The organism is Labilibaculum euxinicum, from assembly GCF_963678175.1.
GTDB lineage: Bacteria > Bacteroidota > Bacteroidia > Bacteroidales > Marinifilaceae > Labilibaculum > Labilibaculum euxinus.
On the sequence record NZ_OY782756.1, the window covers coordinates 2,825,900 to 3,056,585 of the forward strand.

The 230,686-nt window shown below is 36.9% G+C and carries 180 protein-coding genes and 1 riboswitch (2 of these 181 cut by a window edge); of the genes, 114 read left to right on the top strand and 66 right to left on the bottom strand.

All coding sequences use genetic code 11. The features are described 5' to 3' along the window. On the top strand, positions 1-716 hold the 3' portion of the coding sequence (locus ACY0M5_RS11220; RefSeq protein ID WP_461629172.1) for a GH92 family glycosyl hydrolase. 1,465 nt of this gene lie to the left of the window's left edge; only the last 716 of its 2,181 coding nucleotides appear in the window; its start codon lies beyond the left edge, outside the window; the stop codon is at positions 714-716. Positions 717-764: 48 nt separating this feature from the next. Continuing rightward, a complete protein-coding gene (locus ACY0M5_RS11225; protein WP_461629173.1) occupies positions 765-1,601 on the top strand; it encodes an endonuclease/exonuclease/phosphatase family protein in 837 nt (278 codons plus the stop codon). 76 nt (positions 1,602-1,677) lie between these two features. Here ACY0M5_RS11225 and ACY0M5_RS11230 read toward each other — a convergent pair whose 3' ends face one another. Both ACY0M5_RS11230 and ACY0M5_RS11235 read right to left on the bottom strand, forming a co-directional pair. Further along, a complete protein-coding gene (locus ACY0M5_RS11230) occupies positions 1,678-2,469 on the bottom strand; it encodes a mechanosensitive ion channel family protein (RefSeq protein ID WP_461629174.1) in 792 nt (263 codons plus the stop codon). A gap of 49 nt (positions 2,470-2,518) precedes the next feature. Beyond that, positions 2,519-4,285, bottom strand: a complete 1,767-nt coding sequence (locus ACY0M5_RS11235; RefSeq protein WP_461629175.1) for an APC family permease — start codon at positions 4,283-4,285, stop codon at positions 2,519-2,521. Positions 4,286-4,626: 341 nt separating this feature from the next. Between ACY0M5_RS11235 and ACY0M5_RS11240 the strand changes: the two genes are divergently transcribed. Further along, positions 4,627-4,800: a hypothetical protein gene (locus ACY0M5_RS11240; RefSeq protein ID WP_461629176.1), complete on the top strand. Its 174-nt coding sequence runs from the start codon at positions 4,627-4,629 to the stop codon at positions 4,798-4,800. Between the two features lie 149 nt (positions 4,801-4,949). On the opposite strand, the gene ACY0M5_RS11245 is transcribed toward ACY0M5_RS11240, so the two are convergent. From ACY0M5_RS11245 to ACY0M5_RS11295, 11 genes are all read right to left on the bottom strand, one after another. Next, a complete protein-coding gene (locus tag ACY0M5_RS11245; RefSeq protein WP_461629177.1) occupies positions 4,950-5,822 on the bottom strand; it encodes a glycine betaine ABC transporter substrate-binding protein in 873 nt (290 codons plus the stop codon). Positions 5,823-5,846: 24 nt separating this feature from the next. Then, positions 5,847-6,707, bottom strand: coding sequence for an ABC transporter permease (locus ACY0M5_RS11250; RefSeq protein ID WP_461629178.1), 861 nt, complete (start codon positions 6,705-6,707; stop codon positions 5,847-5,849). A gap of 1 nt (position 6,708) precedes the next feature. Beyond that, positions 6,709-7,953, bottom strand: a complete 1,245-nt coding sequence (locus tag ACY0M5_RS11255) for a quaternary amine ABC transporter ATP-binding protein (protein ID WP_124991445.1) — start codon at positions 7,951-7,953, stop codon at positions 6,709-6,711. A gap of 18 nt (positions 7,954-7,971) precedes the next feature. After that, positions 7,972-9,132 (bottom strand): hypothetical protein, encoded by a 1,161-nt coding sequence (locus tag ACY0M5_RS11260; RefSeq protein WP_461629179.1) that lies wholly within the window; start codon positions 9,130-9,132, stop codon positions 7,972-7,974. A gap of 566 nt (positions 9,133-9,698) precedes the next feature. Next, entirely contained in the window at positions 9,699-10,145 is a 447-nt protein-coding gene (tnpA, locus tag ACY0M5_RS11265) for an IS200/IS605 family transposase (RefSeq protein ID WP_461629180.1), read from the bottom strand. A gap of 295 nt (positions 10,146-10,440) precedes the next feature. Beyond that, entirely contained in the window at positions 10,441-10,992 is a 552-nt protein-coding gene (locus ACY0M5_RS11270) for a hypothetical protein (protein ID WP_461629181.1), read from the bottom strand. Beyond that, positions 10,989-11,360 carry a hypothetical protein gene (locus tag ACY0M5_RS11275; protein ID WP_461629182.1) on the bottom strand — a complete coding sequence of 124 codons (372 nt, stop codon included), beginning with the start codon at positions 11,358-11,360 and terminating at the stop codon, positions 10,989-10,991. The genes ACY0M5_RS11270 and ACY0M5_RS11275 overlap by 4 nt, the downstream gene beginning before the upstream one ends. A 66-nt stretch (positions 11,361-11,426) precedes the next feature. After that, positions 11,427-12,812, bottom strand: coding sequence for a S41 family peptidase (locus ACY0M5_RS11280; protein WP_461629183.1), 1,386 nt, complete (start codon positions 12,810-12,812; stop codon positions 11,427-11,429). Positions 12,813-12,841: 29 nt separating this feature from the next. Beyond that, positions 12,842-13,354 (bottom strand): GRAM domain-containing protein, encoded by a 513-nt coding sequence (locus tag ACY0M5_RS11285; protein WP_461629184.1) that lies wholly within the window; start codon positions 13,352-13,354, stop codon positions 12,842-12,844. A 124-nt stretch (positions 13,355-13,478) separates the two neighbouring features. After that, positions 13,479-14,390, bottom strand: a complete 912-nt coding sequence (locus ACY0M5_RS11290) for an exonuclease domain-containing protein (RefSeq protein ID WP_124991452.1) — start codon at positions 14,388-14,390, stop codon at positions 13,479-13,481. A 34-nt stretch (positions 14,391-14,424) separates the two neighbouring features. Beyond that, positions 14,425-16,206, bottom strand: a complete 1,782-nt coding sequence (locus tag ACY0M5_RS11295; RefSeq protein ID WP_124991453.1) for a DUF6119 family protein — start codon at positions 16,204-16,206, stop codon at positions 14,425-14,427. A gap of 663 nt (positions 16,207-16,869) precedes the next feature. Between ACY0M5_RS11295 and ACY0M5_RS11300 the strand changes: the two genes are divergently transcribed. Both ACY0M5_RS11300 and ACY0M5_RS11305 read left to right on the top strand, forming a co-directional pair. Next, positions 16,870-17,082 carry a hypothetical protein gene (locus ACY0M5_RS11300; protein ID WP_461629185.1) on the top strand — a complete coding sequence of 71 codons (213 nt, stop codon included), beginning with the start codon at positions 16,870-16,872 and terminating at the stop codon, positions 17,080-17,082. Between the two features lie 185 nt (positions 17,083-17,267). After that, the gene (locus ACY0M5_RS11305) at positions 17,268-18,005 is read left to right on the top strand and encodes a DUF6261 family protein (RefSeq protein WP_289528754.1); all 738 of its coding nucleotides are present in this window, start codon (positions 17,268-17,270) and stop codon (positions 18,003-18,005) included. A gap of 1,173 nt (positions 18,006-19,178) precedes the next feature. Here the strand turns inward: ACY0M5_RS11305 and ACY0M5_RS11310 are convergent. The 3 genes from ACY0M5_RS11310 to ACY0M5_RS11320 all read right to left on the bottom strand — a co-directional run bounded on the left by ACY0M5_RS11310 (position 19,179) and on the right by ACY0M5_RS11320 (position 22,747). Beyond that, entirely contained in the window at positions 19,179-19,871 is a 693-nt protein-coding gene (locus ACY0M5_RS11310) for an ATP-binding cassette domain-containing protein (RefSeq protein WP_461629186.1), read from the bottom strand. Between the two features lie 6 nt (positions 19,872-19,877). Further along, the gene (locus tag ACY0M5_RS11315) at positions 19,878-21,341 is read right to left on the bottom strand and encodes a DUF5687 family protein (protein ID WP_461629187.1); all 1,464 of its coding nucleotides are present in this window, start codon (positions 21,339-21,341) and stop codon (positions 19,878-19,880) included. A 626-nt stretch (positions 21,342-21,967) separates the two neighbouring features. Beyond that, a complete protein-coding gene (locus ACY0M5_RS11320; RefSeq protein ID WP_461629188.1) occupies positions 21,968-22,747 on the bottom strand; it encodes a GNAT family N-acetyltransferase in 780 nt (259 codons plus the stop codon). A 303-nt stretch (positions 22,748-23,050) separates the two neighbouring features. On the opposite strand from ACY0M5_RS11320, the gene ACY0M5_RS11325 reads away from it, so the two are divergent. Then, complete coding sequence (locus ACY0M5_RS11325; RefSeq protein WP_461629189.1) at positions 23,051-23,833, top strand: hypothetical protein; 783 nt, start codon at positions 23,051-23,053, stop codon at positions 23,831-23,833. Positions 23,834-23,925: 92 nt separating this feature from the next. Here ACY0M5_RS11325 and ACY0M5_RS11330 read toward each other — a convergent pair whose 3' ends face one another. The 7 genes from ACY0M5_RS11330 to ACY0M5_RS11360 all read right to left on the bottom strand — a co-directional run bounded on the left by ACY0M5_RS11330 (position 23,926) and on the right by ACY0M5_RS11360 (position 33,234). Continuing rightward, entirely contained in the window at positions 23,926-24,498 is a 573-nt protein-coding gene (locus ACY0M5_RS11330) for a hypothetical protein (RefSeq protein WP_156196268.1), read from the bottom strand. 266 nt (positions 24,499-24,764) lie between these two features. Further along, positions 24,765-25,205 carry a hypothetical protein gene (locus tag ACY0M5_RS11335; protein WP_461629190.1) on the bottom strand — a complete coding sequence of 147 codons (441 nt, stop codon included), beginning with the start codon at positions 25,203-25,205 and terminating at the stop codon, positions 24,765-24,767. 16 nt (positions 25,206-25,221) lie between these two features. Beyond that, on the bottom strand, positions 25,222-25,863 hold the full coding sequence (locus tag ACY0M5_RS11340; protein ID WP_461629191.1) for a hypothetical protein: 642 nt from the start codon (positions 25,861-25,863) through the stop codon (positions 25,222-25,224). Further along, complete coding sequence (locus ACY0M5_RS11345; RefSeq protein ID WP_461629192.1) at positions 25,847-26,332, bottom strand: RNA polymerase sigma factor; 486 nt, start codon at positions 26,330-26,332, stop codon at positions 25,847-25,849. Before ACY0M5_RS11345 ends, ACY0M5_RS11340 begins: the two co-directional genes overlap by 17 nt. 196 nt (positions 26,333-26,528) lie before the next feature. Next, complete coding sequence (gene lacZ, locus ACY0M5_RS11350; protein WP_461629193.1) at positions 26,529-29,651, bottom strand: beta-galactosidase, LacZ type; 3,123 nt, start codon at positions 29,649-29,651, stop codon at positions 26,529-26,531. Positions 29,652-29,848: 197 nt separating this feature from the next. Beyond that, positions 29,849-31,159 (bottom strand): MFS transporter, encoded by a 1,311-nt coding sequence (locus ACY0M5_RS11355; RefSeq protein WP_461629194.1) that lies wholly within the window; start codon positions 31,157-31,159, stop codon positions 29,849-29,851. Between the two features lie 158 nt (positions 31,160-31,317). Then, positions 31,318-33,234, bottom strand: coding sequence for a RecQ family ATP-dependent DNA helicase (locus tag ACY0M5_RS11360; protein ID WP_461629195.1), 1,917 nt, complete (start codon positions 33,232-33,234; stop codon positions 31,318-31,320). 121 nt (positions 33,235-33,355) lie between these two features. On the opposite strand from ACY0M5_RS11360, the gene ACY0M5_RS11365 reads away from it, so the two are divergent. The 5 genes from ACY0M5_RS11365 to ACY0M5_RS11385 all read left to right on the top strand — a co-directional run bounded on the left by ACY0M5_RS11365 (position 33,356) and on the right by ACY0M5_RS11385 (position 39,853). Continuing rightward, entirely contained in the window at positions 33,356-33,754 is a 399-nt protein-coding gene (locus ACY0M5_RS11365; protein WP_101309145.1) for a DoxX family protein, read from the top strand. A gap of 117 nt (positions 33,755-33,871) precedes the next feature. Further along, on the top strand, positions 33,872-34,321 hold the full coding sequence (locus ACY0M5_RS11370) for a MarR family winged helix-turn-helix transcriptional regulator (protein WP_461629196.1): 450 nt from the start codon (positions 33,872-33,874) through the stop codon (positions 34,319-34,321). A 75-nt stretch (positions 34,322-34,396) separates the two neighbouring features. Then, on the top strand, positions 34,397-35,749 hold the full coding sequence (locus tag ACY0M5_RS11375) for an MATE family efflux transporter (RefSeq protein WP_461629197.1): 1,353 nt from the start codon (positions 34,397-34,399) through the stop codon (positions 35,747-35,749). A 3-nt stretch (positions 35,750-35,752) separates the two neighbouring features. After that, a complete protein-coding gene (gene gshAB, locus ACY0M5_RS11380) occupies positions 35,753-38,065 on the top strand; it encodes a bifunctional glutamate--cysteine ligase GshA/glutathione synthetase GshB (RefSeq protein ID WP_461629198.1) in 2,313 nt (770 codons plus the stop codon). Positions 38,066-38,248: 183 nt separating this feature from the next. Further along, positions 38,249-39,853 carry a fumarate hydratase gene (locus tag ACY0M5_RS11385; RefSeq protein WP_156196276.1) on the top strand — a complete coding sequence of 535 codons (1,605 nt, stop codon included), beginning with the start codon at positions 38,249-38,251 and terminating at the stop codon, positions 39,851-39,853. Between the two features lie 59 nt (positions 39,854-39,912). On the opposite strand, the gene arfB is transcribed toward ACY0M5_RS11385, so the two are convergent. Further along, a complete protein-coding gene (gene arfB, locus ACY0M5_RS11390) occupies positions 39,913-40,329 on the bottom strand; it encodes an alternative ribosome rescue aminoacyl-tRNA hydrolase ArfB (protein ID WP_124991468.1) in 417 nt (138 codons plus the stop codon). A 155-nt stretch (positions 40,330-40,484) separates the two neighbouring features. Continuing rightward, positions 40,485-41,687 (bottom strand): tryptophan synthase subunit beta, encoded by a 1,203-nt coding sequence (trpB, locus tag ACY0M5_RS11395; protein ID WP_156196278.1) that lies wholly within the window; start codon positions 41,685-41,687, stop codon positions 40,485-40,487. Positions 41,688-42,073: 386 nt separating this feature from the next. On the opposite strand from trpB, the gene ACY0M5_RS11400 reads away from it, so the two are divergent. The 10 genes from ACY0M5_RS11400 to ACY0M5_RS11445 all read left to right on the top strand — a co-directional run bounded on the left by ACY0M5_RS11400 (position 42,074) and on the right by ACY0M5_RS11445 (position 47,703). Then, positions 42,074-42,838, top strand: a complete 765-nt coding sequence (locus ACY0M5_RS11400; protein WP_160463397.1) for an SDR family NAD(P)-dependent oxidoreductase — start codon at positions 42,074-42,076, stop codon at positions 42,836-42,838. 130 nt (positions 42,839-42,968) lie between these two features. Further along, positions 42,969-43,373: a DUF134 domain-containing protein gene (locus ACY0M5_RS11405; RefSeq protein WP_225441317.1), complete on the top strand. Its 405-nt coding sequence runs from the start codon at positions 42,969-42,971 to the stop codon at positions 43,371-43,373. 4 nt (positions 43,374-43,377) lie between these two features. Beyond that, positions 43,378-43,695, top strand: coding sequence for a NifB/NifX family molybdenum-iron cluster-binding protein (locus ACY0M5_RS11410; protein ID WP_461629199.1), 318 nt, complete (start codon positions 43,378-43,380; stop codon positions 43,693-43,695). Between the two features lie 11 nt (positions 43,696-43,706). Beyond that, positions 43,707-43,892 carry a DUF5320 domain-containing protein gene (locus tag ACY0M5_RS11415; protein WP_124991472.1) on the top strand — a complete coding sequence of 62 codons (186 nt, stop codon included), beginning with the start codon at positions 43,707-43,709 and terminating at the stop codon, positions 43,890-43,892. A gap of 14 nt (positions 43,893-43,906) precedes the next feature. Continuing rightward, the gene (locus tag ACY0M5_RS11420; RefSeq protein ID WP_156196280.1) at positions 43,907-44,110 is read left to right on the top strand and encodes a DUF5320 domain-containing protein; all 204 of its coding nucleotides are present in this window, start codon (positions 43,907-43,909) and stop codon (positions 44,108-44,110) included. A 232-nt stretch (positions 44,111-44,342) separates the two neighbouring features. Further along, entirely contained in the window at positions 44,343-44,681 is a 339-nt protein-coding gene (locus ACY0M5_RS11425; RefSeq protein ID WP_101309134.1) for a NifB/NifX family molybdenum-iron cluster-binding protein, read from the top strand. 2 nt (positions 44,682-44,683) lie between these two features. Continuing rightward, positions 44,684-45,550 carry a damage-control phosphatase ARMT1 family protein gene (locus ACY0M5_RS11430; protein ID WP_124991475.1) on the top strand — a complete coding sequence of 289 codons (867 nt, stop codon included), beginning with the start codon at positions 44,684-44,686 and terminating at the stop codon, positions 45,548-45,550. Continuing rightward, the gene (locus tag ACY0M5_RS11435) at positions 45,535-46,401 is read left to right on the top strand and encodes a P-loop NTPase (RefSeq protein ID WP_124991476.1); all 867 of its coding nucleotides are present in this window, start codon (positions 45,535-45,537) and stop codon (positions 46,399-46,401) included. Before ACY0M5_RS11430 ends, ACY0M5_RS11435 begins: the two co-directional genes overlap by 16 nt. Before the next feature lies 1 nt (position 46,402). Beyond that, a complete protein-coding gene (locus ACY0M5_RS11440) occupies positions 46,403-47,290 on the top strand; it encodes an ATP-binding protein (protein WP_461629200.1) in 888 nt (295 codons plus the stop codon). After that, a complete protein-coding gene (locus ACY0M5_RS11445; protein WP_461629201.1) occupies positions 47,287-47,703 on the top strand; it encodes an acyl-CoA thioesterase in 417 nt (138 codons plus the stop codon). Before ACY0M5_RS11440 ends, ACY0M5_RS11445 begins: the two co-directional genes overlap by 4 nt. A gap of 94 nt (positions 47,704-47,797) precedes the next feature. Here ACY0M5_RS11445 and ACY0M5_RS11450 read toward each other — a convergent pair whose 3' ends face one another. Next, entirely contained in the window at positions 47,798-49,426 is a 1,629-nt protein-coding gene (locus ACY0M5_RS11450) for a SulP family inorganic anion transporter (RefSeq protein WP_461629202.1), read from the bottom strand. Positions 49,427-49,850: 424 nt separating this feature from the next. On the opposite strand from ACY0M5_RS11450, the gene ACY0M5_RS11455 reads away from it, so the two are divergent. From ACY0M5_RS11455 to ACY0M5_RS11555, 21 genes are all read left to right on the top strand, one after another. After that, on the top strand, positions 49,851-51,086 hold the full coding sequence (locus ACY0M5_RS11455) for a threonine/serine exporter family protein (protein ID WP_461629203.1): 1,236 nt from the start codon (positions 49,851-49,853) through the stop codon (positions 51,084-51,086). Positions 51,087-51,231: 145 nt separating this feature from the next. Continuing rightward, entirely contained in the window at positions 51,232-52,092 is an 861-nt protein-coding gene (locus ACY0M5_RS11460) for a YkgJ family cysteine cluster protein (RefSeq protein ID WP_461629204.1), read from the top strand. A 473-nt stretch (positions 52,093-52,565) separates the two neighbouring features. Further along, on the top strand, positions 52,566-53,258 hold the full coding sequence (locus tag ACY0M5_RS11465) for a hypothetical protein (RefSeq protein WP_461629205.1): 693 nt from the start codon (positions 52,566-52,568) through the stop codon (positions 53,256-53,258). Positions 53,259-53,301: 43 nt separating this feature from the next. Then, a complete protein-coding gene (locus ACY0M5_RS11470) occupies positions 53,302-55,551 on the top strand; it encodes a TonB-dependent receptor (RefSeq protein WP_461629206.1) in 2,250 nt (749 codons plus the stop codon). A gap of 11 nt (positions 55,552-55,562) precedes the next feature. Next, positions 55,563-56,714, top strand: a complete 1,152-nt coding sequence (locus tag ACY0M5_RS11475) for an ABC transporter substrate-binding protein (RefSeq protein WP_461629207.1) — start codon at positions 55,563-55,565, stop codon at positions 56,712-56,714. Between the two features lie 37 nt (positions 56,715-56,751). Further along, positions 56,752-57,744 carry an ABC transporter substrate-binding protein gene (locus tag ACY0M5_RS11480; RefSeq protein ID WP_461629208.1) on the top strand — a complete coding sequence of 331 codons (993 nt, stop codon included), beginning with the start codon at positions 56,752-56,754 and terminating at the stop codon, positions 57,742-57,744. A gap of 4 nt (positions 57,745-57,748) precedes the next feature. Next, the gene (locus ACY0M5_RS11485; RefSeq protein WP_461629209.1) at positions 57,749-58,768 is read left to right on the top strand and encodes a FecCD family ABC transporter permease; all 1,020 of its coding nucleotides are present in this window, start codon (positions 57,749-57,751) and stop codon (positions 58,766-58,768) included. Further along, on the top strand, positions 58,765-59,541 hold the full coding sequence (locus tag ACY0M5_RS11490; RefSeq protein ID WP_461629210.1) for an ABC transporter ATP-binding protein: 777 nt from the start codon (positions 58,765-58,767) through the stop codon (positions 59,539-59,541). Before ACY0M5_RS11485 ends, ACY0M5_RS11490 begins: the two co-directional genes overlap by 4 nt. 11 nt (positions 59,542-59,552) lie before the next feature. Beyond that, positions 59,553-60,764 (top strand): ABC transporter substrate-binding protein, encoded by a 1,212-nt coding sequence (locus tag ACY0M5_RS11495; RefSeq protein WP_461629211.1) that lies wholly within the window; start codon positions 59,553-59,555, stop codon positions 60,762-60,764. Next, the gene (locus ACY0M5_RS11500) at positions 60,761-61,447 is read left to right on the top strand and encodes a GTP-binding protein (RefSeq protein ID WP_461629212.1); all 687 of its coding nucleotides are present in this window, start codon (positions 60,761-60,763) and stop codon (positions 61,445-61,447) included. Before ACY0M5_RS11495 ends, ACY0M5_RS11500 begins: the two co-directional genes overlap by 4 nt. Before the next feature lie 2 nt (positions 61,448-61,449). After that, positions 61,450-62,457, top strand: coding sequence for an ATP-binding cassette domain-containing protein (locus tag ACY0M5_RS11505; RefSeq protein ID WP_461629213.1), 1,008 nt, complete (start codon positions 61,450-61,452; stop codon positions 62,455-62,457). Positions 62,458-62,463: 6 nt separating this feature from the next. After that, entirely contained in the window at positions 62,464-62,799 is a 336-nt protein-coding gene (locus tag ACY0M5_RS11510; protein WP_289528799.1) for a winged helix-turn-helix domain-containing protein, read from the top strand. Between the two features lie 305 nt (positions 62,800-63,104). Further along, positions 63,105-64,820 (top strand): hybrid sensor histidine kinase/response regulator, encoded by a 1,716-nt coding sequence (locus ACY0M5_RS11515; RefSeq protein WP_461629214.1) that lies wholly within the window; start codon positions 63,105-63,107, stop codon positions 64,818-64,820. A gap of 617 nt (positions 64,821-65,437) precedes the next feature. Then, complete coding sequence (gene hypD, locus ACY0M5_RS11520; RefSeq protein ID WP_461629215.1) at positions 65,438-67,891, top strand: trans-4-hydroxy-L-proline dehydratase; 2,454 nt, start codon at positions 65,438-65,440, stop codon at positions 67,889-67,891. A 10-nt stretch (positions 67,892-67,901) separates the two neighbouring features. Continuing rightward, entirely contained in the window at positions 67,902-68,810 is a 909-nt protein-coding gene (locus tag ACY0M5_RS11525) for a glycyl-radical enzyme activating protein (protein WP_461629216.1), read from the top strand. Positions 68,811-69,018: 208 nt separating this feature from the next. After that, positions 69,019-70,956, top strand: coding sequence for a glycoside hydrolase family 97 protein (locus ACY0M5_RS11530; RefSeq protein ID WP_461629217.1), 1,938 nt, complete (start codon positions 69,019-69,021; stop codon positions 70,954-70,956). Between the two features lie 63 nt (positions 70,957-71,019). Further along, positions 71,020-72,390, top strand: coding sequence for a DUF6055 domain-containing protein (locus ACY0M5_RS11535; RefSeq protein WP_461629218.1), 1,371 nt, complete (start codon positions 71,020-71,022; stop codon positions 72,388-72,390). 336 nt (positions 72,391-72,726) lie between these two features. Next, positions 72,727-73,143, top strand: a complete 417-nt coding sequence (locus ACY0M5_RS11540) for a Fur family transcriptional regulator (protein ID WP_124991485.1) — start codon at positions 72,727-72,729, stop codon at positions 73,141-73,143. A 26-nt stretch (positions 73,144-73,169) separates the two neighbouring features. Then, on the top strand, positions 73,170-75,377 hold the full coding sequence (katG, locus tag ACY0M5_RS11545) for a catalase/peroxidase HPI (protein WP_461629219.1): 2,208 nt from the start codon (positions 73,170-73,172) through the stop codon (positions 75,375-75,377). Between the two features lie 187 nt (positions 75,378-75,564). Then, positions 75,565-76,548 (top strand): cation diffusion facilitator family transporter, encoded by a 984-nt coding sequence (locus ACY0M5_RS11550; RefSeq protein ID WP_124991487.1) that lies wholly within the window; start codon positions 75,565-75,567, stop codon positions 76,546-76,548. A gap of 24 nt (positions 76,549-76,572) precedes the next feature. Next, positions 76,573-77,001 (top strand): pyrimidine dimer DNA glycosylase/endonuclease V, encoded by a 429-nt coding sequence (locus ACY0M5_RS11555; protein ID WP_124991488.1) that lies wholly within the window; start codon positions 76,573-76,575, stop codon positions 76,999-77,001. A 99-nt stretch (positions 77,002-77,100) separates the two neighbouring features. Here the strand turns inward: ACY0M5_RS11555 and pepF are convergent, their stop codons facing one another. The 8 genes from pepF to ACY0M5_RS11595 all read right to left on the bottom strand — a co-directional run bounded on the left by pepF (position 77,101) and on the right by ACY0M5_RS11595 (position 88,797). Then, positions 77,101-78,999, bottom strand: coding sequence for an oligoendopeptidase F (gene pepF, locus ACY0M5_RS11560; RefSeq protein ID WP_461629220.1), 1,899 nt, complete (start codon positions 78,997-78,999; stop codon positions 77,101-77,103). 519 nt (positions 79,000-79,518) lie between these two features. Next, entirely contained in the window at positions 79,519-79,980 is a 462-nt protein-coding gene (gene tnpA / locus ACY0M5_RS11565; protein WP_461629221.1) for an IS200/IS605 family transposase, read from the bottom strand. Between the two features lie 532 nt (positions 79,981-80,512). Further along, the gene (locus ACY0M5_RS11570) at positions 80,513-80,875 is read right to left on the bottom strand and encodes a hypothetical protein (protein ID WP_461629222.1); all 363 of its coding nucleotides are present in this window, start codon (positions 80,873-80,875) and stop codon (positions 80,513-80,515) included. 358 nt (positions 80,876-81,233) lie between these two features. Then, the gene (locus ACY0M5_RS11575) at positions 81,234-81,803 is read right to left on the bottom strand and encodes a hypothetical protein (RefSeq protein ID WP_461629223.1); all 570 of its coding nucleotides are present in this window, start codon (positions 81,801-81,803) and stop codon (positions 81,234-81,236) included. 238 nt (positions 81,804-82,041) lie between these two features. Next, the gene (locus tag ACY0M5_RS11580; RefSeq protein ID WP_461629224.1) at positions 82,042-83,616 is read right to left on the bottom strand and encodes a DndE family protein; all 1,575 of its coding nucleotides are present in this window, start codon (positions 83,614-83,616) and stop codon (positions 82,042-82,044) included. Further along, positions 83,600-85,693: a DNA sulfur modification protein DndD gene (gene dndD / locus ACY0M5_RS11585; protein ID WP_461629225.1), complete on the bottom strand. Its 2,094-nt coding sequence runs from the start codon at positions 85,691-85,693 to the stop codon at positions 83,600-83,602. Before dndD ends, ACY0M5_RS11580 begins: the two co-directional genes overlap by 17 nt. Next, on the bottom strand, positions 85,680-85,877 hold the full coding sequence (locus ACY0M5_RS11590; RefSeq protein WP_461629226.1) for a DNA modification system-associated small protein: 198 nt from the start codon (positions 85,875-85,877) through the stop codon (positions 85,680-85,682). The genes dndD and ACY0M5_RS11590 overlap by 14 nt, the downstream gene beginning before the upstream one ends. Further along, positions 85,870-88,797 carry a helicase associated domain-containing protein gene (locus ACY0M5_RS11595; RefSeq protein WP_461629227.1) on the bottom strand — a complete coding sequence of 976 codons (2,928 nt, stop codon included), beginning with the start codon at positions 88,795-88,797 and terminating at the stop codon, positions 85,870-85,872. The genes ACY0M5_RS11590 and ACY0M5_RS11595 overlap by 8 nt, the downstream gene beginning before the upstream one ends. 1,183 nt (positions 88,798-89,980) lie before the next feature. On the opposite strand from ACY0M5_RS11595, the gene ACY0M5_RS11600 reads away from it, so the two are divergent. Together ACY0M5_RS11600 and ACY0M5_RS11605 are read left to right on the top strand one after the other, a co-directional pair. Continuing rightward, positions 89,981-90,613: a hypothetical protein gene (locus ACY0M5_RS11600; protein ID WP_461629228.1), complete on the top strand. Its 633-nt coding sequence runs from the start codon at positions 89,981-89,983 to the stop codon at positions 90,611-90,613. Positions 90,614-91,235: 622 nt separating this feature from the next. Beyond that, a complete protein-coding gene (locus ACY0M5_RS11605; protein ID WP_461629229.1) occupies positions 91,236-91,601 on the top strand; it encodes a group I truncated hemoglobin in 366 nt (121 codons plus the stop codon). 540 nt (positions 91,602-92,141) lie between these two features. On the opposite strand, the gene ACY0M5_RS11610 is transcribed toward ACY0M5_RS11605, so the two are convergent. Then, a complete protein-coding gene (locus ACY0M5_RS11610) occupies positions 92,142-92,486 on the bottom strand; it encodes a hypothetical protein (protein ID WP_461629230.1) in 345 nt (114 codons plus the stop codon). A 261-nt stretch (positions 92,487-92,747) separates the two neighbouring features. Here ACY0M5_RS11610 and purT point away from each other — a divergent pair, with 261 nt between their 5' ends. Next, the gene (gene purT / locus ACY0M5_RS11615) at positions 92,748-93,917 is read left to right on the top strand and encodes a formate-dependent phosphoribosylglycinamide formyltransferase (protein WP_461629231.1); all 1,170 of its coding nucleotides are present in this window, start codon (positions 92,748-92,750) and stop codon (positions 93,915-93,917) included. Positions 93,918-94,414: 497 nt separating this feature from the next. On the opposite strand, the gene pflA is transcribed toward purT, so the two are convergent. Next, positions 94,415-95,140 carry a pyruvate formate-lyase-activating protein gene (gene pflA / locus ACY0M5_RS11620; protein ID WP_461629232.1) on the bottom strand — a complete coding sequence of 242 codons (726 nt, stop codon included), beginning with the start codon at positions 95,138-95,140 and terminating at the stop codon, positions 94,415-94,417. Positions 95,141-95,229: 89 nt separating this feature from the next. Further along, positions 95,230-97,455 carry a formate C-acetyltransferase gene (gene pflB, locus ACY0M5_RS11625; RefSeq protein ID WP_461629233.1) on the bottom strand — a complete coding sequence of 742 codons (2,226 nt, stop codon included), beginning with the start codon at positions 97,453-97,455 and terminating at the stop codon, positions 95,230-95,232. 805 nt (positions 97,456-98,260) lie between these two features. On the opposite strand from pflB, the gene ACY0M5_RS11630 reads away from it, so the two are divergent. From ACY0M5_RS11630 to ACY0M5_RS11655, 6 genes are all read left to right on the top strand, one after another. Beyond that, positions 98,261-100,207, top strand: a complete 1,947-nt coding sequence (locus tag ACY0M5_RS11630) for a histidine kinase (RefSeq protein ID WP_461629234.1) — start codon at positions 98,261-98,263, stop codon at positions 100,205-100,207. A 243-nt stretch (positions 100,208-100,450) separates the two neighbouring features. Next, the gene (locus ACY0M5_RS11635) at positions 100,451-103,144 is read left to right on the top strand and encodes a zinc-dependent metalloprotease (RefSeq protein WP_461629235.1); all 2,694 of its coding nucleotides are present in this window, start codon (positions 100,451-100,453) and stop codon (positions 103,142-103,144) included. Positions 103,145-103,242: 98 nt separating this feature from the next. After that, complete coding sequence (locus ACY0M5_RS11640; protein WP_461629236.1) at positions 103,243-106,569, top strand: SusC/RagA family TonB-linked outer membrane protein; 3,327 nt, start codon at positions 103,243-103,245, stop codon at positions 106,567-106,569. An 11-nt stretch (positions 106,570-106,580) separates the two neighbouring features. Beyond that, positions 106,581-107,921, top strand: coding sequence for a RagB/SusD family nutrient uptake outer membrane protein (locus ACY0M5_RS11645; RefSeq protein ID WP_461629237.1), 1,341 nt, complete (start codon positions 106,581-106,583; stop codon positions 107,919-107,921). A gap of 94 nt (positions 107,922-108,015) precedes the next feature. Next, the gene (locus tag ACY0M5_RS11650; RefSeq protein WP_461629238.1) at positions 108,016-108,786 is read left to right on the top strand and encodes a LytR/AlgR family response regulator transcription factor; all 771 of its coding nucleotides are present in this window, start codon (positions 108,016-108,018) and stop codon (positions 108,784-108,786) included. A 142-nt stretch (positions 108,787-108,928) separates the two neighbouring features. Next, complete coding sequence (locus ACY0M5_RS11655) at positions 108,929-109,777, top strand: carboxylesterase family protein (protein WP_461629239.1); 849 nt, start codon at positions 108,929-108,931, stop codon at positions 109,775-109,777. Between the two features lie 81 nt (positions 109,778-109,858). Here the strand turns inward: ACY0M5_RS11655 and ACY0M5_RS11660 are convergent, their stop codons facing one another. Next, positions 109,859-110,494, bottom strand: coding sequence for a flavodoxin family protein (locus ACY0M5_RS11660; RefSeq protein ID WP_461629240.1), 636 nt, complete (start codon positions 110,492-110,494; stop codon positions 109,859-109,861). A 159-nt stretch (positions 110,495-110,653) separates the two neighbouring features. Then, positions 110,654-111,484 (bottom strand): nitroreductase family protein, encoded by an 831-nt coding sequence (locus ACY0M5_RS11665; RefSeq protein ID WP_461629241.1) that lies wholly within the window; start codon positions 111,482-111,484, stop codon positions 110,654-110,656. A gap of 109 nt (positions 111,485-111,593) precedes the next feature. Next, positions 111,594-111,686: riboswitch (TPP riboswitch) on the top strand. A 57-nt stretch (positions 111,687-111,743) separates the two neighbouring features. Here ACY0M5_RS11665 and ACY0M5_RS11670 point away from each other — a divergent pair. From ACY0M5_RS11670 to ACY0M5_RS11705, 8 genes are all read left to right on the top strand, one after another. After that, on the top strand, positions 111,744-112,514 hold the full coding sequence (locus ACY0M5_RS11670) for a sulfide-dependent adenosine diphosphate thiazole synthase (protein WP_461629242.1): 771 nt from the start codon (positions 111,744-111,746) through the stop codon (positions 112,512-112,514). 1 nt (position 112,515) lies between these two features. Continuing rightward, the gene (gene thiE / locus ACY0M5_RS11675) at positions 112,516-113,127 is read left to right on the top strand and encodes a thiamine phosphate synthase (RefSeq protein WP_461629243.1); all 612 of its coding nucleotides are present in this window, start codon (positions 112,516-112,518) and stop codon (positions 113,125-113,127) included. After that, the gene (gene thiC, locus ACY0M5_RS11680; RefSeq protein WP_461629244.1) at positions 113,127-114,401 is read left to right on the top strand and encodes a phosphomethylpyrimidine synthase ThiC; all 1,275 of its coding nucleotides are present in this window, start codon (positions 113,127-113,129) and stop codon (positions 114,399-114,401) included. Before thiE ends, thiC begins: the two co-directional genes overlap by 1 nt. A gap of 251 nt (positions 114,402-114,652) precedes the next feature. Continuing rightward, positions 114,653-114,946 carry a hypothetical protein gene (locus tag ACY0M5_RS11685; RefSeq protein ID WP_461629245.1) on the top strand — a complete coding sequence of 98 codons (294 nt, stop codon included), beginning with the start codon at positions 114,653-114,655 and terminating at the stop codon, positions 114,944-114,946. A 631-nt stretch (positions 114,947-115,577) separates the two neighbouring features. After that, entirely contained in the window at positions 115,578-117,173 is a 1,596-nt protein-coding gene (locus ACY0M5_RS11690; protein WP_461629246.1) for a MutS-related protein, read from the top strand. Positions 117,174-117,294: 121 nt separating this feature from the next. After that, a complete protein-coding gene (locus tag ACY0M5_RS11695) occupies positions 117,295-118,314 on the top strand; it encodes a hypothetical protein (RefSeq protein ID WP_461629247.1) in 1,020 nt (339 codons plus the stop codon). Then, a complete protein-coding gene (locus ACY0M5_RS11700; protein WP_461629248.1) occupies positions 118,311-120,614 on the top strand; it encodes a hypothetical protein in 2,304 nt (767 codons plus the stop codon). The genes ACY0M5_RS11695 and ACY0M5_RS11700 overlap by 4 nt, the downstream gene beginning before the upstream one ends. A 206-nt stretch (positions 120,615-120,820) precedes the next feature. Further along, on the top strand, positions 120,821-121,246 hold the full coding sequence (locus ACY0M5_RS11705) for a DUF3859 domain-containing protein (protein WP_461629249.1): 426 nt from the start codon (positions 120,821-120,823) through the stop codon (positions 121,244-121,246). A 220-nt stretch (positions 121,247-121,466) separates the two neighbouring features. Here the strand turns inward: ACY0M5_RS11705 and purU are convergent, their stop codons facing one another. Beyond that, a complete protein-coding gene (purU, locus tag ACY0M5_RS11710; RefSeq protein WP_156195876.1) occupies positions 121,467-122,327 on the bottom strand; it encodes a formyltetrahydrofolate deformylase in 861 nt (286 codons plus the stop codon). A 343-nt stretch (positions 122,328-122,670) separates the two neighbouring features. Then, a complete protein-coding gene (locus ACY0M5_RS11715; protein ID WP_461629250.1) occupies positions 122,671-123,891 on the bottom strand; it encodes a 6-phosphofructokinase in 1,221 nt (406 codons plus the stop codon). A 359-nt stretch (positions 123,892-124,250) separates the two neighbouring features. On the opposite strand from ACY0M5_RS11715, the gene ACY0M5_RS11720 reads away from it, so the two are divergent. After that, on the top strand, positions 124,251-126,173 hold the full coding sequence (locus tag ACY0M5_RS11720; RefSeq protein WP_461629251.1) for an alpha/beta hydrolase family protein: 1,923 nt from the start codon (positions 124,251-124,253) through the stop codon (positions 126,171-126,173). Between the two features lie 65 nt (positions 126,174-126,238). Here ACY0M5_RS11720 and ACY0M5_RS11725 read toward each other — a convergent pair whose 3' ends face one another. The 4 genes from ACY0M5_RS11725 to ACY0M5_RS11740 form a co-directional block, all read right to left on the bottom strand. Further along, positions 126,239-127,300 (bottom strand): hypothetical protein, encoded by a 1,062-nt coding sequence (locus ACY0M5_RS11725; RefSeq protein ID WP_461629252.1) that lies wholly within the window; start codon positions 127,298-127,300, stop codon positions 126,239-126,241. 70 nt (positions 127,301-127,370) lie between these two features. Next, positions 127,371-128,750: an alpha-amylase gene (locus ACY0M5_RS11730; protein ID WP_124991518.1), complete on the bottom strand. Its 1,380-nt coding sequence runs from the start codon at positions 128,748-128,750 to the stop codon at positions 127,371-127,373. Positions 128,751-129,114: 364 nt separating this feature from the next. After that, positions 129,115-129,495, bottom strand: a complete 381-nt coding sequence (locus ACY0M5_RS11735; protein ID WP_156195871.1) for a desulfoferrodoxin family protein — start codon at positions 129,493-129,495, stop codon at positions 129,115-129,117. 60 nt (positions 129,496-129,555) lie between these two features. Then, positions 129,556-130,188 carry a peroxiredoxin gene (locus ACY0M5_RS11740; protein ID WP_124991520.1) on the bottom strand — a complete coding sequence of 211 codons (633 nt, stop codon included), beginning with the start codon at positions 130,186-130,188 and terminating at the stop codon, positions 129,556-129,558. A 349-nt stretch (positions 130,189-130,537) separates the two neighbouring features. Between ACY0M5_RS11740 and ACY0M5_RS11745 the strand changes: the two genes are divergently transcribed. Further along, the gene (locus ACY0M5_RS11745; RefSeq protein ID WP_124991521.1) at positions 130,538-131,344 is read left to right on the top strand and encodes an alpha/beta hydrolase; all 807 of its coding nucleotides are present in this window, start codon (positions 130,538-130,540) and stop codon (positions 131,342-131,344) included. Positions 131,345-131,407: 63 nt separating this feature from the next. Continuing rightward, a complete protein-coding gene (locus ACY0M5_RS11750) occupies positions 131,408-132,490 on the top strand; it encodes a toxin-antitoxin system YwqK family antitoxin (protein WP_461629253.1) in 1,083 nt (360 codons plus the stop codon). A gap of 193 nt (positions 132,491-132,683) precedes the next feature. Here the strand turns inward: ACY0M5_RS11750 and ACY0M5_RS11755 are convergent, their stop codons facing one another. Both ACY0M5_RS11755 and ACY0M5_RS11760 read right to left on the bottom strand, forming a co-directional pair. Then, positions 132,684-134,909: an alpha-L-rhamnosidase-related protein gene (locus tag ACY0M5_RS11755; RefSeq protein ID WP_461629254.1), complete on the bottom strand. Its 2,226-nt coding sequence runs from the start codon at positions 134,907-134,909 to the stop codon at positions 132,684-132,686. 315 nt (positions 134,910-135,224) lie between these two features. Continuing rightward, positions 135,225-135,929, bottom strand: coding sequence for a hypothetical protein (locus tag ACY0M5_RS11760; RefSeq protein WP_461629255.1), 705 nt, complete (start codon positions 135,927-135,929; stop codon positions 135,225-135,227). A 487-nt stretch (positions 135,930-136,416) separates the two neighbouring features. Between ACY0M5_RS11760 and ACY0M5_RS11765 the strand changes: the two genes are divergently transcribed. The 20 genes from ACY0M5_RS11765 (at position 136,417) to ACY0M5_RS11860 (ending at position 164,742) form a co-directional block, all read left to right on the top strand. After that, complete coding sequence (locus ACY0M5_RS11765) at positions 136,417-137,631, top strand: outer membrane protein assembly factor BamB family protein (protein ID WP_461629256.1); 1,215 nt, start codon at positions 136,417-136,419, stop codon at positions 137,629-137,631. Positions 137,632-137,656: 25 nt separating this feature from the next. Next, entirely contained in the window at positions 137,657-138,907 is a 1,251-nt protein-coding gene (locus ACY0M5_RS11770) for an outer membrane protein assembly factor BamB family protein (protein WP_461629257.1), read from the top strand. Positions 138,908-138,934: 27 nt separating this feature from the next. Beyond that, positions 138,935-140,158 (top strand): outer membrane protein assembly factor BamB family protein, encoded by a 1,224-nt coding sequence (locus tag ACY0M5_RS11775; RefSeq protein ID WP_124991527.1) that lies wholly within the window; start codon positions 138,935-138,937, stop codon positions 140,156-140,158. A gap of 75 nt (positions 140,159-140,233) precedes the next feature. After that, positions 140,234-141,658, top strand: a complete 1,425-nt coding sequence (locus ACY0M5_RS11780) for an outer membrane protein assembly factor BamB family protein (RefSeq protein ID WP_461629258.1) — start codon at positions 140,234-140,236, stop codon at positions 141,656-141,658. Between the two features lie 11 nt (positions 141,659-141,669). Then, a complete protein-coding gene (locus ACY0M5_RS11785; protein WP_461629259.1) occupies positions 141,670-142,632 on the top strand; it encodes an NHL repeat-containing protein in 963 nt (320 codons plus the stop codon). A 3-nt stretch (positions 142,633-142,635) separates the two neighbouring features. Then, positions 142,636-142,842, top strand: a complete 207-nt coding sequence (locus tag ACY0M5_RS11790) for a hypothetical protein (protein WP_124991530.1) — start codon at positions 142,636-142,638, stop codon at positions 142,840-142,842. Positions 142,843-142,854: 12 nt separating this feature from the next. After that, entirely contained in the window at positions 142,855-143,424 is a 570-nt protein-coding gene (locus tag ACY0M5_RS11795) for a ferredoxin (RefSeq protein ID WP_124991531.1), read from the top strand. Positions 143,425-143,433: 9 nt separating this feature from the next. After that, on the top strand, positions 143,434-144,699 hold the full coding sequence (locus ACY0M5_RS11800) for a 4Fe-4S binding protein (RefSeq protein WP_461629260.1): 1,266 nt from the start codon (positions 143,434-143,436) through the stop codon (positions 144,697-144,699). A 161-nt stretch (positions 144,700-144,860) separates the two neighbouring features. Further along, positions 144,861-146,744, top strand: a complete 1,884-nt coding sequence (locus tag ACY0M5_RS11805; RefSeq protein WP_461629261.1) for an outer membrane protein assembly factor BamB family protein — start codon at positions 144,861-144,863, stop codon at positions 146,742-146,744. A 2-nt stretch (positions 146,745-146,746) separates the two neighbouring features. Beyond that, positions 146,747-149,089, top strand: coding sequence for an NAD(P)H-dependent oxidoreductase subunit E (locus ACY0M5_RS11810; RefSeq protein ID WP_461629262.1), 2,343 nt, complete (start codon positions 146,747-146,749; stop codon positions 149,087-149,089). Positions 149,090-149,299: 210 nt separating this feature from the next. Beyond that, positions 149,300-150,847 (top strand): 2Fe-2S iron-sulfur cluster-binding protein, encoded by a 1,548-nt coding sequence (locus ACY0M5_RS11815; RefSeq protein WP_461629263.1) that lies wholly within the window; start codon positions 149,300-149,302, stop codon positions 150,845-150,847. A 200-nt stretch (positions 150,848-151,047) separates the two neighbouring features. Next, positions 151,048-152,214 (top strand): outer membrane protein assembly factor BamB family protein, encoded by a 1,167-nt coding sequence (locus ACY0M5_RS11820; RefSeq protein WP_124991536.1) that lies wholly within the window; start codon positions 151,048-151,050, stop codon positions 152,212-152,214. 232 nt (positions 152,215-152,446) lie between these two features. After that, positions 152,447-153,145, top strand: coding sequence for an ABC transporter ATP-binding protein (locus tag ACY0M5_RS11825; RefSeq protein ID WP_124991537.1), 699 nt, complete (start codon positions 152,447-152,449; stop codon positions 153,143-153,145). Between the two features lie 60 nt (positions 153,146-153,205). After that, complete coding sequence (locus ACY0M5_RS11830) at positions 153,206-156,499, top strand: ABC transporter permease (protein WP_461629264.1); 3,294 nt, start codon at positions 153,206-153,208, stop codon at positions 156,497-156,499. A 29-nt stretch (positions 156,500-156,528) separates the two neighbouring features. Further along, positions 156,529-157,749, top strand: coding sequence for a PQQ-binding-like beta-propeller repeat protein (locus ACY0M5_RS11835; RefSeq protein ID WP_124991539.1), 1,221 nt, complete (start codon positions 156,529-156,531; stop codon positions 157,747-157,749). Between the two features lie 78 nt (positions 157,750-157,827). After that, complete coding sequence (locus ACY0M5_RS11840) at positions 157,828-158,721, top strand: ATP-binding protein (RefSeq protein WP_461629265.1); 894 nt, start codon at positions 157,828-157,830, stop codon at positions 158,719-158,721. A 33-nt stretch (positions 158,722-158,754) separates the two neighbouring features. Continuing rightward, positions 158,755-159,948, top strand: coding sequence for a radical SAM protein (locus ACY0M5_RS11845; protein WP_461629266.1), 1,194 nt, complete (start codon positions 158,755-158,757; stop codon positions 159,946-159,948). A 130-nt stretch (positions 159,949-160,078) separates the two neighbouring features. After that, on the top strand, positions 160,079-161,689 hold the full coding sequence (locus ACY0M5_RS11850; protein WP_461629267.1) for a polyprenyl synthetase family protein: 1,611 nt from the start codon (positions 160,079-160,081) through the stop codon (positions 161,687-161,689). A 140-nt stretch (positions 161,690-161,829) separates the two neighbouring features. Next, positions 161,830-162,825 (top strand): prenyltransferase/squalene oxidase repeat-containing protein, encoded by a 996-nt coding sequence (locus ACY0M5_RS11855; RefSeq protein ID WP_461629268.1) that lies wholly within the window; start codon positions 161,830-161,832, stop codon positions 162,823-162,825. 111 nt (positions 162,826-162,936) lie between these two features. Then, positions 162,937-164,742: a prenyltransferase/squalene oxidase repeat-containing protein gene (locus ACY0M5_RS11860; protein ID WP_461629269.1), complete on the top strand. Its 1,806-nt coding sequence runs from the start codon at positions 162,937-162,939 to the stop codon at positions 164,740-164,742. Positions 164,743-165,001: 259 nt separating this feature from the next. On the opposite strand, the gene ACY0M5_RS11865 is transcribed toward ACY0M5_RS11860, so the two are convergent. After that, on the bottom strand, positions 165,002-166,303 hold the full coding sequence (locus ACY0M5_RS11865) for an exonuclease domain-containing protein (protein WP_461629270.1): 1,302 nt from the start codon (positions 166,301-166,303) through the stop codon (positions 165,002-165,004). 464 nt (positions 166,304-166,767) lie between these two features. On the opposite strand from ACY0M5_RS11865, the gene ACY0M5_RS11870 reads away from it, so the two are divergent. Continuing rightward, positions 166,768-168,069: a M18 family aminopeptidase gene (locus ACY0M5_RS11870; protein WP_461629271.1), complete on the top strand. Its 1,302-nt coding sequence runs from the start codon at positions 166,768-166,770 to the stop codon at positions 168,067-168,069. A 90-nt stretch (positions 168,070-168,159) separates the two neighbouring features. Here ACY0M5_RS11870 and ACY0M5_RS11875 read toward each other — a convergent pair whose 3' ends face one another. After that, positions 168,160-169,098: a TRM11 family SAM-dependent methyltransferase gene (locus ACY0M5_RS11875; RefSeq protein ID WP_461629272.1), complete on the bottom strand. Its 939-nt coding sequence runs from the start codon at positions 169,096-169,098 to the stop codon at positions 168,160-168,162. Positions 169,099-169,439: 341 nt separating this feature from the next. On the opposite strand from ACY0M5_RS11875, the gene ACY0M5_RS11880 reads away from it, so the two are divergent. Continuing rightward, positions 169,440-170,831, top strand: coding sequence for an OmpA family protein (locus ACY0M5_RS11880; RefSeq protein WP_461629273.1), 1,392 nt, complete (start codon positions 169,440-169,442; stop codon positions 170,829-170,831). A gap of 10 nt (positions 170,832-170,841) precedes the next feature. After that, complete coding sequence (locus tag ACY0M5_RS11885; RefSeq protein ID WP_461629274.1) at positions 170,842-172,854, top strand: hypothetical protein; 2,013 nt, start codon at positions 170,842-170,844, stop codon at positions 172,852-172,854. A gap of 31 nt (positions 172,855-172,885) precedes the next feature. Here ACY0M5_RS11885 and ACY0M5_RS11890 read toward each other — a convergent pair whose 3' ends face one another. From ACY0M5_RS11890 to ACY0M5_RS11900, 3 genes are all read right to left on the bottom strand, one after another. Next, the gene (locus tag ACY0M5_RS11890) at positions 172,886-173,287 is read right to left on the bottom strand and encodes a GFA family protein (protein ID WP_461629275.1); all 402 of its coding nucleotides are present in this window, start codon (positions 173,285-173,287) and stop codon (positions 172,886-172,888) included. Positions 173,288-173,795: 508 nt separating this feature from the next. Continuing rightward, a complete protein-coding gene (locus tag ACY0M5_RS11895) occupies positions 173,796-174,185 on the bottom strand; it encodes a hypothetical protein (protein ID WP_461629276.1) in 390 nt (129 codons plus the stop codon). A gap of 30 nt (positions 174,186-174,215) precedes the next feature. Continuing rightward, complete coding sequence (locus tag ACY0M5_RS11900; protein WP_461629277.1) at positions 174,216-176,078, bottom strand: AIPR family protein; 1,863 nt, start codon at positions 176,076-176,078, stop codon at positions 174,216-174,218. A gap of 895 nt (positions 176,079-176,973) precedes the next feature. Here ACY0M5_RS11900 and ACY0M5_RS11905 point away from each other — a divergent pair. Further along, complete coding sequence (locus ACY0M5_RS11905; protein WP_124991553.1) at positions 176,974-177,627, top strand: PQLLE family protein; 654 nt, start codon at positions 176,974-176,976, stop codon at positions 177,625-177,627. Between the two features lie 1,053 nt (positions 177,628-178,680). Here the strand turns inward: ACY0M5_RS11905 and ACY0M5_RS11910 are convergent. The 6 genes from ACY0M5_RS11910 to ACY0M5_RS11935 form a co-directional block, all read right to left on the bottom strand. After that, positions 178,681-180,477: an ABC transporter ATP-binding protein gene (locus tag ACY0M5_RS11910; RefSeq protein ID WP_461629278.1), complete on the bottom strand. Its 1,797-nt coding sequence runs from the start codon at positions 180,475-180,477 to the stop codon at positions 178,681-178,683. A 149-nt stretch (positions 180,478-180,626) separates the two neighbouring features. After that, positions 180,627-181,058: a hypothetical protein gene (locus ACY0M5_RS11915; protein ID WP_124991555.1), complete on the bottom strand. Its 432-nt coding sequence runs from the start codon at positions 181,056-181,058 to the stop codon at positions 180,627-180,629. A gap of 67 nt (positions 181,059-181,125) precedes the next feature. Further along, the gene (locus tag ACY0M5_RS11920; RefSeq protein ID WP_461629279.1) at positions 181,126-182,280 is read right to left on the bottom strand and encodes a PAS domain-containing sensor histidine kinase; all 1,155 of its coding nucleotides are present in this window, start codon (positions 182,278-182,280) and stop codon (positions 181,126-181,128) included. A gap of 134 nt (positions 182,281-182,414) precedes the next feature. Continuing rightward, positions 182,415-183,143, bottom strand: coding sequence for a hypothetical protein (locus tag ACY0M5_RS11925; protein ID WP_461629280.1), 729 nt, complete (start codon positions 183,141-183,143; stop codon positions 182,415-182,417). A 453-nt stretch (positions 183,144-183,596) separates the two neighbouring features. Then, positions 183,597-184,535, bottom strand: a complete 939-nt coding sequence (locus ACY0M5_RS11930; protein WP_461629281.1) for a mechanosensitive ion channel family protein — start codon at positions 184,533-184,535, stop codon at positions 183,597-183,599. Between the two features lie 204 nt (positions 184,536-184,739). After that, the gene (locus ACY0M5_RS11935; RefSeq protein WP_461629282.1) at positions 184,740-186,788 is read right to left on the bottom strand and encodes a hypothetical protein; all 2,049 of its coding nucleotides are present in this window, start codon (positions 186,786-186,788) and stop codon (positions 184,740-184,742) included. A 253-nt stretch (positions 186,789-187,041) separates the two neighbouring features. On the opposite strand from ACY0M5_RS11935, the gene ACY0M5_RS11940 reads away from it, so the two are divergent. From ACY0M5_RS11940 to ACY0M5_RS12020, 17 genes are all read left to right on the top strand, one after another. Then, positions 187,042-187,749 carry a YebC/PmpR family DNA-binding transcriptional regulator gene (locus ACY0M5_RS11940; RefSeq protein WP_101311547.1) on the top strand — a complete coding sequence of 236 codons (708 nt, stop codon included), beginning with the start codon at positions 187,042-187,044 and terminating at the stop codon, positions 187,747-187,749. Positions 187,750-188,099: 350 nt separating this feature from the next. Next, positions 188,100-188,876 (top strand): enoyl-CoA hydratase/isomerase family protein, encoded by a 777-nt coding sequence (locus ACY0M5_RS11945; protein WP_461629283.1) that lies wholly within the window; start codon positions 188,100-188,102, stop codon positions 188,874-188,876. A 136-nt stretch (positions 188,877-189,012) separates the two neighbouring features. Further along, positions 189,013-190,341, top strand: a complete 1,329-nt coding sequence (locus ACY0M5_RS11950) for a 3-hydroxyacyl-CoA dehydrogenase family protein (RefSeq protein ID WP_461629284.1) — start codon at positions 189,013-189,015, stop codon at positions 190,339-190,341. Positions 190,342-190,514: 173 nt separating this feature from the next. After that, a complete protein-coding gene (locus ACY0M5_RS11955) occupies positions 190,515-191,759 on the top strand; it encodes a thiolase C-terminal domain-containing protein (RefSeq protein ID WP_461629285.1) in 1,245 nt (414 codons plus the stop codon). 103 nt (positions 191,760-191,862) lie between these two features. Further along, a complete protein-coding gene (locus ACY0M5_RS11960) occupies positions 191,863-193,002 on the top strand; it encodes an acyl-CoA dehydrogenase (protein WP_461629286.1) in 1,140 nt (379 codons plus the stop codon). A 168-nt stretch (positions 193,003-193,170) separates the two neighbouring features. Next, a complete protein-coding gene (locus ACY0M5_RS11965; protein ID WP_461629287.1) occupies positions 193,171-193,920 on the top strand; it encodes an electron transfer flavoprotein subunit beta/FixA family protein in 750 nt (249 codons plus the stop codon). Positions 193,921-194,051: 131 nt separating this feature from the next. Then, a complete protein-coding gene (locus ACY0M5_RS11970; protein ID WP_461629288.1) occupies positions 194,052-195,017 on the top strand; it encodes an electron transfer flavoprotein subunit alpha/FixB family protein in 966 nt (321 codons plus the stop codon). A 57-nt stretch (positions 195,018-195,074) separates the two neighbouring features. Then, positions 195,075-196,334 (top strand): 4Fe-4S dicluster domain-containing protein, encoded by a 1,260-nt coding sequence (locus tag ACY0M5_RS11975; protein ID WP_461629289.1) that lies wholly within the window; start codon positions 195,075-195,077, stop codon positions 196,332-196,334. A gap of 72 nt (positions 196,335-196,406) precedes the next feature. Beyond that, positions 196,407-197,204 carry a (Fe-S)-binding protein gene (locus tag ACY0M5_RS11980; RefSeq protein WP_461629290.1) on the top strand — a complete coding sequence of 266 codons (798 nt, stop codon included), beginning with the start codon at positions 196,407-196,409 and terminating at the stop codon, positions 197,202-197,204. Positions 197,205-197,219: 15 nt separating this feature from the next. Then, complete coding sequence (locus ACY0M5_RS11985) at positions 197,220-200,570, top strand: methylmalonyl-CoA mutase family protein (protein ID WP_461629291.1); 3,351 nt, start codon at positions 197,220-197,222, stop codon at positions 200,568-200,570. Between the two features lie 164 nt (positions 200,571-200,734). Then, entirely contained in the window at positions 200,735-202,342 is a 1,608-nt protein-coding gene (locus ACY0M5_RS11990; protein ID WP_461629292.1) for a carboxyl transferase domain-containing protein, read from the top strand. A gap of 50 nt (positions 202,343-202,392) precedes the next feature. Beyond that, positions 202,393-203,193: an enoyl-CoA hydratase-related protein gene (locus ACY0M5_RS11995; RefSeq protein ID WP_461629293.1), complete on the top strand. Its 801-nt coding sequence runs from the start codon at positions 202,393-202,395 to the stop codon at positions 203,191-203,193. Positions 203,194-203,248: 55 nt separating this feature from the next. After that, on the top strand, positions 203,249-205,228 hold the full coding sequence (locus ACY0M5_RS12000; RefSeq protein WP_461629294.1) for an acetyl/propionyl/methylcrotonyl-CoA carboxylase subunit alpha: 1,980 nt from the start codon (positions 203,249-203,251) through the stop codon (positions 205,226-205,228). A 70-nt stretch (positions 205,229-205,298) separates the two neighbouring features. Beyond that, on the top strand, positions 205,299-207,104 hold the full coding sequence (locus ACY0M5_RS12005) for an acyclic terpene utilization AtuA family protein (RefSeq protein ID WP_461629295.1): 1,806 nt from the start codon (positions 205,299-205,301) through the stop codon (positions 207,102-207,104). A 141-nt stretch (positions 207,105-207,245) separates the two neighbouring features. Continuing rightward, entirely contained in the window at positions 207,246-208,391 is a 1,146-nt protein-coding gene (locus ACY0M5_RS12010) for an acyl-CoA dehydrogenase family protein (protein WP_461629296.1), read from the top strand. Between the two features lie 104 nt (positions 208,392-208,495). Beyond that, positions 208,496-209,572, top strand: coding sequence for a butyrate kinase (gene buk / locus ACY0M5_RS12015; protein ID WP_124991572.1), 1,077 nt, complete (start codon positions 208,496-208,498; stop codon positions 209,570-209,572). Between the two features lie 347 nt (positions 209,573-209,919). Next, a complete protein-coding gene (locus tag ACY0M5_RS12020; protein WP_461629297.1) occupies positions 209,920-211,029 on the top strand; it encodes a hypothetical protein in 1,110 nt (369 codons plus the stop codon). 506 nt (positions 211,030-211,535) lie between these two features. Here ACY0M5_RS12020 and ACY0M5_RS12025 read toward each other — a convergent pair. The 5 genes from ACY0M5_RS12025 to ACY0M5_RS12045 all read right to left on the bottom strand — a co-directional run bounded on the left by ACY0M5_RS12025 (position 211,536) and on the right by ACY0M5_RS12045 (position 214,939). Next, positions 211,536-212,150 carry a cytochrome b/b6 domain-containing protein gene (locus ACY0M5_RS12025; protein ID WP_124991574.1) on the bottom strand — a complete coding sequence of 205 codons (615 nt, stop codon included), beginning with the start codon at positions 212,148-212,150 and terminating at the stop codon, positions 211,536-211,538. Between the two features lies 1 nt (position 212,151). Further along, the gene (locus ACY0M5_RS12030) at positions 212,152-213,114 is read right to left on the bottom strand and encodes a cytochrome c3 family protein (RefSeq protein WP_156196925.1); all 963 of its coding nucleotides are present in this window, start codon (positions 213,112-213,114) and stop codon (positions 212,152-212,154) included. A gap of 92 nt (positions 213,115-213,206) precedes the next feature. Continuing rightward, positions 213,207-213,611, bottom strand: coding sequence for a c-type cytochrome (locus ACY0M5_RS12035; protein ID WP_461629298.1), 405 nt, complete (start codon positions 213,609-213,611; stop codon positions 213,207-213,209). Positions 213,612-213,641: 30 nt separating this feature from the next. Further along, positions 213,642-214,556 (bottom strand): DUF5777 family beta-barrel protein, encoded by a 915-nt coding sequence (locus tag ACY0M5_RS12040; protein WP_124991576.1) that lies wholly within the window; start codon positions 214,554-214,556, stop codon positions 213,642-213,644. A gap of 11 nt (positions 214,557-214,567) precedes the next feature. After that, positions 214,568-214,939: a hypothetical protein gene (locus tag ACY0M5_RS12045; RefSeq protein ID WP_124991577.1), complete on the bottom strand. Its 372-nt coding sequence runs from the start codon at positions 214,937-214,939 to the stop codon at positions 214,568-214,570. Positions 214,940-215,276: 337 nt separating this feature from the next. Here ACY0M5_RS12045 and ACY0M5_RS12050 point away from each other — a divergent pair, with 337 nt between their 5' ends. Further along, positions 215,277-215,981 (top strand): Crp/Fnr family transcriptional regulator, encoded by a 705-nt coding sequence (locus tag ACY0M5_RS12050; RefSeq protein ID WP_124991578.1) that lies wholly within the window; start codon positions 215,277-215,279, stop codon positions 215,979-215,981. 37 nt (positions 215,982-216,018) lie between these two features. On the opposite strand, the gene ACY0M5_RS12055 is transcribed toward ACY0M5_RS12050, so the two are convergent. Both ACY0M5_RS12055 and ACY0M5_RS12060 read right to left on the bottom strand, forming a co-directional pair. Continuing rightward, positions 216,019-216,987: a CobW family GTP-binding protein gene (locus tag ACY0M5_RS12055; RefSeq protein ID WP_461629299.1), complete on the bottom strand. Its 969-nt coding sequence runs from the start codon at positions 216,985-216,987 to the stop codon at positions 216,019-216,021. Positions 216,988-216,999: 12 nt separating this feature from the next. Beyond that, a complete protein-coding gene (locus ACY0M5_RS12060) occupies positions 217,000-217,515 on the bottom strand; it encodes a nitroreductase family protein (protein WP_461629300.1) in 516 nt (171 codons plus the stop codon). 163 nt (positions 217,516-217,678) lie between these two features. On the opposite strand from ACY0M5_RS12060, the gene ACY0M5_RS12065 reads away from it, so the two are divergent. Genes ACY0M5_RS12065 through ACY0M5_RS12075 form a run of 3 tightly spaced genes read left to right on the top strand, consistent with a single transcriptional unit; the run spans position 217,679 to position 220,170 of the window. Then, positions 217,679-218,821: an MFS transporter gene (locus ACY0M5_RS12065; RefSeq protein WP_124991581.1), complete on the top strand. Its 1,143-nt coding sequence runs from the start codon at positions 217,679-217,681 to the stop codon at positions 218,819-218,821. Between the two features lie 2 nt (positions 218,822-218,823). After that, complete coding sequence (locus tag ACY0M5_RS12070; RefSeq protein ID WP_461629301.1) at positions 218,824-219,675, top strand: hypothetical protein; 852 nt, start codon at positions 218,824-218,826, stop codon at positions 219,673-219,675. Between the two features lie 6 nt (positions 219,676-219,681). After that, complete coding sequence (locus tag ACY0M5_RS12075) at positions 219,682-220,170, top strand: YchJ family protein (RefSeq protein WP_461629302.1); 489 nt, start codon at positions 219,682-219,684, stop codon at positions 220,168-220,170. A gap of 59 nt (positions 220,171-220,229) precedes the next feature. On the opposite strand, the gene ACY0M5_RS12080 is transcribed toward ACY0M5_RS12075, so the two are convergent. After that, on the bottom strand, positions 220,230-220,889 hold the full coding sequence (locus ACY0M5_RS12080) for an aspartate kinase (protein WP_101309591.1): 660 nt from the start codon (positions 220,887-220,889) through the stop codon (positions 220,230-220,232). A 170-nt stretch (positions 220,890-221,059) separates the two neighbouring features. On the opposite strand from ACY0M5_RS12080, the gene dapA reads away from it, so the two are divergent. The 7 genes from dapA to ACY0M5_RS12115 form a co-directional block, all read left to right on the top strand. Then, positions 221,060-221,947: a 4-hydroxy-tetrahydrodipicolinate synthase gene (gene dapA, locus ACY0M5_RS12085; RefSeq protein WP_124991584.1), complete on the top strand. Its 888-nt coding sequence runs from the start codon at positions 221,060-221,062 to the stop codon at positions 221,945-221,947. 344 nt (positions 221,948-222,291) lie between these two features. Further along, the gene (locus ACY0M5_RS12090) at positions 222,292-223,074 is read left to right on the top strand and encodes a hypothetical protein (RefSeq protein ID WP_461629303.1); all 783 of its coding nucleotides are present in this window, start codon (positions 222,292-222,294) and stop codon (positions 223,072-223,074) included. 369 nt (positions 223,075-223,443) lie between these two features. Further along, on the top strand, positions 223,444-225,537 hold the full coding sequence (locus ACY0M5_RS12095; protein ID WP_461629304.1) for a hypothetical protein: 2,094 nt from the start codon (positions 223,444-223,446) through the stop codon (positions 225,535-225,537). 140 nt (positions 225,538-225,677) lie between these two features. After that, on the top strand, positions 225,678-226,706 hold the full coding sequence (locus ACY0M5_RS12100; protein WP_461629305.1) for a DUF6340 family protein: 1,029 nt from the start codon (positions 225,678-225,680) through the stop codon (positions 226,704-226,706). An 88-nt stretch (positions 226,707-226,794) separates the two neighbouring features. Next, positions 226,795-228,033, top strand: coding sequence for a M48 family metallopeptidase (locus tag ACY0M5_RS12105; RefSeq protein WP_461629306.1), 1,239 nt, complete (start codon positions 226,795-226,797; stop codon positions 228,031-228,033). A gap of 4 nt (positions 228,034-228,037) precedes the next feature. Beyond that, positions 228,038-229,276, top strand: coding sequence for a competence/damage-inducible protein A (locus ACY0M5_RS12110; protein ID WP_461629307.1), 1,239 nt, complete (start codon positions 228,038-228,040; stop codon positions 229,274-229,276). A gap of 254 nt (positions 229,277-229,530) precedes the next feature. After that, positions 229,531-230,686, top strand: the 5' portion of a protein-coding gene (locus tag ACY0M5_RS12115; protein WP_461629308.1) for a TolC family protein. It continues 179 nt past the right edge of the window; 1,156 of the gene's 1,335 nt are visible here — the first part of the coding sequence; it begins with the start codon at positions 229,531-229,533; the stop codon falls past the right edge of the window.

A 230,686-nucleotide genomic window follows, 5' to 3' on the forward strand; every position in this document is an offset into this window, starting at 1 on the left:
AATATTTTTTGAAGAGAGGAGAGAACTGGAAAAACTTATACGATCCAAAATCTACATTTTTCCGTCCGAAAGATGAGCATGGCAATTTCATCCCCGATTTTGCAGCGAAAGATTATACCAATTACTATTGTGAGAGCAATGCATGGCAGTACTTCTGGTATGTGCCGCAAGATATTCCTGAATTTATCGCCACAGTGGGGAAGGATAAATTCACTGCCAAGTTGGATTCTATGTTCACCTACTATCCGGCAACGACCGACGATTTGCCTATTTTTAGTACGGGAATGATCGGTCAGTATGCACATGGCAATGAACCAAGTCATCATGTGGCCTATCTTTTCAATCATATCGGTCAGCCGGAAAAAACACAGGAAATGGTTCGCCGAATAATTACTACTCAATACACAAACAAGCCTGATGGTTATTGTGGAAATGAGGATTGCGGGCAAATGTCAGCTTGGTTGGTGATGTCGTCACTGGGGATTTACCCAACCAATCCGGCCAACGGAGTTTATGATTTAACTTCGCCTTCGGTAAGTAAGGGAGTGATTCATCTGCCAAACGGAAAAACATTTACTATTTATGCGGAAAATCAGGGAGAACAAAATCATTACATTCAGGCTGTTTATCTGAACGGCGAAGAATATAAGAAGTTGACAATTACTCATCAACAGCTGATGCAGGGTGGAGAATTGAAGTTTGTTTTGGGCGCTTAATAGTAAAGCCTGTAAATTGGAATTGCAACACAATTAATAAAAACGATAATGAAAAATTATTTCTTCTTATTGCTTGTTCTATTTACATTTGGATGCACAGAACAAGAACAGTCTCAAACATTCATGACTTACAATTTGCGCTATAACAATCCCGGTGATGGAGTGAATTGTTGGGACGCAAGAAAAGCCAATGTGGTGGGTTTGATTACTAAATATCAACCTGATGTTTTTGGAACACAGGAAGGTTTGAACGATCAGATTACTTATTTGGACAGTGCATTAACGGATTATTCTTACGTGGGTGTCGGGCGCGATGACGGAAAACAAAAAGGCGAGTATTGTGCTGTTTTTTACAAGCCGGCCAAATATAAAGTAGTTAAGCAGGCAACTTTTTGGCTCTCGGAAACTCCGGAAGAAGTGTCGGTAGGTTGGGATGCTGCTTTGGAACGTATTTGTACCTACTTGCTTTTGGAAAACAAACAAAGCGGGGAGCGGTTTTATGTTTTCAATACTCATTTTGATCATATAGGTGAGTTGGCCCGACTGAACAGTTCTAAATTGATTTACAGTAAAATTACCGAGCACAATCCAGAGAAATATCCTTGTGTTTTAATGGGCGATTTGAATCTGACTCCCGAAACTCCGCCAATTCAATATTTGAGTGAGGTATTGGATGAAACAAAAAGTTTGGCCGGCGAAAATTGCTCCGGTCCGAAAGGGACTTTTAACGCATTTAAGCATACCGAGCCGGTTACCGATCGCATCGATTACATATTTGTCAGCAAAGGCGATGGGGTTGTGAATCAGTTTAAAATTATTGATGATCAGATAGAGGAGAGGTATCCTTCCGATCATTTGCCTGTTTTTGTTGAAGTAGTGTTGTAAATTACTGTAGATAAAGAACCCCTCAGACTTTCAGCGCTGAGGGGTTTTGTATTTTTATTTCTGCAATATTGACAAGCTAATAAAGCCCGTTTTTAGTAAGATCTTCAATTGTTTTTATGAGAATCTGCGACTTAATCTGCAGATGATAAGCTTTGGATTTTGATTTAAAAGTATTTATCCAATACAAGATTTTCAGGTTCACAGTATTTGCTGCAAGTTCATCAATAACGATCATGGGTTTTTTATCACCGCTCAGAACCTCAGGAATTTCTGCTAAAATACTATTGATAATGTTTGAAACCTTTTTAAAGTCGACCTTGTAATCCAGTTTTATAGTTATTTCGTAGCGTAAATAACCATCAATTGTATAATTGAATAACGGAGATTTTATAATTTGAGAATTCGGGATGAATACATCCTTTCCATCCAGTGTTTTAAGAATGCTTTCCCGAAGATTAAGCTCACTCACGTAACCAATTGTTCCTCCTGTCTCAATTAGATCGCCGACTTTAAACGGACTTTTAAATGCCATTAATATTCCGGAAAGAAAGTTTTCACCAATATCTTTAAAAGCAAAACCAATTATAAATGTAGTGATTCCGGCACCAGCCATAATGTTTTTAGCGATTCCTCCCAGTCCTATGATATGAAGAAAAAAAACAAATCCGGTTATGCCGATCGTAAAAGCAACAACTTTACCTAAAAAATCAGCGAGTAAAGGATTTTTTGTTTTAGGCTTAATTCTTTTAGTTACTATTTTCTTTATTAGCCACGAAAACATTATAAACAAGAATAATATGATTCCTCCCAATCCTATTTTGGGAAGTAGTTCTATTGTTTTGTTTGATATTTCCTGTAATTCGATCATGTTTGCTGTGATTTAAATTAAAAAGTAAAATAAGATCTTTAAAAAGAATTTAAATGATCAGTCTCACGCCACCTAAATCTTCCACTTTATAAAGAAAATGATCTCCCGGTGATGCAATGAACATGAAGTTGATTGGAACATTCCATTTGTTCGATAGTTCTTTAATTAGTTCCGGACCAAATTTTCCTTCAATAATTGAAGCCTCTACATCAATTTCCGGATATTCTTCATCAATAATTTCAACTACCTTTTTAAAGCTTGCTATAAATTCAGACTCATCTTCATTTGCAGGATCAATTACGTGAACAATTTTCAGGTTTTTAGTGTGTTCGTTGTTTTTAATATATAACATTACCTTATTTAATACGGCTATATTATCGCGTTTTGCAAAGTAGACGAATTGCTGGGCATTAATTGAATTAATAACATTGTTCAGGTGAGAACTTATTTGTAAAAACCAGTTTTTAATGTAATTGAAAATGTAAATGGAGACACCTAATAAGGCTCTTAATATAGCAACCCGATTCAACATTACAGAAATAAAAATAATAGCTGGAATAAAATAGCTTAAAAATACGCTCACATTCGAAGGTGCATTTTCATTCTGAGGTTCCATCATAATGTTACCGGTAAGGGCAACTATTACAGCTATAATGGCCACAAAAACACTCAGCCATTTTGCTGTTTCCGGACGCGGAAGTTTGGCTCTGCGAACTTTTAGCAGGATATTACCAAATCCGAAAAGAAACATAACAGATAGAAATGAGATGGTATAAACTCCGGCTAAAACCCCAACATTACCATTGGTAATCAGCAGAACAGAAACAGAAAGGATAAAGAACATGATAATGATTCGGTATGAACTGCCTTTTTTGTTTTTCCGCAAGAAAAATTGGGGAAGAATTCGATCTAAAGTCATTCGTTCAAGCAATCCTGAAACACCAATGTAAGAAGTTAAGACAGCTCCGCTCAACACCAAAACAGCATCAAGAGAAACGAGTGTTGACAGCCATTCTCCGGCCGATAAACTACCCATGTGGGACAATAGAGTTGTTGAGTATTCTGATCTTATTTCGGGAATAGGAACTAAACTTAGTGCAAGGAATGCCATTAATGGGTTGATGATACTTACTACAATCCACATATTTAAAAGTGTTTTCCGGAAAACTCCCGGTTGCTGTTCTTCAACAAAATTCGCAGAACTTTCGAATCCGGATATGCCCAGCATAGAGGCAGAGAAACCCAAAAATATCGCCATGGTAATACTCCCTCCTATAGGCAGGTTCCAGTTTTCCAAGAATTGCGAAAATCCATTTTGAAACAAATAGATGAATATAAATAAAGCCAATATGGACAATGAAAAAAGATGGAAAATAAAGATGCCGGCAGCTACTTTCGCTGATTCTGTAATTCCGGAAATGGTGAGGACTGCAAAAACCAATAGGAGACCAACTGTAGCCATCATAATGGGTAACTGGGTAAAAACGTGATGAAAGTAATGCATTGCTTCGTTTGCAGATATCACCGCAGTGGCCATGTACGAAAGTATGGTTAGAGTTGCAGCCAATGAAGCTGTTGATTTGCTTGTGGTATTCAGCAATGCATTGTATGCGCCTCCGTTTAAAGGAAGAGCACCAACTACCTCTCCGTAAATTTTTCGGAAAAGAAATAAAACCACAGCCACTATAAGCAGGGTGATCCATGCATACTGGCCTGCAAAGCCAATAGATAAAGCAGATACATATAGTACGGAAGAGCTAATGTCATTTCCACAAATAGCGGTTGAAGCTAAAACACCAAGTTTTTTCTTTGTCATTTTTAATGTTGTTTATCTAATCGAGTTCTTATAATTAACAGGATAGTTGTCTGTTTTTGTTATTGTAATATTTAGTAGTTTGCTTTTTATGAACACTAATGTAATTCATTTATTTAATTTTTTCATTGTATTTAGGAAGGACTTCATCATCAGCTGGCCTATTTATGCTGGGCTTTTGTGGATTAGACATTTAAAGAAATTATTTTAAAAGCGTCCTTGATATATTTTTTTCATTTTTTGGATAAAGCAAAAAATATGAAGTCAGGTTTGGGTGGATAGCACAATACAAAAAGTAGGACAATATTGGTGTTTAATGTTCATTTCAATACAAATTGTTGCTCATGAAAAAGGACAGATCCAATTGTTGCGGTACCATGCAATCAATTGAATTTGATCAGGATATTAAGAATATGGAAAAAGATTTGATTGAACTTCGTAAAAATTCAGGCATGATTTTATCTGATGAGCTTATTTTGCGCGAGGAGTTGAATGAGCTTAAAACTGAATTTAAGTAATTGAAGTTGATTATTTTCTGGATCTGTTCGTAAGATGAACCAAAAATGGAGTTCGACAAGATGGGAGGAACTTTGTAACAAAAAAAAAGACGCAGCACCAGCTACGTCTCTTTCCCTTTATATGTGAATCTAAAGTTTCAACTTTCAGATTATTTTATCCATGAATCAACCAATACTTTATTGGTTTTATACCATTCCGCAGCTCCGGCTTCTTCACCTTTGTCTTTAATGGCTGTCATTAATTCGTACAACTGCTCTTCTTTAAGGTTAAAGTTTTTGAAAAAAGCAGCCGCCTTGGGTTGGTCTTTCTCAAATCCTCTTCGCGAAATAATTGTGCAGGCATCCTTTGGGTAAACTCCTTTAGGATCTTCTAAATATTTCAAGTCGTTTTGGGTCCAGGCGAAATGTGGTTTCCAGCCGGTTATTGCAATCCACTCTTTATCCCTGATTGCCTTCTCAAGACTGGCCACCATTGCAGGTCCGCTTGATGTAATTTGTTCGAAATCGAGTTTATATGCGTCTATAGCTTTAAGCGTGTTGGCATGAATACCGGCACCAGCACCAATACCAATAATTTCACTATTAAATTTATCTTTATTGGCGTTCAACTCTTCTATAGAATTAATCGTAACATACGTAGGAACTACCAAACCAGTTGTACCCTCGCTAAACGATTCGCCTAATATTACCAACTTATCACCATAGTTGTCCCAGTAATCTTTGTGTGTATTCGGAAGCCATGCATCAAGAAATACATCACCTTTTGAGTTTTCTTTTGACAATTCACCATAGATCATGCCTGGAGCCAAATTGGTTAATTCCACATTATAACCATTTGCTTCGAGTGCTGTTTTGGCTAAATAAGTGAACGCAACTCCTTCGGCCCAATTGGGATAAAAGATGCTGATTTCTTTTTTATCTTCACTTTTTCCTTTTTTCTTGTCATTGTTGTTGCACGAACTAACTGAAACAGTTAATAGTACAGCAACAAGCAAGATTCCTAAGTTTCTTAATTTCAACATAATTCTATTTATAGATTATTATAATTATTTTTTTGCAATAGCTTGTGTGATTCTGTCTAAAATTATGGCCAATATCACAATGCCCAATCCCGATTCAAAACCTTTTGCTATGTCGTTCTGCTGAATTCCCTGGTAAACAATACTTCCCAGTCCTTTAGCACCTACCATTGAAGCGATAACCACCATTGATAAGGCCAGTAATATTACTTGGTTAATTCCGGCCAAAATAGTTGGTTTTGCCAAAGGCAACTGGATTTTAAATAAAATTTGTTTTTCGGTTGCACCAAAAGCACGTCCTGCCTCAATTACATCCGATGGAACATTTTGAATGCCCAGACAAGTTAAACGTACGGCTGGTGGAAGCGAGAAAATCACTGTAGCTACAACTCCGGGAGTATTTCCTACACTAAAAAAGAAAATAGCCGGAATCAGATAAACAAAGGCTGGCATGGTTTGCATCAAATCGAGTATGGGCCGAATAATCACATCAGCAGTTTTGCTTCGGGCAGCCAAAATTCCAAGAGGAATACTAAAAATCAGGGCAATCAGGGTTGATACAATAACCAAAGTAGTTGTTTGTATGGATTCTTCCCAGTACCCCATTGCGAATACTAAAAATAATCCCAAAATGACAAATAGTGTCAGTCCGCCTCCTTTTTTTAATCCTTCAATTTTAAAGGCATTTTTCCCGGCATTGGCATAGTAAGCCCCCAAGGCTACAAATGCAATAATGATATAAAAAGGAATGCCCAGCAATACATCGTTCATACTATGAACCGTCCACGAGATAATGTCATCAATAGCTCCCCACAATCCCGAAAAGTTTTCTTCCAGCTTGTTAATTCCGGATTCTATAATGGTACCAAGATCAATTAATTTTTCCATATTACATTTCGTTTGCACGTTCTTTTAGTTCACTTATTTCCTTTTTTCCAAATCGCGTAGCTTCAATAATTAACGAAGTTTGAGAGATCAGACCCAATAACTTTCCAGTTTCTTCTTCGATAACAGCCAGAGGGTATTTAGTCCCTGTAATTAGGGGTAACATATCTTCTACGGAATAGGATTTATATACACTTGGAACATTTGTCTTCAGTGCTTTCTTAATAGACGTTTCTTTTTCTGTTTCCAATTCCAGAAGGTCTTGCAACCACACATAACCAAGAAATACTTTATTTTCATCCTCCACAGGAAGAACATCAACTCCAATAGTACGCATTTTACGGATGGATCCTTTGGGACCATCTTTAGGCATTTGAACCAGCGTATTCTTTTTAAACATGAGAGTTTCAGCCGTAATAATAGTTTTTCGATCCACTTTATTCACAAAAGCTTCAACATATTCAGTTGCCGGGTTTGTTAGAATCTCTTCTGCTGTTCCAATTTGGTCCACAACACCATCTTTCATAATGGCAATACGGTCACCTATTTTCATGGCTTCGTCCAAATCGTGAGTAATAAATACGATCGTTTTTTGCAGCTTGCTTTGTATGGTCAGTAACTCATCCTGCATATCCGATTTAATGAGCGGATCGAGTGCAGAAAATGCTTCGTCCATAAGCAAAACTTCCGGATCGTTTGCCAGGGCACGTGCCAAACCTACCCGCTGTTGCATACCTCCCGACATTGCTGATGGAAATTGGTGTTCATAGCCTTTTAAGCCCACGGTTTCGAGTGCTTGTTGGGCTTTTTCTTCCCGCGCCAGCTTTTCTTCCCCTCTAATCTCTAATCCAAAAGCAGCATTTTCAAGAATTGTTCTGTGTGGCAGGAGACCAAACTTCTGAAATACCATACTCATTTCTGTACGTCGGGTTTCCAATAGTTCTTTATTTGTTTCACGGGTAATATCATGCTCATCAAAAAAAACTTTACCGGCGGTAGGTTCATTAAGTCGGTTCAAACAGCGGATTAAAGTAGATTTTCCACTGCCCGATAAACCCATAATAACAAAAATTTCTCCCTCCTTAATTTCAAAGTTAACCTTGTTGACCCCAACAGTACATTTTGTTTTCTTCAGAATTTCTTCTTTTGAAATCCCTTTATCAAGTAATGCGAGTGCCTCCTGTTTTCGTTTTCCGAAAATCAGGGTTAAGTCCTCAACTTTTATTTTTATTTTTCTTTGATCCGTCATAACATCTCATTTTTCTAATTAAAAGTAGTAACCAACATTGATATTGAAACGCATTTCCCAATCAGCATCCGGAGTCCCGGCAGCCAAAGCATTGGTCCATTCAGATCCTAACCAAGGTTGATTTTTACCAGCAGCTAAATCGAAATAGGTATAAATATTACCTGCGGTAAACATTGCACCCGTTACATTCATCATTGAACTTTCGAAACTGCTTTCAGCCTTATCCATGTATCCAAAATCGTTGTAGATAACCACATTCGATACAGGTCCCCATTCCAGAGGAATAGAGTAACTTAATCCAAGCGTATAGATACTTGCTTCGGCAGCAACCAAATAAGGAGCGCCATAGGCAGTCATAGCAACAACATCATCACGTTCACCATCTGGATTCTCAGGACTGTATTTGTAATTGGCTATTTGAGCTTTTACACCAAATTTACCTGCCTTCAATTCGTAATACGCAGCAAGTGCATAATGGTTTCCAATTTCCTCAGTATCTATATTATAGAGGCCTCCGTATTGTGCAGATACACCCAAACGATGCTTAGCATTTGTATTGTTGATTTTATAAGACAAATCTCCATTCAGTTGATTTACCTCTTTATTTCTGAGAATCAGATTGCCGTCACTATTACTAATTGAAGCAACATCATAAGAATAACGGCTGTTGGAAACATCTGAATTATTTCCAAATTGAAGCTCTTCTGCATTTTTGAAGAATGCCAGACTGTAGTCCCATTTTTCACCCTGATGAGTATACTTCAAGCCCATATCGTGATCGTCTTCTAAACCAACATAGTAGTTTAAGCTAAAGAACCAGGAGTTTGAATTGTATGTTGTGATACCAAAAGGAACTTGGGTTAAACCGAATTGCAGTTCGTCGTTTTCATTAAAATCGTAGGCAATCCACCCTTGTTTCAACATGGCTCCGCCAAAACTTTCGGAATAGAACCGATATTCTGCGTTTAGTTTTAAGCCCTTGTATTCTGCTTTGGCATTTAATCGGAATACATCGAAACCCAAATCGCCGCCACGTTTTTGTTGGGCGTCTTTCCAGGTAGAATTATTGTAATTGAAGCGTAGTGCACCACCAATGTCAACAGTCGCTTTTTCCTGTGCATTTGCACAAATAGTAGAAGCAAGGAAACAAATTCCCAGCCAGGTTTTTAAATAAAACATAAATGTAAATTAAATGATTATAACATGCAGAATATTGGGTGCATGCAATTGATATCCGTTTTAAACGGATAGTTAAATTAGCTTAATTAGGATAACGGTGGGAGGAATCTATTGGATAGTAATCTGAAAATTAGAAATTGAAAATTATAGATTCTGGTATTCCTTTTATCGTGAAGTATGCTTGGTTTTAATCCCATAGTATGCAAATATAGGCATTAATTATTTGCTAGTATAATAATTCGAGGGGTTTATAAATCAATTTCATTTTTAGATGGATCAACGACTGGCTTTTTACGGTTAAATTAAACCAGTATTATTGTTGGATTGAAAAAGGATAGAGCAGGTTCATATTTTCTTTGTATTCCTTCGTGTTTTGCACTCATCCCCACACTTCGTACTTTCGTGCTTTGCACTCATCCCCGCATTTCATACGGGGTTATTGAGCTTGAACCACTTCGTGGTTCGGATTGTGCGTAATCCCGAAGGGATTGAACCTGAATAAGCGCAGGTGCAACCTACGGCTATGAGAGTAAAGAAGAGAAAGAAGCCCGAAGGGTGTCCAACATCTAAAACAAATACTTTTCCTCAAATTCAACACCATGCTCTTCCAGTAGCTGTATATACTCTTCACGATAGCTGAGTTTGGAGTGATGCTCTTTTTGATTCTTCACGTATGCAATCAGATTGTCTTTTGCAGATACATCATAGGTGAAAGCACCATAGCCTTCTTGCCATCCCGAAAAATCGGGTAGGATATGGTTTGATTTGATGAAATCGCAGGTGCCAAGTTTTATGTCCTTCACTAAATTAGAAAGTGCAATTGCCGGGTGAAGATGCGTTACAATATGGATATGATCTTCGACACCACCGATGCGATACAGGTGGCAATTCTTATTTACCAGTATTCCTCCGATGAAATGAAAAAGTCTTTCTCGATCGATTTCTCTTAGTGTTTTATCTCTGTACTTGGTCGAGAATACAATTTGATAAAGGATTTGTGTATAGGTGCTCATATTTTATTGTTTTATTTTTGCTTCATACTATCCCCGCTATCTTCGTGCTTTGCACTCATCTCAGCATTTCATACTTTCGTGCTTTGCACTCATCTACGCATTTCGTACTTTAGCGCTTTGCACTCATCCCCGCATTTCATACGGGGTTATTGAGCTTGAACCACTTCGTGGTTCTGATTGAGTGCCGTGGTATAATCCCGAAGGGATTGAACCTGAATAACCGTAGGTGCAACCTACGGTTATGAATGTGTGAGAAGGAAAGGAAGCCCGAAGGGCTTCAACTTCGATAGTACGCCTATCGTGTAACCAGCACCCCAAGTAAAATTCCCACACCCACGCCAGCAATTCCGGTCAATACTTTCTGTCGGGTGGCATTCCATTTTTCTTTGCGGATCAGCTCATTGGCTCGATCGAGGTTTTGCATCGAAGTATCGAGAGATTGTTGTGTGTACTGCAATGTTTTTTGTGTGCTTTCCAACGATTTTTGGGTGTATTCGATAAAATTGAGAGTGGTTTGTTCCGTTTTTCGGCTATTGGCCAGTAGTTTGCTGTACGATAATTCGTCCTCTTCCAAGCGGGTTTCGTAAGCCTTAAGCAGATTTTTGCATTCTATATTATCGTCTTCCAAAGTGGCTTTGTGAATGCTCCTGTAAAACTGGTATCTGGTTTTATTAATCAGATACATGGTATCGCACATTACAACCAGTGTATCGCCAACTACAAGCTGCAAAGGCGATTGGTTCGAGGTGCAGTACTGAAGTGGAGCCTTTTTTAGGCCCACGTGCTCCTGAGCGCCGGCAGTACAGCTAAATGCTAAAATAATCAGCAATAGTAGAGTGTTCTTCATAATTCGAATGTGTTGGCGTATTTCTGCAGTTCTTTTTTCATTTTTTCTTTTTCCAGAATCTGCTCTTTTAAAACTTTCAGTTCTTCCTTATTTCTTGTACTTCGTTGCTGTTCTTCCAACTCGAGAATATCGCGTTCGTTTTTCAGAATTTTCAGCTCGTTTTCGGTAAACTCCAATTTGTTAAGCACAAGTGTTAAGGATTGCTGTGTTTTGCCGATGCTGTCTTTTAAAACAGACAGTTCTTTGTTTACCTGATTGATGGCATTCTGCGTTTCTTTTAGTTTACTGTTGCCCGATACCACAAAGTAGAGCACCACTACCACTAAAATTGTGAGCACAAGGGTAAGGGCATTTTTAAATTTTTCCATAAAGAGTGGGGGATTGGTTGATGCTGTTTCCTGAAATATGTATTGTTTGATGTGCGAAGTCAATTGTTAGTTATTGATGGTGTTTTTTAAGAGAAAAATAATTTCTGACAGTTTAGCATTTTGCGCTGCCAGAATAAAATCCGGCAATACACCTTCAGTAAGTTTTCTGTTTCCGTATTGAACAAATTCTTTGGCCGAAACAACGAATTTTAGACCTGAACAGGGGAGTGTGAATGTTAAAAAATCGCCGTAATATTTTATTGTTCCTCCGGTAGGTTCACCAATAATTTGTCCGAGGTGATACCTTTTAACAGTTCCGGCAAAAGTGGCTGCAGCACTATTGCTTCTGCCATTTACTAAAACAAAAACCTTACCTGTAAATGGAGAATTGGTTTTGCGGGGTATCTGTATCAACAAACTGTCGGTTATGCGATAAAGCGAATCGACAGGAATATCGGCAATCAGTTTGTAAAAGTCTGGTTTGCTCTTCTTGTATTTGCTTTTTAGTTCGAGGCTGGGGCGAACCGAAATGGATGAATACTGAGAGTAAGGTTTGCTTGTTAAATAATTTAGTAAACTATCAACACTGGAGCTTCTGCCACCCGGATTATTACTTACATCAATAATCAGTTTCCCGCACTTGTTTTCATGTATGCTATCGAAAGCATGACTGAGAAAAGAAGCTAACTTTTCAGTATCGTAAAAGGAGGCAATTTTTAAACAGGCAAATTCATTGTTCTCAGAAAACTGCAGACCGAAAGACTTTTCCTCCTTAGGCGGATAAAGCTTATTCTTTAGCTGAAAATACTTATCGTTAGTTACCGCTTTGCAAAGTACTGCAGAATTGAAGCCTGCTATTTTAAGTTCATATTGCTTGGTTTCGCCGTATAACATCCAGTAACACATTGCAAAAAGCCGCTCAACCGATTTATCGCCGCTGGTTCCGTTTTTATTGCCTGCTAAAACCCTTACATCATGCAGTAGTTGTTTCGAATCAATCGAGTTGATGGACAGAAGTTCAGCACCTGCAATTCCATTTACGGCTTGTTCGGCAAAATATTCGTTTATGTACAGCTTGTTGTTCCTTACCCGAATGCTAAACGGCATGCTAAGGCCTCCATTCTTCATGTAATTAATTCTTGTCGAATAAGGGAAATAAAGAGCAGTATGATCATCGTCCACCTCCGATAATAATTTCGATAGAGCTACAAAGCTTTCCACTTTACTGATACTATCGGGCAGATGCCCGAATAATAAATTGTATTTTTCTTGCCACTCTTTGGCGAAATCCTTATTCAAAAACTTAGGATGAACATTTGCCAGTTTCTGATGTAAAAACACAAGATCTTGCTCCATTTCCTGTTTTGCGAAATATTGGGGTACATACTGCTGGGCTGTAACAAACTGTTGCAGGCAAATGCACATTAATACAAGACTAAGAGTTCGTTTCATGATTTTCTGAATTCGTGACTGACTTATTTTCACTTTTTCAATTGTTTAAGCCATTCATCCCGATCGTTCAACACCAAATCGTATTTCGTATTGTCTTTTGTTACTACCCGCAAGCCATTGTCCACAATTCGGCTTGTTTTTCTTTTACTGATTTCTGTAATCTCACTTAAGTAGATAGATGTTTCACCCTTTTGGAAATTGTATTTGTGAGGGTTGAAAATCAATCGTTTATTGGTTAAAAATAACTTGCCGCCAACAGCTACCAAGGCTCCACGAAACAAATTGGCACCATCTTCATAAATAATATTTTCATCTTCCTCCATTTCTGGATTTTTAACCTTGGAAAGCATTTTTGGCGCGAGTTTTTCCATTACAAAAGGAAAGCCTATTCCAAACAGAATTGTGAAAAGCAGGGTCTGATATAAAATACTCTTGATGGTATAAAGGTCAAATAAGTAATTCAGAAGCATCAGTACAATTCCATAGGGGATGCCAGATAACAAGACAAATAGGATTCTTTGTTTAAAATTTAATTTTTTCATTTAGTTTTGTTGATTGTTAATGGATGGTGTTTGGTTCTGTTTCCAACACTTGGACTTGACTGTTGAGCGATATCTATTATTTAAACTTGCTAATAGGTTTAGTTGAAGAGTCTAATTAGGATTTTTATATATTTCTTGTAAATTCATTTTCTGATAAAATCTCAATATCTGATCCTTGTTCAATATATTTAATTGCTTTCTCTTGTTTATTGCTCATACCATCTTCGCCTACAACTCTATAATCTTGTTGTCCAACAATTAAATAGTCTGTTGATTTGGTAATACTGTTTCCATTTATTCCACCAATATCGGCAATCAATTGTTGTGCATCTTTTCGGATCATTGAAGATAATGTTCCTGTAAAAACAATGGTACGGCCATAAAAAATGCTTTCTTTATTATGTTTTTGTGGGTCACCAATTATTTTTTTTAAATCTATTGTTTTTGACGATTTCTTTGTATCTGATGGCTTATAGCCACCTGAAAACAATTTGCCAATATTTGTTCTTAATTTATCAGGAAAGTCTTCCTTTGATTGGACTCCAGCCTTTTTTAATGCTTTAATAGTAAGCTCCGCTGTTGCCCGACTATCTGACTCCGCTCTGTGATGTTTGAATTTAATATTGTTATGATTGCATAAGGTTTTTAAATCATAGCCGGGGAGTCCAAGCCAAACTTTTTTAGAAAAGATATAACTACAAGAATACTCTAATTCAGGAAATGGAATATTATATGTTTCAAGTGTTTTTCTTAAAACGCTAAAATCAAAACTTGCATTATGGGCAATCAAAAACTGGTTTTCTATTAATGGTTTTATTTCGTGCCATACTTCATCAAATTCTGGCTTTTTTGCAACGTCTTCTGGATTTATACCGTGAATTGAAATATTGAAATAATCAAATTCATTATTAATTGGCTTGATTAGCCATGATTTACTTTCTACAATTTCAAAATTTTTCACGAAGGTTAATCCTATTTCACAAGGACTATTTCTTTGTGATGTGGCTGTTTCAAAGTCAATAGTTATAAAATCCATATATGTTTATATTTTTTACTGAAATATGACTATGTTATTTGGAAATTTCGGTAATTCTAAAATCAATTGCTAAGCTTCTCATGTTTTTAACAAGCTCATGAAGAGAAAATTTAGCAATGTTAGAATCATATTTTTTAATGTTTTTAAAATCTCTTTTAGTTGTGGCAGTATCTAATACAGCTAAAACAAAAATTAGTTTTCTTTTTTTGAAAAGATGGATAAATTCTTTTTCTGTTATTTTATTTAATTGATTTTTAGCATTCAACATATATGTTGACTTTCCCTTAGTATTTTTAAGGCTATTATACATTTTAGTTAAAAAAGAATAGCCGTCTTTTGAATCTTCTTTGATTCTTCTTGCCGCAATATGTATTTGATGACTTAAGTCCCTCATAGAATTATCAAAACCTGCTTTTACATGAATTAAATAGATATTTGAACTATCCCAATGTAATATATCACACGCTTCTATATTTTCAGGAGTGATTTTGTCAAATACTAAAAAATTTTGTTTTCCAATGTGTTTTGCATTGAAATCATTCTCTTTTTCTAAGGAGTAATTCCATTTTTCCAGTGCTTTATTAAATCTATTATCATTAATAAATGACTGACATTGTTCATTTAGTTTTTTCGTAAAACTGTCTTTAATCTCATACCATTCTTTATCTGCTAAAAAGTAACTTTTGTTTTGATGATAAATTTCTGTATAAAAATGATTGCTTAACAAGTCGGATGTAAGTAAATCTCCATCATTTGTTTTACATTCTATATGTGCTCTTGAAATAAGAGTGTTCAATCTGTCTTTTGATAAATTTGAATCATGAGATTTAATATCATCGAGTATTGTTTGGATGTTTTGTAAAGGTTTTTCAAACTCCTTTCCTAGTTCTTTATTATTGAGTTTGTACTTTAAAAAGCAAGTATCTGCATGAAGGTATTTATCAAAGTCTTTATGACATAACTCAATACTTATTTCACTTTGTTTGTTTTGGTACTTTTCTAAGATGGACTTACTTATCTTTTTTTCGAGTTTTGAAATTAATACTTTTTCAGTTTTGTTCAGTTTTTTAACAGCATTGATTTCCACAATCGGATCCACTGTATCTATAAGGTTTTCACACCTTTCAATGATTGATATCAATTGATTGAAGGAAATCGATTTCTTAATACTGAAAGAATTTTTTGCAACACAAAGGCATTCAGAGTCAATCTCTTGCTGACTAAAACCAAAAATTTTAATTAAAAGTTTTCGATTTAAAGAAGAATGTAGTTCTTGGTAAAAGTTTCCGAAACTTTCATTTTCATTTAAATTATATTCATTTCTGAAAAATTTAACTTCTCCAAGTATACCTCCTGTTAAATTTTTTTCTTTAGTGGAACGCAAGGTTTTATCTTCTGCTTTAACTATTCTTGATAGAATTTCTATTCCAAAATCACTTTCCGCAACACTTTGAAGAGCTGTATGCCCAAAGCCACCTGTTGTTGCATATACAATATCGCTTTTTATATTGCGGAGAAGGAGAATGTAGTTTTCATTATTAGTGCCTTTATGTTTTAAGATATCTTGATTTGAATCAGCAATTTTACTTATAAAATCTTTCCATCTAATTTTTGAGGGTGTTCTTTTAAAAAATAAATGAATTTCAAAAATGTCAGATAGGTTTGGTTGAACTATTTGCGATTTGTATTTTTTCTCACGGAATAGTTTAGTCAAATAAGTGATATCAACCGTCTGTTTTTTAGGTAGATTTTTTTTATCTATTTCAACTATTTCATTTTTGAGGCGATAAATGCCTACTTGTAAGTTTTCTGACATATTTATTTGATTTAATTAAAGGATTATAAAATCAATACGTTTTTATTCTCTATCGTTAATCAACTTTCAAAATGAAATAATGGATTATATAATTCCAACGCTTTTCCTTATGCGATCCCCAAGGTAAGCATAAAAATAAAAGCACAAGTGTTTTTGTTTATTAGAATCAGTCCTAATAATTGTTTGCTAGTTAAATGGTGGGTTGAGCTTGTGGTAAGTGTTTGTCGCTATTCCTAATAAAGGGGCAATTGTTTTATTTTGAAAGAATGGTGCTGTTAGTCAGTAATTTTGGTCTGTTTGTTTTATTGGTTCGATTTGCCCTCTTATTTGTTGGTTCGGTATCTGTTTAACTGTAAAAACAAAACAAATGCATTTTTTTTTCATCATCCGCGAAAGCGCATGTTTACTTGGTTTTTTGCAAAAATATGACATAATAATTGGGGTGTGCAATAAAAAAACATGTATTAAAATTAATATTGTTCAATTATTATTTTCTAACTTAGAAACCGTTTTGTTAAGGAGAATGACTCGGCCGAGGCATTTAGTTTCATAAAAAGGAAGTGTAGAAGAAGTTGGGGGAGGATGAAACCAGCAAGCATCATCAGTGAAGGGTATATTATTGTGCTTAAATTTAGGAATGCCCATGTTTAAAGGGTTTTCGCGATGGTAATAGTGTCCTCGCTTTGGAGCGAAGGTGTTTTGAGCATAATAATAGTGTCATTTGCAGACTGCGAAGGCGTTTTTTTTATTGTAAAAGTATTATCGCTTTGGAGCGGAGGTATTATTGGCATAAAAAAGGTGGTTTTTACTGGTGCGAATGCCTTTTTTCCAATCCAAAAGCTGTTTCGCAGCAATGCGAAGGGGGTTTCGAAATGAAAATGGAGTCATCTGCTTGGTGCGAAGATACTTCCGACATACTGATACCTGCTTCGCTTTGGAGCGAGAGCATTATCGTCCTAAAAATGGGGCAATGGAACAAATGCGAAGTGAGTATTGTGTATTGATTTACTGTCTTCGCCAATTAAATTGAAGGTTTTTATCGAATTTTAAAGTATAAGAAAATGAAAATTGAGGGTTTTAGTATAAGTAGATTCAGAAATGCTGAATTTGTATCGTTGGGAAGTGATGTAGTTGCAATTACCAAATCGTACGATTGGGTAGGGCTTGGTATTCCTGGTTTTTATACCCGGGTTGAAACCAGTTTGAATAATTTGGTGGTTCAGTTGAATAAACTGAATACGACAACAGAAACTGCCGGAGCGGGTCTTGCCGACAAGCAGTTTAACAATGCATGGAGGGCTTTAAAGTACATTTGTTTGTGTTACGAGCTGCATCCGAATGAGGATAAGCGCAAAGCCGCTGCTGTTTTAATCAATTTGAGTAAAACGCATGGCTACAATTTGCATCAGGAGAGTTTGCAGGAACAAAATGCAAAAGCAAAAATGTTTTTAGCCGATTGCGAAAATGTAGAGGAAGCAAAATTGGCAATACAGCAATTGGGAATTAAAGATATTGTTGATAATGTGCAAATTGCCCTGGATGCGCTTGTTTTGATTCTTGATGAACGAAACAGTAAAAATGCGGATCAGAAACGTGAGAACGACACCAAATTATTTCGTAAGGAACTTACTGAAAGTTTAGATGGGATGTTTAAATATATGGAATCTATGTCGGGTTTGGTTTCGGGTGGCGAACTGGATACTATGATTAAAAAAATTAATGAGAGCATTCTGAAATTGGAAATGTCGCAAAATATGAGAGGCCGCCGTAAATCGGAAGAACTTGCCGAAACAGAATAGATTTTTTAACATTGCAATGTTCCCCCTTACAGATGGTTAGCTGTAAGGGGGATTTTTTTTAAATCACCTCAACTCCGGCTTTTTTTCCTCAAGGAGAAGGGAGTATTCCACATTCAAATTTCCTGCATTGGGAAGCTGCGTTCTCCTCTCCAGAAGGAGTGAGGTTCTTTGTATTGCGTTCGCACTTCGTTTGGAATTATTGGGATTGGAATCTCTTCGGCTGTTGGCTCCGCGAAAGCTTTCGGGATCCCCTCAAGATGGGAAGATTTTGTTTTTGTGGGTTTCTTTTTTTTTAAAATCACCTCAACCCCGGCCCTTCTCCTCAAGGAGAAGGGAGTATTCCATATTCAAATTTCATACATAAGGAAGCTGTGTTCTCCTCTCCAGAAGGAGAGGGATAGGGTGAGGTTCTTTGCATTGCATTCGCACTTCGTTTGGAATTATTGGGATTGGAATCTCTTCGGATGTTGGCTCCGCGAAAGCTTTCGGGATCTCTTCATGATGGGAAAACTTTGTTTGTGTGGGGTTCTTTTTTGAAATCACCTCAACCCCGGTCCTTCTCCTCAAGGAGAAGGGAGTATTGCACATTCAAATTTCCTGCATTGGGAAGCTGCGTTCTCCTCAGGAGAAGGAGTGAGGTTCTTTGTATTGCGTTCGCACTTCGTTTGGAGTTATTGGGATTGGAATCCCTTCGGCTGTCGGCTCCGCGAAAGCTTTCGGGATCTCTTCATGATGAGAAGACTTTGTTTGTGTGGGTTTCTTTTTTTGAAATCACCTCAACCCCGGCCCTTCTCCTCAAGGAGAAGGGAGTATTCCACATTCAAATTTCCTGCATTGGGAAGCTGCGTTCTCCTCTCCAGAAGGAGTGAGGTTCTTTGCATTGCGTTCGCACTTCGTTTGGAATTATTGGGATATTGGAATCCTTTCGCCTGTTGGCTCCGCGAAAGCTTTCGGGATCCCGTCAAGATGGGAAGACTTTGTTTGTGTGGGTTTCTTCTTTTTTTTTAATCACCTCAACTCCGGCTTTTTTTCCTCAAGGAGAAGGGAGTATTCCACATTCAAATTTCCTGCATTGGGAAGCTGTATTCTCCTCTCCAGATGGAGAGGGATAGGGTGAGGTTATAAATGCAAGGATAGGGTTCAACCAATGAGATGGCTCATCAGATAAATTACTTAGATTAGGGTAAAGTAATTTTCCAATTCCTCTAACATTTCCTCGGTATTGTTTTTATTTTTCACAATAATTCCATCTTCCAGCAATAAAATTCGGTTGCAGACTTCGGTTACATGATTTAAATCGTGACTTGAAATAACAGCTGTAATTCCATTTTCCTTCAGTTTTTTTAATTTTGATTTCAGCCATGACTGAGAACTGGGATCGAGGTTGGCAAAAGGCTCATCGAGTATCAGAATCTCGGGTTTTATTAATAAAGAAGCCAATATTCCGATTTTGTTTTTATTTCCTGCCGATAATTCCCTCAGGTATTTCTTTGCAGTGATGTCATCGGTGTAAAAGTTCGCATTTTCGTGCAAAAACTCTTTCACGTCAGAACTGTTTTTGCCGTGCAAACCTCCAATAAATTCCAAATATTCAATGGGGGTTAAGAAAGGGATTAAAAAGCCTTCGTTTAGAAAAGAACCCGTATAAGTTTTCCAATGATCAGATTTTGAAACCAATTGACCTTTTGAACTTACACTTCCCGCTGAAGCTTCAATTAAATCTAAGAGTAAACTTAGCATGGTTGTTTTTCCTGCGCCATTATTGCCTACCAAACCAATGCATTCGCCTTTGTTTATTGTAAGATCAGCAATGGATAAAACAACGTTTGATCCGTAAGCTTTTTTTAAGTTGCTAAATTGTATCATATCTTTTTATTTTTGCCTAAAACCAACGGCCATTTTGTATTTTCTTTTTACTAATTGTTTAAGTATAAGCTGAATTATAAATTTGTTGCATGCAATGGCAACTAATCCTACAATTCCCAAAGCGAAAATCCCATACTGAGGATAGCCCATACAGGAAAATATAAATTGAAAAAATACGGGTAACGCAAACAAAGGTATGAATATAAGAAACTGACTAACTCCCATGCCTTCGTAGTTCATGAATGTACCTTTTCCAAGATCAACCCGTGATGTGCTGAATGTACTTGCATATGCCAGTAAGAAAAAGGTAATTCCGATGTTGTAAAATAGAATTGCAGTATTGATAAGGGCTATTTTAAAAGAGATTAATGCGTAAGGCAGTGTAATAAAATAGCAGAGAACACAGATGATTGTAAAAAACAAGAATTTCGACTTGATGTAGTTTCTCATTGAAATCTTATTGGCAAGTAAACTATCAAAATAACAACTACTCCAGGAGAACATTAGTTGGGCATGATTAAGAGCTGCAGCACCTGTTATTAAAACTCCGGCAATAATTAATATGTAATAATCATTTAACGACTCTTCTTTATAAAACAGAAATCCGTAGGCTAAAAATAGGGTTCCAATTAGAAGTAAGGATCTGGGCCTTTTGTTTCGAAGCGTCATTTTTAACTCAATGCCAATTAAATCGCCAATCTCGCCATAGCGATTTAGAAAAGAAAAATTACTGCTGTTTCGTGTCGTACTTTTATGTATATCCTCCAAATATGAATTTCGTTTTAGAAGAGTATAGGCAAGGGAATAAGAAGATACAGCTAATACGGCAGGTATTAATAGGAATACCGGATTTGATGTCAGTAATAGAAACAGTTTGGAAAATGGAGTAGAGAAAGATATCAGATCAGAGAAATCGCAATACAATAATGCTCCAATAAAACCAAGAATCAGAAAGACGATGGCTGGTTTTTTTGTGAAAAACTTCTTCAGAAAGAAGTTTAGAAAATTATTGGTTAGGATCAATGCGATTACAGAAGGCAACCAAAGGATACAGTATTGCAGGCTTTGTGTTTCGCATATAACTTTTACAAAAAAAGGTAAAATCAGAAGGATTCCTAATAAATTATTGAAACTGAAAACACTTTTAAGTAAAGGATAATGCAGGAGTGTGCTTTTTTTAATGGGCAAACTAAGGTAAGCCTGTATAGAAAGAATTGGAAGCTTCTGAAGTAAAAACCGTAAAATGAGATCGAAAGAGAAGAAGTAGAACAGAATTCGATTAAAAGAATCGACTACATTGCTGTCTTTGTAGGCTTTCTGAAGTATTTCATCAGCAAAATAGCTTAATGCCAAAACATTTAGCATCAGGTATAATCCTACAATTCCAAGTAGAATATTTAGTGCGATGCTCTTTTGCCAAAATGTGGATCGTTGAGCTTCTTTCCATTGATGAAGGAGTAATTTAAACATATTATCTGTTAAATAATTTTAAAGGCAGTAAATATAATAATTTCATTTTGTTAATATAGTTTTGACGATTTTATTTTTAAGGATGTTTTTTGAAATCACCTCAACCCCGGCCCTTCTCCTCAAGGAGAAGGGAGTATTCCACATTCAAATTTCCTGCATTGGGAAGCTGTATTCTCCTCTCCAGAAGGAGAGGGATAGGGTGAGGTTATTTGTATTGCGTTCGCACTTCGTTTGGAATTATTGGGATTGGAATCTCTTCGGCTGTTGGCTCCGCGAAAGCTTTCGGGATCCCCTCAAGGGAAGATTTTGTTTGTGTGGGGTTCTTTTTTGAAATCACCTCAACCCCGGTACTTCTCCTCAAGGAGAAGGGAGTATTCCACATTCAAATTTCCTGCATTGGGAAGCTGCGTTCTCCTCTCCAGAAGGAGTGAGGTTCTTTGTATTGCGTTTGCACTTCGTTTGGAATTATTGGGATATTGGAATCCTTTCGGCTGTTGGCTCCGCGAAAGCTTTCGGAATCTCCTCAAGATGGGAAGATTCTGTTTGTGAACGATTCTTCCATTTTAAGGGGAGATGTGAGCAGGACAGAGCGGTGTTTTATTTCCTGTTTTTAAGAGTTAGTGATCTTACAATTCCATTATCATCTCAAACTGTTTTCCACTAGCTAAAATTGAGTTTGATTTCAGGAATTCCGTAATCGACCTGCACGTTATTTCTGTATTTAGGCATTTTATAGAGTCGTGCTGATTCAATTTCACCATTTCTTTAAGAAGCAGACTGCCAATGCCTTTTCGTCTGTTTTTTGGCTCAACTGCTATTTGGGTAATGTCGCCCGATTTTGCTTCGAAAATACCATAAGCCAATAGTTGCTCATCTTTAAAAATTCCCAGTAGTTTAAAATTATCAGGCTTTCTTGATATTGCTTCGAAGCTATTTTGCCAGGATGGCGTAAAGTCGCAAAAAGCGCTCAATGTTTCTGCTTGTGATAAATCGATGGTTTCAATCTTAAAATTTGCAGGTGCGCTTTTAGAGTTTAATTTTAGTTCTTTATTTTTCTGAACGAAATAGTTGAACTCACGGCTCACACAAAAGCCCAGCTTTTTATATACTGATATTGCTTTTGTATTGTGCTGCAATACCTCCAGCAAGTACTTCGAAATACCGGCCTCTTTTAAAAATGGAATGGAGTAATTGAATATTTTGCCTGCCAATCCTTGTCCCCGATATTCATTGATTGTTCCGGTTCCGGTATCGTAGGCCATTTTAGTTCCGTTAAAAGAACCGATTCCATTACAGGTAAAAGCGACTAACTTATTTTCATCAAATGCACCAAAGGATAGTTTAGGAACGAATCCTCTGCGGTGCAGCATGGTTTCTAATTCAACACTGTCTAAATTGTATTTCATAATCGTTAAATGCCAGGCTAAAAGCTTCGAAAAGCTCAGGGAAACGAATTTCTGCTAAAGATTTTATTGTAATCATGATCAGCTTACTTGTTTTGAATGAAGTTTGAATCCGAATTTATCAAAAGCTCATTGATAAACAAAACATACAGTATAATTAATTGGTAGAATATTCTTTGCTGTTTCGAATTTTGATTTGTTGTGAATATCCATTTGATAGATTGGCTGTTATTATCTGCAGTTTTTATATTGTACAAAGAGATAAAAAGCTGTAACTTAAGTGTTATTCACCTAAAACTGGTTGTTATGAAAAAAATATTACTATTTGTTGCTATGGTATTGTTTTGTGGAACAGGCATGGCACAGCAGGAAAGGTTTCTGGTTTTTGAATTTATGAAAGTTCCCAACGATCAGGAAATGAATTATTGGGAGACAGAAACTTTTTGGGAAAAAATACATGCTGAACGCCTTAAAAGCGGAGAAATTAAAGGTTGGGATTTATGGTCATTAAAACCTGGAGGAACAGAACAGGGCTATCAGTATGTAACAGTGACTATTTACGACGATCCGGTAAAAGCTTTATCGGATGGAGATGTGTGGAGTGCAGCTAAAAAGGCTTATCCAAACATGTCGGATGAGGAGTTGAGGAAAGCATTACATGATGGAGAGAAATCGAGGGAACTTAGTAAAAGAATGTTTTTAAAAGTAATTAAGACTACGGATGATAATTTTAAGATGGATATAGGAACTGTTATGAGAATGAACTTTATGGAGGCAACCAATGGTAAAACAGATGAGTATGAGAAGGCTGAAATAAATCTTTTTCTTCCAATGCATCAGGAAAGAGTAGAAGCCGGAACCATGAGTCATTGGGCTCTGGCAAGAGTACTGATGCCTTCGGGCAGTAAAGTTCCGACTACTCATATGACTTTTGATATGTTTAAAGATTATCTTCACTATTTTGATACTTATGGTCGTAATGAAGTATTTAATGTTGATGCCGAAACACAAATGAAAATAGACGAAGCAGTAAAAACAAGAGATCTGAACTGGACTTATTTGGGAACCTTGAAGAAAACTGTGAAATAGACGATTGTGCCATTAATAAAAGAGGATAAGATTGCTTTCTTATCCTCTTTTGTGTGATCAAAATTACTTGTGAACTAAAATTGTTTTCATCTTTAATTTGTATTCATTATTACATACCAGTCCCATTCGTTTGGATCTCCAACACCAACGCTGGGTGTGTAACGAAAAATACCAATCTTTTTACCGCTCTTAAGATATCTTGAGACAATTGATAAATGATTAACAGCATTCCAAATGGAATCAAGCGGATATTCAAATCCTTCTTCCGGGAAAATGATTTGAAATTCATCATCGGCAGGTTTTTCAACCGGAACATCCAAGGTGGCAAACTGTGAAGGATAATAGAACCATTTTGGGAATTTTAAATGTCCGGTTCCGGCCCAAACTATCGATCCATCAAAAATTAACTCATTACCTGGTTCATAAAATAAACTAATATTCCCAAAATCTCCAGGAGAGTCGTAATCTACACCAATAGGAATTGTATCAGCATTTGAATATTCAGTATGCAGAAAGAGCTCCGTGCCTTGCTCAAATTCGTAATTTGTGTAGTCTACTTGCAGCAATAAAATACTCTGCTTGTGCTCGTGAAAATAAACATCATCCGAATCGTCTAAACAACCCGTCATTAATCCTAGTAATACAAAAAATATCCATCTCTTCATCATCACAAATTTTAAAATTATCAGTCTAATTGCCACAAAAATAATGCCTTAGTGTATTCATGTGTACTGCAATTTAGGCTCTTGTTTTTTTTAATGATGAAGAGATTTGGACTTGGTTGCTTTCAGTATATTAATATTTTACGCTCAGCTCAAGCACACTTCTTGTTTTAAGACCAAACAATGGTCTTAGAAAACCAATTCTCTTAATAAACAATTCGTACAGAGAAAAAGATCCTACTGATGTAAAGGTGATAAGGTTGCTTTAACTAGCAATTGCTTTCTGAATTGAGTTGATTTCCATTTTGTTCTGCCTTTTTATCAAAATGTATTCCAACAGATATTCCTATTGCCAAACCAAGTATCAGGCCCATGCCATTGTTATCAAATGAGGCAGAAAACGCCACTCCCAGAGCCACTCCAATGGCCATATAAAGGTTTTTGTAGTGGTTTTTTGTAACCAGATTAAGCTCTTTTTCAATGAGCCTCAGAGTTTTATAATACACTTTTCGCAGAAGTCTGACCAGTTTTTTATCTGTTTCTAAAAATGAATTAATTCTGGCAATATCCGTATTAATTGTGTTTTGTATATTTTCCGGTATTTCTCTTTTGTTCAACTCATCAATCAAAACCTGTAACTTATGATATGCTTTTGTAAGCTTTGCATTTTGCTCAGTATTGGTTCTTTCTTCTATTTTATGTATCGTCATGTTTGTGTAATTAAAATTAGGCTCTCAATTCTTCAATATCTGCAATTAGTTCATCCAGCTTTCTAAATACCTGACCATAAATCAGGCTCACATCAAAATTGTAAATTCGATCGCCGAAGTAGGCTAACAAACCTGTAATAATTACAATTGGAATTGTCCATAGTACCGGTATGTTGTTTATGAGATAAATTTGATTGGTTCTTTCTAATATCCCTTTAAATGTCTCCTGAATATCCTGCGAAAACCAAAAACCCAATACCATAAAAAGGAAAAATAAGGGGTAATAATATCTGGCGAGTTTTCTGTTAACTGCAAGTTGTTCTTTCATCCAGTTATCGAATGATTTAAGATATTGGTAGCTGTTTACATTTTTATCAATTTTAAACAAGCCTTTCATTAATCTTCTGTTGACCAGTAAAATAGCATTTAAAATGAAAAAATATCCTATGCCCATAACAGGGATTCCCACAACACCGGAAGCAATTAAAATTACGAATGAACCTATAAATAATGCATTCAGGTTTATTCTGAACATTCTTTTGAATTTATCGATGATGTGTTTGGATTTTTGATTGTACAAGTCATTTAGTTTTGGGGCTACCAATGCATCGCTTTCTAAAAAACCTTCTTTCCAAATTGTTTCAATTGACTTTTCCATCTAATATTTTTTTAAGCCGTTCTTTAATTCTTTTAACCCGCACACCAATGTTGTTCGGATTTGTGCCAATAATTTCTGCTATTTCCTGATAGGTTTTTTCCTCCAGATAAAGCAAAATGACCGCTCTGTCTATCTCTGATAATTGCTTGATCGCAATATAGAGATGATTAAGCGACTCATCGTCAAAGGTCCGGTTGTCTTCAGTGGCCACGTCTGGTAATTGATCTGAAGTAACATGATGTTTACTGTTTTTCTTCAGTAAGGTCAGGCAAACATTCAAGGTCAGTCGATAGATCCATGTCGACCATTCCGATTGTCCTCTAAAATTCTCATTACTTCTCCATATCTGTAAACAAACCTCTTGGTAGTAATCTTCGAAATCTTCCTGTGTGTTCGTGTATGCCCGACATATCTTAATGATAATGGCAGCATAAGGAAGAATCGATGATGTGTAAAAATCGTTACTCACTATTGTTTTTCTTAGTTAGTGGTAGAAATATAAGATTATTACACCCAAAAGAAGATTTTTTTTTAATGTGACATTTGGATTTGCTTTACTACAGGTCAGGTAGTTTTTTTGTAGTTGTTTTATCCCTGTAAACAACAATGCTTAAACCGATTAAAATCAGTTTAAGCATTGTGTGTTATTGGTAATCCGGTGTTGATTATTTTATTACCGGTACAATGGTAAAGCTGTAATGATATACTTTATCTGCATAATATAGATATGGATTGTGTGGTTTTGCACCCCAGCTGTTATCACCGCCAAGTCCCATCATTTTGTGGTCGATGTGAACTTCTACGAATTTGTGCTCTTTTACATCAGCAGTTGTGCGTCCAAGTTTCTCCGTTCCCGGATCAAAATCAGACGTAGTGTAGTGCAGTGCATTGAATTCAATAGGTTCACTGCCGGCTATTATTTTTACTCCCAAACCTGATTGATTGGTTAGGCTTAACCAGCGAACGTCTGTTTTATGTCCGTTTTCCTGAGGTCGGTTGTATGGAAAATATTGATCAGCTACATTCGATTGATACAATCCAATGAACGATGCGGTATTTCTGTCAATATAATTTTCCTGAGGGCCACGGCCATAATAAGCAAGATTATTAAATTCCTTTGGCAGTTTAAACTGTAATCCAATACGCGGGATTTCCGGTAACTTTTGCTGTTTAGCTTCGAAGCTATAGTTTACATTAATTTTACCATCTCCGTAAATTGTATAAGTAAGTTCTATTGCACCTTTAATACTTGGCAGTTGTAATTTTGCATGAACAGAAACTTCCGATTTAGAGATTTGTTTCGATGTAAATTCCTGAAGATTTGCATCATTCATAGCCTGTTTCCAAATTTCACATCGTTCCGGCATTTTGTTTCCGAAATCATTATCGGTAGGAGCACGCCAAAAGTCAGGTACTAACTGGTCTTCTATTAATTCGTATCCATTCAATTTGTAGGAAGTGACCGCACCCGATTTTTTTGAGAATGAAGCTGTAAAGTCCTTGCCGGTAAGGTTTAATTGATCTGCATTCTCTTGAATTGAAATCAGATCAGCAGAAATCAAATGATCTTCCGGGGCTTTAAATTCACTGATTGCAAATTGTTCTGAAGCAACAACATGACCGAATGGTATTAGTTCCGCTTCCTTAGCCTGCAAAGCAAACAAGTTGATGAAATATTCTGTTCCTTCGCTTTGATTAAAATCACCCAAATCGAGTTTAAATTCTTTTTCAGATTGAGGAGCAACTCCCGACGGAATAAATTTTCCAGATTTTTGAACAATACCATTAGTCAGTAATTCCCAGCAAATTTGGTAGTCATTCAAATTTTTGAAGAAATAATCGTTTGAAACTTTAATAAGTCCTTCAGAAAGATTAACTGCTTTAAAATTAATGTTTTGATATACTTTTTTCACTTCGTACAAAGCGGGATGCGGGGTTAAATCAGGATCAACAACACCATTTAAGCAAAAATTACCGTCATTATACACCCATTTTGGCTCAAAATGACCGCCATATGCCCAAAACCGTTCTCCGTTTTCAGTGTACTTTGCAATTCCCTGATCCATCCAATCCCAAATAAAACCACCTTGCATTTGTCGGTTCTTACGAACCAAATCCCAATACTCCTTAAAGTTACCGTTGCTGTTTCCCATGGCATGGGAATATTCGCACCAAATAAAAGGTCGTTCCGGATCTGTACCAATCCATCTTTTCTCTACGCTTTCAATAGGACGGTACATGTCACCAATAATATCGGTATGTCTTTCTTTTACGTCGGTCATTTTTTCAGCACGTTCGTAATGTACGGGCCGGTTGCCATCAATTTCATTAATCTTTTTATAACAAGCTAGAAAATTAGGTCCTGTTCCGGCTTCGTTTCCCATGCTCCAAACAATTACCGAAGGGTGGTTTTTATCTCTTTCCACCATATTTGAAGTTCGTTCTACATGAGCCGATTTCCATTCCGGATTATTTGCTAAAGTATTCTTTGGCTCGTAACCCATTCCGTGCGATTCAATATTGGCTTCATCATACAAATAAATTCCATATTCATCGCATAGCTCATACCAAAGAGGATCATTCGGATAATGACAGGTACGAACCGCATTGATATTAAATTTTTTCATGGTACGGATATCGTCCAACATATTCTTTCTGTTGACAACATGCCCAAAGTAAGGATTGTGTTCGTGTCTGTTAACTCCTTTTAACAGGATTGGAGTTCCATTTACCAATAATTGTCCTCCTTTAATTTCGCTGGTTCTAAAACCAATTTTAATCGACGTGGCTTCTACTACTGCATTTTCTTTGTTCCTTAAAGTTAGCAGCAGGGTATATAAATTTGGCTCTTCGGCCGACCATTTTTTCACATTGGGAATTTCACCTGTAAATGAAATTTTCTTAGTCTGATTTTTCATACTGAATTCAGATTGGTCAGTCAGAATTTCATTTCCTTCACGATCCAGAATTGTATATTTAAAATGATATACACCAGTATTTTTTCTTGAATGGTTTTCTATTTCAGCATCTAAACTAAATACACCATTCTGATAGTTTTCATCCAATAGTGCTTTGGCATAAAAATCATTAATATGTGTTTTGGGGCGATAATATAAATTTACATCCCGTTGAATGCCGGTTAATCTCCAAAAATCCTGATCTTCCAGATAACTGCCGTCAGTAAATTTAAAGACCTGAACAGCAAGTTTATTTTTGCCATCTTTTAAATAAGGAGTGATGTTGAATTCAGCAGGCAGTTTAGAGCCTTGGCTGTAACCAACTTTTTTACCATTTATCCAAATATAAAAGCCTGATTTTACCGATCCAAATTGAATATATGTTTCTCTGTTTTTCCAATTCGAAGATGGTGTGAAATAACAGATGTATGAACCCGTAGCATTGATTGAATCTGTAATGAACGGTGGATTCTGTTCAAACGGATAAGCTGCATTGGTATAGTTGGCAAATCCATAATTGTACATTTCCCAGTTTCCAGGAACCGAAATTTCATCCCAATCGCTGTCGTTAAAATCTTCCTGATAAAATTCTAAATTTCTTTTGCCTGCACTTTTGCTGTATTGAAATTTCCATTTTCCATTTAAACACTGAATAGTTTCCTCTTTTGAAGGATCAGCGGCTAAAGCTTTCCCTATGGAAGAGTATGGGGAAAAAGTAGCATGTGCCTTTTCTCTGTTCTTCTGAAATACATGTGGGTTTTCCCAATCGTTCTGACTAAATGAGCTTTGGCATAAGAGTACAAGCCAAATGATGGCAATGAAATGTTTCATTTCTTTTGGTTTTTTTAGATGATCAACTAAATAGGAATATGATAGCTTTCAATACTTACCTGTGGTGGCTGGTAAGTATGCAAAAGTAAGCCGTCCCGAATTTATTAAAAACGTCAGGATAAACAAAATAATAAAGACGCTAAAAACACCAGAGACTGATTATTAAATACCATTTGTATTTAGTTTTGTATCTGCTTTTACTGCAATTGAGGATTTCTCGCTTTAATTGAGAAAATCAGTAAAATAATGGCATAGGCGACTCCAGCGTATCCTGCTATGCTATAGCTTCCGGTTAATGTGAATATTCTACTGAAGAAAAGGGGTGCCATTGCACTTGAAAATACAACTAAGGACATTGATAATCCGCTAATCGCACCCAAATGTTTTCGCCCGTAAAAGCGAGGCCAGGTAATTGCTACTAAAACTGAATACAGGCCACCCATAATACCATTTCCCAGTATTAATACATAGTAGCCAATTTCAGATCCTAAAATTGCAATCCCTAAACTTGATAACAAACATCCAAGTAGAAAAATAATCAGAAGCTTTTGCATTTTTATGTAATCACTTAGAAGATTACCTAAAATTGCAGAAATAATAGAAATGATGGAAGCAGGAACAAATACACTTAAAGCTTTTTGTTCCGAATATCCACATGATTCGAAGATAGATATGACATTAAAGGTAAAACCGGTAATGAAAAATGCATTAAAACTTAAGCCAAAAGTAAACAGCCAAAATACCCATGTGCTTCGTGCTTCTTTTAGAGTATATTGTTTTTTAGTTTGAAAGGTAGGATTGCTTTTGTGTTTTGGCTCAATAATTTTTCCATCAGGAATTAAACCACATTCTTCAGGATTATCCCGGTAAAAGATAAATGCGAAAATAACAAACAGAAAAGTAAGTACTGCCAAAATCTGGTAGGTAATACTCCAGTTAAAGCGGGTAATAAGCAGTGCTATAAAAAGTGGAGATACGGCAAATCCAAAAGATTGAATCGCACTGGAAAGACTATTTGCCAATCCTCTTCGCTGGTCGAACCATTTCATGATCAGGTTTCGTGAGGCCAAGGTTAGTACTCCTTGTCCCGAGAAGCGTAAGAAGAAAAATAATAGAGAGATCAGAATAAATGAAGCTGTTGAGAACTCGATGCTGACAAAGTTTGATAACGATCCTGATAAAAGATCAGAATAGGAAAATAGTATTAATGTTACGGCTAATCCTAAGGCAGCGATCATTGCTGTGAAGCGGGCACCAAATTTATCGTAAATTTTACCTGCATATGTTAAGAAAAGAGAACTTGCCACAGTACCTATCAAATAGGCTGAACTCAATGCATCGCGACTTAATTTCAACGAATCGATTAAGTAATTGGTAAATACCGAAACGCCCATTGTTTGTCCGGGAATACTACTGATTATACCAATGGTACCTGCAATCATACAAATCCATCCGTAAAAAAACGGAATTTTTGCCGGAGCAAACGGGAAGTTCGGATTTCTTTTCAAACCAATAAATTTAAATAGATATAGTATGTATTCTTTCTGATAGTAGAGAATACTTTTATGAGGCTGTAAAAATAAGCATTTTGAATTTATATCTTATGTGATCTAATTTAAAATAATATTAAATGTTTCAGTGATATATGTAAATACCTTTTAATCTTTTATTTGTTGTTTGATGTTACCCATTCCAGAACATCACCAAATCGATAATTTTCCAAATAAGCAAAGTGTTTTTCCTGTTTCAATTTTAAACGGGTGAAAATGGGCGTGTTTATGCCGCATAAAAATTTTGCGAGCAATTCATCAGTTAACAGATCACCAAACTTATTGTTGGCAGTTTCACACAATTCCATATAATTATACTCAGGCAGACTTTTTAGCTGGTGTGATTTTGCAATTTTCACAGAACCGGAATTGCATACCGAGCAGTGCCCGCATTTTTCCCATTCGGGATATTCTCCAAAATAGTTAGCCATATTTTTACTGATGCAGGTTTCCGATTCGAACAGACTTAGCATTTCCCGAATTCTGTTGACTTCAACTGCTTCTTTCTTTTTAAAACTGTCGTAAAGTTCTTGCGCCACAGTATCGATATCAAAATCCGGATTTGTTACGGCAAAAACATCTACCATTAGTTTTGCTTCCAAATTGATTAATTTCTTCGAATCAAAATATTCCAAAGCAGAAACAATTCTATTTCTATCTGTCGAATAATTTTGGCAGATGGTGTCGAAATTTACTGTGATCCATTTTCTGGCTTTTTCAGAATGATCGAAAATGGCCTGAATAAATTTCTTTCGCTCTCCTTGGAACTTTTCCACGATACTTTTTTCGTCGTTGTTTAAGCTAAAACGATAGTCCGCAAAATAACTGTACTGAGGTTTTATAATTCCTCGTATCTCCATGTAAACCAGTAGGGTTTTAATTGGCAGAATACGGATATTACTATGTGCAGGAAGTGTATTTAACTTGACTTCCCAGCTTGTTTTAGCCTTTTTTATGCGACTGAGAATTTCTTTTATGCCTGATAGGGCAGGAGTGTCTCCAAATATGAAATTCTCAAGCACATTCACATTGTCATGATTTGCCAAAACAATACAATCTGATTTTTTACCATCGCGGCCTGCCCGTCCAATTTCCTGAGAATAATTTTCTGTCGATTTTGGAAGATCGTAATGAATTACATAACGAATGTTCGATTTATCGATTCCCATTCCAAAAGCAATTGTTGCAACCACACAATTTACTTGATCTGCCATAAATTGATTTTGGATTTCTTCACGGTCTTCACTTTTCAATCCTGCATGATATGCTTTGACCGTTATTCCTTTCGAGGATAATATACCTGCAACCACCTCTGCTGTTTTTTGCTGTGTTACATACACAATTCCACATTCATTTTTTCGGGGAAGCAGTAATGAAAGTAATTTATTGTTTTTTTCAGATTGAATAACCGGAACAACGTTTACATCTAAGTTTGATCGGTAAAATCCTGTAACTGTTACGTTCTCTTTGGCAATGGCAAACTTTTTAGTCATGTCTTCAATAACCTTGGGAGTCGCAGTTGCGGTAAGCAAAAGCACTTGTTTGGCACGAAAAGCATCACGATAATCTGGTAGTTTTAAATAATCCGGTCTGAAATTGTGACCCCATTCTGAGATACAATGAGCTTCATCAATTACCAGTAAGGAGATTGAAATGTCTTTCAGAAATCTGCGAAAGCGTTCATTTTTAAAACGCTCGACTGATATCATTAAAATTTTGTGTTGTTTGGCACGGATGCCATTCATGATATCCTGTTCTTCCTCTTTCAAAAGAGATGAATCGATTCGGACTGCAGATATATTTTTCGATTGCAGAAAATCAATTTGATCTTTTATTAAAGCCAACAAAGGGGAAACCACCACTGTAAGTTCCGGAAGTTGGAGAGCGGGAAGTTGGTAACAAAGAGATTTCCCCGATCCGGTTGGGAAAATAGCTATTGCTGATTTTCCTTCCAGTATGGTAGAAATAACCTCTTTTTGTCCTGGTTTAAAATCAGAAAATCCAAAATTGTCTTGTAAAAGATTGTGTAACATATTCTGCAATTGTATATTGAAAAAAAAGTACATGAATACACACAAATTGTGCATTTATATCATGGATAAAAGCTCATAGATTTGTAATGAATATCGAAATTAATCAAATAAAAATACATTTATGGAAAATTTAGGAAAACTAATTTTACGACTATCAGTTGGTGGTTTGATGTTGTTTCATGGAGTGCAGAAATTATTGGATGGTATTGGCGGAGTGAAATTCTTGATTGTTAAAACAGGTTTGCCCGAAATGCTTTCATACGGAGTTTATCTGGGAGAGTTAATTGCACCACTTCTTTTATTATTAGGCACATACACAAGAGTTTCAGGATTGTTAATTGCCCTGACAATGCTCGTGTCTATTCCTGCAGCTCACCCCGAAGGTATTTTTCATTTGAATGAGTACGGAGGTTTGGGAATTGAATTAAATGCATTGTATTTATTTGGAGGACTTGCCATAATGTTGTTGGGATCAGGAAAATATCGACTGATTAAGCAAAGTGGATTTTGGAAAGAATAAGCGAATTCGTTGAATTAAGTAATAATAGCCTTGTATGTCCGGATATACAAGGTTATATTTTTTGATCTTAACAGACAATTTCGTTAATTTGCATCGCAAGCGACATAAATAAGAAATATGGACAATTTAGCTAACAAAGAGTTCAATCCTCTCAAACTTGAGAATCAATTATGCTTTACTATATATGCGGCCTCGCGGCTCATGACAAGACAATATCAGCCTTATCTTGATCAGCTTGGGATTACCTATCCTCAGTATTTGGTGTTTTTGGTTTTATGGGAGAAAGACGGGATTGGTGTTAACGAAATTGGATGCAAATTGTATTTGAATACCAATACATTAACGCCGCTTTTGAAACGAATGGAACAGCTTTCTTTTATTAAAAGAACAAAGTGTTGCCAAGATGAAAGAAAGGTTCGCATTTATCTTTCAGAAAAAGGAAAAAACCTAAAAGAAGAAGCTAAAAATATTCCCTTGGAAATGGCAAAATCACTTAACTGCAGTGTTGGGAAAGCAATGTGTTTGAAAAATGAATTGGAAATATTAATCAATCAAATGCTTAAATAGAGCATGTGTTATCTTGCTAAAATCACATCCGTTTTTGATTCATATCCGTTTGCACTCACACATGAAGTTTAGTAGATGTTAAAATTCATCACCAGTTTACTTAGAAGAGAACAAAAATATTCCGAAGTTGGGAAAAAGCTGTTAAAGCTTGCTTTTCCGATTATCGGCTCGTTTCTTTTGCACATGACCTATAATCTTACCGATATGATTTGGGTGGGATATTTGGGAAGTGGAGCTGTGGCAGCAGTTGGTTCTGCAGGTTTCTTTCTACAGCTGGGTTGGGCAATGGCTTCGATTGTAACAGTAGGTGCAAATATAAAAATCGCACATTCGGTGGGTGCCGAAAATATGAATGCGGCAGGAAGATATTCAACCGCTGGATTATGGGGAATTGGTGGTATTGCCATTCTATTTACTTCTGTATTTTTAGCCATTCCGGAACAATTCATTGGTTTTTTTCAAATGAAAGATGTTCATGTTAATGAAATGGCCGTTTCATATTTGGTGATAAGTTCCTTTGGGATTATTATCAGTTTTGTGAACCTTTTGTTCATCAGCATTTTTAATGCTCATGGTAAAACAAAAATCTCCTTTAAGGCTAGTGTTATTGGAACCTTGGTGAATATTGTACTTGATCCATTATTGATTTTTGTATTTAATCTGGGAGTTGAAGGAGCAGCAATAGCGACAATAATTGGTAGAACATGCAGCCTGATGTATTTCAATTTTGTCTATCAAAAATTTGACACTATTTATTTCAAAGGCTTGTTGCCTTATGCAACTAAATTAAAAAGTTTATTTGAGGTTGGAATGCCTGCTGCGGTGCAGCGAATTTCTTTTTCGGTGATATACATTTTTCTTGCCAGAATCATTGCAGATTGGGGACCAAATGCGATAGCTGTTCAGAAAATTGGTGTTCAAATTGAGTCGATTACATTTATGATTGTTGGAGGAATTATGCAAGCTGTAACTATTATGGTTGGGCATAGTTACGGGGCAAAAAATATTACCGAGGTTCCTAATATTCATAAAGCGGGTTTGCGATTATCCCTGGCCGTAGGAGCTGTAACTACAATGATTTTCTTGATTTTCCCTAAAACATTATTTTCCATTTTTGTGCCTGAGGCAGAAAGTATAGCAATGGGTAAGGACTATTTAATGATATTGGCAGCATCGCAGTTATTTATGTGTTTGGAAATGATTAGTGCCGGTGTTTTTAATGGCCTTGGAAAAACTAAAATATCAGCTGCTGTAAGTGTAATATTTACTTCATTACGACTGCCTGGGGCTTATTTTCTTGGTTTTTATACGGTCTTAAGTTTAAATGGAGTTTGGTGGAGCATCACCGGAAGCAGCATATTAAAAGGCATTGTTCTTTACTTTTTATTACGAACATATTTTAAAAATAATACATTTGGTAAATTCTGATATATGGATCATCTTATTAATAATATCAACGAAGCGCTTCGGTTAGAAGGGATTCGTGAGAGCTTGAAGAACGGTAAATTTGGCATTGAAAAGGAAAATGTGAGAGTCGATTACACGGGTAAGATGGCAACGACACCACATCCGGGAATTTTGGGTGATAAATTTCAGAATCCTTTTATTACAACTGATTTTTCGGAAAGTCAGGTGGAGATGATAACACCTCCTTTGCATAGTATTGCTGAAGTTCATGGTTTTTTAGAGACTTTGCAGGATGTAATTTCTGAAAATTTAACCGATGAATTACTTTGGCCGCAAAGCTTACCTCCTTTATTGCCTCAGGAAGAAGAGATACCAATTGCTAAATTCGGAGAGAAAGGAATTCATAAAGAGAAATACAGAGAGGAATTGGCCAACCGATATGGGAAGGAAAGACAGATGCTTTCCGGGATTCACTTTAATTTTTCTTTATCAGACAGGTTAGAGCGAAAGTTGAAAAAAGCGAATCATTGCAACAGCGATTTGGAAAGCTTTCGTGAGTCTGTTTACTTAAAAATGGTTCGGAATTTTATGCGGTACCGATGGATGCTGATCTGGTTATTTGGCGAAAGCCCGATTTCTGATCCTTCTTTTAAAATGAAATCGTTAAAAACAGGAAAAAAGAGTTTCATGAGCTGTGGAAATGCGATTTCGATTCGAAACAGTTCCATGGGATATCGAAATATAGAAGAGTTTTATGTCGATTTTAACAGCCTGGAGGATTATAAAAAGTCTGTGTCTAACTTGATTCAAACTGGTAAAATATTGGCAGGAGAGGAGCTTTATCTTCCTATTCGGTTAAAATTCGATGAAAAGAGCAAAAAAATATCACATCTGGAAGTTCGTATTCTGGATTTAGATCCCTTTGAAAAATCGGGAGTATCTAAAAATAGATTGTATTTCACACATTTATTTCTGTTGTATTGCTTATTCACCGCCGAAAATGATAAGTACAATGAAGCAGTTCAAAAGGTGGCTGCCAATAATCAGGATTTGGTTGCATGTCATGGTTTGAATTCCGAGCTAATGCTTATGAATTTTGATGGACAGGAAACTTGTGCAAAAAAGATGTTGAACGAATTATTTTCTGACATTACTGATTTTGCAAGAACAGCCGATTTAATTAATGATCCTGATTATCAGGGATCTCTTGCCGAGATTTCAAATTTTATTGAAAATCCTGATCAGCGAACTTCATTTAAAGTAAAACAACGAATTGTAGAGGAGGGCTTTATTAATTTCCATTTGAACAAAGCTAAGCAGTACAAGGAAGAAAGTGAGATGAGTAGTTTTCGCTTTCATGGATTCGAAGATCTGGAATTGTCTTCTCAATTACTTATGAAGGCGGCTTTACGAAGAGGGGTGGAGTTTACTATATTGGACCGATGTGAAAATTTCATCAGTTTAAGTCAGGGAGATAAAACGGAATATGTAATGCAGGCTACCCGAACATCATTAGATAACTATTCAAGTGTTTTAATGATGGAGAATAAGCTGGTAACGAAGAAAATTCTTGAAAAAGGTGGAATTAGGGTTCCTGCCGGATTGGATTATCAGGATGCCAGACAAGCACGTTCTGATTTTGATTTGTTTGAAGGAAAAGGAATTGTAGTAAAACCTAAATCGACAAATTTTGGCTTAGGAATTACCATTTTAAAAGAAAATAAAGACGAGGAGGTTTACAAAAGAGCTGTTGATATTGCTTTTGAACACGATGGAAGTATCCTTATTGAAGAGTTTATTTCGGGTAGGGAATTCCGATTCTTTGTAATAAACGATAAGGTGTGTGGTATTTTGCACAGAGTTCCGGCCAACATAAAAGGAGATGGTGAAAAAAACATTCGCGAGTTGGTCGAAATCAAAAATCAGGATCCTTTGCGTGGGAAAGGATATCGGACACCGCTTGAAAAAATTCGGTTGGAAGAGGCTGAAGAAATGTTCTTGAAAGAGCAAGGGTTATGTTTCGAAAGTGTTCCTAAAAAAGATCAGGTAGTTTACCTGCGGGAGAATTCAAACATAAGTACCGGTGGCGATAGTATTGATTATACGGACGATATTCATCAGTCATACAAAGATATAGCAATAGAGTCGTCAAAAGCTCTTGGTGTTCAGATTACAGGTTTGGATATGATGATTGAGGATGTGAATCAGCCGGCAGCAAAAGACAATTATGCCATAATTGAAATGAATTTTAATCCGGCAATCCACATTCACTGTTATCCTTACATAGGTAAAAACAGACAGCTGAATGAGAAAATTTTGGATTCATTGGGATTTTGATGCCATCTGAAAGAATTGAAATTATTGAGTTTATGTTGCAGGACAATGTTATAGAATAGCTAATTTCCAGAGCCTCAAACTGCAATTTATCTTATATTTGTCTATGACTTTAATTAAGGCGAAAATATTCATTTTTGATTATTGTCGTTTGACTTGTAAATACAAAATTTAAAATATTATATCATGTCCGATTTTCATTATCAGAAACCATTTCCGATAACAAAGGATACTACCAAGTATCGTTTGCTAACAACAGATTACGTTTCAACTGTTGAAGTTGATGGAAGAAAAATTTTAAAAGTAGATCCGAAAGGACTTGAAATGCTTTCGAAAGAGGCATTCTCAGATGTATCTTTTTACCTGCGTCCTGCTCATTTAAATAAATTGAAGACAATTCTTCAGGATAATGAAGCGTCAGATAATGATCGTTTTGTAGCTCACACGATGTTGTTGAATCAGGTGGTTGCTGCTGAAGGAGAATTGCCTACTTGTCAGGATACAGGTACTGCAATTGTTGTAGCAAAAAAAGGGGAAGATGTTTATACCGGAGCAGATGATGCTGAGCACCTTTCTAAAGGAGTTTACGATACTTATCAGGAAAGAAATCTGAGATACTCTCAGGTTGTTCCTTTCTCGATGTTTGAAGAAAAAAATTCTGGAAATAACCTTCCTGCTCAAATTGATATTTACGCAAACAAAGGGAATACTTACGAATTTTTATTTGTAACCAAAGGCGGCGGATCAGGAAACAAAACTTTTCTTTATCAGGAAACCAAAGCTCTTTTAAACGAAAAGAACTTAACCACTTTTATAACAAATAAACTTCGTGATTTAGGAACTTCAGCTTGTCCTCCGTATCACCTGGCATTGGTAATTGGCGGCACTTCGGCCGAAGCAACTTTGGCTACGGTGAAGAAGGCTTCTGCCGGATATTACGATCATTTGCCAACCGAAGGTAACGAAGGTGGTCAGGCATTCCGCGATTTGGAATGGGAGAAAAAAATAGAAGAGATTTGCCAAAAGAGTGAAATTGGAGCTCAGTTTGGTGGTAAATATTTTGTTCACGATGTAAAAGTAATTCGTTTGCCTCGTCACGCAGCTTCTTGTCCGGTTGGTTTGGGTGTAAGTTGCAGTGCCGACCGTAATGTGAAAGCTAAAATTACCGAAGATGGAATCTATTTGGAAGAATTGGAAAGAAATCCATTTCAGTATTTGCCAAAAGAAGCTCCGCATTTGAAGGAGGCTGTTGAAATCAATTTAGATCAGCCAATGGCAGATATATTGAAAGAATTGACCAAATATCCAATTAAAACAAGATTGAGTTTAACAGGAACTTTGATTGTTGCCCGTGACATTGCTCATGCGCAAATCAAACAAATGTTGGAGGAAGGAAAAGAGATGCCTGAGTATTTCAAGAATCATCCTGTATATTACGCCGGACCCGCAAAAACTCCAAAAGGAATGCCTTCAGGAAGTTTCGGCCCAACAACTGCAGGACGTATGGATTCTTATGTTGATCTTTTTCAGAAGGTTGGTGGTTCGATGGTAATGGTGGCCAAAGGGAACCGTTACAAATCTGTAACTGATGCCTGTAAAGCAAACGGAGGATTCTATTTAGGATCAATTGGTGGCCCTGCAGCAGTATTGGCGAAGAACAGTATTAAATCTATCGAGGTGATCGATTTTCCAGAATTAGGAATGGAAGCAGTTCGTAAAATCCGTGTGGAAAATTTCCCAGCATTTATTATTGTTGATGATAAAGGAAACGACTTCTTTGCAAACATGTAAATTGAAGTTCTCAAACAAAAATATAGGGTGATCCATTGGATCACCCTTTTTTAATATCTCTATAATTCAGGCTTTTTTCTGCTTTCTTTTTTTTGTGCAAGAGCCTGTTTCTCTTCTAATCTTTTCTCTTTCGAAGCTCTTGTTGGTCTGGTTTTTTTTCTAGGTTTTACAGGAGTTAAAGCAATTTCAATCCATTGATAAAACTTTTGGATTGCTATTTCTTTATTTTGAACCTGAGAACGTTCTGTTTGAGCAGTTACCGATAGTATACCCAGATTATTGATATGATGATATAATTTTAGAAAGATGATTTCCTTTTCTTTTTTCGTCAGTATTTCTGACTCGAAAACAGAAAACCGAAGTTCAACTTTAGAATTAACTTTGTTCACATTTTGCCCGCCCGGACCACTACTCCTCGAAGTAATGAATTCCATTTCTTTCGTTAAATCTTTCGTGAATTTAAATTTAGTTTCCATAGTATGGCAAATATAAGTCAAAAAAAATAAATCTGAACAAACTAAATTCTAATGTTCTCAGTTAATTAATTTACTAAAAGCAATTATGAGGGATAAAAAAATGCCACTTCGAAAAGTGACATTTGATTTTATGGTACAAATTTATTTGTGGTAATTTATTCGGGCAATCCGTAAGTATCAACAATAAAGTCGATATCCTTATCACCTCTGCCACTTAGGTTTACCAAAATAGATTGTTTCGGATTTGCTTTTGCCAGTTTCAATGCATACGCCACAGCATGTGCACTTTCCAGTGCAGGAATTATTCCTTCCTCTCTACTCAATTCATAAAAAGCATCAATACATTCTTTGTCTGTAATAGAATGATATTCAGCTTTGTTCAGATCTTTAAGCATAGAATGTTCAGGTCCGACACCAGGATAATCCAATCCGCTGGCAACAGAATATACAGGATCAGGCTCGCCATTTTCATCCTGAAGAAGATAACATTTGAATCCGTGTATTACTCCTGGCTTGCCAAAAGTTAGAGTTGCTGCATGTTCTCCTTTATCAAAAGAACGTCCGGCAGGCTCTACGCCATGCAATTTACACTCATCATCTTCTAAAAAGGCCGAGAAAATTCCCATTGCATTACTTCCTCCACCAACACAAGCAACAATATTATCCGGCAGTTCTCCGGTCATTTCTTGAAATTGATCTCTTGCTTCAATTCCAACTACGCGTTGAAATTCGCGAACCATCATAGGAAATGGATGCGGTCCTACGACTGATCCAATACAATAAATTGTATTAACCGGATCTTGAAGGTAAGCCATAAAAGCAGAATCAACTGCTTCTTTTAATGTCTTTAGTCCATGAGTTACAGGTACAACTGTTGCTCCAAGAATTTTCATTCTCACTACATTTGGATGTTCTTTGGCAATATCGACTTCCCCCATGTGAATTTCACATTCCAATCCAAAATAGGCAGCAGCAGTGGCTAATGCAACTCCATGTTGGCCGGCACCGGTTTCAGCAATCAGCTTTTTTTTGCCCATGTATTTGGCTAAAAGAGCTTCGCCCATGCAATGGTTTAATTTATGCGCTCCTGTATGATTTAGATCTTCGCGTTTCAGATAAATTCGTCCACCATATTTATTGGATAGGCGGTTGCAGAAATAAACAGGAGTGGGACGACCCTGGAAGTGCTTACGTATGCTTCTTAGTTCTGAGATAAATTCGTGAGATTTACTAATTGAATAGTAAGCCTCGTTAATTTTCTTCATCTCTTCTTCTAAAACTTCAGGAATATAGCTTCCTCCGTATTGGCCGAAATTTCCTTTTTCGTCAGGATAGGCTTTGAAATAATTCGTTGACATATTGGTAAATATTTTGGTTAATGATAGTTCTATTTATTTTTAATTGCGTGTGGTTTTCAGTTTAAAATAAAATAACCGGATCCATAAAGATGTATCTCCAGAGTCCGGTTAATATTTGTGTCGTTCAATTTCTTTTCATCTCCAGCCGGGAATACTATTGGAAAAGACTATAGATTACTCGCACCCCGATAAGAAATTGCCAAAATTAAAAGACAAAAACAAAGATAGAAAAATTAGTCCATTTGATTCGTACGGGATATGTTCAAAATGATCCTATTGTATCTAAATAGTGTTTGGATAGATAATTTACATTGCTATTGGGGTGGGATATTTGTAAATTGAGTAGAATCAATTCAAAATAAGTTAAACCAAAAATGGAGGTTGTGATGAATGAAATCAAAGTGTCCCCTAAAGATAGGGTAGCTTTTGTAAGTGGAGCTAATAGAGGAATTGGGAGAGCAATAACCATTGAGCTACTCGAAAAGGGGGCAAAAAAAGTGTATGCGGGAGTACGGAATTTAAAATCTATGGATGATCTTAAACCAGAGTATGGGAATCGTTTGGTTCCGATACTTTTAGACTTAAGGGATGATCGATCAATTATTAGGGCTGCAAAATTAGCGAAGGATGTTGAAATCTTAATTAATAATGCTGGTGTTTATGAATCCGGAGGATTCTGTTCGGATGAAACATTAGACAGTATGGCTGTAAATTTTGAAGTAAATGTTTGGGGTTTGGTAAAGTTGACTGTTTCTTTAATAGACTATTTAAAACAGAGGGAAATAGCTGCCATTGTAAATACTTCTTCGCTGTTGGGCTTGGCCAGTATGCCAATTGCAGGAGTATATTCTGCCTCGAAGGCTGCCGTTCATAGTATTACACAAGGCTTGCGCGGAGAATTGTTTTTGACTAATATTCTTGTTATGGGAGTATATCCTGGACCTGTCAATACTGATATGACAAGAGATCTGGAAATGGAAAAAGATTCTCCTGTAAATGTTGCCAGAGAAATAGTAGAAGGATTAATTAAGGGTAAAGAATATGTATTTCCGGATGTCATGTCGAAACAGGTTGGAGAATTGTATTTGACTGAACCAATAACTGTTGAAAGACAATTTGCCCATTTTATTTCTCAGGAAGAAGAAGTATAAGGTTTGTAAGAGATAAAGATTTAACAGAGGCTGCAGAGCCTCTTTTTTTGCTATATAGCTTTGTTAGTAAAGGCTGGTAATATTTGCGTAATGAGAATATTCTCATTATATTTGTTAAAAATAAATCCCTATGCCAAGAAAAATCAGATTGCGAAAAGTTGTAGAACCACCAAGATTTAAGGGTTACAGACCCTTTGGTGTAAATTCTAAGAGTCGGAAATCAATTGATTTGCTTTATGAAGAATATGAAGCATTGAAGTTAGCAGATTACGATTTGTTAAAACATGATGAAGCTGCTGGTTTAATGGGCATATCGAGGCCGACTTTTGCGAGAATCTACGAAAGTGCCCGAAGAAAAATTGCTGCAGCATTGGTAGAAGCAAAGGAAATAAGAACTGTTTTTGGGAATGCAGTTATGGATAAGAATTGGTATTTGTGTTCAAAATGCAATGCAAGATTTAATATTCCGGAAACTATGGACAAAGAAACTTGTCCGGCTTGTAATTCCAAACACATCGAATTAATTAATAAATAAGAATATGAAGACAATTATTACATCAACGGGAAATCAATTGAATTCAATTTTTGATTTGCGGTTTGGAAGAGCAGGCTGGTTTTGTTTGTATGATGATCAATCAGGAGAAATTAGTTTCATTGAGAATGAAAATATCAACTCGCAAAGTGGAGCAGGAACCAAAACTGTTGAAAAGGTGGTCGAACTGGGTGCTCAAAAAGTAATTTCAGGTGATTTTGGGCCTAAAGCAAAAGAATTGCTTGAAAAGTTCAATATTCAAATGGTGTTGCTGCAAGATGATAATAGCACAGTGCAGCACATTATAGACAATTTGAAATCTTAAAATAAAATGTTATGCCACATTTGGATGGAAAAGGACCCGAAGGAGAAGGTTCAAAATCGGGAAGGGGACTAGGACAATGTTCTGAATCTGACCAAAACATTCTATTGGAGAAGTTAGGGAAAGGTTTAGGTTTGAAACGAAAAAGTGGTTGCGGTAAAGGGCAGGGAAAAAGATTGAAAAGTAGTAAATCAATTTAAAAAAGGAGGTTGAAATGCCAGGTTTAGATCGAAGTGGTCCGGAGGGAAAAGGTGCCCGAACCGGAAGAGGAATGGGGCGTTGTAACAGCAACAAGAAAATGTACAGTGAGACTGAATTTAAGGATGAAACCATTGAAAGAGGCAAAGGACAAGGATTTGGTTTTGGACGAGGACGTGCCGGAAGACTAAGACTTCGCCGAAGGAAAATAAATGATTAGATATTTATTCCTTGGTTTCATAAAAAAATGCATCCTGATTAGTAAGAGGCATAAGGGTCTTGTTGATTTTATTCTTCTTGAATAATATCAATAGCTCTTGTGCTGTATCTGATACAAAGAATAAAATAGTGTTCCCTCTTGTTTGGGATTGATTAATTGAAATATTATATGAAACATCCTAACTGGTTTATAAGATATTGATATTTAAAAATGTTAAATTAAATAATTACGAATGAAAAAGAAAATTGCAATTCCAGTTAAAGATGGAATTTTGGATGGACATTTTGGCCATTGTTCGCATTTTGCATTGCTTGATGTAATGGATAAAGCTATTGTTACAGAAGAATTAGTGGCTGCACCACCACACGAACCAGGTTTGTTGCCTCCATTCTTAGCTGACTTAGGGGTTACTGATGTAATTGCCGGAGGAATGGGAAACAGAGCCATACAAATTTTTAATCAACACAATGTAAATGTATTTGTTGGAGCACCTCAATTAGATGCTAAAGAATTGGTAAAAGGATTTTTGGATGAAAGTTTAAGCTTTACAGCTAACTATTGCGACCACTAAATATGGATAACAGGTGTTTGACTTGCCATTCCAAAACGGTGGATTTACTAATTGACAAATTTAATCTTCAGGGGGAAGTTGCAGGTGATTTTTCCTCTGAAGTAAATCATTTACTAACAAATTGTAAGCACCTCTCAAATCCTTATCTGGCGTTGCTAATTCATCGTTTGGCGAAAAAGAAAATACAAAATGATGATTTGTACCGTGAGGAGAAGAAACATGCCAATTCAATTTTGTATTCGCAATATAAAAAATGGGTTGCATTTGTGAATGAAAATGATGAATCACTGCATATTGCCGCAAAATTAGCTGTTGTTGGCAATATTGTTGATTATGGAGCACATAGTGTACCAGCCGATATTCCAGCTAAAATAGAAGAATTACTGGCTCTTGATTTTGCTTTGGACGATAGAGATGAGATGTTTGCTGAGGTAAAAAAAGCAGAATCGGTTTTGTATTTAGGCGATAATGCAGGCGAAATAGTTTTCGATAAGCTTTTTATTCAACATTTGAATCATCCCAACTTAACTTATGTTGTTCGGGGAAATCCGATAATTAATGATGTGACTTTCGAGGATGCTGAGCAAGTAGGAATGCAGGATGTTTGCAGGGTGATATCGAATGGTCATGATGCACCTTCAACCTTAGTGGATAATTGTTCAGAAGAATTTCAGGAACTGTATACAAAAGCAACTGTTGTAATTTCTAAAGGACAGGGAAATTTTGAAGGTTTGCTAAATGAAAAAAGAAAATCACTTTATTTTATGCTGATGGCAAAATGTGATATAATGGCTGAGATGTTGGGTGTGAATAAGGGAGATTTGATCATTACAAAAAAGCAGGAGGGGAGTTTATGGCGTTTAAAATAGCCGTTGCAAGTGGCAAAGGAGGAACAGGCAAAACAACTTTTGCTGTTAATTTATTTTCTTCCATCAATGAGCATTGGACAAGAAGTGTACAGTTGGTTGACTGCGATGTGGAAGAGCCGAATGACCTTTTGTTTTTTCGGAATTTCTCGGTTAAGAGCGAGAAATTATCAGAGCAGGTGATTCCCAAAATAGACACTTCGAAATGTACATTTTGTAAAAAATGTGAGGAATATTGTGAATTCAACGCAATTGTAATGATTCCCTCAATGCAGTATGCTGTTGTGAATAAGGATTTGTGTCATTCTTGTGGTGCTTGTTTTGTGGCCTGTCAGTTTGATGCTATTCACGAAACCAAAAATGCCATTGGAACTGTGACCAATTACAATATTGGTAATGATTTGAGTCTGATGGAAGGCAATTTGCGGGTTGGTTCTCCATTGCAGACTATGTTGATTAAGGATTTAAAGAAGAACTTAGTTGGTGAACATGATATTCTGATTTACGATGCACCACCTGGCACAAGTTGTCCGGTTGTTGAGACCATTTCGGATGCCGATTTTGTGATTTTAGTGACAGAGCCAACTCCATTCGGAGTATATGATTTAAAGCTTACTGTTGATTTATTGCGTGAGGTGAATAAACCTTTTGGTGTTTTTGTAAACAAAGCCGGATTAGGAGATTCTGAAGTGTATGAGTTTCTGAAGGCCGAAAATATTGACTTGCTGGGTGAAATTCCTTTTAGTAAAGAGTATGCAGGTTTGTATGCAAAAGGGAAAATAGTGAGCTGTGTTCCCCTTCAATTCGCGAAGGAGTATCGCAAGGTGGTTGAGTATTTGAAGAAATTGAATTAATATGAAGGACATAACTATTCTTAGTGGTAAAGGAGGAACAGGAAAAACCAGTATTACAGCAGCTTTGGCTTCGGTGATTAAAAATACTGTTTTTGTAGATGCTGACGTTGACGCAGCTGATCTTCACATTATTTTTCAACCGGAAAATAAAGAGACACATGTGTTCGAGGGAGCTTGGGTTGCTTCTATTGATACTAATTTATGCACCAATTGTGGTCTTTGCAGACAGCATTGCAAATTTGAAGCTATCCATTTTAAACCGGGTAGAGGCTTACGTATCGATGCTTTTGCATGTGAAGGTTGTCGTCTTTGTGAACGTATTTGTCCTGCAGGAGCAATTAGTTCAGAGCGAAGCCGCAACAATCATTGGTTTGTGTCCGATACGCGTTTTGGATCATTGGTTCATGCTAAAATGGGACCGGGTGAGGAAAATTCCGGCAAATTGGTGACTCAAATCCGCAAAAGAGCTAAAGAAATTGCCATAGAAAAGAATGCTGACTTTATTTTAAACGATGGACCTCCTGGAATTGGCTGTGCGGCAATTGCGTCTATTACCGGAACCGATGCAGTAATTTTGGTTACAGAGCCCAGCAAATCAGGATTTCATGATTTGGTGCGTTTGGTAGAGTTGGTGCAGTCGTTCCAAATACCAATGTATGCTCTAATCAATAAATATGATATCAATTTAGAAATTTCCATGCAAATGGAAAGCTTTTTTACCACACAGGGAATTACGCTGATGGGCAAACTGCCTTTTTCTGAAGAGGTAGTTTACTCGATGGTAGAGAAAAAAACAATTTTGGAGTACAATAAAGATTCGAAAATTGGCAACGCACTATTAGAACTTTGGAAGAAAGTTGATGTTTCCGAACTAAAAATTGAACAATGATTATTGGTGAATATAAAATACGGCCAAGATACAACGAGGTGGATCAAATGGGTTACGTCTATCATGCCAACTACGTTAATTATTGTCATCAGGCCAGAACGGAACTGTTGCGCCAATTTGGCATAAACGACAAGGTGTTAGAGGATAATAATGTCATGCTTCCTGTAATTGAAATGAATTTAAGATATTTAAAACCGACAGGCTATGATGAAGAATTAACGGTTCGAACCAAAATAAAGGAATTGCCCAAGGTTCGTTTCAAATTTGAGTTCGAATTTGAAAACGGAAAAGGAGAAAAGACATGTACTGCAACATCTACGGTGGTTTTTGTGGATAGTAAAACCCGAAAACCACATCAAGTTCCTGACATGGTTGTGAGTGCCCTGCAAAACGAATTTCAATTAGTAATTTAGTTTTTATGTTTTTTTAGGGGATTAAACATGAAAAAACCGGACTTTAGGAGGAATACCTATTGTCCGGTTTCATTTTTAAACAGTTTCTTACCAACTATAGTAATTTTTTAGCGGCTTCAACAGCATCATCAAAATTGTCGAAGATATTTTTTTCGTTTATTAAGTGATGAATTTCGCTTTTTAGTAAATCGCCCATTACTTCCGAATTTACTCCGGATAAAATCACCTTTGTTTTTCTATTTTCCAAGTTTTTAATGATTTCGGTGAAGTTTCTTACTCCGGTGGTATCCATAAAAGGAACATGTCGCATTCGAATGATAAGAACTGATGTAGAACTTTTCAGGTTGCGAAGGGTTTCCTGATATCTTTTGGCAGCGGCAAAAAAGAACGGTCCGCTAATTTCATATATCTCAATTTTCTTAGGGATTTGATTGTAATTCTGTATCTCATCCGAATCCGATTCATGTTGAATTACGCCATTGATTTTTGACATTCGATACATGAAGATTAAAGATGCCAGTACAATTCCCATTTCGATAGCGATGGTTAAATCAACCAATACGGTTAAGAAGAAGGTGGTGAGTAAAACGATAATGTCAAATCTTGAACCCTTAAGAATAGATTTGAAAGATCTCCATTCACTCATATTGTAGGAAACCACAATCAAAATACCTGCCAGACACGACATTGGAATTAATTTTGCCCATCGTCCAAATACCAGCATGATTAACAATAGAGTAAGTGCATGAATCATTCCCGCAACAGGTGTGCGTCCACCGTTTTTAACATTAGTTGCAGTTCTCGCAATAGCTCCTGTTGCCGGAATTCCTCCAAAAATAGGAGAGAAGATGTTGGCAATTCCCTGTGCAATTAATTCTGTATTGGATCGATGATTTCCACCGATCATACCGTCGGAAACTACTGCGGATAGTAAAGATTCGATCGCGCCCAAAATCGCAATAGTTATTGCCGGTTGAAAGTAATTCGGAAGATTGGTCCAGTCAACAGTTGGAACCGAGAAACTAAATGAGTTGGGAATTTCTCCATATACCGATTCGATGGTGTTAACAGGCATGTCGAAAATCTGCACAAGCGCGGTCATTGTAATAATTGCGATAAAGGATCCTGGTATTTTAGGGATCAATTTATCAGCGAATAAGGTCAATAGAATTGTACCTCCGCTAATCGCGATTGCATATATATTGAGACTGGAAATATTAGAGAAATAACAAGCCCATTTTCCAATAAATTCAGATGGAACTTCTGCTATCTGAAGACCAAAGGCTGCTTTAATTTGAGTAGAGAAAATAACCAGAGCAATACCCGAGGTAAATCCAACAATTAAAGGATGGGGAATGAATTTTAAAACCGCTCCCATGCGCAGTACCCCAAATAGAATTAGAATTATACCAGCCAAAAATGTTGAGATCATTAAACCATCAATTCCGTATTGGCTAACAATACCGTAAACAATTACGATAAATGCACCTGTAGGTCCTCCAATTTGAACCCGGCTGCCACCCAATAAAGAAATGATAAAACCAGCCACAATTGCTGTAATTAAACCTTTTTCGGGCGAAACACCCGATGCAACAGCAAATGCAATGGCCAAAGGAAGAGCAACAATACCTACAATAATTCCTGCAAATAAATCTTTTTGAAAACCCTGGATATTGTAACCTTTTAGTACAGAGAATAATTTAGGTCTAAAAATAGAGTTCATTTGTTAATAATTTAAATGATAATAGTTGTCCCGATCAAGTTCAGGAAGAAGCCGTCATGTTTAGGTTTATCCGTAAAGGAAGCCCTAATATTTATGACAGATCTTTTTTTTTCGTTATTGATTGTTTTGAGTTGCAAAAGTAATGCATAAAGGCTCTCGTTATTCTCCCAAAAGAGAATATTTTAAGGAAAATGAAACAAAACAAGAAGTATTCTTTCTTTACCGAATATAAATGCAGGGAATAACAAGATTCCGGGACGTCTCGATGCGTAAATAAATTGTATTTTTGTCCGGATTTTAAAATAGCAATCATCGGATAGCAGTGAATAGTGAATTGTGGTTGGTGAACAAAGAAAAATAAAACATTTGGACGAAGAGCACCGCCGCAAATTCAAATAATCATTTAGAACAGAAATAAAAGAACATGCAGGTTCCCGGAAAATATAAATTCATAGTTCAGTTGGGTAAGGCTTTACATACTTATGGCGTACCCTCCTATAAATCGCAGATTTATCTGACAGAGATTTCGGAAAAGAAAGGGATTAAGGGTGGTTTTATGGATACACCAACCTGGATCAACTATGTGTTTTACGAAGAGGAAGAGCAAACCTACAATTACGTAGAGTGCGTGCCGCCAGGGGAATTGAATTTGGGTGCTTTGTCGCGAATTGTTGAAATCACTAACGATGTTCTTTCAAATAAAAGCAGTTTTGAAGAAGCCAAAATTGCCATGGAGCAATTAAAAACAGCACCTTTTGCTTATGGCAAACTAACCGAATTGGCAGCCTTTATTCTTTCGGCTGGGGCATTTAGCATGATATTGGATACCAGCTGGGCTTCTGCAATAACCGCATCTATTATTGGAGCAGTAATTTATGGCATTACTCTTTTGGCTCAAAAATCGGGATACATTCGAAGTGCCTTGGAGTCACTAATAGCCTTTGTGGCCACTCTAATAACCGGTTTATTGTCCATGAAATTTGAACAGATCAATATTTCCATGACTATTCTGGCATCTATTATTGTGTTTATTCCCGGATTATCGATTACTACAGCATTGGAAGAAATCACTTCCCGAAGTTTGGTGTCGGGGACGGCCAAATTGTTCGATGCCTTGGTATCGCTTTTTAAGCAGTTTTTTGGTGTTGTTTTGGGTCTGGCAATTCTTCCTTTGTTTGTTGACCTGCAACCTAATAATGTAATAAATGATGTGCCCGAATGGCTCGACTACTTTGCTATCGTAATTTTGGCCTTGAGTCTTTCGGTGGTGTTTAAAGTGCGGACAAGAGATTTGCTGTATTGTGTAATTGCTGGATTTATTAGCTTTTATACCACTACACTTTTCGACTTCACAGGAATTTTAGTCAGTATTTTTATAGGAACTATTGTGGCCGTAAGCATCAGCAAACTATTTAGTAAAATAACACGATCGCCTCAGTTGGTGTTTTTAGTGCCTGGAATTGTGATGCTTGTTCCGGGAAGTAAAGCATTTATTGGTTTAAGCAGTGTATTTCTAGATGCACCGGGAGCGCAAAACAACATGGGAGCGCAGGTACTTTATATTTTTATGGGGATTATTGGTGGTTTAATTTTCTCTGGTAGTTTTATGGATCGCAACATCAAAAAAGCTTCCTCGAAAAGCATGATGCCGGAGCGATAAAAATTCAATTGATGATAGCAGTCTAACATATATCATTGTAGGAGATTTGATATATCTGTACTTTTAAATAATGTTTTAACAGTTTGGTAACCGATTAATTATTGAGCTGTTATTAAGTGAAATATCAAAAATGAAATAATAAATAATGCAAACAACTATACTGAGTATTCAAAATATATTGTCTCTCACCTGTGCGCGAATCGGAGCTTGTTGCCATGGTAACCAAGTGTTGCTTAATCCATGGGAGCTGGTGTGTTTGGCAAGGGAGAAAAAAATGACTCCAAGGGAATTTCGTGACCTTTACTGTGAGTTCGGCGGGATTCGTTTGCAATTTAATGGAAAGGTAGGTTGGGGAGGGAAACAAGCTTGCTCTCAATATATCGATAATTTTGGATGCAGTGTCCACTTGGGGCGTCCATTGGCTTGTCGCTTATTTCCACTGGGTCGTCAAATGCAAAGTAACGAAGTTCGCTATATGTATCAGGGAGATAAACTTCCTTGTTTGGAAAAATGTCCCGAAGTTATAGATTTACCTCAAATGAGTGTTGGAGAATATCTTAATGGTCAGGAAACGGATCAATTCGAAAAGGCTCAGGATCAATATTTAGAAATGATGCAAAATATAGCTGATATTGCGTTTGAACTATTGCTTGATACTGGTTTGTCCGAATCCGGAGATAAGGAAACATTGCCATTGTGGAGAAAGATGGGCAATGAGCCTCCGGAAGAATTAGCAGAAAGGATAGGGCAGGAGTGGATTGATTGTTTGATGATTCCTGAAATTTCTGATGACGATCCTATTGCATTTACTCAAAAACACAATAATTTGCTTCAATTAAAAGCGCAGAAAGAATTTGGAGCCTTGCAAACAAATCAAGAATTACATGAAGCTTCTGTTTTAATTATGGGAGTAGCTTTGCATTTTGCTCGTGGTATAGGGGCTGATCCTAAAAGTTTGGTTGAACATTGGATCGGAATTGCAAAGAATCACGGCGCTCAGGAATAGCGTTTGTGATAAAAGACTTCGTTCGAGCTTACCCTATTATAGTAACAGACCTGACAGGATTTTTAAAACCCGGCAGGTCTTTTTTATGAAATAGTTTCTGATTTTTCCCATACGGAGCATCACATCAAAGTATGTTGCCGGAGCAACAAAAAATCTTCTTCTTTCTTTGATTACTGATAATAAGAAATTAAGAAACAGGCTTTACTCCTGTCCATTTAAATGCAATTCCCAAATGTTACATTTTTGTAGATTATAATTCTTCATTTTTACTAAAATGTAAAATCTCACCATTTATATAATTCTTATAAAAAGCCTTAATTCGTTGTATTCCTTTTCATTAGGGTGAATTCATGGTGTGGCTTTTTTTAATGGCACGTTATCTGCAAATAACATAACGAGGTTGTACTTTATAAAGCTTACGGCATTAACTCAATTAGAGATATCGAATTGTTCAAATATTAAAAGCGAAAGAAATGAGAAAATTAATTTTGGCCTTTGCAGCCCTTGTTGTATTGTTAGTATCTTGTGATAAAGAGGATAAGCCTTTGGTGATCACGCAGGGCGATTATCCTGTTAAAGAGTATTATTTGGAACGCGACCCTAAGGTAAATGTTTGGGGTGCAGGAATGGATTTTGTACATGCAGAATGTCAGCTTGACGAAACAGATTTGGATTATAAGTATATGGAATTGGAAGATGAATTTCCTTATGATGTTAAATTTTATGTTGTAAAATCGTATTACTATGACACCTATGGCGATTTAAAAATCGAAGGCTGTCCGGCCATGTTGCTTTCATCGGAAACAAAGATATGTAAGCTTGGTGAAGGTGTGGATTACTTTAATTCGCTTACAAGCATAACCGAAGAAATGACTGCTCAATTAGTTACCGATCCGGTAATTGATTTCGAACAATTCAAAAATGAAACTACAGGTTTTTACGAACGTGCGCCTTTGTTTGTGGCTCTTGATCAATGTGCTATTGGTCAAAAATTTAGATCTAATATTCTGGTGATTCCAGAGGGGAAAACAGAGCAGGAAGTACAACCTGTATATCTTGTGAAAACAAGCGAAGGTGCGTATGTGAAATTTATGGTAAAAGAGTTTAAACCTGCAAAGCCAAAGGAAAAGCAAACCTTGGTTAGATGGCAGGTTGTTAGCGAGTAAAATACGATTGAGGCAAAATTAAAATTCGGGTAAATTAATAAAAATGAACCGATACATCCTTATAGTATACAGTATTCTGTTTTGTTTTCCCTTATTCGGACAGCAAAAGCTTTCGGGCGTACTTACAGATGAATCGGGGAATCCGATTCCGTTTGCCACTGTTTGCGATAGTTTGGGTAATGGCGTTGTATGCAATGAGTTCGGGAACTTTAACCTAGAGCTTCCCGATAGTCTGAGTCGATGCATTATTGTAAGTGCTATGGGGTACAATACCGACACCTTAAGAATTGATGTGGCTGACACGGCTTACCAATTAAGTTCTAAAAACTATAGGCTTACCGAAATAGCAGTGGTAAGCCGTCAATACATCAATAACAAGAGCCCCGTTTCAGCTTTTACTTCCGGCAAAAAAGAAATCCAGAGTTTACGTCCCCGTAATGTAAGTGAAGTGTTGCAAACCAAGGCAGGCTTTACCATCAAATCGGGCTATCAAGCACCTTTAAGCTTACGGGGTATGTCGGGCAAGAGGTTATTGGTATTACGTAATGGTGTACGACGTTTCAGCAGTTATCCGGCAGGCTATATGTCCCATACAATTAACGTATACGATCTGGAACGTATCGAAGTGGAAAAAGGAGCAGCATCGGTTATTTACGGAGCTGGTGCTATGGCAGGTATTATTAATCTTATTGATAAGTCGCCTTTTAAACAAGACGGATTGAATGCAAAAATCACGACTGGCTATGGTTCTGTAAACCACGAGAAAAATAGTTTGGTTTGCGGCGGATGGAGTAACGGAAAGTTTGCTGTAAAATCAGGATTTCGTTACCGCGATGCCAGTAATTTTAAATACCCCGATGGTACTGTTGCTGAAAATAGTTTTTATACCGATAAAGATTTGTTCGTAACCGCTGGATACAAATTATCCGATAAGCAAAATTTGATTTTCACAAGTGATTTTCACGATGGAGGTCCATGGGGGAAGCCGGTCGGTTTTAACGGAACCAATTACATGAGAGTGCAAACCACAAATGAAAATACAAATAATTATGTTTTGAAATACTGTAGTCCAAACATGGGAATACTAAGCAATTTTGAAACAAGTGTTTTTTATTCAAACGAGAGAAGGGAGCTGACTAAAAGATATTATACAGCTGCCGGATATCGATTGTCGTATTTGGAAACGACCCGTTTTTCCGATTATTATTATGGAGCAAATGTAAATACAGTAGTGGAAGTGTCCGACAGTTATCAGACAAAAGCCGGTGCTGAAGCTTATAGCTTTCATATATCAACCCCAATTGATGTAGTAGATTATATCGAAGAAATGAATTTCAACAACAGAGTGAGTCAGAATGCACACAATCAGAATTTTGGTGTGTATTTAGAAAATAATGTCCGGCTAACTTCCCAAGTGAAAACGGTAGTTGGCATACGGTATAACAAGGCAATAATTAATCAGGGAAATGTGCATAGCAGCGAACAAAACAAAGGGCTGGAACAACAAAAAGAAGCATTGAGTGGAAATACAGCTTTAATTGCACAAATAAAGAAAAACTCGACTCTCAAACTTAATCTGGCACGTTCGTTTCGAATGCCCGAAACTACCGAATTGTTTGCCGATAGTTATACATCGAACGGAATCATTTATGGAAATCCCGATCTGAAACCGGAATACTGCAGCAGTATCGACTTAAGCTATCGTGTTGTGAATAAGTATTTCGAATGGGAAGCAAGCCCCTTTTTATGGTTGATGAACAACATGATTACCAAAGAGGAAATAAGTGGATTGCCGGGCACCAATTTTACCTATGTAAATATTGGTAAAACACGCCTTTGGGGAGGCGAAATAAATGGAAAATTACTGTTTGATAAGGTGCTGGAGGAAAATGACCATCTTTCAATACAGTGCGGCATATCCTACCTAAACGGAACTGATGTTAGCGAGTCGGCTGATTATTGGAGCAATGGTACTCCCTTAAATTACGTGCCACTTTTCAATTTAAAAGGAGATATTAGTTACAGTGGCACATTTACGAAAAATGTAAAATACAACTGTAAACTTCGCAGTATTTATTACTCAGAACAATCGCGTTTGGGCGATAACCCATATGTAACGCCGGCTTACTTACTGCTTGGTTGCAATTTGGGCGTAAACCTGCCAAATCTGCTCTCAAAACCATCATTAAATGTGGCTGTAAATAACCTGATGAACACCAAATACCAATGCTACCAGTCGTATTTACCCAGCGAGGGGCGGGATGTGCGTGTTTTCTTAACCTTCACCTTTTAATATTTGTTGTTATGATTGATATAAAAACCAAAATAAAACAGATTTTGCAGCAAACACCCGGTTGTGAGGAGTTTTTATATCCATTTCTGGATAAAATACAGGATGATACAAGCTTGATATCCTTGGCAACAATGCTTGATATTCCGGCAAGTATATTGCAATATGGTTTGGAAAGATCCATAAAAAGGGAAGAACAAAATTCCTGCAATTACCAACAGATGCGTGAACGTCTTATTAAACTAGGACATGTAAACATAGCAGGTTTTGTTAATTTTTTATGGCAAAACGAGTTTGTATATGAAATGAAAAGCAAGTCTGAAAAATCAGGCATTAAGCTCAACCTGAACATTTTCCCTAAACATTCTAAAGAGCAGTTTCATAATTATATATCGCTTTGCACTTCGCCCGACGATTTGCCGGAAATACTTATAGGGAAGGGCTTTAGTTCGTTTATGAGTCAACGATTTGTCGATAAATTTGTGAAAACAGGCTCCTATTCTCATCCCCCTGTTTTCGATAAAACGGGAAGAGTTTTTGCTAAAGCCGGATTGCAGGATTCGCAACACGATTATCATCCGTTTGGTGTAGAAGAAATGGTGATGATCCATGACAAAACAATTCCTTTTTCTGAAGAATTACCTAAAACATGGATTTCAGTTCTGGAGCCAAAATACGCCAATGCAATTATGCAAATGGGGAAAGCAAAACGTGATCATTTTGGCTTTAATATGATGCTTTATCTGTACACAAAAGTGGGTCGGGAGGGGATTGAGCAGTATGCATCGAATGTAAAGAACAAACAGCATTTTTCATACATCATTAAAAATATGGCCCGAAATAATGGTGATTCAGCTCCAATAAATATTGTACACCAGTTTGCCGGTCGGTTTATTCGCAGCGACGCGCTCGAAAAAACGGAAGTAATTACCGCCAAAGATGGAAACCCATGCGTTTGTATTTTCTTTTTAATGAAGAATAGTTTATGTGATCATGGAATTGAAATGGCAAGGCACCTTTATTCACCACAGATAAAAAGCATCATGGAAAAATGGGGAACAGCGCATATTACATCAGAATTACCAACATCCGGCAATCCTAAAATACAGTGGGTCGGATGGAATAAAATTAAAGAATTGCCATTACCCTATTTAAAGAAGAATTAAGCGAAACAGCATACAATCACTATAAAAAAGCCGAATTATGAGACCAATAGTAACAATACTTTTTATCTGCTTTACACTTAACCTGTCTGCCAAAACAGTAACCGACATGGCAGGCCGAACAGTCGAAATTACAGAAGAAATAGAGAAGATATTGCCATACGATTCAAAAACTTCTATACTCCTATATCCGCTTCTTAACGATAAAATGGTGGCGACAGCAATGCTTCCGGGCAAAAAGAATTATCAATTTATTTCGTCGCAATACGCTACCATACCCGAAGTTGATGTAAAGAATATTGAAGAAGTTTTTTCTGTGGCTCCACAGCTTATTTTTGCAGGTTTTTACGATAAAAATGAAAATAAGGAAAGTGTTCTGAAATTAGGTGCCCGGCTGTCGATCCCGGTTGTTTTTATTGATTTGTCTATTGATAATCTGGATCAGACCTATATCTTCTTAGGGAAACTATTTCACAAAGAGGTGGAAAGCAAAAAATATGTTTCATTTTTAAATGACTTGTACTATCAAATTGACTCATTGAAGAAAGTAACCCCAGCCATAAAAGCAACTGCTTATTACACCTTGGGAACAACAGGATTATTGACCGACCCATCGGGTTCAAAACACACCGAAGTATTCGATTTTTTAAATATTCCCAATGCTGCCAAAGTTGATATTCCGTCAGGCGGACATGCTCAGGTTAATATGGAACAGGTGCTGATGTGGAACCCCGATTATATTTTCACAGCAAGTTTTAAAGGCAATTCAAGTGCTTTCTTAAGCATTACAAAGGATAGTAAATGGAAAAGTATACACGCCGTGCAGAAAGGAAATGTATATCAGGTTCCCGGTAAGCCATTTGCATGGTTTGACCACCCGCCGTCAATAAATCGTATTCCCGGAGCAATATGGTTGTGCCAGTTATTTTACGGACAATCGGAAACAGATACCCGTACTTCAATCATTCAGTTTTACAAATTATTTTATAATTATGAGTTAACACCTGCTGAATCTCTCTCTCTTTTTAACTAAGCACATGCAGATAAAATCTCACATACCATTTTTTCTATTACTTGTACTAGTGAGCCTTACAATCGGGATCTGTTCGCTTATGTTAGGACGTTTCAGTATTACGGCGAACGATTTTGGATTGTTGTTTCGATCTCTTTTCAATTCCAATATTAAAATACCTCCGCAAATTACAACGGTACTATTCGATATTCGTCTGCCACGTATTTTGGTTGCCTTTCTGGTTGGTGGCACTCTGTCTATAACAGGGGCAACCTATCAGGGCATGTTTCGCAATCCAATGGTATCGCCTTCTATTTTGGGCGTGTCGGCAGGTGCCGGTTTTGGAGCTTCGCTGGCAATTTTATTGGAACTTAGTTCATTCTTGTTACAAGGATTTTCTTTCATCTTCGGAATTATGGCCGTTGCAGCGGTGTATGCAATCAGTCATTCCACAGGGAAAAAGTTCGATAAATGCCTAACACTAATCCTCTCGGGTATGATTGTAAGTGCTGTTTTTGTAGCACTCATTTCCATTCTGAAATATGTTGCCGACCCCAATAATGCACTGCCTTCCATTGTATATTGGCTTATGGGTAGTTTATCGGAAATTGAAATGAAAGACCTTGGGTTTATTGTCGCTGTTTCATTGCCGGGACTATTGTTGCTAAGCTTATCGGGCTGGAAACTGGATATGCTTTCCTTTGGCGATGACGAAGCCAGAACCATGGGAGTACAAGTGAACCGCATACGCATAATGGTTATTGCCATTGCAACGCTTATGACAGCTGTGGCCATCAGCATCAGTGGAATTATCGGGTGGGTGGGATTAATAATCCCGCATATTGCACGAATGCTGATCGGTCCAAAAAATTCGGTGCTGCTTCCTGTATCCTTTTTTATCGGCGGTATTTTCCTGTTAATAGTTGATGGATTTAGTCGTACGGTTTCTTCTATGGAAATTCCGCTTGGCATAACAACCAGTCTGATTGGAGCACCATTTTTTATTTATATACTCATGAAAACGTCTAAAAAGAATCAGGTATGATAGCACTCAAAAATATATGCTGCGGATATGGTAAAAAAGAAGTATTGAAAGATATATCATTTTCGATACCGAAAGCAAAATTCACTTGCTTGCTGGGGAAAAACGGTGTAGGTAAAACAACACTTTTCAAAACAATTCTAGGTTTATTACCTGCTATGCGAGGAGAAATATTGTACGATGGGATGAATAGTACCGCGTTTTCTGCAAAAGAATTTGCCCAATTCATAAGTTATGTGCCGCAAGCTCATGGAACACCATTCCCATTTACTGTACTCGATGTGGTGCTTATGGGGCAGTATGCCCATTCAAAAAGTATATTTGAAAACCCCCGGAGCAGTAATGTTGAAATTGCAGTGAATTGTATTCAAACGCTTGGCATAGAAAAGTTAATGCATAAAAACTTTTCGAAGATAAGCGGGGGCGAAAAACAGATGGTACTCATAGCCCGAGCCATGGCACAACAACCAAAATTCATTGCCATGGATGAGCCAACATCGAATCTTGATATGGGTAATCAGGTTCGTGTCATGCAGCTAACCCGACTACTTACCCAGAATGGATACGGGGTAATTATGAATACCCATTCTCCCCAACAAGCTATGCAATATGCCGACAAAGTTGTATTGCTTAATAATGGCACGGTATCGCATAAAGGAAACCCGGAAGATGTTTTGCATGCTCATACGGTTACCGATTTATACAATACACCGATGGAAATTGTTGAAACATTTACAAGTTTTGGCGACAAAAGACGAGTATTAATTACTGTTTAATTATTGTGGGTATGATAACAGGAAACGAAAATTTATTGCAGCTGGCAGAAATGAGTAACGAACTTATACTTGTTTTTGAGAAACATGGATTGGGCAGCTATTTTAAGTCTGAAAATTTGAATAAAATTGGTAAATACACTCGTTTGAACAGTTTATTGACAGCAAAGAAAATTGAAAAAAGTCAATTTATAGCGAGTCTGAATCACGTACTTTTCAATGCAGCAACACAACAACCATCCAGTTTAATTCAGGCTCAACAAAATCTGCATTTTGCAGCAATGCTTCCGTGCGGATTGCGAAATCCATTTAAGGAGTATTTAGAATCATTTTTTACAGAAAATCCCGATCCGTTTAATTCACTCAATTACCTGATAGAAGGAAACGTAAATCACGAATTATCCTACTATCCTTTACTCGATGGCATTACTGATAGTAATGAACTACCTGATATTATTATGGCTTCGGATGTGAATAATTTTTTTCACAGGCCATTCATGGAACGTTTTATTCAGAAGGGTGTATTCCGGACCTACACACCTTATGCACCGAACTCATACCTCGAAAAAGTTGGCTATGCCGATCCTGAAGGCAATTTCACCATGTTTACTTCGAATATGTTGATTATGGTGGTTGACAAGCTAAAACTGGGTGACCGCAAAATACCTGAAAAATGGAGTGATCTGCTGGCTCCTGAATTCGAAAATGATATTATCATGCGGGGTGAAGAAAACTTCTTCTGTAACGCTGTCATGTTGCCTTTTTTTAAAGATAATGGATTCAGTGCCATCGAAACTCTGGCTAAAAACATTAAGAGTGGCTTGCATCCTGTCGAAATGGTTAAACTTGCCGGGACAGATAAAAAGGAAGGAGCTGCGGTTTACATTATGCCTTATTTCTTTGCAAAACGTATTTTGAATAAAACTGCAGAGATTATCTGGCCACAGGATGGAGCCATTGTTAGTCCGGTTTTTATACTGGTGAAAAAAGATAAAATTGAAGAGCATAAATTTTTACTTGATTTTCTCATGAGTGAAGATACCGGGAATATGCTTTCCGGCAGGTATTTCCCGAGCATTAATCCGGAAGTTTCACACCATAATTTTCCACAAACAACCAAGTGGCTTGGGTGGGATTTTTTAAATAAACAGGATATTGGACAATTAAAGAACGATATGCGGGACGTGTTTATGAAAGTTTGGAACACTAAAACGATATCATCATGATAAAACTAATAACCATAGCGGGTCCGCCATCGTCTGGGAAAACATCGGTAATTATAAAAATGATAGAAAGTATTCCCGAATTAAAAGCAAGTTGCGGTGTAATAAAGTTCGATTGTCTTAGCTCGCTCGATGAGGAACAATACACAAAAAACGGCATCACGGCAAAAACCGGATTGGCGGGTAATTTATGTCCCGACCATTATTTTATATCCAATATTGAAGAATGTTTTCAATGGGCAACTCTCAACAAATTCACAATTCTAATTACAGAAAGTGCAGGGCTTTGCAACCGTTGTGCCCCACATTTAAAGGACGTAACTGCAGTATGTGTCCTCGATAATTTAAGTGGTATTAATACACCGGTAAAAACCGGTCCCATGCTTAAATTGGCCGATATTGTAGTGGTAACCAAAAGTGATTTGGTATCGCAGGCCGAACGGGAGGTCTTTCGATTTAGAATACAACAAGTTAACCCTAGATGTACGGTACTGTTTATAAACGGTATTACCGGACAGGGAGCCGATAAAATAGCCTCCAGAGCACTAAAATCGAGAACAATTGACAGTACAAATAATCTGAAACTTCGTTTTTCAATGCCGGCGGCACTATGTTCGTATTGTCTTGGAGAAACCCGGGTTGGCGAAGATTTTCAAGTAGGATTAAACCGTAAAATTAAGTTGTGAACATGGAAACGGATAAACTATTAAACGAACCGCTCTGCGGGTTAATTGAAGAAAAACCTATATTTTCCGATTTTTTTACTTCATTCAATATTGATACTCGAAACGAGCAAAAATCGCTTTTGGAACTAATGGACACTTTGCCCTTTGATTATTGGGAAGAGAATGGCATATCCCGTCACGAAATGATGGAAATGTTTGTCGATTATGTGAAAGGCATGAGTTCTGCCGATGAAATTGTTAAAATTGAATCGCTCGAAATACTGACAGGAGTTGATAAAAATGGCAAGAGTGAACTCTGTAATTTATTTTTGCAACCAGGTGAAATAACCTGTATTGTGGGGCCAACAGGGTCGGGTAAAAGTCGCTTGTTAGCTGATATTGAATGGTTGGCCAATGCAGATACACCAACCAAACGAAAAGTTTTAATCAATGGAAAACTTTCGGATGAAGATACTGTAAATCAGTTTGGAGGTAAACTGATAGCACAAATAACCCAGAATATGAATTTTGTGCTGGACATGGATGTACATAGTTTTTTGATGCTTCATGCTCAAAGTAGGTTCTTGGAAAATGCCAGGCAAAAAGTTGATGAGGTAATTGAACTTGCAAATGAACTTTCGGGAGAATGTTTTGATCCGCAAACACCGGTAACATTCCTAAGCGGAGGACAATCAAGAGCTTTAATGATTGCAGATGTCGCCTGTATTGGTCAAGCTCCCATTGTGCTTATAGATGAAATAGAAAATGCCGGTGTAGATAAGAAAAAAGCATTGCAGCTACTGGTAAATAAAGATAAAATAGTGCTTATGGCAACACATGATCCTTTACTTATTTTGCTTGCCGACCGACGTGTAATCATAAAAAATGGAGGAATGAACAAGATTGTAACCACTAATGAAAAAGAAAAAGCCTTTTATCTAAAATTGGAACAACTGGATAATACGATGCAGGCAGCACGTAATTTTTTAAGGCTTGGTAATGAATTAACCACTACTAATGAACTAATATAATTGGTAATGGAATTACTAATAAAGGGTGCATTATCAATTGAAACCGAAGATGGATTTGTTATAAATCCCAAGGTAATACTTCTGTTAAGTGAAATTGAGAAAACCGGATCATTAAACGCGGCAGTCAACAATATTGGCATGTCGTATTCTTATGCGTGGAATATGCTCAATAAAACAAATTGCAAACTCAATACTCCTATGCTTATTAGTCGCAAAGGAGGTAATGGAGGAGGTGTAGCTAATTTAACCGAAGCCGGGCAAAAGCTTCTCAATTATTGTAGAAAGCTGGAATCTGATTTTCAGAAATTTGTAGGTACCCATAAAGTAAAGTTAACTTCATAGTTATGTTGAAAAAAGAATTGGTCACTTTTATTTAGTGATATAATAAATATTTTAATCTTCCTATAGTAAAGTATAATTGCGATGAATTAAAGTTTGAGTATTTCTATAATATTCTTTGAATATTTCACATAAAACTATTACACTGCAGAATAGTTTATCTGTTTGTTAACTTTTTTTTGCTGTCCTTAAAAAACCAATTTCAGAATCTCCATTCATATTTTTGAGGTTCTTTTTTGTTGGTAATTGATTAATGTCCTTAAAATCGGCTATATTTAAATCATACTATCATAAAAGCCCAAAATATTTTGGCTCAGGAAACACAAATAGATGTGCTTTTAAAGAAAATGCTGCATATACTAATTGAAGTGTCAGCAGCCAAAAAATGTTATTTGATTTTGAAAGATGATGGATGGAAAATTGAAGCATTTCTGGACACTCAGGGAGGTGAGAGTATTTTAAAAGGGATTGAATTAAATCCAAATATACTTTCAATTGATTTAATAAATTATGTAATAAGAACTAAAACAGGTATAACCTCTGATAAGCTAAAATCAGAGATTAGAGATCCTTATATTCTTCAGAAAAAGCCTAAGTCTACATTGGTTTTACCTATTTTAAATCAATCGGAAATCGTGGCAGTTATTTATCTTGAACACTCCGAACTTGAAAATATTTTTACAGAAGAAAGACAGGAAACGATAACACTGTTATCGTCGCAAATGGTTATTTCACTGGTCAATGCAAGATTATACCGCACTCTGGAAGAAAAGGTCAAGCAACGCACAGAAGAACAGGAAGCTGCTAATGAAGAATTGCATGCAAGTAACGATGAATTATACAATACCAATATTCAACTGGATAAGGAAAGTAATGCAAAAGAAAAGGCCGTAGCTAGCTTAAAAGAATCAGAAAAAGAATTGCGCCAAAGTAATGTAGCAAAAGATAAGTTTTTTTCAATAATAGCGCATGATTTAAAGGGACCGGTAGGAAGTATTTCCAATATATTAAAGGCGGTTAAAAATGATGAAATTGATCTTGATGAAGAAATTATTTCAGCAATAAGCGAATCAGCACAAAATACTTATAATTTACTTGACGATTTATTGGTTTGGGCCAGAAGCCAAAAAAAGGCCTTGGTGTCGAATCCTAAATCGATGAATGTGAATGAATTAATTGATTCTGCTGTTGCTGTTTATCGATTCGCAGCAGAGGGAAAGAACATTACTCTGGAAACAGTTAGATTAGAGGAGGATGTATTCATTTATGCCGATTGGCAAATGACAAATACTATTTTGAGAAATTTGATTAACAATGCCATTAAATTTACGAAAAACGGAGGAAAGGTTCTAGTAACCACTAAACGCGTTAATCAGAAAATACTAATTACCATTAGCGACTCAGGAATTGGAATGGATAAAGAAACCCTTGAAATGCTATTTAAAATTGATATAAAATCAATTTCGAGGACTGGAACGAATAATGAAACAGGTACTGGACTCGGATTTGTTGTTTGTAAAGAACTCATTGAGCTGAATCAGGGTGAAATTGGTGTAGAAAGCACAGTGAACACGGGAAGTAAATTTTGGATAAAGCTCCCTTATATTAAAAAACAAAAAGTAAAACAAATATTTAATTGGGTTGATTTTTTATCCAGACAAAAAACTTTATATATCGAAGATAACCCCATTCATATTAAAAGCTGTAATTTATTATTAAGCCAGTACGGTTTGGTTTGGGATATTGTAACATCTGGAAAAGAAGGCCTTCAAAAGGCTTTAGCAGGCAATTATAATTTGATATTTATGGATATTAACCTGCCGGATATAAGTGGTGTTGAAATTACCAAAGTAATAAGAAAACAGAATTCCAATGGAGTTAAAATAGTTGTATTATCTTCTTTCAATCAATATGAAATAAAGAATATAGAAAGAGAGGAACTATTTGATGGCTATTTGCAAAAACCATTGGATACAAAGGAATTGGAAAATTTATTACGATTGCTAATCATTCCTGAAGAATAAAATTAAGACGTTCTCCTCTAAATATGCAGCAGTCTCAGAATAAATTAAATAAATCTTTGCAATAGAAGCCATGGCTGGTTCTGCGTAGTTATTGTTTTGTTAGTGCTATTTCTTCGAAACAGATTAAATTTTTAAATATTTATGATGCAACAGAATAATGATTTTCAACAATAATCAGATACAAATCCATAAATGTAAGAAAAAGATAAGAACTATACATAATTATTTGTGATTAATTATTGTGATGTAAGAGTAATTGCCGTGGCATATAATGTGTTATGACTTTTTTCTATTTGTGTTTTGGTTGATAAAGGATCTTATTTAAAAAAAATATACGGAGGAAATGAATCAGTTGACTAAAAAATTTCTACTTTTGATTTTAGAAAATAGACCAAATGATTATTCTTCAAACGTTAACACATTCATATCGTCGTCTATTCAATTGCCTGATGTACTACAATCGGACAATTTAATTGATATTACTTGTTTCAATGTATGAAACAGGTAAATTCCTCACACACTACATTTACACTTTTTATTTATTTACGGATTGGTTCGTAGATAAAGATGTATTAGATACCCAACTTTAGTTTTTGAACCCAAAAATTAATAACAAAATGAATTCAAATAATCTACATAAAACTCCTGAGCGTGCGCCTCGTTCAGAAAGCAATTTTAGTAATGTCCATTCTTCGGATTCCCATAAAAGAATGACCGAACGTATTCAGAATTTACGCAAAATTAGTGTCGGTACAGAGCCTTCGCTCGATATCGAAAGAGCTTTGATCGAAACCGCTTTTTACGAAGAAAACAATGGTAAGTATTCCATTCCAATGATGCGGGCATTAACTTTCATGGAAATTTGTAAAAAGAAAACAATTTATTTGGGGGAAGGTGAGTTGATCGTGGGAGAACGTGGCCCATCACCAAAATGTGTACCTACTTTTCCCGAGTTGACTTGCCATAGTGTTGACGATTTAAATGTATTAAATACCCGCGATTTGCAACGCTATACCATATCGCAGGAAGATATTGATACTTATGCACGTGAGGTAATTCCATATTGGGAAGGCCGCACCATGCGCGAACGCATTTTCAATTACGTTCCTCAAGAATGGAGTGCGGCTTACGAGGCTGGTTTGTTTACCGAATTTATGGAGCAACGGGCTCCCGGTCACACGACTTTAGATGGCAAGATTTACAAAAAAGGATTGCTTGATTTTAAAAAGGACATTCAGGCTCACATCGACCGTTTGGATTTTATGAATGATGATGAGGCCACTGATAAGCTGGAAGAACTGAAAGCCATGGCAGTTTCCTGCGATGCTGCGATTGTATTTGCAGAACGTCATGCCGATTTAGCCGAAGAACAGGCTAAAACAGAAAAAGATCCTCAAAGACTTACTGAACTGAAAAAGATTGCTGAAGTGTGTCGTTGGATACCGGCTCATGCTCCCCGGAATTTTCACGAAGCTATCCAAATGTATTGGTTCATGCATCTTGGAACCATTACCGAGTTGAATGGTTGGGATGCTATGAATCCAGGTCATTTTGATCAGCATTTGGAACCTTTCTACAATAAAGGAATAGAAAGCGGAGACTTATCCCGTGAGGAGGCAAAGGAATTATTGAGTTGTTTCTGGATTAAAGTAAATAATCATCCTGCACCGCCCAAAGTGGGAATTACGGCACGCGAAAGCGGAACCTATAACGATTTTACGAACATCAATATTGGAGGAGTCCGCAGAGACGGTTCCGATGGTGTTAGTGAGGTTTCTTATTTGTTGCTGGAGATCATTGAAGATTTGCATATTCTGCAGCCGGGAAGTTCCATTCATGTTAGTACACGTACTCCCGATCGTTTTTTAAAAGAGGGTTGTAAGGTGATTCGTCAGGGACACGGTTATCCTTCTGTTTTCAATCCCGATGTGTATGTCATGGAATTGCTTCGTCAAGGTAAGTCATTGGAAGATGCGCGTGAAGGTGGTTGCAGCGGTTGTATCGAAGTAGGAGCTTTTGGGAAAGAAGCTTATGTTTTAACTGGGTATCTGAATGTTCCGAAAGTTTTAGAGGTAACCTTAAACAACGGAATTAATCCCGTAACCGGTAAAATAGCAGGGATTCAAACCGGTGATCCGCGTAATTTTAAAAGCTTTGAAGAATTGTACGAAGCATTTTTGAAACAGCTGAATTTTGTGGTTGATCAGAAAGTCAGGGTAAGTAATTATATCGACCGTATGTTTGCTAAATATGCACCGGCACCACTTTTATCGGTATTAACAGACGATTGCATTGCCAGAGGCCGCGATTATTACAATGCCGGACCACGATACAACACAAACTATATTCAATGTACTGGTTTGGGAACTATTACCGATAGTTTGGCAACACTGAAAAAACATGTGTTTGAGTCGAAAGATTTTACTATGGATTCAATACTGGAGGCTGTTGGTAAAAACTTCGAAGGGGAGGAGATTCTTCGTCAGACAATACTCAATAAAACACCTTTTTTTGGAAATGACGATGAATACGCCGATAGCATTGCAGTGCGTGTTTACAACGATTTACTGGAAGCTATTGATGGTAAGCCAAATACTAAAGGAGAAACTTATCATCTGAATATGCTGTCGACTACCTGTCATGTATATTTTGGTAAAGTAATGGGAGCAACTCCTAACGGGCGGTTAGCCGGAAAGTCTATTTCGGATGGAACTTCACCTTCGCATGGCAGCGATATTAACGGTCCTTCAGCAGTGATTCGTTCCCTGACAAAAATTGATCAGACCAAATCGGGTGGAACTTTATTGAATCAGCGTTTTCTTCCAAGTTTACTGAAAAGGGATGAAGACATTAATAAGCTGAGCAAGCTAATTCGAAGCTACTTTTCATTGGGTGGTCATCACATTCAATTTAATATTGTTGATTCAGCAACTTTGCTGGCCGCTCAGGCATGTCCGGAAGATTACAAAGACTTGTTGGTACGTATGGCCGGTTACAGCGATTATTTCAACGATATGAATGCCGATTTACAGCAGGAAGTGATCGATCGTACTGAAAATGAATCGTTTTAAATCTTTTTAAATGGGAAAAGGACTGATTTTCGATATTAAAAGATACGCTATTAACGATGGACCCGGCATTCGGGTAACTATTTTCTTTAAAGGCTGCCCTTTGTCCTGCGTTTGGTGTCATAATCCGGAAAGTATTTTGGATTACGCGCAGAAGATGTATACAGCTTCGAAATGTATCGGAGCTGTAAAATGTACAGAGGTTTGTCCGAATAATGCGCTGACTTTAACCAGAAATGGGATTGAAACAGATGTTGAATTGTGTAATCTTTGCGGGAAATGTGCTGAGGTTTGTCCAACAAAGGCCATCGAAATGTCGGGGCGTGAATACAGTACGGCTGATTTGATGAAAATTATTGAAAGGGAGACCGTTTTCTTTGATCATTCCCAAGGTGGAGTGACTTTTTCAGGCGGAGAACCCTTGATGCATTTTCAAAAACTGATTGAACTTCTCGATCAATGTGGTAAAAAGGACATTCATCGGGTAGTAGACACTACATTATTTGCGAATACGGATGTTGTTCTTGATGTGGCCAAACGAACTGAATTATTTTTGGTTGATTTGAAAGCCTGGGATTCTGATGTACACCGAAAGTATACCGGAGTTCCCAATGAGCAAATTCTTAAAAATATAAAGCGGTTGGCAGAAATAGGTAAGGATTTTATCATTCGCATCCCCTTTATCGATGGGGTGAACGCTGACGAACAAACTCTGAGAAATGAAGCGGCGTTTCTATCGTCAATCCCATGGGAACGAAAAGAAGTGAACCTGTTGCTTTATCATGATATAGCAAAGGGAAAACATCAAAAACTGGGTTCGGCTTACAAAGCAGAGGAACTGGCAACTCCCTCAGATGAAATGGTACAATTAGCTCAATCCATTTTCGCCGAAAAAGGCATAAGTGCCACTGTTGGTGGCTAATCGTAATTTACTAAAACATTCAATTAAACAGAAGATGCACATATGTGCATCTTTTTTTTACATATGTATTGGTGTTATTATGTGTTAAATATGCAACTTTGGGTATACTAATCCAAACAGATGAAACGACCCTATAAAAATTATTACACACAGGTGCATGAGTGTAATTTGAGAGTTCCATCTGACAAAAACTTAAAATGATTAACAAATGAAAAAACTAATTATTGTATTGTTTTTATTTCTTGGAAGCTACACCTTTCTTAGTGCACAACACAAACTGAAGTCCCCCAATGGAAAAATAATTGTAAGTGTTGATGTTTCCAATGGCATTCATTATTCTGTTTCGTTGAACGATCAGATATTTGTTGAACGATCAGATATCGGTTTATCTTTTAATGATATAGATTTATGCAAAAATGCAAAACTGAAGAAAACATCATACACAAATCAGGATAAGCTGGAAACTCCTGTGGTTGCTTTAAAAGAAAGTAGTGTCAGAAATAATTACAATCAGTTAAATCTGGAATTTAAAAATAAATTAACCATCGAATTCCGCGCTTTTGATGATGGTGTGGCTTACCGCTATGTTACAAACAGCAAGGGCGATGTTGAAGTAAATGAGACAGCAAAAATTGAATTTGCAGATAACTATAAAATGTGGGCTTCTCCATTGGATGGATATGCAGGCAGTTATGAACCGGATTATCAAAAAGTGAAAATAAATGATTTTTCGACTTCCAAAAATACTTTCTTACCGTTGCTGATTGAACATTCAAAAGGATATAAAATGTTGATGACTGAGGCGGATGTTTCAGATTATCCACACATGTTTCTAAAGAAAACAGGCGTAAATACGCTAAGCGCAACTTTCCCTTCTTATCCGTTAGAAACGAAATTGATTGGCGATCGCGGAAGTGAGATTGTAAAGGGAGCCGATTACATTGCAAAAACAACAGGCAAGAGAAGCTTTCCCTGGCGTTTAATGGTCATCTCAGAAAAAGATGCACAGCTAATGGAATCAAATTTGGTTTATTTGCTTGCACCGGAGAATAAAATAGAGGATACCTCATGGATAAAACCAGGTAGAGTTGCCTGGGACTGGTGGAATGCTTCCAATTTGTACGGCGTTGATTTTAAGGCTGGCTTAAACACAGATACTTACAAGTATTTTATCGATTTTGCAGGTCGCAACGGTTTGGAATACGTTATTTTAGATGAAGGTTGGTCGGTGTCAACTACAGATATCACGAAACCAAATCCAAAATTGGATCTGTTTGAGTTAATTCGTTACGGGAAAGAAAAGAATGTAAAGTTGATATTGTGGGCCAGCTGGAGAGCCATTGAGGATCAATTTTTCGTACTCAGGAAATACAAAGAGTGGGGGATTGCAGGAATTAAGGTTGATTTCATGAACAGAGCCGATCAATGGATGGTGAATTACTATGAAAAAGTGGCCAAAGAAGCTGCGCAAAATGAGTTGTTGGTTGATTTTCACGGAGCCTTTAAACCCAATGGATTGCACCGGGCGTACCCAAATGTAGTTTCTTACGAAGGGGTTCAGGGAAATGAACATTGTAAATGGTCAGCCAACGTAACTCCCGAACACATGCTAACACTTCCGTTTACCAGAATGGTATGCGGCCCGATGGACTTTACTCCGGGAGCGATGCGTAATTTTAACTCCAAAGAATTTAAATTCAACTTTTACCGTCCGGGCAGTCAGGGTACACGTTGTCATCAACTGGCACTTTTTATTGCCTACGAAAGCGGAATTCAGATGCTTGCCGACAGTCCTTCCAATTACGAAAGAGAACAGGAATCAACAGATTTTTTAGCCAGTGTACCCAATACATGGGATGAACTAAAAGTTTTGGAAGCAAAAGTCGGAGAATATTTTGTGATAGCCCGTCGAAAAGGAGATCAATGGTTTATTGGAGCAATGAATGATAATGAGACCGAAAGAGAATTTACCATTGATTTATCATTTCTTTCTTCAGGATCAAAAAAAGCAATTATCATGCAGGATGGTCTGAATGCAAATCGATTTGCGGAAGATTATCAAAGAATCGAAAAATCAGTAAGCAATCAGTCGAAACTGACTGTAAAAATGGTCAAAGGAGGCGGTTTTGCGGCTCGAATTAAGTAATATTTCGCTTGGATGCGTGGAATTTTTTAAGTGAAAGTATTGATAACGATTTAATTGATAAGAATGATACATCCAAATTTCGTAAAAATTTCAGGAATAGTTTTGTTGACTGTATTCGCAGCATCTTGTGCCAACAAGAGCAATATGGGATCGAAACAGACTGCTGCCGAAAAGGAATTATATCTGCCTGCAAAAATTTATTTTGTGCCCGATAGTAATGACTACAACAGCGATACCAGTAAGTATTGTTACAAACGAATGATACAATCAGAGAATATAGCCCTTTTCTGGGATAAGGAATTTGGAGATGATCCGATGACCAATGCTGATGAAACAAAACGTTTTGATGCGAATGAAGCTCTTAAGGAATGTGAACGGTTTTACAATTATTATGTAAATGATCTCAAGATCGTGCAGAAAGGCAAATCATTGTCTGATAAATACAAGTTACTCATGTTTGTATTCGGAGGCAAAGAGGGAACTGCATTTGGTGGTGGAGAAGAGGATAAAGTGGGTGTTTTATGGACTCCTGCAACAAGAATTAACCGTGCACCGTATGGAGCATTAGCTCACGAAATGGGTCATAGTTTTCAATACATTTCCTGTGCCGACAGCGGAACGGGGCCTACAGGACCGATTATTGAGATGTCTGCGCAGTACATGTTATGGCAGGTGTATCCGGAATGGATGACTTTTGAGAATTATCATTTGGTAGATTTTATGAAGGGAACACATTATGCATTTCTCCATCCGGCAAACATGTATCATTCACCATATGTGTTGGAATATTGGTCGGATAAGCATGGAAAAGAGTTTTTTGGAGATTTGTGCCGTGCAACCAAAAACGGTGAAGATCCTGTTGCAACCTATAAAAGGATGAATTCATTGACTCAGGATCAGTTTAATGATGAGATGTTTGATGCTTCACGAAAATTCATCACTTGGGATATGAAGCGAATCGAGAAAGTGGCAAAACAATATGCCAATCAACATTATACCGTTTTGAATGATATAGGAAATGGATGGTATCAAATTGCAGCATCGAATTGTCCTCAGAATTACGGATACAATGGAATCAAGTTGAACGTTCCTAAAATGGGAACAAAAGTGGTTCTGAATTTTAATGGAATTGCAGGTGCCAAAGGTTATAGTACAGTTAAAACTGATAAAGCCGGGTGGCGGTACGGATTTCTGGCTTCGCTGAAAGATGGCAGTCGTGTTTACGGAGATGTATTTAAATCTGCAGCTGATACAGTATCTTTTACAGTGCCCGAAAATACCGAATACTTGTGGTTGGTTGTAAGTGGTGCACCTACTGAACATTGGCCGGTTGTTTTTAAATGGGGAGCATCGGATGATGATAGTAAGGAGGAGCAATGGCCCTACCAGATTAAATTATCGGGAACCGAAATTGACAGTTCTCAGATAAAATAAATGATACTGTTTGCATAAAGCGCAATTGACAATTAGCAGAAAAATATTTTTCATAAGTTTAGTAGTAGGGAGGAGAACATTATTATATGTTTTGCCTCCCTTTTTTTTGTTTAGATGACAGATGATCAGTCCTTAAATTAACTTTCAATAAATTCAACAAAGCCTATGCGAAACGTTTATTGATTACTGCGTACCGGCCATTTCCTTCTTAGTGTTCATTCTGATGAGCAATCCATCGATTATTACCTGAAAATAAAATTCGTGAAAAGAAAAAAAAGTTGTAAGTTAGTAATTCCTAAAAGAGAATAATTCTCATTTAGATATTAAAAATGTAAAATGAGTTCAGAAGATATTAAAAATAAGTTGACAGAAAAAGGTTTAAAAGTAACCCCACAAAGAATGGCAATTCTGGAAGCAATATATAATCTAAAAAATCATCCGACTGCGGAGAATATAATTGACTATATAAAAAAAATGCACCCCAACATTGCCACAGGCACAGTATATAAAGTTTTAGGTGCTTTGGTTGACAATCGATTGGTGAAGAAAGTGAAAACAGAAAATGACATCATGCGTTACGATGGAGTCATGAAAAGCCATCATCATTTATATTGCATGGAATCGGATGTGATAAAAGACTATGTTGATGAAGAACTGGATGAGCTGCTTCAGAATTATTTTGAAAAAAAGAATCTTCCGGGTTTTAAAATAGAAGATATAGTCCTTCAGGTAAAAGGAACATTTAATAAGTAGTAAAATTTCACTTAAAATAAATTAGTATGGAAAATGATTCAGGAAATATAAGTAAATGTCCGGTAACCGGTGCAAGCGGAAAACACAGTTTTGGTGTTGGCGGCACAAAAAACCGTGATTGGTGGCCAAATCAGCTAAAGCTCAGTATTCTTAGGCAGCACGCTGCAAAATCAAACCCAATGGGCGAAGAGTTTAACTACGCCAAAGAATTTAAAAGCCTTGATTTAAAAGCAATAAAAAATGACCTGTATGAGTTAATGACTGACTCGCAGGATTGGTGGCCGGCAGATTTTGGACATTACGGACCATTCTTTGTACGCATGGCGTGGCACAGTGCAGGCACCTACCGTACAGGTGATGGACGTGGAGGAGCAGGAAGCGGACAGCAGCGTTTTGCACCCCTAAACAGCTGGCCCGATAATGTGAATCTGGATAAAGCACGCAGATTACTTTGGCCGGTCAAACAGAAATACGGCAAAAAAATCTCATGGGCCGATCTTATGATACTCGCAGGGAATGCAGCTTTGGAATCGATGGGGTTCAAAACCTTCGGATTTGCAGGCGGACGTGAAGATGTATGGGAACCTGAAGAAGATGTGTACTGGGGGTCGGAAACCGAATGGCTGGATAATGATGAACGTAAACTGGACACAGAGGAAACAGATAATCCGCTTGCGGCCATTCAAATGGGATTAATCTATGTAAATCCGGAAGGACCGGATGGAAACGCCGATCCGCTTGCTGCGGCCAAAGACATTCGTGATACTTTTGCCCGTATGGCAATGAATGATGAAGAAACCGTTGCCCTGATTGCAGGCGGGCATACATTTGGAAAATGCCATGGAGCAGGAGATGCTGCTCTTGTAGGGGCTGAACCCGAAGCTGCTGCCATTGAAGAACAGGGTCTGGGTTGGAAAAGTAATTTTGGCGCAGGAAAAGCCGGCGACACAATCTCAAGTGGTTTGGAAGTGATCTGGACACAAACGCCTGTGAAGTGGAGTTATTACTTTTTCGAAAATCTGTTTAACTTCGAATGGGAACTAACAACAAGTCCGGCAGGAGCAAAACAGTGGGTCGCTAAAAATGCAGGTGATCTAATGCCTGATGCTCACGATGCGTCTAAAAAACATGCTCCCACCATGCTTACTACCGACCTTTCTTTGCGTTTCGATCCTGTCTACGAAAAAATTTCAAGACGTTTCTATGAGCATCCTCTTGAGTTTGCCGATGCATTTGCCAGGGCTTGGTTCAAGCTCACACATCGGGATATGGGGCCGCGTTTGCGCTATTTAGGGAATGAAGTGCCGGCAGAAGAACTTATTTGGCAGGATCCGATTCCGGCCGCCAATCATCCTTTGATTGACGGGAAAGACATTGCCGGATTAAAAACGAAAGTTTTACAATCGGGACTTACTGTTTCGCAATTGGTTTCAACGGCGTGGGCTTCGGCTTCAACATTTCGCGGTTCCGACAAGCGCGGAGGTGCCAATGGCGGCCGTATCCGCTTTGCTCCGCAAAAGGATTGGACTGCCAACAATCCGGCTCAACTGACAAAGGTTTTAGGAAAACTGGAAGAGATTCAAAAGGAATTCAATAAGGCTCAAAAGAGTGAAAAAAAGGTATCTCTTGCCGACCTGATTGTGTTGGCTGGATGTGCTGGAGTTGAGAAAGCGGCAAAAGACGCCGGCAGTAGTGTAAGTGTTCCTTTTACTCCTGGACGTATGGATGCTTCTTTGGAACAAACCGATTTGGAATCTTTCAAAGTACTGGAGCCTGCAGCTGATGGTTTCCGTAACTATTTAAAAACAAAATACAAAGTTTCCACAGAAGAACTGTTGATTGACAAAGCACAATTGTTAACATTAACAGCTCCTGAAATGACTGTGCTGATTGGCGGTATGCGTGTATTGAATACAAATTTTGACAATTCCGGACATGGTGTTTTCACAAAACGTCCGGAAGTGCTCACCAACGATTTTTTTGTAAATCTTTTGGATATGAGTACAGCATGGATGCCGGCATCAGAGGACAAAGAAAAATTTGATGGCCGCGACCGAAAAACCGGCAAAATAAAATGGACAGCAACCCGTGCAGATCTTGTTTTTGGTTCGAACTCTGAGCTTAGGGCACTTGCTGAGGTTTATGGAAGTTCGGATGCTCAGGAAAAATTCGTTGCAGATTTTGTGGCGGCATGGAACAAAGTAATGAATCTTGACCGTTTTGATTTGGTTTGATTTTTTTACCGTCTTATAAAATTTACTAATTCAACAAAAACCTTCGTCTGATTGGGCGAAGGTTTTATTTTTTTGCGGCAATCAGAAATACTTTTTACCGGGCAGTTATTTGTAAATAACTGTGTATATACCTTCTAAAAGCTACTTTATTTATGGGACAAATGCGATATATTCCATAAATTTAAATATGCGCGAAAATGATAAAAGAATAAAATTGGTTGTTCAACGGAGAATTGTACTTTTTTCTGTTCTGATTTTTGCTGCAAAAACGGGAGCCTATTTCTTAACCAATTCTGTTGGAATTTTAACGGATGCCCTGGAAAGTACCGTAAATGTAATGACTGGTTTTATCAGTCTTTACAGCATAAGTTTTGCCTTAAAACCACGTGATATTGATCATCCTTTTGGACATGGTAAAATTGAATCAATATCGGCTTCAATTGAAGGAATATTGATTGTATTGGCAGGTCTGGTTATTATTTTTGAGGCAGTGAAACGTTTGTTCAATCCGCGTGAACTAGAGCAATTGGATGTTGGGATACTGATTGTTGCCCTGGCCGGATTACTAAATTACATATTGGGTTACTTCAGCATTAAAACCGGGGAAAAACACAATTCAATTGCTTTGGTTGCCGGGGGAAAACATTTACAATCGGATACTTATTCTACCATAGGATTGGTTGTTGGTTTGGGTTTTTTGTGGCTGACAAAAGAAGCTTGGCTCGATAGTGTTATTGCCATGCTGTTTGGCTCGATCATTATCTATACCGGTTACAAAATTCTAAAAGAGACCACATCGAATTTAATGGATGAAGCCGATTTTAATTTGTTGAAAGATATCAGTAAAATTCTGTGGGAAAACAGGAATGAAAACTGGATTGATGTAAGCAATCTGAAATTACTGAAATACGGAGACAGATATCATATTGATTGCGATTTGACACTGCCTTGGTATATGAATATTGCTGATGCCCATAAGGAAGGGGATTCTGTAACACAAAAGATCTCAGAACATTATCCTTATCCAATTGATTTCACCATTCATACGGATGCCTGCAACAGCGAATTGTGCAGGAATTGTTCCATCTCTAATTGTGAATTTCGCTCTCATTCTTTTGAAAATGAAACTGTTTGGACTATAGAAAACACAATAAAACAAGCAGTTTCTTAATTGCCAACAAATAACATCCCTATTATGAGAATCTGGTCGGTACACCCTAAATATCTCGATACAAAAGGATTGCTTGCGCTCTGGAGAGAAACACTGCTGGCTAAAAATGTTTTGGAAGGCAAAACAAAAGGCTATAAAAATCATCCGCAGTTACTGCGGTTTAAAAATTCCGGCAAGCCGCTTCATTGTATCAATCAATATCTGGAAGCTGTTTACGAAGAATCGTGCAGGCGTGGCTATCAGTTTAATAAAGACAAGTTCGATTTGTATAATGAACCTGCAGCTTTGCCTGTAACAAACGGACAAATAGAGTTTGAAAGGAATCATCTGCTAAAGAAACTGGAACAGCGCGATGCAGAGAGATATTTAAAATTAGCAGAAGAAACCAGTATCGAGACACATCCGCTTTTCAGAGCAATTGAAGGCGGTGTTGAGGAATGGGAAATTGTATAAAATATTGGAAGAAAACAGCTTGGCTTAGAGAAGTATTCGCCTCAAAAAAAAAGGCAGTTCCAAGCGGAACTGCCTTTGTAAATTTATTTCGAAACAAATTTAATTCTTAATCTTTTCAATCTCAACAGCCAATTGATCAACCAGTTTGTCCAATTGATTGATTACGGCCAGCATCGCTTCCGGTTTCGATAAATCAACACCGGCTTTTTTCAATTGTTCCATTGGAAAATCGTTACCACCCGATTGTAAAAGAGTGATGTATCTTTTCAAGGCTTCCTGTTTCTCAGTTTTGCTTCCCTCGGTTACATCTTTGTACAATTTAGCCGACGATGCAAAGCAGGTTGCATACTGGTACACATAGTAAGGAGAGTTGTAAAAGTGAGGAATTCTTGTCCATGGATAGTTTGAATACTGTGTTTTCTCAGTAACATCGCCGTAATACTGATCAGCAATTTCGCCCCAGGTATTTGTTAGTATTTCTGCGTTAACAGGTTGTCCCTGTTCTACCATAGTATGAACCTGATATTCGTAATCAGCAAACATGGTTTGTGCAAAAAAGGTACCGATAATTCCTTCAATAGACTGAGTCAGTAAAGCAATGCGTTCCTTAGGATCTTTTGTTGTTTCCATCATATGATCCAGTAACAGGCGTTCGTTAAAAGTAGAGGCAACCTCAGCCACAAATATTGTATAATTCGAAGTGGTGAACGGCTGTGTTTCGTTCGATAAAGTCGTGTGCATGGTATGTCCCAACTCATGAGCCAAGGTGAAAACATACTCAAGCGTTTCATCGTAATTTAACAGCATGTAAGGATGCACGCCGTAAACTCCGGCCGAAAATGCTCCGGAACGTTTGCCGGGATTCTCATAAACATCCAGCCAACCGCTGGCAGTTGCTGTTTTTAATTTTTTCTGATATTCTTTCCCCAAAGGCAAAACTGATTCAGTAACGATTTTAACAGCTTCATCGTATGGGTATTTCTTGTCGAAATCAACCAAACTGATTGAACCGTCGAAACCATAGTATTTTTCCAGACCCAATACTTTTTTACGAAGTTTGTAATATTTCTGAACAGGTGCCGTATTTTCTTTTACCGTTTTAATCAGGTTCAAATACACATCTTTCGGAATGTTGTTGCCTTCCAGTGAAGCATCCAGACACGATTCGTAATTTCTGGCCCGTGCATTTGCCCATTCCGATTGAATAATTCCGTTGTAAACAGCGGCGTAGGTGTTTTTATTCTTGTAGTATACATCGTAAATTGCTTCGTAAGCCTTTCTACGGTCAGCTTGATTTTTGTTGTTGGTAGTAATTTGAGAGTACATTCCCGGTGTTACAGTCACTTTCGAACCATCCGACAGTTCCACTTCCTGAAATTCGATATCAGCGGTCGATAAAGCTTCAAATACCGATCCTGCAGTTTCTGATACCTGAGAGTAATAGGATACCAGTTTTCCCAATTCTTCACTCAAAACATGTTTTTGTAAACGATACATATCCATCAATTCGAATTTGTAAACGTCCAATTCTTTGTTTTCAGCAAGCCATTGTTTCATGGTAGCTTCCGGAATTGCAATCATTTCAGGCGAAATCCAGGCTGTTACAGGTCCGAAACCGGCAAACAAAAGTCCAACTTTCTGCAGTTTTGCCTGTAAATCCATATTACGTGTATCAACAGTGCTTTGGAACGAAACAAACTGATAAACTTTGTAAGCTTTTTTCATCAGGTTCTCTTGCGCAGTCATTAACTTTAGCAAGTTGTCAGAACTTTCGCCAAGCGTTCCTTTACAGGATAGAATTTCCTCCATGTCAACCGAAATTGCCTTAAAATCAGCTTCCCAGGCATCCCAGTTTTCATAAATATCAGAGAAATTCCATTTGTACTTTTCCGGAATTTCTTCTCTGCTTTTGTAATTCACCTGTGCCGTTGTCTGCAAACACATTGTAGTAGTAAAGGCTGCAACAAGCAATCCTTTTCCTACTTGTTTAAAATTCATTTTCATTGTCCTTTATTAATGTTAGTTGAATAGATATTTGATGTTAAAACAATAAATATAAAATGATGGACGCAGATAAGCATAATTTTTTCGATGTAAGACTGTAATATCGGGATGTAAGTGGAATATTGAAGAGCAAAACCTTATTGTTTGGAGGGAGGAATTTAATGTTGATTGCAACAGAGCTTGGATAGAGATATCATTGAGGCGGTGCAGTATGTCAGAGATAAAGCAAGGGCGCAGCCCTGATGTCTTCGCAGCAGATAGTTTCCGCATCATTTTTTTTAGGAGCCTTAGCTCCAACATCTACGTAGGATTTTCATGTGCACAGAGATAAACAGGGGCGTAGCCCTGATGTCTTTGCCGCAGACAGTTTCCGCACCATTTTTTTTAGGAGCCTTAGCTCCAACATCTTCATAGGATTTTTATGTGCACAGAGATAAACAGGGGCGTAGCCCTAATATCTTCGTAGCCGATAGTCTCACCAATCCAATAGGGGCGTTAGCCCTGTAATCTTCTCTAATCGTACCATTCAAATAAATATTTAGGCTCGTAATTCACGTCGAATTTTTCCAACAACAATAAATATTCTTCTTTAAATGATTGTTTTTTATGGTGTTCCGGTTGGTTCAATACATATTTTACCACATTATCGATATGTGATTTAGAATAGGTAAAAGCCCCAAAACCATCTTGCCAGGAAAATTTTCCGGGGATGTATTTTTTTTCGTTCAACCATTTGGAAGAACCCGATTTTACCTGCTCCATTAATTTTGATGGGGAAATAGTTGGATGCATTCCAATAAAAATGTGTGTATGATCGGGATTGCAATAGATGGCATAGGTTTTACATTTTTGGTTGGTAACAATGCCACAGATTACTTTTTCTAATTCATCCCTGAACCGTTCTTTGATTAGGTTTTCACGCCCTTTAACCGAAAAAACGAATTGGGTATATAATTGGGTGTATGTATTAGCCATATTTGTTTTTTAAGATGTCAGGGCTACGCCCTTTTTTTCTTGTCATTATTCATTTTCTACGAAGATGCATGGGCTACGCCCCTGAAACTGTATTTTGCCATATTTGTTTTTTAAGATGTCAGGGCTACGCCCTTTTTTTTCTTTTAATTTATTCTTTTTCTACGAAGATACATGGGCTACGCCCCTTTTTTTTAGGAGTCTTAGCTCCAACATCTACGCAGGATTTTTATGCCAGAGATAACAACAGGGGCGCAGCCCTGATGTCTTTGCAGCAGATAGTTTCCGCACCATTTTTTTATAGGAGCCTTAGCTCCAACATCTACGTAAGATTTCTATGCCAGAGATAAAAACAGGGGCGTAGCCCTAATATCTTCGTAGCAGATAGTTTCCGCACCAATCCAATAGGGGCGTTAGCCCTGTAATCTTTTCTAATTGTACCATTCAAATAAATATTTAGGCTTGCAATTCACGTCAAATTTTTCCACCTGTATGTTTTCAATTCTGGCCTGCATATGTTTAATATTGTGTTTTTTTAGTAGGCAAGAGCTTTAACCAGTTTGTTGTATTTAGAAGTCTTTCTTATAATTAATATTCCTAGAATAAATGAGGAGATAACAATTGCAGCAAAAATAAGGATGCATACAATTGCAAGAATTGTATCAAATAAGTCTCCGGCTCTGTCAGCTCCCGGTTTAAAAAAGTCACCGAGAATAAAGCCGATCATAGCCAAACCCGTTAAAGGATTAAACTGAATTAAGGTCCAAATGCCTACAAAATAGTTCCACTTTATGTGTTTTGCGTTAAGAGCGATGTAGGCCGGCACTAATGTGATCAGACCATAAAGCAGGAACAGGAAGTTGTGGGTCAGAAATACGAGTAAAAAAATCTCAAGCATTCCTAAACCAATAAAAAATCAATTGATTCTTTTTAAACTCTTTAGTGTATTTTCTGTTGCAACCATCATTAATCTGTGTGTGTTTTGTATTTTAAGAATATTATTCGCTTACCATATGTAATGAACGTTATTGGCAGCGATCAAATTTTTATTTATTCCCCTCAAGCTATTCTTGCCGGACAAGAGTTTTCCTTTGTTGCCGCACGATTTTACTCTGTGCTTACAACATCACCACAATCACTGTATCCAGAATTCCTTATTCACTCTAAATCCATTCTAGTACGCTGACCTAAACAGTAAATACTAACCTTTATACAAACCACACGATACAATCGTGCGGGAGCGGGGTTGTGCTTTATTATTCTTCAATCATTTTATTAACCTTAGGCTGAACAATCCAAATTCCAATCGGAAAGAACCATATCATAAAAAATTCTCCTGCAAAATCAGAAAATGAGACTTCTCGTTGTAATTCAACAGTCTTAAAAGTCTTAGCAACAAAATATAAACAATAAAAAATGCAAAACATTGAGAAGAGATGTAATGGAACAATTATTCCAACTATACTCCCAATCATTCCAGAGTTAGGTGATTGACTGTTCTCAAAAGCTCCATTAAACATTGAACCCATCGATATTGAAATGAAAAGCATATAAACTAAAGGTATAATCAAGAATACTTTAAACTTCTTGACTTTCATTTTTACATCATTGGGAACTTTAATTTGTAATCCGACTCCAATTGACCAAAACCAACCTAAAAATCCGCCCATAACTAGAATCATTAGTACTGGGAATACATTCATCATTATCGTTGGGTCATTTCCAATTATTGTGATTGGTATCATGATAATTTGAATTAAAAACGGCAATCCGAATGTTACCATAAAAATCTGCCAGTGTTTTGCTTTTAAAAATTTCTCGATCATTTGTTATTTATTTCGTTCGGTTTCTTTGCATGCGGCACAACGTTTAGTATAAGAATAGTAACTCCTGCTGCTACACGATTTTGTTCTGTGCTTACTACATCACCACAATCACTTCATTCAGAATTCCTTATGCTCTCTAAATCCATTCTAGTACGCTGGCCTAAACAGTAAATATTAAGCTTTATACAAACCACACGATACAATCGTGCGGGAGCGGGGGCTTGACTGTGTGGGCTGATTATTCATTTTCTATTGTTTTCCAAAATTGTCTAATCTTGATTGTTTTTGGTTCGACAAGATTGATTAGACCTAAACCTGAATCAAGGCGGTTAATTTCATTAATTAATTTATGTTCGCTCCTTGGTGTTCCGACGAATGTTTTTATCATTTTTGGGTCTTTGTTTTGAACGTTTAAGCAGATTGGTAATTTTACCTGAGAAGCAAAATCAAAGTCTTTAGTTTTATAATCTTCAACACCTTGTGAGAGCATTACGACAATCACACCTTTTGAACGTAAAAGTCGTAATAAGTCTTCTAGTGCTTTCCTAGCATTTTTATTCTTTAAATAGATATGAGCTTCGTCAATAACAATCACATATCTCAACGGTATAATATTATCTTTCGGTTCGGCATCATTTGCAGAACTAAAAAAGAAATTAAAATACCTTAATAGTAGAAATACACACAATTGCCTTAAAGTATCAGATAATGTTGGTGGCAAATTTAGATAAATACTCTTCTCAATAATATTTTCGGAAATATTATCCGAGAAAAGTCCACTTGATAGGTCTTTAATTGCAGCAAGTAAAGTGTCAGGTTTTGTTTTAGTAACCTCATAATACTCTTCAAGTGCATTAGAAAGCTCTGTCATGTTTGGATAAGTATTATCTTTTTCCTCAATCAAATCAGTTATTACAGTTTGTAAGATATGCTTCTGTGAAGTTCCCATTTGCGGAACAAAAGTGCCGATAGTATCTACAAATGCTTTTATACTAAATGTTTTTTGACGCTCTCCCTCGCTAATATTTATAGAAATTAAAGGGTTGAAATTAAACCCATCATTCAAAATATCAATAAACTCGCAATTTGTTTTATCCAAAAATGGCTTCAACTGAGAAGCATTCCCTTCACCTTTGTAATCAAAGAAAATATATTTGAGCTGATTTTCGGTATTGCTTGAAATTTGATATAAAACATCTTTAATCAATTGCGTTTTACCAGAACCTGCCATACCAGCTATAGCAATATTTCTATTGTCAAATTCTGTTAAATCATTAATTTTTATCTCAATTTGTTCATTCTCTTCTGTTGAACCGAGTATAAATGATAATGGTTCTGAATATTCTTTTACTACTGTTTGTTTTTGAACACTGTTTACAATAGCAACGGAACTTGATTGTAAGTCAAGACCATTCTTCACAAGCTTCATTAAAAGCGAAATATGCCCACCACCTGTAAGGTCAGTATTAGAAAGCTTTTTATCAATTTCCGTTAACCCATGGTCAAGGTGAAGTTTAAATAATTTAGAAAAGTCCTCCTCATAAAGAGATTGGTTGTAGTGCTTGTCTAATATTGCTTTAAATATGGGATAGTTTGAACGACCATCAACGATTGTTCCAAATAAACCTCGATCATCCCTAAAATCTCTACCATCAGAGCTGGGAGCAACATCAACACTTACAACAAAATGTTTATTTGTCTGAAGACTATATGAAAATGCCAATCTAGGAACAACACCTTCGGAATTGAATTTGTAAATCGACTTAATCCTGTCGATTACTTCATCATTATATTTACTAATTCTTATTCTCATAGCTTTGGAAATAACCTGGTTTAAAGTTAGATTTCTTATTCTCGTTTACTATCAAATATGATTTAGCAACCTTATCTGAGATTGATTTGTAACGGCGAGGTGTTATCTCATTGTTTGTAGCTAACAAAACAACCTGACTAGATAAATCAGGATAGTAATTATTTAATATATTTTCAATGTGTTCATGGTCTAATCTTCCCAATGGTGTATCAATAAAAATTGGAAAATTCTGAATTGACTCGCTTAGAATTGCTTTAATTAAGCAAGATATATAAATCTGCTTTTCACCAGTAGAAAAGCTTTCTTTGGGAATTTCATTGCCATCTGAATCTAAAAGTGATACCTTAAGACCTTTACCATCAGGGAGTATGTCAATTCTTGAATCTTCAATAAAACTTGAATCTTTATGCTGCATTTTATGCATCAATTTTTGAAGTTCCGCCAAAAGATTATTGGCTAAAGCTTCTTTTTTAGACCGTTTTTGGTTGTCAATAAATGTTTGTAATGAATCAATATACTTCTTCGCTTTTGCAACCTTGTTTTTAATCAGTTGATTCCCACTGCTTTTTTGAAGTAAAATATTGTATTGTTGATTCAATCGCACATTATCTTTAAAAAGCTTGTCTTTTTGGTTTTCAAGTGCACCATTTTCTGCAATAATCTTTTCTAACCTTCTATCTGCTTCATCTTTTAAGGTTACATGTTCTAAAATAATTTCATCTTCTAAATCGGAATCAATCATTTTAATTTGTCTGTCTTTCGCAGTAATAGCTACCTGAACAGTATTAAACTCAGATATAGTAGACTCAAACAATTCCTTTGATTGTTGTTGTAATATCTGCGATGTTTTAAATATTAGTTCTTTATCTGCATTATTTAAATCAAGTTCAAAGTCAGTTCTATTATTAGATTCTTTTACTTCAAATAGTTCGTTTAATAAACCCTGTGCTTTATCGGAGTAAAAGATTTTATTTTTAAATGACATTGAACCATCTTCGGGTTCTGGAGGCTGGTTAAACAGTTTCTCAGTAAAACTATCAAGTTTTTTCTTTATAACTTCTTTATTCTCAATGTCTGACATTGATTGTGCTTGCAAATCAAGCTGTTCAAGTACTTCTTCTATTTTTCCTCCAAGCATTGCTAAAGGAGCCAATTCACTTAACTCATTGAATCTTTTTTCAAGCTCTTCTTTTTTACCCAGTAATATTGTAAGTTCATTAAATAAATCCTCACGGTTTAATGAGGTTGTTTCTTTGCGACTGTTTTTATTAAGAAAGATTTGGTATTCCTTAATTTTGTCTTTCAACTCTTTAATATTCGTTTCATTAAGAGCCGATTTTAAATCAATATCCTCAATTTTTCCTTTATTTAACTCTATTGCCTTTTCAGTATTTATTATTTGTTCCTTAATATTAGTATTTGCCCCTTCTTTCTTTAAATTATTGCTATAAACTGATATATCTTCTTTCAGATTTTCATATAAATCAAGACCAAGCAGTTTCCCTAAAGCATCATTTAAAACATTTCCTTCATCTTTTGTTGAAAGTTCAGCCCATGAAGCTATTTTTTCAGCATCAAAGAACACAAATTTTGCTGCTTCTAGCGGAATCAGATAATCATTGATAAAGCTTACTTTGTCTTCAGGTTCGTTAAATAATTCTTCACCTTGAGAATTTAGAATTAATACCTTTTCTTCAATTTTATCGGTATTGAATACTCTTCTAATGAAAATCTTATTATCAGAAACCTTTAAGTTAGCAGGGTAATCAATTTCTTCAAATTGAATTTCGACTGAAAATTCAGAGTTGTTTTCATCTTTTGAAGTCCAATTCAATGATTGCTTAATAAACTTTTGATAGTTTGTCTCTTTTTGAACTTCACGTTTAAAACTTTCATCTATCTGTGTAATTTTCTCACCATAGAGACACCAAACAATAGAAATAAGAAAGTTTGTTTTACCGAAACCATTTTTACCCCCAATTAACACAATGTTTTTTTTTCCTTGTGTTTGCAAATCAATCTCAATAGTACCATGGTACTGGCGGAAATTATCTAAAATTATCTTACTTATTCTCATTTCCTAACGCTTTTTCTATTTCTAAATCAATAGTTTGATGGATATAATGATTTCTTTTCTGTAGTTTTTTTAAACGCTCAGACTGTACTAACTTATCCATTGATTTAAAATCAACTCCGTTTTTTTCGCAGATTGAATTGAGTTCCTCAATATGCTTTTTCTTTATTTGGTCTACATTATCCATAGAAATCAAAATTTATCTCATTTAACAATTGTATTTTATAATCTTCTAAGGTACCATTAATGAACTTATTCCTATTCCGATAGCAGAATTGGTAAAGTGGTTTCTCTAATTCACTACCTTTTGCTCTTGGCCAAATTCTTGGGTTTATCGCTCTGAATTTTTTTAGCTTTTCAAAATTATCTAACCATTTATTACTAAATACACCCAATTGATAAGGGAATTCTAACTTATCAAGTTTTTCCAATTGTTCATCAGAAAGTGTTTTATTTTTGTATGCTTTAAATAAGCTCATACAATATCTATATAATCTAATCTGTTTTTTATCAGAATCAATACATTTTGGCCAACTATTATTCTTTGTCTTAAATGATACTAATTCTTCGTAGTTGTCATCCCAACTATTTATTGAAGCAGTATCAAAAGCAAAGTTTATTTTTTCGAGTGCCTCAATTTGAGTAGTATGTAATTTTCCTGATTCTAAGCCTCTTTTGCAATTATAACAAAAAGTATAAAGAGCCCTTTCTACTGATGCTATAGGGTATGAATTATAATGTTCTAAGTAGGCTAAAAGCTTATTATAAGAATCCCACCAACGATTTGTAACAGTATGTACTCTTTCGCTTACAAGTTTAACAACTTTGTTTTTAGTATTATTAATTCTTTTTTCTGGTTTCTTTCTTAAAACAGGATATTTCAATACAAGCTCTGATATTTTTTCAGCTTTTGATTTAGCAAGTTTATCTTTACTAATTTTATTTAACTGAACATTCATAAAGCGATATCGCTTTTGTTCTTCTTCACTACCTGACGAATTAGGTAATCGAGAATTTTCGGAAACAAATGCTGATAACAATTCAAAACTTTCTTCCCATGACCGTACTGTTAATTTTCTTTCTTTAACCTCAGTATATTTCAGATTATGATATTGCTTTGATTTTAAACCAATAAATAAACCGCAATAAAATTTAAACCTACTATTGACCTCCATTTGCAGATTGGAATATATATTTTTTGCAGTCGTGCTTCTATATTTATTGACATATTGCGTAATTTCATTAACATGTTTAGGTACTAACTGGGTCAATAAGAACTCTTCTGTTATATCTCTAATTGTACCACCTCGGATATTCCTTTCTTCTTCCCACTCCTTTAACCCATATATGCTTGTTCTACCAAAAGGCACAAATCCATTTATCCTTTTCATTGAAGCCCTTATACTATTTTCATCAGTATCATAATCTGGATATAACTTTTTAACCTTTTGGTAAATTACGTCAACTTTTGAAGGTTCTCCCAATGCTTCCAATGCTTCATACGAATATTCAAATACCTGTTTTATTGTATTTCGTTTAAACTTTATGTTATCATCTAAGTCAATTGTAATTGTAAATTCATTGAAAATAATATGCTCTGCAATTTGTGTAATCACAAAATAATCTGTTTCAACTCCATCACATTGAAAAGTAGTCAAATATGTTTCAAAGTGAAACGAATAATCCTCTTCAATTCTTTCAGAAAGTCTTCTCTTTACGTCAATCATAAGAGAATCAAAATCATAAGATTCTTTAATTTCCTTTTTTATTAAATATATTGAGTTCCATTTTGAATCTACTCCTTTATATTTCACAATATTGAAAGCTAGGCTTTCAATATTCCCGACAACTTCATGAGTCTTATTAAAGATTATTGCTAATATTTTTGTTGCAAATACATCATTATACCTAACGCTTTCTTTTTGTTGAATTTCTTCAATTAAGGTTTCATCAACTATAACAATATCACTATCAGTATTGAGACCATATAGATTTAATGCATCAAATTCAAGACCATATAAAAAAGTGAACCTTAAATCAATTTCATCCAATAGCTTTTTTCTAATCTGTCTTGTTCTTTCTTTCGTTAAACTAATATCTGAAGCAATATCCTCTAACTTCTCTGGCAATGAATCAGTCCAAAAATTAAATCCTCTATTGAATATTTCTTGCTCATTGTCATTAAAAATATAGCTATTTGAAATTAATGTGTCTATAGTTTTAAAAACAGGTAAACCATTTTCAGAATCGTAGTTATTCCAAATTTTGACAATATCTTCTTGTTTAAGGCAGAATTTTCTGCGCAAATAGGTATTAAAAAGTTCTATTGTTAATTCATCATCATTTTTAAAAAGCTGAACAGTTTCAATTTGTTCATTTATTTCACAAAAAAACAGCGTTAATTCTTCAATGGACTTTTTACCAATATTTTTAATCTTTCCTAAATCATAATTTGGCTCAATTAGGATTTCTTTGAGTCCACGAATTGAGAGATTTGAGCCTGAGAAATTATTTATTGCATTTAAGCTACGCACAGATAGACTGCTAGCCTGTGATTCAATTAAATTATTAAGTATTTTTCTTTGTCTAGCTGATAATTTATCAATTTGTTCTTCAATAGGATTATTATTACTATTCAGCTGAAATTCAATTTTAGAAGAATTCATATATTTGTGACATAAACCTATCAATTCTTCATTTGAGCCATCCCCGCAATTTCTAATCTTTTTAAATGTTTTATTGAACTTGTAGTAATTTACAATATCTTCCAGCGTATCTAAATTGGCTCTGCCACAGCTATTCTTGGAACGCATATTAAGCTCTTTGCCTAGAAATAATTGTTCAACAGTTATGGATAGTATGTCGATGGATAGAGTAGTTGGTTCAACATGCAAATCCTTGTGTTTCCTACAAAAACTAATTAATTCTTCATTGCTATTATTACCACAATTTCTCAATTTTTTAAAAGTATGATTTTCAGAGTAGAATTTTAATATGGAATCAATGTTTGTCAGTCCGTTAGATTCACAAATATTTTGTGAGCGAATTGAAATATTTTCAGTCGTAAATAATTCATTTAAACTAATACCTCCTATTATAATATCCATTTTCATTTATATAAAATCCTAGGTGTGCAATCTGCGTGGGCTTCCCTAACTGTTCCGAAGGACAGAAGTGGGTGGGCAAAAACTATTTTTTCCTTGCACCAACCTTCAAACAATGAGACAATATTTTCAATCCATTTTTTATAATTATATAATCTGGTTTAGACATTCATTTTGATCTTTTAGCCTTGCATAGAACTTCTAAATAAAGCCATCAGCTTAATTTCGTTTGTATTTGTTCTTACTCCTCCAAACAACAACACCAGTTTGTAATTACTTATCGTTACCAGAATCCCAATGTACTTATCTTTTTTTATTTATAATAGGAAATTATAAAAAAAACAGGATTACACTATTTTGGTTTGCTGAGAGTAGGGGTTGGCTAAATAAAATACCGTATTTTTTTGCTTCAAAAAAAATAGGTTCATTCTCTGCCTCTGCATAAGAATATATTGTACCATCAGAAACCAGCTTTTGCGTTTTAATCTGGCTCTCAGAAAACTTTCAAATGGCATTTTACAATTTCCAAAATGCATATTGGGATTTTCAAAATGCGTGTTGCGATTTTTCCGAGACCAAAACAGACAGTATTTTGCTCATTTGAAACACCAAAAAGACCCAAATCAACTTGAAAAATGCCTCGGAAAAATTCCAACAGGTCTCAGGAAAATTCCAACACGTCTCAGAAAAATCGCTGGATGGTACAATTTGTTTAAAAAAATACTTTCATGCTGTGTTTTTTATAAAAGCAATATTTATTGTGAATAGGTAATAGATACAAAGGTTACAGAGTATATGTGGCGCGTAAGCTAATTAACAAAACAAATTAAATATTGCAAAGCGTCATTTTTTGGACTTTTCACTTACAACTCATATAAAAGTCTGTTTATTAAACAGTAGTGGTGTGTGGTGAAAGCGGTGATTTCTTGTGTATCGCCCTGTTTAGGCTTTTTAATAACTTAACCATATATTATCCTGCTTTTTGATTTATAAAAAAAGCACTAAAAATGTGCCAATCGAACCGTTTCCGAAACAATTAATTTTCCTCCTGAAAGCCCAGTATTTTTGCGATGTTAAGTAATTTGAATAAAAATAATATCATAAAAATATATATATTTATAAAAAATGTTTTCTAGCTTTAGTACAGGATCCTTAAGAATATGTTTAATCAAAAAATATTAATAAGATGGCACAGATAGTCATAAAAAAAGATTTTATAGAATATAATGAGGCTGGTTTTGCCCGAAAAAGAGACAATTTTTTGGACAAGGCGCCTCAATTGGTTACCGATGGACTTTTGCCCAAAGAATCAACTGATTCGATTATACAAAAGCTGCAGGCGGATAAAACCCGCTGCGACCAGAAAAATGCAGATCAGAAAATAGCCCGTGATTCCCGCACTATTTATGCTGCAGGTCATAGTTCTGTTGAAAAATCATTGCGGGAATACAAAAAAATCATTGACCTTACGCCGGGCATTACTCCTGAATTAAAACTGGAATTGGGTTTGGTGAACGAAAGCAAAGTAGAGTCAACTACCTACAAAAAACCAGATCTGAAAGGAAAAGAAGTGGGGGGTATTCCTCACATCAGTTTTACCAAATTTCCCATGGATGGCATTATGCTGTACAGCAAAATAAACGATGGAAATTACGATTTTCAGACCAGTGTAAAAGGATCGGATTTTGAAGATACCCGTCCGCGGGTGAATGCAAAACTCACCGAGGTTAGAGAATATTATGCCTACTATATGTACGCGGGTAAAAAGGTGGGCAAGCAATCGGAGATCATTCGGGTGGTTCTTAATCCAATAGAGTAAGCATGACAAATAGTTTCCGGAACAATATTGTCCTAATTGATTTTAACAATTGGGCTTTCCGCCCAAACCCGACATCATTTATTCATTAAAGCCTATTTTTATTTGTATTCATGATTTCCGCTTCGCTCCAATTCTTGTCTTGAAACAAGAAACGAAGCAAAGAAATTCAAGGCTGCTTTTTAAAAAACTTCCTTATTTAATTCAAACCTAAGTGCGTACGGGCGATCTTCTCCCGATTATGAATTTTGTTGTATTTGTGAAACAAATACTTACAAATTCTATTTCGGGATCAGCTTCCCGGTCTTACTAAAGGTTTGAACTAAAACGAAAGCTCTTTAAAAAAGATGCCAATCAAATACCTAACTTAAATTGTACCCCTTAAGATTATCACGAGCTGTAAGTTTTTATAAAAGAAGTAATTAATACTTATTCTCAAAAAACGTTTAGGACGCAATTGTTTCCGGAACTATTTTAAAAGCCAAATTGATTTAGTATGCTTTTCCTTGTGTCTGCAGGCTGCAATTAGTGAGCGGATCTGGTATTATAAATAAGATTCTTGTATTGACTTTGGCAGGCGGAAAGCTTAACTTCTTGTTTATTTACTATAAAAGGAGGAACGAAGATGAGCGGAACACTTTACGAACGATTGGGCGGAACAGAGGGAATTACCAAAATTGCCAATGATGTTGTTGATTTGCATTTGCTTAATCCGGCAATTGCTGTCAGGTTTAAAAATGCGAAGGCAGATGAGAAAGCGATGAAAAACGGGGCTGCAACTTTTCTGATGGCTGGCACGGGTGGTCCGGATTTGTACAAAGGTGCCGATATGATGACTACACACAAGGGGATGAATATCAGCGAAAAGGAGTTTGTTGAGGTTATGGCTGACGTGATGAAAGCTATGGATATGAGTAATGTTGGTCAGCGGGAAAAGGAAGAAGTACTTTTTGTTCTTTTTAGCATGAGAGAGGAAATTGTTGCGGTATAGATTGTTTCGGAAGTAAAGAAAGAGGGGGATCAAGAAGGAATTGTTTTGTACTAAAATGAAATTCAGTTTTACCCTTGTATGTAAAGCAGCACTTTATACCAATTTAATTTCAAAACAGACTTTAATCCGCTTCACCGCGAAAGAGTTTGTTTGTAAATGGAAGCACCCCTCTGTTCTTCGAACATCTTTCCTTAAAAATGGAGAAACACCTTAAATAAATGAGTACTTCCTTTTTAAGAGTACCGTAACGCAGTGAAGATTGTGAACGCAATCTGAAATAATATTGTGAACAAAGTGCCGGTCCCGACACGTCGGGAAAAGGGTGCGGATTCTTGAAATTCATTTTTTATACATCTTGTTGCTCTTTATTTTTCAGACCAACAAGATGTGTATAAAGAGTAGTATCTAAAGGGAGGCTGAATTTCAACGGCTTCCCTTTGGAAATTTAAGGGTGAAAGTCGTTGAATAGCTTGCAATTATACTTTTTAAACGTCCTTTTTTTATGGAGAAAAACAAACACGAAAAGGACTTGTTGATGTCTTAATCTCTAATGCGGTCAATCAATTTCCGTATATCGGCCATCGTTTTTGCAGTAGTCCCGTCATTTGTTATTTTCTTTCCAATGGTATTTCCGGGCGATTTCATTCTTTGTGCTTTTACAGGCTTATATATGCGGGCACGTGCTTGTTGTTCCTCTCTTTTTTGGACAATTAATTCCAATTTTTTCAATTGTTTGATTCTTTTTTCTTCTTTTTCCTTTGCAATCCGTTCGGCTCTAAAATTGTAATAGTCTTGTATAACTTCTTCGCTGTCTTGCTGCAGGTAATTTTCTTTAGTCTTAAGGAAGTTGAAAAACTCTGTAAGGGTATTGTGTTCTTTACTCATAGTGCTTTATTTATATTGGGATGACTTAAGAAGATAAATTGTCACGCTAAATTTAAACATTAATTTGAGATACTGTTTCGTTTGATCAATCAAATTTCGTCATTTTTCTGCAATTTGAGTGATGTTGGTCTGCATTAAAATGCCTCTAAAGGTTGAAAAAGCGATTTGTTCTGCCCGGTTTTCGAAAAATAGAATGTAATTTTGCACTTCTTACTACATTAGTAACCATTAAAAATCCATTTATAAACCGAAAGTAATTTTATGGTAAAGAAGATTTTACTGTTGGGCTCAGGAGAGCTGGGAAAAGAATTTGTGATTGCGGCGCAGCGTTTGGGACAAAATACAGTGGCCGTTGATAGTTACGCGGGAGCTCCTGCCATGCAGGTTGCCGATGCTTTTGAAGTGATTAATATGCTCGATGGTGATGCGCTCGATTCAGTTGTAGCCAGACACCAACCGGATTTAATTGTGCCGGAAATTGAAGCCATTCGTACCGAACGCTTTTATGAGTACGAGAAACAAGGCATTCAGGTAGTTCCGAGTGCAAAAGCGGCCAATTTTACTATGGACAGAAGAGCGATCCGCGATTTGGCTGCAAAGGATCTGGGAATAAGAACTGCAAAATATTTGTATGCCGGCTCGTTGGAAGAGATGTATGCTGTGGTGAAAGAGGTTGGAATGCCTTGCGTGGTGAAACCCCTGATGTCATCATCAGGAAAGGGACAGTCGGTAATTAAATGCGAAGCTGATATTGAAAAGGCCTGGAACATTGCCGGCTCTAAAGGACGTGGCGATTCAGGAGATGTGATTGTAGAAGCATTTGTGAAATTTACTTCGGAGATTACTTTGCTTACGGTTACTCAGAAAAACGGTCCAACCTTATTTTGCCCGCCGATTGGTCATGTTCAGGAACGTGGCGATTATCAGCAAAGCTGGCAGCCGGCTGCAATTTCTGATGCCGATGTAAAAGCAGCACAGGAAATGGCTGAAATGGTTACCAACGAACTGGGAGGAGCTGGTCTTTGGGGAGTAGAATTCTTTATTTGCGAAGATGGAGTTGTATTTTCAGAATTATCGCCCCGTCCGCACGATACCGGCATGGTTACTCTTGCAGGCACTCAAAATTTTAGTGAATTCGAACTGCATTGCCGTGCTGTTTTAGGATTACCAATACCTGAAATTACATTGGAAAGAGTAGGAGCGAGTGCTGTTATTCTGGCACAGAGTGAAGGATCTCATCCATGTTTCGAAGGATTGGAGAAAGCGGCAATTTATCCCAAATCTGATTTGCGTTTGTTTGGCAAGCCAACCAGCCGCGAATACCGCCGCATGGGAGTGACTTTAGCTTACAATTCTATCGGCACAGATGTTTTTACCTGCGTAGATCAGGCCAAAGAAATGGCGGCTTTAATTCGGGTGAAGAATAAGTAGAGGAAGGGTCTTGAAAGGTCAAAAATCTTTAAAATAAAAAGGGATGTTCATTGGTTTGAACATTCTCTTTTTATCAATATGGTATTTAATTACTAACCAGCTGTCATCCTGAACAAAGTGAAGGATCTTTTCAGTAAACAGATCCCTCGATTCCTCGGGATGACATAGCACTTGCAAATAAAGAGTCTTGAAGAGTCAAATGGTCGAAAGTCCAAAAGTCTTGAAAGGTCGAGAGTTAAAAAAAAATAGAAGAGGATGTTCATTAATTTGAATATCCTCTTTTTATCAATATGGTATTCGATTTCGAATCGTTTGTCATCCTGAACAAAGTGAAGGATCTTTTCAGTAATCAGATCCCTCGGTTCCTAGGGATGACATAGAGCCTGCAGCTTATTGATAAAGGCTGTGAAATTCTGTACTTACCAAGAAAAAATCCATTTAATTTTCTACAAATACTGCGGTGCTCTGCACCCAGCAATTTGATTTTGTGCTAACTGCTAATTAATAATTACTTCTTTAAAATACTGAAGAAAGATATCCTTTGCCACCTGCAGTTGTTCCAGGGTGTTTTCAGGTACATCGTTTAGTTTGTATTCCATGTTTAAGTGTTCATATTTGTGAACTCCCAGTTTGTGATAGGGCTGAATCTCCAGCTTTTCAATGTTTTCGTATTCCTGAAAATATTTTCCCATTTCGTGCAGATATTCAGTCTGATCGGAGTATCCGGGAACCAGTACGTAGCGCATCCACACTTTCACTTCTTTTTCGCGGAGGTATGCTGCAAATTTAAGGGTGGTATCGTTGCGTTTACCAGTTATCTTTTGATGCCAGCCAGGGTTGATGTGTTTGATGTCGAGCAGAACCAAATCCGTATACTTCATTAATTCCTTAACGTCATCGGTAAGAACATTTCCATTGCTGTCGATACAAGTGTTAAAACCTTCCTCTTTCAGCTGCCTGAAAAGTATTTTGAGTTTTTTTGCCTGCCAAAGCGGTTCTCCGCCCGAAATGGTTACTCCGCCAATTTTCCCAAAAAAAGGACGCTGGTTGCGTGCTTTTCTCATGATTTTTTCAAGTGGAGTCGGTGTTCCTCCTTCGAAAGTAATGGTATCGGGATTGGCACAATACAAACATTTAAAGGCGCATCCCTGCAGAAATACGACCAGTCGGATTCCCGGGCCATCATATGTACCTAATGATTCAAAAGAATGAACGTTTAACATGATTTGCTTGTTTCGTGAATGAGGATCAAAAAAGAGGCCGGAAACTTTCAGTTGAAAGCTCCGGGACTCATTATGTCATTATTAATATCTTACATTCTCTCGAAAAAGCTGCGGGAGATCACCTCCAGCTGCTGTTCGCGGGTTAAACGTACAAAGTTTACGGCATAACCCGAAACACGGATAGTCAGCTGAGGATATTCTTCAGGATGCTCCATTGCATCCTCCAGCATTGCGCGGTCCAGAACATTTACGTTTAAGTGATGAGCACCTTTTGTAAAGTAAGCATCCATCATGGTCACCAGATTATCCTGACGGGTTGCTGCTGTTGCTCCCAACGATTTAGGAACAATAGAGAAGGTGTTCGAAATACCGTCCAAAGAATCTTCGTAGTTGATTTTAGCTACAGAATTCAATGAGGCAATTGCGCCGTGAGAATCACGTCCGTGCATAGGATTTGCACCCGGAGCAAAAGGCACACCTGCCGCTCTTCCATCAGGAGTAGCACCGGTTTTTAATCCATACACTACGTTCGAGGTAATGGTAAGAATCGACATGGTTGGCTCGGCATTCTTATAGGTATGCAGTTCTTTCAACAGGCTATTGAATAGATTTGGAATTTCAACAGCAAAACAATCTACTGCATCATCGTCATTTCCATAGTATGGAAAATCGCCTTCAATTTTGAAATCGCAGGTCAAACCTTCTTCGTTACGAACAGCAGTTACTTTTGCATTCTTAATTGCTGATAAGGAATCCGCAACAATCGAAAGACCGGCAATCCCATAAGCAAGATTGATAGCCGGATTGGTATCAACCAAAGCCATCTGAGCTTTTTCGTAGTAATATTTATCGTGCATGTAATGAATGATGTTCATTGAATCGTTGTAAACACGAGCCATTTCCTTCATCGCAATCATATAGTTGCTCATTACTTCGTCGAAATTCAATTTGTCACTGCTCATGGCAGGAATGCCATTGATCAACTGAGTTCCTGTTTTCTCACAGCGACCTCCGTTCAATGCCAAAAGAAGCGTTTTAGCCAGATTACAGCGTGCACCAAAAAACTGAATCTGTTTTCCGATTTCCTGATAGGAGACACAGCAGGCAATTCCGTAATCATCCGATTTACGGGTATCACACATCAACTGGTCATTCTCATACTGAATAGAAGAGGTATCGATAGAAACCTGAGCACAGAATTTCTTGAATCCTTCAGGTAATGTTTCAGACCAAAGAACCGTCATGTTTGGTTCCGGAGAAGCTCCGAGAGTATATAGTGTATTTAAGAAACGGAAGGATGTCCTGGTTACTTTGGTTCTGCCGTCAATGGTGTTACCACCGATCGATTCAGTAACCCAGGTTGGATCTCCTGCAAAAATCTCATCGTACGCATTCATACGAAGGTGACGAACCATGCGCAGTTTCATTACGAATTGGTCAAGCATTTCCTGAGCAAATTCTTCGGTAATAAAACCTGACTCCAAATCTCGGTTGATATAGGCATCCAGAAAAGTTGAAACATTACCCAATGACATTGCAGCACCATCCTGTTCTTTTACCGCAGCAAGATAGCCCATGTAAACCCACTGAATAGCCTCCTGAGCTGTCTCAGCCGGACGATTCAATTCCAAGCCGTATTTTTCACCCAGTTTTTTAATTTCGCCAAGAGCTTTTATTTGTTCGGCAACTTCTTCGCGAAGACGAATCAATTGATCTGTCATCGTTCCGGTTAAACCATTCAAATCTTCCTTTTTTGCTTCAATCAAACGATCAATACCATATAAGGCTACACGACGGTAATCACCGATAATACGGCCACGGGCATAGTTGTCAGGCAATCCGGTAAGGAAACCTAAGGAACGAAATTTACGGATTTCGCTGGTATAAGCATCAAAAACCCCATCGTTGTGTGTTTTTGCATAATTGCGGAAGATGTCCTTTACACGATCTGATACTTCAAGACCTTGTTCCGAGCATGCTTTTTCAACAACAGCAATGCCGCCGTAAGGTTTCATGGCTCTGCGAAGCAATTCATCGGCCTGCAGGCCAACAATCAGCTCTAATGATTTATCGATATATCCAGCTCCGTGAGAAGCAATAGCCGACACTGTTTCTGTATCAATTGAGCGAACTCCATTGTTGGCACGCTCTTCTTTAACAGCCTCTTTGCAGATATTCCAAAGTTTTTTTGTGCGTTCGGTTGCTCCTGTTAAAAAGGAAGCATCTCCTGTGTAAGAAGTTAAATTGTTACTAACGAAATCTCTAACGTTAATCGTTTTTTGCCATTCACCGGCTTTAAATTGAATTCTTTTCATTCGAATAATGATTTATTTCAATGGTTGAATGGAACAATCATCAGTCCTGTATTGATTTTTAAAATCAGAATTAATGCAGGACTCCTGGTGTTTGTCCGCTTAAAATTTTGGTATTACGTTTTCTCTTACTTTGTTTTTTTTGATCAGCAAAAGAAGAAGAGTTAAAACTCTTTTTTGCTGTAAGGGTGCAAAGAAACTCTTTTCTGTTTTCTCACGCAATACCTGTTAATAGTGATTTTTTACCGCAAACGATATTGTAAAAACAAAAGTTCCGGTTATAGATGACTTAGCTGACGGATGAAAATATGTTGAGAAATATGTTATTTAGATGGATTATACAGAAAGAAATAAAATTTCATAGGAATTAAGATGGGTTTTAAGATTTGTAATCAATATTGTCCTAAATTGATTTTAACAATTGGGCTTTCCGCCCAAACCCGACATCATTTCTTGTCTTGAAACAAGAAACGAAGCAAAGAAATTCAAGGCTGCTTTTTAAAAAACTTCCTTATTTAGTTCAAACCTAAGTGCGTACGGGCGATCTTCGAACAAGTTCTCAGCTTCCCGGTCTTACTAAAGGTTTGAACTAAAACGAAAGCTCTTTAAAAAAGATGCCAATCAAATACCTAACTTAAATTGTACCCCTTAAGATTATCACGAGCTGTAAGTTTTTATAAAAGAAGTAATTAATACTTATTCTCAAAAAACGTTTAGGACGCAATTGATTTGTAATCTATTTTTTTTTGTTGTGATTTGGATACTACTCTTTTGATCTGCTACATTTGTGCTTTACTTATACTACAGAATGAAGTTTCGTAACAAATCAATTATACTGGTCGGGATAATTATTATTCTGAGTTTTGGAGGTGTCGCTTATTTAATAGGCGAGAAGATGGCAGTTACTGCCGGGAAAATGAGTCTGGATCTGGCTGTCTCTAAAGCGCAAAATAGTTTTTTAATCGTTAAAAACGAGTTGGACGGCAGTGTTCTTCGCACTGGTTTAATGGCCAACGCATTGGTGGAGTCTATTGATTTTCCCGGACAGGACGAAAAGGTAATTGTAAAAACGCTGCAGTCTGAATTAAAAATCAGAAATGAATTAAATGCTTGCTGGTATTCATCAATTGATGAAAATGATGCTTCCGGTCCGGGAAAATTGAATGTGTATTTTAGGAAGAAGGGGAATGAAATTGTTAAGAGTCCACTTTTAGAAAAGCAACTCGATTTAATCGAAAAGCTGATGATTCAGGGAAGAGAGATGATTTCGGCACCTTATTGGAGTTCTGATAATCGTTTGCTTGCAACGGTGTTGGAGCCTGTGATTAAAAATGATAAGATTGTTGGGGTTTTAGGAACAGATTTGGATTTGTATCAGTTTCAGCAGCATTTTTATGACAACGAATCATTAGGAAGAGCTTATGTAACTATTATTTCGGAACAAGGATTCTGTATTTCTCATCCTGATGAGAATTTGATTGGGAAGCGAATTGATACTTTGGCAGAAGGGGCCCGGATTCATGAAGTTTTGGCTTCGGGGAAAAAATATCAGGAAGAAGTTCAGTCTGATTATTTACAAGTGCCTGTTATGAGAGTATATCAGCCCGTTAAAATTGGTAATTTGGATAAAAAATGGCTGGTAACTGTTAGTGTTCCTCTTTTTAATGTGAAAGAATCTGTTCAGGAAATCCGAAATTCAACCTTTCTGATTGGTTTGGTTTTGGCTCTTTTACTAATGATATTTCTTTACTTTTCCCAGCGCAGATGGTTTCTTGAATTTAGCAAAAGACAAAGGGCCGAAAGGAAGCATCGTAATGAGGTAAGCAAACTGTCTTCGATCATGGAGAGTACCGATCAGATCATGATTTTTTCGGTGGATAAAAATTACAGGTACACAAGTTTTAACAGTGTTCATAAATTGAATCTTGAGAAAAATGAAGGCGGTAACATTCGGCTGGGAAGTAATTCATTAGATACTTATTATGGTGATTTCCGCATTCAAATGAAAAAGCATTTGGACCGGGCATTGGCAGGAGATCATTTTTTAGTGGAATTTCAAAGGCACGGCATCGATTATCAGCAGATATTTAACGCCATATCCGACGCAGAAGGCAAAGTTGTTGGTGTTTCCAGTTTTTGCTTTGATATTAGTGAAACCCTTGAATTGCGGCGAAAGGCTCTCGAAGAGGAAGAAGAAAAAGTAAAAGCACAGCTAAAGAATATTAAAAATCAGATCAATCCTCACTTCTTATTTAACTCTCTAAATTCTCTTTATGCCTTAGTAGAGGGAGAGCCGAAACTGGCCAGAAAGTTTATTCTGAGCTTATCGAAGGTTTACCGTTATTTGTTGGATAGCAACAACAGTAATCTGATCAGTTTAAAACAGGAACTCGATTTTATTAAGCAGTATCTTTTCCTGCAGAAAATTCGTTTTGGCGACAATCTTCTTTTAGAATATGATATTAAAGACGAAGCATTAAACCGAAAGCTGCCGTCTGTCAGCATACAATCATTGGTTGAAAATGCCATCAAACACAATATAATAACAAGCGAAAAACCACTCACCATTCGTATATCTGTTTCAGACGAATATTATTTAATTGTCGAAAATCCGTATCAACCCCGCACCGATATGAGTCACAGTCCAGGTACCGGATTAAAAACGCTCGAGGCTTTGTATGCTTTTTTGGGCGATAAACAACCTGTTTATGGTATTGAAAATGGGTTTTTCAGGGTAAAACTGCCTTTGTTTTAATCCCAAAAGATTTCTTTTCTATTCTGTGCGAAGGTTTCATACCGGTTTTTTTGTCATTCACTCCTTAATCTTTCCGGTTCACTCCCTTCTTTTTTCTTGCAGATCAAAATTAATTCATTTTTGTTTCGAATTATTGCCCGATGAAATTCATTTGGCAGTATTGAAACGAACAAAACTAAATTTTGTAGTGACGTGAGTATTCGTGTAGGGGCGATGCTCACAACTACAAACAAAATATACTAAATGAACTTAAGCACAATCACACCAAATCACAAAATTACGCGACTGTTTTTGATGGCATGTATTCTGGGGGGAATGAGTTTGCCGTCACAAGCATCGGAACGAACTTCTGTTTCTGCAGAAGATGGAATTTTTACTTTCTGGAAAAAGAAAAAGACAGAAACCGAGTCGGACACTACGAAAGGAAAAGATAAAGATTCAAAACTGAAAAAATACGATGAAATAATTACTTCGGATGCGATTACGAAAAAAGGAGTAATTGATATTCACAGAGTAAAAAAGGATTACTATTTCGAAATTTCGGATTCGTTGCTGAACCGCGATTTTCTTTTGGTCAATAAAATCTCTAAAGTGCCTTCCGAGATTAATGAGTTGGGTTTTAACAAAGGAATCAATTATCAAAATTTATTGATTCGTTTTGAAGTGGATACTTTAACTGAAAAAATTTGGGTGAAAACTTATCATCCATACTACGAAGGGAAAGCAGGGGATGCAATTACTCAATCGGTAGAGGATAATTACATGCCTTCCATAAGAGAATGCTTCGATTTGGCTTGTTTTGGAAAAGACTCAACCACCTATGTATTTAAAGTAAATAAGGTATTCGACGGATCGGAAAAAAGTTTAAATGATTTGTTTGGAGTACTTGGAATGCCTGGATCTGCAGTAAAAGATCTGTCGAAAATAAGTGCAGCGAAAAGTTTCCCGGAAAATTTAGTAATGAAGTCATTGCTGACCACCAAAGCAGAAGGGATTACCGTAACGGTTGAAGTTACATCGAATATGGTTTTGTTGGCTAAGAAAGCGATGAAACCAAGATTTGCAGACCGGAGAATCGGATACTTTACAACCAAACATTTTTATTATAGTGATGATCAGCAAGCTGTTGAAAACAGAGAGTTTGTGAATCGCTGGAGATTGGAGCCAAAATCAGAAGATGTAGAAAAATATTTAGCGGGAGAATTGGTGGAACCGAAAAAGCCAATTGTTTACTATATCGATCCATCAACACCGCCGCAGTGGCGGCAGGCTATAAAAGACGGAATTACCGATTGGCAGTCTGCTTTTGAAAAAGCTGGATTTAAAAATGCCATTATTGCAAAAGATGCACCAACAGACGATCCTGATTTTGACGGTGATGATGTTCGTTACTCCATGATTACATATGCAGCATCCAGTCAGGCAAATGCAATGGGACCTTCGGTTGTAGATCCCCGGTCGGGTGAAATTATTGAGGCTGACGTTATTTGGTGGCACAATGTGATGACTGCCCTGCATTCATGGATTCGAATTCAGACCGGAGTTATTGATCCAAAAGCAAGAGACAATAAATTTAGCGATGAACACATGGCTCATGCCATCCGCTTTGTTTCATCCCACGAAATAGGACACACTTTAGGATTGATGCACAATATGGGGGCTTCAGCGGCTTTCCCGGTAGATTCTTTGCGTTCCAGATCATTTACAAATAAAATGGGCGGAACGGCTCCATCCATTATGGATTACGCCCGATTCAACTATGTAGCGCAGCCAAACGACAAAGTGGTAAACATTACGCCTCAGATTGGTGTGTACGATAAATATGCAATTGCCTGGGCCTATCGATGGATTCAGGAAGATACTCCTTGGGACGAAGTGAAGGTTTTGAGTCAAATGATAAGAAAGCATGAGAACGATCCATTGTATCATTACGGCCCTCAGCAAGACGGAAAGAATACCATCGATCCATCAGCGCAAAGCGAAGATTTGGGTGACAATTCGATGAAAGCAAGTCGTTACGGACTGGCGAATTTGAAACGAATTGTTCCTGAAGTAGAAAAATGGACTTGTGAAGAAGGTGAAAGCTACGAGAAAGCAGGTAAAATGATGATGGGAGTAATCGGGCAATGGTTTACTTATGCTAATCATGTTGTGGCAAATGTGGGGGGTATCTATTTAGATCAACCGGTATTTGGGGAAACGAAATCAGCCTACGTTCATGTTGAAAAAGCAAAACAGAAAGACGCGATTAAATATTTGATTGAGGAAGTGATTAATATTCCTCAATGGATTGCCAATGCTGAGATTTATAAAAAATCATATCCGATTAGGGAATCAGTAGTTGGTGATATTGAATACGCTCCAACAACCTTGTTTAGAGATTTGCATGCACGTATTTTTTACTCCTTGCTGGAAAAGGAACGACTGTTGCGCATGCAGCAAAACGAAGCTGAAAATGGGGATAAAGCTTATACTTTAACAGAAATGATGAGCGATCTGCATCAAGGAATATTTAGCAAAACAATTAAAAATCAGAAGTTGGATGTTTTTACCCGTCAGTCACAAAAAAACTTTGTTGATGTTTTAATTATTTCTCAAAACAAGACTTTAGAGAAGACAAGTAAAAAGTCTCTCCAAAATCAGGATGCAGCATGTTGTCCGTTGCATCAGCACATGCCCTTGTTGTGCGACTATGGGGTAAAAAGCCGTGAGCTTTTTCATGATCATGAAAGCGATGATCGGTCGAGCCGATACGCCAACCGAAACTTATTTTACGCCACAATGAACCGGGTGTCGGATGATGTGTCGGTGAAACGCGGTGAGCTGCTGCGGATTAAAGAATTATTATTGAAGAAGGTGAAGATCGCCGATGAAGCAACACGCTTTCATTATCAGGATCTGATTCTTCGAATTGAAGAAGCATTACATACACATTAAAAATAAACCCAGCAGATGGGGAGATTAAAAAAAATCTCTCTGTCTGTTTTTTTGAATGAATTAACCACTATTTTAATAACCATTAAAAATACAAATTTATGAAAAGACTGCTAAGCCTGCTTTTGATCTTGCTTCCCGCTTTTGGCTGGGCACAGGAAATGAAGCAGATTAAAGGAACGGTTCTCTCGGAAAGTGATGGAGATGTTCTAATTGGTGCTTCGGTTTACATTGATAAGTCAACCATTGGTGCCGAAACCAATATAAAAGGGATTATTGAGAACATTACATTGGGAACAATTACCGATTTTGATGGAAACTTCACATTGGAAGTTCCTAAAGAATTGAATACAATTGCCTGCAGCTTTTTGGGTTTCGAAACTCAAATGGTTGATATTACAGGAAAATCATTTATCACAATTAAACTTAGCGATTCAACAAGTGAATTGGGTGAGGTTGTTGTTACCGGCTATCAGAAAATCGAAAAACGCAAGCTGACTTCGGCAGTTGTTAAAGTGAATGCTGACAATATCAGACAAGCTGGTGTTCCAAACGTGGATCAGATGTTGAGTGGTCAAATCGCTGGTGTGACCAGTATTGTTCAAGGTGGGGCACCTGGGGCTCCGGCAAAAATCCGTATTCGTGGAACAGCATCATTAAACGGAACACAAGATCCGTTGTGGGTTTTGGATGGAATTCCTTTGGAAGGGAACGAAGTTCCTGATTACAACGACAAAGACAATATCGATCAGCTGTACAATTCTTCTGTTGGTGGTTTAAATCCTCAGGATATTGCTGATATTACAATACTAAAAGATGCTGCGGCTACTGCAATTTATGGTGCCCGTGCGGCAAATGGGGTGATTGTGATTACAACTAAAAAGGGTAAAGCCGGACAAATGAAAGTGAATTTGACGAGTAATACTTCTTTTATTTCACGACCTGATTTTAGCAAGTTGAATTTGATGAATTCGAATGAAAAGGTGGATCTGGAGATGGCTTTGGCCGGTCGTACCGATCTTACCTATAACAGTCAGTATGGCAGTATATCACAAATTTTGAATGCAAATAATGATTGGGACAATTACCAAACAGGTGGTGTTTCAGCAATTGCACCGGAATCATTAGCGGCTATAAATGCATTAAGAAGTGTAGATGCTAATCTGGAAGATGAATTGTATCAGAATGCGGTGAATCAAGATCATAGTTTGAGTGTTTCCGGTGGAAGTGATTTGGCAACCTACTATTTTTCCTTAGGTGCTCATACCGAAAAAGGAACAACTATCGGTACATCGCTTAATCGTTACAATGTAACCTTAAAAACCGATTTTAACTTACGTGATAATTTAAGATTGGGAGTTAGTTTATTTGCCAACGAACGCAAAAGTAAATCTTACCTTACCGGATCAAGTAAATTAACAAATCCTGCAAACTACGTACGTTTAGCGAATCCTTATTTAAAATTGCGCGATGAAGATAATAATTACGTGTATAATGTTGATGAGGATGGCTTGTATAACATTGCCTACATTCCTTTCAATATTTTAGAGGAAAGAGCAGGAACACAGAATAAATTAAAAGGACAAAGTGTTAACGCTATTTTAGATTTAGAATGGGATCTGAATTCTCATCTTAAATTTCGTACTCAATACGGCATTCAAATAGACAAAACAAATACTAAAAAGGAAGCGGAAGAGGAGACTTTCTTTGCCAGAAAAGAACGTCACAAAAGCCGCTATTTTTCAGGAGGAAAACCATTCTATTTTATTCCAGAAGGAGGAGTTCTTCAAAATTGGGAAGCGGATAATAGTTCTTATAATTGGAAAAATATTATAGAGTACAATCAACTTTTTAATGATCAACATGAGGTTGGATTGATGGTTGGTAATGAATTACGTCAAAATGAATTTACTCAGATTTATTCTGCAGCTTACGGATGGAATGCCGAAAGAATGACCTCTAAACCAGTTATTTTTAGAGATGAAACTGATGCAAAATCATTTCCATTGTTCAGTAAAGTGTATAGAAAGAACCGCTATGCTTCCTTTTTTGCAACGGCTTCTTACACTTACGACAGGCGTTACACTTTTTTTGGGAGCATTCGTTTCGATGGTTCAGATTTGTTTGGTGTTGATCCGAAATACAGATATTTGCCTTTATACGCTTTAAGTGGAGCTTGGAATGCCAGCGAGGAGAGTTTTTTAAGTGATATTGATTGGTTGAGTCGTTTGAAGTTTCGTGCATCTTACGGATTGCAGGGAAATATTGATAAAGAAAGTTCCCCATACATTATTGGTACACCTACTACAGTTTCCAATCTTCCGGGAACCAACGAAGATGGTATTGATGTTAGTGGTTTGCCAAATGATAAATTGCGTTGGGAAAAAACTTCTACTTACAATATTGGTACTGATCTCTCTTTATTTCATCATGCTATTCGTATGAGTTTTGACTATTACGAAAGAAAAGGAACAGATTTGATAGGAACTCAGAATCTTCCACATGAGACTGGTTTTAGTGCCATGTCTGTAAACTGGGCTGAAATGACAAATAAGGGTTGGGAATTGAGCATTGCCACCCGTAATGTTAAGACTGAAACTTTCGAATGGAATACCAGTTTTAATATTGCTCACAACGAGAACAAAGTACTAAAAGAAAAAATTCCGGCAAATCAGTTTTTACCATCCCGCGAAGGATATTCGGCTAATTCAGTTTGGGTAATTAATACAAAGGGCTTTGATGAGAACGGATATCCTTTGTTCGATAAGAATGGAACGGCTGTAACAGGAAAAGAGTTTTTTGATCTATACGATCAATATGCTGATTTTTGGCCGGGCAATTATGCAGGTTCAAATTTAACAACTGAGCAAGTGCGTGGGCTTTTCACATATGCTGGTGATTCAGATCCTAAATATTCCGGTGGTATTATCAATACTTTTAAGTATAAAAATATTGATTTGGCTGTCTCAGCGAATTTTAACCTGGGGATGAATATTTTGGCTCAGCCGGATTACAGCATGACCGAGTATGACCGAGGAAGAAACACATCACGTAAATTATTGGATGTAATTAATGGAACCAATAAAAACCTGCCAAATTTATTAGGCTCTACGTCGGCTGACGGTGCCTATTGGATGGAAAAACAGTGGTACGATAACATTGATAATGCAGGAACATACCGTCATTTGGATACTTGGTTGAAAAAGGTAAATTACATGAGAATCAGTAGTATTCGTTTGGGTTACACCTTGCCAAATGCAATGTTAAAGCGCATCAAATTATCAAACGTACGATTCAGTTTAGAAGCCCGAAATCCATTTGTTATTTCCAATGGATATGATGGCTATTTTGATCCGGAATCATATGGTAATATTTACGCTCAGCCACAGCAAAAATCATATACTTTAGGTGTTAATTTAACTTTCTAATGACTTACACAATGAAAAAATTAAATATATACATTGCCCTGTTGTTGGCGGTTGTGAGCTTTTCTGCCTGCGATAATTATTTGGATGTAAAGCCAAAAGACCGGTTGATTCCAACAACAACAGATGATTTTCGGGCTTTACTGACAAGTGCATACAATGGAATTCCTGCCGATAAAGGAAGAATTGCTTTTAGAACCGATGAAGTAAAGTTGAATGAAACAAAATATGATCTTACAGAAGTTCAGGATATCTATTTATGGAATGATGTCAACCAATCATCAAACACATTGGGTTTTTCATGGCAGCAATATTACAAAATGATCATGTATGCCAATCACATTATAGATGCTGGTGCTGATGCAACCGAAGGAAGTTCTGAAGAAATTGATCAAATTGTTGGAGAAGCTTACTTATTGAGAGCTTTAATGCATTTTAATCTGGTAAATCTTTATGGTTTGCCTTACAATTCAGCCACTGCTAATACCGATAAAGGCGTGCCTCTTTCATTAAAAATTGATACGGAAGCTGAATATTTTGCCAGTAGTGTGGGTGAGGTTTATACACAAATAGTATCAGATATTACAGATGGAATAGCGAAGTTGAACATTGAAACTTACGAAACAGGATTGAATTATCGTTTCAGTAAGTTGGCCGCTTTGGCCTTTCAATCAAGAGTTTATTTGTATATGGGTGATTTTGAAAATGCAAGAAAATTTGCTCTGGAAGTTCTAAAAGTGAAAGCTGATTTACAGGATATTAGTGTTGATACTTCGGTATTACCTTATGCGTATACTTCTGTTGAAAGCATTTTGGCATTAGAAGATGTAATTTCATCAATGGTTGAAAATGCGTCGTTTATTTCTGACAATATGAAAGCAGCTTTCAATCACGATAACGATAATCGTTTTGGAATGTATTTTAAAGATTCAGATGATGTAGCGGGCGAATTTATAATCACTAAAGAGCATCAAAGTACTACCAAATGTACATTCAGAACATCTGAAATGTATTTGACAATTGCTGAGTGTGCTGCAAAACTAGACGATTTGGATCAAGCTCGAAACTATTTAAATCAGTTGAAAGCAAAACGTTTACTTACTGATTTTTACAATACAGAAGTAACTCGTATTGCTGGATTAAACAAAGCAGAATTAATTGCAGAAATTGCAAATGAGAGATATAGAGAGTTTGCTTTTGAAGGACATCGTTGGTTCGATTTACGAAGAACAACTCAAGAGCAAATTAATCATGCCTATAAAACAGAGTCAGCGACTCTAAATCAGGGCGATCCCCGTTATACGCTCCGTTATCCGGATGAAGCCATAAACAACAATCCAAATTTGAGTAATTAGGTTAATTAGCATATCAATAAAATGAAATTAGGGGTTTTCCATTACGGATTGCCCCTTTTCTTTTGTAATTTGGTCGGATAAAAATTAGATAAAAATGATCAAAGTAGCTATTGTTGAAGATGAACGTTTGGCGTCACGGGAACTGGAAAAAATGTTACTGGATATACGGCCAGATAAAATTGAAATTAAAGCTCATTTAGAGAATGTTGAACAGGCTGTGCAATATCTGTCCGGGCATAAGCTTGATTTGATTTTTATGGACATACACCTTGGTGATGGCAACAGTTTTGAGATCTTCGATCGGTTGGAAATTACCACACCTGTTATTTTCACCACAGCCTACGATCAATATGCAGTACAGGCCTTTAAACAATGCAGTGTAGATTATTTACTAAAGCCGATGGATTCTGAAGATGTGGAAGCAGCCATCACAAAGTTCGAGACAATGTTTCAGGAGAAAGAATCTCTTGATTTTAGTGCTCTTCAGAAATCTTTAAACAGCTTAATGACTGGTGATCAATACCAGGAGCGGTTCATGGTGAGTCGGGGCGACAGACTCAGTTCATTGGAAGTTGAAAAAGTGGCCTACTTTATGGCAGACGGTAAGGCGCTTTATCTATTTGGATTGGATGGGAACCGTTATCTTTTTGATGGCACTCTGACATCTTTGGAAAGCAAATTGAATCCGAAGCGTTTTTTCCGGGTTAACCGCAAATTTATCGTTAGTTATCAAGCCATTGAAGATATGCACTATTATTCAAAAAACAGAATAAAATTAAATCTCAAACCCAATCACCCGGAATGTATTGATGCTATTGTTAGTCAGGATCGGTGTACTGAGTTCAAGAAATGGTTAAATCAGTAAACCTGAAATACAAGGTCTGCTAAAAAGTGTGAATTATTTAACACAGAGTCATTATTATAGTATTCTTTTCGTCTAAATGTGATTTCATCCCGTATTATTGCATAATTAAAATTTATTGATAATTATAAAATAATTTCGTGTCATGAAGAACTGTGTTCTTGTATCCTTTTGTATTCTTATTTCGTTTTGTTCTGCTTCTTGTTCCAGTGATGATAGTTTATCCAAGGCAGATTACTACAACCTTTCCAATTTGCCTTTAGATACCGGCGGAACTCATTCAAGCCACATATTGGCAGAAGCTAATGCTCCCTATGGTTACTACGCTTATCAACCCGCAGGATACGATGATGATAAGGATTCGATGTATCCTTTACTGATTTTCCTGCATGGATCCGGTGAAAAAGGCAACAGCGCCAAACATCCCGAATATTTGGAACGGATTCTTGTTAACGGGCTTCCAAAAATGATTGAAAATGGAAGTTGGTCACCAAAATATCCTATGTTGGTTATTTCTCCTCAATGTCATGACGATGGCTGGCAAGCCGACAAAATAAAGCGCTTTGTTGAATTCATTATAGAGAAATACAAAGTGAATGAACGCAGAATATACATGACCGGAATAAATATGGGCGGTTTTGGATGCTTTAGTTATGTGGGGACTTGTGGCGATGAATCTCATGTAACTGCTCTTGTGCCCATTTGTGGTGGTGGAAATACAGCACAGGCAGTAAAATTTAAAAACATTCCTGTTTGGGCATTTCACGGAGAGAGTGATGCAACGGTTGCACCTTCCAAATCAAAAAACATGATTGAGGCAATAAACAGCATCAATCCGACAGAAAAAGCTAAAATTACATTGTACCCTGATGTTGCACATGACTCATGGACGTACACATATGAGGGAATCGGAATGGGGAAAGAAAATGCAGACTATGATGCATTTAGCTCTGATATTTATATCTGGATGCTGGAGCATGAGAAAAAAGAATAAGTGTTTGAAATATCGCTAAAAAAATAAAGCCATTACTCTTGTTCAGGAATAATGGCTTTTTTTCTATTGACAGTACTTATTCTATCGAATAAAACTGGTGTATATTTTCTTCTCCTGTACCGGAGCTTCTACCTTATTTTTTCCCTGATCAATTAATTGCAGCAGATAAGCCATGTTCCTACCCAAAACTCTCATAATCTGCATGCCTTCTTCATCCTGTAAAACTTCACCTGGAGTCGTTCCGTGAATTACATTCCAATAATTTGATGTCGGAACCATCATTTCTGAATAGTTGAGATAATTGTTCAGTTCGTTAAAGGTTGGCAATCCTCCCGAACGACGAACCGCAACAACCGAAGCACCAACTTTGTGGCGAAACAAATTGCCGTTTGCACCACTCACATAGAATGCCCGGTCTAAAAACGATTTCATATTTGCTCCCAAAGAGGCATAATGAACTGGTGAGCCAAGCAGAATGCCATCGGCTTCTTTCATCTTTTGAATCCATATGTTTACATCATCTCCTGTTAGTACACACTTTTCATCCTTGTTTTTAGCACACTGACCGCAGGCGATACAACCTTTTACTCCTTTATTTCCAACATGCACGATCTCTGTTTCAATACCTTGCAGTTCCAACTGCTCTGTTACTAATTTAAGGGCATGGTAAGTGTTTCCTTCTTTTTTCGGACTTCCGTTAAATGCGACTACCTTCATTTTGCAAGTTTTATTGTTTTTGTGATTTCAGATTCGTGGAAAATTGATTGGTTTACACCAATTGAAAGTGTAAAATTAAGCAGGAACTGAATACAATTGTTTTAATGAAATGTTAATAGAATAAATCTATTGTAAGTATCTCTGAGGAATACAGGCTTCTTATTTTTCAAGCTTTATCCGATTCACTTTTAAGCCTTCCGATTGAATTCCCCGGGCATATTTTACGGCAGATTTACCAAACAGCATTACATATCCAATCGTATGATCTTTTGGTATGCCAATCAGAGTGCGTAATTCAGGATCAATATCATCTATTGCCCATTTTATCATTCCGTTCCAAAGTGTTCCTATTCCGTGTGAGTTGGCTATTAATTCAAAATAACTCAATGTAATTAAACAATCTGCCATTGGTGAAGCATCAGCAGATCGGGCAGAAGCAATAATTAGGTGTGGAGCATCTCTAAAAATAACATCTATACCTTTAGTTTCCCATAATTTCTGATAGGACAGCAGGAATTGAAAGCGTTTCTCCAGTGTGCCTGATTCTCTGGCATTTTTCAGTGAATCGTACACTTTTAACCGGAATAAGTCCAAATCCTCTTTGTTGTCAATTAACGACAGTAAAACAGCATTGTCGTTATGTCCTGTTGGTGCATGCGCAGCCGTTTCAATCAGTTCCTGAATTAATTCCTTATCGATGGTTTCTTTTTTGTATTTTCGGATCGAGCGTCTTGTTTTTATCAATCTGCTGATTGCTTCAGGCTTTGGCATTTCATCTTTTGCAGAAACACTGTCTCCCGGATTTTTTCCTAATATCGAAAGTGCTGCCGTAGGACAAATGGCTAAACAATGTTGGCATTTTAAACAATTCGTCTCCTTTTCTTTTCGGATGACAGGCTTTGGATTCAATTCTATAATACCAACCGGACAATCCTGTGCACAAAGACCGCACTCAATACATTTATCTTCCTCTATTTTAAAATCTAACATTGTTTGCAAGCTTATTATTGGCAGGCAAAGATAATTTATCCCGGGAATTAATCCATAAAATATTCCCATGCGAAGAGCCTGTTCCGGGTTTTTATTTTACATTTGCATTTATATAAACTAGGGGTGCCTAACTTTAAGGCTGAGATCATACCCTTTACCTGATCAGGATAATGCCTGCGTAGGAAAGTAAAGAAAAGTCTGCTTTTTTGGAGTAGGACCGCCCCTGTTTATTACTATTATTCACTTAATAAACAATAAAATGGAGCAAATTGTATCTGCAGGAATCGTCGATTCCTATTTTAAAAAACTCAAAGAAAATTTATCGGTTGATGTGGCCATTGTCGGAGGTGGACCTTCTGGACTAATCGCATCCTATTATCTCGCAAAGAAAGACTTTAAAGTTGCTTTGTATGAAAGTAAACTGGCTCCAGGCGGAGGCATGTGGGGCGGTGCCATGATGTTTAACGAGATAATAGTTCAGAAAGATGCACTGCATATTCTTGACGAATTAAATATTTCCTATACAAACTATCAGGGAGATTATTACACGCTTGATTCTGTGCATGCAACCTCCGCTTTAATTTACCATGCTACGCAGGCAGGAGTAAAAATATTCAATTGTTCTTCTATTGAAGATGTTGTTTTTCAAAATGACAGGGTATGTGGTGTTGTTCTAAACTGGGCTTCGGTTCGCCGGGAAAAAATGCATGTCGATCCTTTGGTGATCATGGCAAAAGCAGTGGTTGATGGCACGGGGCACGATTGTGACATTGTTCGCACCTTGGAACGTAAAAACGACGTGAAGCTAAACACAAAAACAGGTAAAGTGATGGGGGAATACTCTTTGTCGATAGATGAAGCTGAGCGAACTACTGTAGAAAACACCAAAGAAGTATACCCTGGATTGTATGTATCAGGTATGGCATCGAATGGTGTTAGCGGTGGTTTTCGAATGGGACCTATCTTTGGAGGAATGCTTCTTTCCGGTGAAAAATTAGCTGGTTTAATTGCTGAAAATTTAAGTAAATAAGATGAAGGACTTTGGTTTATACATCATCATTACAAAGCCTCACTCTTCATATCGTTCCATTGCCGAATCGTGTGTTGAGCGGGGAGTCAGGATGCTGCAGCTGCGCGAAAAATCTTTATCCGATAAGGAATTAATTAAGGTTGGAAAAGAAATCAGAGACATTACCAGAGGAAGTGAAACCAGTTTTGTGATGAATGACCGTGCGGATATCGCAGCAATTTGCGAAGCTGATTGTTTACATCTCGGACAAGATGATATGAGTTTGGAAGAAGCCCGAAAAATTGTTGGAGATATGAAAATTGGTTTGTCAACTCATTCTATTCAGCAAGTGAAGGAAGCGCTTGTTCAGAAGCCTGATTACATAGGTTTTGGCCCGGTATATCCAACCAATGCAAAAGCCAAACCTGATCAACCTGTAGGCATTGAACAACTAAAGCAAGTATTGAATATGGCGACCATTCCTGTGGTGGCAATCGGAGGAATTTTTCCCGAAAACATACAGACCATTCTAAGTGCAGGAGCAAAAAATATTGCCATGGTGCGGCATTTTATGCAAACCGATCAGTTTGATGAAAGAGTTCTGGAGTTTACTAATTTAATAAACAAGAAATAATGATTACACAAATAGAAAAAGCCAAAGAAGGCATTATTACAGCAGAAATGAATATCGTTGCAAAAAACGAAAGAGTTGATGTTGAATGGCTGCGAAATGAGATTGCACAGGGGCGGATTGTAATCCCCAAAAACAAAAATCATGATTTTCCGGTTGTTGCAATTGGTAATGGTTTGCGAACTAAGGTGAATGCAAACATGGGTACATCCGAAAAGCATTGCCATTTTGAAGAAGAACTGAAAAAAATGAATGTTGCCATTCAGTATGGAGCCGATGCGATTATGGATTTGTCAACGGGCGGCGATCTGCACATTATTCTTCAACGAATACTTCAGGAATCTTCCGTAATGGTTGGAACGGTTCCTATTTATGGGGTAGCAACACGTTTGCTGGCCGAAGGAAAAGAGATTAAGGAGCTCGACCCGGAAGATCTGTTTCGTGAAATTGAAATTCAGGCAAAAATGGGGGTTGATTTTATGACCTTACATTGTGGTATAACTAAGGTTTCTCTTTCCTTTCTTGAAAATGATAAAAGAGTATGCGGGATTGTAAGCCGGGGAGGAGCTTTGCTCAAGCGCTGGATGAAAGAAAACGGGAAGGAGAATCCATTGTATGAACAATACGACCGGGTTTTGGATATTTGCAAACAATACGATGTAACCATTAGTTTAGGAGATGGTTTGCGTCCGGGAGCAGGTGCTGATGCTACCGATCGGGCACAAGTTGCAGAATTGCTGGTTTTAGGGGAATTGGTGGATCGCGCCAGAGACAAAGGCGTTCAGGTAATGGTAGAAGGCCCCGGCCACATGCCTTTGGATCAGATTGAAGCCAATATGAAATTGATGAAAAGACTTTGCAGCGAAGCGCCGTTTTACGTGCTGGGGCCTTTGGTTACCGATTCGGCTCCCGGATACGATCACATTGTGGGAGCAATTGGGGGTACGATTGCAGCCATTCACGGTGCCGATTTTCTGTGTTACGTAACGCCTGCCGAACATTTGTGCTTGCCCGATGTTAAAGACGTAAAGGAAGGTGTAATTGCAAGCCGGATTGCTGCACATGCTGCCGATTTAGTGAATAATGTGGCAGGTGCCCGTCAGCGGGATTTAACGATTTCGAAAGCACGTTACGATCTGGATTGGGAGACAATGTTTACGAATAGTATCGATCCGGAATTGGCCAGAAAGAGGAAAATGGAGTCGGAAAGCAGTGAAGAGGATCATTGTACCATGTGCGGGAATCTGTGCGCAGTTAAAAATGATAAAAGCATGTAAGTATGGACCTCAATTTTACTAAGGAGGTCATTTTAAGGATAATAAAATCAGGGAAGCCTTAATTGGTAAAAACGAAGTTTATCATTTTGAAAAGAGGAGGAAGAATTTTGAATATCAATATAGAACCGGCTGTACTTTGTTTAAAGCCGGCTCCTGTTTTTTGGGAGAAAATGAATCAATTCTGAATTCGTATCGTCTGACTTCTGATTATTTAGATGAGCATTATTCCCTTTGCAGGATCAGTTTTAAATATGGCCGTTTTATTTTATAAAAATGGGCATCTGCTTGCGTGGATGTCCATTTTAGCAAAATACAAAGCCCTCTCACTTTCGTGGATGTTCATTATTGCGATGCACAAGCCCTTCGGAGTTTTGAAAATGCGTGTTTTAGCTACACACAATGCTCTCGGAGTTTCAAAAATGCCGATTTTACCTACACACAATGCCCATATTTTTTTGGGAATGCCCGTTATTGGGGAACACAAGCCTTTCGGAGTTTCAAAAATGCCGGTTTTAGTGACACACAATGCTCCTATTTTTTCGTAGATGCCCATTTTTGAGCCACACAAGCCCTTCGGAGTTTCAAAAATGCCGGTTTTAGTCACACAAAAGACCTGTGTTTTTTTGTGGATGTCCATTTTAGTTACACACACATGCCTCGGAGTTTCGAAAATGCCACCCTCGTGTACTCTGTAAGTCCTGTATCATATAAAAACTTTCAATAACGATCTGTTAAATAATGATTCGAATGCCGATATCAACAAGGAGAGATGGATATATTCATGGAACTGTGTTAAAAGCCTTAATCAATAATTAATACGGTATCGTCTTTTTTGTTGTTTAATTCAGTTTCTCAGCCTTGCAATTTCCCTTCGATTTTGCAACAACAAGTGCTTCGAACACACTTTAGACCTTTAATTTGGCATCAACAGCCTTGTCGAAGACCTTTTTCACCTATGAAATTGGCTTTGCAGTTGTGTTTGCCTAAAATTCACCCTTAGTTTTCTGATTACAGATGAGGAAGCTTAAATGTAAGATCTTAAATTAATGTTTTATTATGATTGGAATTGTTTATGATAATTATAAAGATTTGTTAGCTTTGGGACTGTTAAATTAATGATCAGAAAAAACAACAATGCTCAGATTTAAAACAGCGAAGATATAATTTGCACACAATATGATCTCTAACTTCAGGAAAAAACAAGCAGAACAATTAAAAGCCTCCTTTGGGAAGCTGAAAGATGAATCTTACAATTTTGAATTAATAGAGAGGTATTTTCGGAATAAAGACCATTCAACAACTCTTCAGGAACTTTCTGATAAAACTTGTAACGATCTTGATTTTGATGAGTTGTTTATGTTTCTGGATCGAACAAATTCAAAAGTTGGACAACAATACCTGTACAACAAATTGAGAGAGATTCCTTCTGATTCTAAAAATGTTGAATTGGACGAAGAGCTGATCAATCAATTTGCAACTGATTCTAATTTTCGACTTCAGATTCAAACCGAACTAACGAAACTAAATCATCGGGAGGCTTATTACATTTCTACTTTGTTTCAGGAAGGGTATTTAGAGCCGCCAAGATGGTTTTTTGTGATTCAATTGCTATCCTTTACCAGCATTTTATCTGTTCTTCTTTTGCCTTTTAATTTGAAAATGTTTTTTGTTTTAGGAGGTGTTTTTATTATTAACATCTGCTTTCATTTATGGAACAAAAGAAACTTATCGAGCTATTCTGACTCCATTCCTCAGCTCCTGATCCTTAAACGAGTTGCAAATAAACTGTTTCAAACTAAAAATTTAAAAAGGATTAATCCCCTTTTGAATGAATCGATTCAAACAACCAATCAGATTAGAAACAGAATGCTCATCTTTAAATTGGAGTCGAAAATTGGAGGTGATTTTCAAGTAATCTTTTGGTCCATTTTAGAGTTGTTGAAAATTTTATTTCTATTAGAGCCATTACTTTTGTTTGGCGTATTGAAACGTTTGGATTCCAGAAGAAAGGAAATTGAGAAGGTTTTCTCATTTGTGGGACGAATCGATGCGCTATTGTCTATTGCTTCCTTGCGAAAAGGCGGCGACTGCTGTATTCCCAAAATCGATGAGGAGAACAGTCGGATGGAAGCTCGTGAGATTTATCATCCATTAATTGTGAATTGTGTTCGAAATGATATTGAGGTAAACGATAAATCCATATTGCTTACCGGATCGAATATGTCGGGTAAAACTTCTCTTATTCGAGCCATTGGCATCAATGTTCTTACTGGATTAACGATGAATACCTGCTTTGCTAAATCAATGATGATTCCTCGAATTTGTATTTATTCTGCAATCCGTATTAGTGACGATTTAATGAATGACAAGAGCTACTATTTTGAAGAGGTTCTTACCATTAAAAACATGATTGACAAGTCGTGTAATGCAAAAGTCAGTTTGTTTTTGCTCGATGAGATTTTTAAAGGAACCAATACCGTCGAACGGATTTCTGCGGGGAAAGCAGTATTGTCTGCGCTTGCAAAAAATAACAATAGGGTATTCGTATCTACTCACGATATCGAATTAACCGATTTGTTGGAGAAGGAGTATGAATTGTATCACTTCAGTGAACTTGTGAGCGATAAATCGGTGGACTTTGACTACAAATTGAAGGAAGGAAAACTGAAAAACAGAAATGCAATCAGGATACTTGAAATAAATGATTTTCCGGAGCTGGTAATTAAGGAGGCGATGGCATTAGCAGAAGAACTGGATCGAAATAGGCTTTGAAGTTAAATAGTTTAGCTATTGTTTGAGCAATAAAGGGATAAAGTTTGGTATTATGATGATTCATAATTAAGTAAAATTACTATTTTTGTTCAATTTCTATAAAAATATAAATCTGTAAATTTTGAAAGTGAAAACTCATTTGTTGTCAGGCATGTTATTGCTTCTTATAACAACCTCCTGTTCTCAAAAAGATACCGCAAAGAAGGAAATCTCTTTTTATCATTGGAAATCGAAAGCTGAATTTAATAGTCAATATCAGGAATCTTTAAAGAGTGCAAATGCAAATAAAATCTATCTGCATTATTTTGATATAATATCGGAGCACGAACCCAATTGGTATGATGATGGTATTGTTCCAACTTATGTATTGAAAAGTGTTGCAAAGGAGTACAGGGAGTTTGAAATTGTTCCGGTTGTATATATTACCAATAGAGTTTTTCAGGTATCAGATCTGGAAATACAGAAATTATCCAATAGGATAAGAGATTTGGTTAACCAGATCAGTTTGAAACATTTTAACAAGCAAATTTCCCAAATTCAAATTGATTGTGATTGGACAGAAAGTACCAAATACGCTTATTTTGAATTGTTGGAAAACTTAGGTAAAGAATTTGATTTGGATGTGACCATTCGTTTGCATCAAATTAAATTTAAAGAAAGAACTGGGATTCCTCCCGTGAAGAAAGGTACATTAATGTTGTATAATGTTGGAGACTTAAAAAACATGAATCAGAATTCCATTCTGCAAAACAGCATTGTAAAACAGTACATCGATTCTGAAACCAAATATCCTTTGCCTTTGAATATTGCTTTGCCTCTTTTCTCTCAAACAGTAGTTAAGAATAAGGATAATGAAATTAAAATTATTAAAAATGCCGAGAGAACAATATTTAAAAACGATCCGCATTTTAAACAAGTTGATGTGAAAAATTTCCAAGTGGTAAAGGATACGCTCTGCAAGGGGTTTTATTTGAGTGAAGGTTATGAAATCAAATTGGAAGAATTATCTGTTGCTGAAATTGTGAATTCGTACCAAACAATAAAAGAAAGCAAACTAATTACGAACGGGATTATATTTTATCATATGGATGAAAAATCTCTTTCGAATATCAATCTTAGCGAATTAGTCGGAAAATTATGAAGAATATTTTAACTGGGTTATTAGTATTTATATCATCTGCAGTATTTGCATGTGGTGGAGGTGATTGGGAAGGAATGTGGTTTTATAACTTGTTTGCACAAACAAATATTTCAGCCAAAGAGTTCTATCCTTTTTTAAGGGATGATTACAATGCTTTTTATGGAGAAAATTCTTATTCAGAATCCAAGGAACCTGAATATCCTGAAGGGAATGTAAAATTGTGGAAAGAGATTCTTACGGGTTGGAGTACCGAAGAAATTGAAATGGCAATTTACAAGCCTGAAGATTTTAATTGGATCAATAAGGATTCTGAAACAGAAAAGAGAGCGAAACTCTATGTAGATTTTGCCCAAGAGTGCAGTGAAGCATTTAGTTATAGAACAAGAAGGAACTCGTGGGATTACGATGAGATTTTAGAGGAGAAGGATGTGAACACGGAAGCTTTACTTGAAAAGGCAAATTTATTGTTGAGTAGTGAGACTGACCCGCAATTACAAGCGCGTTACTACTATCAGATCATTCGCATTATGCATTATTCGAAAGCATGGGGTGAAGGCATAGGCTTTTATGAAGCAAAAGTTGAAAATAAAATACAAAAAAATGAGATTTACTATTATATTTTAGATCAAGTTGCCGGTTGTTATTATTCCACCGAAAATTATGAGAAGGCAGCTTACCTGTTCACAAAAATAGTGAGTAATAGTATCGATAGAAAAAAATCTGCATTCGTAAGTTTCAATTTTTGCACCTCTTTTGAGGCTGAAGGGCGGTCTTTTGTAAATGGAATTGAAGATGAAAAAGATTTACTCCTGATAACAAGTTTGCGCAATTTCTCCAATGAGACTGATAATATTAATAAGTTTATTGGGTTCGATGCTAATGATCGAAGAGTTGAGCTTTTATTTATGCGTGCATTAAATAATGTTGAACGCGATGTATGGCCTAAAAATATTGGTGTAGGAGAGAGCAGATTACCTAATTTGGAAGAAGGAGAGGATTACAACGAATTATTAAATATTGCCGAACTACAGCTTTCTAATCAGAAGGTGAAAAATACTGATTTCTGGAGAATGGCCGGTTCGTATTTGTCTTTTATCAGGAATGACATAAGTGAAGCAAAAAGAAAACTGGAGGCAGTAAAATCATTTGCAGATCAGAAAAAGATTCTGTCAATAGTTTATGAAGTTTTTTCCTGGGAGAATATTTCCATTGAAAATGAGAACTTTATTTCTCAGGTGCTTTCAAAATATCCTGACAAGGGAACTTGGCCAGTTGATTTTAATTCAGATCTAAAGAGTTTTATTAAAGCTAAAATCGCCAATCTTTACTATGCAAACAATCAAATAGCAAAAGCATTTCTTGTTCATAACCAATTGGAATCGGGTGGAGGTATTAGTTCTTTAGAGCTGTTAGATGCTTTGGAAGCTTTTTATAATAAGCCTGATAAAAGCGCTTACGAAAAAGAACTTTTGGAGAATAGGAGGAGTAACTACAAGTTTATTGATTATCTGAATTATCAGAAAGGTATTTATTATTTGTATCAGAAAAATGCAGAATCGGCATTGGAGTATTTTGGTAAGAGTACCAATTTGAGTGGCACAATATCTTTATCAAATAAAATATTTAGTAATAATATTATAGAATGTTTTTCCTGCGATGAAAAGGAAGTGATGGATGATGAAGTTTATAAAGCAGATTTGTTCTCTTTTATTAAACCAGACTTTTCTATTTCTGACTTGGCGGTTTATTTGATTGAATTAGAAAAGCTAACCGCTAACGAAAAACAGTGGAAAGCCAAATTGGCGAACTATTTATTAGCTAATTATTACTATAACATCTCAAATACAGGATATTACAGAGGGGCTTTAATTGGTGATTCCAACTGTTGTGATTATAATTACATTCATTATTCGAGTGATCATTATCAGTCCAGTGAAAACGGCGCTGATATTATTGCAAACAGAAAAGGGTTCAACCTTTCGGATATTACATCCTACAACAAAACTTATTTTGGGCTAAGTGAAATGTCCCTCGAGTTTTATCAGCGTGTAATTGAATTATCAACTGATAAGGAATTAAATGCCCGATGTCTTTATTTAATGGCAAAATGTGAATTGAATACTTATTACAATGAGGGAAGCAATGATACTTTTAAAGTTAATTTTAGTAAGTATAATGAATTGGAATTACCGAACTACAAAAGTTTTAAAACTCTGAAGGAGGATTATTCAGATACAAAATTTCATGAAATGATTATCAATCATTGCAGCTATTTTAGATTGTATAGTTCAACTCACTAGTAGGGACGTGTATTCGCGCTAACTATAAACAAGCAACTTTAAATTTTAAGTTGCTTGTTTTGTATCCTATTGTTTTAAAATAGACGAATAACAACTCTGAATACTTTTTCTTGAAGCCCACTCTGATTAGGAGTTGTGACAAAAAAAACTGTAGTTTTGCTGTTTTCATTCAAAGTGAGGCCATCAATCAGTTTAAAACAACAATAATGAATATAAAAATAGTTGATTACGGAATTTGTAAAGCGGTAGGAGAGACGAAGAAAGACATTGTTCCGGGTAGTACAACAGGATACTTTTTGCATTCTGACGATATGGAGTTTGTGGAAAAAACCGATGTTATTCATCCTACGGTAGGTTTGAGTTTTGGAATAAGTTATCAATTCGAAATTGATTCAGAGGAAGCGGAACTTGTTGATTTTGTGAGCAGGATAAGACATCCTAAGTTGGTGAATCCAATTAGTAAGGAACAATTTATGGAAACAACAGAGGAAAAAGACAGCTATACTGATGAGTTAGGCTATGACTTCTACACGTTTGAATTGGACTGGGAAATGCAGCTGGGGGAATGGATTTTTGAGATTATATATGGCGATAAGATAATGTGCAGCCAGACATTTATGCTGAAAGAATAATTTTTTTTGATGCTCTCACTTCGAGTGAGGGTATCAATCTGATCACAATAGCTTCCAAATCTCTTCCTTTTCGAATTAAATCTTTACCGGTATCCTTGTGCATAATTCGCATAATATCTTGCTCGATGATTGGTTCTTGCAGAAATTGTTTAGGGATTCCCAATAAATAGACCTTATTGGTATCCTCACTAGGAGTGAGAACACCAAGTTGTATTGTTAATTAAAAAACAATTGTACGGGTGCCATCTACAATAATGCGGTGTTCCGATTTGTAGGCAAGAGCCCGGGCCAGTACAATACGTTCCAGATCACGACCTTTACGGATCAAATCTTTAATGGTATCTTTGTGTGTAATACGCATAATATCCTGTTCAATAATTGGACCTTCGTCCAAATTTTCGGTTACAAAGTGACTGGTTGCTCCAATCATTTTTACACCGCGTTCATAAGCTTGTTTGTATGGGTTTCCTCCAACAAATCCAGGTAAAAAGGAATGGTGTATGTTGATTATCTTATTTTTGAACTCATGAATAAAGTTTGGTGATAAAACCTGCATGTATCGGGCTAACACCACCAAATCGATATTGTATTCTCTTAGTAAGGCAATCTCTTTGGCTTCCTGCTCCGGTTTGGTTTCTTTTGTTATCGGAAAAACATGGTATGGAATTCCGGCAGCATCGGCAATAGGTTTCAAATCCGGGTGATTCGATACGATCAAAGGAATTTCGATGTCGTACTCACTCATGTTATAGCGCCAAAGTATTTCCTGCAGACAATGGTCGTATTTCGAAACGAAAATGGCTACGCGTTGCTTCTGATTCGAAAATTCGATTCTCCAATGTGCATCAAACTCTTTGGCTAATGGTTCGAATGCTTCGTGAAGTTTGGAAGCAGGAATTGTCGAGTTGGACATGTTCCAGGCAATTCGCAAAGAGAAAAACTGCTGGTTTTGGTTTACATGTTCATCTAAATCGATAATGTTACCACCTATTTCGTAGATAAATTGAGTGATTTTGGCTACAATTCCGTTTTTATCGGGACAAGTGAAGAGTAAAAATGCGTTTACATTATTTTCAGACATAGTTATTTCATTGATACCGGAATAATAAATTCCGTGAATTAAAGTTCAAGTTGCTAATTTGCTTCAATATTGAACGATTTGTCCGTTAGGTAAGTAGTGTGTGATGCAAAAGTAGAAAATTTGGAGAATTATTAATTAAGATTTCTGAATTAATAATTGTATAAAACAAAATAAACCATTTTAGATCTGTATTATTTCATAATATGATACAATGAACCCGGGGCTTCAGTTGCTTTAGAGCATTCCCCGGGTTATATATTGTTAGAGTCTTTAGGATTTTTATATTATTTTTCCTTAGATTTTTATCCTATACACTTGGATCTTTCTACTTGGAACTTCTTTTCTACTCCCAATTCAAAATTCTGGTGAAAACATAGTTTTCCGCATCTGGAAGATATGCTTTTGCCGCTTCAACATCTTCGGCAGTAAGATAATGCAGGTTGTAGTTCAATACAGATTGTACACGCTGACTGTTTACATCAACCAAACGAGGTTTCACCTTTCCGTTTTCGTCTTCTACATCTTTAAGGAATAGAGGAGAAGCATCGCCTATAGGATCGACAGTCACCATACATTTCGAATGACCTTGCTTGAACAAGGTGTAAACACCATTTCCTAACAAGGTACACAAGCTAAGATCAAAACCGATTGGCCGGCAGCAACGGATCTCAAACCCCAGTTCAACCGGACGGGTTCCTATGTTCAGATTGTAGGTTTTCATTTTGCGCTGAATCACCATATTGAAAACATGCGCTTTGCTTACGTTGAACAATTCCGGATGTCCGTGAGCATCGTAGGTGAAATTAACGCCTGTGCTTTTGATTTCTTCATCGCTCATAAAATGGAAAACTCCTTCACTGATAATAGCAGCTCCGTAGTTTAAGCCCATTATTCTTCTCTTTATGATAGAGGAGATGACCAACTGAGCAATTTTTTCAGCTGAAATGCTGGTTTTGTTGAACATTTCAGGAATAATAATCATCGGAAAATGACAGGCAGTACCAATTCCGAAAGCCAGATGACCGGCTTCTCGTCCCATAGCGGCCAACACGAACCAGTTTTGAGACGTTCTGGCATCTTCGCACACTGTGGTTGCAATCTTAACTCCTTCGTCTTTAGCGGAGTGATATCCAAATGTTGGAGATCCTTCCGGCAAAGGAAGATCGTTGTCGATGGTTTTTGGTACGTGAATGTTAGAGATGTTTACCTTATTTTCTTCCAGATATTTTGAAATTCGGTTTGCAGTAGATGCTGTATCGTCGCCACCAATGGTAACCAATAGTTTTACATTGTTTTCAACGAAAAAATCGGTTGAGAAATCTGATTTTTTTGGTTTGAAGCGACTCATTTTTAGATGAGAACCACCTCTTGTAAAGATTCCATCAAGAGTTTCGAAGTCGAGATCGACCATTTTACGATCCTTAGAGAAAAGACCTTTGTAGCCTTCGTGCAAACCAATTACCCGGTAACCGTTTTTTAAAAATACTTTTCCTACACTACTAATCACGGTGTTGATGCCCGGAGCCGGACCTCCACCACACAGAATTACAACAGATTCTTTCATTGGATAAATGGATGTTTTATTTTAAAGATCCGGCAAAGATAGAGGAATTTGGAGAACTATACTTACTTTTTTTGTGTTGAGTAAGGTGCTAATGTGATTTGAATTGCTGCGTTAAGGATTGCAGTGGAAACCCCGGAACCTTCCTGCAGCGGTGAGAAAGGAAGGTGAGGAGTTGCAGCGAAAAGCCTGCCCAGCGCGATGCTTTGTGCGCAGGATAGGGGAACGCCCAAAAATTTATTGTAGAATGGTAAGTTGCTGTGAAATAATATTTTGTAAGCCGGTCACTTTGTCTTATTTTTACATAGACACCACTCTTTTAAGTACTTAAATAGATTTTCTAACCTTATTAAATCACAATTATGAAACGTAATTATTTGATTTTATTTGCCCTTTTACTCGTGTTGGCAGCTTGTCAGCCCGAAAAAAAAGTTGTTGAGATTCCTTCTTATAGTATCGAACAGTTTTATAAAAACACCAATGTGAGTGGCGGATCGTTCTCAAGCGATGGCAGTAAATTGTTGGTGAGTAGTAACGAAACAGGTATCTACAATCTGTTTGAGATTCCTGTTGATGGTTCTCCTGCCAAACAATTAACCAATTCGGAAAAGGAATCATTTTTTGGGTTGGCTTACTTTCCAAACAGCGATAAGGTGCTTTTGTCGTATGATCAGGGGGGAAACGAGAACAATCATATTTATATGAGAGATGTGGATGGTACGATAACCGATTTAACCCCTTTTGAAGGTGCAAGAGCTGGATTCTGGGGCTGGGACCGTAATGAAAAATCGTTTTACTACCAAAGTAACAAGCGCAATCCAAAGTTTATGGATTTGTATCAGCTTAGTCTGGAATCCATTGAAAAAGGTGATTTTACTGCGAAGTTATTGTATGAAAATAACGACGGATTGGATGTTGCTGCCAAAAGTAAGGACAATCGATATCTTGCCTTAACCCAAAGTATTACTACAAACAACAACGAAATGTATTTGTACGATAGAAAATCGGGCAAGAAAATGCACATTTCGGAGCATCCCGGTGATGCAACTTACAATCCACAGTTTTTTAGTTTGGATGGTAAGTATTTGTACTATTTAAGTAATGAAGATTCTGATTTTGTTTATCTGAATAAATACGACATTGAATCGGGAGAAAAGGAAATGGTTTTTAAGGCCGATTGGGATGTTTGGTATGCCTACGATTCGTACAATGAAAAATATCGGATTATTGGGATTAATGAAGATGGAAAAACCAATGTTAAGATGATTGATTTGGCAACGAATGAGGAAGTTAAGTTACCTGAGATTAAAGGTGGTGATATAAAATCGGTTGGTTTGACAAAAGACGAAAGTCGTGTTCGCCTGGTTGTTGGTACGTCGGTTTCTCCGAATAACATTTATGTTTTTGAACTGGGAGATACTGAAGCGAAAAAATTGACTGAAACTTTAAATCCGGAGATCGATCCTGCAAATTTAGTGGAAGCGAAAGTGATTCGTTACGAATCGTTTGACGGTGTTCAGATTCCAGCCATTTACTACCAACCTAAAATTGCAGCAACAGATCGCAAAGTACCTGCTGTGGTTTGGGTGCATGGTGGTCCGGGAGGACAATCAAGAGTGAGTTACTTTTCTTTAATTCAGTTTATGGTGAATCATGGTTATGCTGTTTTGGCAGTGAATAATCGTGGCAGCAGCGGTTATGGTAAGAAGTTTTACGCAATGGATGATAAGAAACATGGTGAGGAGGATTTAAAGGATTGTATCTGGGGAAAGAAATTTTTGGCTTCGACAGGTGTTGTTGATGAATCAAAAATTGGAATTATTGGTGGCTCGTATGGTGGTTACATGACCATGGCTGCTTTGACTTTTACTCCTGAAGAATTTGAGGTTGGAGTTAATATTTTTGGAGTGACCAATTGGTTGCGTACCTTAAAATCAATACCTCCGTACTGGGAATCATTCCGTAATGCTTTGTATGCCGAAATTGGCGACCCTACAACTATTGATTCGGTTGCTTTATACAATAAATCTCCCTTGTTTTTTGCTGATAAAGTAACGAAACCGTTAATGGTGCTGCAGGGAGCAAATGATGTTCGTGTTCTGAAAGCAGAATCGGATGAGATTGTTGAGGCTGTTAAAAAGAATGGCGTGCCGGTAGAATACATCGTGTTTGATGATGAAGGACATGGTTTCCGTAAAAAGGAAAATGAAATTAAAGGGTATGGACAGGTTGTTGTTTTCCTGGATAAATATTTAAAGAAAGAAGAAGTTCCGGTGGCTGAATAAGCGGAACCGTGAATAGAAATAAATGAGGGTGTTCAAAAAAAATTGGGCACCCTTTTAAATTTGTATTAAGATACCTTTTTGATCATTTTAAATGTTGGGTTAAATGAAAACACTTTTATTTTTTGCGGATGAATTTTTAGTGTGGAAAAATCTACTTTTATTTCCAAAGGAGGATGTTTAAAGTATCCAAAGTTAAGTTGTGTTTGCAGTCTGTCACCTTTTTTAAGGATAGATTTATGTCCTTCGGATTTTGTAACAGCACTTACCACCTGATGCCTTACTTTTTTTCCGATCTCAGGATCAATGCTGATTATTTGTATTGAATCGGGTGAGAAATTTAAATATTCACTGCTGTGATTAATTAATTTTAGGTTCAAGAAAAGGCTGTCGTTATCATGGTAAAATTTGGTTGTTAGTACAATTCCATTCATCACAATTTCTGTTTCAGAAAATTGAAGACTTGATTGTAAATTCTCTTTTACAACAGCATGGTTTGTTAATGAATTTTTGTGTGGTTTTTTAAGATAATTGAGTTGGATTGCTTCGATGTGCGAATTTTCTTTTGTTAGTTCGTATAGTGTAATTGAATGTTCATTGGCAAAACGATTGAGATAATTCGAAAATAATTTTTTGTTTGCATTGAATCGAATAACCTGATCTGTTATTGAATGACCATTTGTAGCTCTAATGAAATTGAAATCAATAAAATAACAACTATCTAAATCGCCTCTTTTTTCTGTTCGTGAGAATAAATATTTATTATTTATGGGTGTAAATTTATAGACGAATGATTGCGAGCTATCGGGAAGTAGTACAGTTTTGGGTCTAACCGAAATAGGATTGCTTCGGTGATTTTCCAGTGTTTGAATTTGAAGTAAGTAGGGGAAAATTACAATTGACGATTTTCTATTATTTCGGATTTGTCCGTAGAATAATAAAGTATCTCCGCTTGCATTAGCACATAGCCCGGAATTAACAAAAATTCCGTTTGAGTTTATTATACTTGGGGTTTCAAATTTAAGAGGATATTGTTTTTCCAGTTTGTCAGGTAATGCTAATTTATCTTGATTGGAACATGATGCTGTAAGATGGATAAAAAAAAGAATTGATAATAGTCGAATTAGCATAGCTGTGCAGTTTTTAGAGATCAAGTGGAAGCCATGACTTCTGTTAAAAAGCCATGGCTTAAATAGTAGTTTATTTTGAAGACCAAACGGTATATCCGTGAGGCGGAGCCTGAATTTTAACCCACTTGCCACTCTGAGTTACAGGTTCCCAACTTGAATTTCCTGTGTAATCTTTAATTGTTGTGCTTGACCAGTTGGTTTCAACCCATCTTTCCTGCCAACTATCTGAATTGTTGATATAAACAACTAGTCCCGGACCATTCCATCCATTTCTACGTGCTACATATTCATCATTATCATCATATAATATTGATGTGGTGCCACTAGCCAGATTATTGTGAATCCATATTAAATTATTCATTTTATCCTTGTCCAGCCATTCTTCATAATCACGATAGAAAACACATGGGTATCCTTCGTGAGTTAAAATATATGAATATGCTAGCATTTTATTCCAAATTTCATCAGTATCGTGATTGGTTACGAATGTAACTGCTCTGGTTGCATTCTGCTTCCACATCATGTTATTGTTTAATTTGGTCAGGTCATTTCCATCAAAAGCATCGTTCATTGCATAGTAACAGGCAAAATCGAATACGGAAGAATTAGCTTCATTGGCCCACCAATTAAGATAATCTACATTGCTGTCCCATAATTCCCCAACCGAGAATCCTCCTACAGAAGCATTCCATTCTCTTACAACCCATGGTTCAAATCCTTTCACATAATCAAAACGCCAACCATCAAAGCCCATTACATTTTTGTAGTATTTGGCCACAGAGTTGGAGTTGTTCCACAACCAATCCTGCACATAAGTCTTGCTGTGGCATAAGTCAGGATATCCGCCAAAAGCACCTAAATCATTTGTTTCAATATCATTAGGATGAAAATCATTGTAATTTCGATAGAACAAACCCGATAAAGGATTAAAGTCTGTCCAGGTATCTGTTCCTGTGTATGGATTTTGTTCTGATGCTCCTCCGCTATTGTGATTGATAACAATATCAGCATACACAAGCAATCCTTCGTTATGAGCAGAACTGATCAGATTTTGTAACTCTGCTGTTGATCCAAAACGAGTTTCGATTGATCCCATTTGATTGTATTGTCCAAAATCATAATAGTCGAAAGGATCGTAGCCCATAGAATAAGTTCCATTTTGTGCTTTGGAAGCAGGTGGTAACCAAATGGCATTAAAGCCGGCATTGCTCCAATCGGAAACCTTAGTATCAAGTGTGTTCCACCAATTACCGCCTGCAGGAACATCCCAATAAAAGGCTTGCATTAGTACACTGGCATTATTAGTGGTTTTGGTGGTTAAACTTGTCGTTTTAGTGATTTGAACCTCTGGCTGAAGTTCAGTCATTTCATCTTTGGAACAAGAGGAAAACATTAATCCCAAACTAAGTATGAGAGTTAAACTTAGGTAAAACAGGTCTCTCCTTTTCATAAGTAATAAAAATTTAGTAGTTAGTAATTAATTAAATGTTTGATTTTAAATAGTTGTTTATAGTCATGATATGTCTCTTCTATGTTTATAAAAGAAGAATGTTATAATTTATGATTAAATAAAAGTTTGCAGGTTCTATTTAATGATGTAATTGATGAAAAAACGCAACAAACGTTTGCGTAGGAGGGCTGAATATTAGATAGTAAGCGAATTTTAACGCAGTTTGATGCAACTAAAATTAAATTTGTTTAAAAATAAGAGCAAGAGACCCCGGAATTAAATGGTTTAATTAGGGTAGAGGTGGTATAAAATAAAACAGGGAAATCACAATTGATTTCCCTGTTTTATTATTTTGAATTAGTAGTTATTCTGCAACTTCCACCAATTTTTCATCTGAGTGCCATAAGCCATGTTTTGTACAGAAAGCTGCAGCGGTTAGTTTCATTTTACGGGATGGTACTATGTAAAAATCAACTTCAGCCTGATTGGCTTCACCACCTAAAATTCCTGTTGTAAAAGTAGCTTGTGTTAACATTTTTTCACCATCCCAAAGTTGAACCCAAGCAACATAGTGATCGAAATCATCCGGATGAGAATAGGCATCACCAATTTTCACTTTCACTTTAAATTTCTCACCTTTTTTAGCGGAGTCATCGCAGTGAATAAATGCAGAATGTCTGTCGATATAATCTTTCTTAGCTTCACCATCAATGGTGTTAATGTCTTGGTACCTGTTAATTTTCATGTTTTGCTTTTTTGATTTTATTCCCTGTAAAATTAGGGATGAGAGGATTGTTTTTTTTTATTAGTTTTTGCTTAGGTATTCTGCAACACCATCGGCAGTAGCTTGCATAGCTTCTTTTCCTTTGTTCCAGTTTGCAGGACAAACTTCGCCATTTTCTTCGAAATGCTGCAATGCATCAACCATACGAATTGCTTCATCAACACTTCTTCCCAATGGCAAATCGTTAATTACCGAGTGACGAACAGTGCCTTTTTTATCGATAAGGAATAATCCGCGGTAAGCAACAGGTGCCCCTGTAGATACTGCATTTCCTTCTTCATTGTAATCGTATTCTGAAGCTAATACGCCATAGTTTTCAGAAATAGTTTTCGATAAATCGGCCACTAAAGGATAAGTAACACCTTTAATACCACCTTTATTTTTATCAGTATTCAACCATGCAAAGTGAGAGTATTCTGAATCTACAGAACAACCAACAACAGCTACGTTTCTAGCTTCGAATTCTGCAAGTTTTTCCTGAAAGGCAATCAATTCGGTTGGACAAACAAAGGTGAAATCTAAAGGATAGAAGAAGAATACTACTTCCTGCTTACCAACAAATTGATCCAATGAAAAATTTTCAACAATCTGATTTCCGTTAACAACAGCACCGGCAGAGAATGATGGTGCTTTTTTACCAATTAAAGTTTGCATTTTATTTTGTGTTTTAATGATTATTAATCTTGCTTTTTGTAATGATTACAAATGTAGAATTGATTTGACTAAGGCACAAATTATATTAATCAATAATCTTTATACCTGCATCGAGAGAATTAATATCATTACTAATAGATTCTTTAACCATTCAGTCTTTCAGACAAATCTAATGCAAGGTAAAGGATAAAGGCTCATAAAGTTTTTATTTGAATGATAATTTTTAGTTTTGTAGAAGTTATCAGGTTTAGTTTGGATAAAAGTATCTTACTGTCTTGTCAGTATTGAAGAGGATATTTTTAAATTTAAACTGTTTCGGGAAAAGCTCCGATTAATAAATAAGAAAGAAATGCGGGTATTTGATAATATAATAGAACTTACTGATTTTAAGGATTGTGCAGGAGAAATAAATATATCGATATTTGAGACTGAAGAAAGATCCTGTGTACCGTATTTTGTTTATTTGCCTCCAAATTGGAGTGTGGAGGAAACTTATCCATTGGTTTTGTTTTTGCATGGGCAAGGTGGCGACGAAGGTACATTCAAGAAATACGTTAGGGCAGAACAATTGAATGACTGGATTAGCAATGGGGATCTTGAGCCGGTTGTAATTGCAGGAATTCGTGGAGATAATGATCGCGACAACGTTCAGTGGTTTTCAGAGCAAAATGAATGTCTATTAGTAAAAGAGCAGGGTGGTGAATTCATTCAGTTTTGTCAGAATTCTTTTAATGCAGGAGGTCATGGGAAACAGATTTCAATTGAAGGGCATTCACGCGGAGCTGCCGGAGCGATTCATTACTATTTGAAATATCCGGGTTTGTTTTCGTCAATTGTTGGAATGGGTTATGTAAGTGATTATACCTTGGAGAACAACTTCTTGCTTGGGCAAAACAATTTAGAGATTTTAAAAGGTGAATCAACACCGCTTAGACTTGAAATTGGTACTGAAGATAGTTTTGTCCGGACTAAGAATCGCAGAGCTAGTTTTGAAATGCATCAGTTCTTAAAAGAAAATGAGATAGATCACTCTTTTGATATATTGCATGGTGTTGAACATGGTTTTGATACCTATTGGAATTATTACAGCGACGAAGGAATGTTGAATGGTTTGTCGCATTTAAAGTTTCACGAACGAAGCAGAAATTGTAGGTAAATACTTCGCATAATATCAAAAAGTTATCTATTTTGTACATAATTATTTCAAAATTGAATTCTTATGAAATTAACCCGTTGCTTTTTTGTTTTTATCCTATTGCTTCCGCTTAAAAGTATAGCTCAGGATACTGTATATTTTAATCAGGATTGGCTGGTAGCTGAGAAAGAGAACGCTCAGTTTTTTTCAACAATAAATAAAATTAAAGAGAATCAATTTTTGGTAAAAGACTTTACAATTGATAACGTGCTTTTGTCGGAATATTATTATAAAGGTTTGCAGTCTGCTATTGATTGGACCAGACTCTACGAAGTGGGTTTTAATGAATATGCAATTGAAAATGGACCAAGCTGCGATTATTATCCTTCCGGAAGTAAAAAAAAGGAGTTCGAATTTGTGGATGGTCAGCAAAAAGGGGTGGTGACTTTTTGGCGGAAAAATGGAAAAAAAGAAAAGGAGTTTTTTGCTGTCAATAATATCGCGAATGGCATTTACTCAGAGTTTTACGAGAATGGAGAGCCTAGTTTAAGTGTGAAATTTTTGAATGATACTTTAAACGGACCGGCTATTTATTATTATCCGAATGGAGGGATATCCCATATGGGAAAGTTTAAAAAGGGAATTAAGTTTGGAGTTTGGACATACCTTTCGGAAGATGGCAAGCCTGTTGCCGAGGAGTTATATCAAAACACTTATTTTATTGATGGAGCTAAGGTAAATATTAGTTTCCCGGAAGGAGTGTGGTATTTATCGGAGAAGTACAAGGTTGACGACAGATTAAGTTTTCTTTTTTACAGATTAGGAATGAATGAAGATGAGAATACGAAAGATTTAGCATCTTGTCTGATTTCCTTAGAGGCTGTACCATCAGATATTGGTTTGATTGATTACTCTTCGCACAGAAGAAGACGTCTTTCTGTTGATGTAAAGAGAGTTATCCCTAAAGAGAAACAAATGTTTTTTCTTCCTCAAAGTATAGCTTATTTAGGAAACCATACCGATTCAGAAGATAATGAACGAACAACAATTGTTCTACATTCTCTTCAAGATGAAGTTGGAATGGAGTTAATTCTTGATTGTTCAAGTGAAAATTATGAAGATTTAAAAGCGGAATTTGAATACATACTGAAATCTCTTAAAAAGTAATAGTTCAAATGGCATTTTTCCAGATTAAGTATTTCAGCAACATTTTCATCATTTAGTTTTTTTCCAGCTAATTGTTTGTCGAATTCTCCAGAGTTTATGTTGTCATATATTTTTATTGTTCATTATGAAAAGTCATAATTGATTGAGAGCACTAAATTGTAAAGACTTAAGTGTAGTAATAAACCTTAAATATTTATCTTATTCTAATTATTCGAATTTTATCTATTCGAACCGTGTTAACCTCCTGATTCATATTTTTATTGAATTCTTCAAAACTAATCTTAAAGAAATTATTTCTATTTGTCAGATCAATGAGAAAGGAGTTGGAGTAGCCGTAATTATTCCAATCACCTTCGCCACGTTGTGGAAAAACGAGACTTCCTGCATAGCTGTTATTCACCCATAAACTCCGATTTGCACATTTGTTGTTGGTATTTACAGGGCCATTTCCGTTTGCGTATAAAAAATCGATATAGTACTTTCCTTCATTAGGAATTCGAATGTTAAAATAGAATTCCCGATTTTTTTTCTTGCTCAATTCAACATAGGAGGTTTTGGCATTGGAGTCAAATTGTTCAGCTTCAATATGTCTTTCATAATTGGAATCGTATACATACAGTGGCTCACTATAGAACGATAAATTTCCCAAACCATCGTCTATCTGAATTTGAAATTCGCTAGGTTTGCTAATGTGTACTTCTGACATATAATTGTCTTCGGTTTGCAGAAGAAGTTCTCCGTTACGGTATACACGGTAATGATCAGCATTTTCTTTTTTATCCCATAACAATTGATTTTTAGCAAAGCGGAGCGATGTGGTTTCGGGCGACACCATATTATCGACCATATTCAGTTCTGATTTGGTAGGCAACTGATTGTTCATTCTAATCTCAATTTTGTGTTTCCCTTCCATTTCTTTTGGCACGATGGGGCGTTGGTAATATTTTCCATCTAAGGAGTAGTAGTTAATTTTATTGCCAAAGCCGTAAATTTCGATGTCTAAGATTGCATTCTGATAGCGAAGCCCTTTGATGCTTTGTTTACCCTTGTATTCTCTGGGAATAAATGGTTTGAATTCTAAATAATCGGCTGTGTAATTCATTCCCATTAGAATTCGGTAAAAGGTAGATAAGGAACCGGCGACACTCCAAAGTTGACGGTCAGAATTGATTTCAGTTCCATTAAAATCACCATTTTCAATTAAAAGATTTTCTTTATTGGTGAGAAAGAGTGCACTTGACCGCAGCATGTTGGCAATTCCCCATTGAACACTTTCAACATTATTTGTCCTGCTTGAAGCCCAATTCCAATAAGCCTGCACAAAAGGCCAAATTGCCTGATTGTGATAGGCTGGTATGTTTGGAATCTGAGGATAGAAACATGGGGTTCCAAACTTGGTAACCGGAGTATTTGATATAATCTCTTTTTGTCTTTCTTCATTGGTGATATCCCATAGAACCATTAGTGCCTCACCCAAAGTTTCCGATTTATCCGAAAGCAATTGATTCTTTCTTCCGTAAAGATATTGTCCAAAATATTTTTTTTCGGGCAGCCATAGTTTTTCATTCAGGCTGTTTTTTAAGGCCTCCGAAATATCCTGATATTTTTGAACATCTTTTCCAAGTATTTTTCCCATTTTTATCAATACCTGCAGACTTTGGAAGTGTACGGCCTGAGTTCCCAAATTATAGGAGTTGTAAATGTCAATTGGTTCCATCCATTTTGGATAAGATTGTTCCCGCCAGTCTAAAAAAGAAGATTCTCCTTTAAATAGATATTTCTGATAGTCCCAAACCACATTAAGATCATCTTCAGTAGAATTCTTAATGATGAAATAAACCTTCCTCAACCAATCCATGTCTCCGGTAGACTTGTACAATTCCCAGGCTGCCGTTGACCAGATCATTCGATCAGAACTTACCGGCCAGGAACCTCCTGTGCCTGTGTCCTGTACAATTTTTCCATGCTTAACTTTTTTTAGCAAACTTTTTTTAGAAATTTCAGGATTCGTAATGGCAAGGGCTAAAATCACGCTGTAGCTGATGTCGCGGGTCCAAACACCATTCCATTTTTCACCTGTATTAAAAGTTGTGTCCGGAGCAATATTCTTTTCTATCTCCTCAAGCGAAAGCTGATAAATTGCATTGAGTAAAACATGATTCGATTCGTATTTGGGGTATTTGCTTAAGTTGGTATTAAGTTGCCATTCTTTACTATTCAATCCCGGGTAATTAGAGCTGATGTGCGAATTGTTGTGTGCTATAGCAGTATATTCTCCTTGCTCTATCCGATTAGGGAATACTGTAAAGTCTGAAGATTGATACAAAATGTAATCTTCAGGATTACATCGATTTAAAATTACTATCGAGAGTAGAATTGTAATAAAAATCAGGGACGGAATGAAAAACCATTTTTTCATTTGTGGTGTTTTTGATATGCTTTTAAAAGTAACAAATTATGGAAAACTAATAACAGATATTAAGAAATAATATTGTACAAGTTGTTGATAAGAATGCAAATCGTTCAAAAATTGCAATGTATGAATATTGGGATCTGAATGAGTCTTGAAAGCAACAATTAAGTCAAATAATTGTGTCATTAAAAAAGCGACCAAAGTCGCTTTTTTGTTGTGGTAAATAGTTGTATGTAGTTAAAAGAAAGTGTTTAACTAAATTTATGTAGAAAATAAATGTAAAACAATATATAAACATATTTATTTCATTCGTATTGTTATTTATTTTCTTTCTGTGTTCTGAATTTTAGCTTCTTCCATAATTACATCATAAGTATAGCCAGCTCCAAAATCTTTGTCCAATGCAATTGTTCCTGACACCTCAATAATTTGCCCAATAGAAACAACATCCTTACAAGTAATTGTAAGATCAAAATTGCCCTCAAAATCGGAACCGTCCTGAATGTGTATCCAGTTCTTACCCATAATGTTTTGATTGAATTTGGTAACCTTTCCTTTCACAGATATCTGCTTACCCGAAAATTCATCCTTTTTTGAGAAGAGCTCAGAAATACTTGTTATTCCTTTCGTCTTTTCTATTGAAACTTCAATTCTTTTAGCCTTTTGTTTCTTCATCGAAGAGGCTTGCATCGGCATATTGTTTTCAATAGGTGTGTCAGAAATGGTGTTTAAGAAATAAATAACAGGAAAGTCGCGGTTTAATTCTTTGCTGTGAAAATTTTTCATTTCCAATGCGCCTTTATAATAATATGCTTTGCCAACTTCTATTGGTCGTTGACCAACGGCCAGCCATAAATCATTATTCCCGTTTATATAGGTATAACCACCAGCATTAAATGTTTCTTTTACCAAAACTTTACTAACTCCAAGAGGGAGAGTAGCTTCTTGATTTTCAGTTTTTTTAGATTGACATGCAAATGAAAAAATTGCAAGTCCTAAAATCATCAGTAATATTGATCTTTTCATGTAGCTTTTGTATTAGTGTATGTTTTAAAGATAATAGAAATCAAATAGAAAAATAAGGAATTATACAGTTGTCTATTTATTTTGATTTTAAAGAGGCGTTAAAAAGTTGTTAAACGTCCCTTGTTTTTGGTTGTTTGAATAATTTAATTGCGTTATTCCATCCGAATTTATTTATTTGATTTAGTTTATTTTACAGTAAACGTACTGTAAATTAAAAGAGACCTGTGAGTCTTTAAAGTTCGCATTTGAACAGTGATTGTTCGTAAGCGTACGTTTTTTTATAAATCTAAATAACTATGGATTTAACACTTTTTTGATGTTAAGCGATTTGGTTCTTCTGGCATGAAAAGTGTTGCATATTATGTCTTGTTTTTATTTAGACCTGAAATAGATTTAAGTTGAAGTGCTATGTTAATTTCTAAAACAATAGAATAGCCTGTATCTTTAGAAAGTTAGAATGTAATTTAATATTGAATAAACGTTTATAATGAAAAACTATTTTGTACTACTCGTATTGTTAATTGTTGTCAGTACTTCTTTTGCTCAGGAAAATGCTCAATGGAGAGGCGTGAACCGTGATGGAATCTATCAGGAAGCCGGATTGATGCAGGAATGGCCGGTTGATGGACCCGAATTAATATGGCATATTGAAGGTTTAGGTGAGGGACACTCTTCAGCAGCAGTAACTAAAGATGCTGTTTATATAGGGGGTACAGAACTTGAAAATGGTTTTGTAATTGCATTGGATCATTCTGGCAAAGAGCTTTGGAAGCAGGTTTATGGTAAAGAATGGATGGATTCTTATAACGGTGTGCGCACAAGTCCAATGGTTTATGATGGTATCGTTTATGTGATGAGTGGTTTGGGAAAAATTACAGCCATGAGTGCTGCTGATGGAAACATTCTATGGTCGAAAAATATACTAACGGATTTTGGTTCTGAAAATACCCGTTGGGGAATAACAGAGAATCTTGTTGCAGATGGAGATAAATTATATTGTACTCCGGGAGGTTCAGAAGTTAGTATGGTTGCTTTAGATCGAAAATCGGGCCAGCTGATTTGGAAAGCGAAAGGAAATGGTGAGAAATCAGCTTATTGTTCTCCTGCGCTAATAAAGCTGGCAAACCGCAATTTATTGGTGACTCATACAAGTAATTCAATAATTGGAGTTGATGCTGAAACCGGTACTTTACTTTGGTCGTTCGATCATCCTAATAAATATTCAATTCATCCAAATACTCCTTTGTATAAAGATGGCTATCTGTTTTGTTATAGTGGATATGGTAAAGGAGGAGTAATGCTTGAACTCGGTGAAGATGGAGGGAGTGTAAAAGAGGTTTGGCGAAATGAGTTGATGGATAATCAGATGGGAGGAGCTGTTCTGATTGATGGTAAGATATATGGTTCCGGTCATACTAATCGTGAATGGTTTTGTTTGGATTGGAAAACTGGTGAAGTATTGCATTCAGCTAAAATGTTAAGTAACGGGAACGTAGTTTATTCTGATGGCAAATTGTATTGTTACGGCGATAGCGGAGAAGTTGCTCTTGTTGATGTTAGCAATGGAAATTTTGAAAAAGTGAGTTCGTTTCGGGTTCCTTTTGGTGAAAAACAACATTGGGCTCATTTAGTGATTAATAATAAAAGACTATATGTTCGTCATGGAAGTTCCTTGATGGTCTATTCAATTAAAGCAAACTAAGAACAATACAAAACCTATCAAACTTATGAATCGACTACTACTTGTCAGTATTGCATTATTAAGTGTTCTGACTCAGTGCAAAACAGAAATACAAAAAAGCGAATGGCGCGGCCCAAATAGATCTGGTGTTTATGCAGAAACTGGATTGCTAAAGGAATGGCCGGAGGAAGGTCCTAAAATGCTTTGGCATCTGGATAGTATTCCTACAGGTTATTCTTCAGCTGCAATCGCTCACAATACTGTTTACCTTACCGGATTAAAGGACTCTATGGATTACTTGGTGGCCATTAATATGGAAGGAAAATTAAAATGGCAAATTCCTTATGGCCGTGGATGGGATGCATCATTTGTAGATTCCCGTTGTACTCCTACTATTGAGGATGAAAGAATTTATCTGTCGAGCGGAAGAGGGGATTTAGCCTGTGTAAATGCTCTTTCCGGAGAGCTGATTTGGCAGAAAAAGGCCAATGAAATATTTGAAGGAGAGTGCGGGGAATGGGGAATTTCTGAATCATTGCTCCTATACAAGGATTTGGTTTTTTATACTCCTTGCGGAAAAAAAACAACGATGATTGCGTTGAATAAAATGACCGGAGAAACCGTTTGGGAATCGAAAAGTTTAGATGATAAATCCGCCTATGTTTCTCCTCTTTTAATTGATAGAAATGGCAAGAAACAAATCGTAACTGTAACCGAAAACAATGCAATAGGCGTTAATCCCGAAAATGGAAATATTGATTGGCAATTCGATTACGGCAGTTATGCCGCCGGAGAATGGAAAGCCAATATCAATACCAATACTCCATTGTACAAAAACGGAAAAATATTTATAACCAATGGTTACGATCATCATTCAGTAATGCTGGATTTAAATGAAGAAGCCTCTGAGGTTGAACTTTCGTATGTAGATTCATTATTGGATGTTCATCATGGAGGAGCTGTTCTGCTGGATGGTTATATATACGGTGCAAATTGGATCAATAATAGAAACGGATATTGGGTTTGCATGGAATGGGAAACAGGTAAGAAAATGTATGAGACTGAGTGGGAAAATAAAGGTTCAATCATTTCGGCAGAAGGAATGCTTTATTGCTATGATGAGAAAGATGGTAATGTAGCCTTGGTAAAGGCAGACCCGAAAGAATTTAAAGTAATAAGTTCGTTTAAAGTACCATATGGAAAAGGTCCTTATTGGGCTCATATGGTAATTAATAATGGCGTATTATATGTTCGTCACGCCACAGCGATAATGGCCTATTCGATTAAAGCAAACTAAGATGTTGTGAAACCTAACCCAAATCCCATGAAACTAATAAATATTTTTTTTGTCGCGTTTAGTTCTTTATTGCTAGTTCAGTGTAAGAATGCAGCTCAGCAAAGCGAATGGCGCGGTCCGCATAGAAATGGAATTTATTCAGAAACCAATCTGCTTAAAGTTTGGCCGGAAAATGGACCTGATATTTTGTGGAAGTTTGAGGATTTAGGATTAGGTTATTCTTCCGCGGCTGTTACAGATGAAAAAGTATATACTACAGGAACCATCGATAGTATGAGCTATATTTTCTCTTTCGATTTAAGTGGTAATTTAATCTGGAAAAAGGAATATGGTAAAGAATGGTCAGAGAATTTCCCTGGTGGACGTTCAACACCTCAGATTTATGATGGAAAAGGATATTTACTGACCGGATTAGGAAAACTCATCTGCTTTGATGCAGAAAAGGGTGATTTTATTTGGTGCAAGAACTTATTTCGTGATTTCGACGGGCAAAACGTTTTTTATGGAATTACTGAGAATTTGTTAATTGATGGCGACAAGTTAATTTGTACGCCAGGTGGTGTTGACGCAAATGTAATTGCATTGCACAAAGATACCGGTGATCTTATCTGGAAGAGTGCAGGAGTGGGTGAGAAAAGTGCTTATTGTTCTCCTTTGATAATCACGTATAAAGAAAAAAAATACTTGATTACCAATACTGCGAAGTCATTGATATCCATCGATCCGGATAATGGCAAATTAATGTGGAGTTATGAATTAAAGTATCCTCATGGTATTCATGGTAATACGCCGATTTATAAGGATGGCTATGTATTTACTATGAATGGTTGGGGATTTGGAAGCGTAATGCTAAAGATAAAAGATGACGGACAAGCGGTAGAAGAGGTTTGGACAAGTGGCTTATTCGATTTAGAGCATGGCGGTGCTGTTTTGATTGATGAGAATTTATTTGGAACAGATTATACGACGAAGAGTTTTTCTTGTGTTGATATGAAAACCGGTGAGGTGAAGAAAACGGTGAAAGATCTGGCTCCTGGTACCGTGATTGCTGCCGATGGTATGATTTATTGTTACGCTTATTCTGGTGAATTGGCTTTAATTCAACCTATGGCGAATGGTTTTGAGGTAGTGAGTCGTTTCCATGTTCCGGGGATGAAGAGGGATCATATTGCTCATCCTGTTATTAAAGATGGGAAGATGTATATTAGATATGCCAATGGAATGTATGTGTATTCAATAGCGAATACCTGATACCTAAAGGCGTAATTTACTTTGACAGATGTTGATGGAATCTGCAAAAAAAACAAATTGATATTATAATTGAATATGCTGTCGAAAAGAAGCGAAAAAGGATTAATTCTCTTGTCTGTTGTTGTAGCAGGTATATTGTTTGTGTATTGGTTGGCTTACAATCCTGTAAAGGATATTCATGCAAGTATCCCGGGAATGGATAATCGTCCCGAACAAACGGAATCTTCTGAAAGAATTTTGATAGGAGAAGGATTTGATCTTTATTCTGAATATTCTTCAGATTTAACTGGGAAATGGACTCAATTTCGGGGAGCAAATTCTGATAATATTTCAACTGATAATACGAAGCTAATTAGTAATTGGGGAACCGGGCCCAAAATAGACTGGCAGGTTGAGTTGGGGGAAGGACATGCTGCGCCCGTTGTGTATAATGGAAAGGTTTATGTTCTCGATTACGACGAAGTGAAAAAAGCGGATGCCTTGCGTTGTTTTTCTCTGGAAACGGGAGCGGAGCTTTGGCGCAGATGGTACAGGGTTCATATCAAACGAAATCACGGAATGTCGAGAACGGTTCCGGCAATTAACGATAAATATATTGTTACAATGGGGCCGCGTTGTCATGTTATGTGCACCGATCCTAATTCGGGCGAATTTCTTTGGGGACTTGATCTGGTAAAAGAATATATGGCAGAGATACCATTTTGGTATACAGGACAGTGTCCTATTCTTGATAACAATGTTGTTATTCTCGCTCCTGGTGGAAAATCATTGCTAATTGCAGTTGATTGTGCCACAGGAAAGGTGCTTTGGGAAACTCCAAATCCAGATAACTGGCAAATGTCTCATTCATCGGTTATGCCGATGACTTTAGATGGGAAAAAAATGTGGGTTTATGCGGCTGTTGGAGGAATTGTTGGAGTATCTGGTGAAGGGGATGATATTGGACAAATTCTGTGGAAAACAAAAGATTTTTCTCCGTCCGTAGTTGCTCCATCGCCTGTTGTACTGAAAAACGGCAAAATATTCATGACTGCTGGTTATGGTGCAGGATCCATTCTATTTCAGGTTAAAAAGAGTGGAAATCTATATGAAGTGGCTGCGCTTCAAAAATTCAAGCCGAAAGACGGTGTTGCATCTGAGCAGCAAACACCTATTGTTTACAAAGATCGTATGTTCGCGATCTTACCTAAGGATGCCGGAGGAATGAGAAATCGGTTTGTTTGTTGTGATCCAAATGATTGCACTAAAATTTTATGGACAAGTGGAACGAATGATCGTTTTGGCTTGGGGCCTTATATTATTGCTGATGGTAAGTTCTTTATTCTGAAAGATGATGGAACTTTAACTATCGCCAAAGCAAGCACTGAAAAGTTTGAACTGTTGGATAAAACAAAAGTTATAGATGGGCACGATGCATGGGGACCTTTGGTTGTTACCGATGGAAGATTATTGATGCGGGATTCCAAGCATCTTTTGTGTATTGATGTTAGAGCAAATTAAATAGATCGACAATGAAAAATAAATTGATATTATGGCTTTTGGTAGTTTTACTACTTGTTGTTGTTGCTTTTATGGCAAAAGATCTTTTTATAAGTGAAAATAAGCCACAGGAAAATGTTTATGAATATGATTTGAAAGAATTACGAAAGGTTGATTCATCAAAAATTAGTCATAAAGAAGTAAAACAAATTAAGATTCAGGCCAACGGGCTTCATGGGATTGCAGTTGATAGCAAAGATCAGATTTATGTGAGTACCGATGAAAATATATTGGTTTTAGATTCAGATGGAAAACAAATCAATTCATTAAAAGTGAAAGGTAATGCCCGATGCCTAACGGTAGCGGAAAATGGAAATATTTTGGTTGGTCTGGGCAATCGTGTCGATATCAGAAAACCGGATGGAAGTTTGCGAAACAGTTTTATAGTTGCAGGTGAAAAAGCATTCATTACTTCAATTGCCATTGATGAAGACAATGTTTACGTAGCTGATGCAGGACAAAAGATTGTACATCATTACAATATTGAGGGAGAGGAAATAAACGAAATTGGTGGAAAAAATCCAGAGGCAGGAATCAAAGGCTTTGTAATTCCAAGTCCGTATTTTGATTTATTGATGGGCAGACAAGGCGAACTTTGGGTTGTAAATCCGGGCAGACATGCTTTCGAAGCCTACGATTCCAGCGGAGAGCAAATTTCCTCATGGGAACGAACTTCTATGAGTTTGGAAGGTTTTAGCGGTTGTTGCAATCCTTCTAATGCTGCAATGCTTTCTGACGGTTCATTTGTAACGGCAGAGAAAGGGCTGGAAAGAGTTAAAATTCATTTGCCTTCCGGTGATTTTAAATCGGTTGTTGCGGCTCCTGAATTATTTGAAGAAGGAACAGTCGGTATTGACCTTGCAGTTGATTCTAAGGATAGGATTCTGGTTTTGGATCCTGTACAGAAAATGATACGAATATTTGAAGCAAAATAAACGATGATCAACAGAAGAGAATTTTTAAGAAATGGATTCAGAGGCTTGCTTTTAGGAGGTTTGGCTGTGATGAGCGGAACTCTGATTCTTCGAAATTACGGAGGTGAAGAAGCTTCATGCGATTTTGATTTTCTATGCAAAGGCTGCAATAAACTAAGTGCTTGCCGACTTCCGGAGGGGGTAAAGTTTAGAACGAAGCTTTCAAAATAATTTGATTGAACAATGATGGAAAATAAGAAGAATCGAAGAGACTTTCTCAATACATGTTTTCGTTTTGCAGCGGGAGCTAGTATTGTGGGTGTTGCAGGAGTTTTGGCGGCAAAAAGCCAAAAAGGAGATTTTCTTTGGCAGTTAGATCCTGCAAAATGCACGCAATGCGGACGTTGTGCTACTAGTTGTGTGGTGACACCTTCGGCAGTGAAATGCATTCATGTTTACGATATGTGTGGCTATTGTGATTTGTGTGGAGGATATTTTCGTCCAAATGTAAAGAATTTATCAACCGGCGCCGAAAATCAGCTTTGTCCTACCGGAGCAATCAAACGATCTTATGTGGAAGATCCGTTTTTCAAATATGAAATTATTGATGAGCTGTGTATTGGTTGTGGAAAATGTGTGAAGGGCTGTGGTGCATTTGGAAACGGTTCATTGCAGCTTCAGGTTAGTCACGATCTTTGTGTGAATTGCAATCAGTGCGCCATTGCCAGAGATTGTCCTTCTGATGCATTTTCAAGAGTGCCAATTGAGCAAGCCTATAAGTTTGCCGGTTTTAAAACAAATAAAAAAATATAATCGATCACAATGAAGAAAAGCTTAGCCTTTATCTCTTTACTGATATTTTTTGTAGGAATGGAATTTGCAGCCTTTTCACAACAGCAGCGTTTCCCTAAACCCGAATTTGAATCAGGTTACACACAGCCGGTTACATCAATGCCGGTACCACGTGATGGAATGTTCGCTTTATTGGATGTATTGGTGTTAATTGCAGCTCTTAGCCTGATTACCTGGTTTATCTTAAAGAAAAGATCGAGAACCGGAGTCGTTGCAGTATCCATTTTTTCCATTTTATATTTTGGTTTTTTCAGGGAAGGATGTGTCTGTTCTGTGGGTTCCGTTCAGAATGTTGTTCTGGCCTTATTCAATCCTGGTTATCACATTCCTTTATCTGCTTTGGCATTTTTTGTGATTCCTTTAATTTATACATTGTTTTTCGGCAGAACATTTTGTGCCGGTGTTTGTCCGCTCGGAGCAGTGCAAGATGTCTTTTTGATGCGTCCTGTGACTTTAAAAAAGTGGTTGCAGAAAGTATTGGGTTTGATTCCATTCATCTATTTGGGATTATCTGTTTTATATGCAGCTACAGCAACCGATTTTATCATTTGCAGGTACGATCCTTTTGTAGGAATTTTCAGATTCAATGCAACATTTTTCATGTTTGCCATCGGAGCAGCTTTTCTACTAATCAGCATTTTTATAGCAAGACCTTATTGTCGGTTTTTCTGTCCATATGGTGTTATTTTGAATTTAGTAAGCAGAGTTTCCAAAAATCATTTGACCATAACACCTTCCAATTGCATTCAGTGCAAACTTTGTGAGAATTCATGTCCTTTGGATGCCATCAACAAACCTGTTGAGGTGAAACAAATGGAAGACAAGAGATCTGCTACGCGAAGATTTATTCTATTAAGTTTAATTATTCCTGCATTAATGATTGTTGGCGGATGGACAGGTGCAAATTTTCATGAAAATCTGGCAAAAGTGAACTCGAAAGTTCGTTTGGCAGACGAAATGCTTCATTTCGATTCTAAAACCATGAAAGAAAGTCTGGAAATTGAAGGATTCAGAACTTCAGGAAAACCAGTTGAGCAATTGTATTTGGAAGCTTCGAATATTGTAAAACAGTTTTATTACGGCGGTTGGATTCTCGGTGCTTTTATCGGTTTGGTTATTGGTTTGGCCTTATCCGGATTGTCAACTTACCGATATAGAGAAGATTATACGCCTGACAAAGGTGACTGTGTGAGTTGTGCACGCTGTTTGAAATACTGTCCTGTGGAAAAGGATTAACCCAAAGTAAAAACAAAGGATAGCACTAAGTAGCACAAAGGAAAAAGAAGAATTTTAAAGATTTAATAATAAAATGCGAATAAGAAGTTCAAAAATACTTTGTGTCCCTTTATGAAGTACTTGGAGTTCTTTGTGGTAAAACTTTTTTTGTGGTAAAAGATATGACAAACAAATTTAAAATAAATCGTACCAACCAATCCCTGTGGAAAGGCATTGCAATGGTGGCGGGAACTTTCTCCTTCGTAATTTGCATGTTGGTTTTAGTAAATTACATTCAGATTAATAGAATTGATCCGGTAAATACCGAAGTGATTAACAGCTTGGTTGATCGCCTGAATGATAATCCTAATGATGATCAACTGCGGGAGCAAATCCGTGAAATGGATTTGTTGGTTCGTAAAGCCTATTTCACAAATCAGTGGCAGGTAAAAGCCGGAGGATATTTATTTCTGTTTGGCATTATTGTTACAGCCATTGCTTTGCAGTTATTTTATGCAGGCAAGCGACAGTTACCTCAGATATCTGAAGAGGAGGAGGAAAATATCATTTTATTTCGCGAAAAAGCCAGAAAATGGATTGTGGTTGGTGGTTTTGGAATGGTCGGAATCACTATGATATTTGCGTTTTTAACACATAAAGAGTTAGGAAATCAATTTACTGAAGCCGCTAAAATTGCCAAAGCTGAAAAAACGGAAAATACACAATCAGATGTTCCGGTTGTTGAGGTTGTTGGAAAAGAAGAGATCGCTGGATCCGTTGTGGTTGAAGAAAAAGTTGCAGAAGAGTTTAAGGAAGAGACTCCAAAAGAGGAAACTCTGGTTTTGGTTGCTAAGAAGGAAGAAGTCGCCGTTGAAAAAGCGAAAACCAATTCATACAAAGGAACATATCCAACGAAAGAGATGATGGCAAACTTTCCATCTTTTCGCGGACCCGGAGGAAATGCAATTGCTTATCAAAAGAATATCCCAAATGAGTGGGATGGAGCAAGTGGAAAAAATATCTTGTGGAAACAGCCTGTTCCTATTCATGCTTATAATTCACCTGTAATTTGGGGAAACAAATTGTTCCTTTCCGGTGCAAATGCAACAAGTCGTGAAGTTTATTGCTACGATAGAAACAACGGTAAATTACTTTGGACAGCTAAAGCGGATCAAATTCCAGGATCCCCGGCAAATCCACCGGAAGTTACTCCGGATACGGGTCATGCGGCATCGACGGTAACTACGGATGGAAATTCGGTTTTTGCCGTATTCTCAAATGGTGATCTGATTGCAGTAGATATGGGTGGGAAAAGGCAGTGGGCTAAGAATTTAGGTGTCCCTGATAATCATTACGGACATTCATCTTCTTTGATTGTTTTTGAGGACAAGCTGATTGTTCAGTACGATCAGAAAAAAAACTCGAAAGTAATGGCTTTGTCAACCTCAAATGGAGAAGAAGTCTGGAGCACAGTGCGTAAGGTAAGAGTTTCGTGGTCATCTCCTGTGATTGTAAATAACGGAGGACAAGTTGAGGTAATACTTGCGGCTGATCCTTGCATTGCTTCTTACGATGCGCAAACAGGAAAGGAATTGTGGAAAATAGACTGTATTACCGGTGAGGTTGGCCCTTCGGTTGCTTATGCAAACGGAATTGTTTTTGCCTTAAACGAATACGCAAGTTTGGTGGCAATAAAACCGGGAGAAAAGCCTGAAATACTTTGGGAGGCATATGATTATCTTTCCGATGTTCCGAGTCCGGTTGCTTACAACGATTTATTGTTTGTGGTGACCAGTTACGGTGCGGTTGCATGTTACAATGCAAAAGCGGGAGAAATTCTTTGGGAAAAGGAGTTTGACGCAGGATTTTATGCATCACCAATTTTAGCCGATGGCAAAATATATCTGATGGATCGAAAAGGAGTAATGCACATTTTTAAGGCAGAGAAGGAATATGTGGAGCTTGCAACATCATCCTTGGGAGAAAAATCTGATGCATCGCCAGCTTTCGCAGATGGCAGAGTGTACATTCGTGGAGAGAAAAATCTTTATTGCATAGGGAAATAGATATGGAGAAGATGATCGATTTTGTAGATGGAGTTGTTGCTGATATTGGGAAAGAGCCGGATAAGGTAATTCCCATTTTGCAGGCAATTCAGGGGAAATTTAACTATTTACCCGAATCTGCTTTGAAAAGAGTTTGTGAAATTACAACCATTACAGAAGCTCAAATCACCGGGATTTCAACTTTCTACTCGCAGTTTCGTCATCAGCCGGTGGGGAAACACATTATTCGGGTTTGTGTTGGTACAGCCTGCCATGTAAAAGGGGCAAAGCAGGTATACGATGGTTTTCGCCGTGAATTGGGATTGGAAAAAGGCATAGATACCGATGCTCAGAAACTTTTTACGGTAGAGGAAGTTGCCTGCTTGGGTTGTTGTACACTCGCACCGGTGGTTCAGATTGATGCGGTTACTTACGGTCATGTTGAAACGGGTAAAGTAGCTGAAATTATAGAGGATTTTAAAAATCTGGGACCAAGCGAAGAAAAAATTGTGAGAGAAGTGACTGAAGACGGGATCTCTCAGGGTGAAATTCGAATTGGACTGGGATCATGCTGTATTGCAAGTGGTAGTTCCGGAGTGAAAGAGGAACTGGAAAAGACATTGGCTGAGAATAAGATTAAAGTAGATGTGAAACAAGTTGGTTGTGTTGGTGTTTGCAATCAGGTTCCCATGATGGAAATTCATAAAAATGGGGAAGCAGCAACCTACTATACAAAAATCAATGCAAATGAAGTCGGCGAAATCATAGAGAAGCACTTTCGCTCGGAGAATTGGATGAGTCGTTTCAAAAACCGCTTTTACAATTACGCTGAGAACTTTACTTTTTCAGATATCCCTAAAAGTTCGAACCGATACAATTCGAATGAAGAGCATACGCCAATTGCAGAGTTCCTGAAAGGACAGGTAAACATTGCAACCGAATTCCGGGGAGAAATAAAACCTTCAGATTTCGAAGAATACTTGACCAAACATGGTTTCGAAGCCTTTAAGAAATGCCTGAATGAGCTTTCTGCTGATGAGATTATTTCGGAAATTGAAAAAAGCGGACTAAAAGGTCGCGGAGGAGCTGGTTTTCCTTCTGCTATCAAATGGAAAATGGTTCAGAACGCAAAGTCTGATCAAAAATACATCATCTGTAATGGTGATGAGGGAGATCCGGGTGCATTTATGGATCGAATGCTGCTGGAATCTTATCCGTTCCGAATTATTGAAGGAATATTAATTGGTGCTTACGCTGTTGGAGCAACCGAAGGCAGACTTTACATACGGGCAGAATATCCGCTTGCAGTAAAGCGGATTAAGGAAGGCTTGAAAATCTGCAAAAGCAGAGGATTGTTGGGGGAAAATATTTTAGGTTCTGATTTTTCTTTTGAATTGAAAGTGTTTGAGGGAGCAGGAGCTTTTGTTTGTGGTGAAGAAACTGCTTTAATTGCATCGATTGAAGGCAAAAGGGGAATTCCGCAGTTACGGCCACCTTATCCGGCAGAAAAAGGATTATGGGATCAACCTACTTTGATCAACAATACGGAGACTTTCTCTTTGATTCCATACATCATTCGAAATGGTGCGGAAGCATTCAGTAAAATTGGAACAGAAAAAAGTAAGGGGACTAAAGTGTTTGCCTTAGCTGGTAAAATAAATCGAGGAGGATTGATTGAAGTTCCTATGGGTATTACGATCAGGCAGATTGTAGAAGAAATTGGCGGAGGCATTGCCAACGGAAAGCAATTTAAGGCGGTTCAGATTGGAGGTCCATCGGGTGGCTGTATTCCTGCTTCCATGTCTGATACGGCAATCGACTTTGATTCTTTGAAAGAAGTGGGTGCCATGATGGGTTCCGGAGGATTAATCGTTTTGGATGAATCGGATTGCATGGTTGATATTGCTCACTATTTCCTATCCTTTACTCAGGAGGAATCTTGCGGGCGATGCACATTCTGTAGAATTGGCACACAGCGGATGTTGGAAATCCTGCAAAAGATAAAGACAGGAAAAGGAAAAATGAGCGATTTGGATTTGCTCGAACAGCTGGCAATAAATACTCAAAAAGGAAGTATTTGTGGATTGGGAAGAACAGCTCCAAATCCGGTATTATCGACCTTAAAGTATTTCCGGCATGAATATGAAGCACACATTAACGGCAAATGCTCGTCTGGCAAATGCGAAGAGCTAATTCGCTACGAAATAAACGACAATTGCACAGGTTGCACAAAATGTGCGCAGCGTTGTCCCGTAGATGCAATCAAAGCAAAACCTTACGAATTGCACGAGGTGGACAATGAATTGTGCATTAAATGCGATATCTGTAAACAAATTTGTCCGGTAGATGCCGTTGAAATTAAATAATGAGTAAATGAGGTGTACAGTTAAGAACTACAGTTTTTTTTAGAATCTTATATCTCACATCTCTAATCTCAAAATAAAGACCTGACAGCGTTCGAAGATCCTGTCAGCGTCTTATTGATGAATGAGAAAATTAAATATAGTTAATGAGTGAATAAGGATTGAGTGCATGACAAATGAATTCTCTCATCTCTTATCTCAAATCTAAATATAATGCCAAAACTAACGATAGACAATATAGCCATCAATGTTCCCGAAGGAACAACTGTTCTGCAAGCAGCGCAATCAGTAGGAATTGAGATTCCCAGTATGTGCTATTTGGAGGGATGCAGCAATCATCCTACCTGCATGGTTTGTATGGTGCGAAACAACAAGAATCAGCAAATGCTGCCTTCCTGTGCTACCATTGCAACCGAAGGAATGGATTTGGCCAGCGATGATGCTGAAGTATTTGAAGCACGCAAGGAGGCAATTGAATTGTTGTTGAGCGATCATGTTGGCGATTGCGAGGCACCTTGCCGTGTGGCTTGTCCGGCCTATATGGACATTCCGAAAATGAACAGATTCATTGCTGCGGGTAAATTTGATGAGGCTTTAAAGATTGTAAAAGAGGAAATTGCCCTTCCGGGGATTTTAGGACACATTTGTTCTGCGCCTTGCGAGAAAGTCTGCCGGCGTAAGGATGTCGATCAGGCAGTTTCCATTTGCCTGTTGAAGCGAATTTCGGCAGATGAAGAGGAGTCTTTCTATTTTCCGGATAAGAAAGAAGCAAGTGGTAAAAAGGCAGCAGTTATTGGTTCCGGTCCGGCCGGATTATCGGCAGCCTATCATTTGGTAAAAGATGGACATACCTGCGAGCTATTCGAGAAAGAAAACCGCTTGGGAGGAAGTTTGCTTGAAGCGATCGAAAAAGGGGACTTGTCTGAAGATATCCTGACAAGGGAAATAGAAATACTGAAACAATTTGGCGTGGTTTTTCACATCGGCAAAAAAATTGAAAAAGAGAACTGGGAACAGATCAAATCCGGTTTTGACGCTGTAATTCTGGCAACAGGAAGTGGTCTTGAAAATGGGGAGGAATTAGGCTTAAAATTAGCGAAGGCTGGCTTGTGGGCAGACAGCAACGCGTTCGCTACCGATCAGCCGGGAATTTTTGCCACAGGCAGTGCAATCCGTACTCAAAAAATGGCAGTGAAAGCGGTGGCAATGGGAAAAGAAACAGCATGGTCGGTGGATGAGTTTTTGCGAAATGGAGAAGGAAAAGCAACAAAGCGGGCATTCAATTCACGACTTGGAACGTTGCGAAAAGAAGAGTTGAGTGAGTATTTGAAAGAGTCCGTTTCGGGTGATCGTGTAGAGGCAAAATCCGAAAAGGGATTTACAAAAGAGGAAGCCATGCAGGAAGCTGCCAGATGTTTGCATTGCGATTGCCGCAAATTGGACAATTGTAAGCTTCGTGTTTGTGCAGACATACACGATGCCGATCGCAGAAGATTTTCATTCGGCGAGCGAAACAATGTGGTGAAATATTGCAATCATGAGAGTATTATTTACGAGCCCGAAAAGTGCATTAAGTGCGGACTTTGCATCGAAATTGCGGGCAAACATAAGGAAGAAACAGGGTTGACCAATATCGGACGGGGTTTTACCGTTAAAGTATCGGTACCTTTTAATCAAGATATTAATAAAGCATTGACTGTTGCAGCAAAAGAGTGTGCAGAGGCTTGTCCTACGGGAGCTATATCGCTTCGCTCTAATTAGGAATTAATAGTTAAAACCTCACCCTTAATCCCTATCCTCGAGGAGAAGGGGCCGGGGGATGAGGTCAGAAACAATAATGAATTAGGAATTAAAAAGTAAGCAGGGTATTTCGACATGAAGTCCGGAGATCTTGTTTTAATTAAAGGAAAGACCTGACAGCGAACCTGTCAGAGTATTACAAATAGGAGAAGAAATTAAAAATGAAGAAATTTTCACATCTCATATCTTATATCTCACATCTTGTCAATCGACAAGCCAAAAGGATATTATTCCTGCTGGTTTTGATTATTTGTGTATCAATTTCATCTTATAGTCAAAACAAACACAATTGGCTGTCATTTCGTGGCAATTCAAGCCTTTGCGGGATAACAGAAGCCAATGTGCCCAAAGCTCCCAAATTATTATGGAGCTTCAAAACAGGAGATGCTGTTAAATCATCACCCATTATCAGTAATGGAAATATATTTGTAGGTTCTAATGATGGGAAATTGTACGCAATTTCAAAAACCGGCCAACTGAAATGGAAGTTCGATGCCAAAACATCCGTGGAAGCATCGCCATTGTATCTGGATGGAAACGTGTATTTTGGCTCTCTGGAAGGAATTTTCTATTGTTTGAATGCAACAACCGGTGAGTTGAAATGGAAATATGCGACCGATGGTCAAATATCAGGATCTGCTGCTTGGTTCTACGATAAATCGAGAAAACAGAAGAAGATTTTATTCGGAAGCTACGACTTTAACCTGCATTGTGTTGATGCAAAATCAGGCAAACTGCAATGGAAGTATGAATCTGATAATTACATCAACGGAGCCGCTTCCTGCAATGGTGAAATTGCCGTGTTTGGCGGTTGCGATGGTTTTCTTCATCAAGTGGATGTGAAAACAGGGAAGGCAAAAAATAAATTGGATATTGCCACTTATATTGCTTCATCTGTAGCTTTGGATGGAAATCAGGCGTATTTCGGAGATACCGATGGAGAATTTTTCTGTGTGGATTACGCTAAAAATCAGGTGAAATGGAAGAAAGAAGGAGCGGTTTCCTATTTGGCTTCTCCATCGGTATCTGCCAATCAGGTAATTATTGGCGCTGAAAACAGACAGGTTTACTGTTTCGATAAAGAAAACGGGAACATTCAGTGGCAGTTCAAAACCAAAAATAAAATTGAAGCATCGCCTGTAATTGCTGGTAATTCGGTAGTTATTGGTTCGGGAGATGGAAGAATATATGTATTGAATCGGAGAACCGGTCAGCAAATCTGGTCCTACGAAATCGGCAGAGCCATTGTTGGAACGCCTGCTGTGGTGGAAGGGATGATTGTTGTTGCCTGCATGGATGGAAGCATTTATGCTTTTGGTGAAAAATAAAAAAGCGCTGAAAGCCCTGAGAAGAGAGGGCACTTATGCGAAGGGCGACCATTTTATGCGAAGGGAGCCTTACTTTATTTGAAGGAAAACGATTTTATACTGATGGGAAGTAAAATACATCGAAGGACAAGTTGATTTCAACGAAGCAGGAACTGCATAGAACGAAAAAATGCTGAATAGTAGAGCAAAGATTGATATTTTAAGATCTGATTACAATAGAAAGAAATAGATTATGATTGTAGAACTAAAGAACATCACCAAATATTACCAAAACGTTGGCAGTACTGAGAAAAGAATCATATTGGATGATCTTTCTCTGGCTATCGAAAAGGGAGAATCCATCGCCATTGTTGGTCCATCCGGCTCGGGTAAAAGTACATTGCTGAATGTGATTAGTTCTTTGGATACAGCCAATTCTGGCAATGTGATTTTCGACGGGGAAGATTTATCGAAGAAAAATGAGAAGGAATTGGCCAACTTTCGCAATCAGAATCTGGGTTTTGTTTTTCAGTCGCATCACTTGCTGCCTCAGTTGAATCTGATTGAAAATGTATTGCTTCCATTTATCCCTGTAAAGGATAAAAAGCAGAAGCAGGAAGCTGAAAAAAGGGCCTTGGAGCTCTTGAATTTTGTTGGATTATCAGAATTGATTTACCAGCGTCCGGGACAAATGTCGGGCGGAGAGTGTCAGCGCACAGCAGTGGTTCGTGCCTTAATTCATCAGCCAAATCTGCTTCTTGCCGATGAACCAACCGGTTCGCTGGATAAAAAAGCGGCAGAACAATTGGGCGATTTATTGGTTAGCATTAACGAAAAGCAAGGGGTTTCTGTAGTTATTGTCACTCACTCAATGGATTTGGCCAAAAAGATGAAGAAGATTTACCAGTTGGAAGATGGAAAATTAAAACAATTAAAAATTGGCAATGAATAATACAAGATGAAGTTCATTAAAGACAACAATTATTCATTCTTAATTACTAATTGATATTACATGAATATCTTTAAATACATCACCAAAAGTCTCTGGTACTTCAGAAAGCAGCATTTCGCAGTCTTTTTGGGGACAATTGTGAGTACAGCAGTACTTACAGGAGCATTAATTATTGGTGATTCGGTAAAATACAGTTTGCACGATCTGGTCAACCTACGTTTGGGGCAGGTGGAATATGCCATGCCTGCAGGCGATCGGTATGTTCGTGCCGAATTGGCAAAAGAGATTCAGGCAGACTTAAATGGGAATGTAGCTGCTCTTTTGCAGGTGAAAGGAATTGCAATTCAACCAGAAAAACAGACTCGTACGAACAATATTCAGGCCTATGGGGTTGATCAGGAATTTTGGAAATTCTCTTCTGCTGAGCAAATTGACTTGAAAGACGGGGAAGTAGCTGTTAGTTTGAATCTGGCGGATAAAATGAGCCTGAAAATTGGTGATGAATTTCTGTTACGGGTTGAAAAGGGGAGTTTGATTCCCGCCAATGCTCCTTTTGTTTCTGATGAAGATCAGTCAATCGCTTTGCGGATAAAGGTAAAAACCATTGCTGGAAATCAGGAATTGGGTCGGTTTAGCCTAAAAAACAATCAGGTTGCACCATACAATGTTTTTCTTTCCAGAGATTATCTGTCCAAAGAAATGGAATTGGAAGGACGGGCAAATCTATTACTGGCAAGTTCTGCGAGCGAATCTTTGCTCACTTTTAGTGATTTAGAAGCTAGTTTAGTGCAGAATTGGAACATCGAAGATGCTGGTCTTGAAATCCGCTCTGTTAAAGGAAAAGATCAGTTGGAATTGATTTCTGATCGTGTGTTTATCGATACTCCAATTTCAGATGGAATAGAGAAAATCGCTGTTAATCAGCAAACTCTTCTCACTTATTTTGTGAACCGAATCAGCTGTAAGGATAAAGAAACACCTTACTCGTTTGTGTCAGCCATCAATGGTGATTCACGCTTGTCGAATCTGTCTGATGGGGAAATGATTATTAATCAGTGGTTGGCTGATGATTTGGGCGCTAAAGTAGGAGATACCATATCACTGAATTACTTTGTGATAGGAGCCTTGAGAGCCCTTGAAGAGCAAACACAGACATTTGTAGTTAAGGAAATTTTGCTTTTGGATAGTGATTTGCTGGATCAAGACATGATGCCATCCTTTCCGGGACTATCAGATGCAGGTAGCTGTAACGAATGGGAAGCCGGTGTTCCTGTTGATTTTTCAAAAATCCGTCCGAAAGATGAAGACTACTGGAAGCACTACAAGGGAACTCCTAAAGCTTTCATTTCTCAGAAAAAAGCAGTTGAATTGTGGAGCAATAAATATGGAAAATATACTGCTTTCCGATTTAATGAAAAGGAATTGAGTCAGAACGATTTAGAGAAACTCATGCTTTCGGTGATGAATCCTAACTTGCTTAATTTGAGTTTTGTATCTGTTCGTGATGCTGGTGTTTCGGCAGCAAATAATATGGTCGATTTTGGAGAGTTATTCCTAAGTCTTAGCTTTTTCATCATATTTGCAGGAGTCCTTTTAACCATCCTAATTTATTCTTTAAATCTCGATAGCAGAAGTCAGGAAAATGGGATTCTCCTGAGTTTGGGCTTCCCTAAATCTCAAATACTGCGAATTAGAGTCTACGAATCATTAGTGACCTTAGTTGTTGGAGGATTGGTTGGTGTTTTAGGCGGTGTTTTATACAATCAGCTGCTATTAAAAGCTTTAAATTCGGTGTGGACTGATGTGGTTCGTACCAACATGCTGAATGTTCATCTGCGCGGAACGACATTGTTTACAGGTTTTGCAATTGGCTTGGTGGTGGCTATGCTTTGTATTTGGTGGCTTACACGTAAAAAGCTAAAGAAAACAGCAAGCAATTTAATTCAGAATACAACCGATGAAAATATCTCTGCTAAAGGCAGTCGTATTTCAAAATTGATCGCATTGATCTCTATTCTTGGTGCTGCAGCTATAATTACGTATGCATTTGCATCCTCTTTGGATCAAAATGCCGAATTATTGCTGTCTGCAGGAGGTCTCTTTATGATTGGAGCTTGTGCTTTTGTTCACATGTATCTGCAAAAATTGAGTTCAACCAGAAGTAGTAAAACACCTTCTTTATTGCAGCTGGCAATAAAGAACAGTGCACGCAACCGCAGGAGGAGTTTGGCAAGTGTAGCATTATTGGCTCTGGGTACATTCTCTGTTCTGATTACAGGAGCCAACCGCAAAACATTCTTAAATACCGAAAATTCGGACAAATCGGGTACAGGTGGCTATGAATATTGGATAGAAAGCACGATGCCTGTTTTATTTGATCTGAATACTGCAGAAGGACTTGAGAAAGCCGGATTTTGGGATGGTGATATCGATTCTACCACACAATTTGTACAGTTCAGAGCCTTGGAAGGTGATGATGCCAGTTGTTTGAATTTAAATCAGGTGCAGAAACCCAGAATATTGGGATTTGATCCTATGCTTTTTGATAAAAAGGATGCTTTTTCATTCGCGGCACTTGCAGCGAATGTGGATTCAGAGCATCCATGGCAGGCCTTGAATAAAGATTTAGGAGAAAATGTGATTCCTGCTTATGCCGATCAGACAGTTATTGTTTGGGGCTTAAAAAGAGCAGTTGGCGATACTTTGATCTATCAAAACGAATTCGGAAAAGACATCAAACTGGTACTTATGGGAGGTTTGAACAATTCCATCTTTCAGGGTAACATCTTAATATCTGATAATCAGTTTCAAAAACATTTTCCGTCAATTAGTGGGTCAAAAATATTACTGATTGATTCACAGAATGATAAGGATGATCAATTGATGCGAAAGTTTGAAAATAATCTTCAGGATTTGGGCGTTTCAGGAATGAAAACTTCTGATCGTTTAGCTGCCTTTTATTCGGTTGAAAACACCTACTTAAGCATGTTCATGTTTTTGGGAGGCTTGGGAGTAATCATCGGAACCATAGGCTTGGGAATTGTATTAATGCGAAACATTTTAGAGCGCAAAAAAGAATTGGCTCTTCTTTCTGCAATCGGTTATCAGCAAAAGAGTCTTTTTAAACTGTTGTTTTACGAGAATCTGTTTTTATTGCTTGCCGGATTGGCTTGTGGATTAGGCGCGGCACTAATTGGTGTGCTTCCATCACTGTTATCTCCGTCATTTCATATGCCGGTAGGATATATCCTGACATTGCTGTTCGGTATTTTAATCAGTGGATTGATCTGGATTTGGATTCCTGCGCGACAAATTAAAAAATACAATATCGTTGAATCATTAAAGAATGAATAAAACTAAACTATCATACAAAAACTATCCAAATGAAAAATTTAAGCATTTTATTAATTGCAGTACTTTTTTTTGCTTGCAATTCGAAATCGAAAAAAGTGAGCGAATGGAGAGGTGAGAACCGTTCAGGAATTTATAACGAAACTAATTTATTGAAAGAATGGCCTGCTGAAGGTCCGGAGTTGCTTTGGGCTATTGATAGTATTGGCAATGGCTATGGTTCACCGGTAATTTGTGAGAATACAATATATTTAAATGGTGAAATTGATAGCCTTGCTTATCTGATATCTCTTGATTTGCAGGGAAATATACTTTGGAAAACTGAATTTGGAACAGATTGGATGGAAAACTTTATTGGAAGTCGTTCAGCTCCAACCGTGGTTGATGATTTGGTATATGTAGCCTCAGGAATGGGTGATATTGCTTGTATTCATGCTGAATCAGGTGAATTGAAGTGGAAAGTGAATATGTTGGAAAAATATGAAGGCAAGAATACTCGTTTTGGATATTCTCAATCTTTATTGGTAGATGGCGATTTGGTATTTGCTGCACCTGGTGGAGCCGAAAACAATATTATTGCCTTAAATAGATTTACCGGCGAGATGGCATGGACTAACCCTGGAGTTGGTGAGATTTCTGCTTACTGTTCTCCATTATTATTGGAATTTCCATCTCGGAAAGTTTTGGTAACTTTCTCAGACAATGCTTTAATGGGTATCGAATCGCAAACAGGAAAACTATTGTGGACAGAACTGCAGGATACGCTTTGCGATATCAATGGAAACACACCAATTTTTGAAGATGGTTACCTGTATTACGTTACCGGATGTGGTAATGGAACCGTAAAAATGAAAGTTTCTGAAGACGGAAGTCAAATCACGGAAGTGTGGCGAAATAAGGAATTGGATAACATTATGGGGGGTGCTGTAAAATTAAATGGCAAAATCATCGCATCAGGTCATCGCAAGAAGGTTTGGAAAAGTGTAGATGCTGAGACCGGAGAGACTCGGGATACATTAAGTTTTGGTCGTGGATCTACCATTGCTGCTGATGGAATGTTGTACTGTTACAACGAAAGAGGTCAGGTTGGCTTGGTAAAGGTAACACCTGAAAGTATGGAGTTGGTAAGTAAATTTAAAGTGACCAAAGGAACCAAAGAGCATTTTGCCCAGCCGGTAATCAACAACGGAGTTTTGTACATCCGTCATGGAGACGCTCTGTTGGCATATGATATTAAGGCAATTAGCAATTAACAGGTTCTTCATTAAAAGGTAAATTAGTAAGCAGCTATTAGGTTGGTAAACTAATTACATGTACTAAATACGAATAAAATGAGCAAACAAATATTTATTTGCGGGTGCGAGAAGGATGGAAAGATCGAAAAATCTTCGGTTCAGAAGTTGATTAGCACTCTGGAAGATAGGAATATAGCTTATACCTATATCGAGGACATGTGTGGTACGATTTTGAAGAACCCGGATGATTTGGAAAGTTTGTACAATGCAAAAGATGCTATTGTTTTTGGTTGTCAGACTCGTGCGATGAAACATTTAGTGGACAATTCAGGACGAAAAGCAGATGGAAATGGCACAGAGTATCATCATGTGGAGGAAGAAGGCAGGGATGAGCTTATTTCAGCATTGGAATCGAACACCGGAGCACCTTTAAAAATAAAGTATTCTGATTCTTGGAAACCATGGTATCCGGTAATTGATTACGAGCGTTGCAACGGATGCCGCAAATGCCTGAACTTTTGTTTGTTTAGTGTGTATTCTGTTGAGGATGACGGAACTGTTGTGGTTTCAGCTTCGGCGAATTGTAAGGATATGTGTCCTGCCTGTGCCCGTGTTTGTCCTCAGAATGCAATTATTTTCCCAAAGCACGCCGAAAGTCCAATAGATGGTGGCGAAGGTGATGGTACCGAAAATGAAAAGACAGATATTCTGGAACAAATTCAGAACGATGATGTTTATTCTGTTTTAAGTGCCCGCAGAAAGAATTTTCAGGTTTCCTTACTGAAAAAAGATCAGTTCAAAATGGCGGAAGAGGAGCGCCGGGCTTGCTGCAGTGGAGCTGATAAAAAAGAGGAAGAAAAGAAAGCTGAAAAATGTGACTGCGATTGCAATTGTAAGGATGATTCGGAAAGTAAATGCGATTGCAAAGATGGTGATTCGAATTCATCTTGTGAATGCAAAGACGGTAATTCAAAATCGGGCTGTTGTTAGTTCTCCAATCTATTATCTAAAATCTATTAATTAATGATATTTTCTCTCGGAACAAGAATACTAAAACAGGTGGATGCCCGATTGCTTTGGAAACTTGGCTGTAATTTGGGCTGGAAGGGAATGAAAGCAGTTTCGAAACACAAGAAAAGACTGAAGAAAGGTGAGCTGTATCCTGCTTTCATGATGATTTCGATTACTGATAATTGCAATCTAAATTGTCAGGGCTGTTGGGTAACAATTAACAATCAATCCAAAGGAATGGATATGGAAACTCTCAACAATATCATTGTTTCCAGTAAAAAGAAAGGCTCTTACTTTTTTGGATTACTGGGAGGAGAACCTTTGATGTATCCTCATTTAATGGAGGTGATTGAACGGCATCCCGATTGTTATTTTCAGATGTTTACCAATGGTACTTTACTGACTGATGAAGTGGCGCAAAAGCTTCGGAAACTGGGTAATGTATCACCTCTAATTAGCGTGGAAGGTCTGCAGGATGTGAGTGATATAAGAAGAGGAGCCAATAATGTATATGGCAGAACCATGACAGGAATTGAGGCTTCTACCAGAAATAAATTATTCACCGGAGTAGCTACAAGCGTATGCAAGTCCAATTTTAAGGATTTGGTAAACGAGGAATTTGTGAATTCCTGCATCAAAAAAGGAATTCACTACCTGTGGTTTTACATTTATCGTCCGGTTGGTGAACGTCCAACTACAGATTTGGCTTTGTCTGAGGAAGAGATTTTGGAATTGCGTCAATTTATGGTTGATATCCGGGTGAAAGCTCCTTTGATGATTATCGATACGTATTGGGATGAGAAAGGGAAAGCCATATGTCCCGGAGCTTTGGGATTGTCGCATCATATTAACCCTTACGGAGATATCGAATTTTGTCCGCCAATTCAATTTGCAGGCGAAACGGTTGGCGATGGATCCGATATTGCCAATATCATCGAGAATTCGAAATTTATAGGAGGCATGCGAAAAGGCATCAACGACTGTACCCAAGGATGTATTTTATTGGATAATCCGCAGGAATTGCACAACATTCTAAAATATGTAAATGCCTATGATTCATCGAAAAGGAATACCTCATTTAAAGAATTAAATAAGATGAAGCCTTGTGCAGGTCATCACATACCAGGAAAAGAAATTCCAGAGAAAAGTTGGGTTTATCGCTTTGCAAAAAAGCATTCTTTCTTTGGCTTTGGAGCATACGGATAGGCGAATTAGGAATTAATAATTACGAATTAAAAATATTGCAGTTTTTAAAGTCCTTCTCCTTTAGGAGAGGGATTTAGGGTGAGGTTCTAAACCTTGCTAATTGTTAACTGATTACTGTTAATTGTAAAAAATGATTTTAAAAAACAACCAGCTAAATATAAGCTTAGGAAACGATTTGCCTCAGCATCCTGAAAAGTTGAAGCAGATTCGTGATTTGATCAGAGATTACGCTGCTGAATGCGAATTGATACCGCCGTTGCAGGAAGAAGAAGTCATTTTTCATTCCGGTGAATTGATCAGCAAGCATCCCGAGTTGTTTTTGTATCAAAAGCTTTTGGCTGTAATGATTAACAATTATGCATGGAGTCATATTGTTGCCGGAATTCCTTTTAACCGCAGAATTCTTTTATTGCCTAAGTGCATTAGTCACTCTACTCAATGTCCGGCAAAGTACGATGAGCTAGGCTTACTTTGTGAGCAATGCGGTCGTTGCGATTTGGCTGAAATCATTTCTCAGGCTGATGAATTGGCCTATCACACCATTGTTACTGAAGGAACTACTTCTGCTAGTTTACTTTTATCTTCAGGTCAGGTAGAATGTGTGATTGGTGTAGGTTGCCTGCATTCCTTTGAGCGTTCGTTTCCTTTGGCAGTAAAAGAGGCTGTTCCATCTCTTGCAATTCCTTTGTACAATAATAATTGTAAGGATTCTAAAGTGGATAAAATTTGGCTGGATGAAGTTCTTTCCATGCGCAGTGAAACAAATTGGAAAGGATGGATTGATCTGGATTCCATAAAATCAGTAGTAAAAGATTGGTTTTCAACAACTCAATTAAAGTCTCTTTTTGGACAGGATGATGATACTGTGGATATTGCAGTTCGTTGGATGGAGACAGATGGAAAACGCTGGCGACCGATTATCATGCTTGCGGTTTATAATGCTTTAAGCGGAGATACCTGTGAATATGACGAAACAATTCAAAAATTGGCCGTTTCAATAGAATGTTTTCACAAAGCTTCCTTGATTCATGATGATATTGCTGATGAAGATGATGAGAGATACGGAAAACCAGCTCTTCATAAGGAATTTAATATTCCTGTGGCCTTGAATGTGGGAGATTTATTGTTAGGTTTTGGTTATCAGTTAATCGCTGAATCGGAGGCAAAACACATTCGAAAATTATTAAAAATTGCTGCTTACGGACATCGGGATTTGTCGCTGGGACAAGGAGAGGAGCTATTGTGGAGAAACCATGAGAAACTGCTTTCACAGGAAGAGATTCTGCGTATTTTTAGCAACAAAACATCTCCCGCATTTGAAGTGGCACTGCAATTCGGCGCAATTTTAGCAGATGCTGATGAAGCTGTTTTAAATATTATATCGGAGTATAGCAAGGCTTTGGGTATCGCATATCAAATTAATGATGATTTGGATGATTTCAGGCAAAAAAGGATTGTCAGTGGATTTAATACCGTTCAGCCATCTTTTGTTTCAACTCTTTTAAACCAAAAGCATCCGGAAAAAATGCAGGAATGGTTCGAACGAACCCAAAATGGAGATGAAAGCATCAATACAGAGTTTTTACAATGGTCTGAGACCAAACAGGCAATGAAGGAGGCTGAAGAAATGCTGAATATTTACAAGCGAAATGCTCTGAAAGCCTTACGATCATTAAATAATTCAACATTGAAAATATTATTGACGCGGCTGGTGAATCGGATTGTTCCGGAGAATTCATAAACCCCCAACCCCCTAAAGGGGGCTATTGACTTACGAATTGTATTTTTAAAAGTCCCCTTCAGGGGATTTAGGGGTAAAAAATAAGTAGAATTCAGTATTGTTTTAAGTACTAATTATTCTTAAACAGCAAAACTTAAAAGATGTTCCAAAATAAGCAAATCACTAAAAGCTGCAATCAATTCATACTCGAAGCACTTCTAAAATCAACAGAAGTACTAAGCGATGACGCACAAAATCAGATAAAATCCTTTTTGGGTTCTCAGAAAAGCGAAGCGGGTGGATTTATGGATCGAGCCGGAAAGGCAGATTTGTACTATTCGGTGTTTGGTTATACTTTGTCTCTGATTTTAGATGTTAAACTGGATGTTTTGGAAGAACGAAAATATCTAAAAAGGATAAAACAAGAAGGAAACCTGGATTTTGTACATTCAATGTGTTTTGTTCGATGCGATTTCTTGCTGCATCTGATTGATTTGCAGCAAAGATCCAGATTGTCTGCTTCTAAATTCCTGACCATTAGTTTTGCTAAAGATCTAATTCTTGGAAAAGTAGTGAAATCATTGAGAATTAATTGCTCCGCATTGTTATGGGAATTGGAGGAATATTTAGCAAGCGACAGCGGATACAATCACAACAAAAAAAGTGCAGCCAAATCTACCATTTACGCAAATTATCTGATGTGGACCCTTTATCAGGACTTGCAAACCGAGCAGGACGTTTTGGATGAGATCACAGATGCAAATAGATTATTAAGAGCTGAAAACGGATCATTTGCCAATGAAGAGAACAGCATTGATGGTGTGACTTCCTCCACTGCGGCCGGACTGATCATGAGTTCAACCAGTGAGTTGGAAGAAATGCTGAAAACAAAGGACTGGCTGAAACAAATGCTCACCAAACGAGGAGGGTTCAAAGCAGCAGAAGGTGTTCCTCTTGCTGATTTGTTATCTACCTCAACCGCATTGCTTGCTTTGCAGTTAACGGGAGAAAATATGCAGAATTATGCCGAAAATTCCGTAAATTTCATCAATCTGCACTGGGACGAGTCCGGCGGTTTTTTCGGCAGCATTGCCGATATGACCTGTGATGTGGAATATACCTACTATGCGCTTTTGGGCTTAGGGGTACTTTCTTAAGTTATGAGTTATGAGTTATGAGTTATGAGTTATGAGTTGCGGATTTCATTGTCATCCCGGGGAATCTATTAAATTTGAAGAGATTCTTATTACTTGATATTTATTTAAAGAATGACACCAAACTACGACAACATACAATCCCTCAAACAAAAACTGGATGCTTACATCATTTCTCTTCGTAATGAGAAGGGATTCTGGGATGGCAGATTGTCAAGCAGTGCTCTGTCAACGGCAATTGCGGTATTTGCATTGTGGAAGTACAATCCAAAGAAATACAATTTCCATATCCAAAAAGGATTAAACTGGTTGGTGAACAATGCCAATTTGGATGGTGGATGGGGAGATACCATTCGAAGCAAAAGTAACTTGAGCACAACACTTTTAACCTGGGCTTGTCTTTCCATTGTGAAAAATGATCCTAATTATGCAGGTTGCATTCACAGTGCTGAAAATTGGCTGACTGATCGATTGAAAAAGCTGGATCCCGAATCAATAAGTACCGCTATTCTCAATCATTATCAGAAAGATCAAACCTTTTCGGTTCCTATTTTGGCCATGTGTGCGTTATCCGGCAGACTGGGAGAGAAAGGCTGGGATTTGGTGCCGCAACTGCCTTTTCAGATGGCGGTTCTTCCGGATCGTCTGTTCAAAATCCTGAATCTTTCTGTAGTAAGTTATGCCATTCCGGCTTTGATAGCTATTGGATTGGTGAAATCAGTAAATACCAAAGCAAGCAAACCCATTGCTAGTTTAAATAAATCGGTGAAAGCAAAGGTGTTGAAGGTACTGGCAGAAAAGCAACCTGATAACGGAGGCTTTTTAGAGGCTGCACCGCTAACAGGATTCGTTCTCATGAGTTTGGTGGGATCGGGAGAGAAAGAGCTTGAGATTTGCTCTAAAGCATCTGATTTCTTGAGTAAATCCATTCGGGAGGATGGAAGCTGGCCGATTGATACACATTTGGCCACTTGGGTGACTTCCTTGTCGGTAAATGCATTGGATGATGAGAATTTAGCAGGTTTGCCCGAAATGGAGAAGACAGTGAACTATTTTCTTGATCAGCAATTGAAGGCAACACATCCTTTTACCAAAGCAGAACCGGGTGGTTGGGCATGGACCCACCTTCAAGGCGGAGTGCCGGATGCTGATGATACTTCGGGGGTACTGGTTGCCTTGCATCGACTGAAAGGGTTTCAGGACATTCCAAAGAAAGTGGTAGAAGATGGAATAAACTGGCTGCTGAAAATGCAGAATTCGGATGGTGGCATGCCTACATTCTGCAAAGGCTGGGGAAAATTGCCTTTTGATTGCTCTTGTCCTGATATTACGGCTCATGCCATGAAAGCACTTGCTCTTTGGAATAAGGAAATGGATCCGGAAGTAAGAGCAAAAGTTCATGCCTGTTTCAGAAAAGCCTGGCGGTATATAAAATCAACACAGCAAGAGGATGGTTCCTGGCTGCCACTATGGTTTGGGAACGAAGATGATGCAAAACATCACAATCCTGTGTATGGAACTTCCATTGTTTTGTATTCCTTAACCTGCATTGAATCAGTATGTATATTCGGATTAGGTGAAGTGAAAATTAAAGCAGTTGATTTTCTTCTTTCTACTCAGAATGAGGATGGTGGATGGGGCGGAAATGCTTCGCTGATTTCTACAATTGAAGAAACTTCACTGGCAATTAGAGCTTTGAGTGGTACAGATAGTTGGCTGCAAATAAGCAAGGGGATTAATTGGCTGCAACAAAATTTACCCAGTGATTTATCAGAAATAAAAGCTACCCCAATCGGACTTTATTTTGCTTCCCTTTGGTATTTCGAGGATATGTATCCATTGGTATTTGCGGGTTCTGCATTAAAAGAAGTGATGAACGTAATTGCGAATTACGAATTGGAAATTAGGAGTGTTAATTAGCAGACTTCTTACGTAAATTAAATTCTCCCTTTTGGAATACCTGACAGAGTTAGAAGATCCTGTCAGCGTCTGTTTATAGGAAAGTCATCATAGAAACCTGCACGGCAAAGAACTGATCTATTTTTAAAACACCCCTCTGTCCTTCGCTCCCGAAAGCTTTCGGGAGCCCCTGAAAAGGGAGAATTCTAGCTAATAAGGTTGTAGTTATATATGGTTTGATAATCGATGCCTTACAGAGGTTTTAATTTGTAATTCCTAATTATTCATTACAATCTACAGCCACTCCAATCATCTCCCAAAAAATCTTTTCATCCATTACATTTACATGATATTCCATGGCTTTACGGTTTTTGCGGCCTTTTGCCGAGAAAGAATCTACCTGAGCGGTAATCAGGTAATCAACATTTTTGGAAACTACCCGTTTTAAGATCAAACCACGCTCTTTTACCAATTGCTGAGCCAATTCCCGATCGATACGTTGTCCGTTTATTTTGCAATTTAAATGACCGGAGAAACAAACACTTTTTCCTTTTAATGATTTTAGCTGCTTTTGAACACCTGGAGTAGTGATTTGGATCTTAGTCCGTTCATATTCTATCAACAATTTCAGATCCTTTGGCAGAATGCACAGCAATTCAGAAACCAGATTTATATCTTCCATTTCGGTATTGGTCAAAATCTCATCGAGCAGGTAAATTCGAATTAACTTTCGCAAATATTCCTCGTGAATTTCCATGACCTGATCTTTGGATAGCTTGTAATCCGAAGCCAGTTCTACCAATGAAACGATTTCTCTTTCGCTAAGAATACGATCGGCAAGTGCACGGTCCAGAACGTTTAAATATTGACGTACAGGCACTGAATCTCCGGCATTGGATGTCAATCGGTTTAATAGGTCGTAAAGTCTCGTTTTTTGAATATTTGCAATGTTTCTTGCCTCTTTACGCTTAATAAACAGGTTCCGTTCTTTCGGACAATCTTCAATAGTAATAACATATAGAAAATCTTTTACAAAATCCTCTATTTCAAATTGCTGGTTGTACAGGTTTTTAAGGATAGAGAAAAGTTTTGCTGTGGCCAATGAATCAGCTTTAGCGGTATGTCGTTCTGATAAATCGATGTCGTAATAAGTACATAGCTGTTCCAGGCGGCGCAAGCCAGATTCAGGAGCAACCAAATTGGCCAATTTTAGGGTGCAGATGCCTTTAAAATCAGTAAGTTCTCCATTTAATGCAGGTTTTAAAAAACGGATGGCAAAATCGAGGTCGTGAGCAACCAGTGTTTTGCCGTTTAGCCGGGATAAAATATCTGGTGCAATTTCGGAAATGGAAGGAGCATTTTTTACCATTTCATCCGTAATGCCATGAATTTGGAAGCCTTCAATATCTTTTCCGGGGTGAACCAATGTTTCGTAACTATCGAGAAGCTCGCCGTTCCAATTTACAGTTTGAATGGCCAGTTCGATTAAATGATCGCCGTGTTGAGGTGAAATACCAGTTGTTTCCAGTGAAATAACGGCAAATTGATGCTTGTAAAGTTCCAGTATAGGGTCGCTTGTCATGGGTTGATTTGGCTTAGTTTTTTTTGATTGGTAACAAATATAATATTATTGAAGAAATTATGACGGGAATTATGAGTTATGAATGAGAAATTATGAATTGTTTTTAATCCTAAACTTTAAAAGCTCATTTTCTTGATAAATCTGAATTTTTGATCGGCATTGGTAACGCAGGTGGGGTACCCATAGATGAAAAAGACGTTAAAGAAAAAATCCGATGAAAGAAAATATCATTTATCGATTTAGCCTGATGCATTAACTTCTTTCATCATTAGTTTTTCTAGTCTTTGAATCGTGATGGGTCAGCGAGATCCATAGCCTTGATTTTTTCTTACTTTTTTATCAAGAAAAAAGTTAAAAGAAATATTGACAGGAATTCCAGAGTTTTTCAGCACAAATTATTACATATAGTATAAAAACAGTAGTTTTGAGACTCAGAAATAGAAAACACAAAATAAACATACACTATGAATATCGACAAACAACAAGCACAGGAACTGATTGATTTTATTCATGAAAGCCCGAGTACTTATCATGCTGTAAATAATATCCGTGAAGAATTAAACGAAGCAGGATTTCAGGAATTGGATCTTCGTGAAGAATGGACTCTTGAAAAAGGAGGGAAGTATTTTACAACAAAAAATGGTTCGGCTCTTTTTGCTTTTGTAATTGGTAAGGGCGAAATTGAAGAAGAAGGTTTCCAATTGATTTGTGCACACTCCGATGCGCCCGGTTTTAAGATCAAACCAAATCCGGAGATAGCAGTAGAAGGAAATTATCTGAAGCTGAATACAGAAGTATATGGCGGCCCGATTTTACGAACATGGATGGATCGTCCGCTTTCCATTGCCGGCAGAGTATCTGTAAAATCAAACGATCCGTTGAATCCGGAGCATTTGTATGTGAAGATTGACCGCCCCTTGATGGTGATTCCAAATTTAGCCATTCACATGAATCGTGAGGTGAACGAAGGTGGTGCATTAAACAAGCAAAAGGACATGCTTCCATTGCTGGCCATGATAACTGATGATTTGGAAAAGGACAATTGTTTGGTAAACCTGATGGCTGAGGAGTTGAAGATTGATGCAGAAGCCATTATCGATTTTGATATTAATTTATTCGAAGTGGAAAAAGGTTGTATTCTGGGCTTGAATGAGGAGTTTATTTCTGCACCCAAACTAGACGATTTGGCCATGTCGCATGCCGGATTAAAAGCGTTATTGGCCTCAGGCGAATCGAAGAAAACCAGAATGCTGGCTATTTTCGACAACGAAGAAGTGGGAAGTGTAACCAAGCAGGGAGCAGGCTCGCCTGTCTTGCGTCATTTGCTGCAACGCATTGTTTTTAAATTGGGAAAAGACATGGAAGCCTTTCACCGGGCTATTTACAATTCTTTCATGATTTCTGCAGATATGGCTCATGCCGTTCATCCAAATGGTTCAGATAAACACGATCCAACCAACCGTCCTTACATTAACAAAGGACCGGTAATTAAGATTCATGCCAACCAAAAATATACTACCGACGGCGATTCGGGAACCGTATTCGAAACCTTGTGTAAAATTGCCGAAGTTCCTTACCAAAAGTTTGTGAACCGTTCCGATTTAGTGGGAGGCAGCACATTGGGTAATGTTTCAACCGGTCAGGTTGATATCCGTACAGTAGACATCGGAAACCCTATGTTTGCCATGCACTCGGTTCGCGAAACGGGTGGTGTTAAAGACAATGTGTACATCCGTAAAGTATTTACAAGCTTTTTTGGATTGTAGCAAAAACCAAAACATAAGAAAAGGCAGCATATTAGTGTTGCCTTTTTTTATTTTTACGAAGCTTGCACTCTGCGCAGGAGCTTTATCCTCTTAATTCTTTTCACAAACCCATATTTTTCGGGCGAAATTTCCCTTTCTACTTTTACTAACGCTGCAATAGTCTGATATTCTGAATCCGGTGTTGCTGATTAAGTTTGTAATATCGGAGGTAGATACAATAACAAGCCGGTCTGTGATTTCTGCTGTCGACTCAATAATGTGTAAGATATCAGCATCAGTTGCATTGGTGAATAAATTATAGGGCAGGTCGATAATGGCAGCTTCATACCTATTGCTAATGTCTTTAATATCCGAGTGATATACATTTGCAGTATAGTTGAAGTGAGAAAGATTTTTTCGGGCATTCTTACATGTCTTTTCGTTAATGTCGCAACCCTCAATGTTATTTCCTGCAAAACAGGCTTCCAACATGATTGTGCCAACACCACAACATGCATCCAGTATCTTTTTCTCTTTGTTTGCCTTTGCTGCAATATTAACAAGAGCTTTGGCAATATTCACACCTATTGAGTTGCTGAATGAGCAGGGTTTTTGCTTGTGTTTGTGCCAGGCGATATTGTTTTTAATCGAAACACCAAAATACCAAATGCCCTCGTAACAGCACAAAGCATAAGTTATTGTTGGGTTGTAATAATCATGAACACCTTCAATTCGGTAGCCTATATCTCTTAGCTTATTTAGCCTGTCGGTATACTCCGTTGTATCACCGTCAACCACTAAATATTCAATTTTGAAACCTTCAATTCGTATATTTTCCTTTTTTATTTCATTCAGTAAGGTCGGGTAATCTTCAGAACATGAAATAATGTCAAGTCTGTTTTTAATGAAAGCACTGCTTGAAGGATCTACTTTTACATCGGAAAAAAGCAGCTTGTTCTTTTCTTCCTTATTAAAAATGTATCTCGATTCGAGCGTGCATAACTCCCTTTCGGTACTATCACAATTAAAGGAATATAGATATTTGTTCATCTGCATATTTTTTCACCTTATATGCAAAGATGATACTATAAAATCAAATCCCATCTTTTGTTCCTGATATTCTTTTCTCTGTGTGATTTTAACATAGCTCCTTTGCAAAAGGTAAAGAGCAGACTTTACACCAAATGGGTGAACTGTTCCCATTTAGTGGGAGGGAGCACACCAGATAATTATAAATACAATGTATCTCATTAGTAGGTTTTTAAAGAAAACAAATTAAAAAACAAATAGTTTAACAAAAACTATAATTTATGTTGCGGTTTCATCATTAAACGTACCAATTCAATATATTTATTTATTTTTACGCAACACAAACATAATTCCATTTTATAATGAAAAAGCTCTACCTGAAACATCTCATAGCATTGAGTGTTATTTTCACATGGTTTGGATCATCTGCCCAAGTTCAGAATATGGTACTTAACCCTGGTTTTGAAGTGTATGAAAAATGTCCTGAAAGTTACACTTTTATGGATCACACACATAAATTAATTCCTAACTGGACCTATCCAACAGCTACTACTCCCGATTATTTCAATGAGTGCGGCTCTAATGAAGTAAAAGTACCAGATAATTTTGCAGGATACAGCAAGGCTAAATCTGGTAAAGCTTACGTGGGAGCTATTTTAAGTGGAAGTAACCGCGATTTCAGAGAATACATTCAAGGTACCTTAAGCAGCTCTATGCAAGCTGGTCAAAAATATTGTGTTTCATTTTGGTACAAATTAGCATCTGGAAGTAAATTTGCTGTTGATCAGTTGAGCATGCATTTTACAGATTCAGAAACAGAGAATGACAATAAAACATTTTTAAACTTAAAGGCGCATTTAACGAACAAAGAGGGTTTATTTTTAGACAATACAGACGAATGGGTGCAGTTCTGTCAGGTATATACAGCTAAAGGAGGTGAGGAATACTTTGTTGTGGGTAACTTTAATAACTATGATAATACGAACTATGTAGTTACTGGCCGTGATACTAAAAACAAAAAAGGCAAGACCTATGCTTACTACTTTTTCGACGATTTTGAGATTCGTCCGCTGGTTGATTGCAAGATGTGTGCATCCGTTCCTAAAGATTTAGCAACCGTGGTTATTGATTCTTCTTACACAGGAGGTCTGAATCCGGTTACAGGTCAAATCAGTAAAATAATAAATGATGGCAGCATTAGCTTAAAAATATCAGGAGGAGAAGCTCCTTATACTATTGATTGGAGTAACGGAACAAAAAATGCAGAAAAAATTCAAAACCTAAAAGCGGGTACCTATACTTACCATGTAAGTGATCAAAACAATTGCCACTCGGAGGGTACTGTTGTTTTTAAAGAGCCCCTGCTGCCTAAAGATGCTTTTACCGAAGGATTAAGAAATATTGAAGAAGGAGGTGCTCTTATTTTAAATAATATTTTCTTTGAAACGGGTAAAAGTACGCTTTTGCCAACTTCATTTGAAGAACTTGATAAAGTAGTCGTTTTTTTAAAAGAAGGAACAGTTAGTTTGATTGAGATTAGCGGGCACACTGATGATGTGGGTTCTGATGAATTAAATCAAAGTTTGAGTCAGCAGCGGGCAGAGTCTGTGGTTCAGTATCTTGTTGGCAGAGGAATCAGTTCTCAAATAATCAAAGCTGTTGGGTATGGAGAATCTAAGTTTTTAGATACCAATAAAACAGAAGTCGGACGATCAAAGAATCGTCGTGTGGAATTTTTAGTACTCAAAAAATAAACTCTTACTTATGAATTCAAGAAAATTAAATATACTAATCATTTCACTGCTGCTATCATTTATCAGTTTAGCACAGAAGCCTAAAAAAATATACAATAATTATCTGTTCAAAGGCATGGAGGCAAGTGCAAAGGCTGATATTGACAAAGAACTTGGTAAGGCTAAAGAAGATTTCGATAAAGTTTTGTTAGAAGAACCTGAATCGGCAATGGCCAATTTAGGACTAGCCATTGTTTACTCCTATGATGAATATTCTGGCAAAGATTATTTTAAAGCCTGGGGATACTTTCAGAAAGCTTATGAAGCACAATCTCAGTTTACTGCAGACGATAACGATGTTTTAAATGATTTGTTTTCCAAACAAGATAAAAGGCGCAGCAATAGATCTGTAATTAAAAACATGGACTGGCAGCGCCAGCAAGTGGAAGATAAGTTGATTAAATATGTGCGGGAGGAAAATAATACAGATTATGCCAAGCGGTTTTTAAAAGAATTTCCTGATTCGAAATACTATACCAATGTTTCACATATTCTGAATTACATCCTGTTTCGTGAAGCCGAGAATAAAAATACCCTTGCTGCATTTAATCAATTTTTAACGAATTATCCTGAATCAGCTCAAGCTGATATAGCAATAAAGATGCGCAATCAATTAGCCTATAAAACTGCTGTAAATGAGGGAACATTAGCTAGTTTCCGGAATTTTGTTGAAACATATCCTGAGGCTGCTCAAGTTGATGAGGCTAAGAAATTAATGGAAGGAATGGCTTTTAAAGAAGCATCCGATAAAAATACACTTGAAGCTATTGAGCGTTTTATGGTCGAATTTTCCAATTCATCAAAAATGTCGGAAGCTAAAGCTGTAAAACAGAAATTGCTTTTTGAATGGGCTAAAAGTGTAAATAGCATAGAAGCTTATAACACATTTGTGTCTGCATTCCCCGAAGGCAGTTGTTACGTTGATATTTTTAATTTAAAAGCCAGTGTATTAGGAGAAGAGATCCTTACGGATTTTCCAAAGGAAAATTACCAATTTGTAAAAGGGTTCGATAACCAGCAGTTTAACGATTTTGGGGGTGGAATTGCCAAACGCCCAAATGGAGAGCTTGTAGTAGCTGCATCGTCGTGCAAAGCAGAGGGAGAGATGTATGACTCTTGGCTTTTAGGTCTGGATACCAGTGGAAAAATGATTTGGAATAAGATGTTGGGAAACCGTTTTGATGATCTTGTAAATAAAGTCAGCATAAGTGCTCAGAACGAAATTTATGTTGCCGGTATTACAGATGCCATAGTCGATAGTGTGGCGGGGCAAGCCTGGCTTTATAAGCTTGATGCCAATGGTAAAAATATATTTAATCAAAGAATTGATATGGATGAAGTACTTGATTTTGTAGTTGATCCCGACAATAAAATTTTAGTTGCAGGCTATAGCAAAAACACAAAAGATTCCACTTTTACGCCTGGTTTGGTAAAACTAAATGCGAATGGTAAAATGTTGTGGTCCCGTGCCTACTCAAGCAAGGGCAAGCTTTATAATTTAGCTGGTGATACCTCAGGTATTGCTTATGCTGCTGCCGGCAACTGGATATTTGCTGTTAACCAGGCAGGTTATTTAAAATGGGATATTTTGTTGGATCAAGATGTAAAATCGACCGCTGTTGGTATTAATGGGAACAATAAACTGGTTTTTGCCGGTTTAAATACTACAGGAGCTTTTGCAAGTGCATATAATACAAATGGGGAAAAGATTTGGGAATCTCCTATTCCTGTTTCCGGAAATGGAAACATAGAACAAATTATAAGCTTACCGGATAATAGTTTTGTGATGGCAGGAACATTTAATCACAAAATCAAAGTCGTCCATATCGATGAAACAGGGATTATTCAATCAGAAAAAGAATTTAGTTTGCCACAAGGAATTAAACTAAACGATTTAACAGCTGCTGATGGGAATTTTGTAGCAGTTAGTGCCACAAGATTAACCGAAAAAGGCGATTTAATTGTATTTGAAATGGAGCTGTAAAAAAAGAGATTCGTAAGAAAAGACTTTTTTCTTATTCAGGGAAACGTCCAAATTTCTTTATTTCTTCCAGCGACTCATCCCAACTTGCTTTATTTGAGATAAAAATATGTGCATTGGGGCATTTTTCTAATTTAGTATCTAAACATCCTGCTGGAACAACTAAAAGTTTACCGTCCATTTGTATATTGGGCAGAGCTGATCCACAATTTGTACAAAAGGCTTTTACATGATTACTCTTAGGTGGTTGAAATATTTTAATTTCAGTTTGTGTTTTTATCCATTCCAGCTTAGCTGTTGTGGAAAACAAATTTGCAGCATGAGCAGCCCCTGTGTCTTTCCTACAATATCTGCAATGGCATAAATAAAAACTCTCAAAGTCACCTATAACTTTAAATTTAATTCCTTTGCATAAACAAGAACCCAAGTATTCCATATGATAAGTCTCTTTTTTTAATTATGAATTTAGTTGAAATCACCCCGCTACCGTACGAATCCTTTCGTGTGGCTTTTATTTTTTTAATGAAGAACGCGATACAATCGCGCACTAGCGGGGGTAAATAATTATTTATTCATTACAAATATAGGGTTTTCAAAGAGTAATCTTATCTATCGACCGAAGTGAGTCATGCGCCCATAAGCAAGCCGCATTTTCAAATCACGAACACCTTTAAAATCATTATTCGTGAGTAATAAATTTACTTATTTGTAGTGGGAGGGAGCACACTTGCTAATGTTTCAACAGATTAGCTTGATATTCGCACCGTAGACATCAGAGACCCAATGTTTGCGATGTTCTCGGTTTGCGAAAGGAATGGCGTTAAAGAATCCGCAAAGTGTTTACAGGCTTTTTTGGATTGTAGATTGAATTGATACATAGAAAGGATGTTGCGAATTGGCAACATCCTTTTTTTTGTTATCTGCTATTTCAAATTTTATGGATATTATAATTTGGTCAAAAGAATATCTGTTGGACTAATGAATCTAATTTCTACTCGATCACCAATTCTAGCACCAACATGAGTGAACCAGTTACCTATTAACCGAAGATTTCTTCTTCCACTAAATTGCTTTGCATGTATAGCACCTGCTCTAGAACTACCTGTTGATTTTAATTGAACATTAACAAGAAAACCTTCACTTGAATTGCAATTATAAATATTGTTATTGGTAGAGTTGCTATTTGTTATATTTAAATTTCTGGCATTACGTGCAGAAATTTGTAAATAACCTTCTCCATAAATAATACCTCTTGTAGAAGTATGTCGGTGAGAACCCCATTCTAAATGGGCTCTTTTAAGAGTTGTAATAAAATAATCTCCTTTTTTTGGCATTTTTATAATTAATAATTTCTGTTTGTAATCTTAATGAATGTTGCAGTTATATAAAATGTTGGCAACAGTACTTTCTTCGAAGTACTCCATTAGATCATTATTTATTGTTCGACCTTTATAATATCCCACATAATTAAGCACAAGTTTAACATTATCATCGTCATCGACTCGCTCTCGGAAATAAGCCGAATTATGTTGCAATGATTCAATATGTTTCTCAAATGCCAACCAATTATCTAATATAGCTTTTACAGCAATTAAAGTGGATTCTTTATAGTCGTCAGTTTTAATCTTATTAGAAAAAGTTCTTGCTACTACTGATGTAAGTGCATATTTTCCATATCTAAATGCAGTGCCATAATTAATTTCTCCAAATTGGTCATTTGATTTTTTGTCAAAATCACTTTGCAATTGACTAATTGTATTATAACAAGTTATTGCATAAAAATATTCACGATAACGTGAAGCATCCTTAAGAATACTATCAAAGTTTGTTTGCTGGAAATTCTGCTTTTCACTATTTCTTCTTGCTTGAGCTGGTTTTTGATCACAAGAAAGACAAATACGCAAAAAATGATCTCTATTAATTATAGCAGATCTATCAATATATCCATTCCTTATTCCGTCACCAAATTCTCCTCTTTTTCGTTCGTAGTAATAACCAAAATCAATAAATATGCTTTCTTGTAATTGTATTTGAACCTTGTCATTCGAACGCCTATCTGCATCTGTTACCGCTGTTTGCTGATTCGTTGCTTTTGAAATAGCTTCAATTAACTCTAACTTTTTCTGAGGATCACCATCCTTTATGTCATCAAATGTAATCACCTTAAGTAAAACTTCTTTTCCCTGTAATATGGCTAATGGATCACGCCCTTCTTTAATTGATGATTCATAAATTAAACTCAAAGTGTAGGCTGTTTGTCCACCATTTATTATTTGTCCATTTGTAACTGTTAATTGTGCTTTATCTTTAATTCCAACATTTTCATTATAATGAGTTTCATCGGATAATATAGTTATACCATTGTTGAATAATGCAAACTCATTTGTAGATTTACTGATTATCGTGTCACGAATCGCTCTATTAACAGTGCTTGATGCCAAATCTAAATAACTTCTTGGATTATATTTAAGAATTGAGTTTTTATATTTATGCAGTATCCTTGCTATTTCTGATGTTGGAACGAACAATACGGAAATATTACATTCCTTAAATTCAGTATCAACTTTGTAACTTACCTTAGAACTTGCACCTTTATTGCTTAGATTGATGTCGATATATAACTCTGATTGATTATAAAATGTCCCCGAAACAACTGGAAAAATTAGTTCTTTGTAGCTTTTTTCAAAATTATATATGTCACAAGGAAATCCCCCACTTAATGTTCTTAATTTTGAAGATTTTACATTGTCTAAATTTGCTAATAATATTACTTTGTAGTTGTATTTTCCTATATCCTCAATTTGGCTTATTTCTCTAATAAGTTGTTGAATTTTACCATTATATGCAATTCCCTCTTCATTTTCTGTTTTCCCTTCAGAAATATCCCCAGTGTCCATGTTGAGAATTTCTGTAAATGAAATGTTCTTGTTTTCAAAATTACTAGCAGATGTTCTGAACTTCGATTGAATGAAATATATTAATCGTTCTTCTGTTGAGATATAATATCCATCAATGCCTCCATCATGAGATCCATCAGTTACAAGTCTTTCACGCTCTTCAAAGTCAAGTAATCCAAATTTAACTTTCAAAAAAAGGTGAATATATGCTCTTGCTCTAGCCTGATTTACTTTTTCTAAGTCATCAGCTTTTGGATAGTATCTTTTATATTTCTCTGGTGCTTCAAATCTTAGTTTGTCAAGGATGTTTACTAATGTTTGATATTTCATATATTAATCAGTTTTAGATGGTCTATTCGTACTGTTGCCAACTTATGGTGGATTGTTTCGTCACTTGTTATGAGATATGACCGCGTGTTAGCATCTGTTGGGCTGTGAATACTACTTCATATAAATTATTTCAGTCCTTTTTTAAAAAATTATCCTCTAAAATTTTATTTCCTTTTGTATCGTTTCTACAACTTTAAAAAGTGTGTTGATCCATCTGTATCGGATAACAACAAGTTTTACTAAAGAAGACTAAAAGTAAGCAATAAAAGCACTAAACAGTAGTAATTTAGGTAGAGAAATCAATTTGCACTTGTAAAAAAGAACTGCTCTACATAAGTTGAGGTAAAAAAAGCAGAAGAAGGTGCAATTTATTGCGGAAGAATATCGATACATAATTATTTCTGAACTGGAAATGCCCGTTTTTACTGCTGCAGAGTCCATTTCTGGCCTGCAGAGCTCATTTTTGGTCTGCAGAGCCCATTTCTGGTCTACAGAATGCATTTTTGCACTTGCAACATCCATTTTTGATCCACAGAGCCCATTTTTATACTTGCAATGTCCATTTTTTGGTCTGCAGAACTCATTTCCGGTCTGCAGAATGCATTTTTACACTTGCAGCATCCATTTTTGATCTGCAGAGCTCATTCTGATCTTTTCAACAGCTGGTTCGACTGCTAATGAGAGCATTCCGGCTTTAAAGAATTTCCATACTATTTACAATATCGATTTCAGTCTGTGTATCCCTGGGTTTTTACTATAATAGTAGGGATTGGTCAATTTTGTATTGAAGAAATAATTCAATTTTATGTTGTTTAAATATTTCTTTTTTAAATTATAAATCGGTAGTTTCATCGGGAAATTAATTAAACGTAAACAAATTTAAATTTATAAAGTAATGAGTTTTATTAGATCTGAATCCAAATTTTTAGAACGTACCCGTATTGCCTTAAGCAATGCCGAATCTCAACCTGATATTAAAGCTGCTTTGATTCCTTTTGGTATCGATGATGCAAAATTTGCCGAAGGTTGGGCGGTGTATAACAAAGCCAAAAGCATTTGGGAATTAAATGCAAAAGAAGGGGCAGAAACAAGTCTTGCTTCGAACGCCTACAGTACAAAGTATAATGAGGTGACTGCGAAGTTTAAAAGGCACCGCGATTTAACCCGGATTCTTTGCACAAAAGATCCTGATATCTTAGTGGAGTTGGGTATAAAAGGGCATTTGCCGGGTCAATACAACGAGTATTTCGACCTGATGAAATTGTTTTATACGACAATTGCAGGCAGTCCAGTTATTCAAGCAAAACTTGCAGTAATTAAGCTGACTCCTGAGCTCGCTGCAGACTGTCTGACAGAACTCGATACGGTGCTTGCACTTCGATCTGAGTTCGACAAAGAAATGGGAGAGTCGCAGGCCTCAACCGAATTGAAGAATGCAGTTCTAAACGAATTGAGCGATTGGATGGATGATTTCGATATCCTTGCAAAACTTGCTTTTTACGACACACCGCAACGCCTCGAAGTATTAGGTGTTTTGGTGAAAAGCTAAGTCCAAAAAAACCTAAGATATAAAGCACAGCCCGATTGTTGATTTCAACTTTTAGGCTGTGCTTTTTTGCGCATAGCTAATTATGGGAAATTTCACAGTTAGTCTGTAGACCGGAACCCTTTTAGAAAAGAATGCGTTTAAAACAAAAATCTGTTTGAATCGAGATAATTTTGCGGGTCTCATCGATTTCGTTTCACTCAATTGAGCAAAGCGAGTTCATTTTGTTTTATTGGGTGTGTTGATTTAGACAAAAATTGTTTTTTATTAAAAGGTGATATTTCAGAGCGAGCGTTGCCGATCGGGCGTTATTTGGAGCACTCATTAACCATGGAAAGCCGTGCAGCATCCGAGAGGCTTGATTCTTTTGCTTACTTTTCTCATCTAAGGAGAAAAGTAAGAGCCTGTCTGGCTTGAAGACAAGACAAAGATTGTATGCTTAGGTTTATTGTTGGTGGCTTTCTAAAATCAGACGCAGATTATTATTGAGTAAGGAAGATCAAGAGGTAATGAGTGAAAAAGAAAACACCACGGAGCACACAGAGTACCACAGAGAAAAAACAACATTTACAAAATGTCATTGCGAAGGAGCATAGCGACTGCGGCAATCTGTTCCCTTTTGAGAACAATCGAAAATTAATTTGAATACTGCAATTTGGTTCCCTCTCCTTATGGAGAGGCTTAGGGTGAGGTGTTCGGAAAAATTAAATTGTATGCTTAGGTTTATTGTTGGTGTTTTTCTAAAATCAGACGCAGATTATTATTGAGTAAGGAAGATCAAGAGGTTAATGAGTGAAAAAGAAAACACCACAGAGCACACAGAGTACCGCAGAGAAAAAACAACATTTACAAAATGTCATTGCGAAGTAGCATAGCGACTGCGGCAATCTGTTCCCTTTTGAGAACAATCGAAAATTAATTCGAATACTGCAATTTGGTTCCTTCTCCTTTTAGGAGAGGCTTAGGGTGAGGTGTTCGGAAAATTGATTTCAAGGAAGTACACAAAAATCAGTGCAAACCCTATAAAATCATAAGGATCTGCGTCTCATTTTATTTCTAATTCGAATACTGCAGCTGAATCAGTTTATTGTATTTCCCGTCAGTAATATTCATTAAGGCCTCATGGGTTCCTTGTTCTACAATCTCACCCTGTTCCAATACAACAATTTCATCTGCCTTTCTAACAGTGGACAAACGGTGGGCAATCACGATCGATGTTCTTCCTGTCATCAGTTTCTCAAGAGCCTCCTGAACCAGCATTTCCGATTCGGAGTCGAGTGAGGAGGTGGCTTCATCCAATATTAAAATTTTAGGATTTTTAAGAATCGCACGGGCAATAGCAATTCTCTGGCGCTGACCACCTGAAAGCTGAGTGCCGCGTTCGCCGACAATGGTTTCGAATTTTTCTGGAAAGCGTTCAATAAATTCCAGGGCGTTGGCTTTTTGTGCAGCTTCGTATATTTCCTGCGCGCTGGCACCCGGTTTTCCGTAAGCTATGTTTTCACTGATGCTTCCACCAAACAGAAAAATATCCTGCGGCACTAGTGAAATCTGACTTCGTAAAGCTGATAAGGGAAAATCATGACTATCATGCTGATCAAAAAACAAGCTGTTTTTAGGTGGCATGTGCAGCAGCAGCAGGAGCGAGGCCATGGTACTTTTTCCGGCACCACTATGCCCAACCAGAGCAATCATTTTATTGCTTTCAATTTTTAAATTGATATTGTTTAAAACCTTTTGCTCACTTCTCGAAGGGTAGGCGAAATTTAAATTTTTCAGACTGATTTCTCCCTGCATTTTGAATTTGGGATCTATATCATTGACATCTTGAATGTCTTCAGGTTCTTCATCATAGATTTTGAACAGGTCTTCGGTTGCACCGATAAATTTCTGAATATTGGTATATACATTGGCCAGACCGCTGATAGTACCACCTACAAAAACAGAATAAATTACAAAGGAAAATAAATCTCCGGCCTGCATTTCACCTGCTTGCAGTAAACGGGAACCTTGCCATACCATAGCTGCAATGGCACCAAAAAGTCCGAGAATAATAAAAGAGGAAAATGCCCCTCTGTATTTGCCTCGGGTGATGCCCAAACCGGCTATTTCCAAGGTTTTCTTTTTGTAACGGGCAATTTCAATATACTCATTGGTAAAAGCCTTCACGCTTTGTATGCCTTGCAGTGTTTCTTCAATAATTGTGTTTGAATCGGCCAGTTTTGTTTGTACATCTTTTGAGAATTTGCGGATAAACCGGCCAAAAAACCTGGCAACAATCATGGTTGGCGGCAGTGTAATCAGCATAAAGGCAGTCAGCTTTATCGAGATAATCCCCAAAAGGGTGATACCCCCTGTAATTACGATAATCTGACGGATGAATTCAGCCAAAGTACTGGTCATTGTTTCCTGCAGCAACACCACATCTGCCGATATTCTGCTGTTAAGTTCTCCCACTCTTCGTCTTTCAAAAAATTGCAGGGGAAGCTTTATTAAGTGGCGGTAGGTGGCTTGGCGCAGTGCGGCTAAAGATCTCTCTGTTACGTTTACAAACAATACAATACGGAAATAGGAGAAGGTGGCCTGAAGAATCAATACACAAACAATTAAAACAGCGGTTTGATTCAGGCTTTGGCCCAGGGTAGTATTATTGCCTGAGTTCACCAAATCACCCAAGAGCTTTGGAAAAGCCAGACTCGCCAAACTCGAACCCAATAAGAAAAAGATCCCTAAAAAGTATTGTCCCCGGTAGGGTTTAATGTATTTGTAAAGTCTAAAGGCACTTTGTAAACCACTTTTATTTATTTTCCCTTTCGGAACATTCGATGTATCTGCTGTATGTGTTCTTGCCATTCTTTGATATCACTATTTAAAACAATTCCTAATAATAAGAAAATTAGTCGGGATAATCTTTGTAAGTGATATCTTTTATTGGCTGCCCATGATAAATACTTTTATCTGCAAAATCTTTTTGGGGAGCAGTGGAGGACAAAAATAGATTATTAGCCGACAAATAATTTTTCGATTTCTTTTGTCACATAGTTCAAATGGCAATTGTCAATGTTAAGCCATTTAATTGAGGCTTCTACAGTACTAAATGTTCTGTACTGAAGTGGTGATATGTTTTCGTTTAACGTGAACAGGATTGTTTTCGTAACATGGTCGGGTGTAGAGGTTAATAAAACAAGCCGCATTAGTCCTGTTAGCTTTACGTTTTCTTTCACCCAATTGCCATATTCGAACAATTCATCTTCTGTCAGATTTATAGTTGCGTTTCTAAGATCAACAATAAAACCAAACTTAGGATTAAAATCTTTGTCGTTAATAATATCACTCTTTAGCTGTTGCATCTTGTTTTTAGTGATATTATTTTGATGATATTGAATAACCAGGCCAATATCCTTTAAAATCGAGTATTTGTATATGTCTGACATTGTCTGTAAAAATGAAATTAGTATTGTTTTTATAAAAAATGAAGAATACGATTAGCTTGTTTGTACCCTATTTTTTATTGTATAAAGGGAGGGTGAATTTGAAAACACTTCCTTTTTCTATTTCGCTTTCAACCCAAATGTCACCTTTGTGTTTTTCCACAAATTCTTTGCAAAGAATCAATCCCAGTCCAGACCCTTTTTCCTTTTTAGTACCTTTGGAAGTTGTATTTTCAGAAATATCAAATAGCTTTTTAAGAGTTTTGTTATTAATCCCAACTCCATTATCCGAAACAGAAATTTCGACATACGTGTGTTTCGGAATTGCAGAAATGGTAATACATCCTTCGGGTTTAGTGAATTTTATTGCATTGGAAATAAGATTTCGTAAAATAGTTTTCAGCATATTTTCATCGGCATTAACCGCAATCTTATCGGTTTGAATCTGATTTATTGATATGTTTTTAATTTTTGCTGTTGCATTTGAGTTTTTTACTGTCTCTTCGATAATGGATGATAAAACTATTTTTTTTGGCTTATAAATTAAAGTTCCAGTTTGTGATTTTGCCCAATTCAATAAATTGTCAAGCAAAACAAGAGTGCTTTTGGCAGTTGTATTTATTAACTTTAAATACTCTTCCGTTTCTAACTCATCAAAATCATTTGCGTCTTCAATCAATAATTCCGAAAATCCCAAAATACTCGAGAACGGCGTTCTTAAATCGTGCGCAATTATTGAAAAAAGTTTGTCTTTTGTTGCATTAAGTTCTATTAAGCGCTTTTGGTTTTCTTTTAAAGCTTGTTCTGCATCTTTATATTCAGTAATGTCAAGTATGATACCAACAATTCCACAAAACTCATTTTTCTCATTAATTATATTGGCCTTATGAAAAATGATATCATGAAAAGTTCCGTCAGCATATTTCACATTGCATTCATAGGTTTGATTTTCCAGATTATCACGTAATTCGCAATCTGCATTGTAATATTTGTCGGCAAGTTCCTTTGGTGCAATATCGTAAACACTTGAATTTATAATTTCAGTTTTGGGCAGGCCCAGATAACTTGCAAAAGCATCATTACAATTGGTATAGATAAAGTCTTTGTTTTTTACAAACAAAGGATTCGGGATTGTATTAATCATTTTATCCTGAATTTTTAATTCAAGCTTTAATTTGATTATTTCTTTTTCCAGATCTTGATATGTAGGTTTGCCCTGGGTCATTTTTTGTTCTTAAGATATCTGTAAATATGCGCAATAAACTTTTGTACGGTAAGCCTTGTGCTCTTGTTTGTATTTTGAGTTTTTTTGTTGCTTTAAAATTCTTCTTAGCCACATTCAATAGTGAAACCCGCAGCTTATTTTCTATAACGGCCTCTTCTGGTGGTTGTATTTGGTTTTTCCGAAGAACTGATTTTTGCGCCATTTTTTACTGTAGTATCAGGATCATCGCTTAAGTAAACGGCATCCTCAGTGCTGGATGTAATTGTAAGAATCCGTCCGTACTTTTCAGGCAGGTTCACACTTGTCGCATCTTTCCATTCTCCCTTTCCAAACACAGCAACTTTTTCTCCCTGTTCAAGAATTCCTTCCTTGTACCGAAGTGTTTTATTAAAGCCCCAAGAGCTCTCACTTTTAACTCCTTTACTATTCAGGTAATTTTCAAGATTCTGTGGTGCGTCGGTAAAAAATCCGGTAGAATAACTTTCATCCTGAACAATGTAAGATTTAATTCGATCGTCATTTATAAATGCATAGCTGGTTTCTTCCCGAATTAAAAATTTGTTTGATATTTCCTCCTCAATAATCGTTTTCCATTTTGAACTATTGCCTGATGCCACTTTTTGCTCGATATGCACATAGTAATAAGAACATTCACGATTCGAAAGAGGAGATAGAAGGGGAGCATCAACAAATTCAACGGTTCCTACAATTCTAGCCAGCTCACCATCTTTAAAATCTGCAATTTTCCGAAGCTCCGATTTTTTTAGCTTTCGTTTAATAATGGCTTTTTTACTGAAAAAAACTGTTGATAGTAAAACTGTAACGATTATTGCAAAAATAATAAAGAAGAATACTGGTTCCATTTCTGTTGATTTATTTAGGGGGTGAGATTATAGATTTTCTGATTGGATGATAAGGTGCGTCGCATTTAGTTTTTGATCATATCGGTATGTTATCTTATCGTTCATAACCGGCACTGAAAGTAAAGGTTTTTTTATGATAGTTCCAACGTTTAAATGCTTACTCAATCTAAGGCCTGAACGAAAACTGTTTTGTTGTTTTTCCCCATGTGCCCCGTGCTCAATTCTATTTTAATCTCTTCTATGTACTATTTATCAGATTTTTCTACCACAGAGGGTACGGAGTTGCACAGAGAATAGTAGGTTGATCTGTACTTTTACCAGAATCCAATTTCATATCAGAACGAATTCCAATCAAGTAAAAGCAAAAAAGACCATCCCTTGCGGGACAGTCTCTGTATCATTTATAGCTGCCAGATCATTACATGTAAAAGTCTTATTTTACGGTCAACTGCTTTAATCGTGACTTTGTGTTGCTGTGCTGTGTTTATCAGTAATAGTTATTCTTGTCTTAGGCAAGCTGTCCGGGTAATTGTTTTGGATGAATTCGATCATTTTTTCCCGGATATAAACTCTTAAATCCCATGCTGTTGGCGAATTTCTGGCACTTACAAGTATTCTTATTTCCAGGGTATTTTCCTTCGAATCGGTTACCTGCAGTACATTTACTTTTTTGTCCCACAAATTACTTTTAGTTAACAGGTTTGTTAGTTCCTTTCTTAAAGCATCAAATGGAATTGTATAGTCAGTATACAAAAAAACGGAACCAATAATATCTGCATTGTTTCGGGTCCAATTTTGAAATGGTTTCTCTAAAAAATACGTTGATGGCAATACCAAACGCCTCTGATCCCACAGTCTGACTACTACGTAGGTTAAATTGATTTCTTCAATCCATCCCCACTCATTTTCAACAAGAACAGCATCGTCAATTCTGAATGGCTGCGTAATTGCAATCTGAATTCCGGCTAATAGTGTGCCAACAACTTTCTGTGCCGAAATACCTATTATAACACCTGCCAATCCTGCCGAGGCAAAAATTCCAATTCCAATTTTCCTGATATTCTCAAAGGAAAGCAATATCAGTCCTATGGCCGAAAGTACAATAATAAATACGAGTACCTTTTCCAGAATATTGAATTGCGTATGTAATTTTCTGGATTTAAGATTGTCCTCCTTAGAGATATCAAACCTTTTTAAAAACATTGTTTTAATTCTTTTGATTACCTCAATTATGAGCCATGCAAAAGCGATTATTAACAGATTGTTTTTTTGATTAATTAGCAAGGAGTCTTCCAATTCAGAAATATTTAAAATTGAATCTAAGAGAGGTTCAATTGCTAATATGATTAATATGATTAATATGATTAGTGTGAGTTTGAAATATTTTTTCATTTTTCCGTGTTTTTTAATGGACTTTCCCTTTTTGCTTGAAGTGTGCAGGTTTTTCGATATGTATTCATTGCAACTAAGCATTGAATTTATGCAATATTTATGATTATACAGTTGTGATTAAGGAGTAAACATGTTTTTTTAGGCCTAAAAATAAAAGAGACCATTCCTTGCGGAACAGTCTCAATCATCTATTTTAATCGTTTATTACTTCAATTCTTCCAAAGCCTCTTTAGCTGCTTTTAATAAAGGTTGTGCAGATAAATCGTTACCGGTAGCTTCAACCATCCATTGGTTGGGAGTCAAACGTCCTTGTTTAAAGATTCGGTCTATTTCCGTTGGGAAGCTTTTTCCCTTTAAGTGCTGTTCCAATTGAAACTCGATTATATTTCCAAATGCATAGTTCGATAAATACAACGGACTGTTCAGCATGTGTGAGTATACGGCCAAAATAGTCTGATCTTTTACGCCGTAAACAGGAGCGTAGAACTCATTCCAAACTTCTTTTGCAATTCGCATGGCAGCATCGCGCAATTGTGCCGAATTGGCTTCCGGATTTGCATACAGCCATTTCCACATGCGGATATCCAATACCGAAACACCCATTATTTCGTAGGCACTCCAGAATAAGTCAAGTTTTTTTAACGCATCTTCCTGAGGTGAATCGTTATGAATTCCCAACAATAACAGGTCTCTTTTCTGGAAAATGAAAGCCAAAGCCTCTGTAAATGCGGTGTTCGGAACTCCATTCATCACAAAGTTATCCACATCATAAAGCGATATGGTTTGCTCCACATTGTGCCCAAACTCATGAACCGCAATGTTGTAGCCTTTGTAATCCATGCCCTTTTCACCAATTCGGGTGCGCAGATGAGCCTTTTGTCCTTTGGCTGCACCGCCCCAGGCGTGTCCCGAGCCTCGTGCCGGATCAACAGCAATATGAGCTCCCAACCATTGTGCTCTTTCCTTATCGTAACCCAGTTTTACCAATAAATTTGGTAAATCAGCTTCCAAAGCAGCCGCGTCAGGGTACAATTTACGGGTCTGGGCATCCAGCTTCGACTCATCCATTCCGCTGCGGGCTTTAAAACCATCGTACCAAATGTCGAAAGGTTCCAAATCACGACCTAATCGTTGTTTAATTAGCTCACCAACTTTTTTGGTTTCCTCGGAGCGCATAAAATCCGTAAATATTTTTTCAGTTGCTTCTGCGGATATTTCTTTGGCACCATCATATTGTCTTTTGATGAAGGTGTTCTGATCCGGATAGTAAGGATCGATTGCCTTATTGGCATGGAAATTATTCAGAATTTGCTGATATCTTTCATTTGGTTCAGGCGTTGCTTCAATTGTTTTTCCATTCTGATAAACCAGATTGGTATACGGATCCCATTCCAAATTCCCATTATTAATTACCTTTTCAGGGATTTCCTGAGAAATAATGCGCTGCATCACCTGATAAATCATCTTCTGCTTTTCTAAACCATCCTTTTTGTTTGCATAGTTGGCTTTAAGCTCATCGCGCAGGTTCCAGTGCGACAAAAGAACTTTGTCTTCAGGGAAGAAACGATTTCCTTCAGCATCAGTTAAATGCCCCACATAAATGTTGTAATCCATAATGTAAACATCCGATTCGGCAGCAGCCTTACCGGCTTCCTGTAAAAGTTCTGCAGGAACCCGGGCAGTAAAATAATCACCCAAACGGGCATAAGCCCATTGCTGACGAGTCCACTTCTTGGCATTTGCTTCTTTTTCTTCCAAACTAAAGGGCGGAAAATTCAAGGCAATAATAAAAGCAATTTTATTTTGGTAGAAATCATTCATCCAGTGCGAATCTACGCTGTAAGCACCAAATGCATTGTCAATAGCATGTTGTTCGAAGGTGTTCAAGTGCACCGGTTCCAGTAACTCAAGAGTAATTTTGTTGAAATTACCGGTGATAACCTCGATGTTTCTTGAAATCTTTTGAAAAACAAGTTCTCTTTCCGCCTGATCGGAGATATAGTTTTCTTTACAGAAGGTTTTAAAATCTTCTTCTGAGCCATCACTGCCGCGCCACAGGTTGGCGGCATGTTTTACGCCTTTTTCCATAAGGGATTTGTTTGTGCCTGAATTCGAATTCCCAAGCTCATCAATTACCTGAGCTATGGTTTTGGCCGAAATAGCAGAGACATCAGCCTTTTTATCCATTTTTACTTGATTTCCGCAGGAGGACAGCAGTAATGCTGCAGAAAACAGAATGATAATCTTTTTCATTTGATTAGGGTTGTTATTTGTTTGATTTAGTATCGCTAAAAATACGAATTCAAGCTCATTCAAACAATGAGCTTTTTCATGCTTTATAGTTGCGCAGAGGAGTCGAAAACAGAAAAATGAAATGCAATTTGTGCTGTAAATAAATCATTGAAACACAACATTTATAATTTACTCCTTTAAAAAAAAATGTACTTTCGTTTTACAGATTGGATAACATGTGCTATTTTTGCGCAAAATATTATATACATAAATTATGGGAAGAGCATTTGAATTTAGGAAAGCGCGAAAGTTTAAGCGTTGGGATAAGATGGCCAAAGCCTTTACACGAATTGGAAAAGATATCGTGATGGCAATAAAAGAAGGTGGCCCTGATCCGGCAACGAATTCTCGTTTGCGTGCAGTTATTCAAAATGCAAAGGCAGTAAACATGCCTAAGGATAATGTTGAAAGAGCAATTAAAAAAGCAACATCTAAAGATCAGAAGGACTATAAGGAAATTATCTACGAAGGATATGCTCCGCATGGTATTGCTGTTTTAGTTGAGACTGCAACCGACAACCATACCAGAACGGTAGCAGATGTTCGCTCTTATTTTTCAAAATGCAAAGGTAGTTTAGGTACTGCCGGTAGTGTTGAATTCATGTTTGAACACAAATGTCATTTTCAGATTGAAAACAAAGGTCAGGATATTGAAGAATTGGAGTTCGAATTAATCGACATAGGAGTAGAGGAAGTATTTGCAGAGGAGGAAGGAATCATGCTTTACGGCAACTTCCCTGATTTTGGAAAAATACAAGCTTACCTGGAAGAGAACGAAATTGAGGTAATTTCATCAGGTTTCGAAAGAATTCCAATGGATACAAAAGAATTAACTGAGGAACAAGTTGCAGATGTTGAAAAATTGCTGGAAAAATTGGAAGACAACGACGATGTTCAGAATGTTTACCACAATATGGCATAAGAAAATCGCCGTTTAAGATATAATTTCATGATACAGAGCCTGATTCGTTTAACGGATCAGGCTTTTCTATTTTGCTAAAGTGAATAAAAAGAATAAAGGGTCTTTTTTTGACTTTTTTTATTTTCTTAAAGCCTTGTAAATGTTGGGGGTGTGAGCTAAAGGCGTGTCAGTCAGAAATCTTACCTTTTGAATGTTAAGAGTTTTTATTATATTTAGATATGTAGATGAAAAAACGTCTCATAACACACCTATGAAACCTTCATCTTTGAATAATTGTGAATTTTGTTTTAAAATTAAAAATTCAAAGCATGATAAGTTCCATGTGGCAACTATAATTGAATTATATACACATGCACTTTAATTATTTAAAATTTGAAAAGAGAGACAAAATAGGAATTTTGACTCTTAACCGTCCTGAAGCCTTGAACGCCTTAAATGAGGGTGTTTTTAAAGAGCTCGCCTGCTTTTTAAGCAGCAAAGAAATCATCCAAAGCATTAGAGTATTAGTAATTACGGGAGAGGGCAAAGCCTTTGTTGCCGGTGCTGATATTAAAGCCATGCAGGAATATTCTCCGCAGGCAGCCTACGATTTTTCTGAAATAGGAAAACAGGTTTTTGATCAGATTGCTAATCTGGAGATACCGGTTATTGCTGCAATTAATGGTTTTGCCCTTGGCGGAGGGTTGGAATTGGCACTTTCATGTGATATACGTGTAGCCAGTGAAAAAGCCAGGTTGGGTTTGCCTGAAGTGAATTTGGGTCTGATACCCGGATTTAATGGTACGCAAAGATTGCCTCGTTTGGCTGGAGCCGGGAATGCTATGTATTTAATGATGCTTGGAGAAGGCATAACAGCCGGCGAAGCCTATCAATTAGGAATCGTTCAGAAATTGGCGTCGCCGGAAACACTTCTGGAAGTAAGTTTGGAATTGGCTGAGAAAATAGCTTCTAAAGGTCCTAATGCCGTAAAGTTAATAAAAGTAATGGTTCGCAAAGGTTTGGAATTACCGGGCAAAGATGCCGGCAAAATGGAATCCAAAGAATTTGGACGTCTTTTTAAGGAGGATCAGAACGAAAGGGAAGAAGGCATTAGCGCTTTTTTAGAGAAGCGCAAACCAAACTGGTAATAATCAAAAATTGCAGTGAGATTTATTGTTTTCGAAACAATAAGCAGAAAGTGAAGATGGGTTTTTGATTTAACTCAAATGGGAAACATGTATCATATTAAATAATAGTAAAATCAATATTTAAACAATAAGTAATATGGATTTGATCCGAAAAATGGAAAATGTTAGTGTTTTAGGTGCCGCCGGAAAAATGGGAAGCGGTATTCTTGTCTTATTATCTTTTGAAATGGCCAAATTGAAAATTGGCAAAAAAGAAGATAAAGACTTTGTTTTAAACGCTGTTGATGTATCACAATCTGCTTTAAACAGTTTGTTGGGTTACGTAAAATCGCAATTGGTAAAGCACGCGGAAAAAAACATAGTAGAATTACGAACCTGGTACGAGGATCGTGAGGATTTAATTGATAATGATGAAATTATCAGTCAGTTTGTATATGATGTGATGGAGATGATACAAACATCAACCCGTATAGAAACGGCTTATGGCTCACAATTGATATTTGAAGCCATAAAAGAGGATAAAGCTCTAAAAGTAAAATTGTTTTCTCAAATCAAAAAAAATAATCCTGATGCTTGGTTTTTAACCAATACTTCATCCATTCCAATTGGTGAAATTGAAAAGGAAGCTGGTCTAAATGGAGATATCATTGGTTATCATTTTTACAATCCTCCGGTAATTCAAAAATTGTTGGAGATCATTAAAACGGATCATACAAATGATGATTTAGTGGCTTTTTCGCTGAATTTAGCCAAATCGATGCGCAAAATTGTTGTTCAGTCAAGAGATGTTGCCGGTTTTATAGGAAACGGTTACTTTATGCGTGATGCTTTGTATGCGCTTAATCTGGCTGAAGAATTAGCAAAAACAGAAGGATGGGCAAAGGCTTTTTTCCTAATTGACACCATAAGCAGGGATTTGTTGATTCGGCCAATGGGAATTTTTCAATTGCTGGATTATGTGGGAATTGATGTTACCCGATTTATTTTGGAGAGTATGCAGCCTTCATTTCCGAATGAAAAATTATCACATGCAGCCTTGAATCAATTGTTTGATAACGAAGTGAAAGGTGGTCAGTTTGCTGATGGTTCTCAAAAGAACGGTATTTTCAAATATCAGAAAGGTAGAATTACAGAAGTTTATGATTTGGAAAACGCGAAGTACATTCCAACTGAGGATATTGAAATGGATTGTGCTGCCTTACTGGGAGAATTGCCAACCCTTAAAATCTATTGGAAATCTGTTGTTCGTGATGTAAAGAAAGCCGATCATTTAAAGAAGTTTTTTACTGAACTGCATCAAATAGATAGTGTTGGCGCTAATTTGGCGATTGCCTACGGTAAAAACTCAAAAGCAATTGGTCAGATGCTTGTTGATACAAAAGTTGCGGAATCAAAGGCCGATGTAAACACCGTTTTGGAAACAGGTTTCTTCCATGCTTACGGACCTATTAACGATTATTTTTAAACTGGATTATAAATGTTAGAGATGAGATTCATAAAACAGATTTCGCTTTTAACATTGAATTAATGTTTGATTTACTAGATCGCCGAAATTTTATTTGTAACCGATACTAGATGATTGTTTGATGTTCTGAAATTTTTATCATAGCTCACATCTATTATCTCATATCTAAAAGAATGAACGTTTTACGCAAAAAAATATACATGCTGGCCGGTTACAACACTATTTCGATGGGAACCGGCAGAAATGAATTTCATCCCAAGAAGCCTCGTCCTGGTCTGGAACACTACATTCAGGAAGCCGGTCAGGCAACTTTAAAAATGATTGGCGGTGCTAAAAATGTTGATGAAGGAGTAATTGGAAATTTTATGGCTTCCCGCTTTAACAAGCAGGCCAATTTGCCCGCTTTTTTGCCAATGATTGATTCTGGATTGAAGTACAAGCCATCCGTTAGTGTGGAAGGTGCTTGTGCATCAGGCGGTTTAGCGCTGACCACAGGAATGAAATCGATTCTTGCAGAAACGGCTGATGTGGTGCTTGCTCTTGGTTTTGAAGTTCAGAATAGCATGAAAGCCATGTATGGAGCGGATGTTCTGGCTGGTGCCGGATGGCAAAAAACGCGTAAAGAGGGACATGCTTACTTTTTTCCGGGTGTATTTAGTGACCGGGCGGGTGCTTATTACGAGAAATTTGGCAGGGAAATTACCCGCAAAGCTATGGCGAAATGGTATTGCAATGCCATTGAAAATGCTCGTTTGTGCAAAACAGCACAAGAATTTCATAATACAAATAAGGATTTGGAAGGGACTGCAAACACACCTGTAAATCCAAGAGGATTTGTGGATCATTTAAATGTTTTTGATTGTTCTAAAGTTTCCGACGGAGCTTCGGCGATTGCAATAGTGTCAGACGAAGGATTAAAAAGAATTGGATTAGATGCAAAAGATGCGGTTGAAATTGTTGGTTTCGCTCATGTTGCAGCAGATATTACTCAAAAACCAGAGGTAATGACCAGCTTAACGACCATGAAGGTGGCCGTAGAAAAAGCAATGCGAATGGCTGGAATTACTGTTGATCAGTTAGGAACTGTGGAAGTTCATGATTGTTTCTCTATTGCCGGAATAATGGCTATTGAGGCTATTGGTTTAGCCGAAGAAGGAAAAGGCCCTGAATTTGTTTTGGCAGGTCACACCTCCAGATGTGGAAAAATACCTGTAAACACAACGGGTGGTTTAATTGGTTGGGGGCATCCAACCGGTGCTACCGGAGTTCATCAGGCTGTAACCATTTGGGAACAATTAACAGGGAATGCCGGAGAGGCACAAATTGAAATCACCAAGGAAAAACCATATGCAATGTCTGTAAATATGGGCGGAGATGACAAGTCTTTAGTTGCTGTTGTTTACAAACGGGGGGAATAAATGAATGTATTACTGAATAATTAAATTGTTACATCATGTAAATCAGCTAAAAACTAATTGCCATCACTAATAGCTTTTAATATCACACCTAAAAATTAAAACTATGAATTTTGAATTTACCGAAGAGCAGTTAATGATACGGGATGCGGCACGGGATTTTGCACAACGTGAGCTGTTGCCCGGAGTAATAGAACGAGATGAGAAATCAGAGTATCCAACCGAGCAGGTGAAACGTTTGGCGGATTTAGGTTTTCTGGGAATGCTTGTTGGATTGGAATACGATGGTGGTGGAATGGATACCATATCCTATGTTTTGGCAATGGAAGAAATTTCAAAGGTCGATTCCTCGGTATCAGTAATCATGTCGGTAAATAATTCATTGGTTTGTTGGGGGGTTGAAAAATATGGAACTGAAGCCCAAAAGCAGAAATTTTTAAAACCGATGGCCCGTGGTGAGAAAATAGGAGCCTTCCTGTTATCGGAACCTGAAGCAGGCTCTGATGCAACTTCACAAAGAACTACTGCTGTTGATATGGGAGATCATTATCTGGTAAATGGCACTAAAAATTGGATTACAAACGGTAAATCAGCTTCTACTTACATTGTAATGGTTCAAACCCATCCCGAGTTAAAACACAAAGGAATTAATGCTTTGCTTGTTGACTCTAAATTGGAGGGGATTACTGTTGGTCCTCATGAAAATAAAATGGGAATGCGGGCATCAGATACTTGTTCTGTAATGTTCAATAATGTTAAAGTTCCAAAGGAAAATCGTTTGGGTGAAGAAGGTTTTGGATTTAAACTTGCCATGCAGTCGCTCGAAGGTGGTAGAATAGGAATTGCCTCGCAGGCTTTGGGGATTGCTTCAGGAGCATACGAATTGGCGTTAAAATATGCACAGGAAAGAAAAGCTTTCGGGAAAGAGATAATTCATCATCAGGCAATCGCATTTAAATTGGCTGATATGGCCGTTGAGATTGAGGCTGCGCGCTTTTTCTGTTTAAAAGCAGCATGGTTAAAAGATCAGGGCAAACCGTACGGACAGGCAAGTGCCATGGCCAAACTATATGCTGCCGAAACTGCAATGAAGGTAACCACTGAAGCAGTTCAGATTCACGGAGGATACGGATATGTAAAGGAATATCATGTGGAACGCTTAATGCGTGATGCAAAATTAACTCAGATTTATGAAGGCACTTCGGAGATTCAAAAGATTGTAATTTCAAGAGGATTAATGGATTGACAGAATATTTGGAATTCTGTATTTATTTTGATGTAAGTAGTTTTTATAGAGTTGTTTAATGTGTGTTTTTTGAAGAAATAGATTAAGTGGATGATTAATAATAACTGTTGTGGCCGTAATTAATCTTTGTGATATAATCCCGGTACCAGATACTAAAATTTAATACATATGAAGATATTGGTCTGTATAAGTAATGTTCCTGATACCACAACTAAAGTGAAGTTCAAGGAAGATAATACTCTGTTTGATGATTCAGGTGTTCAGTGGATCATTAATCCATGGGATGAGCTGGCCTTGACCCGTGCTTTGGAATTGAAAGAAGATGCCGGCAATTCGGTTGATGAGGTTTCTGTTATTAATGTCGGCGGTGCTCAAACTGATGCAACCTTAAGAAAAGCTCTTGCTATTGGTGCTGATAAGGCGTTTCGTATTGATGCCTGTGCAGCAGATGCATACTATGTGGCCGGACAAATTGCAGCATATCTAAAGGAGAATCCATTCGATATTGTTTTTAGTGGAATAGAATCAAGCGATTACAATGGTTCATCAGTAGGTGCTATGATTGCAGAGTTTATGGATTATTCGGGAGTTTCGTCTGTTACCAGCGTAAATATTGATGGTGATGATGTTATTCTGTACCGGGCTATTCCAGGAGGAAAGCAAAAAATAAAGGCCGGAGTACCGTTAGTTGCTGTGGTTCAGAAAGGAATTGCAAAGGAACCAAGGATTCCTGCTATGCGCGGAATAATGATGGCACGTAAGAAACCTTTGGAGGTAATGCCCGCAAAAGAGATGGAAATGCTGACTAAATCGGTGAAATTTGAATTGCCAAAAGCCAAAGGAGCTTGTAAGATGATTGATGCCGGGCATGTAGAGCAACTGGTTGAGCTTTTGAAAAACGAAGCTAAGGTGTTATAAGTGATAAGATTACCATGTTTAATCAAGTATGATGGATGGTAGATGAGAAATTAATGAGTCGGAAAGCCTTGTTTTTTTAGTGTTAAGTCTCATATCTAAAATCTATTATCTCATATCTAAAAGAAAAGCCTATGTCAGTAATTGCATTTGCCAAAAATTGGAACGGGAAGTTTAAGAATTCCACCTATGAATTGGTATCCTATACGAGAAATTTAGCCAGCCAATTAAATACACAGCTTATTGTTGTTTCTATCGGCGAGGTAAAGGAGGAAGAATTGAAAAGTTTGGGGAAATATGGTGCAGAGAGAATTATTTCCGTGAATGATCCACAAATGAATACGTTAACAAGCCGTGTTTATGCTCAGGTAATTTCTGAATTAGCAGAAATAGAAGGCGCAGACACAATTGTTATGAGCGATAATGAGAGTGGCAAAGCCATAGCTCCAAGAATTTCAGTTAAAATGAAAGCTGGAATGGTATCTGCCGTTTTGGAACTTCCGATATCGATGAATCCCTTTGTAGTTAAAAAAGGTGCTTTTTCAGGAAAAGCCTTCGAACATGTTCAAATTGATTCACCTGTAAAAGTGATAACCATTGCTAAAAATTGTTTTGGTTTTACAGAAAATCAGGTTGATGTATCAATTGAAGAATTTTCGCCGAATTTGGATGCTGCCCTTTTTAAAATTCAGGTTCTGGAGGAAGAAAAGCAGACAAATAAAGTTAACCTTGCTGATGCAGATATTGTTGTTTCGGCAGGTAGAGGAATGAGAAGTCCTGATAATTGGGGTGTTGTGGAAGAGCTTGCAGTCGCGTTGGGAGCAGCAACGGCTTGTTCACGTCCGGTTTCGGATGAAGGATGGCGCGGACATGAGGAGCATGTTGGACAAACAGGGAAAGTTATAGCACCGAATTTATACTTCGCAGCGGGTATTTCCGGCGCGATACAGCACGTTGCCGGTGTCAGCAGGAGTAAATGTATCGTAGCAGTTAATACAGATCCTGAAGCACCTATTTTCGGTGTTGCTGATTATGGGATCATTGGTGATGTTATGGAAGTATTGCCAAAATTGACAGACGCAATCCGAAATTCAAAATAATATAAGCCTGTGAAAGGGGGCCAAGAGTTTGTTACTAATCACATTAATTGCTGAACCATGATAAAACAAATCCTCTTCATCATCACATTATTAATCACATTTGGCGTTTTTGCCTATTCGGTAAAGCGTTTGTGGGGATTTTTTAAGCTGACAAAGCCTGCTTATCCGATTAAAAATATTGGGGCACGAATTTCCCATACTCTGAATGTGGCTTTCGGGCAAACCAAAATATTTCGGAAACCTGTCATCGGTTTGATGCACGCATTGGTGTTTTGGGGCTTTCTTGTGATCACTCTCGGCAGTATCGAGATGGTTGTAGATGGCGTTAGCGGATTGGACAGGGCTTTTGCCTTTACAGGATGGTTTTATGATGTAGTTATTGCCTCAGGAGATGTATTTGCCTTGTTGATTCTCATTTTTATCAAGCTTTTCAGCATTCGCAGAATGTTCTTAAAGGTGAAACGCTTTTCTGGAGTGGAAATGACTCCCAAAGCCAATTGGGATGCTCAATTGTCTTTATTTTTTATTGGATTTTTAATGGTTTCCCTGATTTGTTTCAATATGGGATACATTAGTAGTCACCCAAATGCTTACGAAGGGGTTTATCCTGTTTCTGCCGCTTTGGTTAATTTGTTTGGATGGGATTTTAGCTGGCTTCAAGAGCCGGGCTGGTGGGTGCACTTATTATTGATATTCACATTTGCTAATTATTTGCCGTACTCGAAACATTTTCATGTTTTTCTATCCGTTCCGAATGTGTTTCTGGCGAATTTGGAACCAATTACAAAATATCCAAACTTGGAAAGCATAACCCGTGAAGTGAAGCTAATGCTTGATCCGGAAGCTGCCTATGACGAAAGTGCCGAAGTTGCCCGTTTTGGAGTTAAAGACGTTGAAGATGTGAGCTGGAAGAATTACATGGATTCCTTGTCCTGCACACAGTGTGGCCGTTGTACGGATGTTTGTCCGGCCAATATTACCGGTAAACTTTTGTCGCCACGAAAAATATTTGTTGATCTGCGAAAGCGGATGAATGAGAAAGGACCCTTGGTAATTGCGGGCAAGGAAGATAACAAATCACTCTTGCGCGATTATATTTCCGAAGAAGAGATTTGGGCTTGCACAACCTGCAATGCCTGTGCTCAGGAATGCCCTATAGACATTAGTCACCCTAATTTAATCATGGATATGCGAAGGTATTTGGTGATGGAGGAATCTGCAGCGCCAACGGGCTTAAATGTCATGTTTGCAAACATTGAAAACAATGGTGCCCCCTGGCAATTCTCTCCTGAAGATAGAATGAAATGGGCTGAATAGTCACCTTAATTAATTGTAAGGTAGTTTGTTGAGGTATTTTAGGATAAGTTGTACTTTAATTACTGTTTTGAAATGACAATAGAAACAAAAATAGATGTGCCCGTAATGGCGGATGTAACAGCAAAAGGTGAAAAGCCTGAATATTTGTATTGGGTTGGTTGCGCCGGAGCTTTTGATGACAGATATCAGAAAGTGGCAAGAGCATTTGCTAAAATACTGAATCATCTTGGTGTAAGTTATGCTGTTTTAGGCAAGGAAGAAAGCTGTACGGGCGATGCCGCAAAGCGTGCCGGGAACGAAATGCTTTTTCAGATGCAGGCCATGCAAAATATCGGGGTTCTTAACGGATACGAGGTGAAGAAGATCATCTGTACCTGTCCTCACTGCAGCAATACCCTGAAAAATGAATATCCTGATTTGGGAGGAAACTACGAGGTGATTAATTACACGGTGTTTCTGGATGAGATGATTCGAACCGGGAAACTGAAACTGGAGAACAATCCGTTTAAAGGTGAAAGTATCACTTATCACGATCCATGTTATCTGGGAAGAGGAAATGGAATTTATGATGCTCCCAGGAATGTTGTGAAAGCAGTTTTTGGAGAGGTGAAAGAGATGAAACGGGCGAGAAGCTACGGTCTGTGCTGTGGTGCCGGCGGTGCTCAAATGTTTAAAGAAGCCGAAAAAGGAAATAAGGAAGTCAATATTGAGCGTACCGAAGAAATTATTGAACGAAAAGTAGATAAGGTTGCTTCAGCTTGTCCTTTTTGCATGACGATGTTGACTGATGGAATAAAATTAAAAAACAAAGAAGCGGAATTGCAAAATATAGATATCGCAGAAATTATTGAGAAAGCCTTGAATTTATAGACTTTAAACTAAAGCATGACAGCAAATACGACATACAAGCTTAAAAATACAGTTCGGATTGTAACAGCAACTTCGCTTTTCGATGGACATGATGCTTCCATTAATATCATGCGTCGAATTATTCAGGCTACGGGTGCTGAAGTAATTCATTTGGGACATAACCGCTCTGCCGAAGAGATTGTTGATTGTGCTGTTCAGGAAGATGTACAAGCCATTGCCATAAGCTCTTACCAAGGTGGACATATGGAATTCTTTAAGTACATGTATGATTTACTGCAGCAAAAAAATGCCGGACACATTCAAATTTTTGGAGGTGGTGGCGGCGTAATTCTTCCATCTGAAATTAAAGAGCTGGAAGCCTACGGAATTGCTGGTTTGTATTCTCCTGATGATGGTCGTAATTTGGGTTTGCAAGGCATGATTAATGAGGTTTTGGAGAAATCGGATTATTCATTGAATGAGTTTGAATTGCCAAAAGCATCAGAAATTACCAGTGAGAATGTCAATTTGTTAGCCAGACTGATCACATTGGCAGAACACGATCTCCTTCAGGATTCGGATTTGTATCTTAAATTGAAGAACAGTGTCAAAATGAATCATACGCCGGTAGTTGGAATTACAGGAACCGGCGGTGCAGGAAAGTCTTCCTTAACGGATGAATTGATTCGAAGGATTCATATTGATTATCCTGAATTGAAACTGGCAATCCTTTCCGTAGATCCTTCGAGGAAAAAGAGTGGAGGCGCATTACTCGGTGATCGAATCCGCATGAATTCCATTCATCATCCAAACATCTATTTGAGATCTTTGGCTACACGCCGTGCAAACCTGGCATTGTCCAAACATGTTGATGATTCTTTGATTCTAATGAAATCGGCAGGATTTGATTGCATTTTCCTTGAAAGTTCAGGAATTGGACAGTCGGATACTGAAATTGTGGATCACAGCGATGTGAAAGTGTATGTAATGACACCTGATTTTGGAGCAGCAACGCAGTTGGAGAAGATCGATATGCTCGATTTTGCTGATTTAATTGCCATCAACAAGTTCGACAAGCAAGGTGCACAGGATGCTTTGCGCGATGTGAAAAAGCAATATCAGCGAAACAACCTTCTGTGGGATCAAAATCCGGACGATATGCCGGTTTATGGAACAGTGGCCTCTCAATTTAACGATCATGGCGTAAACGAGCTCTATCATGCCTTAATTGAGTTTTTAATTGCAGGTAATGCATCAGGTTTTGCTCAGAATGGAAAACCGCTCCTCGAGGCGAGCCAAAAAATTGAAATTGTACCGCCAGCCAGGGTAAGATACCTTTCAGAGATCTCAGAAACGGTAAGAAGATACAATAGAAAGGCTGAAGAGCAATCTGAAATTGCAGATCAATTGTATGCTTTAAATAAGTCTGTTAAAATTATTGAAGGAGAATCTGTTAAGAGATTATTTTTTGATAAAGTAACTGATCTTTCGAAAGATTTTAAGCATCAGAATATTATAGATTCATGGGAAGAAAAGAAAAAGAGATACAAAGAGGATATATTCAAATATAAGGTTCGTGGTAAAGAATTATCCGTGGAAACGCACTTTGAAACCCTTTCACAGAGCAGGATTCCTAAGATTGTATTGCCAGGCTACAGAAGTTGGGGTGATATCGTAAAATGGAATCTAAAAGAAAATGTTCCCGGCGAATTTCCTTACGCAGCAGGTGTTTTCCCGTTCAAACGGGAAGGGGAAGACCCAACAAGAATGTTTGCAGGAGAAGGATCGCCTGAAAGAACGAATAAGCGATTTCATTATTTGGCTGCAGGGCAACCTGCGGTTCGATTATCAACTGCATTCGATTCAGTTACCTTGTATGGAGCTGATCCCGATTACCGGCCGGATATTTACGGAAAAGTTGGTAATGCAGGTGTTTCTGTCGCTTCGTTGGATGATGCCAAGAAACTATACAGTGGTTTCGATTTGTGCGATCCGAAAACTTCGGTATCCATGACGATTAATGGGCCGGCACCTATGTTGGTAGCCTATTACATGAATGTAGCTGTCGATCAGGAGTGTGAGAAGTACATTCGGGCAAATGGACTGGAAGAAGAGGTTAAAGTAAAACTTGAAGCAATCTTCGCTGGGAAAGACAGAGTATGCTATGTAGGCGATTTGCCAAAAGAAAATAACGGACTGGGACTGTTGTTATTAGGAACAACCGGAGATCAGGTATTGCCTGCTGAGGTTTATCAGAAAATTAAGGGAGAAACCATTTGTAAGATTCGGGGAACGGTTCAGGCAGATATGCTAAAAGAGGATCAGGCGCAGAATACCTGTATATTTTCTATTGATTTTGCTCTGAAAATGATGGGAGATATTCAGCAGTATTTCATCGAAAATGAGGTTAGGAATTTCTATTCGGTTTCTATTTCAGGATATCATATTGCGGAGGCCGGAGCTAACCCAATTACTCAATTGGCTTTTACATTATCAAACGGATTTACCTTGGTTGAATATTACATTTCAAGAGGTATGAAGGTTGATGATTTTGCACCGAATCTTTCCTTCTTTTTCTCGAACGGCATGGATCCGGAATATACCGTAATTGGTAGGGTAGCGAGAATAATATGGGCGAAGGCCATGAAATATCTTTACAAGGCCAATAGTCGCTCACAAAAACTGAAATATCACATCCAAACTTCGGGCAGATCGCTGCACGCACAAGAAATTGAATTCAACGATATCCGAACTACATTGCAGGCTTTAACCGGAATTTATGATAATTGTAATTCGCTTCATACGAATGCTTACGATGAGGCTGTCACGACACCAACAGAGGAGTCGGTAAGGAGGGCAATGGCGATACAAATAATCATTAATAGAGAACTTGGTTTGGCCAAAAATCAGAATCCTTTGCAGGGATCATTCATCATCGAAGAATTAACCGATTTGGTGGAAGAAGCTGTACTGGTAGAATTTGATCGGTTAACGGATCGCGGCGGTGTATTGGGAGCTATGGAAACCATGTATCAAAGGAGCAAAATACAATCAGAATCTCTGCTTTACGAGAGTCTGAAACACAGTGGAGAGTTGCCAATTGTTGGTGTGAATACATTTTTAAGCTCGAAAGGTTCTCCAACGGTTCAACCCAAGGAGGTAATTCGTTCCGATGAGCAAGAAAAAGTTAATCAGGTGAAATTTAAAGAGCTGGTGCAGAGGAATCAGAAGGAAAAGGCTTTAAGGGCATTGCAGGAGTTGAAAGAGACTGCCTTGAAGAATGAAAATGTATTTGCCTCCCTGATGGAAGTATGCAAATTTTGTACGCTTGGTCAAATAACCAATGCATTGTACGAGGTTGGCGGTCAATACAGACGAAATATGTAATGTAGGGACATACTATCGTATGTCCGGAATGAGATCATTAGATATTGGAAATGAGATTTTAAAAGAAGTTAAGTAGGTCTCATATCTCAAATCTAAGAACAAAAATCTCTAAAATAAATAAGAATAAAAGATCTGATTAAACAGAAATAAAAAACAAAATAGCTTTGAATCAAATAGAATCAAAAATTAACGTAAACTCATCGGATTTCCTGGCGAATATGAAGTCCTACGGGAAATTGATGGAAGAATACCGCCATCGGTTAACATCCATATTGCATGGTGTTGATGAAAAAGCCAAAGAGCGTCATTTGAAGCGCGGAAAGCTTTTAGTAAGAGATCGAATTGAGCTTTTATTGGATAAAAACACTCCATTTTTGGAACTCTCAGCAATGGCTGCCTGCGATCAATACGATAATCAATTTCCTTCGGCTGGTATTGTGACTGGTATTGGTGTAATTCACGGCAGAGAGTGTGTGATTGTTGCTAATGATGCAACAGTAAAAGGTGGAACTTACATCAAGGAAACCATTAAGAAGCACATTCGTGCACAGGAGATTGCTCTGGAGAATCATTTGCCATGTATCTATATGGTTGATTCGGGAGGTGTTTTTCTTCCTGAACAATCGAAAGTGTTTCCTGATAAGTATGATTTTGGACGGTTTTTCTTTAATCAATCGAAAATGTCGGCAAAAGGAATTCCTCAAATCTCCATTGTAATGGGATCGTGTACCGCAGGTGGTGCCTACGTGCCGGCCATGAGTGATGAAACTATTATTGTAAGAGGACAAGGAACCATTTTTATTGGCGGGCCTCCATTGGTGAAGGCAGCAACTGGTGAAGATGTTACTGCAGAGGAATTGGGTGGAGCTGAAATGCATACTTCAATTTCCGGAGTAGCAGATCATTTGGCTGAAGATGACCGACATGCAGTTCAAATATGCAGAAACATATTTGAGTCGATGCCGAAAGTGAGAAAAAATGCTTTGGAAAGAGAAGAAGTGAAAGATCCTGCATATCCTGCTGAAGAATTGTACGGATTGGCTCCAATTGATCTGAAAAAGGCCATTGATGCCCGAGAGCTGATAGCCAGAATTGTGGATGGAAGTTCTTTTCAGGAGTTTAAAGAGCGTTATGCTCCAACAATCGTGACTGGATTTGCAAAGATTATGGGCTTTCCGGTTGGTATTATAGCCAATAATGGCATTATTTTCTCTGAAACATCGCTTAAAGCGGCACATTTTATTGAATTGTGCTGTTTTCGTAAGATTCCATTGATCTTTCTGCAGAATATTACTGGTTTTATGGTGGGAAAAGAATATGAGCACAAAGGGATTGCCCGTGATGGAGCCAAAATGGTTCATGCTGTTGCAAATGCTCAGGTGCCTAAATTCACGGTAATTGTTGGTGGTTCGTTTGGAGCTGGAAACTATGCCATGGCAGGACGAGCTTATGAGCCTAGATTGTTGTTTATGTGGCCCAATGCCAAAATTTCAGTAATGGGTGGTGAACAGGCGGCTGGTGTTTTGCTTCAAGTCAAGCAACAACAATTGAAGAAAAGAGGGAAGGAATTCCCACAGGAAGAACAAAACCAATTGAAAAACAGCATTTTAGTAAAATATGAAGAGGAAGGTTCAGCCTATTACAGTACATCGCGTTTGTGGGACGATGGGATTATAGATCCGGCTGATACAAGAAAAGTCTTGGCAATGGGAATAGCAGCTTCAGTTAATAAAGAGTTTGGTGAGCCTGATTTTGGGGTGTTTAGAATGTAATTGAATTTTTTAAGTCCCCTTTAGGGGATTTAGGGGTAAATAAAAAAACAATGAAAGAATTTAAAACCATAGGATTTAATATAGAAAACAAAATAGGAACGATCACGTTGAATCGTCCCGAGATACACAATGCCTTTAATGAGGTGATGATAGGCGAAATTATTGATTGTTTCGAAGAAATTGAGAAGATGAATTACGACAGTATTCGGGTTGTGATCCTGAAAGGAAAAGGAAAATCATTTTGCGCTGGAGCTGATCTGAAATGGATGAAAGGCGTTGCCAATTATTCTTATCAGGAAAACTATTTAGAGAGTTATAAGCTGTCAATGTGCTTCAATGCTGTTTATTCCTGTAAGTTTCCAACGATTGCTATGGTTCATGGTGCTGCTATTGGTGGTGCAAATGGCTTATTGGCTGCCTGCGACTTTGTTCTGGCACATAAGAATACTGTTTTCTCATTAAGCGAAGTGAAAATTGGCATTGTTCCCGCTTGCATATCACCTTACGTGATGAAACGGGTTGGAGAATACAAATCGAAGGAGTTGATGCTAACAGGCATGAGATTCAACGGAAAAGAAGCTCAGAAAGCGGGTTTGGCCAATTGGTCGTTTGGTGAAAAGAAGCTAAAAGAAAAGTTAGAGGATCTGATATCCAAGCTAAAATCGAGTGGACCTATAGCTGTTTCTACCTGCAAACAATTGCTTTATGATGTTGAGAACGTTTGGAGTCATGAACAGGCGATGGAGAATACAGCTAAAATGATTGCAGAATTGCGTCAATCAGATGAAGGACAGGAAGGTATGAGTTCATTTTTGGAGAAACGGAAACCCAATTGGACTCTTGATAATTAAAAATTAATAATATGTAATTAATAATTATTCATTGTCAATTACTAAGTGAATTTGAATGTACTACAAAAGACTATTAATAGCGAATCGTGGCGAAATTGCCTTAAGAATCATGCGAACAGCAAGAGAATTAGGCATTCATACTATTGCGCTATATACTGAACTCGATCGGCAGGCAGAGCATGTTTTGCAGGCCGACGAGGCATATCCTTTAAGGGGAAATAATTTACAGGAAACATATCTGAATTTAAATCAGATCGTTGAAATTGCACGAAAAGCAAAAGCGGATGCTATTCATCCGGGATATGGATTTTTAGCTGAGAATGCTGTTTTCTCACAATTATGTGTCGATAATGGAATTGATTTTGTTGGTCCTGATGCTGATGCTATCCTGTTAATGGGAAATAAGGTGAATGCACGGGAATTTGCCAAATCCATTGGTGTTCCGGTTTTGGAAGGTGTTGTTGGAGACTCCGTGAAATTGATAGAGGAAGCGGGAAAAATGCAGTTTCCACTTTTGATTAAAGCTGCTGCAGGTGGCGGTGGCAAGGGAATGCGGGTCGTCTATAAAAAAGAAGACTTGCAGGCTGCTTTGGAGTCGACATCGCGTGAATCCACAAGCTATTTTGGCGATGGCACCGTTTTAATCGAAAGATACATACAAAATCCGCGACATATAGAAGTTCAGATTTTAGCTGATCAGCATGGAAATGTGGTACATTTATTTGAGCGGGAATGCTCTATTCAGAGAAGATTTCAGAAAGTGATTGAAGAAGCTCCTTCGCCAACTTTAACGCATGAATTGAGGAAGGAAATGGGCAATATGGCTGTTTTTTTAGCTCAGGAAATGAACTACACCAATGCAGGAACAGTTGAATTTTTGGTTGATGAGGATTTGAATTACTACTTCTTGGAAATGAACACCAGAATTCAGGTGGAACATCCCGTTACGGAAATGATTACAGGAATTGATTTGGTGGAAAAACAGTTGTCGATAGCTTCGGGTCGAAAGCTAAAGTTGAGACAGGAAGATATTCACATGAAAGGTCATGCTATTGAAGCCAGAATTTATGCGGAAGATCCTGAAAATGAATTTATACCATCACCAGGTGAAATTAGTTTTTACAAAACACCTAAATTGTTTGATGGACGGTTGCGTCTGGATTCTGCTATAGTGGGGGCATGCACAATTCATCCTGATTACGATCCGATGATTGCGAAATTGGTTGTATGGGACGAAAACAGAGATCTGGCTATTGAAGGTTTGCATCATGCCTTGCACAATTACGAGATACATGGAATTAAGAACAACATCATGTATTTGCATACATTGTTGAATACTGATCATTTTAAGCAAAATAAAATCTCAACACATTTTTGTCAGAATCATAATGATGAGTTGATGCGAAAAATGCAGGAAGATAAACTTGAAATACCTGCTGCTCTTTTCCAAATCAGTTTCGTTTTGTTTGAATTGAAAAGGAAGAAGGTCAATTCAATTTGGGAAGAAATTGGCTATTGGAGACAGCAGGGAATAAAACTTAGAATTGTAGATAAAGAAGTACTTGATATTGAAATAATCAGTAAAGATCCATATGAAATAAAAATTAGTGGTGTGTCTTATGTATTTGAAAATGTTACCTCTGGTGATGGTCAGTTGATGCTGGAGTTTAATGGTGTCAGATATCTGTTTTATCAATCGAAAAATACAGAAGGAAAGAGCTTTGTGAGCTGTCAGGGGATTGTTCGTGAAATGATGAGATGGTCGGAGATTCAATCCAATATAGCAGATGTTGGGGGTTCTGATCAGAAAGAAGGCGATGGAAGGATTTTATCGCCGATGCCGGGCAGAGTTGTGAAAATTGAAGTTAATGAGGGACAGAAGGTGGCTAAAGGTGATGTCTTGATTATTGTGGAAGCAATGAAGATGGAGAACAGTATTTTGGCTCCGTTTCACGGGAAAGTTGAGAACTTATTGGTTTCTGAAGGAGATCAGGTTAAGAATAGAACAGAATTGATGAAGTTAATGATGGATTAAACAGATCAGGTTATATATTGACCTGAAAATTAAGCATATATTATTTTGAATTTAACGCAAATCAAAAAATATGAAAGATAAAATCAGAATTGCAAATGCCGGTGGTTTCTGGGGCGATGACCTTGGAGTACTAAGAAGACAGTTGGAAGGTGGAGATGTAGATTACATATCTTCTGATTTTTTAGCAGAAGTAACGATGAGTATTCTTCGTAAACAACAGTTAAAAAACGAATCTTTAGGCTATGTTACTGATTTTGTGGATCAGATTGTAGATGTGGCTGATTTGATGAAAGAGAAAGGTGTTAGAATGATTACAAATGCCGGAGGCATTAATCCGATAGGTTGTGCCCGTAAAATTCTCACGGAACTCAAAAAGAAAGGGATTTCAATTAAAATAGCAGTAGTTGAAGGTGATAATATCATTGAACGGATAGATGAGTTTTATCCTTCCAAAGCTAATTTTAAGAACATGGATACCGGAGATGAGTTTAAGGATATCTTCGAAAACATACAAAGTGCGAATATTTATTTGGGTGTGCCACCTTTATTAAAAGCTTTGGAAAGCGGAGCCGATTTAATATTGGCAGGCCGCGTAACCGATACTTCGGTAACCATGGCGCCAATGATCTATGAATTGGGCTGGAAACTGGATGATTGGGATAAATTGGCGGCAGGTTTGGTGGCTGGTCATATTATCGAATGTGGAGCGCAATCAACGGGAGGAAATTTTACTGATTGGCAAAAAGTAAAACGCTGGGATAACATGGGATATCCGATTGTTGAAATGAATAAAAATGGTGAGTTTACTGTCTATAAACATGAGAACACAGGCGGTTTAATTAGTATTGACACAATTCGCGAGCAATTGGTATACGAAATGGGCAATCCGGTCCAATATATCAGTCCCGATGTTGTTGCCGATTTTAGTCAGTTAGTGCTGGAAAAGCAAGGTGAAAATAGAGTGTTGGTGAAGAATGCAAAAGGTCATCCATCTACGCCGTATTTAAAAGTTTCAATGGCGTTTGAAGATGGATACAAAGCAACCAGCTCGATTGTTATCAGCGGAGGAAAAGTTTTAATTAAAGCACAAGAGTTTGAAAAAATATTTTGGGAGCGATTAAAGCATACTTATCTAAAGAAAAACACTGAATTTGTGGGATACAATGCCTGTCATCAGCATTTGGCTGAGGATATCGATCCCAATGAAATATTGCTGCGCTTATCTGTTTATGATACTGATGTATCAAAAATCAAAGACTTTTCTATGAGTATTGCTCCGCTGATTTTAAGCGGACCTCCGGGAGTTGCCGTAACAGGTGGCAGGGCAAGAATGCAGCAGGTAATTACGTATTGGCCTACTTTAATTCCAAAAACTTGTATCTCATCAATAGTATATGTTTTAAATGAAGATGGAGAAATTAAAGAAACATCAGAAATACCTTCTGTTTTAGGAAATGAACAGGAAATAGCAGCAGCACAATCATCGAATTCTTATCAGGAGAATGTGAAAAAAAAGAAAGGTGTAAAAATGTGTGCTGTTCCATTTCGGGAAATTTGTCTGGCCCGTTCCGGTGATAAAGGAGATACCGTAAATATCGGTGTATTGGCCCGATCTAAATCGGTATATGAATTCTTAAAAACGGAATTAACTTCAGAAAGAATTACAGATATGTTTTTCGGCTTATCAAAAGGAAAAGTCACAAGATTCGAAATTGACAATTTATTGGCATTGAATTTTTTATTGGATGAAGCTCTGGACGGTGGAGGAACCAAATCATTAATGATTGATGCTCAGGGTAAAACATTTGCATCTGCACTGTTGAATCAAGAGGTTGTGGTTCCAGAGGAAGTCTTGGGGACTATTTTATCTGATTAATTTCAAAAATAAATTTAGAATGGAATTTGCGAAATGATTGATAGTTGCTAACTTAATATTTGTGAATGAGGAAGCCTAAAGATTGAAGTTGCAGGCATATTTCTTCATTCCTGAATTATTAATTACTAATAGATAATATATATGTTTCCATATTTGAATGATGAACATGATACGATAAGAAAGGCTGTTCGGGATTTTGCAGAACGGGATATAAAACCATTGGCTCAGGAACTAGACGAGAAAGAGGAGTTTTCTATTGAATTAACCCGAAAAATGGGCGAAATGGGATTGTTTGGCATGACGCTTCCTGAAAAATATGGGGGACACAATACCGATTATCTGTCTTATATAATTGCAGTTGAGGAAATTGCAAGAGTTGATGGTTCGCATGCAGCTACACTTGCTGCTCATAATTCGCTGGGAATAGGTCCATTGTATGAATTTGGCAGTGAAAAGCAAAAATTAAAATACCTGCCGGGACTTTGTTCCGGCAAAGAACTGTGGGCTTTCGGATTGACAGAATCTGAGGCTGGTTCTGATTCCCGGGGATCAAAAACATTTGCGAAAGACATAGGAGATAGTTGGGAAATTAACGGTTCGAAAATTTTTATTACCAATGGATCAACCCCTTTGTGTTCTGGTGTTACAGTTCAGGCAGTAACAGCAATAAATGGCAAAGAGAAAGAATTTACCACCTTTATTGTAGAAAAGGGAACATCCGGCTGGACATCCAAAGCCATGCACGGAAAAATGATGTGGAGGGCTTCTGATACTTCAGAAATGTTCTTTGATAACTGTTGTATACCCAAAGAAAATCTATTGGGCGAACGTGGCATGGGATCCAAAGTAATGTTAAAAACTTTGGATTCAGGAAGATTATCCATTGGCGCAATGGGCCTTGGATGTGCACAGGGTGCATATGAATTGGCTCTTGCATATGCAAAAGAGAGAAAACAATTTGGAAAAACACTTTCGAAATTTCAAGCTGTTTCTTTTAAACTAGCTGATATGGCATTGAAAATTGAGTTAGCGAGAAACCTGTTGTACAAAGCATGCTGGTTGAAAGATACAGGGAAAGAATATGGAAAAGAAGCGGCCATGGCTAAATTGTATTGTTCAGAAATTGCAAAGGAAGTTGCCGACGAAGCAGTTCAAATTCATGGTGGATATGGTTTAATGAAAGATTATCCGGTAGAAAGGTTTTATCGCGATCAGCGTCTTCTTCAAATTGGAGAAGGAACATCTGAAATTCAAAGATTGGTTATTTCAAGGTATATTGGATGTTGAGACCTATCGCAATAGAATGCATGCAAACTAAATAGAGTATAAGACGAATGGTAGAGACAATTGTCTCCAACTTTAAATCATATAACAACACTAATATTAACACTATGAGTAGAGAACTGATACTTGCCTTAAATCCGCGAATGCAATTTACACGAATAGCTGTTTATCGGATGAATTCTCCGGTTTTTTTAAAGAAAATTAACCATAAGCCAGAGGAGATTGGTGATTTTAAATGCTTTTGTGATCAGACAAAATTCCGGGCAAAGGTGATTATGGATGAGTTAAAGGCCAATGATATTTCTATTGATGAAATAAAAGTCATTATTGGCAGAGGAGGACTTATCAAGCCTGTAAAATCGGGTGTTTACCGCATTAATGAGGCAATGATTAAAGACCTTTCGAATTGTGAGTTCGGCAATGACGTTGTGAACCTTAGCGGACTGCTCGCCTACACTATTTCGGAACAAATTAATGGTGCAGAAGCTTTTGTTGCCGACCCTGTTGTGGTTGATGAATTAGAAGATATAGCAAGAATAACAGGTCGCCCTGAGTTTAAAAAGCGTTCTATTTTTCATGCTTTAGATCAGAAAACAAGTGCAAGAAAATATGCTCAGAGTATTTATAAGAAATATGAAGAATTGAATCTGATTATTGCTCACTTAGGTGGAGGAATCAGTATCGGAGCTCATAAAAAAGGGAGAGTAGTAGATTCAAATCAGGCATACGATGGTGATGGGCCGTTTTCACCGATTAGAAGTGGAAGCTTGCCCATGGGAGAGATGATTCAAATGTGTTTTTCAGGAAAATATACTCAGGAAGAGATGATGAAAATGCAGACAGGTGAAGGTGGTTTGTATGCTTATTTTAACACTTACAGTGGATATGATGTTTGTAGGATGAGAGATGCAGGTGATTCTAAAGCTAAAGAGGTGTTATCGGCAATGGCCTATCAAGTTGCTAAATCAATAGGTTCGATGTATCCTGTATTTGGAGTTGATGCTGTTGATGCAATAATCATAACCGGAGGAATGGCCAAAGATGAAACATTGGTGAAAGAAATAAGAGGAAGAGTTGAAAAAATTGCACCTGTTATCATTTATCCTGGAGCAGAAGTATTGGGTGCGCTTAGTGATTATGGTAGAATGATTTTGCGAAATGAAACAGAAATATTAGATTACTAGAAGAACTTATTTTAATTTATTATCAATAAGAATCAGCTTCGGCTGATTTTTTTATGCTCTAAATCAAATTTATTTCATTATTTTGTTCAATTGTATTTGTGGCAATATTCTGTATATCAACTAATTGATTGTGTGGGCGATAAAAATCGTCCTTTGAGTGACAAATGTCGATTTAAAAACCAAATTCCTCGTTTTTTAAACAAAACAAACCTCTTTCCTGTAGTTTATAAATCTCGCCATCCATTTATTGATAAGGCATTTGCATTCATATATATTTAAAAAGTATAAGGAGATCTACTCTTTGTGCCAAAAAAGGAACTACTAAATTTAATCTTATATTTTTTATTATGAAAAAAACTCGCTTATTTTTTCAATTTGTAGGAATTGGAGTTTTTGCAATTTCTCTGTTAATAGCTGGTTGTACGAAAGAAGGACCTATGGGACCAGCAGGTGCTGATGGTACAGATGGAATTGATGGAACCGATGGGAATTCAACCTGTTTAGATTGCCATGCAACAGAAGTTAAATCTAATATTGAGGCTCAATTTGCAATGTCCGTTCACAGCAGTGGTATCAATGCTGTTGATTATGCGGGAGGAAGAGCTAGTTGTGCACAATGTCATTCACATCAAGGTTTTGTACAGTATGCCAATACAGGTGCTGTTGCTGGTGATATTACTAATCCTACAGCATGGGAATGTGCAACATGTCATGGTTTACACGAGTCGTTTGGAGGCAGCGATTTTGCTTTAAGACTAAAAGATCCTGTACACCCAATATTCGATCCTGCAATAACAATGGATTTAGGAGGAAATTCGAATTTGTGTGCTAACTGTCATCAGTCTAGAAGAGCTGAGCCTATTATTGACAAACCAGGTGATACATACAAAATTACCAGTACTCATTACGGACCTCACCACGGAGCACAGGCAAATGTAGTTGCAGGTGTTGGTTTTGCTGAGATTGAAGGTTCTGTTGCTTATCCTGCACCAGGTTCTGCTACTCACTTAGCTCAGGCTTCTTGTACTGGTTGTCATATGGCAGAATTTGATAATGAAAATGATCAAGGAGGGCATACATATAATCCTTCTCTTTTAGCATGTAATACATGTCATGGTGTTACAGAGACAGATTTTAATTATGGAGGAGTACGATCAATTGTTGAAGGTCAACTTGAAACTCTAAGAGATGAATTAGTTCGTTTAGGTGTTGTTGAGTTTGCTCAGGAGTCTGTTTACGAGTTAAATGAAGAGACAGGTCTTATTGAATTAGTTGCACTCCCAGGAGAATACGTTCCAGTAGTAGGAACTTATCCTATGGTTCAGGCACGTGCATTCTTTAACTGGGCTGGATTAGAAGAAGATCGTAGTTTAGGAGTACACAATCCAAAATATGTGAAAGCTTTATTACAAAATTCTATTGAAGCATTAGAAGCAGAGCCTACTCCAGGAAGCTAAATTTTTTCAAAAAATATATAATCAATAAAAAAGTTGCTCATCTGAAAAGATTGAGCAACTTTTTTTATGCAACAAAAGCTGTTGTAATTTAAAGAGAGATTTGCTGTGAAAGGATATTTTATAGACAAGAAGCTGTTTATAAAAGTAAAGTTCTGAAAATGATTAACCATTTTATTAAATTATATTGAACCAGTTGAGATTCTTCAACCGGTTTGCCCCATTGATACTTTTATCTGGATTTACTTGTAAGCCAGATAAGGAGCTAAATATTGAATTGAAGAGTTAACCAAGCTCGATTATACCCAATTGTTGGAAAATGATCAGATGACTTATGAAGGTTAGTATCTAAATTTACTCATTAAATTTAATTTCGTTCATGATTGAGCTGGCATTATACCTTTGTGCAGATTTATCTATAAATTGGAATCTCGCATAATGATGCAGAAAGTGTAGTCACAAAAAAAACCGAATCCAATGGATCCGGTTTTTTATTTAAGATAGTGTTGTTAATGCCAACCTGTTATCATGCTTTTAAAATTACTGCTAATAGAACTTCCTATCGTACAAACATACAAATGAATAAACAAAAACAGAGATAAAATAAAACCAATAATCACATGTACAATTGCCGTTAATAATAAGCCGCTGAATCCAAATACTTGAGGAACAATAATTTCAGGAAATAGCATTGCAGCACCACTGGCAATAATAATAGGAAATCCAACGTACATGGCGGTAGAGTATATAAAACGCTGCATTGGATTAAATTTATTTTCAGCCGATATTGGGTAGGGTGCATCCTGTTTTTTAAACATTCCAAAAAGGTAGTATACCGATTGGTTGAAGATTCTTGTCAATAATCCTTTAGTTTTCATTTTGTATTGTTTTCCGTTTGATGTAAACAGATTTCCAATAATAAAAAGAAGGTAATTCAGACTGATGAGAATGCCGCAAAGGTTATGAAGCTCAACAGATCGTTCAAAGGAAATTAACAGGGGATTCTCAGGATTTGAATATTGCATACTGACTCCGGTAACCAAAAGGGTAATAAAAAGTATTGCATTCACCCAGTGCCAAATACGAATCCAAATTGGATATAAATAAAGTTTTTCGCTAGCCATATTATTTACGTTTAAAGATTCTGAAAAGGGTGTGAATGAAAATTCCTGATAGCACCAATCCAAAAATAATTACACTTAATATATTTAAATACTTATTACGGTTCGCACCTATAACGTACGATTCATTTATAATTACCGCGTTAATGAAACCATTGCTTTTGCGGGATTCCATACTTTTGTACTTATACAGACTGGCCATTAAGCGCGAGTTTTCGGAATGACATTTTGTGCATTCACGAATGGCATTTTCTTTTGGCATAACAACGTGGCTTATCAGCAGGCTGTCATTTAGTTGTGTGTGACACTCAATGCATCTAACATTCTTAAAATGAAGTTCTTGGTTTGGCAGCCAGTTGTGCGTTTTAAGAATATTGATGTTTTCCCTTTCGGTAAGTAATTCAAATTGACTTATATCAGCATGACATTTTAAACAAATATTATTGTCGTAAGTTACTGTTTCTGAAATTTTACCACCTTTGCTTGCCTGTGTTTTGTAGGAATGTGGATTATGACAGCTCCAGCAGTTGAATGCATCAGGTGCCCGATTGTAATGCATGCTCTCATAAAACGCTTCTTCAATCTCATCAAAATGAAATTTAGCATACTCAGGATCACCACCATGGCAATCATTACATGCATACATAAGTCCCATTCGTAAATTTCCAGCATGAGGAAATGATTCATATTCCGGTGAATGGCAATCGGTGCACTTGAACATTCCATGGTTCGATTGAGCAAAAGCGATTGTATCAATAAATCTATTGCTACACATTGCCTCTTTTATCTCAAGGCCAAAATCTTCATTCATATATTTGAATGTGTGATTTCCATGACATTTAAGGCATTTTTGGTTTTTGTCGCTGCCAGACTGATTTTTTTCATTTGTTTCCTGCCCGAAACCAAAAGAAACAGTACAAAGGAAACTAACAATCAGAATAATATGTTTAAAATTGCTTGGATTCATGCTTAAGTTATTAAGTGTTGCAATTTGGCTTTATTAAAATTTCAGAAAAAAAGGGTATAATTATTATACCCTCTTAATTGCACGAATTTCGATTACTTTTTAAATGTACGCATGTAGTTTACAACAGCCCATCTTTCTTTTTTACTAGGGATTTTAGTCTCATAGTTAGGCATATCATCTCTTCCGAAGATAGCTTTGTACATGATCTCACCATCAGATTGACCTTGGAACTCAGCACTTGAAAAATCACCAGGGAATGTTTTTAGACGTGCCGCTTTTGGTCCGTCTCCTAATCCTGCATTACCATGACATGAACGACAATGCTTCATGTAAACCATTTTTCCTGTGTTCACACTAGCTTTATCATTAGCCAATGGGTTTTCCATGGTTTTATATTCTGCTGGTACTTTCCAGGCTTCAGCTTTTTTCTGTTGTGCGGTAAATGCAAATCCAACAACCGCAATTGCGATAAGGATAAAAAATTTCATCTTTTTCATAATTAATTTCTTTTAATTAAGGAGAATGAACTAGAATCTTACTAAGATATTGAACCCTACAAGAAAGTCACCGTCTCCAATTTTATTTTTATTGTATAAAATGTTCCTTTGTGGAGTAATTCCCTCATAGTTCGACATAAACACCTGGAACACATGAGTACTAGTACCAATTTCCATACCAAAAGTTAAGTTGGCTTCAGGATCGGTTTGATCTGAATTGGTAAATTCTCTCATATCATCAATATTTAAAGGCTGATCATATTCAAAAAACACAGACATTGAAGGTGTAACTTTAGCTCTTCCAGAAAAGGTAATTGCCACCTTATCGTGTTCAACCAAAGAATCAGTTTTATTAAAATGAGTAAAACTAGGAGCTAATTGCAACGAGATATTATCATTAAATTTGTGTGCTACTATTAACTGAGAAAAATATCCCAATCTATCCGAGAATGCATAGTCATTACCAAAAACAACTTTATCTTGTGAGTTAATGGATAGATTTCCGTATAATGCTACAGAAACTGGAATAGAATTGGATTCGGTTTGTGTGAAAAATCTATATTTTCCATGGAATTCCTGCAATTTATAGTCCTTAGTATATCCGTAGCCCAGCATGAATTTTTCTGTAATACCATAGTTTACCCCCATGCGAATGTTTGAGGTAGCATAAATACCAAAAACATCTTCCAATCCATTCTCGATTAATCCGAAACGGTGTTGAATATGTAATTCAAATTCGCCGGCGAATGGTGTTACTGTAGTTTGAGTTTCTCCAAGAAGTCCAGACTCAAAAGTACCGGTAACAGGATCGTTTGCAAATTCATCTTCCTGTGCAAAGCAATTTTGTGATGCGCTCAGGACGACAGCAAGAAACAAAAAGAATGGGAACATCCATGAAAAAGTCATTTTCATAAATTTTTGAATTGAATATTTAGATCTTATCATAGTGTATAGTTTTAATTGTCGTTAGCACCTCGGGTTATCCACTCAAGAATTAATTGTTTTTCAGTTGCTGAAGCTCGGGTACTGTGAGATCCTGATTGTAATTGTGTATACAATTCGCTGGAGCCTGGAAGATCAACATTGATATAACCTCCGTTTGTTAATGCATTAAATGCATTGGATGCTCTTAAATCCGGATTAATTCCACCATCATGACAGTTGATACAATTAGAAGTGAATATGGGCACGATATCCGCACTAAACGAGATTTCCTGATCTGGCGGGATTACGATTTTATCCACTTGAATGATATCGTATTCGCATGAAACAAAACACAGAGTTGTTAGGAAAACCAGTAAAAGACTTACTAAGTTGTTCTTTTGCATAGTATTGAGATTTTAAATTTAAGTACTAATTAGTGATTAAAGAGATTAAACCATCTACACTAAAGATAAATATTTGCCTTTACCGCAATAGGTTTGATACGCCGAGATTTATTTTATGAAAAAAAGGAATTTGTCTAATACAAATCGATATTTATCAGTCTTTTACTAGGCTTATCTCAGTCTTTTTTTTATATTTAATAGTTGCTAGAAAAAAAAACAAATTTTCAGTAGCTGTTGCAAAGCAATTTTTATTTGAAATTCACTATTTGTTTTTGGGAAATTTTCTGATAGATTTGATAACTAACTACTAATTTGTACCCTATATCTCTAAACTACTATGGCTAAATTTTCAAAATCGGATAATTGCAAAAATTGCCTCGATTGCAATATGCGAATACCGATGTTAAGTACTCTTTCCCGCCCCGAACTAATTGAATTGAATGAGAATAGATTTGAAGTAAAGTTTAAGGCTGGTGAAACAATCTTTAAACAAGGTACTTCTGCAACTCATCTATTAATTTTGACAACTGGGTTGGCAAAATTATACGTGGAAGGAGTTCAGGATAAACAGTTGATAATTAGGATTATTAAGCCTTGGGAAATTATTGGGCAGGCATCTTTGTATTTTGATAACAGACATCATTATTCAATTGCAGCACTTGATAATACCACTGCTTGTTTTATAGAAATAAGTGCTTTTAAAAAAGCAATTCAGACAAATCCTCTCTTTGCCGAGGAATTTATTAAGAATTGCACTCAAAAAGGAATCTTTTCCTTTGAAAAAATGGTGAGTTTATCACAAAAGCAGATGCATGGCCGCATAGCCGATGGACTTATTTATCTTTCCGGTAAAGTGTATGAAGATCTGAATTTTGATTTGCATCTTTCAAGACAAGATGTTGCGGATCTTACCGGTATGTCGAAGGATAGTGCGATTAGAATTCTAAAAGAATTTCATAATGAAGGCATTATTGAACTGGATGGCAGAAAATTGAAAATATTAAATTACGGACAACTGGAGCGAATTAGCGAAACAGGATGAAAATACAATAAAAATGAGAGGAAATTTCCTCTCATTTTTATTGTACAAGAAGTTCATCAAGATTTCGTTCGATTACTTTTCGATTCAGATTTTTTCCAATTATTACAATCTTACTTTCTTTTATCTCATCTTTTTCCCATGTTTTTCCAACGGTTGCTTGTATTTGAGAATGTACAGATTGTAGTATAATTCGTTTGTCAACACCTTCCAGATATAGAATTCCTTTAATTCGATAGATACTTTCCTGATTAAATTTCAGAAAAGCATCCAGCCACATTCCTAATTTCATTTGTTCCATTGGAATTGAAGAGGTGTAGCACATGTTTTCAATTCCATGCGTTGTTTTATTTGGGGGACTTGAGTTAGCTTCAAGTCCTAAAACAAATTGGTAAACCTTTGCAGGATCATAAGAGAAAGAATCAAGTAAATTTTTGTTTGCAGGTTTCGCAAATATACATTCTTCAATTCGGGCAAATTTATTAATTCTTTCAATCTCTGTTTTAACCGCATTTGTCTTTTCACGACCAGCAACATCTGTTTTATTTATTAATATCTGATCTGATATTGCAATTTGTTTGGTTAGAACTATTTCCTTCTCTATTATATTTGACGCATTTGCGGCATCAACCAGACAAATTACTGCGTCCAATTCAAATTCTTTTTTTATGAACGGATCGGTAATAAATGAAGCTAAAATACTGCTTGGATCGGCAATTCCAGTGGTCTCAATAAGCAAGTGATTGAATTGATGATTTGATTGAATCAGATTTTTTAAAACGACATACAATTCATCATTCAAACTGCAGCAAATACAACCATTACTTAATTCAAAAATGTTTTCGTTTTTAACGTTGGTAACTAATTCAGAATCAATGTTTACTTCACCAAATTCATTTTCGATAACGGCGAATTTTTTATTAGGATAGCTCGATATTAAGTGATTAAGCAGACTGGTTTTTCCTGCACCTAAGAAACCGGTAATTACAGTAACTGGAATTTTTGACATAATCATATTCGTTTAAAACTTTTCCCAATGAACAATTTCATCTAATGATTTCCTTATCTTTTGAGGAGGTATCCTGTCCGATGGATATCCTAAAGATAAAATTGCAACCGGCTCAATATAATCAGGCAAATTGAAAAAATCTATGCATTTTTGAATGTGAAAATTGCAGATCCAACAAGTCCCCAAGCCAAGTTCTGTTGCCTGAAGAGTCATGTGATCGATGGCAATCGCAGCATCAATATCACAATGATCTTTACCATCTTCACTTCGTTTCCATGATTGGGCGTGATCACCGCAAATTACGATGTAAACAGGAGCTTCATTAAACCATTCACGATGATAAATTCCAGAGAATTTTTTGTGATTCTCAGTCTCCCTAACAACAATAAAATGCCGGGGTTGATTGTTCACTGCTGAAGGTGCAATTTGGCCGGCCTCTAATATTTTAATCAATTTTTCTTGTTCTATCTCTTTCGATTGATAGGAGCGAACTGAATATCTTTTCTGGCTAAGTTCTTTAAAATTCATTTCTTCATTTATTAATGCCTGCTCTAATTACTTTGTACAAAATTGTGAAATTAATAAGACATGATGCGCATGATTTTTCATTTTGTTTAGCATGTTGGTTTTGTTCTGTGCCATTCACAACATTTTTGTACCTTTGGCAATCATTTTTTAGAGGAGAATATAGATGACGAAAGAGCTAAAGAAAAATATCATGTTCCAATATCTGATGTTATTGGTAATAGCAGCCACGGCTGGACATCAGGGGTGGAGAACCTTATTTAATAATTTCGCAGTTGAGGAAGTTGGCATTAACGGATTTCAGGTTGGTGTTATTCAATCGGTAAGAGAAATCCCTGGCTTTTTGGCTCTTTTAGTTGTGTATTTATTGTTGGTAATTAAAGAACATCGTCTGTCGGCATTATCAGTTTTAATTGTTGGTTTGGGAGTTGCTTTAACTGGCTTTTTCCCTTCGTTTTTAGGCTTAATAATTACAACAGTTATTATGTCTGTGGGATTTCATTATTTCGAGACAACAAATAAATCACTGACACTTCAGTATTTTACGATTGAGCAGGCACCTGTTGTATTTGCTAAGCAAAGAAGTTGGTCAGCCATAGCAAATATTAGTATGGGTGCTTTTGTTTATGCAATTGCGCATTTTATTTCACTGCAAGCAAGCTTTATTTTAATTGGTGCGGTTGTTTTTTGTCTTGGCATTTGGGCATTTTTCTGGGATCCGGCAGATAAAAATATTCCACTTCAAAATAAGGGGATGGTTGTAAGAAAAAGATACTGGCTTTTTTATGTTTTGAATTTTTTGAGTGGTGCCCGTCGTCAGATTTTTGTTGTGTTTGCTGTTTTTATGCTGGTGCAGAAGTATCATTATACCGTTCAGGATGTAGCAATTCTATTTGTAATAAATAACGTTATAGCCTATTTTGTTTCACCCATGATTGCAAAAGGAATCAATCGATACGGAGAACGAAAAATGTTATCACTGGAATATATTGGATTGGTTTTCGTCTTTTTAGGATATGCTTATATTGAAAATGCTCTTATTGTAGCCGGATTATATATTTTGGATCATATCTTTTTCGGTTTTTCGATGGGAATCAATACGTATTTTCAGAAAACAGGTGATGCAAAAGATATTGCGCCATCAATGGCGGTGGGTTTTACGATTAATCACATATCTGCTGTTGTTATACCAGTTGTTGGAGGTTTGTTATGGATGGTAAACTGGAGAATTCCGTTTGTATTTGGTGCCATCCTTTGTCTTGTATCACTTGGATTTGTTCAAAAAATAAGAACAAATACTAAAATTTAATTATGAAAGAAAAAGAAAAAATATATCAGTCTCTTATAGAGATGTACAATCATGGGATTCAATCGAAAGACCCAAAAAAAATTCGTGAATTCTTAAATGACAATTCCGTTGATCTTCTAAAAGAAGAAGCTCGGTTTTATTTGGAAATTCTTCAATTACGTGCGGCTTCATTTTCTTTGTTTGGAGAATTAAATGAGGCCGGAGAAGAGTATCGTAAGGGATATTCATCTTGTTCTACAAGTGGGAAGTGGGTTTATGGTCTGAATTGGGCTTTGCAGTTTATGGCAGAATTTTCGTTTAAGCGCGGTAAGGAGAAAATTCACGAATCAATGAACAATGGAATTAAAGTTCTGGATCAGGCGCTAATTGATTTGCCGTTCGATAAATACCGCGACTTTTATTATTTGTGTCTTTCAAATGTGAAAGCATTTATGCTTTTAAATTCTGATAGAAGAGAAGAAGGATTAGGAGTTTATGCCGATTGTAAATTTATACCGGTTCCTATTCCTGAATACAATGATAAGGAATCTTTGCAGGTTCTTTTTGCTCATTTCACAAAGGGGATTGCTGTTGCCATTGAGCTGAAAAACTATGATTTATTAATGAATCTGATGAAGGTAATCTCCATCGATGATCAAACCTTACAATCTGAAGGGAGTTTGTTCCGGATTTTCTACGAAACACTGGTAAGTGCCTTCGATATGCGTGCTGAATTTATTACGGAGTTTAATGCAATGTTTAAAATAAAGGATGTTTTAGAAAGTACAACTCCACATTTTGCGAGGTTTTTGGCTTTAATTGGAGAACAGGATCTGGATAAATTAGATCTGTTTTTTCAGGAATCTTATAGTTAGCAACCGATGGAGAATAATTGTTTTTGCGGCAATAATTCAGCATACAAAGAATGTTGTGGTGCAATTCATTCAGGCAAACGAAAAGCGATTACGGCAGAAGATTTAATGCGCAGCAGGTATTCTGCTTTTGTTCTTGCCGATGTTGATTACATTTTAGCTACTTATTCATCTGAAACATGTCCTTCCGATCAGAAAAAGGAGATTTTAGAATGGACTCAGTCCGTTGAATGGCTTGGATTGAAAGTGATTCACACCGAGAAAGGAAAAGAATTTGATTTGGTTGGATGGGTAGAATTTCAGGCCGGTTTTATAGAAAAAGGACAGAAGCAAATTATGCACGAAAAATCCTTTTTCCATAAGGAGAGTGGAGTTTGGGTTTATGTTTCCGGTGAATATCCAAAGCTTAATAAGGAGGGAAAAGAGAATTTACCAAATAGAAATGATCTGTGTTTTTGTGGAAGTGGCAAAAAGTTTAAAAAGTGTTGCTTAAAATAACAATGAAATAATAAAATGGCTGTTTCCAATAAAACAGCCATTTCCATTTAAATATATTTCTAATTCTTCCCCATATTCTTCAGTACAGAAAAAGTTTTATCGATATCAGTATCATTTACAACAAGAGTAAATTCATTTGTAGTTGATATTACTTCACGAATGTTGATGCCGGCCCATGCGATGTTCTTAAGTATAAAATAGTAAAAACCAAGCTGTTGACTGTTTGTTGAAGGTAGTTTTAATGTAACAGATGATAAATCTTCGCTTTTACTTACGAGCATTTCAGTACTAAATACTTGTTCTACTTTTTCTCTTAAAGTATTGCTTACAACTAAATTGGATTCGAAAACCCCCTGAACCATGGTGTAGAAAAATTCTTGATTCGGACCAATAGATTTTAACAATTCTGTGTGTTTTTCAATCAGGGTATTTGAGTTTTTATAAGTGAAATCGACTAATTGTGAGCGAACAATAATATCACCTACATTGGTAATAACTTCCTTTAAACCTGGATTGATTTTCACTTCCAGACTTGGAGCTAATCTGTTCAGTGCCATGATGATTGCACCGAGTTTAACCGGCTTTTTTACGCTCTGTTCAACCTGATCCTGAATTTTACGCGCCAATGATGAAATGTTTATTAAACCATCTACCAAAGCTTCTGCCAAAAAGGGTTGTGAGCTAACTATTTTTTCTACAACTTGTGGAATTGTTATCATGAATTGAAGTTTGTGTTGAAAAACTACACAAAGATGTTCAAAAATTAACAGAATGTAGAATTAATGAATAAATTTTCTAAAAATTTCGTTCATTTTATTGTAGAATCTATATTTGCAGCCGTTAACAAAATCTTGCGGATGTCTGCAAGTAATAATCAAGGAGTATATAAATGAGAAAAGCTTGGCAAGGATCTATTGTTGCTATTGTAACACCTTTTAATATTGATGGTAGTATTGATTATACTGCTTTTGATAATTTGATTGATTTTCATTTGAAAAATGAAACTGACGGAATTGTAGTTTGCGGAACCACTGGGGAAGCTGCCACTCTTACTAAAAAGGAGTATGCAGAACTAATTAAACATACAGTTGAAAAGGTGAATAAACGAATTCCGGTAATAGCGGGTTCCGGAACAAATTCAACATCTGAAGCAATTGAAAATTCTTGCCTGGCTGAATCTCTGGGGGTTGATGCAATTTTGGTCGTGTCGCCTTATTACAACAAACCAACAAGAAAGGGTTTGAAAGATTATTTCTCTCAAATTTCTAAAGCGGTTACTGTTCCAATTATTCTTTATAATGTACCTGGAAGAACCGGCGGCAACATTCCTGCTGATTTGGTTGTGGAATTAGCAACGGAATTTGAAAATGTAGTGGGCATCAAAGAGGCATCCGGGAACTTAGAGCAAATGGCTTGTATTTTGAGAGATAAACCATCTGATTTTATGGTTTTTTCGGGCGATGATGCTTTGGCTTTTCAAGCTGTTTGTATGGGAGCAGACGGAGTTATTTCTGTTGTTGCCAATTTAATACCTAAGGAATTTCATAATTTAATGTTGGCTGCCTCTAAAGGTGATCTGGCTAAATCAAAAGAAATTTATTTTAAATATCTGAGATTAATTCAATTGTGTTTTATCGAGTCGAACCCAATACCTGTGAAAACAGGTTTGGCAATAATGAATAAGTTAAGCGAAGAGTTTAGATCTCCTATGTCTGTTATGGTGGACGAAAATAGAATTTTATTGGTAAATGAAATAACCAAATTGAAAATGATTTAAATATTTAAAGCTTTTAATTGAATAAAGAGCCACTTTTTAAGTGGCTCTTTTGTTTTGGGAAATTATCATTTTTTTTGGCGCTGTATTTTACTGTGATGTAGTGGGATAAGCTTATCTGGAATTGAGCTTCGCCTTTCATTTAATAAGGAAAAACAGCTTTATTTTTAAAAATCACAATGATAAATTGAAACCAATCAGATGATAATAAGTACAAGTGCTTAGAATCACAGTGTTTTTCAGTACAGTGATGATTGCCTAAACTTGAATTCATTTGGCTGGAATGCTTAATGAAAGTGATTATAAATTTAGATGTTATAAATTGATTTAAAGGAAGTTTTCCAAATATGAATAAAGATTTACTCTTTGCCTTAATTCAAAATCCCTACTTAATTCCCGGTATTTATAATTATTGTGATGGTTGGTGTGAAAGATGCAGTTTTACTGGTAATTGTCTTAATTATAAAATGATGGAAGAGGGTGTGCCTGATTTAGATGTTTCTAATACCGATGCTTCTTTTGCAATGGATAATCTGGATGAGATGTTTCAGTTAAGTATGGAGTTGCTGAAACAAGCCGCAAAGGATTTAGGAATGGAAATGCCTGAACAGGATGAAGACTTTGATGTTGAAGAAGAAGAAAAAAAAGATGATTTGATATTTAAAGGCCAAATAATGAAACAGGCCGATAAATATTCTGAATTAGTAGACCAATGGTTTGCCGAATTTGAGGCACTTCTTTTTATAGGAAGTATTAGCTTAAAAGAATTGCTGGACTATAAGGATGAAGGGGAGATGAGTGAAATTGAAAAAACAGTCTTTAATTCTTATGAGATAATTCGCTGGTATCAGTTTATTATTCCGAGCAAGCTCTTTCGCTCACTTAGAAGTAAGACAAATACAGAAGAAACAGGGAATGAATTTTATAAACATGACAGTATTGCATCTGGAAAAGTAGCATTGCTGTCCATTGATGAATCGATTAAGGCCTGGACTTGTTTTATGCAGAAATTTCCTGAAACAGAGGATAGAATGCTGCCATTGTTACTGATACTTTCAGGTTTACGAACTATAGTCGAAAAAGTATTCCCCGAATCAAGAGATTTTATAAGACCAGGTTTCGATATCTAATCAATCCGCAATTGATAGTATCGGACGTTTAAAGCGTTGCATCATATTCAAATGAATTTAGAAGATAGTTTTTACTCCAAATAAGAGAGTGTATAACGCAAAAAAAGTCGGTAACCAGCCGACTTTTTTTCTACTCACTTTAAACCTTAATCTACTATATGAAAAAACTACTTTTTGTTCTTTTGTACATTACAAATGTATGCATGAATCAAGTTAATTGGTCTAAACAAGTGTTAAAGAAGATTAAATCTTTAATTTAACCTTATTTTAAGATTAAAAACCATTGGATTATTAGCAGAGATTGTTGGATTTTAAACCAGCATTTAAAGTTTGTTTGTTAAATTTGTTGAAATTCTAAAATTACTAAAATTGAATATCACCATAGTTACCGAATACTCATTATGGTGGGTATTGCCCTTTACTTTAGTTTCTTTATTACTTATTGTTTTGGTTTATTTTTTCAAAAAACCATACCATAAGGATCTTTCCCTGCCCAAAATCTACATTTTAGCTTTTTTGCGGGGTCTTTCCATTTTATTACTTCTGATACTACTGTTGGAGCCAAAAATTAAATACGCTTCAGAAAAAATTGAAAAACCATTATTAGTTTTTGCCCAGGACAATTCAAAGTCTCTTAAATTAAATAATGATTCTTTATTTTATTTGAATGAATACCCTTCTGAAATAGAAAAATTTCTTGAGACTTTGAATTCTGAATTTGAGATTAAGAAAATTAGTTTTGGAAATAAAGTAGAGGAACTATCTAATTATAATTATTCCGAGACGAATACAAATTTTTCAGATTTGTTTGAATTTTTGAAAAACAATTATGGAAATTTAAATAATGTGCAGGTTCTTCTTGCCAGTGATGGTCTTTACAATAAAGGCGGTAATCCCAGATATGATGTACAAGATTTGAATTTTCCCATTCATACGTTACAATTAGGGGACACGGCGCGCATCGAGGATGTTTCAGTTATATCAGTTAAAACAAATAAATTAGGTTTTATAAAAAGTAAATTACCCGTTAGAATTGGCGTTAAAGCAACTAATTTAGATTCGGAATCAGTACGATTGAAAATTTACAATGGTTCGGCGAAATTGATTGAGGATGAATTTCAGATTAATAACAATGCATTCTTTATCGAAAAAGATTTTTTTATTACTCCGGAAAAAGCAGGTTTACAGAAGTTTAGAGTAGAAGTAATTGCAACAGAAAAGGAAAGTTCCAAAAGTAATAACCACTACGAGTTTGTGGTTGATGTATTGGATAATCAGAGGAAAATAGCAATTTGTTTTGATAAATATCATCCTGACATAGCAGCTATTCAATCGGCGATTAATGAAAATTTAAATTTTACTGTTGAGTTAATTAATCTTGCACAGAAACAAGCTGATCTTGAGAAATACAATCTGGTAGTTCTGTATCAAATTCCATCTCATCTCAATTCATATTCTGGTTTTTTACAGCAAATTCAACAAAAGGAAATTCCCGCTCTAATGGTTGTTGGAGGGAATTCGGATATTGAAGCTTTAAATAAGTTGAATTTTGGTGTTAATTTGTTAAGAAATGAAGGTTTATACACCGAATCATCCTTTGTAGGAGATGAAACTTTTAACTTGTTTGATTTAAAGAAATCAAAGTTGGAAACTTTAGAGAAAATGCCGCCCTTGTTATCTCCTTTAGTGCGTTGTGAATTTAATTCGGAACATCATATTGTTGGATATCAGAGTATTAAATCAGTACAAACGGAAGAGCCTCAAATTGCTTTTTCATATGCTGATAATCAGAAAATTGCGTGGATTTTTGGTGAGGGAATCTGGCGATGGAAATTGCACTTGTCCCGAATGAATGATTCTCCTGAAGTGTTTTTTGATTTAATCAATAAAATGGTGCAGTATTTATCTTTGAAGATTAATCGTAACCAACTGGTGGTTAACTACCCAAAAAACATCTCCGAAGGGGATGAAATTGTGTTTGATACTGAGATATACAATAAAAGTTATGAGCTGGTTAATCAGGCGAATTTGGATTTTACCTTGATAAATCAAGCAGGTAAATCTTTCAACTATAATTTTGAAAAACGCTCAGAGAAATACCAATTAAGAATAGGCTCTTTGCCAAAAGGCAATTATTCATTTGTCGTTAAAACCCAGGATAGTGAAAATGTTTTGGAGCAAAAGGGACAGTTTATTGTTAGCTTAAATAGTAATGAAGCTAAAAATTTACAGGCCGATGGTAAAATACTTTCGCAAATTTCAAGTTTAACTGGAGGTAAGGTATTTAAACTTGACGAACAAGCGGAAATACGAACTAACATTAGAGAAAATGAGCATGCGAATTCTATTTTATCAGAGGAAACGAAGTATGGTAATTTAGCTGAGATGCTATTTGTATTGATTATAATTATCATATTAATGATATTGGAATGGTTTTTGAGGAAGTATTGGTTAGGGATTTAAATTTGAAAAAAATCAAACGAATTAATCGTAATCAGCAGTAAATATAATCATATGAAACGAGCCATGAGAAGACTTTTCTCACACACGAGGATGACTAAGTTGGCGAGTTTCATGTGGCAATAAAAAACAAATTTAGACACATGAAAAGGATATTTTTAATTGTCACTTCATTATTTTTATTATCATCTTGTCAAACTTTTTCTTTGTACAGTTTTCAAGGACTTAATGCACCCAAAGTTTTAATTCCTGCTGATGTGAAAACAATTGGCTTTGTTGATAGAAATACCAGTTTTAAAATTGATACTTTGAGTCAATATTATCGTATAAATATTACTTCTTTTATTGACACAACAGACTATTATTCAGATATTTCTTCGAATTGCTATTTGGGTTTTACGGAGAACTTATCGGAGTATTTAGCCATGGATTCTATTCCATTTATTCAGTTGGATAAAAAGGAAATATCAGGTGACAGAGATTATACACCAATGAAATGGGAACTTGTTGACAGTATCTGCGAGAGTAATGGATCTGATATTTTAATTTGTTTGGAGGATATACAGTTATATAATAAATACACAGTATTTGAAGATGTACTGAATTATGGGATTACTGATGCGAATTATTTTGCTGTGTGGAGGATATATGATCCCTTAAATCAGACATATCTGGATGAACAAATCGTAATTGACAGTTTGTTTTCGGAAGTTACATCACCTTCATACAATCGGTTAATAGAAGAAAAACTGCCTAAAAGAAAAGATCTTTTTAAGGATGTTTCTTATGAAATTGGAAATCAATATGCAGATATGCTTGCACCTAAATGGATTGATATAACTAGAAAGTATTTTGCCTCCGGAGATGATCGTTTAGCCATTTCAAAATATTATATTGATCAAGGGGATTGGGAGACTCCAATTTCCTTATGGACTGAGATTTCGAATGAGAAAGATGATAAACTTGCAGGAAGAGCTTCTTATAATTTAGCTGTGGCGTATGAAATTAAAGAAGATTATGTGCAGGCAAATCGTTGGATCCGGAAATCAATTTTTCATTATAAAACATTAAAATCTGTGCCATCCGAATTTAAATTAGTTAAGGCATACACATTAGAACTTCTGGAGAGAACCAAAAACAAAGAGAAATTGGATCTTTTTTTTGGAGAGTAATTTTATTTTAAAAAATATACAAGCCTGATGAGTATTATTCTATCAGGCTTGTTTAATTTTGAGAGCTTAAATTTTAATACAAAACTACATGACATCAACGATGCTGCTTTATATCATACTGGGAATTTTAACTGCAGATTTTATTTTAGAACGATTTCTTGAATTTCTGAATCATAAGAAATGGTCGCCCATTCTTCCTAAAGCATTAGAAGGGATTTACGATCAGGAAAAATATAGCCAGTCACAAAATTATCAGAAGGACAAATTGATGCCTTCGTTAATTTCATCGGGAATAGGTTTCATTGCCACGGTACTAATGATTAGTCTTGGTGGTTTTGCATGGGTTGATGAGTTCGTCAGGAATTATTTTGAACATCCAATAACAATTGCCTTAGCCTTTTTTGGTGTGATTTTGTTTTTTTCCAGTTTGCTGGGATTGCCTTTTTCTTACTATTCAACATTTGTAATTGAGGAGAAGTATGGTTTTAACAGAACAAGCTTAAAAACCTTTGTATTGGATAAATTAAAAGGTGGATTGCTTAGTATTGTAATTGGCGGTGGCATATTGGCTTTATTAATATGGATTTATTTGCAGACCACAACAAACTTCTGGTGGATGGCGTGGTTGGTAATTGCATTTTTCATGATTTTTATGGCCATGTTTTATTCTTCCTTGTTGGTGCCTTTATTTAATAAGCAAACACCTCTGGAAGATGGAGAATTAAAAGATGAGATTAGCAGGTTTGCAGGTAAAGTAGATTTCAAATTGGATAATGTCTATGTAATGGACGGTTCTAAACGGTCATCGAAAGGAAACGCATATTTTAGCGGACTTGGATCAAAAAAGAGAATTGTCCTGTTTGACACATTAATTAATGATTTGACAAAGGAAGAGATTGTTGCGGTTTTGGCGCATGAAATTGGACACTATAAAAAGAAGCATACACTTAGCCGCATATTTTTATCCTTACTGCAAACCGGACTGATGTTTTACATTTTTTCTTTGATTATTGCCAATCCCTTACTTTCGGAAGCGTTGGGAGCGAAGCAGCAAGGATTTCATTTGGGATTGATTGCCTTTGGAATTTTGTATTCTCCGATATCAACCTTTTTAGGTTTGGGAATGAATATTTTATCACGAAAGAATGAATATGAGGCCGATGATTATGCCTTAAAAAATTATGATGGGAAAGCTTTAGGAGATGCTTTAAAGAAACTATCTGTTAGTTCTCTTAGCAATTTAACGCCACATCCGGTTTATGTGTTTTTTTACTATTCACATCCAAGTCTTTTACAACGATTAAAAGCATTACAGTTAATAAAATAAGCAAATGCAAGCAGAAATAATTACAATTGGTGACGAAATTCTGATTGGTCAAATAGTGGATACCAATTCAGCATGGATGGCCAAAGAATTAAATGGAATAGGTATTAATGTTGGGAAAATAACCAGTATATCCGATCAGGAAGCTGATATAGTAAGTTCCCTGAAACAGGCAATGGAAAGAGTTTCCCTTGTTTTAATTACGGGAGGTTTAGGACCCACGAATGATGATATTACTAAAAAGACATTGAGCGATCTTTTTGAAATGAATCTGGTGCAGGATGATTTTTTATTTGCTAAAGTTGAACAAAGACTCTGGCAGAGAGGGATTCCTATGAATCGTTTCAATCGGGAACAGGCTTTGGTTCCCGATGGCGCAAGAATAATAACCAATAACCATGGTACAGCTCCTTGCATGTGGTTTGAGAAAGATGGTAAGGTAGTTATCTCGATGCCTGGAGTTCCTTTTGAAATGAAGGGAATTATGCAGGACGAAATTTTACAATCATTAAAACAACATTTTTCTACACCGGTTATTTTGCACAAGACAGTAATGACTCAAGGTATTGGAGAATCTGTGATGGCGGAAATGCTTGAAGATTGGGAAGGGAATTTACCAGCTTGCGTAAAATTGGCATATTTGCCTTCTCCTGGAGTTTTGCGATTACGAATGAGTCTTTTGGGAGATAATTTGGCAGAATTAGAGAAAATTATAGAGGAGCAGTTGTCTGCGTTGAAAAAAATAATTTCCGCAAATATATTTGGCTATGATGATGAACCCATGGAATTGACCGTAGCTAAACTTTTATCCGATAAGGGAAAGACTTTGGGCACAGCAGAGAGCTGTACCGGAGGGAAAATTGCTCACCTAATAACATCTCATGCGGGTAGTTCTTCTTATTTTAAAGGTGGTGTGGTAGCCTACTCAAATGAAGTGAAGGAAAATATCTTGTGTGTGAATGGTGAGGATTTGGAGAAATATGGTGCGGTAAGTCAGCAGGTAGTGGAACAAATGGCTATTGGTGCCAGAAAAGTGCTGAATACCGATTATGCAATTGCAACATCAGGAGTTGCCGGACCCGATGGTGGAACGGAGGAAAAACCCGTTGGAACTGTTTGGATTGCTGTTGCGGGACCCAATGACCTTATTTCTCATCGATTTGATTTGTATAAAAATAGAGAACGAAATATTCAGGTGGCATCTTTAAATGCACTAAATATGCTGCGGAATTTACTTCAAAAGTAAAGGATAATATTGTTTTTATATTGAGAGGCTTTCCGTTTAGTGGAGAGCCTTATTTTTTTATCAATTTTGAATGTGATAAATTTCACTTTTACCAAGTTTAATATTGCAATTGGCATCCTAAATATCTAAATTTCAGTTACTATAAATAAAATCAAAGTTAAGATAGAAATATATTAAATCCACAAACATGTAGATATTTGGATATATGGATATTGTTGTTTAGATTTGAACCGAAATTAAAAGAACAAATAAATATGCGAAACCTTAAAATTTATTTCATTTTACTATTAGTTGCAGGCTTTTCAATAAAAGGGAAATCACAAGCTGTAGAAATGAAGTTAAGTTTGAAAGAAGCCTTAGTAAAAGCTTCTGAAAACAATTGGGAAATTAATAAGGCGAAGGCTGAGGGAAGAGTTGCCAAAGCCGAATTCCGTCAAACAAATTCTGTTTTTTTACCGATAGTGAATCTTTCACATTCGGGAGTTGTAACAAACGATCCGTTGAGCAGTTTTGGATTCAAATTAAAGCAGGAGATAGCTACACAGGCTGACTTTAATCCACTCTTGCTAAATGATCCTGGTCAGACTAAAAATTTCAATACTAAAATTGAGGTTCAGCAGCCATTAATTAATATTGATGGAATTTATGGCAGAAGAGCCGCGAATGCAAAAATGCAGGCTGTTGATTACAAAACAGAGAGAACAATCAATTTTACAAAGTTTGAGGTGAAGAAAGCCTATTATCAGCTCGAATTGGCTCAAGAGGCAGTTTCAGTTCTTCAATTATCAAAAAAGGCTGCTGCTGAAGCATTACAAGTTACTGAAAATAATTTGGCGCAAGGCTTTGTGCAGGAAGCAGATCTGTTATCTGCCAAGGTACGGGTTTTGGAATTGAATAATCAGTTAGCAGATGCAAGTAATAATCAGAAGAGTGCAGGAGAGTTTCTGGCCTACCTTTTGGGTTTGGATATTAATGTGGTGATTGTTACTACAGATTATTTGGAGAAAAAGCCTTCCTTGTTAAATGGCTTGGAGCAAGATTTTCAAATTGAAAATCGTTCGGATTTGAATGCCTATAGAAAGAGCGTTGAAGCAAGAGAAAGTATGCTGAAATCAGAAAGAATGCAGTTCCTTCCCCGATTAAATGCATTTGGTGCATACGAATGGAATGACGATAAACTTTTTGGAACATCAGCAAATAATTACATGATTGGAGCAAGTTTATCATGGAATTTATTCAGCGGTTATAAAAATATTGGGAAGGTTCAGAAAGCGAAGGCCGAGTTAAAAATATCGGAGTTGAACTTCGCTGAATACTTATCCAAAAACAGTATGGAAATTCAATCTGCCAAAAGAAATCTGAAAGTGGCATATGATAAAATTGAATTGAGCAAATTAGCCAAAGAGCAGG

What these genes read in the sequence shown, in the direction of transcription:
- ACY0M5_RS11490 (WP_461629210.1), top strand. Translation starts at nt 58,765, where the DNA reads ATGATAGCACTCAAAAATATATGCTGCGGATATGGTAAAAAAGAAGTA.
- ACY0M5_RS11605 (WP_461629229.1), top strand. Translation starts at nt 91,236, where the DNA reads ATGAGCGGAACACTTTACGAACGATTGGGCGGAACAGAGGGAATTACC.
- katG (WP_461629219.1), top strand. Translation starts at nt 73,170, where the DNA reads ATGGAAAATGATTCAGGAAATATAAGTAAATGTCCGGTAACCGGTGCA.
- ACY0M5_RS11700 (WP_461629248.1), top strand. Translation starts at nt 118,311, where the DNA reads ATGAAGAATATTTTAACTGGGTTATTAGTATTTATATCATCTGCAGTA.
- ACY0M5_RS11725 (WP_461629252.1), bottom strand. Translation starts at nt 127,300, where the DNA reads ATGCTAATTCGACTATTATCAATTCTTTTTTTTATCCATCTTACAGCA.
- purT (WP_461629231.1), top strand. Translation starts at nt 92,748, where the DNA reads ATGGTAAAGAAGATTTTACTGTTGGGCTCAGGAGAGCTGGGAAAAGAA.
- ACY0M5_RS11835 (WP_124991539.1), top strand. Translation starts at nt 156,529, where the DNA reads ATGAAAAATTTAAGCATTTTATTAATTGCAGTACTTTTTTTTGCTTGC.
- ACY0M5_RS11370 (WP_461629196.1), top strand. Translation starts at nt 33,872, where the DNA reads ATGGACAATTTAGCTAACAAAGAGTTCAATCCTCTCAAACTTGAGAAT.
- ACY0M5_RS11245 (WP_461629177.1), bottom strand. Translation starts at nt 5,822, where the DNA reads ATGTTGAAATTAAGAAACTTAGGAATCTTGCTTGTTGCTGTACTATTA.
- ACY0M5_RS11640 (WP_461629236.1), top strand. Translation starts at nt 103,243, where the DNA reads ATGAAAAGACTGCTAAGCCTGCTTTTGATCTTGCTTCCCGCTTTTGGC.
- ACY0M5_RS11480 (WP_461629208.1), top strand. Translation starts at nt 56,752, where the DNA reads ATGAGACCAATAGTAACAATACTTTTTATCTGCTTTACACTTAACCTG.
- ACY0M5_RS11375 (WP_461629197.1), top strand. Translation starts at nt 34,397, where the DNA reads ATGTTAAAATTCATCACCAGTTTACTTAGAAGAGAACAAAAATATTCC.
- ACY0M5_RS11475 (WP_461629207.1), top strand. Translation starts at nt 55,563, where the DNA reads ATGATTGATATAAAAACCAAAATAAAACAGATTTTGCAGCAAACACCC.
- ACY0M5_RS11910 (WP_461629278.1), bottom strand. Translation starts at nt 180,477, where the DNA reads ATGGCAAGAACACATACAGCAGATACATCGAATGTTCCGAAAGGGAAA.
- ACY0M5_RS11610 (WP_461629230.1), bottom strand. Translation starts at nt 92,486, where the DNA reads ATGAGTAAAGAACACAATACCCTTACAGAGTTTTTCAACTTCCTTAAG.
- pflA (WP_461629232.1), bottom strand. Translation starts at nt 95,140, where the DNA reads ATGTTAAACGTTCATTCTTTTGAATCATTAGGTACATATGATGGCCCG.
- ACY0M5_RS11845 (WP_461629266.1), top strand. Translation starts at nt 158,755, where the DNA reads ATGATATTTTCTCTCGGAACAAGAATACTAAAACAGGTGGATGCCCGA.
- ACY0M5_RS11230 (WP_461629174.1), bottom strand. Translation starts at nt 2,469, where the DNA reads ATGATCGAATTACAGGAAATATCAAACAAAACAATAGAACTACTTCCC.
- ACY0M5_RS11780 (WP_461629258.1), top strand. Translation starts at nt 140,234, where the DNA reads ATGCTGTCGAAAAGAAGCGAAAAAGGATTAATTCTCTTGTCTGTTGTT.
- ACY0M5_RS11470 (WP_461629206.1), top strand. Translation starts at nt 53,302, where the DNA reads ATGAACCGATACATCCTTATAGTATACAGTATTCTGTTTTGTTTTCCC.
- ACY0M5_RS11975 (WP_461629289.1), top strand. Translation starts at nt 195,075, where the DNA reads ATGATAAAACAAATCCTCTTCATCATCACATTATTAATCACATTTGGC.
- ACY0M5_RS11850 (WP_461629267.1), top strand. Translation starts at nt 160,079, where the DNA reads ATGATTTTAAAAAACAACCAGCTAAATATAAGCTTAGGAAACGATTTG.
- ACY0M5_RS12110 (WP_461629307.1), top strand. Translation starts at nt 228,038, where the DNA reads ATGCAAGCAGAAATAATTACAATTGGTGACGAAATTCTGATTGGTCAA.
- ACY0M5_RS11660 (WP_461629240.1), bottom strand. Translation starts at nt 110,494, where the DNA reads ATGAAGGTAGTCGCATTTAACGGAAGTCCGAAAAAAGAAGGAAACACT.
- ACY0M5_RS11420 (WP_156196280.1), top strand. Translation starts at nt 43,907, where the DNA reads ATGCCAGGTTTAGATCGAAGTGGTCCGGAGGGAAAAGGTGCCCGAACC.
- ACY0M5_RS11650 (WP_461629238.1), top strand. Translation starts at nt 108,016, where the DNA reads ATGATCAAAGTAGCTATTGTTGAAGATGAACGTTTGGCGTCACGGGAA.
- ACY0M5_RS12090 (WP_461629303.1), top strand. Translation starts at nt 222,292, where the DNA reads ATGAATAAAGATTTACTCTTTGCCTTAATTCAAAATCCCTACTTAATT.
- ACY0M5_RS11745 (WP_124991521.1), top strand. Translation starts at nt 130,538, where the DNA reads ATGCGGGTATTTGATAATATAATAGAACTTACTGATTTTAAGGATTGT.
- ACY0M5_RS11445 (WP_461629201.1), top strand. Translation starts at nt 47,287, where the DNA reads ATGATTATTGGTGAATATAAAATACGGCCAAGATACAACGAGGTGGAT.
- ACY0M5_RS12000 (WP_461629294.1), top strand. Translation starts at nt 203,249, where the DNA reads ATGTACTACAAAAGACTATTAATAGCGAATCGTGGCGAAATTGCCTTA.
- ACY0M5_RS11425 (WP_101309134.1), top strand. Translation starts at nt 44,343, where the DNA reads ATGAAAAAGAAAATTGCAATTCCAGTTAAAGATGGAATTTTGGATGGA.
- ACY0M5_RS11870 (WP_461629271.1), top strand. Translation starts at nt 166,768, where the DNA reads ATGAATATCGACAAACAACAAGCACAGGAACTGATTGATTTTATTCAT.
- dapA (WP_124991584.1), top strand. Translation starts at nt 221,060, where the DNA reads ATGAGAAAAGCTTGGCAAGGATCTATTGTTGCTATTGTAACACCTTTT.
- ACY0M5_RS11325 (WP_461629189.1), top strand. Translation starts at nt 23,051, where the DNA reads ATGAAAAAAATATTACTATTTGTTGCTATGGTATTGTTTTGTGGAACA.
- ACY0M5_RS11555 (WP_124991488.1), top strand. Translation starts at nt 76,573, where the DNA reads ATGAGAATCTGGTCGGTACACCCTAAATATCTCGATACAAAAGGATTG.
- ACY0M5_RS11540 (WP_124991485.1), top strand. Translation starts at nt 72,727, where the DNA reads ATGAGTTCAGAAGATATTAAAAATAAGTTGACAGAAAAAGGTTTAAAA.
- ACY0M5_RS11460 (WP_461629204.1), top strand. Translation starts at nt 51,232, where the DNA reads ATGCAAACAACTATACTGAGTATTCAAAATATATTGTCTCTCACCTGT.
- ACY0M5_RS11945 (WP_461629283.1), top strand. Translation starts at nt 188,100, where the DNA reads ATGCACTTTAATTATTTAAAATTTGAAAAGAGAGACAAAATAGGAATT.
- ACY0M5_RS11415 (WP_124991472.1), top strand. Translation starts at nt 43,707, where the DNA reads ATGCCACATTTGGATGGAAAAGGACCCGAAGGAGAAGGTTCAAAATCG.
- ACY0M5_RS11305 (WP_289528754.1), top strand. Translation starts at nt 17,268, where the DNA reads ATGAAAATTGAGGGTTTTAGTATAAGTAGATTCAGAAATGCTGAATTT.
- ACY0M5_RS11895 (WP_461629276.1), bottom strand. Translation starts at nt 174,185, where the DNA reads ATGCCAAAAAAAGGAGATTATTTTATTACAACTCTTAAAAGAGCCCAT.
- ACY0M5_RS12065 (WP_124991581.1), top strand. Translation starts at nt 217,679, where the DNA reads ATGACGAAAGAGCTAAAGAAAAATATCATGTTCCAATATCTGATGTTA.
- ACY0M5_RS11590 (WP_461629226.1), bottom strand. Translation starts at nt 85,877, where the DNA reads ATGGATAATGTAGACCAAATAAAGAAAAAGCATATTGAGGAACTCAAT.
- ACY0M5_RS11450 (WP_461629202.1), bottom strand. Translation starts at nt 49,426, where the DNA reads ATGAACTCTATTTTTAGACCTAAATTATTCTCTGTACTAAAAGGTTAC.
- ACY0M5_RS11300 (WP_461629185.1), top strand. Translation starts at nt 16,870, where the DNA reads ATGGTAATAGTGTCCTCGCTTTGGAGCGAAGGTGTTTTGAGCATAATA.
- ACY0M5_RS12055 (WP_461629299.1), bottom strand. Translation starts at nt 216,987, where the DNA reads ATGTCAAAAATTCCAGTTACTGTAATTACCGGTTTCTTAGGTGCAGGA.
- ACY0M5_RS12050 (WP_124991578.1), top strand. Translation starts at nt 215,277, where the DNA reads ATGGCTAAATTTTCAAAATCGGATAATTGCAAAAATTGCCTCGATTGC.
- ACY0M5_RS11935 (WP_461629282.1), bottom strand. Translation starts at nt 186,788, where the DNA reads ATGAAAAAGATTATCATTCTGTTTTCTGCAGCATTACTGCTGTCCTCC.
- ACY0M5_RS11525 (WP_461629216.1), top strand. Translation starts at nt 67,902, where the DNA reads ATGGGAAAAGGACTGATTTTCGATATTAAAAGATACGCTATTAACGAT.
- ACY0M5_RS12005 (WP_461629295.1), top strand. Translation starts at nt 205,299, where the DNA reads ATGAAAGATAAAATCAGAATTGCAAATGCCGGTGGTTTCTGGGGCGAT.
- ACY0M5_RS11820 (WP_124991536.1), top strand. Translation starts at nt 151,048, where the DNA reads ATGAAGAAATTTTCACATCTCATATCTTATATCTCACATCTTGTCAAT.
- ACY0M5_RS11405 (WP_225441317.1), top strand. Translation starts at nt 42,969, where the DNA reads ATGCCAAGAAAAATCAGATTGCGAAAAGTTGTAGAACCACCAAGATTT.
- ACY0M5_RS11770 (WP_461629257.1), top strand. Translation starts at nt 137,657, where the DNA reads ATGAATCGACTACTACTTGTCAGTATTGCATTATTAAGTGTTCTGACT.
- ACY0M5_RS12100 (WP_461629305.1), top strand. Translation starts at nt 225,678, where the DNA reads ATGAAAAGGATATTTTTAATTGTCACTTCATTATTTTTATTATCATCT.
- ACY0M5_RS11960 (WP_461629286.1), top strand. Translation starts at nt 191,863, where the DNA reads ATGAATTTTGAATTTACCGAAGAGCAGTTAATGATACGGGATGCGGCA.
- ACY0M5_RS11865 (WP_461629270.1), bottom strand. Translation starts at nt 166,303, where the DNA reads ATGACAAGCGACCCTATACTGGAACTTTACAAGCATCAATTTGCCGTT.
- ACY0M5_RS11795 (WP_124991531.1), top strand. Translation starts at nt 142,855, where the DNA reads ATGATGGAAAATAAGAAGAATCGAAGAGACTTTCTCAATACATGTTTT.
- ACY0M5_RS11340 (WP_461629191.1), bottom strand. Translation starts at nt 25,863, where the DNA reads ATGGAAAAGTCAATTGAAACAATTTGGAAAGAAGGTTTTTTAGAAAGC.
- ACY0M5_RS11965 (WP_461629287.1), top strand. Translation starts at nt 193,171, where the DNA reads ATGAAGATATTGGTCTGTATAAGTAATGTTCCTGATACCACAACTAAA.
- ACY0M5_RS11270 (WP_461629181.1), bottom strand. Translation starts at nt 10,992, where the DNA reads ATGAAGAACACTCTACTATTGCTGATTATTTTAGCATTTAGCTGTACT.
- ACY0M5_RS11500 (WP_461629212.1), top strand. Translation starts at nt 60,761, where the DNA reads ATGATAAAACTAATAACCATAGCGGGTCCGCCATCGTCTGGGAAAACA.
- ACY0M5_RS11595 (WP_461629227.1), bottom strand. Translation starts at nt 88,797, where the DNA reads ATGGATATTATAATAGGAGGTATTAGTTTAAATGAATTATTTACGACT.
- ACY0M5_RS11665 (WP_461629241.1), bottom strand. Translation starts at nt 111,484, where the DNA reads ATGTTAGATTTTAAAATAGAGGAAGATAAATGTATTGAGTGCGGTCTT.
- ACY0M5_RS11690 (WP_461629246.1), top strand. Translation starts at nt 115,578, where the DNA reads ATGATCTCTAACTTCAGGAAAAAACAAGCAGAACAATTAAAAGCCTCC.
- ACY0M5_RS11225 (WP_461629173.1), top strand. Translation starts at nt 765, where the DNA reads ATGAAAAATTATTTCTTCTTATTGCTTGTTCTATTTACATTTGGATGC.
- ACY0M5_RS11575 (WP_461629223.1), bottom strand. Translation starts at nt 81,803, where the DNA reads ATGATCGAGAAATTTTTAAAAGCAAAACACTGGCAGATTTTTATGGTA.
- ACY0M5_RS11505 (WP_461629213.1), top strand. Translation starts at nt 61,450, where the DNA reads ATGGAAACGGATAAACTATTAAACGAACCGCTCTGCGGGTTAATTGAA.
- ACY0M5_RS11950 (WP_461629284.1), top strand. Translation starts at nt 189,013, where the DNA reads ATGGATTTGATCCGAAAAATGGAAAATGTTAGTGTTTTAGGTGCCGCC.
- arfB (WP_124991468.1), bottom strand. Translation starts at nt 40,329, where the DNA reads ATGGAAACTAAATTTAAATTCACGAAAGATTTAACGAAAGAAATGGAA.
- ACY0M5_RS11925 (WP_461629280.1), bottom strand. Translation starts at nt 183,143, where the DNA reads ATGGAACCAGTATTCTTCTTTATTATTTTTGCAATAATCGTTACAGTT.
- ACY0M5_RS11530 (WP_461629217.1), top strand. Translation starts at nt 69,019, where the DNA reads ATGAAAAAACTAATTATTGTATTGTTTTTATTTCTTGGAAGCTACACC.
- ACY0M5_RS11400 (WP_160463397.1), top strand. Translation starts at nt 42,074, where the DNA reads ATGAATGAAATCAAAGTGTCCCCTAAAGATAGGGTAGCTTTTGTAAGT.
- ACY0M5_RS11535 (WP_461629218.1), top strand. Translation starts at nt 71,020, where the DNA reads ATGATACATCCAAATTTCGTAAAAATTTCAGGAATAGTTTTGTTGACT.
- ACY0M5_RS11755 (WP_461629254.1), bottom strand. Translation starts at nt 134,909, where the DNA reads ATGAAAAAATGGTTTTTCATTCCGTCCCTGATTTTTATTACAATTCTA.
- ACY0M5_RS12010 (WP_461629296.1), top strand. Translation starts at nt 207,246, where the DNA reads ATGTTTCCATATTTGAATGATGAACATGATACGATAAGAAAGGCTGTT.
- thiC (WP_461629244.1), top strand. Translation starts at nt 113,127, where the DNA reads ATGATTACACAAATAGAAAAAGCCAAAGAAGGCATTATTACAGCAGAA.
- ACY0M5_RS11890 (WP_461629275.1), bottom strand. Translation starts at nt 173,287, where the DNA reads ATGGAATACTTGGGTTCTTGTTTATGCAAAGGAATTAAATTTAAAGTT.
- ACY0M5_RS11285 (WP_461629184.1), bottom strand. Translation starts at nt 13,354, where the DNA reads ATGAAAAAATTAAATTTTAAACAAAGAATCCTATTTGTCTTGTTATCT.
- ACY0M5_RS11630 (WP_461629234.1), top strand. Translation starts at nt 98,261, where the DNA reads ATGAAGTTTCGTAACAAATCAATTATACTGGTCGGGATAATTATTATT.
- ACY0M5_RS12105 (WP_461629306.1), top strand. Translation starts at nt 226,795, where the DNA reads ATGACATCAACGATGCTGCTTTATATCATACTGGGAATTTTAACTGCA.
- ACY0M5_RS11510 (WP_289528799.1), top strand. Translation starts at nt 62,464, where the DNA reads ATGGAATTACTAATAAAGGGTGCATTATCAATTGAAACCGAAGATGGA.
- ACY0M5_RS11635 (WP_461629235.1), top strand. Translation starts at nt 100,451, where the DNA reads ATGAACTTAAGCACAATCACACCAAATCACAAAATTACGCGACTGTTT.
- ACY0M5_RS11815 (WP_461629263.1), top strand. Translation starts at nt 149,300, where the DNA reads ATGCCAAAACTAACGATAGACAATATAGCCATCAATGTTCCCGAAGGA.
- ACY0M5_RS11825 (WP_124991537.1), top strand. Translation starts at nt 152,447, where the DNA reads ATGATTGTAGAACTAAAGAACATCACCAAATATTACCAAAACGTTGGC.
- ACY0M5_RS11260 (WP_461629179.1), bottom strand. Translation starts at nt 9,132, where the DNA reads ATGTTTTATTTAAAAACCTGGCTGGGAATTTGTTTCCTTGCTTCTACT.
- trpB (WP_156196278.1), bottom strand. Translation starts at nt 41,687, where the DNA reads ATGTCAACGAATTATTTCAAAGCCTATCCTGACGAAAAAGGAAATTTC.
- buk (WP_124991572.1), top strand. Translation starts at nt 208,496, where the DNA reads ATGAGTAGAGAACTGATACTTGCCTTAAATCCGCGAATGCAATTTACA.
- dndD (WP_461629225.1), bottom strand. Translation starts at nt 85,693, where the DNA reads ATGAGAATAAGTAAGATAATTTTAGATAATTTCCGCCAGTACCATGGT.
- gshAB (WP_461629198.1), top strand. Translation starts at nt 35,753, where the DNA reads ATGGATCATCTTATTAATAATATCAACGAAGCGCTTCGGTTAGAAGGG.
- ACY0M5_RS11800 (WP_461629260.1), top strand. Translation starts at nt 143,434, where the DNA reads ATGAAGAAAAGCTTAGCCTTTATCTCTTTACTGATATTTTTTGTAGGA.
- ACY0M5_RS11240 (WP_461629176.1), top strand. Translation starts at nt 4,627, where the DNA reads ATGAAAAAGGACAGATCCAATTGTTGCGGTACCATGCAATCAATTGAA.
- ACY0M5_RS11600 (WP_461629228.1), top strand. Translation starts at nt 89,981, where the DNA reads ATGGCACAGATAGTCATAAAAAAAGATTTTATAGAATATAATGAGGCT.
- ACY0M5_RS11995 (WP_461629293.1), top strand. Translation starts at nt 202,393, where the DNA reads ATGAAAGAATTTAAAACCATAGGATTTAATATAGAAAACAAAATAGGA.
- ACY0M5_RS11255 (WP_124991445.1), bottom strand. Translation starts at nt 7,953, where the DNA reads ATGACGGATCAAAGAAAAATAAAAATAAAAGTTGAGGACTTAACCCTG.
- ACY0M5_RS12070 (WP_461629301.1), top strand. Translation starts at nt 218,824, where the DNA reads ATGAAAGAAAAAGAAAAAATATATCAGTCTCTTATAGAGATGTACAAT.
- ACY0M5_RS11880 (WP_461629273.1), top strand. Translation starts at nt 169,440, where the DNA reads ATGAAAAAGCTCTACCTGAAACATCTCATAGCATTGAGTGTTATTTTC.
- ACY0M5_RS11335 (WP_461629190.1), bottom strand. Translation starts at nt 25,205, where the DNA reads ATGACGATACATAAAATAGAAGAAAGAACCAATACTGAGCAAAATGCA.
- ACY0M5_RS11235 (WP_461629175.1), bottom strand. Translation starts at nt 4,285, where the DNA reads ATGACAAAGAAAAAACTTGGTGTTTTAGCTTCAACCGCTATTTGTGGA.
- ACY0M5_RS11720 (WP_461629251.1), top strand. Translation starts at nt 124,251, where the DNA reads ATGAAACGTAATTATTTGATTTTATTTGCCCTTTTACTCGTGTTGGCA.
- ACY0M5_RS12045 (WP_124991577.1), bottom strand. Translation starts at nt 214,939, where the DNA reads ATGCAAAAGAACAACTTAGTAAGTCTTTTACTGGTTTTCCTAACAACT.
- ACY0M5_RS11550 (WP_124991487.1), top strand. Translation starts at nt 75,565, where the DNA reads ATGCGCGAAAATGATAAAAGAATAAAATTGGTTGTTCAACGGAGAATT.
- ACY0M5_RS11435 (WP_124991476.1), top strand. Translation starts at nt 45,535, where the DNA reads ATGGCGTTTAAAATAGCCGTTGCAAGTGGCAAAGGAGGAACAGGCAAA.
- ACY0M5_RS11840 (WP_461629265.1), top strand. Translation starts at nt 157,828, where the DNA reads ATGAGCAAACAAATATTTATTTGCGGGTGCGAGAAGGATGGAAAGATC.
- lacZ (WP_461629193.1), bottom strand. Translation starts at nt 29,651, where the DNA reads ATGAAACATTTCATTGCCATCATTTGGCTTGTACTCTTATGCCAAAGC.
- ACY0M5_RS11885 (WP_461629274.1), top strand. Translation starts at nt 170,842, where the DNA reads ATGAATTCAAGAAAATTAAATATACTAATCATTTCACTGCTGCTATCA.
- ACY0M5_RS12035 (WP_461629298.1), bottom strand. Translation starts at nt 213,611, where the DNA reads ATGAAAAAGATGAAATTTTTTATCCTTATCGCAATTGCGGTTGTTGGA.
- ACY0M5_RS11295 (WP_124991453.1), bottom strand. Translation starts at nt 16,206, where the DNA reads ATGTCAGAAAACTTACAAGTAGGCATTTATCGCCTCAAAAATGAAATA.
- ACY0M5_RS11315 (WP_461629187.1), bottom strand. Translation starts at nt 21,341, where the DNA reads ATGTTTAAATTACTCCTTCATCAATGGAAAGAAGCTCAACGATCCACA.
- ACY0M5_RS11905 (WP_124991553.1), top strand. Translation starts at nt 176,974, where the DNA reads ATGAGTTTTATTAGATCTGAATCCAAATTTTTAGAACGTACCCGTATT.
- ACY0M5_RS11730 (WP_124991518.1), bottom strand. Translation starts at nt 128,750, where the DNA reads ATGAAAAGGAGAGACCTGTTTTACCTAAGTTTAACTCTCATACTTAGT.
- ACY0M5_RS11330 (WP_156196268.1), bottom strand. Translation starts at nt 24,498, where the DNA reads ATGAAGAGATGGATATTTTTTGTATTACTAGGATTAATGACGGGTTGT.
- pflB (WP_461629233.1), bottom strand. Translation starts at nt 97,455, where the DNA reads ATGAAAAGAATTCAATTTAAAGCCGGTGAATGGCAAAAAACGATTAAC.
- ACY0M5_RS11775 (WP_124991527.1), top strand. Translation starts at nt 138,935, where the DNA reads ATGAAACTAATAAATATTTTTTTTGTCGCGTTTAGTTCTTTATTGCTA.
- ACY0M5_RS12060 (WP_461629300.1), bottom strand. Translation starts at nt 217,515, where the DNA reads ATGAATTTTAAAGAACTTAGCCAGAAAAGATATTCAGTTCGCTCCTAT.
- ACY0M5_RS11985 (WP_461629291.1), top strand. Translation starts at nt 197,220, where the DNA reads ATGACAGCAAATACGACATACAAGCTTAAAAATACAGTTCGGATTGTA.
- ACY0M5_RS12040 (WP_124991576.1), bottom strand. Translation starts at nt 214,556, where the DNA reads ATGATAAGATCTAAATATTCAATTCAAAAATTTATGAAAATGACTTTT.
- ACY0M5_RS12030 (WP_156196925.1), bottom strand. Translation starts at nt 213,114, where the DNA reads ATGAATCCAAGCAATTTTAAACATATTATTCTGATTGTTAGTTTCCTT.
- ACY0M5_RS11580 (WP_461629224.1), bottom strand. Translation starts at nt 83,616, where the DNA reads ATGAGAATAAGAATTAGTAAATATAATGATGAAGTAATCGACAGGATT.
- ACY0M5_RS11785 (WP_461629259.1), top strand. Translation starts at nt 141,670, where the DNA reads ATGAAAAATAAATTGATATTATGGCTTTTGGTAGTTTTACTACTTGTT.
- tnpA (WP_461629221.1), bottom strand. Translation starts at nt 79,980, where the DNA reads ATGGCTAATACATACACCCAATTATATACCCAATTCGTTTTTTCGGTT.
- ACY0M5_RS11810 (WP_461629262.1), top strand. Translation starts at nt 146,747, where the DNA reads ATGGAGAAGATGATCGATTTTGTAGATGGAGTTGTTGCTGATATTGGG.
- tnpA (WP_461629180.1), bottom strand. Translation starts at nt 10,145, where the DNA reads ATGAGCACCTATACACAAATCCTTTATCAAATTGTATTCTCGACCAAG.
- ACY0M5_RS11855 (WP_461629268.1), top strand. Translation starts at nt 161,830, where the DNA reads ATGTTCCAAAATAAGCAAATCACTAAAAGCTGCAATCAATTCATACTC.
- thiE (WP_461629243.1), top strand. Translation starts at nt 112,516, where the DNA reads ATGAAGGACTTTGGTTTATACATCATCATTACAAAGCCTCACTCTTCA.
- ACY0M5_RS12020 (WP_461629297.1), top strand. Translation starts at nt 209,920, where the DNA reads ATGAAAAAAACTCGCTTATTTTTTCAATTTGTAGGAATTGGAGTTTTT.
- ACY0M5_RS11280 (WP_461629183.1), bottom strand. Translation starts at nt 12,812, where the DNA reads ATGAAACGAACTCTTAGTCTTGTATTAATGTGCATTTGCCTGCAACAG.
- ACY0M5_RS12025 (WP_124991574.1), bottom strand. Translation starts at nt 212,150, where the DNA reads ATGGCTAGCGAAAAACTTTATTTATATCCAATTTGGATTCGTATTTGG.
- ACY0M5_RS11645 (WP_461629237.1), top strand. Translation starts at nt 106,581, where the DNA reads ATGAAAAAATTAAATATATACATTGCCCTGTTGTTGGCGGTTGTGAGC.
- ACY0M5_RS11485 (WP_461629209.1), top strand. Translation starts at nt 57,749, where the DNA reads ATGCAGATAAAATCTCACATACCATTTTTTCTATTACTTGTACTAGTG.
- ACY0M5_RS11750 (WP_461629253.1), top strand. Translation starts at nt 131,408, where the DNA reads ATGAAATTAACCCGTTGCTTTTTTGTTTTTATCCTATTGCTTCCGCTT.
- ACY0M5_RS11790 (WP_124991530.1), top strand. Translation starts at nt 142,636, where the DNA reads ATGATCAACAGAAGAGAATTTTTAAGAAATGGATTCAGAGGCTTGCTT.
- ACY0M5_RS11365 (WP_101309145.1), top strand. Translation starts at nt 33,356, where the DNA reads ATGGAAAATTTAGGAAAACTAATTTTACGACTATCAGTTGGTGGTTTG.
- purU (WP_156195876.1), bottom strand. Translation starts at nt 122,327, where the DNA reads ATGTCTGAAAATAATGTAAACGCATTTTTACTCTTCACTTGTCCCGAT.
- ACY0M5_RS11765 (WP_461629256.1), top strand. Translation starts at nt 136,417, where the DNA reads ATGAAAAACTATTTTGTACTACTCGTATTGTTAATTGTTGTCAGTACT.
- ACY0M5_RS11920 (WP_461629279.1), bottom strand. Translation starts at nt 182,280, where the DNA reads ATGACCCAGGGCAAACCTACATATCAAGATCTGGAAAAAGAAATAATC.
- ACY0M5_RS11455 (WP_461629203.1), top strand. Translation starts at nt 49,851, where the DNA reads ATGCAGGTTCCCGGAAAATATAAATTCATAGTTCAGTTGGGTAAGGCT.
- ACY0M5_RS11430 (WP_124991475.1), top strand. Translation starts at nt 44,684, where the DNA reads ATGGATAACAGGTGTTTGACTTGCCATTCCAAAACGGTGGATTTACTA.
- ACY0M5_RS11760 (WP_461629255.1), bottom strand. Translation starts at nt 135,929, where the DNA reads ATGAAAAGATCAATATTACTGATGATTTTAGGACTTGCAATTTTTTCA.
- ACY0M5_RS11310 (WP_461629186.1), bottom strand. Translation starts at nt 19,871, where the DNA reads ATGATACAATTTAGCAACTTAAAAAAAGCTTACGGATCAAACGTTGTT.
- ACY0M5_RS11830 (WP_461629264.1), top strand. Translation starts at nt 153,206, where the DNA reads ATGAATATCTTTAAATACATCACCAAAAGTCTCTGGTACTTCAGAAAG.
- ACY0M5_RS11410 (WP_461629199.1), top strand. Translation starts at nt 43,378, where the DNA reads ATGAAGACAATTATTACATCAACGGGAAATCAATTGAATTCAATTTTT.
- ACY0M5_RS11735 (WP_156195871.1), bottom strand. Translation starts at nt 129,495, where the DNA reads ATGAAAATTAACAGGTACCAAGACATTAACACCATTGATGGTGAAGCT.
- ACY0M5_RS11805 (WP_461629261.1), top strand. Translation starts at nt 144,861, where the DNA reads ATGACAAACAAATTTAAAATAAATCGTACCAACCAATCCCTGTGGAAA.
- ACY0M5_RS11860 (WP_461629269.1), top strand. Translation starts at nt 162,937, where the DNA reads ATGACACCAAACTACGACAACATACAATCCCTCAAACAAAAACTGGAT.
- ACY0M5_RS11290 (WP_124991452.1), bottom strand. Translation starts at nt 14,390, where the DNA reads ATGGATTTTATAACTATTGACTTTGAAACAGCCACATCACAAAGAAAT.
- ACY0M5_RS11930 (WP_461629281.1), bottom strand. Translation starts at nt 184,535, where the DNA reads ATGAAAAAATATTTCAAACTCACACTAATCATATTAATCATATTAATC.
- ACY0M5_RS11875 (WP_461629272.1), bottom strand. Translation starts at nt 169,098, where the DNA reads ATGAACAAATATCTATATTCCTTTAATTGTGATAGTACCGAAAGGGAG.
- ACY0M5_RS11465 (WP_461629205.1), top strand. Translation starts at nt 52,566, where the DNA reads ATGAGAAAATTAATTTTGGCCTTTGCAGCCCTTGTTGTATTGTTAGTA.
- ACY0M5_RS11570 (WP_461629222.1), bottom strand. Translation starts at nt 80,875, where the DNA reads ATGCTTGAGATTTTTTTACTCGTATTTCTGACCCACAACTTCCTGTTC.
- ACY0M5_RS11495 (WP_461629211.1), top strand. Translation starts at nt 59,553, where the DNA reads ATGATAACAGGAAACGAAAATTTATTGCAGCTGGCAGAAATGAGTAAC.
- pepF (WP_461629220.1), bottom strand. Translation starts at nt 78,999, where the DNA reads ATGAATTTTAAACAAGTAGGAAAAGGATTGCTTGTTGCAGCCTTTACT.
- ACY0M5_RS11360 (WP_461629195.1), bottom strand. Translation starts at nt 33,234, where the DNA reads ATGTTACACAATCTTTTACAAGACAATTTTGGATTTTCTGATTTTAAA.
- ACY0M5_RS11440 (WP_461629200.1), top strand. Translation starts at nt 46,403, where the DNA reads ATGAAGGACATAACTATTCTTAGTGGTAAAGGAGGAACAGGAAAAACC.
- ACY0M5_RS11940 (WP_101311547.1), top strand. Translation starts at nt 187,042, where the DNA reads ATGGGAAGAGCATTTGAATTTAGGAAAGCGCGAAAGTTTAAGCGTTGG.
- ACY0M5_RS11655 (WP_461629239.1), top strand. Translation starts at nt 108,929, where the DNA reads ATGAAGAACTGTGTTCTTGTATCCTTTTGTATTCTTATTTCGTTTTGT.
- ACY0M5_RS11915 (WP_124991555.1), bottom strand. Translation starts at nt 181,058, where the DNA reads ATGTCAGACATATACAAATACTCGATTTTAAAGGATATTGGCCTGGTT.
- ACY0M5_RS12075 (WP_461629302.1), top strand. Translation starts at nt 219,682, where the DNA reads ATGGAGAATAATTGTTTTTGCGGCAATAATTCAGCATACAAAGAATGT.
- ACY0M5_RS11980 (WP_461629290.1), top strand. Translation starts at nt 196,407, where the DNA reads ATGACAATAGAAACAAAAATAGATGTGCCCGTAATGGCGGATGTAACA.
- ACY0M5_RS11705 (WP_461629249.1), top strand. Translation starts at nt 120,821, where the DNA reads ATGAATATAAAAATAGTTGATTACGGAATTTGTAAAGCGGTAGGAGAG.
- ACY0M5_RS11715 (WP_461629250.1), bottom strand. Translation starts at nt 123,891, where the DNA reads ATGAAAGAATCTGTTGTAATTCTGTGTGGTGGAGGTCCGGCTCCGGGC.
- ACY0M5_RS11955 (WP_461629285.1), top strand. Translation starts at nt 190,515, where the DNA reads ATGAACGTTTTACGCAAAAAAATATACATGCTGGCCGGTTACAACACT.
- ACY0M5_RS11900 (WP_461629277.1), bottom strand. Translation starts at nt 176,078, where the DNA reads ATGAAATATCAAACATTAGTAAACATCCTTGACAAACTAAGATTTGAA.
- ACY0M5_RS12080 (WP_101309591.1), bottom strand. Translation starts at nt 220,889, where the DNA reads ATGATAACAATTCCACAAGTTGTAGAAAAAATAGTTAGCTCACAACCC.
- ACY0M5_RS11275 (WP_461629182.1), bottom strand. Translation starts at nt 11,360, where the DNA reads ATGGAAAAATTTAAAAATGCCCTTACCCTTGTGCTCACAATTTTAGTG.
- ACY0M5_RS11250 (WP_461629178.1), bottom strand. Translation starts at nt 6,707, where the DNA reads ATGGAAAAATTAATTGATCTTGGTACCATTATAGAATCCGGAATTAAC.
- ACY0M5_RS11385 (WP_156196276.1), top strand. Translation starts at nt 38,249, where the DNA reads ATGTCCGATTTTCATTATCAGAAACCATTTCCGATAACAAAGGATACT.
- hypD (WP_461629215.1), top strand. Translation starts at nt 65,438, where the DNA reads ATGAATTCAAATAATCTACATAAAACTCCTGAGCGTGCGCCTCGTTCA.
- ACY0M5_RS11685 (WP_461629245.1), top strand. Translation starts at nt 114,653, where the DNA reads ATGGCCGTTTTATTTTATAAAAATGGGCATCTGCTTGCGTGGATGTCC.
- ACY0M5_RS11970 (WP_461629288.1), top strand. Translation starts at nt 194,052, where the DNA reads ATGTCAGTAATTGCATTTGCCAAAAATTGGAACGGGAAGTTTAAGAAT.
- ACY0M5_RS11670 (WP_461629242.1), top strand. Translation starts at nt 111,744, where the DNA reads ATGGAGCAAATTGTATCTGCAGGAATCGTCGATTCCTATTTTAAAAAA.
- ACY0M5_RS11320 (WP_461629188.1), bottom strand. Translation starts at nt 22,747, where the DNA reads ATGAAATACAATTTAGACAGTGTTGAATTAGAAACCATGCTGCACCGC.
- ACY0M5_RS11740 (WP_124991520.1), bottom strand. Translation starts at nt 130,188, where the DNA reads ATGCAAACTTTAATTGGTAAAAAAGCACCATCATTCTCTGCCGGTGCT.